The organism is Mesorhizobium sp. NPDC059025 (assembly GCF_042739655.1).
Classification (GTDB): domain Bacteria; phylum Pseudomonadota; class Alphaproteobacteria; order Rhizobiales; family Rhizobiaceae; genus Mesorhizobium.
The window spans coordinates 1-224,257 of sequence record NZ_JBHYIM010000003.1; the positions used below are offsets into that span (position 1 = coordinate 1).

A 224,257-nucleotide genomic window follows, 5' to 3' on the forward strand; every position below is an offset into this window, starting at 1 on the left:
TGCTCGCTCGGAATGCCGATCTTCTCGCCGATCGCCTGGATCGCCTGCTTCTTCGCGCCGCGCGCGATCTCGATGTCACTCTTGTACTCGGCCATATCCGGTGATCTCCCAAATCATCAGGCGAGGCATTCGCCGTCGGTGTCGCGCGGCATAGAAGCCGAGTGTGGGGCGTTCCCGCCGTCTCAAAACAGCCGCGCAATACGCGAAATGCGACAGGTCTGTCGGGAGCGAATAGTGAACGGCGGGTGGCGAATAGAGGAAAGCATGACGATCTCAGCCAGCCAGCTTGCGACATAACCACAACCGGCTAACTTCATTCGCTATTCGCTATTCGCTATTCGCTATTCGCTATTCGCTATTCGCTATTCGCTATTCGCTATTCGCTATTCGCTATTCGCTATTCGCTATTCGCTATTGCGCCAGCACGTTGCTGATTTCGACCAGGTTCGAGCGGACGCGCAGGACATAGAAGCCCATCGTCGTCAGATGCGTGGCGAAGATGCCTGTTTCGTCGCTGTTGGCGATCAGCCATGGCTGAATGCGCAGGGCGGAGACGAACTGGGCATCCATCGTGTCCCACAGGCTCTTGAGATTCTTCTGCTTGAGCACGTCCTCGTAGTCGGCCTGTGCCGCCATCATCAATCCGTAATAGGCATAGAGCTGGCCGTAGGCGAACCAGAAACGATCATCCGCACGCGGATCGAAGAAACCGTAATTGTAGTTCTCCGCCCGGTCCTTGAGGATTGCCGAGGTCGAGCCGATGTCGGATGCGATGCGGTCGAGATACTGCTTGAGATTGTCGGCGCGGGCGTCGAAGACCGCCTGGCAGGCGCCTAGCCTGGCATTGAAAGCACGCAGCTTCTTGATGGCATCACGGTAATAGCTCGGCGTCGGCGTCTTGGGGCCGAACGGGCTCAAGCCGAAATACCAGGTATATTCGTCGAACTGCAGATTACCGCGTGCATCCTGCAGGTCGCCGTCGATCTGCGAGGTGGTGCGCACGCGGCCCATATTGTCGGCGAGTTCGGTGGCGGTGCGCCGCACCGCCTGGTTGATGCCGCGCTGGAACGAGGCCTTGTTGTCCATGAACGGCGTCTTGTCCCAATCATAGCCGAACAGGCCGACCTTGTAGAGGATCATCGACGAGATCCAGGCGTTCTGGTTCACGTTGAAATCGGTCAGGTCGGCCGCGACGTCCGCAATCGCAGAGCGCCCGCATGATTTGGTCGTGTCGGTGCCGCCACCGGCGGTCACCTGTTCACCGGCCGATACGTTGCGGCTCTCGAACTTGTACTTGTCGACGTAGTTCGGGTCGAAATTGTTCCACCACTGCGTCGCGTAGAAGAAGTTGGCATAAAGACCGAGCAGGATGAGCAGGCCGACGCCCACCAGCGTCTTCAGGATCCAGCCGCGCCGAAAATACCAACGGCCCACCCACATGAACGGCCACAGGATGATACCGATCAGCAGGCCAATGCCTCGGCCGATCCACTGGAATATCCGGGTGATGAAATTCACGATCGGATCTAGCATGCCGTGGCACCCCCTAGTCGGTCAGGCCGTAGAGACGGTTTCTGAACGTCTCCTTGTCCCTGAGATATGTGGTTTTCAGGACGTCGACAACATGGGACCGCCAGGCCTCGCTGAAGCCTTCATAGTCCTTGTAGAAACCTTGCTTGTTGAAGACGTACCGGGCAACGAAATCCGACGGTACGAAATCCGAGATCAACCGGTTGGTCAGCCAGGCGTCGGCATGCCTTGGTTTCGCGCGCACGACGAGGAAGCGCTGCCGAGGTTGCACATCCTCGATCCTGAGCTGACCGAGTTGGCCGATCTCACGCTTGGCGGCATTCAGGAAGGGGAAATCGCCGTCACGGTTGATCGTTGAAGCATTGTTGTGGATCCACGTCTGCAACCAGACCTTGTCGACACTGGACAGATTGCGATCCGGATCGGACTGCCAGATCAGGTTGCGCACCACCATTTCGGCGCGGTGCTCGAGATAGCCTGAGCTTTCGATCCACGAGGCGCGCGGCAGTTCGATACGGCCGCTCGAAGCGAGGAAACGGAAGACGGCGTCAGGATCCTTGATCGACAGGTAGCTCACCTGCCATGGCCGGGAGCGCCGGAATCCCGGTGCGGCAGGGTCGCCGATGACGGTGGTCACATCGGGGTCGACGAAAACGTAGAGCCCGCCGAAATGGCTTGTCCAATAGGCGTTGTGGCGGAAAATGACCTGGTCGGGCACCAGCGCGTTTTCGCGGATGTCGCCGGTGACCTTGGCCAGTTCCACCATGCGCTCCAGCATCTTGTTGTCACGCCAGGCGTCGGGTTCCTGCTTCAGTCGGTCGACCAGCGTGCCCAGTTCCGAAGCCTTGCCGAGAACGTCCTCGGCCGAAAGGACACGGAATTCCACCTGGTTGATGGAAAGCAGGTCCTCGATGTCGTTCACCGTCGAGACCGAATCCTCTATCTCACCATAGATGACGTCCTTGATGGTCAGCGCATCGATGGCGCGGCTGTTCTTCGACATGAACTCGAACATCAGCTGCGAGGTGTTCGAGAATGCCGTGTGCACCACCGGCAAGTCGATTTGCGACGGGGTCAGGATGATGAACCGGCGATTGATACCGTTGGGATCGAGATAGTCATAGTCGCCGCATTCCTCTGCGATCTCGGGCGAGAAGCCGGTGCGGTCGACGTGAAAGCTCTTCAGCCTGGTCGGCTTGAAGCCGAACGCCTTCAGCGCCTTGTTGTAACGGTCGATGAGATGCAACTCGTCGATCGGCAGCAGGCGGCCGTAGATGAGCTCGTTGTCGCGCAGGAGGTCCATCAGATTTGAGGGCCCAGTGTCATATCCAACATGGTGGCCGGTATTCCGAAGGCCAACATCCATTTGGCATATTGCCAAAACAGCACGAGCGCTGCTTTGCAGAAGCGGAAAAAATTGGGGTTGGCGCCTGTCAACTCCATAGGCGTGCCACGAGCGGACATGTAGGCGACAGTGAACTCCTTGCATGCCTCGCGATTGCGATATGTCGCGACAGCAAGCACGATGAGAAGCATGAAAAACATGTTCTGCCGGACATAGTGCATGTAAAAATCTGACATCGCGTCCATCAGTTTGCCCACAGCCCCTTCTTCTTCAATTCCTCCATTTCCCTGGCTGCCCGTTCGCGCAGGCGGGCGTCGCGCAGCAGCCTGTCGACCGCGGCATCATCGGACTTGTCGGCGTAGCGGAATTCGGAATCGGCGTAGCGGTTGATCTCCTGCATGATAACGTCCATGTCGAACGGACGGCGCAACTCCTCGATCATCGCCTTCTTGTCGTCGTAGCTCTTGTGCATGAAGGCTTCCGGCTTTTCGAACCACTCGTCGGGCAATTCGATGTCCATGGCACGCATCTTGATGGCGTCGGTGACGTTCTTGATGGCGCGGCCGGTAAAGCGCGGCTCGGCCTGCTTGATCAGGTGCAGGTAGCTGCCGACATCTTCCAGCGTCTTCGGTTCGCCGCTTTCCTTGATGAAGCGGTCATAGACTTTCAGCAGCCCGTCCTCGTGCGGCTTGTCATGGCCTTCATAGGCCTCCGCCACGGCGCGCTGGATCTCCTGGGCGGCATAAAGCTTGTGGTCGCCGAGCGGAATCTTGTGGTTCTTGCCGGCAAGCAGCACGAAGATGTCGATATAATCGTCGCGGGTCTGCGGGCCGTCGACCAGCCAGCGGGCGCCGGCGCGCTGGCGCAATGCGTCGTCGACATTTTCGGGATAGTTGGAAAACATGCCGAAGGCGCAGTTGCCGCGCACCACTGTCCCGGCGCCGGCAAAGGCGTCCATCAGGACGCCGGTGATTTCCTGCTGGCCGGCGGAAGCACGGTCGTCGGAACGCTTGGCCGCCACCTGGTCGATATCGTCGATGGTGCCGAAGCCGATCGCGCGCGGATTGAGCACATTGTTGATGAATTGCCGGCAGTTCTGGCCGGACTTGCCCTGGTAGGACGAGATCTGGTCGACGCCGAAATTCTCGTAGGCGAAAGCATAACCGGCGACCTTGCAGTAGTCGTTGACCAGGCCGGCGATCATCTGGATCAGCGTGGTCTTGCCGGTGCCCGGTGCTCCGTCGCCGATGAAGGTGAAAAGGAAGCCGCCGAGTTCGACAAACGGGTTCAGCTCCCGGTCGAAGTCGTAGGCCATCAGCATCTTGGCCAGCTTCACCGACTGGTATTTGGCGATGTGATTGCCGACGACCTCTTCGGGCTTCTTGAAGGTCATCACAAGCGGTTTCGACTTCTTGCCGGGCGCGACATCGAAGCCGTCGATGGTGAAGTCGTCGGTGTCGATGCGAAGATGTGTGTTCTCGAAGGCCCCAAGCCCGTCGAAGCGGGCCTTGCGTGCAAGCAGGCCATCGATGGCGACGCGCGCGAAGCTCTTCGCACGGGTCAAGAGATCGGCGTCGTCCCTGGTACCGGCGAGCGCCCTGTCGAGGCCTGCAACAAGAGATTTCACCGCATCCTGCGGCGTGTCGAACAGAAAGTCGGGTTCGGCAATGTCGTTCGGCGCCTCACCATCGCTGTCGATGAGCTGAGCCAGATAGGAAGCAAAAGCGAAAGCGGCGACATAGGCGGAAGCGGAAAGCAGCTTCTTGAATTGCGTGGCTGGGTCACCCTCGAGCGGCGAACGCGCGTTTTGTGCCTGCAGGCCTTCAAGGTCGGTCGAGCGCGCAAAGATGTCCGAAACCGCCAATGCCACGGCAATGCCGCGTCGAGCACGGTAGAGCAGCGTGTGTTGCGGGATCGACATCAACTGGTCGTCCGGCCGGATGGAGGCCACTGTCTTCTGCAATTCGACCTCGCGCGTCTTGCGCAGCGATCCGGTCGAAACCGTGGAGACGAAGCGGCGACCCGTGCCGGCAAGCGCAGTGCCGGATTCGCCGGACGAATCCTCCAGTACGACGATGCGGTTGATGAAGCTCTGCGCGGTCGCGCGGTGCTTCTCGATGTCGGCCTCGGGAATGGTGGTAAGCCCGGTGTCCATTCGATCCCTCGTTACGTAGTCTCGGTCAGGCTCGTTGTTGTCGTCGCATGATCCAGTTCTGAAAAGCCTGGGCTTGCTTAGACGTCCGAAATCACCCGCCCGCCAGACAGGATGTGCACCTTGTAGCCGTTGAATATCTTCTGGGCTTCGCCGGCCGCATAGAGCGCCTGATAGGCTTCATGCGGCACGAGCGCATGGTTTTCGAAACTGGAAACGCCCTGACGCGTCGCTTCCAGGTCGTCGGTGTTGATGAAGAATTCCTGAGTGGTCTTCTCGCTGGAGAAAAGGCCGCGGCGGCCGGGCTTTTCGCCTTTCGAATAGACCTCCTGGATCGTCCAGGTGAGCAGCCAGGCGTTTTCCGGCTTGCGCACCTTGGCCAGCACCTCGGTCACCGTCGAGTTGTTGTCGGTGATGCCGGCGGAATAAAAGGGGCCAAGAACCACGCGCCGCAACTGCTTGGGATGCAGCGGCTCGAAATCCTTGTCGAGATTGACGGCGATCGTCAGCGGAGACAGCGAATAGGACGAGTTCTTTTCGGTGAAGTCGTCAAAGCGCCGTGCGAGATCAGGGTTCAGCAAGCCGTCCACGGGCAGCGGGATCTCGACCTTTTCATTGAGTCGACCATCCTTGCCGACCAACTGGCGCACGACGTCATCAGAAGAATCCTCCACTGTCACCATATAGACCAGCGGCAGGTTGGCGGTGCCGTCGAAACTTGCCCAATGCACCAGATAATAGGGCAGGCCGGACTTCGGATTGACCGAGACCTTGGCGGTCTGTGCCAGCGTAAAGGGACCAAAGGTCTCGCCGCTCTTGATGTCTTCCAGGTAAAGCCGCTCCGCCATCGACTTCTGCAGCGTCGTCGGAAATTCCTTGTGGCGCAGGATGAAGTCGGCCATTTCGGCGCGCAGTTCGCGCGCTGACGGAATGGTGGCCAGCCGGCTGTCGGCCTGGCGTCGGTCGTTCTCCAGCTCAAGCAGGTTCTGAAAGACCGGATAGCCGCTTTCGGCGCGGGAGATCTTGAAAGTCTCCATGAAGCCGAGACGGTTGCGCCAGCAGGTGAAGGACTTGTCGAGACGGCTTATGTACTCGGCCACGATCTTGGCGACGATGCCATGCCGGTAAAGCGGCGAGCGATCGTCGCGCATGAAGATCTCGAGACCGGACAAGGCGGCCGTTATAGCCGAGAAATAGCGCTCGGCCGCATCGGTTTCGATGCTCATGCCTTGGCTCCCTTCCGTGTCAGGGGAGCCAAACAATTGGTGGGGTTACAAAAAGGCATGGATGAAGGTGAACTGTCCTGCCGGGCTAGCGCAATTCCAGGAAAAGTGTGCACGGTTTTCCGTTCGGAATTGCGCAAAAACAAAGAGTTAGAGCGTTTCCGCGTTTCCTTGAAAAACGGAAACGCTCTAAGGTCAGGACTGAACATAGTTCGCTGAATTGTGCTTCTTCATGACTTCGTCGAAGCGGCGGGCAAAGGCATCGTCGGCCAGCTTCTTGCGGCGCTGGATGTCGGCGGTTGCGACCATGTTCTTCTCGTGCATTTCGAGCAGGTCGCCAATGTGCTTCTGGGCGGCGGCGCCAATCCCGGCCATCGTCTCTTCAGCGGTGGTGTCCACCTGCGAGCCCAGCGTGTTGATCTTGTGCGCGACATCCTGCTGGGCGGCCGTCTTCAACGAATCCTCCAGCGCCTTGTAGAGTACGATGCGCTGTTCGGTATCGATGGTCAGCTTGTTGATCAACGTCGACTGTGCGGCAATCTGATTGTTCAGCGAGTCCACGAAGGTCTGGAACATCGACGTATAGCGTTCCAGCGTCTGGCTGGCCGCGAGCAATTCCTGTTCCTTGGCCTGACGCTCGTTGTATTCCGTGGCGAGCTTGGTGCGGTCGCTCTCCAGCGCGGTGCGCTCCTTCTGGCTGGTCGAGGCGGCGATCTTGTTTTCGATGTCCAGCAGCAGCGGGTTCAGCTCCTGGATACGCTTCTGGACGGCCTCGAGTTCGGCCATGGTCGCCTTGCGACGTTCGATCACCTGCGAAAGGCTGGTCTCGGAGGTCTTGTAGCGCTGGTCGAGCACTTCCTTCTGCGCTTTCAGGATGCCGACGATCGTGTCGGACTTGGCCAGAAGCTCCTGCAGGTTGCCGGCGAGCGACATGTTGCGTACTCGGTCGGTACGCATGCGCTGCTTCTTCTGCGCTGAAAAGATGCCGACGAAGCTCTCCCAGCCGGTGTAGTTCTTCATGCTTTCGAATTCGGAGCCGAAGACATTGGTCGCGTCTTCAAGGCCGATAATGAGATCGGCGATGTTGGCTTCCATCGTCTTTTGCTGCTTGAGAACGTCCTGGATGCGGGCGTTCTCAATGTCGAAATTGGCGTCACCGATCTTTTGATCGGCCTTGGCGAGCGTGTCGAGCACCGTACCGGACTGCTCGATCTTTGAACGCATGTCCTCGACGACCTGCCTGGTCTTGGCGATTTCGGTGTCGAAGTTCTGCAATGTCGCCATCAGATCCCCCTAGCGGTGGCAAACCCAAAACTGCGCGTGGCAGCCTGCGGCGAATATATGTGGGGCGATTGGCGATTGAAAGACACATGCGTTGCTTTCGCTGCGGAGGTGATCGTTGCCGGCAGCGATGCACACGACAATTGCCTTTGGACTAAGGCTTTGGATCGGCTTTCAGATAGGCGATGACATTGGCGATCTCGGCATCGTCCTTCAGGCCCATGTAAGCCATCTTGTTGCCTGGAACCTTCTGTTTCGGGCTGCGCAGATATTCGGCCAGCGAGGTGTCGTTCCAGACCAGGCCCGCTGCGCCAGCGTCCTTCATGGCTTGCGAATATTTGGCGAGATAGCTTGGTGCAGTGCCGGCGGTCCGGCCAAAGACGCCCATCAGATGCGGCCCGAGCCTGTCCTTTTCCGATGTGGCGTCATGGCAGGCCATGCACTTGTTGAACACCTTCTTGCCAGCGACCGCATCACCGTCGGCGAGCGCGGGCAGGGCAAAAAGCGTGGTGAGAATGGCGATGGCTGGGCCGAGTGCCTGGCATTTCATGATCGTTCCTCGGATGGACAGTGACGCCGTCAGCGTATCAGCAGCTGCCGGCGAACGGCCATAGTACTCTTGGCCGCAGCTTGTAGCCCAAGTCGCAAACATGCGTCTCAGGGACGCGAAAAGCCGATGAAATCGTCGGGTTGCGCGCGGCCCATCTCTTCTTCCCAGTGACGACGGCAAAGCGAAACATAGATGTCCTTGCCGATCGCCACCTGCTCGCCCTGCCGGGCAACCTTGCCGTCGGGGCCGAGGCGCACGACCATCGTCGCCTTGCGGCCGCAGCGACAGATGGTGCGCACCTCGCGCAGGTCGTCGGCGATGGCCAGAAGCGCACGCGAACCGGTGAACAGATTGCCCTGGAAGTCGGTGCGCAATCCGTAACACATCACCGGAATGCCGAGCCGGTCGGCAACACGGGCGAGTTGCCAGACCTGATCTTCTTCCAGGAACTGTGCCTCGTCGATGAAGACGCAATGCACGGTGGTGTGCCCGTGGTGCTCGGCGATGCGGGCGTAGAGGTCGTCGCCGCCACGGAACATCTCCGCCTCGGCTTCCAGGCCGATGCGCGAGGAAATGAAACCCGTGTCGCCCTTGCGATAGTGGCCGGCCACGAACAGCATCGTCGTCATGCCGCTTTCGCGATAGTTGTAGGAAGCCTGCAAGAGCATGGTGGTCTTGCCGGCGTTCATGGTTGCGTAATTGAAGTAGAGCTTGGCCATGACCCTTTATGCAGAAGTTGAGGGCGGCGGGGAGAGGTGCTTTCGGACCTTCCACCAAAAAAGCTTGGCCGTGTCGCTGATCGGCCAATGCGCGCCGTCAATCGTATCTCCTGGTGCTTGAAACAACACAAGAATGGTGTTTGGCTGACACAACAAGGCCAGGCGCAGGAATCCGCTTCGCCAAACAAACACAATGGGAGAAAGTTCATGTTGCGCATGAAGTCTATCGTCGCAGGATTCGGCCTGGCTGCCTTGCTGTCCACCAGCGCGGCATTTGCCGGCGACGCCGCAAGCTGCAAGAAAGTACGCCTGTCGGATGTCGGCTGGACCGATATCCAGGCTACCACGGGCGTTGCATCCGTGCTGCTCACTGCGCTCGGCTACGAGCCGGAGGTGATCCAGCTCTCGGTGCCGGTCACCTATGCCTCGCTGAAAAACAAGGACCTCGACGTCTTCCTCGGCAACTGGATGCCGTCGATGACCAACGACATCAAGGACTATACCGCTGACGGTTCGGTCGAGACCATTTCCGAGAACCTTTCGGGTGCAGGCTACGGCATCGTCGTGCCGACCTATGTTGCCGAAGGCGGCGTGAAGACGCTGACCGACCTCGGCAAATTCAAGGACAAGTTCGAGGGCAAGATCTACGGTATCGAGGCTGGCAATGACGGCAACCGCATCATCCTCGACATGATCAAGAATCCGGCCGACAACCTGCAGGGCTTCGAACTGGTCGAATCCTCGGAAGCCGGCATGCTGACGCAGGCCGAGCAGTCGATGAAGGACAACAAATGGATCGCTTTCCTCGGCTGGACGCCGCATCCGGTGATGGGTGCCATGAAGATCACCTATCTCGATGGCATGGGTGACTCGGGCTTCGGCGCGGCGACCGTCTCGACCAATGTTCGCAAGGGCTATCTGCAGGAATGCCCGAATGCAGGCGCCTTCATCAAGAACCTGAAGTTCAATCTGGATATGGAAGGCCAGATGATGGACGGAATCCTCAAGGGCGGCAACGCCAACGACGTCGCAAAGGACTGGCTGAAAAAGAACCCGGACGCCGCAACGCCCTGGCTTGCCGGCGTGACGACCTTTGATGGTGGCGATGCTGCTGCTGCCGTGAAGAGCGCGATAGGCGGCTGACCGAAATCGCTCTAGCGGGCGACGTGATAGGGCGGCCGCCCGTCGGGGGCTGCCCTTTTTTGCAGGCTGTGACAAGATAACAATGCCCCGAGGGTGGGACGGAGGCATGACGAGGGAGGGCAGATGGATCCCGTTTCGAATTTCCTGGTCGCTTGGAAAATACCGGTCGGCTTGTGGGGAAAAGCGTTCTTCACGTTCCTAACCGACAACTTCAACACCATCTTCCGCGGTTTCTCGAACGGGCTGAACACGCTGCTCGATGGTATCGTCAATCTGCTGTTGATGATGCCGCCGGTGGTCGTCGTCCTGCTGATCGCGCTGCTCGCATGGTGGCTGCAGCGCTCGAAGGCGCTGGCGATCGGCGTTCTTCTGAGCCTGCTTTTCATCATCAACCAAGGCCTGTGGAAGCAGACCGTACAAACACTCGTACTGGTGGTGGCTGCCGCTGCCGCCTCGATGGCGATCGGCGTGCCGCTCGGCATCTGGGCGGCGCACAAGCCAAAGGTCTACAGGGTCATGCTGCCGGTACTCGACCTGATGCAGACGCTGCCGACCTTCGTCTACCTGATCCCGGTGCTTACGCTGTTTGGACTCGGCAACGCGCCGGGCCTTATCGTCACCATCATCTTCGTCATTCCGACTGCGGTTCGCCTTACCCATCTCGGTGTCACTTCGGTGCCGAAAGCGATCATCGAAGCTGGCGAAGCCTTCGGCGCCACCAAGCGCCAGCTTCTGTGGAAAGTCGAACTGCCGGCGGCGTTGCCGACCATCATGGCCGGGCTGACCCAGTGCATCATGCTGTCGCTGTCGATGGTGGTGTTCGCGGCGCTGATCGGTGCCGGAGGTCTCGGAACAGAAATCAACCGCGCGCTCGGTTCGCGCAAGATCGACCTCGGACTTGAAGCCGGTCTTGCCATCGTGGTGCTGGCAATCGTGCTCGACCGCATGACGCGTATCGGCGTGGGAGGCAAGAAATGACCATCGCCGTCGATTTCAAGAATGTCGACATCGTCTTCGGCCCGGATACGCGCGATGCGCTGGCGATGGTCGACAAGGGGGCGACCCGCGCCGAGATCCTGGAGCAGACCGGCAATGTGCTGGGCTGTGCCGGAGCCAACCTCACCGTCAACGAGGGCGAAATCTCCGTCTTGATGGGGCTGTCGGGTTCCGGCAAGTCGACGCTGCTGCGCGCCGTCAACCGGCTCAACATCGTCAGCCGCGGCCAGGTGATGGTGAAGAACGGTGACGGCATGGTCGATGTCGTCTCCTGCGACGAGGCGACATTGCGCCAGTTGCGCCAGCACCAGGTGGCCATGGTGTTCCAGCAATTCGGCCTTCTGCCCTGGCGCACGGTGGAGGAGAATGTCGGTCTGGGCCTCGAGCTTGCCGGTGTGCCGGAAGCCGAACGCAAGACGCGTGTGGAAAAGCAGCTCAAGCTGGTCAACCTCGATCCATGGGCGAAAAAGTACGCACACGAGCTGTCCGGCGGCATGCAGCAGCGTGTCGGCCTGGCACGCGCCTTTGCCACCGAAGCACCGATCCTGTTGATGGACGAGCCGTTCTCGGCACTCGATCCGCTGATCCGTACCAAGCTGCAGGACGAGTTGCTGCAACTGCAGAAGACGCTGAAGAAGACCATCATCTTCGTCAGCCACGATCTCGAGGAAGCGCTCAAGATCGGCAGCACGATCACCATCATGGAAGGCGGCCGCATCGTGCAATCCGGCCCGCCGGAAGACATCGTGCTGAAGCCGGCCAACGACTATGTGCGCGAATTCATTTCCAACGTGAATCCGCTCTCCGTGCTCACCGCCTGGAACGTCATGCGCGATCGCCGGGACCTGGAAACCACCGATGATGGCTGGATTTGGCTCGACCGGCGCAAGACGACCCGGTTCAAGATCGACAGCCACGGACTGGTGGCTGCCGCGGAGCGTGACGGCAAGCCGGCGGTGTGGATTTCCTGTGCGGACGTGGAGCGCCAGCCCGACGAGGCATCGCAGGTATTCTGGGCGACACCTGGAACGTCGCTCAAGACGGTGATGCTTGCGATGCATCGTTCGCAGACAGCGCCGGTGGCGCTGTTCGACGACCAGTCGCGGTTCGTCGGCGCCATCGGTATCCGCGACGTGCTCTCGGCTGTCCTGCGACGCTAGAGCAATTCCCCGCTTCCGTGAAAACGAAAGGAACGTCGGGCAGGCCGTATCGTTTCTGAAATTCGTTGCGGGCGGGTTCCGCCGGTATTTTCGAATATAAGCATATTGTGCCAGGCTTCCTGACCCGGTGGTCCATCGGGGCAGGAGAGGCTTGCTGGCTTTGGAATGTGACCCATATCGCTCGTCCGGTCTCCTGGGAGGGAATGAGATGAGTACCCGGAATGCTCCCGCTTCAGTTCGTATGGCGTACTGGTTCTGGATTGTCGCGATCATCACAGCGCTGACCGAACTGGCGGCGCGTTTCCTGAGTGATCCACGCGGACCGATGCAGGCTCTTTCCGAGAGCGGCACCGAGCTTGCAGTCCGCACCTGTGCCTATGTGCTGCTGTTTTCGCTGGCGACTTTCATGCGGCGCGGCTCGAATGTCGCGCGTCACCTGCTGGCGCTGATCTATGGCGGCCTCGGTACGCTTTCCCTGGTACTGGAACCGATCATGTGGGGCGCGGATGGAGGCGACGCACTGAACTTCCTCAGTGATGCCGGGCTGGCGATGTGGTCGATGATCATCAGCCGCGTCCTGCATCTCGTGGCTGTCTGGGGTGGCGTCATCCTCGCCTACCGCAGCGACGCCAGTGCGTATTTCCGCCGCCTGCCGGCAACACGAACTTTATAAGCGTCGAATATCCGCTTGTTGACCGACAACCGACAGCCAAGCTTTTTACCCTCGGCCTTATGTGGCGAGTGGCAGGCGAAGTTCTGTCTGAAGTCCACCCTGGGGATGGTTTGACAGATAGATCTCGCCGCCCGCGGCGCGTGCAATGTTGCGGGCGATCGTCAACCCCAGGCCGAGGCCACCCGTCTCGCGATTGCGCGATTTCTCCAGCCGGATGAACGGGCTGAACACGGCATCAAGCTTGGCCTGCGGTATGCCGGGGCCTTCGTCCCGGATGACCAGGGCAATCTGGTTGTCCGAATGGTGCAGACTGAGCTGCGCCCGCTGACCATAGGTCACCGCATTCTGGACGAGGTTGGTGACGCATCGCCTGAGTGCGACAGGTCTCGCCCTGCAGATCAACTCACGCGAAGGCAGTCCGTTGTCATCCAACGTCACTTCCGGGAAGCCATCGGCAATCGACTCCACAAGGGATACGAAATCGATGCGCTCGCTTTTCTCTTCAGCCACCTCGAAGGTGGCGAAGTCGATGACCGAGCGGGCGATGTCCTCGATATCGCCGAGGTCCCTGGCAAGGTCTTCGCGCAGCTTTGACTTGCGCAGCAGCGCAAGCCGCAGGCGCATGCGCGTGAGCGGGGTGCGCAGGTCGTGCGCCAGCGCAGCCGCCAGCTGTTCGCGGTCCTCGACATATTCGCGCAGCCGCGACTGCATCACATTGATGGCGCGCGCCGCGGTCCTGATCTCACGACTGCCGGCTTCGGATATCGCAGGACTTTTCAGATCCTTGCTGATGCGCTTCACCGCCGTTTCCATGATCCTGTAAGGTGCGGTCAGGCGGCGGATGGACCAGACCGACATCACCACCACCAGTCCGGCCATGATGCCGTAGAGCGGCAGGCTCTCCGGGCTCAGCACCGGTCCCGGCGGGATGATCGGCTCGGTGAAGTTCAACCATTGACCGTCGGAGAACTGGATCGAGGCGGTCAGCTTGTCGCTGTGCGCAAACCCGGCGGAGAGCGTGAGCAGATCCTTTTCCACCTGACCGATGTCGGTGCCTGGCCTGCGCGGCGGCTTTTCGGACTCGGTGGCTGCGTCACGCCGCACCCTCGCTTCGATGACGCCGAAGCGCGACAGGCGGCTGACCAGGATGTCTTCCAGTTCCGCCAGTTGATCGTCCTGGGCGATCGACGAAGCGACGACCGGCGTGTCCGAAACCGTCAGCGCATAGCTGGTGCTTGCCACCCCCGAAGCCATGCGCTTGCGGTCCACGGGTGTGGCCGAATAGAGCAGCTGCACGACGGCGAAGGCCCGATCGTTGAGCCGATAGTAGTCGACGACGTCGGATGCCGCGGCGCGGTCGCGCGCAACGATGTAGAGGGTTGCAACCTGGCTGACGAGCAGGCTGGCGATCACCACCAACAGGACCCAGGCCGGCAGGGTCTGAGGCAGGAATCGCTTCATTCGCTGACGGTCTCGGGAATGAACTGATAGCCGCCGCTGCGTACCGTCTGGATCAGCTGCGGCGTCTTCGGATCGTCTTCCATCTTGCGACGCAACCGGCTGACCAGGATGTCGACGCTGCGGTCATAGGCGATGGCGCCATCGCCGCCCGAAAGCTCGATGAGCTGATCTCGCGTCAGCACGCGCTGAGCACTCTTGACGAACGTATGCAGCAGATTGAACTCGGCGGCGGTCAGTTCCACCCGCACATCGCCGGGCGCCACCAGGCTGCGGCGCGAACAGTCCATGGTCCAGCCGGCAAAACGGTAGATCTGCCGAGGCGGCAGACGCTTTGCTTCGACAGCTCCGCTGTTGCGCCTCAGCACGGCCCGGATCCGCGCCAGCAATTCGCGCGGGTCGAACGGTTTCGGCAGATAGTCATCGGCGCCCATCTCAAGGCCGACGACGCGGTCGGTCGTCTCGTTGACCGCTGTCAGCATGATGATCGGGATGTCCTGATTGGCACTGCGCAGTTCGCGGCAGAGTTCGAGGCCGCTTTTGCCCGGCAGCATCACGTCGAGGACGACCAGGTCGAAATGACCACGCCGCATGATGGTTTCCATCTCGGTGCCGTCCCGAGCCACCGAGGTGCGCAGGCCGCGTTTCTCGAAGAATTCCTGCAGCAGATCGCGGATGCCCCTGTCGTCGTCGACGATGAGAATATGCGGATCGGTTTTCACTCAATACCTGTCTTCTGGACTGGTCGCTCAGCCGGCCACGTGGTCGTGATTTGCGTCATATAGGATAGGGCCGCTCAGGTGTCTTGGCCAGCGGATCGACAAAATGTCCGCAGAAACAATCCAGAAACAAAATTCAACAAACCAGAAAAACTCCTGAAAAAAATCAATGGCATAACGATAACCGCAGCGGCCAGAACACCGGTCGCGGCGCCTCGCAACAGGGAGATCAGGACCCCGCCATGCCCAGAAGTTCGTATCGATGGATGGGAGCGCTGTTCGGCATTTCGCTCGCCATGGTCGGTGCCGGACATTCGAATGCGGAAGCGGCGATCACCCGAAGCGAACGTTGCAACCGGCTAAGTCAACAGCTCGACGAGGCCATCGAAAACCACGCCCAGGCGGTGCAGGTCGCCCAGGCAAAGGCGCTTCAGAAAAAGGCGACCCGATATTGTGCCGACCACAAGCAGGCGCAGGGTATCCGGACCTTCGCCAACGCATTGAAGCTCCTCGGAGTGACACCGGACGATTCCAGCCAGTGAAGCTCGAAATCCAGCCTGCGAACAAAGGAAAGTTGATCATGAAAAAGACCCTTCTCTCCGCTCTCGGCCTCGCCGTCGCTCTCGCCTTCTCGATGCCGGTTCTCGGCACCTCCGCCGCCAACGCCGCTTCGGCGACCGCGACGACCACGACGACCGCCCCTGCGGCTGCCCCGGCGGCTACCGCCACCACGACTGCCAAGAAGCCGGTCGAGAAGATGGCGGTCAAGAAGGTGAAGAAGCACAAGAAGGCTGCCAAGAAGGCCGAAGCCAAGAAGACGATGTAATTCGTCCTGGCGACCTCGAGGCCGTCTTCGAACCCCCTCACGAAGGCGGCCTTGCAATCCAGAGCGTTTCCGTTTTTCACGGAAATGCGGAAACGCTCTAACCCTTTGTTTCTAAGCAATTCCAGACGGAAAACCGCTACGCACTTTTCCTGGGATTGTTCTAAAACCCGCCGTGGCCATGCGGGCCCCTGCGGAAAGGCGCTTCGACGCGCAGAACGGGTCACGCCCGATTGGCCGCCCGCTGTTCCGCCCCAGCACCAGGGTTCTTGAAGACCGCTGGCAGTCGGCCCTCGGCCGTGCCTCCGGACAGGCCCGCGCAACAAGGAACAACTCCCATGAAGAAGTCCATCCTTTCAGCTCTCGGCCTTGCTATGGCGCTTGCCTTCGCGGTTCCTGCCCTCGGGACTGGTACGGCAAATGCAGCCGAAGTCGCCAAGCATGTCGTGCACAAGAAGCATCACCGTCATCACAGCGTCGCGCCCAAGAGGCATCACGCAAGCAGGCATCACGCCCGTAAGCATCATCGGCATCATGCCCGTCGGCACCATGTCCATATGGCCGCAAAAAAGGCTTGAGCCTCAGCGTCGACGGCAAAAGAGAAAGGCCGCCTCCGGTATCCGGCGAGCGGCCTTCCTTTTATCGATGGCCGATGCGCGTTATTGTTTCGGCTGCCCAACCGCGAGAGACTGCTTGCTCTCGTCCTACCGGCCTTCGCGATACCACATGCTACCCATCGCCAGGAGCAGCAGACCCAACCCAAGGAAGCCGCCGAAAAGCGGGACACGCGAGACTGCTTTCAGCACGCTGTCATTGGTGGTCCTCAGCCCGATCCAGTCACGACCTGCCGCTTCAGCCTGGTCCCTGATCGGTACGATCGAGGGCAAGGCAACATCAGCGCCGGTCCCGGCGGCCACGCGCCGCACGCTGCCGCCGGTGGCCTCGGCTGCGGGTTTCAGGATGTTCTGCGTCGAAACCACGTCGCCGAATTCCGGTGCGTTGACGGGACCGACATGTGCCAGTGCGGTGAGATCGCCGCTGGCGACCTGATAGAGGCCGATCTCGCTCACTTCGATGCTGCCGCTGAAGATGCCGGGTTCCGACTTCTGCAACTTGATCGTCAGCGCCTTGCCGGATGGGGTGATGATCCGCGCACTGCCGGGATCCTCGCTCATGGTCTGGCGACGGACTTCGAGCGTCATGCCTCGACCTTCCGTCGTCAGGCGTTCCTCTTCGAGTTCCGGCTCCTTCATCAGCCAATGCGCGATCCGGCGGTAGAGTTGCACATAGGGGCCGCCGCCTTCGAAACCGCGTGCCCACAACCAGCCCTGATCGGACAGCAGCATGCCGACGCGACCCTCGCCCTTGCGGTCAAGCACCAGCAATGGGCGATCGTCGGCGCCCTTCATGACAACCTCGCCTTCGGGTCGGTCGATACCGATGGTACGGAACCAGCGCCCCCAGCGTGGTGGGTTGAGCTCGGAGCCCTCGAGGCCGCGCGTAACGGGGTGCCGTTGGCCGAGATCGGTCAAGCGCGGGTAGAAAGCCTTGTCGATTACTTCACCCGTTGGCATGCCCGGCAAGGCCCCCATCAGGGGGGTGCGTGCGATGGTTGCCTGGCCGCCATATTCCGGACCGGCGGCGATGAGCAGGGCGCCGCCCTTTTCGACATATTCCGTGATGTAGTCGTAGTAGAGGGTCGGCAGCACATCGCGGTGCTGATAGCGATCGAAAATGATCAGATCGAACTCGTTGATCTTTTCGACGAACAACTCGCGGACAGGAAAAGCGATCAGCGACAGCTCGTTGATCGGCGTTCCATCCTGCTTTTCCGGCGGCCTCAGGATGGTGAAGTGAACCAGATCCACCGAAGCGTCGGATTTCAGCAGGTTGCGCCAGGTGCGCTCGCCGGCATGCGGCTCTCCGGAAACGAGCAGCACGCGCAGATTCTCGCGGATGCCGTCCACCAGCGCGATCGTGCGGTTGTTGACGTCGGTGAGTTCGCCGTCTTCCTTGGGAATGGCAAGCTCGACGATGTTGCGACCCGCGGTCGGGACCGTGATCTGCAGCGGCATTTCCTGGCCGACGAAGGCGCGTTCGACGGCCACCTGCTGGCCGTTGACGGAAACGCGCACTTCGACCGGACCGGTCTGGCCGTCGGTGGCGATGACGCGGTAGGTCATGTCGAGCGGTTTGCCGACAAGTCCGAAGCGGGGCGCCTTGTCGAAGCGGACACGACGGTCCTTCTCGCCCTCCTGGCCGGTGATCAGCGCATGCAGCGGCGCGTTGAGTTCCGAACGTCCGGCCGGCACGTCGTGCACTTCGCCATCGGTGATCATGACCGCACCGGCAACACGCGACGGCGGCACGTCGCGCAGTGCGCCGTTCAAGGCGGAGAACAGTCGTGTTTCGGTACGATCTTCGGCTGCTCCACTCTTGCCCGCTTCGACAACACGCACGTCGAATTGCTTGAAACGGGCAATCCGTTCCTTCAGGCCGGCAAGGGCTGCGTCCGTCTGTGCCTTGCGATCGCCGATATCCTGGCTCTGGCTGCGGTCGACGACGACCGCCACGACGCTTTTCAAGGCTTCCCGTTCTTCATCGAGCAGAACAGGGTTCAGGAGAGCAAGCGCAAAGGCGGCGAGCGCTGCAAGGCGCAGAAAAGCGCCGCGCTGCCGGAACCACAGACCCGCACCTGCGATAAGCGCCAGCGGTGCCAGGATCGCCGCCAGGAGCGGCCAGGAGAGCAGGGGTTCTAACGCCACCGACCAGTTCATGTCACTGCCCAAGTCTTTGCAGCAGATCCGGTACGTGGACCTGATCGGATTTGTAGTTGCCCGTCAGCATGTACATCATGATGTTGACGCCGGAGCGGAAGGCAAGTTCGCGTTGCATCGGGTCGGACGGCACGGTCGGCAACAGCGGGCTGCCGCTGGCATCTTCCGCCCAGGCGCCGGCGAAATCGTTGGCGGTGATCATGATCGGGGTGACGCCGTCGCCCGTTCGCACCGGCCGGTTGTCGGGATTTGTCGCTTCCAGGGAAGCCTCCACCCACAGCGGGCTGCCCGCGAAACGACCCGGGAAATCGTTGAGGATATAGAATGATTTGGTCAGGACGTGATCGGACGGTACCGGTTCCAATGGCGGCACGTTGAGATTGCCGAGGATTTCGCGCAGGCGCAGGGTTGCCGGACTGGTCGAGGTTTCGATCGACGCCGCGTACTGGTCGCGCGTGTCGAACAGGATCGTCCCGCCATTCTTCATGTATTCGTCGATACGGGCGATCGCCGCTTGTGACGGTACCGGAACATTGGCGTCGACCGGCCAGTAGATGAGCGGATAAAAGGCCAGGTCGTCGCTCTCAACGTTGACACCGGTTGCTTCTCCAGGTTCCAGGGCCGTCTTTTCGCGCAGAAACCGGGTCAACCCCGCCATGCCGGCCCGGCTGACGGAATCGATGCTGGAGTTGCCGGTCAAGACATAGGCAAGACGCGTGACCGAGGTGGCCTCGATTGCCTGCTGGTCGTCCGGCTTGGCGTCGTTCGCCGACGCAGGCGGAACCGGCAGGAACAGCGCAGGAAGAATGATCAGTGCGACGGCCGCCGTGGTGATGCGCCTGGCGTTCCGGCGCCAGAGGCCGGCAAGCCACAGCACGATGAGGCCATCGAGGATCAGCAAAGCGAGCGCAGCGAACAAGAGCGGGCCTTTCATATCGCGTGACTCGTCGACCGCGTAGCTCTCGGCGACAACCGGCACCGATGTCGCCGGCCTGGCGATCGGCGTCAGCGTGGCGTCGGCAGTGAGCAGGTTGTGCGCGAACACGCTATCTTCCGTGCCGTAAAGACCAGGCGGGTTCTCGATCGTCACGGCAAGCGGTCCTTTGCCGGTCTGCAGCGGTTTTGCATCACCATTGGGAGGCTCGATCTGCCCGTCGGCGGCGATCATCCGGTATGGCGGCAAAGAAGCAGCCGATCCGCTTTCCACGGTCCCCGCTGCACCCTGATTGCGTGAAAGCTGGACGATCGCCCGCAGCATTTCCACGAAGCTTCCGGAGATCGGCAGGTTCGACCAGGTTGCCGCTGGCGTGATGTGGAAAAGCACGACGACGCCCTTGCCGCGGCGATCCGCCGTCACCAGCGGGGTGCCGTCAGCCAGCGTGGCCCAGGTGCGTTCGGCAAGCGTGGGTGTCGGTTCTGCCAGGATCTGGCGGGTCACCGTGACATCCTGTGGTGGAGCGAGTTTCGCGAAGGGGCCGTTTGGCGGGAATTCGGTCACCTTCTGCGGTTCGGTCCAGGACAAGGTGCCGCCGAGCTGACGTTCGCCCAGCCGCAGTTTCACCGGCAGCAAGTCTTCGTCGTTGCCGGCGGTGAGCAGGCGCGTGCTGGCAAACCGGACCAATGTGCCGCCGTTCTGCATCCATTTGATCAACGGTTCGCGCGTGGCTTCCGGCACCGTGCCGACGTCGCCCATGACAATGACGGCAGGCTTCTGCTCGAGCAGTTCGGGAATGGCCTGCAGCAGGTCCGGACTCTTCGGCTCGATGATATCCGCCGAAGGCTCCAGCGCCCGGCGGATGTAATAGAGCGGGGAGAGGAGCTGTCTTGTGTCGTCCGTCGGCGCCTGGGAGAGCAAGCCGACACGGCGCCGTTTTGCCGTGCCGTCCAGCAACCTCACGCCAGCCGCCTGATTTTCGCCGTCGAGTGCAATGGACGCGAAATCGTTGCGCAATTCGAAGGGAACGACGATCTCGCCGGACGCCGATGTTTCGCCTGGCCGAAAAGTGATTGCAGCGTCGCCGATGCGGCGGCCCTTCTCGTCGAAAGCACCGGCAGTCACGAAGCGAGGAGTTGCACCTGACGGCGCGCGCACCGCCGTGACGCTGAAACGATCGAGGCCGTTGTCGGCCGTTGTGAGCCCGACCATGTCGAGGCGATCCGGCGTGGCCCAGACAATGTTGGCAAGCTTGCGTTCGAGCAGTGGTGCGAAGGCCTTCGCATCGTCTTTCGCGGCAAGACCATCGGTCAGCAGAGCCAGAGTTACACCGGCCTTGTCGCCGATCGTGTTGGCGACCGCGAGAAAGACGCCTTCCCGATCGACTGGCACCGGGCGCGGCCGGACCGCATTGAGGCGACTGCGCGCTTCACCGGCGCCGTAGGGGCCGATGTCCTGATTGGCCTTCTCCGATGTGAAGGCCAGGATGATCGGCATTTCCTTCTTTTCTGCGTCGTTGATCAGGCGGCCGGCGGTCGCGACACGCTTGTCCCAGTCCGGCGCGCTCGCCCAGCCATTGTCGATGACAAGCGCGAGCAGGTTGCCGCCGACGGGGATGCGTTCGCGTGGATTCCATACGGGTTCGGCGATCGCGAAGATGACGAGGGCGGCCATGACCAGCCGCAGCAGCGTCAGCCACCACGGGCTGCGGTTCGGCGTGTCATCGGATTTGAGGACCCTGGCCAGGATCCTGAGCGGTGGAAACACTTCCGTTTGCGGCTTTGGCGGCGTGAAGCGCAGCAGCCACCAGATGATCGGCAGGACGATCAGGCCCCACAACACCATCGGCGCGCCGAATGAGAGCGGAAGCCAGCTCATGCGCCGACCCTTCCGAGATGGCTGTCGTCGGAGCTCAAGGCCATATGCAGGCCGACCAGCGCTTCCGAGGCCAGGCGGTCGGTATGGTTGACGGTGTAGCTCCAGCCCAGACGTTTCGCCCAGGTGGCGACCGTCTTGCGGCGGGCGATATAGAGATTACGATACTCGTCCGCCAGGATCTCGGCGCGCCCCGCGGTCAGCTTGTCGCCGGTTTCAGGATCGGTGAATTCCGTCCGGCCGGCATAGGGGAAGGTCTCTTCGGCAGGGTCCACCACTTCGACCAGATGCGCGCGAGCGCCACGCCGCGCCAGACCATCGAGCCATTCGAGCGTCTCTTCGGCCGGATCGAGGAAGTCGCTGACCAGAACGACGTCGGAAAAGCGACGGATGCCAGAGAAATCCGGCTTTGCGGGCAAAATACTGGCCTGCGCCAGGCGCGACGCGATGCGCTCGGCACCGTTGCGATTGATGAACGGGTCGATGAGACCGGGCCAGGCGATACGCTCGCCGCTGCGCGACAGCAGTTCAGCCATGGCGAGTGTCAGCACAAGTGCACGCGATTGCTTGGAAACCTTGGCTCCCGCCGACTTGTAGAGCATTGACGACGACGGATCGGCCCACAGCCACACGGTATGGGCCGCTTCCCATTCGCGGTCGCGCACGTAGATGTGGTCGTCACGTGCCGAGCGGCGCCAGTCGATGCTGGCAATCGCTTCGCCTTCGACATAAGGCCGGAACTGCCAGAAATCCTCGCCGATGCCGCGTTTGCGGCGACCGTGCCAGCCGGCGATCACGGTGTTGACGATGCGGCGTGCCTCGATCAGCAGATCCGGCACCAGCGAAGCACGCAGGCGTCCCCTGGCCAGCGCATCCCGCGCGGCTGCTGGTGCCTGTGCCTCGCCTATCCTTGCCATCAGGCCGCTAAAGTCCCTTGGTCAGCTTGGCCACCACGTCGCGCACGCTCATGCCTTCCGCGCGTGCCGCAAAGGTCAGCGCCATGCGGTGCTGCAATACGGGCTCCGCCAGGGCCCTGACGTCGTCGACGGATGGCGCAAGGCGCCCATCATAAAGCGCGCGGGCGCGGGCACACAGGGTCAATGCCTGGCTGGCACGCGGACCCGGGCCCCAGGCGATATTCTTGTCGGTCTCGGCGTCGCCCTGGCCCGGACGGGCGGACCGCACCAGTTTGAGGATCGCTTCGACAACGCTCTCGGGCACCGGCATGCGGCGGATCAACGTCTGGATGTCACGCAGCCTTGCCGGGTCGAGCACATTCCCGGGCTTCGCTTCGTCGACGCCGGTTGTCTCAAGCAGAATGCGCCGCTCGGCTTCGATTTCGGGATAGAGGATGTCGACCTGCATCAGGAAACGGTCGAGCTGTGCCTCGGGCAGCGGGTATGTGCCTTCCTGTTCCAGTGGGTTCTGCGTTGCGAGCACATGGAAGGGAGCGGGCAGGTCGTGTCGCGCACCCGCTATGGTGACATGGTACTCCTGCATCGACTGCAGCAGCGCCGACTGCGTGCGCGGCGAGGCACGGTTGATCTCGTCCGCCATCAGCAGTTGCGCGAAGATCGGGCCACGAATGAAGCGGAAGGAGCGCTTGCCGATGTCATCCTGCTCCATCACTTCGGAACCCAGTATGTCGGAAGGCATCAGGTCCGGCGTAAACTGGATGCGGCGGGCATCAAGACCCAGCACGACACCCAGTGTCTCCACCAGCTTGGTCTTGGCAAGGCCCGGCACGCCAACCAGCAACGCATGGCCACCGGCCAGGATCGCGACCAATGTGCGTTCGATGACACTTTCCTGGCCGAAGATAACCTTGCCGACGCCATCACGGATGCGCGAGATATCGGAAAGCGCCTTTTCTGCTTCGGCGATCATCTGCTTTTCGTCGATCGGGCTTTCCTTGACCATCACGCTCATGAGGCATCGATCCTTGTCGTTGGGGACACCCGTGTTGTCGTAAACATGGGCCCCGCATCATCTCAGCGCTTATTATGCCGCGATTCGGCCGTCGCCGGGCTCTGGCCCCGAGCTTATTTGACCGTGTAAGGCTGACAAGCGCAACAACAGTGACTATTTCGTGACGATGACCGAAGCTTCCGGACAAACGCCTGACAGCCTGACCGCCGTCGCCGACGCGCGCGGGCTGGAAGCGCTGGTTGCGCGCGCGACCCGCGCCGGCAAGGGACTGCCGCCGGTGGAGCGATGGAACCCGCCTTTTTGCGGTGACATCGACATGGAAATCCGCCAGGACGGCACCTGGTTCTATCTCGGCACCCCCATCGGCCGGATGCCGCTGGTGCAGTTGTTCTCCACCGTGCTGCGCAAGGACGACGACGGCAGGACCTATCTGGTCACGCCTGTCGAAAGGGTCGGTATCCGGGTGATCGACGCTCCCTTTGTCGCCGTCGAGGTCAATGTCTCCGGCACGGGAGACGGCCAGGTCATCACCTTCCGCACCAATGTCGGCGATGTCGTCGAGGTCGGGCCGTCCAATCCGCTGCGTTTCGTGGACGAGGCCGAGACCGGCGGGCTGAAGCCCTACGTCCTGGTGCGCGGTCGGCTGGAGGCACTGGTGTCGCGTGCCGTGATGTATGAACTGGTCGGGCACGGCGAAGAGATCGATGTCGATGGCATTGCCATGTTTGCGGTGCGCTCGAACGAACAGACCTACCCGATCATGCCGGCGGCGCGGCTTGAGGAGTTGAGCAGCTGATGGATCAGCCGGTTCCTTCGTTGTTTTCGGCAGCCGATTTTCGGGCGAGAGCGGCACGCGAGGAAAACTTCATCATCCATCCGGAAGAGGATGGCGACCATCGCTTCAATCCAGGGCATCCACGCCTGAAGCGCATGGAACCGCTGCGGGATGCGGCGGTGCTGATTCCGGTGGTCGATCGGGGTGCGCAGGCGACTGTCCTGCTTACAAAACGTGCCGAGACATTGCGCAGCCATACCGGGCAGGTCGCCTTTCCTGGCGGGCGCATCGACAGCGGTGACCGCTCCGCCGAATTCGCGGCATTGCGCGAGACCGACGAGGAGGTCGGGCTCGGACGCGAGTTCATCGAGGTCATCGGGCGCATGCCCGACTATGTCTCGGGCAGCGGCTATCGCATCGCGCCGGTACTTTCGATCGTGCGGCCGGGTTTTTCGCTGACCTTGAACAGCGACGAGGTCGATGCCGCCTTCGAGGTGCCTCTCAGCTTCCTGATGGACCCGGCCAACCATCGCCGTGACAGCCGCTTCTGGAACGATCTCGAATGGTTCTTCTATGAAATGCCCTATGATGGGCAGCGGATCTGGGGTGTCACGGCCGGCATCATCCGCACCCTTTATGAAAGGCTGTATGCTTGATGAGCCAGGTCTCCATCGCAGGCAAGGCCGATTGGCTCAAAGACAAGCATCTCAAGCGGTTGCTCGAAGCACTCTCGGGCGATGGCGAGGAAGCGCGCGTCGCCGGCGGTGCGGTACGCAACGCGTTGATCGGCGAGCCCGTGGCCGACATCGATGTCGCCACCACCACCTTGCCTGACGAGACGATGCGGCGTGCCCGCGCTGCCGGGTTCAAGGCCGTGCCGACCGGTATCGACCACGGCACGATCACAGTGGTTGCATCGGGCAAGGGCTATGAGGTGACGACGCTGCGCGCCGATGTCGAAACTGACGGCCGTCGCGCCAAGGTGTCGTTCGGTCGCGACTGGAAAGCGGATGCGGAACGGCGCGACTTCACCATCAATGCTCTGTATGCCACGGCAAATGGCACGATCGTCGACCTGGTTGGCGGCATCGCCGACATCGAAGCCCGTCGGTTGCGTTTCATCGGCGATGCTGAAAAGCGCATCCGCGAAGATTACCTTCGCATCCTGCGCTTCTTCCGCTTCTTCGCCTGGTATGGGGCAGGGCGTCCGGATGCGGAAGGTCTGAAGGCGTGTGCCCGGTTGAAGGAAGGGCTCGACCAACTCTCCGCCGAACGCGTCTGGACAGAGCTCAAGAAGCTGTTGTCGGCGCCGGACCCTTCGCGGGCGCTGCTGTGGATGCGCCAGGCCGGAGTGCTGTCGCGTGTGCTGCCGGAAAGCGAGAAATGGGGCATCGACGCCATTCACGGGCTGGTCGCCGCCGAGCGCGATCTTGGCTGGCCCGCAGAAGCGCTGCTCAGGCTGGAGGCGATCGTGCCGCCGGACGCCGCGCGCATGAAAACCCTTGCCGAGCGGTTGCGCTTTTCGACCGATGAGGGGAACCGGCTGCAACGCTGGGCGCTCGCACCGGCGATCGAGGTGAAGATGACGGAAGGCACATTGGCCAAGACACTTTATCTTGGCGATCGCCAGTCTGTCGTGGACCGGTTGAAGTTGTCGCTTGCCTCGGCGCGTGCGCGCGTTGCGGCGCATGACAGTGCGGCATTGACCGACGTCGGCGGCTACGCGCGCCTGCTTGGCTTTGCGGAAAAGTGGGAAAAGCCGGTGTTTCCGATCAAAGGCGCGGATATTTCCGCCCTCGGCGTGCCGCCGGGACCGAAATTCGGAACCCTGCTCAAAAATCTGGAAGGCGAATGGATCGGCAAGGGCTTCCAGCCCGACCGCGGCGCGCTGCTCGAACGCGCCGCCGAGATGCTTGCGGATTAGAGCAATTCCAGGAAAAGTGCGTAGCGGTTTTCCGTCCGGAATTGCGTAAAACAAAAAAGCTAGAGCGTTTCATAACGGAAACGCTCTAGGGACGTTCGACGCGCCTGGTCAGGCCGCGTCGCGGACCTTGTCGATGCGCGAGCGGATCGCTTCGATCATGGTTTCACGGATGATGGTCTCGCCATGGGTCTCGCGCATGTGCTCGACGGCCCGGCGCATGACTTCGGCTTCTTCCTCGGCGCGGGTGTGCCATTCGCAACCGGGGACCAGCGAGCCGCAATGGAATTCCTTCATCGGAGTCCTCCTATCTCGTCATCTGGAACGTCCAGCATAACACGCGCCGGCCATTTTGGTTGCTTCGAAAACGGCGGAGCAGGGACATTGTGATTGCCGGGATGCGGCAGCCTAGAGCGTTTCCGCTTTTCATGGAAACGCGGAAACGCTCTAACTTCTTGTGTTTCGCAATTGTGGACGGAAACCGCTACGCACTTTTCCTGGAGGTGCTCTAGGGCCATTTCACCTGTGGCGGCAGGCTGGACAGGATGGAATTGACGTTGCCGCCCGTCTTCAGCCCAAACAGCGTACCACGGTCGTAAAGCAGATTGAATTCAGCGTAGCGGCCGCGCCGCACCAACTGCTCGTCGCGGTCGCCATCGGTCCAGTTCTCATTGAAATTGCCGCGCAAGAGGTGCTGATAGACGACCAGGAAGGCACGGCCGACATCCTGCACAAAGCGGAAGTCCGCCTCCCACCCGCCCTTTTCCTCAGTCGAGTGCAACCAGTCGAAGAAGATGCCGCCGACGCCACGCGCTTCGTTGCGGTGCGGCAGGAAGAAATATTCGTCGCACCAGTCCTTGAACCTCGCATAATCCGCGACGGTGAGGTGTTTCTCGCAGGCGAACTGCATGGCCCGGTGAAAGCGGAGCGTGTCGGGGTCATCCTGGGTGCGGCGACGCTCGAGCACCGGCGTCAGGTCGGCGCCGCCACCGAACCAGTGACGGGAGGTGACGACCATGCGCGTGTTCATATGCACGGCGGGCACATTCGGGTTCCAGGGGTGTGCGATGAGCGAAATACCGCTTGCCCAGAAGCTCGGATCCTCCTCGGCGCCTGGTATCTGTTTGCGAAACTCCGGCGAGAATTCACCGTGGACAGTCGAGGCGTGCACGCCGACTTTTTCGAAGACGCGTCCGTGCATGATCGACATGACGCCGCCACCGCCTCGGCCTTCTTCGCGTTGCCAGGGAGTGCGCTCGAAGCGTCCCGGCGCCCAGGAAGACTGCGGGCCGGTCAGTTCGTCCTCGATCGCCTCGAAGGCGGTGCAGATGCGATCGCGCAACTCCTCGAACCATGTCCGCGCGCGTTCCTTCCTGTCCTGGATGTCTGCCGGCAAGCCGACCGGTATTTCGGGTCTTTCCAACTGCCATCTCCGCTCGCGGGCATGGTTGCCCGACAAATGACTCGTCTTTTTCGGGCGCGATCCCTAATCTCTTGAGACGTTGGGTCAAGGAGTTCTTTCATGCGTACTCCATCAAGACCACCGCTGGATGGCCTCAAAAAGAGGCTGGATCGGGCCCGCGCCGAGGCAACGCCGCGTGATGGCTTCCTGCGTGAGACCTTCGTCCTGCCGCGCACCGATGCCAGGCTGAAGGCCAAGGAATGGTTCGAGCGCTGGCCGAAACAGGCCTATTGGACCAGCATTGAAAGCTGGTTCGAGCGCCCTGGTGATGTGATCGAGTTCACCATTCGCAGGCTACCGGCGGCGGATTGAGCGCCGTTGGCGTGCCAATATCCGGGTGAAGGTCCTTCAAAACAGATGATCAGAGCGTCGTGCCGATAAAGCCCACTGAATTCGTCGCTTGACTTCAAGTTAACTTGAACTTTTAGAACAATGACCTTCGGGAACGAAGGTTGGAGCGATGTGTAAAACAGGCTGGGCTCTGTCGCAGAGTCATCCGGGAACAAGCCAACGGCAGCAACTTACCGAACCAGGAGGATTGAAAGCGGTCGCCAAGGCGGTCGGTGACGCATCATCCAAGCTGCCGCAGCGCTTCGCCGGCAACCATGGCCACCGAAAGCGCGACATTGAGGCTGCGAGCGCCGGCCTGCATCGGGATAAGCAGGCGGGCATCGGAGGTGTCGTGAACGGCCTCGGGCACGCCGGCCGATTCGCGCCCGAACAGCACGACGTCGTTCCTGTTGAAAATGAAATCAGTATAGGGCACTGCCGCCTTGGTCGACAGCAGCACCAGCCGGCGCGCTTCGCTTCGTCGCCAATCCTCGAAGCCCGCCCAGTCGACATGGCGGGTCAGCGCCGCCATTTCGAGATAATCCATGCCGGCGCGCCTGAGATTGCGGTCGGAGAGGTCGAAGCCTGCCGGTTCGATGATATCGACAGCAAGGCCCATGCAGGCTGCGAAGCGGAGGATTGTCCCGGTGTTGCCGGCGATATCCGGCTGATAGAGCGCGACGCGCAGACCGTGCTTCATTTCCGTGTGTTCTCAAATTCTGCCGCAGGTCCTGATCGCAAAGTGCGTGGCAGATCGGCCACAGGCATCCCGTGGTTTCGGCGATTGCTGGACTGGCGTCTGGTCATTTTCTGCGAATGCGTGTATCAGGCCGGCATTGTCAACACGAGCCGACGGAGGCGTTCATGGAAATGATGACCATGCGTAATGCACGCTTTCTCGCCTGGGGCGTATGCCCGACGGCTGGCTCGGTTCGACGTTTCTCCTAACTCTTTAGGCCCAATCGCACCGATTCCAGCCGGACCTTCCTTCCGGCAACCAAGGGAATCCTGCGATGTTTTCTCATCTGTCCAAGGGACCTCCAGTCCCGTCCGAGTTTAACCAGTCTCAACCGTTTGGCGCTCCCGGTTCGCATTCCGCCGGCGCGCGCAATCCATCTTTCGACCTGTTCTTTTCAATGGAGGACGGACCCATGTTCGATCCCTTTAAGATACCGGGCTCCCGCAGCCTGCACGACCGCAAACTGGCGACCTGGGCGTTGCTGGTCGGTGAAACCCGTTCCTCGGCGGTCCACGCCGAAATGCGTCGCAGGCCGCATCGCGGCATGCTGCCGGACGTCGACTTCTCGCGCGCTGTTCCGGTTCCGGGCCGGCCGTCGCTGGTGCGTCGTTTCATCCGGCTGCTGCGACCTCGCCTGGTAAAGACGGAATCTCCTGCTGCAGCTTTCCAGGAGGGTGAGCGTAGCGGAACCGAGCATTCCGGTGCACATATCGATGGCGCCCGTAGTGCCGGTTCGGCAATGCCACGAGCCGAAGACGATCGCGAAATCATGACCCTATCGCGCGCAGCATAAGGCTGCGCGCGATCCCATTCCTTATTAGAGTACGAAACCATGTTCCGCTGGTTTGAAAAGAAACTGAACCCGTTTCCGGCGGCAGAGCCGGTCGAGCCGCCGAATACGTTGTGGGCTTTCTGCTGGTATTTCACCAAACCGGCATGGCCGTTCGTGCTGCTGGCAACGGTGCTGATGGCGCTGATCGCCTTCCTGGAGGTCTGGATGTTCGGCTTCCTTGGTCACATCGTCGACTGGCTGTCGGCGCAGAACCGGGAGACGTTCCTGCAGACCGAATGGTGGAAGCTGGCGGGCATGGCGCTGGTGATCGCGATCCTGCTGCCGGCGGCGGTGACGCTTTCGTCCTTCAACACCTACCAGACGCTGTTCGGCAACTATCCGATGCGAATCCGCTGGCAGGTGCATCGCTATCTGCTCAAGCAGTCGATGGCCTTCTACCAGGACGAATTCGCCGGACGCATCGCCACCAAGCTGATGCAGACGGCGCTTGCCGTGCGCGAAACCGTGCTGAAATTCGCCGAGGTCCTGAACTACGTCGTCGTCTATTTCCTCGGCATGCTGTTCATCGTCGGTTCGGCAGATTGGCGCCTCGCGGCACCGATCGTGTTGTGGCTACTCGCCTATCTTGTTGCCTTGCGTTATTTCGTTCCGCGCCTCGGCAAGGTGTCGGAAGCGCAGGCCGACGCGCGTTCGGTCATGACCGGCCGCATTGTCGACAGCTACACCAACATCCAGACCGTGAAGCTGTTCTCGCATGGACGGCGCGAGTCCGACTACGCGCGTGAAGGCATGACCGAGTTCCTCGACACCGCCTACGCGCAGGGCAGGCTGATCAGCAAGTTCTACATCGTGGTGTACCTGCTGAACTCGCTGCTGCTGCTGGCTGTCGGCGCGATGGCGATCGGCTTCTGGCTGCACGAGATCGTGACCGTGGGTGCCGTGGCGGTGGTGGTGGGCCTGGTGCTGCGCCTCTACGGCATGTCGCAATGGATCATGTGGGAGGTGTCAGGCCTGTTCGAGAACATCGGAACCGTGCAGGATGGCATAAGCTCGATCTCGATGCCTCGGCTGGTCGAAGACAAGCCGCGCGCCGGTGACCTCGAGGTCAGCAAGGGCGAGATCCGTTTCGACGACATCCGTTTCCACTATGGCAAGCAGAAGGGTGTCATCGAAAACCTGTCGCTGACGGTGAAGCCGGGCGAGAAGGTGGGCATTGTCGGTCGTTCGGGCGCCGGCAAGTCGACGCTCGTCAACCTGTTGCTGCGCTTCTACGACCTGGAGGGCGGCCGCATCCTGATCGACGGCGACAACATCGCCGATGTCACGCAGGATTCGCTGCGCGCCCATATAGGCATGGTCACGCAGGACACATCGCTGCTGCACCGTTCCGTGCGCGACAACATACTCTATGGTCGTCCCGAGGCTGGAGAAGAGGCAATGCTCGAGGCCGCGCGACGTGCCGAGGCACTCGGCTTCGTCGGCGGGCTGTCGGATGCGAAGGGCCGCAAGGGCTTTGACGCGCATGTCGGCGAGCGCGGCGTGAAGCTCTCCGGCGGACAGCGCCAGCGTATCGCGATTGCACGCGTCATGTTGAAGGACGCGCCGATCCTCATCCTGGACGAGGCGACCTCCGCGCTCGATTCGGAAGTCGAGGCGGCGATCCAGGAGAACCTGTACAAGTTGATGCAGGGCAAGACGGTGATTGCCATCGCGCATCGCCTGTCGACCATCGCAGCGATGGATCGGCTGGTGGTCATGGACCAGGGCCGCATCATCGAGGAAGGTTCGCATGACGAGCTGGTCGCCAGGGGCGGACTCTATGCCCAGCTCTGGCAGCGCCAGTCGGGTGGGTTCCTGCTCCATGACGACCCCGGCCACGAACCCGCAGCCAAGATGAAGCTCGAGGTGACGGACGAGGCGGCGGAATAGACCGCGTCTCCGCTCCAGCCGGAACGGATGGGTATCCTGGGCTGTCCGAAAGACGATGCTGGGCGAGGTCCGGAACGGAAAACGAAACTATTGAGTCCCTGGGGCCTGTAATCCCCAGGGACTCAAGCCCGCATGAGTGAAGAAGATGTTCGCCAAAGTTTTCGAGTGGTTTGAGACCCGCTACTCGCCCATTGCGCTGGCTGAAGAGCGTCAGCCGCCAATGGGGCTGTGGAACTTTTTCCGCTATTTCATCATGCAGTTCCGTGCCGGTTTTGCGATGCGCATGCTGTTCGTCGCCGCCGGCGCGATCGTGGACGCGATGCTGCCGATCTTCGTCGGCATCATTGTCGGCATGCTGGCGAGTTCGGATCCGCGCAGCTTCTTCCTGGAACATGGAACGACGCTGGCCGTTATGGCAGGCGTCGTCTTCCTGCGACCGCTCACCATCGTGCTGGACGCGCTTGTGCGCAACCACGCGATCGCCCCCAACTTCATCGATCTCATCCGCTGGCAGAGCCATTGGCATGTCACACGGCAGGACTGGACGTTCTTCCAGAACGATTTTGCCGGCCGCATCGGCACCAAGGTCATGCAGAGCGGCGATTCCATCGAGATCGCCGTCAACCTGACCATCGATACCGTCTGGTATGCGGTGGTGTTCGTCGTCGTGGCCATCACCGTGCTGGCGCAGTTCGACGTCACGCTCGTCGCGGCGATCGCCGTCTGGCTGGTGCTCTATGGTGTGCTGCTCAGATACTGCATGCCGCTGATCGCGCGGCGCTCGACGGACCTTTCGGAGGAATGGTCTGTCATGAGCGGCCGCATTGTCGACAGCTACACCAACATCCTGACGCTGAAGACGTTCTCGACCGGCGAACATGAGGACAGGTATGTTTCACAAGCGGTGGTGAAACACGCCCAGACCTTCTACCGGCTGATGCGGGTGTTCACCGGCATGTGGTCGGCCTTGTTCGTCATGAATGCCAGCCTGCTCGTTGCCATCAGCTGGCTGGCGCTGGCGCGCTGGAGCGCGGGCGGAATGAGTGCCGCGGCTGTGGCTACCGCCATTCCCTTCGCGCTGCAGATTGCGGGCATCTCCTACCGGATACTGGATGCGGGCGGCAACATCTTCCGCCAGATCGGTACGGCTGCCAACTCGATGACGACGATTGCCAGGCCGATCAGAATGTTCGACAGGCCCAACGCCGAAGCCTTGCAGGTGACCAGGGGCGCGATCGAACTCGATCGTGTCAACTTCAATTATGGGCGCAAGGACGGAAAGGGCGGTCTTATCGAAAACCTGTCGCTGAAAATCGCGCCGGGCGAGAGGGTCGGGATCGTCGGGCGATCGGGCGCCGGCAAATCGACATTGGTGAACCTGTTGCTGCGCCTCTACGACGTTCAGGATGGCCGCGTCCTGATCGATGGACAGGATGTGCGTGACGTGACGCAGGAGAGTGTCCGCGCCGCGATCGGATTCGTCAGCCAGGACACCTCACTGCTGCATCGCTCCGTGCGCGAGAACCTGAAATACGGCCGCCAGGATGCGACGGACGCCGACATCGCGCGGGTTGTGGATGCAGCCCAGGTGGCCGATGTCGTCGCCGGACTGGTGGACCGCGAGGGACGATACGGCTTCGATGCCCATGTCGGCGAGCGTGGGGTGAAGCTTTCCGGCGGGCAGCGCCAGCGCATCGCGATCGCGCGGGTGGTTCTGAAGGACGCACCGATCCTGATCCTGGACGAAGCAACCTCGGCACTGGATTCGGAAGTCGAGGCGGCGATCCAGGAGAACCTGTATCGTCTGATGGAGGGCAAGACGGTGATTGCCATTGCTCACCGACTCTCGACCATCGCGGCGATGGACCGGTTGGTGGTGATGGATCAAGGCCGTATCATCGAGCAAGGCTCCCATGACGAACTGGTCGCCAGGGGTGGCATCTATGCCCAACTCTGGCAGCGCCAGTCGGGCGGCTTCCTGCTGCGCGACGATCCTGCACAGGAGCCTGCCGCCGTCACGAATGCGGGGGTGGTCGAAGAGGCGGCGGAGCGATGACATAGGGCGTTTCCGTTTTTCACGGAAACGCGGAAACGCTCTAAGTTTTTGTTTTCGTCGCGTTTTGTAACGCCAAGTGATTCCACTTGGCTACAAAATGCTCTAGGGCGCCAGGCGACTGTATGCGACAGGAGACGGCACATCCGTCGCTCCGATCCGCGCCGAAGGTCGCTCTCGCGAAGACGTGAATCGGAACAAAAGGATGCGCGTGGCAATTGATGCCTTGATTCAGGTTCCTGATGCCAAGAGTGAGGACACCGATACGTGACCAGCGGACGTTTCCGTGACCGCATCTGGCGTTCCGTCGAAGGTGCCATCGACCCGTTCAGCGATACGGATCGTGAAGTGCTGCCGGCGGACGCCTGGCGGTTCATTCTCTACTTTGCCAATCAGGCCAAGGGCGCCTTTGTGCTGCTGCTGATCACCGGTGGCCTGGCCGGTGCGGTGGATGCAGCCATGTACTGGTCGGTCGGCTGGCTGATCGACCTGCTCGACAAGTCTTCACCCGCCACCCTGCTTGCCGATCACTGGCCGGCGCTGGTCGCGCTGCTGTTGCTGATCCTGGTCGTACGCGCGGTCATCATGATTGCTTCGGCGGTGGTCGAACAGCAGGTGGTGGTGCCCGGCTTCTACTCGATGGTGCGCTGGCAGGCATTCCGGCGTGTGATCCAGCAGCCCTATGGTTTCTATCAGAACGATTTCGCCGGCCGCATTGCGACCAAGATCATGCAGGGCGGCGAAGCTGTCGGGGATTTCATCATCAACGTGCTGCAGACGATGTGGTCGTTCCTGACTTTCCTGATCCTGGCAATCACCATCCTGATGTCGCTGGATCCCCTGATGGGCGTCGTCGTGGCGTTGTGGTTCGCGGGCTATGCCGCCATCGTCTGGTTCCTGCTGCCGGAAATGCGGCGCGCCGGCCGCGAGACCGCCGACCAGCGCTCGGTCTTCAACGGGCGCCTTGTCGACGCCTTCACCAACATCGTGGCGGTCAAGCTGTTCGACAGCGGCAAGCGCGAGCACGCCTATATCCGCGACGGGCTGGAAGGCTTCCTGACTGCGGTGGTGCGGCTGACGCGGGCGATCACCACCGTCCGTTCTTCGGTCGCCGTCCTCAACGGCATCATGATGAGCCTGATCGCCATCATCGCTGTCATGAACTGGACGTCGGGCCACATCTCGACCGGCGCGATCGCCGCAGCACTCGGTCTCGTCTTCCGGCTGAATCAGATGTCGGGCTGGATGATGTTCAACATCAACGGGCTGGTGCGCAACTACGCCACCGTGCAGGATGCCACGCGCACGATCTCGGTGACGCCGGCGATCCGCGATGCCGAGGATGCCGCGGTGCTGCCGCGTGCCAGCGGCGACATCCGTTTCGAAAATGTCTCTTTCCACTATGGCAAGGAAGGCGGCGTCATCGACAATCTGAGCCTGCATATCCGTCCCGGCGAGCGCGTGGCGATCGTCGGACCTTCGGGGGCCGGCAAGACGACGATCGTCAACCTGATGCTGCGGCTGTTCGATGTCGAAAAGGGCCGTATCCTGATCGACGGTCGCGATATCCGCGACCTGACCCAGGCTTCGCTGCGCGCGCAGTTCGGCGTGGTCAGCCAGGAAGCGATGCTGATGCACCGCTCGATCCGCGACAACATCGGCTATGGCCGCGAGGGTGCTTCCGAAGCGGAGATCGTGGAGGCGGCCATGCGTGCTGCCGCGCATGACTTCATCGTGGATGTCGAGGACCCGCGCGGCCGCAAGGGGTACGAGGCGCAGGTCGGCGAACGCGGTGTCAAGCTTTCCGGCGGACAGCGGCAGCGCGTGGCGATCGCCCGCATGATGTTGAAGGATGCGCCGATCCTCATCCTCGACGAGGCGACATCGGCGCTCGATTCGGAGGTCGAGGCGGCGATCCAGGACAATCTCTATCAGCTGATGGAGGGCAAGACCGTGATAGCGATCGCGCACCGGCTGTCCACCATAGCTGCCCTCGATCGCCTGGTGGTCATGGACAAGGGCCGAATCGTCGAAGAGGGAACCCATGAGGAACTGGTCGCCGCCGACGGCCTTTATTCGCGGTTATGGAAGCGGCAGTCTGGCGGCTTCCTGTTCGGCGGCGACGACTCACTGGACGCCGCAAGCGCAGCGGAGTGAGTTGTCATGGCATCCGGCAGGTATCGGGCGACATGTGAAAGGGTGAATCATGACGCTTAGGCCTCCTTCGGGTTACTCGGGCTCCTCCAGCGGTTCATTGGCCGAGGCGATGTTCGATGCGCTGGGGCACGAGGTGCTGGCGGAGAAGGCTGCAGCGCTTGGCCGAGCGGGTGAACGTGCCGAAAAAGCACTGTTGCAGCTTAAAAACCATGCCGGCGACGAGGCAGACAGGGCAAAGTTGCTCAAGGAGACGGCCGGTTTGGTCTATGCCTGGTTCATCCAGCGTGAATTGTGCGGTTTCCGGCGCCATGACGCGGTGATCCGAGATCTTCAGATACCACGCGAAGTGCTCGTCAGGCTGGGGGCGGCATAGGATCATTTTCCGGCGCGGCATTTCTCCCCGCGACAATCTGCCCTGTAGTCTTCACCCGACTGGACAAAAACGGGCCGCACGCATAAACCGAAATCCAAATGCCGGAGGAATTCGCTAGCCTGTTGCCATGCGCTGTCGGGCGGGTGCGGATTGAGCGGGAATGCTCAAGCGGGACAGGGGCTCGCCTTTCGGTACGGAAGAGGCGAAAGGACCAGGCAGCCGTGAGCGCAACCGACGAAACCCATGATCCCAATCGCCGTGATTTTCTTTACATAGCCACCGGCATGGCCGGCGTGGTTGGCGCGGCCTCGGTCGCATGGCCGTTCATCGATCAGATGCGTCCCGATGCTTCCACGCTGGCACTGGCTTCGGTCGAGGTGGATGTGTCCTCGCTGACGCCCGGCATGTCCCTGACGGTGAAGTGGCGTGGCAAGCCCGTCTTCATTCGCAATCGCACGCCGGAAGAAGTGCAGGCCGCGCAGGAGGTCAAGCTCGAACAGCTGAAGGATCCGCTTGCTCGCAACGCCAACCTTCCCTCGGATGCCACAGCCAATGACATTGACCGCTCCGCCGGCAAGGGCAAGGAGAACTGGCTGGTGATGATCGGCGTGTGCACCCATCTCGGCTGTATTCCACTTGGCCAGCAGGGTGAATATGGTGGCTGGTTCTGTCCGTGCCACGGCTCGGTCTACGACACGGCGGGTCGCATCCGCCAGGGACCGGCACCCGAGAACATGGCTGTTCCGGTCTTTTCATTCATCTCCGATACCAAGATCCGCGTCGGCTGAGGCAGGGGGACATTTCCATGAGCGAGGGACACTCGACCTATACGCCAACGACTGGTCTTGGACGCTGGTTCGACGCACGCATGCCGCTGCCGCGGCTTGTCTATGATTCCTTCATCGCCTATCCGGTGCCCCGCAACCTGAACTACATGTGGACGTTCGGTGGCATTCTGTCGATCATGCTGGTGTCGCAGATCATCACCGGCATCGTGCTGGCGATGCATTATGTCTCCGACACGAGCCTCGCCTTCGGTTCGGTCGAAAAGATCATGCGCGACGTCAACAGCGGCTGGCTCTTGCGCTACATGCACTCCAACGGTGCGTCGTTCTTCTTCATCGCTGTCTATCTCCACATCTTCCGCGGTCTGTACTACGGCTCCTACAAGGCCCCGCGCGAATTGCTGTGGGTGCTGGGCTGCATCATCTATCTGCTGATGATGGCGACCGGTTTCATGGGGTATGTGCTGCCGTGGGGTCAGATGTCCTTCTGGGGCGCCACCGTCATCACCGGCTTCTTCACCGCCATTCCGTTGATCGGAGACTGGATTCAGCAGCTTCTTCTCGGCGGCTTCGCGGTCGACAATCCGACGCTGAACCGCTTCTTTGCACTGCATTACCTGCTGCCGTTCATGATCGCCGGCGTCGTCGTGCTGCACGTCTGGGCGCTGCATGTCACCGGACAGAACAACCCGACCGGCATCGAGGTGAAGTCGAAAACCGACACCGTTGCCTTCACGCCTTACGCGACCGTCAAGGATGCGCTGGGCATGGTGGTGTTCCTGCTGGTGTTCGCCTACTTCATCTTCTACATGCCGAACTATCTCGGCCATCCGGACAACTACACGGTTGCCGACCCGCTGAAGACGCCGGCCCACATCGTTCCGGAATGGTACTTCCTGCCGTTCTACGCGATCCTGCGCGCCATCACCTTCAACATCGGGCCGATCGATTCGAAACTTGGCGGCGTGCTTGCCATGTTCGGTGCAATCGCGATGCTGTTCATCCTGCCATGGCTGGATACCTCGAAAGTGCGCTCGGCGGTCTATCGCCCTTGGTACAAGCTGTTCTTCTGGCTCTTCACCGCAAATGCCATCTTCCTCGGCTGGCTCGGTTCGAAGCCGGCGGAAGGCTGGTATATTCCGGCCATGCAGGGCTCGACGCTGTTCTACTTCGCCTTCTTCCTGGTCGTCCTGCCGGTGCTCGGCCTGATCGAGACCCCGCGCCGCCTGCCCAATTCCATCACCGAAGCGGTGCTGGAAAAGAACAAGGCGGGTTCGGGGCATCCCGCTGGTGCGACTGCCGCGCCGGAAACCAAGGGCTGAGCGACAAGAGAATCCAGGGGATATTGGTATGAAGAAGATTCTCATTTCGCTGGCTGCGGTTTCCGCACTGCTCGTCGGCGCGGCCGCCTACGCCGAGGAAGCCGGTAAGGCAGGTGAGGCCTCGCACGCGGCCAACCCGACCCATTTCCCGATCCATGAACCGAAGGAAATGAAGTGGACCTTCGCAGGGCCGTTCGGTACCTACGACAAGGCACAGCTGCAACGTGGCCTCAAGGTCTACAAGGAAGTGTGCTCGGCCTGCCATTCGATGAAGCTGGTGGCTTTCCGCACGCTTTCGGACCTCGGTTATTCCGAGGCGCAGGTGAAGGCACTGGCCGCCAGCTACACCGTGCAGGATGGCCCGAACGACGCCGGCGAGATGTTCGAGCGTCCCGGTCTGCCGTCCGACCACTTCCCTTCGCCCTATCCGAACGACCAGGCCGCCGCGGCAGCCAATGGCGGTGCGGTTCCGCCGGACATGTCGCTGCTCGCCAAGGCGCGCGGTCTGACGCGCGGGTTCCCGCAGTTCGTCATCGACATCTTCACACAATATGCCGAAAGCGGGCCGGACTATATCCATGCGCTGCTCAACGGCTATGACGAGCAGCCGCCGGCGGGCATGAAGATACCGGAAGGCACCCACTACAATCCGTATTTCAATGCGGGTGTGTCGCTGAAGATGCCGAAGCCGATTTCGTCCGACCAGGTGACTTATGACGACGGTACGGCGCAGACAGTCGAGCAGTACTCGGAAGACGTCACCGCGTTCCTGATGTGGGCGGCCGAGCCGAAGTTGGAAGATCGCAAGAAGACCGGCTTCCGTGTCATCGTCTTCCTGCTGCTGTTTGCGGTGCTGATGTATCTGACCAAGCGCAAGGTCTGGTCGAACGTCGCGCACTAAGCGACGTCATACGCTGTTCAAAAAGGGTCGGCCTGTTCGTTCAGGCCGGCCCTTTTGTTTGCGAATTGCGTCACATGCCTGTCACCGCATGGGAAGAAGCTCCACCATCCCACTCGACAGGATGGTCCCCATGCGCAAAACGAGCTTCCTCGCCGGCTTTCTCCTTCTTGTCCTGACCACCACCGGTCAGGCTGAGGACGCCAAGCCTTTCATCACCAATGCCGATGTCGATCTGACCGCGATTCTGCCGCCGCCACCGGCCAACGATTCCGCCGCAACCAAGGCGGAGCTCGCCGAGGTCTTGACGCTGCAGCTCACGCGTACTCCCGAAATGGAAGCGCGGGCCAAGGCTGACGCCGAAGAAAATGTCTGGCGTTTTACCGATGTCATGGGGCCGAAGTTCACCAAGGAAGCGTTGCCGAAGCTCGATGCTTTCTTTGAACGGGTCGTGGCGACCGAAGGTGCCGTCGTCGATCCAGCCAAGGATGTCTGGAAACGCCCCCGTCCGCACATGCTGAGCGATCTGGTCAAGCCTATCGTCAAGCCGTCGACCTCGGGTTCCTGGCCATCAGGCCACACGACCCTTGGTACCATGATGGGGATCGTCCTTTCGGACATGGTTCCTGAGAAGCGTACCGAGATCATGGCACGGGCTTGGGAGTATGGTCACAATCGGGTCGTTGCCGGGATTCACTATCCTTCCGATATCGAGATGGGGCGGATCTCTGGCGCGGTGATTGCCTCCAACCTGCAGCACAATGCGGAATTCGAGACCGAATATGCTGCAGCCAAGGCCGAATTGCGGTCCGACCTGGGCATGTGAGACGGGCTGACATCGCTGCAGGAACGAGATGCAGGAGGGGGGCTGTGCTGCCCCCTTCGGCTTTTCTGGATAAGTCGCCTGCCTGATAGACACCTCCACATGCGCATGTTTACGTTGCGGCCGGGGGGCGTCGTTAGGGAGGAAAGCCGTGGCTGGTCCATCTCACTCGACTGCCGCTGATTCCGGCATGCGCGAGCGCGTCGTTCGAAAAGTTGCCTGGCGTTTGATGCCGTTTCTCGGCCTGCTTTATTTCATCAATTATCTTGATCGCACCAATATCGGCTTTGCCGCACCGCACGGCATGAACGATGCGCTGGGCTTCGACAAGGCTGCCTTCGGGCTTGCCTCAGGCATCTTCTTCATCGGCTATTTGCTGCTTGAAGTGCCCAGCAATCTTATCCTGCACAAGGTGGGCGCGCGGCGCTGGATCGCGCGAATCATGGTGAGCTGGGGCATCGTCGCCTCATTGATGGCCTTCGTGCCAAATGCGCTGTCCATGTATGGCCTACGTTTCCTGCTGGGCATCGCCGAAGCCGGCTTCTTTCCCGGCATCATTCTTTATCTGACGTTCTGGTTTCCCAAGCGGGAGCGCGCGCGAGCGGTCGCACTGTTCATGATTGCGATACCGGTGTCGTCGGTGATCGGCTCGCCGTTGTCTGCATGGCTGATCTCGGTCGGTCACGGACTGGTGTTCGGGCTCGATGGCTGGCGCTTCATGTTCCTGGTCGAAGGTCTGCCGGCCATCCTGATCGGCGTACTTTGCTGGTTCTATCTTACCGACAAGCCGCAGGACGCCGCCTGGCTGACGGCGGAAGAACGCAACTGGCTGCAGAATGAGATGGACACGGAGCATGCGCAGACGAGCCAGCGCTATCACTATCCGCTCAGAAAGGCGCTGACGCAGCCTCGTATCCTGGCGCTGGCCTTCGTCTATTTCGGTGTCGTCTACGGGCTCTATGCGGTCGGCTTCTTCCTGCCGACGATCATCGCCGGCTTCAAGCAGGCGTTCAACACCGAGTATTCGATCATCGAACAGGGCTTCATCGTCGCGATCCCTTATGCGTTTGGCGCGATCGCCATGTATCTGTGGGCACGCCACGGCGACAGCACCGGCGAGCGGGTGTGGCACGTGGCCATTCCGGCCATCGTTGGCGGCATAGCCATTCCGGTCGCGCTCTACATGCAGTCGCCTTTCACCACGATGATCGCGGTGACGATCTGCGCCATAGGCATCTGTTCGGCACTGCCGACCTTCTGGGCGCTTCCCACACGGTTCCTGACGGGAGCCGCAGCAGCCGGTGGCATCGCCCTCATCAATTCACTCGGCAACCTCGCCGGGTTCGTCGGTCCTTATGTGACCGGCTGGCTCACCGACCTGACGGGCAATCCGAAAGCGGGACTATGGGTGGTTGGTGCCTTCATGATCGCCGCCGGCATCGTTGCCATCCTGCTCAAGGCGGCGCCGGAACCGGACGATGAGCGGGTGGCCGAGACCGATACGTTGCCGGCGTAGACGCCTGCAGTCGTGCGCCGGAAGTCGCATCTGTGTCGGCTTCCGGCTTTTCTTTGCCTGCCGCAGCCGCTAGAGCGTTTCCGTTCTTCACGGAAACGCTCTACCTCTTTGTTTTTGCGCAATTCCGGACGGAAAACCGTTTCACACTTTTCCTGGAATTGCTCTAGAGCGTTTCCGTTTTCACGGAAGGCTGAAACGCTCCAATTTTTTACGCAGTTCCCGACGCAAAACCGCTACACACTTTTGCTGGAATTGCTCTATCGATGGGCGGAACAGGGAATGGATTCTTGATGTCATCGATCGAAGAGACGCTGCTTTCCGCCATCCGCACCATCCCCGACTATCCGAAACCAGGCGTCCTGTTTCGCGACATCACCACGCTGCTTGGCAATGCGCGCGCCTTTCGGCGGGCCATCGATGAGCTGGTTCATCCCTATGCCGGCCAGAAGGTAGAGAAGATCGCCGGCATCGAGGCACGCGGCTTCATCCTGGGCGGTGCCATCGCGCACCAGCTCTCGGCCGGCTTCGTGCCGATCCGCAAGAAGGGCAAGCTGCCCCACGAGACCGTGCGCGTCGCCTACAGCCTGGAATATGGGCTCGACGAGATGGAGATGCACAAGGACGGTGTTGCGCCAGGGGAGAAGGTGATCCTGGTCGACGATCTGATTGCCACGGGCGGCACCGCGGAAGCGGCGGTGAAGCTGCTGCGCCAGATCGGGGCCGACATTGTAGCGGCCTGCTTTGTTATCGATCTGCCGGATCTCGGCGGGCGCAAGAAGCTCGAAGCACTCGACGTGCCGGTGCGCACGCTGATCGCCTTCGACGGGCATTGAGAGGCCCACTTTCCGGCAGGCGCTGTCTTGCCCGGCAAAGGCGGATTTCACACCCCCTTGATTGCTCGAAACAGCGTGAAGGCAGCGACGGCGATCAGCAGGAGACCGGCGCCGCGGCCGATCCAAACGGTTGCCGCGTGATTTTCAGTCAGTGCATCGCGGCCGCGCAAGGCAGCGAGCGCCAGCCCGCCATAGACGGCCATCTGGACGGTGATGGTCATGGTGCCCATGATCAGCGCCTGCAGCCAGATCGGGCCGTAGATCGGTTTCATGAATTGCGGGTAGACAGCCAGCACGAACAACCAGGCCTTGGGGTTGAGCACGCAGGTAAGCACGCCCTGAGCAAGGATGGTACCGAGCGGACGGACCGCTGCTGCCTCGACCCTGTCGACAGAAATCGCGCTGCGGGACAGCGTGAAGCCGATCCACATCATGTAGAGCGAGCCGGCCACCATCATCGCTGGCGCCACCACCGGCAGCAACGTGGACAGGCCGGTCACGAAGATCGTGCCGAAGATGGTGTGGCAGATGCCGCCAATCATGATGCCGGCGGTTGCTGCAACACCTGCCTGCCGTCCCCCGGTGAGCGCATTGGCCAACACAAACAGCATGTCCATGCCGGGCACGACGATGATGCCGACCAACAGAACGAAGTAGAGCCACAAGGCGCTGGCATCCATCGGCCGTATCCCCCAAACCGGATCCGCCGTTATGGCGAACCTCGCTCCCTATCGAGGGCCGACCCAATAGCGCAGCGATCCTGACACCCTGCTGTCAGGATGCGATGGCAATGCTCGGGTTTTGTAAGGCTTATTCCGCCTTCGCCAGCACGGAGCTTTCGAACTCGATCACCTTGTCGCCGGTGGAATCGAAGGCCTCGCACAAGATGGTCAGCAACCGCCAGCCTGGTCGCGAGGCCAATGCGCGGTGAGCAAGGCCGGTGCGTGTGAAGGTGACCGTTTCGCCCGCGAATACCGGTTTCAGCCATTTGAGATTGCGGAAACCGGGCGAGGGGCCGTATTCCGGTTCCGGACCGGGGCCATCCCAGGCGATATCGGGCCGCTTCGGCGTCTTCAGATTGTATTTCATCCAGGTCGAGGCCGTGTGCCATCCTGAAGCGCACAAACCGCCGAGCAGGCTTTTCCTGGCGGCCTCTTCGTCGACATGGAAGACCTGCGGGTCGAACTTGCGGGCGAAGGCCTTGATCGCCTCCGGTTCGAACGTGTGAGAGCCAAGCGTTACAGTGACACCGATGCCGAAATACTCGTCGAGCGTCATGCTTCGCCTCCCGCGCGGGTCAGGAACATGCCGGTGTTTTCCAGTTCGAAAACCGCCTCGTTGCGCTGGTTGAACAGCTCCGCGCGCATGCTGACGAAACCGAGCCTTGGTTTCGACTTGGACAGGCGCTTGGCAAGCACCGTGGTGCGGCCGGTCAGCGTATCGCCGGCAAGCACCGGCTTCTTCCATTTGACCTGGTCGACGCCTGGCGCTCCCTGCGAAGTTGATTCCAGCAGGAAGGCGTCGCACAGCATGCGCATGAACATGCAGCAGGTGTGCCAACCGGAAGCGGAGAGGCCGCCAAGCAGGCTGGCCTTGCCAGCTTCCTCGTCGAGATGCATGGGCTGGAAGTCGAATTCGGACGCGAATTCGATGATCTCCGCTGCCGTCACCTTCTTGGTGCCGAGATCAAGGATGGCGCCTTCCTCGAAATCCTCATAGGCCCATTTCTTGGCGGTCATCACGCAACCTCGTTCAAACTTGTACGATTATTGTGACCGTGGCGGTGCTTTCCCGCAAGACCAGCACCCGTCCTGGTTCAGCGCTTTACCCATTTAAAGCCAACCGCGCCGGCGGAAGTAGAGATAGGGCAAGATCGCCGAGACGATCATGAGGCCGATTGCGAACGGATAGCCGACCGCCCATTTCAACTCCGGCATGAGTTCGAAATTCATGCCGTAGATGGAGGCCACCAGCGTCGGCGGCAGGAAGATGACGGCTGCGACCGAGAAGATCTTGATGATGGCGTTCTGCTCGATCGAGATCATGCCGAGCGTGGCATCGAGCAGGAAGCTGATCTTCTGCGACAGAAACGTAGCATGGTCGGCGAGCGACAGAACATCGCGCGCCAGCGTCTTGATGCGGGCACGGGTGTCCTTGCCCATCTTGGTCTGCGTGGCGGCATGGGTGAGGAAACCCGCCACCCGCTGCAGCGAGGTCAGGCTGTCGCGCACGCTGGACGCAAGATCCTCCTTGCGACCGATGCTCTTCAGCAGTTCCTGGAAGTCGCGGTCGCGGCGCGAGGCTTTGGTCGCCGTCGCTTCGAAGATGTCGCGCGAGATCGTCTCGATGTCGCGGCCGGCCTTCTCCAGGATGTCAGCGAGGCGGTCGACGATCGCCTCGAGCAAGCCGATCAGGATGGTGTCCGCGCTGGTGCAGCCGGTGGCCACCTTTTCGGCGCGCAGTGGAAAGGTCTTGAAGGCGCGCGGCTCATGATACCGAACCGTGATCAGTCGCTTCGCCGCCAGAACGAAGGTTACCGGCGACATTTCCGGCTTCTCGCCTTCAGTCTGGGAGGGCAGGTTGGCGGTCATGAAATATCCGCCGTCCTCGACATAGAGGCGGCTGGAAATCTCGATCTCCTCCATCTCCTCGCGCGTCGGCACGGCGATGGCGAACACCGCCTCGATGACAGCTTCTTCTTCCTTGGTGGGATTGAGCAGGTCGACCCAGACGATCGCGTCGCGGTTCTGCTCGAGGTCGTCGGCGAGGCGCAGGCGGTCATTGTCCACGACGAAGGCTTTGATCATCGCGTGGTCTCCATGCTGGAAACGATATGAGGCCCCAAGGGCACAGACTCATGGCGGCGCCGGGGGAGAAAACCAGCCAGCGCAAAGGCGCGATAGACCCGGGGCCGGGCGGCGTCAAGTTGCAAATGGAGAGAGGTCTGGGCGATGCCGCGAATGTGTTGCCGTCGCCCATGCAATGGGTTCAGAAAAACTCGTCGAGCAGCTGGTAGTACGAAAGTTTCGCCGGATCGGCGTCTGGTTTCCCATACAAGGCGAGAAAAGGCGCGATCCATTCCTCGCCGAGATCATCATGGATGTTCCTGCAGGCCAGTGCGAGGTCCTGACAGCGGTCGGCGACGCCAAGCCGGCCACAATCTATGAAACCGGAGAAGCGGCCGCTATCGACCATGAAATTCGGCAGGCAGGCATCGCCGTGGGTGACGACAAAATCCCCGCTTGCCGGGCGCAGGGCGATGAGGTCCGCGAATACATCCGGCGCGGAGCGGCCCAGACGTTCGCCGTCGAAGTCCTCTTCATCGACAAGCCCGGCGTCCATACGCGCCCTGGCGTCGGCAATGCGTCGATCGAGACTGTGGTCGAACGGGCAGAAGCGAACATCAAGCGCATGCAAGGTCCTCAGGGCATTGGCCATTACAGTGATGGTCTTTTCGGCGGGCAGGGGCCCGGCCGATTCCAGGTCTTTGCCCGGCATGGCGCTCATCAAAAGCCAGTTGCGGTCGGCGTGCATCTCAAATGCCAGAACCTTGGGGCAAGATATCCCCTGAGCCGCAAGCCAGCGCAGGCGCTCTGCTTCGGCCGGTACTTCGGCGAATTGACCGATCTCGTCGCACTTGAGGAACAGGTCTGGCTTACCTGCCGCCTGCAGCTTGAAGACACCGGCATCAGAGAGGCCGATGGTCTGTTGGCGCGCGCGGTAGTCACGGATGAGCTCCGGAAATGGCAATGACAAGGGGAGGGCGTTCATGTTCACGCTCTTGACCGGAGATGTTTCACGAGCCTGTCGAAGACGCGGCGAGTGCCAGCGTTGTCGCGACGTTTTTCTCGTGGACGGCTTCGTAGGGCTCGAAATAGTGAACCCAGCCCGCTTCCAGTTCCGGCGCGATGAACTCGCGCAGGCTCAACGAACGCAGGCGGGGAGCCTCGACGCAGCGCAAAAGGCCTTTGACATAGGCAGCCGTGGCATCGATCAACGTATCGGGATAGCCACCGGCGGCAATCACTTCGGGAGCGCCGTGATTGGGCAGTATCGCTGCGGGATGCAGCAAACGAAGTCGCTCCAGATCGACAAGATGCTGCGCGAAATGCTGCGGTTCGCCGACATAGGTGACGGTGTCTTCAAGCGTATCGCCGGCAAGAAGCAACCGCGTCTGCGGCAGCCACAGCACCGTCGCGTCATCGCTGTGTATGTTGAGTTCGATCAGCCTGACTTCGTGTCTGCCGATCGTAAGCGTCATCTCGCCGTCGAATAAGGTGGTCGGCAGCACCAGAGGTGAAATCGCCGGCGGGCCTTCGAGCGTCCCGGCCTCGATGTCACCCTTCTGTCGCTCGAGATGAGCTGCGGTGCGCCGATTGGCGATGACGGCGCAGTCGTCAAAAACGCCGGTGCCGGCAACATGATCGAGATGCCAGTGGCTGAGCACGACGGTGATTCTTTTCACCCCCTTGGCTTCAAGGGTGGAACGGATCAACGCTGCATGGTCGAGCGAGACATGCGTGTCGTAGACCAGCGCTTCGTCATCGCTGACCAGTGCATAGCTGGCGACGCCGAGCGAGAGCGCCCCGTCGTCCACCCAGTTCGGGTGGTCGGCAAATCGCTGGCCCTCGACGCGCCCATCGTAGAAAGCATACACGTCGGGGGCCGGCTGCAGGATGCGCATATGTCGGGTTACCGCCGAAATCATCGCTCACCTACTGCGTTGCCCCGCCGGGTTCATGTCACCCGGACGATCAGGTGTTGAATTTGAACAGCATGACGTCGCCGTCCTGCACGACATATTCCTTGCCTTCGTCGCGTGCCTTACCGGCTTCCTTCGCCGCCACTTCGCCGCCCAGCGATACGAAATCATCATAGGCGATGGTCTGCGAGCGGATGAAACCACGCTCAAAATCGGTGTGGATGACGCCGGCAGCGCCCGGTGCCTTGGTGCCGCGCTCGATTGTCCAGGCACGCGTCTCCTTGGGACCGGCGGTGAAATAGGTGATCAGGTGCAAAAGCTCGTAGCCGGCGCGGATCAGCCGGTCGAGACCCGGCTCGTGCAGCCCCATCGCTTCCAGGAATTCCTTCTGCTCGCCGTTGGGGAGCTGGGCGACCTCGGCCTCGATGGCGGCCGAGATGATGACGGTGGAGGCGCCCTGGGACGCCGCCATCGCTTCGACCGCCCTGGTGTGCTCGTTTCCGGTCGCAGCCTCTGCCTCGGCAACGTTGCAGACATAGAGAACCGGATGGGCGGTGAGCAGGTTGAGATCCTGCAGGATCTTCAGGTCCTCGGCAGCGATGCCCTTCAGCAGGACACGGCAGGGCTTGCCATCCTGCAGCAGCGCCAGCGCCTGTTCCATCACCGGCAGGACGGTCATCGATTCCTTGTCCTTGGCCTGCGCGCGCTTGCGCACATTGACGATGCGGCGCTCCAGGCTCTCCAGATCGGACAGCATCAGTTCGGTCTCGACCGTGTCGGCATCCGCCACCGGGTTGATGCGGCCTTCGACGTGCGTAATGTCGTCATCCTCGAAGCAGCGCAGCACATGCACGATGGCGTCGACCTCGCGGATGTTGGCGAGGAACTGGTTGCCGAGGCCCTCGCCCTTCGAGGCACCGCGCACCAGGCCGGCGATGTCGACGAAGGAGATGCGGGTCGGGATGATCTCTTTCGACTTGGCAATCTCCGCGATCTTCTTCAGGCGCGGATCCGGCACCGCCACTTCGCCGGTGTTCGGCTCGATCGTGCAGAAAGGATAGTTGGCCGCCTGGGCCGCCGCGGTGCGTGTCAGCGCGTTGAACAGCGTGGACTTGCCGACGTTGGGCAGCCCAACGATGCCGCATTTGAAACCCATGATGATGTGGTCCTATCGGGAGTGCGAATTTTGTTCAGGGCTATGGGCGAAACGGCCTTGGATCGTCAAGTCTTTCGGCATCGCAAGCGGCATTGCTACTGCCGTCAGTCGGGATTCTTTTCGTAGGCCTTGGTTCCCTCGGGCAGGGCGACCCACGAATGGCGCCGGCAGTCGTAGACGGAGTCCTCCGGCGGCGGGAAGTATGGATCGGCGAAACAGCCGATCGCCACGGCCACGTACAGGCCTTCGGCGCCCTTCTCTGTGTGGAACAGGCTGGTGCCGCAGACCGGGCAGAACCTGAACAGATAGTGCGAACCCCGGTCGCCGACGCGTAGATATTCCGTAGCGGTGCCAGTTGTCCTGTAGGGCGGGGCAAAGGCGGCAAGCGCGGCGAAGACGCTGCCGGTACGGCGCTGGCAAGCGAAGCAGTGGCAGATACCGGCGCCGAGCGGCGGATTGTTGACCTCGATGCTCAGCTGCCCGCAGGAACAAGTTGCGGTTCGGGTTTGCATGGCAGGCGCCTCGCGGTTGCCTAGGACAGTGCATGCCCTTCATCGCATGAAGCGCCGCCGATGTCTTGGCGGATGCTCAATCCTTGTTGCCGAGCAGCTTCTTCAGCATCGCCGCCATCGGTCCGTTTTCAGGGACCTTGACGGCGGGCTGCTGCGGCCTCGCCTGGCGGATGTGGCTTTGCGCCTTGGGCGGGGTCGCCTGTTTGGGCGCCTTGGCCGGAGGCGTGTCGTCCGGGCCGGTCGGCTGCAACTTGTCGCGCAGAGCCAGCGTCACCCGGTTCATGAAGGAGTTGTCGTCGCCTCTGGCGATCAGGTCGGCGCTATCGGCCATGCTATCCAGCAACACGTCCAGCCACTCCTGGTCGGCCTTGGAGAAGTCGCCCAGCACGTGACCGTGCACCATTTCCTTGGCGCCTGGATGACCGACGCCGATGCGCACGCGCCGGTAGTTGTTGCCTATATGCTGGTCGAGCGAGCGGATGCCGTTGTGGCCGGCGGAGCCGCCGCCGATCTTGACCCGTATCTTGCCGGCCGGCAGCTCGATCTCGTCGTAGAACACGGTCACTGCCGTAGCGTCGAGCTTATAGAAGCGCAGCGCCTCGCCGACAGCCTGGCCGGAAAGGTTCATGAAGGTCAGCGGCTTGATGAGCAGTATCTTTTCGCCGCCGATCCTGCCTTCGGCGATCTCGGCCTGGAATTTCTTCGACCAGGGCGAAAAGGAATGGCGGCGGGCGATAGCGTCCGCCGCCATGAAACCGACATTGTGCCGGTTGTTGGCATATTTCGCGCCGGGATTGCCGAGACCAGCAAACAAAAGCATGGTGACGGCCCTCCCGGGCTGCGAAAATTACTTCTCTTCGCCGGCTTCCGCAGCGGCCGGGGCAGCTTCCGCTTCCTCGGTCTCCGGCTTCATCGCGGCCGAGCCGGCGATGGTGGCGATGGTGAAGTCGCGGTCGGAAATGACCGGCTTAACGCCAGCCGGCAGCTTGACCGCCGAAATGTGGATCGAGTCGCCGATGTTGGCGCCAGCCAGATCGACCTCGATGAATTCCGGGATCGCGTTGGCCGGGCAGTGGAATTCCACCTCGTGGCGAACGATGTTGAGCACGCCGCCGCGCTTGATGCCGGGCGACTTCTCTTCATTGATGAAGTGAACCGGAACCTCGACGTTGACTTCGGTGTTCTTGCCGACCCGCAGGAAGTCGACATGCATCGGGAAGTCCTTGACCGGATCAAGCTGATAGTCCTTCGGCAGGACCTGGATCTTCTTGCCGTCGACGTCGATCGTGGCGACCGTGGTCAGGAAACCACCGCCATGGATCTTGTAGAAGACGTCCTTGTAGGACAGGGCGATAGCCAGAGGGGGCTGCTTGTCGCCATAGATAACTGCAGGCACTTTGCCTTCGCGGCGAACTGCACGGGCGGACCCCTTACCGACCTGTTCGCGCGACTCGGCCTTGAGCTCGTAAGTATCGTGGCTCATGGTATTTCCTTTCGCGTTGCTGGAGCATTCCCGGTCTCCGGCAAGCCGGGTTCCGAAAATGTCGAAAGCCGCGAAATCCGCGGCCCTCGTCCGCGTTGCCTCCAAGGGTGTCTACGCGGGTGGCGGCTCTATAGCGGAAGGCGGCCAAACGCGCAAGCTTGGCCGCCTTCGCTGGTTTGCTCCCGGCTTATGCCGCCTTGGCGGCCTTCTTCGCTTCCTTCATGTTGGGCAGGAAGATGGTGAGCAGCCCGAGCAGGGGCAGGTACGAACAGATCTGGTAGACGAAGTCGATGCCCTTGGCATCCGCCACCACGCCGAGGATGGCGGCGGCGATGCCGCCCATGCCGAAGGCGAAGCCGAAGAAGATGCCGGCGATCATGCCGACGCGGCCCGGCACCAGTTCCTGTGCGAACACGACAATGTTGGAGAAGGCCGACGACAGGATCAGGCCGATCAGGATGGTGAGGATCACCGTCCATTCCAGGTTGGCGTAGGGCAGGATCAGGGTGAATGGCAGCACGCCGACAATCGAGAACCAGATCATCGCCTTCTGGCCATACCGGTCACCGAACGGTCCGCCGAGCAGGATGCCGAGCGCGGACGAGCCGAGGAAGGCGAACAGCAGCACCTGTGACATCTGCACGGAAACGCCGAACTTCTCGATGGTGTAGAAGGTGTAGTAACTGGACAGGCTGGCAATGTAGGCGTTCTTGGAGAGCACCAGCACCGTCAGGATCACCAGCGACCAGGTAACCCGGCCACGCGAGAAGGGCGAGACATGCACCGCCGCCGGCCGGTTGCCGGTCGCCTTGCGGTAGCGGATGTACCAGTTGCCGACCTGCCAGAGCACGATGATGCCGATCAGCGAGCCGATGGCAAACCAGGAGATGCTGGTCTGGCCGAACGGCACGACGATGAAGGCCGCGGCAAGCGGGCCCATTGCCTGACCGAAATTGCCGCCCACCTGGAACAGCGACTGGGCAAGTCCATGCTTGCCGCCGGACGCCAGCCTGGCGATGCGCGAGGATTCAGGATGGAAGATCGATGAGCCGATGCCGATCAGCGAAGCGCCGAGCAAAAGCAGCCAATAATGGCCGGCATAGGCGAGGACGATCAGGCCGAGCAGCGAGGAGGCCATGCCCCAGGGCAGGGAGAACGGCATCGGTCGCTTGTCGGTGATGATGCCGACCACCGGCTGCAATAGCGAGGCGGTGACCTGGAAGGTAAAGGTCAGAAGGCCGATCTGCCAGAAATCGAGGCTGTAGTTGTCCTTGAGGAGCGGATAGATGGCCGAAAGCAGCGACTGCATAATGTCGTTGATGAAGTGGCCGAAGCTTACCGCCAGGATGACGGTGAAAGCTGTGGTGGTCGCCGCGGTCGTCGCGCGACCGGCTGTCGCTGCGGTATCGGTCAAGATCATGCTCCTTGCTACGGCGCGCTGATATTCGAGCGAGGCCGGCCTGCGAATGGCTGCTTTCCGCGCTTCCGGTGCTCGCGTGCTCAAACGCGTGCTGCCGCGTCGCGGCCGTGAAAGCCAACCATCTCCGGCGCGTCCTGGCTTGAATCGAGCCGCACCCTTGTCGCTGACGGCAATTTGCCGCCGCGGAGGCGCTTATAATCCTGTTGCTGCGCTGCTTCTTTCGTGGTTTGGTCCATTTATTACGCAAGTGGGCCAAACCATGCCGACGAGTGTCTCCTATCTGGAAATGCCGGTCACCGATCTGCATCGCCGCCACCGCGAGCGGCTGGAATGGCTGGACCACGCCAGGGACCTTGTGATCGCGCTGCCGTCGGAATATCCGGACGGCTACACCGTCCCTGACCATCGTCACAACCGCAGCCAGCTTCTGCATGCCCTGACTGGAGTGGTTCTGGTGAAGACGCATTTCGGCCGCTGGATGGTTCCGCCCGACCATGCCATGTGGATCCCGGCCGGGATCAAGCATGCGGTGGAGATGCAAGGCAACGTCTCGATGCGCTCGGTCTATGTCGCGCCCGACTCGGTTGCCGGCCTGCCGACGAACCTGCGCGTCGTCGGCGTCAGCGACCTGATGCGCAGCCTGATCATCGAGGCGGTTACGCTGCCGACCGACGAGCCGCCGAGCGAGCGCGCCGCTCTTCTGATGGCACTGCTTCTGCATGAGATACCAGCCATGGAGGAGCGGCCGCTCGGTCTGCCGTTCCCGCATGATCCACGCATCGCGGCATTGTGTCGGCGCTTTGTCGCCGAGCCGTCGCCGCACGCCATCATCGACGACTGGGCCGAGACCGTCGGCATGAGCCGACGCACCTTCACCCGCGTGTTCCACCGCGAGACGGGATTGTCGCTGTCGACCTGGCGCCAGCAGGCGCTGCTGCTCGCTGCCTTGCCGCGCCTCACCGACGGCGAGCCGGTGACACGCGTTGCGCTCGATCTCGGTTATGACAGCGTGCCGGCCTTCACCACCATGTTCAAGCGCATGCTGGGCATCTCGCCGCGCGGGTATCTGAGAGGTGCGCGCGAGGCTGGGTAAGGCGAGCAGTCATCATCAGACGTCCCGCTTGCGGTGCGCCATAGGCTGCAATGTTCTGGGTCCTATCCATCGGCGAAAGGGGAGGATACGAAGATCAGGCAACCATCTTCGTATTTTCGCTCAAAATGTCCGCTTCCCTCCTCGCCGGCACTTCGAACCAGGCTCTGTTCGCCATCGTCGCGATCGCGTTGATCGCGGGACTGGCGCGTGGCTTTTCCGGCTTCGGTGCGGCGCTCATCTTCGTGCCGCTGGCGAGTTCCGTGGTTGGTCCCAAGGTTGCGGCGCCGCTGTTGCTGGTGGTGGACGGCGTGATGGCCGCCGGTTTTGTGCCAGGAGCATGGCGGCTGGCCGACAAGACCAATGTCCTGGTCATGGCGCTTGGAGCGGTGGTCGGCGTACCGCTCGGCACCTATGCGCTGGCAAACCTCGACCCGCTGACGATCCGCTGGTCGATCATCGTCGTCGTCGTTGCGCTTCTGCTGCTTCTGATGTCGGGCTGGCGCTATCACGGTCGCCCCAAGGCCTATCTCACCATCGCGGTTGGGGCGATATCAGGCATTTTCTCCGGCGCGGCGCAGGTTGGCGGGCCGCCAGTGGTGGCCTATTGGCTGGGCGGCGGCTTTGCCAGCAACACGGTCCGGGCCAATATCATCTTCTATTTCGCCGTTTCCTCGGCGATCACCGCCGTCAGCTATCTCTGGGGTGGCCTGATCACCGCACCGATCGTTGCATTGGCTGTCGTCGCGGCACCTGCTTATGGACTTGGGCTGTGGCTCGGCGCGCATATGTTCGGCATTGCCAGCGAGCAGACGTTCCGCAGGCTGTGTTTCGGCCTGATCGCGCTTTCGGCGCTGATCAGTTTGCCGTTGCTGGACGGGCTGTTGCGATAAGCAGAGCGTCTGAAAGCTAGTCGAACAGGCTCGATACAGACTCTTCCGTGGCAGTGCGCGAGATGGCTTCGCCCATCAGGTCGCCGATCGAGATGACGCGGACATTGTGTGCGTCGATGACGGCCTGGGTCGGCTGGATCGAGTCGGTGATGACCAGTTCCTGCAGCTTCGAGCCGGTGATGCGGGCCACAGCGCCGCCCGAAAGCACGCCGTGGGTGATATATGCCGTGACGCTGGTGGCGCCGTTGGCGAGCAGGGCATCGGCTGCATTGCACAGCGTGCCGCCGGAATCGACGATATCGTCGATCAGCAGGCAGTCCTTGCCGCGCACGTCGCCGATGACGTTCATCACTTCCGATTCACCCGGCCGTTCGCGGCGCTTGTCGACGATGGCGAGCTGGGCATCGATGCGCTTGGCAAGTGCACGGGCGCGTACGACGCCGCCGACGTCCGGCGAAACGACCATGACATTGCCGAGCTGCTTGTATTTTGCCTTCACGTCGCGCGCCATCACCGGCACCGCGAAGAGGTTGTCGGTCGGGATGTCGAAGAAACCCTGGATCTGGCCGGCATGCAGGTCGAGCGTGAGCACTCGATCAGCCCCGGCGCGGGCGATCATGTTGGCGACCAGCTTGGCTGAGATCGGCGTGCGGCCGGAGGCACGACGATCCTGCCGGGCATAGCCGAAATAGGGGATGACCGCCGTGATGCGCCTTGCCGACGAGCGCATGAAGGCGTCGATCATGATGAGCAGTTCCATCAGATGATCGTTGGTCGGATAGGAAGTCGACTGCAGGATGAAGACATCCTCGCCGCGCACATTTTCCTGGATCTCGACGAAGATCTCCTGGTCGGCGAAGCGCCGGACACTAGCCTTGCCCAACGGGATGTTGAGATAGCGGGCGACCGCTTCGGCCAGCACCCTGTTGGAATTGCCCGCGAAGAGTTTCATGCACCGTACCTGGTGGTGGAGTTTAAGGGGGCTTTTAACCAGCCGTGCTGGTATTGCAAGCACCGTATTGACGAATCCGCAGCTGAATCCCAACAAAGGTTTAACCCAAGGGAAGGGTTGTCAGCGCGCTAGCCGGCTAGATTCCCGGAGCAATAGCAGCAAATGTGCGTAGTGGTTTGCGCCTGGACTTGCTTCAACAAAAAATCAGAGCGTTTCCGCGTTTCCAAGAAAAACGGAAACGCTCCAGGATCAGCCGGCGGGGCGGCCAGCCAGCCAGTTGGTCAATTGGGCGATGGTCTGGTCGGCAATCGCCTGCATGGTGGCTGGCGGCACGGCCGCCCAGCCTTCTGCGCCGCCGACGGTCGGTGCTTTCTGTTGACCGTTGATGCGATGCAGACGGGTGCCCGCCGGGTCATAGACGTCCCAGACGTAGATGACGGTGGTGTCCTTGCCCTCGGAAATGGTTGAAAAATAGCCCTTCAGCACGTGGGTGGCACCCTGGCCGGTGCTGCCGGCGAGCGTGATGCCGCTTTCCTTGGCGCGTGCGGCGAGGCGCTGGGTGAGGGGCGTGGCCGCTTCCACCGAGGCTCCGACGATCGGGGCAATCTGCAGCCGGGCCTTGCCGAGGATGGCGGCGGCCTGTGCCGGCGTTGGTGCAGGCGTGGTCACTCCGGCAGCGGCGGGCACTGCCGTCCCGGCGATCGGGTTCGCGGGCGTGCCAGCTTGTGCGGAGGCCGCTGCGGTGGGTGAGCCCGGTGCAGGTTGCGTCGTCGCTTGCGCGGTGGGGGCAGGCTGCAGGGCGTCACTGGCCCTGTTGCAGGCCGACAGCGCCACGGCAACAAGCAATGGCGCGATGGTCAGGCATGATCGCCTCATCGACTGACGAACTCCTCGGCGACGAACAAATGCCCTTCCCGGCACCGATTCAGCGCACGATCAAGTCGAGATCATGGCGCGAGAGCGGCTTCGGCTGCGATTCGGTGGTGAGATAGGTGCGTCCGAGCGTCATCGCGGTCTCCGTTTCGGAATCCATGATGATCATGTGCGCGAACAACGTCATGTTGGGAGCGATCGGCTCGGGATTGCCCTGGTAGAACATCGGCATGTCCATCCAGGACGGGGTAAAGCGGGCGCCAACCGAATAACCGCAGGCATTGAGCCTGTGACGGGTCAGCCCGTGCGTTTCCAGGGTGCGGGCATGGGCGTCGAAGACATCGCCGAAGCTGCTGCCGGGCGTCATCGCCTTTTCGACCGCCAGCAGGGCGGCGCGGGAGGCATCGAACAGTTCCTGGTGGCGCTTGGAGACCTTGCCGGTAAGGACCGTGCGCATCATCGGCGCATGATAGTGATGGAAGACGCCGGCCCATTCCAGTGTGAGCTGGTCGTTCTTGGTGAGCTTGCGGCGGCCCGCCTTGTAGCGGCACAGAAGTGCGTCGGCGCCTGAGCCGATGATGAATTCGTTGGCGGGATAGTCGCCGCCACCAGCAAAGACAGCGCCTTGCATGGCAGCCAGGACCTGGGCCTCGTCGCCGCCTTGCTTGATCAGCGGCAAGGCCGCGTCCAGGGCGTCGTCGCTCAATGCGGCAGCCTTTTCGGCCTTGGCGATCTCGGCCGGACTCTTGAACAGGCGCAGACGGCCGACGATGCCGGAAGCATCCGCGATCTGGCCGAAGGTCTGCAATTGCTCATCCAGCCGACGACCGTTGTAGGCGGTGAGGCCGTGGGTATCGTATTCGACGCCGATGCGTGCGCCGAGCAGGTCGAGATCGTTCAAAAGATTGCGCAGGTCGATTGCCGGATTGGCGTCGGCCCGATCCATCCAGACCACGATGTTGTCGATGGTCGAGGTATGACGGGCCTGCCGCAGGTCGGCTGAGCGGGTCAGCAGCACCATCGAGCCGTCGGCCTTTACCACCAGGCACTGGAAGAAGCAGAAGCCGAACGTGTCGTATCCGGTCAGCCAGTACATGCTTTCCTGTGCGAACAGCAGGATGGCGTCGAGCTTCTTCTCGGCCATCTCAATCATCAGCCGGTCGCGGCGGGCGTCGAATTCGGAGCGTTCGAAATGCAGTGCCATCAGCCATTGTCCTCCAGCACGATCGCCGACAACTGGCGCCCGTAATCCGCCTCGTTGCGGTGGACGGTGCGGCGATAGGAAAAGAAAAGGTCTTCTTCCGCATAAGTGCAGCGGTCGAGTGCATCGGCGATAACGCCAGCCTGTCTCAACCGGTCTGTCGTATAGCGGTTGAGGTCGAACATCGCGTGGCCGGCCTTGCCCGACGGCACGAAATAACGCTCGTTGCCGGCATCTGCCTCGACGAAGCGGGCAACGAACTCCGGCCCAACCTCATAATTGCGCGGGCTGATCGAAGGGCCGAGCACGGCGACGATGTTTTCGCGCCTGGCGCCCAGGCCCTCCATGGCAGCGATGGTATTTTCGAGAACACCGGTGAAGGCGCCTTTCCAGCCGGCATGGGCGGCGCCGACGACGCGGGCGCTGGAATCGGCGAACAGCACCGGTCCGCAATCCGCGGTCGTCGCGGCAATGGCGATGCCGGGCCGGTCGGTAACGATGGCGTCAACCTTGGGCCGCTCTCCGTCGAAGGGCGCGCGCGCAACGACGACGTCGGGCGAGTGGATCTGGTGGGCGCTCAGGAGATGCGTGGCGGATACGCCCATCCAGTCGGCGACACGGCGACGATTCTCGCGCACCAGTTCGGGGTCGTCCTGCGAGCCCGCGCCGATGTTGAGACCGCGATAGATACCGCTGGAGACACCGCCGACGCGGGTGAAATAGCCATGGCGGATGCCTTGCGCCGCCGCCTTTTCGAGCATCGGAGAGCGGATCGGCTCCGGCTTCGTTTCGTTCAACATGTCTGTCTTGTCTTCGTCAGGTCTGGATTCGTCTGGGCGCCGCGCCGACGGTTCGGAGCGCGGACAGTGGGACAGGGCGGGGCCTGAAGTCAATCGGGATTGGAGGCATGCTTGGCTGACAGGTCAGCGCAATGCGGCTGCCCAGTGCGCGAAATGGTCGATCATGAAGGGAACCCGTGCTGCGTCATCCACAGCCTCCGCCAATTCCCACAGACGATGCGCACCGGTCAGCACCTCGACACGCTTTCGCTCGAGTTGGCAACCCGAAAGCGCTTCGTAGCTGGAGATGATGCGTTCGGTCAGGTCGGTGGAAATGAAGTTCGAATAGATGAAGTCCCGGTGCAGCGGTCCGAAGCCGGAATCGGCGAAATCATAGACACCGCTCAGGCGGTTGTTCTCGTGATCGAAAGCCATGTTCCAGCCGTGGCCGTCGAAGAAGCCATAGGTCTCGCCGTAGGGATCCGGCGGTAGATCGGCCCAGGATGCGATGATCCGCTCGGCCTGCGTTTTCAATTCACCCGACAGAAATGGCAGCGCCTTGTAGCGGACTTCGTCGGGTTGCGACCAGGTTTCGACCGGGCCGGCGCCGGCCGCACGCATCATATCCATGTCGAGGCCGTGCAGGTCGACGTAGAAACGCGCCAGACGCTGCGCCAGGTCCGCGCGCGCTTCGTCGGGCAGGCGGGCATAGTGAGGTGTCTCCAGGTAGCTGCCTTTCAACTTCTGATGGCACGAGAAGGTCCGGGGCGCATCGACCAGCCGGATGTCGGGAACCGGCATGGTGACGGCAGGGCGGATCACGTCGAGAAGGCTGATTTCCCTGATCAGCGACTTTTCCGCGATCTCGTTGCGCGGGAATTTGAAGATCAACCGGTCGTCGACATCGACCGCGATTGAATCCCAGCCCTGGGTGAGCAGGCTGAAGCGCGATGCGGTCAGGTCTGGGAAACGCGCAAGGATGATCGCCTTCAATGCGTCGAGTTCGGTTTCCTGCATCGTCTGCATCTTGCCCATGCCCCTTAGCCGTCGCGGTCGCGGAACACCGGCAGCACGATCTGCTCTGGAGCGATGGCCAGTACCTTGAACAGCTCGCCCATCGCCCGTGGTCCGGCAAGGCGCTCGACTTCGCCGGCCAGGCGCTCGCGGGTCGCCTCGTCTGCGTTGGCGCCGAGGTGCCCCGCGCGTTCGAGCAGCCCCATGGCAAGCAGGAACGAGCCCTGTGTCCTGCAATCGGCGCGCAGGCCGGCAGTCCGGGCCGAGGCAGCAAGGGCAGCGAAATCGACATGCGCGGTGAGATCGGCGTCACCGGGGCTGGCAAGCACATCCTCGTATTGGTGGTTGCGCAAAGCCTGCAAGGTGTCGCCGACGCCGGGCTTCAGATGACCATAGTCGAAGAAAAGGCCTGCGCCGCCATGTGCTGCGACGCGGTCGGCGATCGCCTGCATCAAGGCTGAACGTGCCGGGGCGAGTTCAACAATGGCACCGTTGAGCGCACCCTCGGCATCGCGTGGCAACAGCGCGGGATCAAGTGAGGCCGCACCGGCAAAAAAAGCGAGCTCACCGGTGGCGTCCAGCCCAACCATGCGTTCGCGCCAGCCATCGGCGGTTCGCACGAATTGCCGTACCGGAACGGCGTCGAACAACTCGTTGCCGACGATCAAGAGCGGCTGATCGAGCAAGGTCGCAGTCGTTTCATGCCATTCGACACCGGCGGCCATTCCGTTCAGCGTGTTCTTCTGGACTTCGCGCAGGCGCGGGCTGGTCTCGATGAGGGCGATCGAGGCCCCCGTGGCAAAAACCGGATCGAGGCGCTGCAGCGTGCGCAGCATGTCCTTCATCAAGGTGCCGCGGCCCGGTCCGATTTCGGCCAACGTAACGGGCATTGGCGAGCCGATGGCGCGCCAGGCCTCGTAGCACCAGACCGCCACCAGTTCGCCGAACATCTGGCTGACCTCCGGTGCGGTGATGAAGTCACCGCCTCTGCCGAAGGGTTCGCGCGTCGTATAATAACCCGCCTCGGGATCGAACAGGCAAAGCGCCATGTATTCGCTGGCAGGGATAGGCCCGACCGTCGTGATCACCTCGATGATGCGGCGTTTCAGGCCGCTCATGCCGGCTGCGTATGCGTGACCGGCCTGGCTGACGCCATGCACCAGAGGCCGATGAGAACCATCGGCGCTGACAGCACCATGCCCATGGTGAGCCAGCCGCCGAAAAGATAGCCGAGCTGCTGGTCGGGCTCACGGAAGAATTCGACGAATATGCGCGACAGGCCATAGCCGGCGACGAAAGCGCCCGAGACGAAACGCGGCGTCATCAGTTTCAGTCGCGAATGGGTCAGGAAGCGCAGCACCAGAAAGAGCACGAGGCCTTCGAGCAACGCCTCGTAGATCTGGCTGGGATGGCGGGCGAAGGGGCCGCCGTTCGGAAACTCGACCGCCCAGGGCACTGTGGTAAGCCGTCCCCAAAGCTCGGAGTTGATGAAATTGGCAAGCCGGCCGAGGCCCAGGCCGACAGGCACGCCCGCGGCCACCACGTCGAACAGCGACCAGACATGGATGCCGCGCGAGCGGGCGAAGAAATACATCGCCAGTATGGTGCCGGTGATGCCGCCGTGGAAGGACATGCCGCCGTCCTGGAGGTAGAAGATCTCGATCGGATTGTTGAAGTAGCGCGGGAAATTGTAGAAGAGCACATAACCAAGCCGGCCGCCGGCGACGATGCCGACTGCGGCCCAGACGACAAAGTCGTCGATGTCGATGGGCTTCATCGGCAGCTTGCCGTCCGGCCACAGCCTGGTGTTGGTGATGAGGCGCTTGGCATACCACCAGGCAAACAGGATGCCGACGACATAGGCGACGCCGTACCAATGCACTTTCAAGGGTCCGAAACCGAAGAACGGGCCGATCTGGAAGATGACCGGATCGATGTTCGGAAAAGAAAGGGCAGCCAGCGGCAGCAGGTCGCTCAAGGAAATCTCCCATGCGGATCGCGTTAAAGCGGAATGCGACGTTGTATCGCCGTTCCGCTCTATCTCTTTGTTTTGCCGCACGATCTTATTCGAAAAGTCGGCAACTTTTCGGCATCATGCTTTGAGGCGCGGACCATGGGCCAGGCTTTTGGCGGGGTCAAGGCGGAGCAACCTTGCATTCTGGCATGCGGCTCATTAGGTCAAATCAGCTAACAGGGGTTTTGCCATGTCGACCGGACCGAACCGCATCCTCGATGAATTCGCCAAGCTGGTGACCGATGCAGCGGGAGCCGCGCAAGGCGTGCGCCGCGAGGTGGAAACCGCCTTCCGCGCGCAGGCCGAGCGGTTGCTGAACTCCATGGAGATCGTGCAGCGCGAGGAATTCGAGGCGGTGCGCGAGATGGCGACCAAAGCACGCGAGGAAAACGCCAGGCTGGCGGCGCGTGTCGAAGCACTGGAAGCGCAGCTTGGCGGCTCGGCCGCCGCCAAGACCGAGAAACCCGCTTCAGCCACCACCGCGAAGCCACGCGCAAAAAAATAATTCGTTAAATCTTTCCACAACCCGCCGTCTGAAAAAGCGCTTTGTCGTGAATCGCTTAACAGCGACGTGTGACTCTTTGTGACTCCGCTTTCCACATGCGAATGGCCCGCCCCAAAAAATTGGGCTGGTCACGCGACTCCCGATCAATAGACTGAATTTGCTGCATGATTCGGAACGGGGTCATGCGCCGGGCGGTGGGGTCCGGTCATGGGGTGTTGCGTCGAGCAGTCCAGGCCGTCCGAGTTCTAGAACATTTGTTCGTTGTGCGTGCCTCCCCCGCGGAGCGTGCGGTGGCGCTCCCAGAACGACAGGAAGCATTCCATGGAACTTCTCGAACTCGAATTTTCCCGCGAGATCCATCCAGTCGATGTGATCGAGCAGGTGGCGCACAACAACGACTGGTCCTTCGAGCGGGCCGGTGACGACGAAATCTCGATCTCGGTGACCGGAACCTGGACCGATTATCACGTGTCATTTTCCTGGATGGAGGATTTCGAGGCGCTCCATCTCGCCTGTGCTTTCGACATCAAGGTTCCCGAGAACCGCACGCTCGAGGTGATGCGGCTGCTGTCGCTGATCAACGAACAGATGCTGTTCGGCCATTTCGACCTTTGGGAGCAGGAAGGCGCGATCATGTTCCGCCAGTCGCTGCTGCTTGCCGGCGGTGTCGAGCCATCGAGCCAGCAGGTGGAAGTGCTGTTGTCCTCGGCATTGGAAGCGTGCGAATGCTACTTCCAGGCGTTCCAGTTCGTCGTCTGGTCCGGCACCTCGGCCAAGGACGCACTGTCGAGCGTGCTGTTTGAAACCTATGGCAATGCCTGATCACCGAGAAAATGACTGTCAGTACCGAGCGTAAACCCGAGATCACCTTTGCCGATTTCGACCGTGTCGACATCCGTGCCGGCACGATCGTCGAGGCCGAGCCCTTTCCTGAAGCGCGCAAGCCGGCGATCAAGCTGAAGATCGATTTCGGGCCGGAGATCGGCGTGAAGAAGTCCTCGGCGCAGATCACCAAATATTATTCGCCGGACAGCGTCGTCGGTCGGCAGGTCTTCGCGGTGGTGAATTTCCCGCCGCGCCAGATCGGCAAGTTCATGTCGGAAGTCCTGACACTCGGTTTTCCCGATGGCGATGGCGACGTCGTGCTTGGCGCGATCGAGCGCAAGGTGCCTGACGGTGGCCGGCTCTTCTAGAGCGTTTCTGTTTTTAACGAAAACACTCCAGCCCCTTTGTCTTACGCAATTCCGGACGGGGAACCGCTCCAAGTCCGTCTTGGAAATTCGGCGGCATCAGGCCGCTAGTTTCTCACGTCTGCCGAGCGCTTCGTGGACGGTATCCATGAACATGTCAGCGCAGGCCTTCCACGTGTAGCGCATTGCGCGTTCGCGCGCTTCAGCCCGGCTCACGGTCAGGGCGTCGAGGCAGGCCTGGCGCAGGTCGTCGGAGACCTTGCCGCCGATGCCGTCGCCGACGATGTCTATCGGTCCCGTCACCGGATAGGCGGCGACGGGTGTGCCGCTGGCCAGCGCCTCGATGATGACGTTGCCGAACGTGTCCGTGCGGCTGGGAAACACGAAAACGTCCGCCGAAGCGTAGATTTCTGCGAGTTCCCCGCTCGGGCGATGGCCGAGGAAATGTGCGTTGGGATAGCGTGCCGACAGCTTGGTGCGTTCCGGTCCGTCGCCGACGATGACCTTGCTGCCGGGCAGGTCGAGATCGAGGAAAGCCGGCAGATTCTTTTCGATGGCAACGCGGCCGACCGACAGGAAGATCGGGCGTGGGAAGGGCAGCTCGCCGCGCTTGTCGGGGCGGAAATGCTCGATATCGACACCGCGCGTCCAGGGCTTCAGCTTGTTGAAGCCGCGCGAGGTCAGATCGTCGGCCAGCGACTGGGTGGCGACCAGCGTGCCCTGGCCGGAATTGTGGAAATCGCGCAGCCAGTTATAGGCCCAGCGTTCCGGTACCGGCAGGCGGGCGCTGAGATATTCAGGAAAGCGCGTATGATAGCTGGTGGTGAAGGGGCGGCCGTTTGCCCGGCAGTAACGTCGCGCCATGATGCCCAGCGGGCCCTCGGTGACGATGTGGATGTGATCCGCGTTCGAATCCGCAATCAGCCGGGCGACATGGCGCGGCGTGGTCAGCGCCAGCCGGATGTCGGGGTAGGTCGGGAGGGGCAGAGTGCGGAAGGTGTTGGGGGTCAGGAACTGGGTTTCGACGCCTTGCACCTTCAGGGTTTCCGTCAGCCGCTCCAGTGTGTGAACGACGCCATTGACTTGCGGGCGCCAGGCGTCAGTGACCATCAGGATGCGCATGGGACCTCGCCGCAATGCCGTGGGTTTTGTGCGCGCGCGTTCGGAAAGGAAGGCCAGTCAACAGCCATTCCTCGCGCCAGTCCGGCCTGGCGGGCAGGACGCCGGGATCCAGGCGCCAGATCGAATCATGGACTACCGCGCGTTTCATGGGCGCTGTTGACCATGTTTTCATGACGTGGCGATGAATTGGAGCGGGGCGGCCTCGAAGCTCCGGAGCCTAAAGCATTCCCGCTTTCCGGATGCAAAACCGTACTTTGCTGGAACTGCTCTAGGACGGCACTCTGATGATGGCGCGCAAGCCACCGAGCGGACTGTCTTCGAGCGCAATGTCGCCGCCGTGGGTTCGTGCGATGTCGCGCGCAATGGAAAGGCCGAGACCGGTGCCGCTGGCATCGAGGTTGCGGGCTTCGTCCAGCCGCACGAAGGGTTTGAAGACTTCTTCGCGCTTATCCTCCGGGATGCCGGGACCATCGTCATCGATGGTCACCACCAGCGCGCCGCGGCTGTTGACGGCCCTGATCTCGACCGTCTTGCCATAACGGAAGGCATTGCCGGCGACATTCGACAGCAGTCGTTCAAAGGCATTCGGCCGCACATGCACGAGCTTGGGTCCGCTGACCGTGGTGGTCAGCTTGCGCTTGCGCAGAGCGGCTTCGTCGCGCAGCTTCTGGAAATAGGTTTCGAGGTCGAAATCGCCCTGGTCCTCCGAGGCTTCGCCGCGCGCGAAGGCGAGATACCCTTCGAGCATCGACTGCATGTCCTGGATGTCCTGGTTGAGCGCCTCGGTGTCGGTGCGCTTGCCGCCGATCAGTGCCAGTTGCAGTTTGAAGCGGGTGAGTACGGTGCGCAGGTCATGGCTGACGCCGGTCAGCATTGCCGTGCGTTGTTCCATCTGCCGCTCGATACGTTCGCGCATCTGGATGAAGGCAAAGCCGGCACGCCGCACTTCCTCGGCGCCGCGCGGCCGGAAATCGCGCGGCATCGGCCGGCCCTTGCCAAAACTCTCCGCAGCTTCGGTGAGCGCCAGGATCGGCCGGATCTGGTTGCGCAGGAAAGGGATGGCGATCATCAGGAGCACGAGCGAGGCGCCGACCATCCAGATCAGGAAGACGATGGTGTTGGAGGCATAGGCCTGGCTGCGTCGTACGAAAACACGCAGAACCTTGTCTTCGAGCTGGATGCGCACCTCGATGACGTTGGAGTTGCCGACGGTATCGATCCAGAAGGGGCGATTGATCTGGCGCGTGATTTCGGCTGGAAGCACGTCGTCCAGGATGGAGAAGAAAGGTCGCGGTCCTGGCGGCGGCAGTGGGTCGGGGGGCAAAAGGTCGACCTTCAGTTGCATGCGGTCCTGCGCCATGCGGATGATGTTGGCGTAGTCGGCTTCGCGCGGATAGGTTTCCATCAGGTCGACGACGGCGGCGATATCGCGCACCACCGCCTGCGACAGGCGCTGGGTCATCTGCTGCCAGTGCCGTTCGAGGAAAACGTAGGCAACAACCGACTGCAGCAGGATCATCGGTGCGATGACGATGATCAGCGAGCGGGCATAGAGCCGCTTAGGCATATAGAAAGAAACAAGGCGCCAGAATCTACGCCAGCCGCGCGGCAACGCACCCAACGTGCGCGCGATGCGTCCGTCCTGCGGTTGCGGTCCCTGCAATTCCGAAGTCGCCATTCACCTACCGGTTTGCGCGATGCCGCTGCCGAAGCGGCGACGCTGCATTCTATTCCACGCTCAACCGATACCCAATACCGCGAACGGTCTGCAGCCAGACTGGATTGGCCGGATCGCGCTCGATCTTGCGGCGCAGACGGTTGATCTGGACATCGATGGTGCGCTCGCCCACCTCCGAATCGTCGCCGACAAGTTCATGTCGCGGGATCGTCTCGCCGGCGCGGGCAGCGAAGATCGCCAGGATCTCCTGTTCGCGATCAGTCAGCTTCAATGCCTCGCCACCCTTCTTCAGTTCGCGCTTGGCGATCTGGAACGTATAGGGGCCAAACACCAGCTGCTCGACCTTCGGTGTGGTGGCCGGGCCGCCGCGGCGCAGGATGTTGTTGATGCGCAGGATAAGTTCGCGCGGGTCGAATGGCTTCGGCAGGTAGTCGTCTGCACCGGCCTCGAGCCCGCTGATGCGGTTGTCGGTTTCCGATAGCGCCGTCAGCATCAGGATCGGCACGTTCTTGTCGGTCCGCAACGAGCGGGTCAGGTCAACACCACTTTCGCCGGGCATCATGATGTCGAGCACCAGAAGGTCGAAATCGAGACCGATCAGCTTGCGCCTTGCCTCGTCGGCGTTGCCAGCCACGGTGATACGGAAGCCGTTCTCGGTGAGATACTGTTTCAGCAGGTTGCGGATGCGGGTATCATCGTCGACCACCAGGAGATGCGGCGCATCGTCATTCGGAGCGGGCGGCCTGTCGGTCCTCTCAATGTTCTCCATCATCGTCCCCTGATCGTTGCTGGGTAGGGTTCGCGGGCAAGATATCAATCTGCGCCCTCAATTCCGGATTGACCATCGCCTTTAGGAACAACTCGATCGAACTGCGGTTCCCTAAACCGGAATCTCCCAATGCAGTATGGATGCGGCGTGACTGTGGCCGCGCCAGCGCCAATGCCAGCGCACGGCCCTTTTCTGTCGGATAAAGTTCGCGCTGTCGGCGGTCGCGTGGACCCGGCAATTGCACGATATGATCGGTGTCGATGAGCTGCTTGAGCACACGCGCCAAAGATTGCTTGGTGATCTTGAGCACTTCCAGCAGTTCCGCAACGGTGAGGCCGGGCCTGCGGTTGACAAAATGCAGCACGCGATGGTGCGCGCGACCGAAACCGTAGTCGGCCAGTATCTCGTCGGGATCGGAGGTAAAGTCGCGATAGGCAAAAAAGAACAGCTCGATGAGGCTGAAATCAATGCCGTCCTGCCCGCCTACCGGCGTTTTGATCGGCGCTCCTCGAACGGTCTTGCGGTTAGCCATGATGGTCCTGTGTTTAGCCGAAAAATATGTCAGCATTATTGACGTATTTTTCGGGCAGTGGTAATTTTCGATAAGCTTTAGGGCTGATTGCGCACGAAAAGGCAAGGCGGCAACGCCTTTCCCGCATTTTTCATCGATGTGCCTCCGACCCCTGCGCAAGCATCGCGCGGATCGCCCTCAAGCCGAATCGACAGCAACGCAACGTGACAACGCTGCGCAGGCCTGCCTGCGCCCGGGAGGATTCCATGACGACTGTTCCCTTCGACCAACTGGATGGATCCATCTGGATGAACGGCCGGTTCATCCAATGGGCCGATGCGAAAGTTCATGTACTGACCCACAGTCTGCACTATGGTGGCGCCGTCTTCGAAGGCGAGCGGGCTTACGGCGGCGAGATCTTCAAGCTGACCGAACACAGCGAACGGCTGCATGAATCTGCGCGCATCCTCGGCTACACCATTCCCTATTCGGTGGCTGAGATCGACGAGGCGTGCCGCGCCCTCCTGAAGATGCAGGGCTTTCAGGATGCCTATGTCAGACCGATCGCCTGGCGCGGCAGCGAGCAGACTTCGGTGGGCGCACAGAACAACCGCATTCATTGCGCGGTCGCCATCTGGCAATGGCCGAGCTATTTCGATCCGGAGCTGAAAATGCGCGGATTGAGACTCGACTGGGCGGAGTATCGCCGGCCGGACCCGCGTACGGCGCCCTCGAAATCAAAGGCGTCGGGTCTCTATATGATCTGTACCATGTCGAAACACTTCGCCGAGGCCAAAGGCTATGCGGACGCCCTGATGCTCGACTGGCGCGGGCAGGTGGCCGAGGCGACCGGCGCCAATGTGTTCTTCATCAAGGAAGGCAAGCTGCACACGCCGACCGCTGATTGCTTCCTCGACGGCATCACGCGGCGCACCGTGATGGATCTGGCGCGTCAGCGTGGTATCGAGGTCGTCGAACGCGCCATTCTGCCGGAAGAACTCGCGAGCTTCGAGGAGTGCTTCCTGACAGGCTCTGCCGCGGAGGTCACACCGGTGAGCGAGGTTGGCCAATATCGATTCGCCGTGGGCGCCATCAGCAGAACACTCGTGCAAGCCTATGCAAACGCTGTTCAACCCGCAAAAGCAGTCGTCGCTGCCTAAGAAATTTGGCGGTTTGTGCTCAAAGGGCAGTTATGCGCTGCTTTTTTGTTCGCACGTTTTTCTGCCATTTGACTTTCAGCCGATTCGCGGTCTCACTTCGGTAGTCTGCCTGCGGCGGCAGGCATCCAAGGAGGGACTAAAGAATGGAAACACTTCTCCCGATCATCGTCCAGGTGGTCACCGGCATCATCGGCGGTCAGGCGGTGGGTGCAGCGCTGCAGCAGGCGGCAATGTCCCAGCTTCCCAAGATCCTCGGCGGTGCCATCGGTGGTGTTGGCGGCGCGGCCATCCTCGGCAGCCTGCTCGGCGGCGGCGCGGTTGACCCGGCTGCGGCTACGGCAGCTGTCGGTGGTCTGGGCAGCGCGCTCAACCTTAACAACATCGTCGGCGGCGCCGGCGGTGGCGCAATCCTGACGGGCATCATCGGCCTGGTCATGAACGCGATGAAAAAGTAAGCGCAGTCACTTCAAGTTTTCAAAAATGGGCGGCTTCGGCCGCCCATTGCATTTGCTGATCCCTGACCGCCCCTTGTGTCGACGAACTGGACGCGAACGCCTTCGCCCTCTAGTTGAAGGGAAGTGATCAAGGAGCCATCATGGGTCAGCTCAATGCCGGTATCGTGCCGGTCACACCGTTCCAGCAGAATTGCACCATTCTATTCGACGGCGACAGCAAGGCTGGGGTGATCATCGATCCTGGCGGCGATGTCGAACGCATCCTGGCGGCGGTGCGTGACAATGCCATTTCGGTCGAGGCGATCTGGATCACGCACGGCCATATCGACCATGCCGGTGGTGCGATGGACCTCAAGGACGCGCTCGGCATTGAGATCATCGGTCCGCATGAGGACGACCGGTCACTGCTCGACAATCTCGAGAACCAGGCTCGCCGTTTCGGCATAACCGACACGATCCGCAACTGCGTGCCGGACCGTTTCCTGACCGAGGGTGAGACGGTGTCGTTCGGTGACCACAGCTTCGAGGTGCTGCATTGTCCGGGGCATGCGCCGGGACACGTCGTCTTCTTCAATCGCGCGGCGCGTTTTGCGCATGTCGGCGATGTGCTTTTCCACGGCTCGATTGGACGTACCGATCTTCCTGGCGGCAATCACGAGACCCTGATCCGCATGATCAAGGAAAAGCTGCTGCCGCTGGGGGACGATATCGGCTTCCTGTGCGGGCATGGTCCCGGCAGTCGCTTCGGGGACGAGCGCCGCTCCAACCCTTTCCTCGTCTGACATCCGGAGCCTCGATTCCCTGACGAGTGCCTGAAAAAAGCGCCGCCTGGGAGGCGGCGCTTTCGGGATCGGACAGCGGACTTGAAAGTCTGTGTTCGTCAGTTGGCGGTGCAGAAATGCTGCAGGCCGTCATATCCTGTGAACGTGCCTGAACGCGCGTTGAACGAACGGTAGCGGTTCGAACAATAGCTGTACCATTCCGGGCTCCACGGCTCGACGCCGGCGTAGGAATAGTATTGCCGCACGACGGGCCGCGGGCGCACGACATAGCGGGGCCGTGGCTCGTAATACGGATCGTAGTCGTCATAATAGGCGGGTTCGCGATAGCGCGGCTGAGACAGGGCGCCTGCGATGATCGCGCCGGCCGCGAGGCCGACAACACCGGCTGCCAGGGCATCGCCACCGCGATCACGGTGATGGCGGCGCCAGCGCCAATCATCTGCACTCGCAGGGGAAAAGGTTGCCAGGGTCGTCGCGCCGACGGCAACGGACAGGATGGCGGCTTTGACAAATCGGTTCATGACGGTCTCCTTCGTTCCGGTTCGCCCGCTTCTTTCGGAGGCGTCGTCCGGTCTTGCAGCCAGTAATAGGCGGTCGTGGCTGAACGGAGGCTGAACGAAATCGCTGCCGCGAAAATCTGTCAAAGATGCCCCACCGCGCCATTTTGCGATGGGCAATGCTCAGTCGATCGAGGTCGTCCGTAACGGATCGGCTCAACCGACCGTCAGATTGACCGCCTTGGGACCCTTGCCGCGCTTGTCCGGCTCGGTGTCGAAAGTCACTTTCTGTCCATCTTCAAGACCAGGAAGCCCGGATGCCTGCACCGCGGAAATATGAACGAAAACGTCCTTTGCTCCGTCGTCCGGCGTAATGAAGCCGAAGCCCTTGGCATGATTGAAGAATTTGACAGTGCCGGTCTGCGGCATGGGAAACTCCTTGTGAACCCCATCAGTCCAGTCTCCGGGCACATGGTGACCCAGAGTGGAAATTTGTCGTTTATTTTGACGGTATCGGCAAGAAAAACTTTTGCCGTTGGTTAGCCGTCGACCGGCGAATGCTTGGGCGGTCAGACAAAAGGCGCGGCGAAAACCGCCACGCCTTTCGGATTTGTTGCCGCGCGTTGATCGGGCGCTGTCTTAAGCTGCGGTCAGATTGACCGCCTTCGGTCCCTTGCCCTTGCGATCAGGCTCAACTTCGAAGCTGACTTTCTGTCCGTCCAGCAGCGTGCGCAGGCCGGAGGCCTCGACTGCTGAAATATGAACGAAGACATCCTTGTCGCCGTTGTCGGGCGTGATGAAGCCGAAGCCTTTGGTGGAGTTGAAGAACTTTACGGTACCGGTCTGGGCCATTGGAATAACTCCTCACCCGTTCAAGGATGGGTTCCGCCCTCGTCCTGCGCCGATGGGCAGTTCCCGGTGGTTTTTTCGGCGCTCATGCATTTGCGCATGACAAAACCCCCCGCCGAAAAACGGGGCTGTCAGAGATTCACATTATCGGGGAAAGGGTCGTTCAAACGTTCCAGTCTCCGGGTCGCAAATGCCCGAACACGGAATCTATCGCACGGAAATGTGATCGTTGCAAGCTGGAGCAGGTTGCTTGGCTCCCAGCCTGCGCTCGCACTAGACCTTAGGCAAGCCGAGGTCATCTGCCACAGGCCGGCAAAGATAGGTGCAGAGCCCAAGCCGGGCCGTTCACCACGGCAGGACGTGGCGCTTGCGTAAGCTTCCGCAACGTCTATTCAATCGGGAATGATACAGCGCCGCGGTCGCGGCGCTGTATTACCGGCGCATGCGCCGGTTTGGGGGTGATGGAGAGAGGGCCATGACATTTCTGAAATTCTTCCTGCGGCCGCAAAGCCTCGCGCTGGCGGTTCTGGCGATCGTTCTGGCGGCTTGTACCGTTGTGGTGGATGAGGGGCCGGGACCTCGGCCGCGTCCGCCCTATCCAGGCCCGGGGCCGCAATTCTGCACGCGCGAATACGAACCCGTCTGTGCGCGGCGTGGCGGCGACAGGCAAACCTTCGCCAACGCCTGCATGGCACGGCGTTCCGGATATCGCGTCATCGGTGACGGCCAGTGCCGCGGCGGCGGCTGGGATGACGGCGATGACCGCCCGCAGTTCTGCACCCGCGAATATGCCCCGGTCTGTGCACGCCGGTACGGACAATTGCAGACCTTCCCGAATGGCTGTGAAGCGCGTGCCGCAGGCTGGCGCGTCGTCGACGACGGGCCGTGCTGATCAACCTGCAAGCGCCCATTGCCGATCGCGGTGGGCGCCCCTTAGCACGCCGCGCTTGAAAGCGCCTGCCGGATGGCCTAGAGCAATTCCAGCAAAAGTGCGCAGCGGTTTTGCGTCTGGAATTGCGTAAAAACAAAGAGTTAGAGCGTTTCCGCGTTTCCGTGAAAAACGGAAACGCTCTAGGTCGCAACAGGCTCATACGAACAAGGCAGGTGTCCCATCAACCGGGCATTGAGACGGCGCGAAGGCGCAAAGGGCGGGGCAGGCGGCTCCGGGCAGCCTCCACGGGGGGGCGATCTTGATCGGGCCGTCGCCCAGGCGTTGCAACTGCACCAGACGGGGCGGCTGCAGGAAGCGGAAAGCCTTTATCGGCAGGCTCTTGCCGCCAAGGCCGGTCATTCGGCTGCGGCGCATTTCCTCGGGCTCTTGCTCCACCAGACTGGTCGCAGCACCGAAGGACTGGTCTTGCTTGAACAGTCGCTGCGTGCTGAACCTCGCAACCCCGATTTTCTCAACAACTACGGCACGGTGCTGCGCGACACGGGCCGGGCCGTCGCGGCTGCCGACCAGTTCCGCAAGGCCGTGGCCGCAAAGGCGGATCACGCGGCAGCGCGCGAAAACCTCGGTTCCACATTGCGCCAGATCGGTCATTTCGATGCCGCCGAGGAGGTCTTTCGCGCCACGATCGGTCGCAATCCGTTCCAAATGCGCGCCAGGGCGGGGCTCGCCGAGACGCAGCAGGAGGCGGGCCGGCTGGATGACGCACTCGCCACATTCCGCGAGGCGCTGACCATTCGTCCGAAGGATGCGGACCTCAATCACGGCTATGGCGTCGGGCTGATGGAGAAAGGCCGCCTGGCCGAGGCGGCAGAACATTTCCGCACGGCTTTGGCGGCGGAGCCGACTCAGGCCAAGTCGTGGATGATGCTGTCCCAGGTGAAGCCTCAACGCGAACCCGACGGCGAACTTGCCGCCATGGAGACACAACACGCCAAGGCGCCGGCCGACAGTCCGGCACGCATGCAGCTATCCTTCGGCCTCGGCAAGCTGCATGACGATCTCAAGATCTATGACAAGGCTTTCGACTATTTTGCCGAAGGCAACGCGATCCGCCGCAAGGGCATCGCCTATGATGGGGCAAGGACCCGCGCCGAATTCGAGGCGATGAAGGCGACCTTCACCAAGGAGTTCTTCGAAATACACAAGCCGAGCACGATCGAAGACGATGCACCGATCTTCGTTGTCGGCATGCCGCGTTCGGGTACGACGCTGGTCGAACAGATCATCGCCAGCCACCCGCAGGTGTTCGGCGCAGGGGAGTTGACCATCTTGAAGACGGCCGTCGGCAAGGGTTTTCCACTCGACATGAAGGGCGGCTTCCCGGCGGGCATCGCCGACATGCCGGGCAAGGCCTTTGCTGACGCGGGGCACGACTATCTCGACATGCTGCATGCCCGCTATCCGGGGTTCAACCACATCACCGACAAGATGCCGGGCAATTTCCTGCTGGTCGGCTTCCTGCATTTGATGTTGCCGAAGGCCAGGATCGTGCATTGCAGCCGCAATGCGGTGGCGACATGCCTGTCGATCTTCAAGTCGCATTTCCGTGGCGATGGCCATCTCTATGGCTACGATCTCACCGAGCTGGCCGACTTCCACAATCTCTATGTGGATATGATGGCACATTGGCACGCGGTTCTGCCGGGTGTCGTGCACGATGTGCGTTATGAGGATTTCGTCGCCGATCAGGAAGGTCAGAGCCGGGCGCTGATCGACTATCTCGGCCTGCCGTGGAGTGAAGCGGTGCTGTCGTTCCACGAGAATGAGCGGCAGGTGCGCACGGCCTCGGCCGCTCAGGTGCGCCAGCCTATGTACAAGGGCTCCGTCGATCTCTGGAAACGCTATGGCGAGCGGCTCAATCCGCTGATCGAGCGGCTGAAGTAGCGCTCGTTGAAGGACAAACCGCCGGATCATCTGGGGATATGACCCGGCGGCTGGAAGCGAGCCTGACGTGAGGTCGGCCTCTGGCTACTTGGGGGCGTTCATTGCCCAGTTGATGCCGAACGGATCGCGCAGGCTGCCCCAGCGGTCGCCCCAGAACATGTCGCCGAGAGGATTTTCGATCTCGCAACCGGCTTCCACCGCGCGTTTCCACCAGCCATCGATATTGTCGGCCTGAAGGATGAGCTGCATCGTATAGCCTTGAGCCGGTTTGTGCGGATGGCCATGCTCGGGGAAGGCATCGCTCAGCATCAGCGATGAACCATTGACATAGAGATGGATGTGCATGGTGCGACCCTGTTCATCCGGCGGATAGGCAAACACTTCCTCGGCGCCGAAGGCATGCTTGTAGAATTCAGCGGCCTTCACGGCGCCATCCACCTGCAGATAGGCGATCAATCCACCAAGCACTTTCGGGCGGGGGTATTCGGTCTGTGCTGTCGTGTCGTTCATAGGGGGCTCCTCTCGTTTGTTGGGGCAGCTTACGGGTTCAGCGAATTCGCACGGGCGATCAGCCCGAACGGCCGGTTCGCCCAGCCATCGGCTGTCTCGGGCCAACCGATATCCTTGCGCAGTTCGATCGGCAGCGAACGAAGCACGCGCTCGGTCCGGGCGCGGGTGCGTGCCGCCGAATATTCGGTCGCGATGCGACCAATGGATGACAGGATCGACATGGTGCATTCTCCCTTGTTGGCGGCGACATCATTGTGCCGACATCCAAGGAACGAATGGTGCGACTGCTTCCCGACAGCGGGGGCGAGATTTTTTTCGCAACAGGCTTACTGGCGAACGCGATGGCGGGATGACTGGCCGAAATGTGCCGGTTAAACGCTGCGCCTCAGCATGTAGTAAAGGATACCGAACAGCACCGGTGAAAACGGAACCGTCATAAGCAGATAGCCACCTTGGCCAAGAGCGCTTTCGAAGAAATATGAACAGACGACTACGGCCAGTGTCAGCCCGGCAGCAAGGAGTGCTGCAGCGCCGCGGCCGTCAGAACCATCCGATGAGATGTCAGTTCTTCTGTCTGGCTTCATTGGAAACGCCGCCCCGGTTGAGAGCCCGTTTCGCCGAGAATAAAGCGCAACCATTACCTCTTTCTGAAACCGGCACTGCCATTCCCGGCAAGTGTGGTTACCGAGGATGTCAGTGTCCTGGCCGGCCTGTCTTGCCCGGGCGCCGCTTCTGCCTGGCCTTGTCCCCCGGATCCTCGTAGGAGCCGATGCCAGCGCGCTCACGCACGATCGGCTTGACGTCCTCGGGTTTGACAGGAAGCGTGCCTTCGATGGGCTTTTCGGTGCGCCGCACCGTCATCTCGTCGAGCGAGTTCTTGCGGAACAGCGACTTGCCGTCATCCGGCGTGCCGTAATCCGAGCCATGCGCTTCGGCAGCCGTCTGCTTCTTGAACAGCGAACGTGAGATTGCGCCGGCCGGTGTCTCCTGATCGGTTCCTGGGCCCATGTCGTCGATGGAGGGTTTCTGGAACAGCGGTTTCTTCACCGGAACCGCGCCATCGGCGCCCATCTCGTCGAGGTGCGGTTTGCGGAACAGGTTGGGCCGGGCAGCCTTGGTGGCTTCTTCGGCGGCACGCGCTTCGTCGAGCTTGCGGAAACGCTCCTGTTCTTCGGCGGTACGATGTTTGGCGACACCCTTGTTGTGCCTGCCTTTCTCGCGGCCCGAGGCCGGACTCTGTCCTTCGACTTCGCGTGCCAGCGGGTCGTCGGAAATGGCGAGTTCCATCTCGCGCAGCCGCTTGATCTCGTCGCGTACGCGGGCGGCCTTTTCGAAATCGAGATTGGCGGCGGCATCGCGCATCTGCTTGTCGAGCGCTTCCAGATGGGCCTTGAGGTTGTTGCCCATCATCGCGCCGGCATTGTCGGTAAACTGCGAGATGTCGGCGCGGACGTGATCCTTTTCGTAGACCGAATCCAGGATGTCGGCGATGCGCGACTTCACGCTTTCCGGGGTGATGCCGTTGGCGGTGTTGTATTCCATCTGCTTTTCGCGGCGGCGATTGGTCTCCGCCATCGCGCGTTCCATCGAGCCGGTGACGGTATCGGCATAGAGGATGACCTTGCCGTCGACATTGCGCGCGGCGCGGCCAATGGTCTGGATCAGCGAAGTTTCCGAACGCAGGAAGCCTTCCTTGTCGGCATCGAGGATGGCGACAAAACCGCATTCGGGAATGTCGAGGCCCTCGCGCAGCAGGTTGATGCCAACCAGCACGTCGAATGCGCCGAGGCGCAGGTCGCGCAGGATCTCGATGCGTTCCAGCGTATCGATGTCGGAGTGCATGTAGCGCACGCGAATGCCATTCTCGTGCAGATATTCGGTCAGATCCTCGGCCATGCGCTTGGTCAGCACCGTCACCAGCGTCCGGTAGCCCTTGGCGGTGGTTTCACGGATTTCGCCGACGACATCGTCGACCTGGCTCTTGGCTGGACGGACCTCGACTGGCGGGTCGATAAGGCCGGTCGGGCGGATGACCTGTTCGGCGAAGACGCCGCCCGACTGCTCCAGCTCCCAGCTGCCCGGCGTGGCCGAGACGCCGACGGTGAGCGGGCGCATGGCATCCCATTCCTCGAAGCGCAGCGGCCGGTTATCCATGCAGGACGGCAGGCGGAAGCCATATTCCGCCAGCGTCGCCTTGCGCCGAAAGTCGCCCCGGTACATGCCGCCGATCTGCGGTACGGTGACGTGGCTTTCATCGATGAACACCAGGGCGTTGTCCGGGATGTATTCGAACAGCGTCGGTGGCGGATCGCCGGGGTTGCGACCGGTGAGGTAGCGTGAATAGTTCTCGATGCCGGCGCAGGAGCCGGTTGCCTCGAGCATTTCGAGGTCGAAGCGCGTGCGCTGTTCCAGCCGCTGCGCTTCCAGCAGGCGCCCGGCTTTTTCGAGCTCGACAAGGCGATGCTGCAACTCTTCCTTGATCGACTTGATGGCCTGGTTGAGTGTCGGCCGCGGCGTCACATAGTGCGAGTTGGCGTAGATCTTCACGCTCTTCAGGTCACCGGTCTTGGTGCCGGTCAACGGATCGAATTCAGTGATCGACTCGATCTCGTCGCCGAACATCGAGATTCGCCAGGCGCGGTCCTCAAGGTGGGCCGGGAAGATCTCGATCGTATCGCCTCGCACGCGGAACGAGCCACGCACGAAGTTGGCGTCCTGACGCTTGTACTGTTGCGCGACGAGGTCGGCGAGCAACTGCCGCTGGTCGAGGCGGTCGCCGATCGTCATCTGGAAGGTCATCGCCGTATAGGTTTCGACCGAACCGATACCGTAGATGCAGGACACCGACGCCACGATGATGACGTCGTCACGTTCGAGCAGCGAGCGCGTCGCCGAGTGGCGCATGCGGTCGATCTGCTCGTTGATCGAGCTTTCCTTCTCGATAAAGGTGTCGGTTCGCGGAACATAGGCTTCCGGCTGGTAGTAGTCGTAGTAGGAGACGAAGTACTCGACCGCGTTGTCGGGGAAGAACTTCTTGAACTCGGCATAGAGCTGCGCGGCCAGCGTCTTGTTCGGCGCGAGGATCAGGGCGGGGCGCTGCGTCTCCTCGATGACCTTGGCCATGGTGAAGGTCTTGCCCGAACCGGTAACGCCGAGCAGCACCTGGGTGCGGTCCTCATTGGCGACGCCTTCGACCAGATCCTTGATCGCCGTCGGCTGATCGCCGGACGGCGTGAACTCGGTCTCCATCTTGATGGTGATGCCGCCTTCGGACTTTTCCGGACGCTCGGGGCGGTGCGGTGTCCACAGCACGCCGTTCTTGTGCAATGGGTTGCCGCTCTCGATCAGGTCGGCCAACGCCTGAACTGTCGCGGTGACGCCCGAATTGGATAGGAAGGCTGCGTCTTCCAGGCTGATGTCGAGACCGGCGACCGGGTTGAGGCCTGCAGCTGCCCGCTCCTTGGCGGAAGCTGCGCCGCCCATCGAGGTACCACGCGCCGTACGGGTCGGTGCGGCGCTCTTCTCCGGCACTTTCTTGGGTTTTGGCGGGGCCTTCTCAGCTTCCTTGGCGATCTGCTCGGCCCAGCCCGAGATCGAACCGCTCAACGGCGTGCCGGTGAATTCAGCCTGCTGTGCCTCCTCGAAGCCGCCGCCCCGATGCAACGGTTCCGAAGCGTCGAGGTAATCGGTGACTCCGTTGCCGCGCTTGCGCGGTGCGGAACGATCCTCCGGGCGAGGCGGGTTCTTTTCAGGGGATTTGGCCATGCTCCGAATATGGGAGGAGTCCGCTGAAATGGGAAGAGCCGAAAGGTTAGGAACGACCTCACGACTGCAATGTCAGCTGGGCTCCTGACATGAGGTTGTCAGGAGCGGATTCGGGATCGCAGTCCATGCTGCCTCAATGGCGGTCACCTTTCAGGCCGGATCGTGCTGGCCCGGCACAGATGGTCGATCTGCTCCATTCAGCACGCGTTGAGCAACCCTATCTTGTTTCATGTTGGGGACGGGCGAGGGGCCGGACCGGGATCGTATTCGGCTGGCGATCGGTCAGCCGCATTCTCTGGGAGGAGAAACATCGTGACAAACCTGCAGGATGTCTATGTCCAATCCGATGCGCTCGGGGTTGCGGAACTGGTGCAGCGTGGCGAAGTCTCGCCGCTGGAGGTGGTCGAGACCGCGATCACGCTGATCGAGCAACTCAATCCCCGGCTCAACGCGGTCGTCCATCGACTCTATGAGATGGGGCGAGCGACCGCAGCCGAGGTCGACCGTAAGGCGACGTTCGCCGGGGTTCCGTTCCTTGCCAAGGAACTCGGCAGTTCATGGCAGGGCGCGCCGCTGACCAATTCGTCGTCCTACATGAAGGATCTCGTCGCCCAGGCGGATTCCGAGACCGTGCGCAGGGTCAAGGCGGCGGGGTTCGTGCTGGTCGGCAAGTCGAACGCGCCGGAAAACGGTTGGTCGATTTCGACCGAGCCGAAACTCTACGGCGCCACCATCAATCCATGGAAAGAAGGCATAACGGCCGGCGGCTCCAGCGGTGGCACGGCTGCGGCGGTCGCGTCCCGCATGGTGCAGGTCAGCGAGGCGAGCGACGGCGCCGGTTCCATCCGTATTCCGGCTTCCTGTTGCGGCATCGTTGGCCTGAAACCCTCGCGCGGTCGAGTCACGCTCGCTCCCGATGGCGATTTCTGGTACGGTGGCGCCTATTTCCTGTGCCATTCGCGCACGGTGCGCGACACCGCAGCCTATCTCGACGCCGTGGCAGGTGCATTGCCGGGCGATGCCTATGTTCCGCCGAGACCTGCCGAAAGCTGGCTCGATCTGTCACGGCGCGCGCCGAAGCGGCTGCGCGTCGGTTACACCGTAACCTCGAACAATGGCACGCCTGTCGACCCGCAGGTGAGGGCGACGGTCCTAGCCACCGCCAAGGCACTGGAGGGCCTTGGGTATGATGTCGAGGAGCACGATATGGCGCTCGACGGTAATGATGCGTGGAGCACCTACTGCCACATGGGACCGGTCGAAACGGCAGCGATGTTCGAAAACCTGGGCGAGGCCGTCGGCCGACCCGTCACGCGCGACGACGTCGAGCCGATCACCTGGGCCGTGATCGAGCGCGGCCGGTCGATCAGCGGTGTCGAGCATGTGCGTGATGTTGAAAAACTGCGCCGGCTCAGCCGTGCTATCGCGCAGGATCTTTTTTCCTACGACATCTATGTCACGCCGACATTGACGCAATTGCCGCGCCCGATGGGGCATTACGACATGTCGATGAGCGATCTCGACCGCTTCAACGCAAGATGGGCGGATGCCGGCTTTGCCTATCCGTTCAACATTTCCGGCCTGCCGGCGATCTCGCTGCCGCTCGGCTGGTCGGATGAGGCCATTCCGATCGGCGTGCAGTTGGTTGGCCGCTACGGCGACGAGGCCGTGGTGCTTGCAGTCTCAAGCCAGCTCGAGCAGGCAATGCCCTGGAAAGACAAACGCCCGCCGATCAGTGCGTGAGGCGAGGAGGCAAGCAGTCCAGCCGAGTCTCCCTGTCGAAAGCTCCAATGCTGACACATTTCCGGCCTACATCTGGGCGGATCAGACGGCTGTCAGGCAAGGCTAAACCGCTGTCGCGGTTATATAACGAAAGCCTGAAATGAACCGTGATCAGGTTCCTATTGCGGTGCAACATAGCGGACTCTAATTTGCGGCCGTCTTGGTAAGCGGCAGGGGCGAACGAAGATAGGCGCGTGCGGAAATCCCATAAGGATTGTCGCCGTGACCGGTTCCGATTGGAGTACGGCTTGGTACCGGCGGACATCGCTCTAGAGCAATTCCAGCAAAAGTACGCAGCGGTTTTGCGTCTGGAATTGCGTAAAAATGAAGAGTTGGAGAGTTTCCGTGTTTCCATGAAAAACGGAAGCGCTCTAGCGGCGCTCGAAATGCCCGGAAGAACCACTCGCCTTCTGGCGGCGCACATCGTTCCATCTGATGGAGCGGGCGTCGTCGCATGAGCAGCATCACCGGACGCCTCGTCAAGGGAAGCATGTGGCTCAGCCTGTCCAGGGCGATCGTCAATGCTTTGGCGACGCTCTCGACCTTTATCCTGGCCTGGTATCTGACACCTGCCGATTTCGGCCTTGTTGCACTGGCCACGACGATGTTGCTGATCGTCGACACGGTCACCCAGATTTCGCTTTCCGAAGCGCTGATCCGCCACAAGGCTCCGGATGAATCGCATTTCAGCGCCGCCTGGACGCTGAACGCCTCGCGCGGGTTGCTGCTCGGCCTGTTGTTCGCGGTTTTCGCCTATCCGGCGGCGCTCCTGTTCAACGAGCCACGGCTTACCGGCGTCATGCTGGCGCTTGGCGTCAGCATCCTCTTGGGCGGTCTGATCAATCCGCGCCGGATCATGCTGCAGCGTGACCTGATCTTCTGGCAGGAATTCGTGCTCGCGGTCTCGCAGAAGCTCACGGGTTTCGTCGCGGCAGTGGCGATCGCCATGATCTATCACAGCTACTGGGCGCTGGTGATCGGCACGTTGGTAAGCCAGGCCACCAATGTGGTGGTCTCCTACATGGTGCTGCCCTTCCGGCCGAGGATCACGTTCCAGCACATGAAGGAGTTCTTCTCCTTTTCGGCCTGGCTTACGGCCGGCCAGATCGTCAATACGCTCAACTGGCGCTTCGACTATCTGCTGGTCGGGAAGATGCTCGGTGGTTCAGCGCTCGGCTACTACTCGCTGGGCAGCAATCTGGCGATGATGCCGACGCGTGAAGCGACCATGCCGCTGACGCAGACGATCTATCCGGGCTTCGCCAGCATCCGCCAAGATCCGGCTCGTCTCGCCGCTGCCTATCAGCGCGTGCAGGCGCTGGTCGCGGCGATAGCGCTGCCGGCCGGCATCGGTGTCGCGGTGATCGCCGATCCACTGGTCCGGCTGACGCTTGGCGAGAAATGGGCGCCGGTGATCTTCATCATCCAGGCGCTGGCCTCGGTCTTCGCCTTGCAGACGCTGGGCTCGCTGGTGCAGCCACTCGGCATGGCCAAAGGCGAGACGCGGCTTTTGTTCGTCCGCGACACCCAGATGCTGCTGGTGCGTGTGCCGGTGATGGTGATCGGACTGGTCATGGCTGGCCTGCCGGGTGTGATCATCGGTCGTGTCTTCACCGGCCTGTTCAGTTCGCTGGTCAACATGATCCTGGTGCGGCGTTTCATCGGCGTCAGCGTGTCGAAGCAGCTTTGGGCGAATGTACGCGCGCTTGCCAGCATCGCGCTGATGGCCGCCGGCGTCGCGGTGGCGTCACATTATCTGGACTACACAACCGACAAGGTCGAACTCGCCAAGCAACTGGTGGTTCTGGTGAGCCTTGGAGGCTTTTTGTACTGCGCTTCCACCCTCATGCTCTGGATTTTGATGGGACGGCCCGAGGGGCCGGAAACGGAAATCCAGAAAATCCTGGGCAAGATCTATTCGAAAGTACGCCCCGCCTGACGATACACGACGACCAAGCGCGGCCGTCCAACATGCCAGATGGAGACATTCATGACGCCGAAATCAAATCAGGTCCTGATCAAGGAATTGCAGGACAGGATCCATGACTGCCTCAAGGACTATCTGTCGGTCGAGGAGCCTATGGCCATCCTCGATTTTCCGGACATCCGCAACTGCGGTGATTCCGCGATCTGGCTGGGTGAGATGGCCTATCTGAAGGATCGCTTCGGCAAGCGGCCAGCCTACGTCTCGCGCATCGATGATTTTTCGGCGGAAGAGCTGGAACAGGTGATGCCGAGTGGGCCGATCTTCATCCATGGCGGCGGCAATTTCGGCGATATCTGGGTTGCGCATCAGGATTTCCGTGAACGGATTCTCGAGCGTTTTCCGAACCGCCAGATCATCCAGTTCCCGCAGTCGATCCACTACGCGTCGGCCGAACGCATCCAAGAAAGCGCACGCGCCATCGCGCGGCACAAGAACTTCGTGCTGCTGGTGCGCGACGAGGAATCGATGGCGTTCGCCGAGAAGCACTTCGATTGCCAGGTACGCCTCTGTCCGGACATGGCCTTCGCCATTGGCGCCATCAAGCCGGCGGCGGCAGAGTTTCCGGTTCTCGCCATGCTGCGGTCAGACAAGGAAAAAGCGGGTGATGCCGATCTGTCCGCTTATGGCGATATTCCGGTCGAAGACTGGACGAGCGAATCCGCGCGAAGCGTACGCGTTTCCAAGGCGATCGGCGCTGCATCCGGCTTGCTGTCGCTGAAGCCGGGCGAGGTGCGGCTGCGCAAACTCGATGCAGCGGCGCACAACCGCTTCCAGCGTGGCATTCGCCAGATATCGCGCGGGCAAGCCATCGTCACCGACCGGCTGCATGTCCATATCTGCTCGCTGCTGATCGGGCGTCCACACGCCGTGCTGGACAACAGCTATGGCAAGGTGCGGCGTTTCATGAATGCCTTCTCGGGCGGAACCGATCTCTCCTACAAGGCAACGTCGCTGGACGATGGCATAAACTGGGCGCGCGGCCAGGCCCGACAGAGGATCGCCGCATGAGGTCGCGGATGTCGAAGAAACACGGAGGCAAGCTGCGATGAGTCTCGTTACCTTCATCATCCCTGTTCGTCATCAGGACAACGCCCGCGACTGGGGGCTGCTCAAGGCGAACCTTACCCAGACAGTTGCGTCGATTTCGAACCAGACCAACGGCGATTGGCAAGGCATCATCGTGGCCAATGAAGGCGCGGATCTCCCGGACCTGCCGGCAGGCTTCAGCGTCGTGCGCGTGACCTTCCCGCCCAATGTCCTGCATGAGATCGACAAGGCCAATGTCGAAGACGTCTACGACGCTTTCCGCGCGGACAAGGGGCGGCGCGTGCTGATGGGCATGCTGGCCGCGCGCGACAGTAGCTTCTTCATGATCGTGGACGATGACGATTTCGTCAGCGCCCGCATCGTCGAACATGTGGCGGAAAATCAAAACACCAATGGCTGGACGATCGACAAGGGTTACATCTGGGACGACGGTGGCAAGATCCTGCTCGGGTATGACGACTTCAGCCATCTGTGCGGAACATCGCTCATCATTCGGGCCGCGCTCTATGGCCTGCCCGAGCGTTTCGAAGATGCGTCGCTGGACTGGATCAAGTCGATGCTGGGCAGCCATGTCCGCATCGCCGACATCCTGGCCAAAAATGGTACGCCATTGGCGCCACTGCCGTTCCGTGGCGCTGTCTACCGTGTCGGCCATGCCGGCTCGCACAGCAAGGCGCCCAGCCTGCTGGTCAAATATTTCCTGAGCTGGGAAGCCCTGAAACGGCCACGGCGCCTGCTGCGCAGCATGGGCAAGCTTCGGCTGGTTGACGATGGCGCAAGGCGGGAGTTCTTCGGCCGGGCCGCGTAGCGCTTCGTCCTCGTAATGTGCCACTTCACCGCTTGCGGCGGAGTGTATAAACCGGGGTGAAAAATCCTGGGTCGCGCGTGTCGAACTATCCGCTTTCCTACAAGCTCTCCTGGCTGCCGCGTTTCCTGAAACCGTCGCTGCACAGCGATGCGGAGGATTTCGGACCGGCAGCGGCGGACCTTTTGGTGCCTCGGCCAGCCAGGACTGTGCGACTGGCTTTTGTCGGTGATATCTCGGCTGTCGCTTCCAGCCAGGCGCCGATTTGTGATCCAAGGCTGAAGGAGTTGCTGGGCTCCGCCGATCTGGTAATCGGCAATTGTGAAAGTCCGATCGTCGAGTGCGTGCGGGCGAGGTTCGGCACGTGGCTCGGTACACACCACGCCATGAAGGAGGCTTTCTTCATTGAGGCGATGGCCGCGGTCGGTATCCGTCATGAACGGCTGGTGCTGTCGCTCGCCAACAACCACATGCTCGACCAGGGTATCGAGGGCTTCGAGGAGACGGTCGGTGCGTTGCAGCGGCTCGGCATCCGTATGATCGGGACGGCACACGGTGGCCCAATGCTTCCGGTCAACGCGGGCGGTCTCACCATCGGTTTTGCTGCCTTCACGCTTTGGCGAAACGCTGCCGAGGCATTGTTTTCTGGCCGCGTATCAACAGAATCCAACCCCGAGCGCTGGCCCACGGGCAGCCTGGGGAATGCGGATCTCTTATGCGCGGTGCCGCATTGGGGCTGGGAATTCCGGCATTTTCCGCAAGCGGAAACGTTGGTGCTGGCGCGGCGGCTGACCGAATACGGCTTCGGCCTGGTTGTCGGACATCATGCGCATGTCCTGCAGCCGGTGGACCTGATCGGACAGGCGCCTGTTGCTTATGGGTTGGGCGACTTCCTGGGCACTGCACTGGCACGGCAACCCTGGCCGGGGCGTATCGGCGGGATCTTCACTGTCGACATAAGCGCTGAACCGGAGAGTCTCGGCAAGGTCGCAGGATATCGGATGCATCCGTTTGTACGGCTGAGGGACAGCGGCCGCGAACGACTGGTGCCGGCGACGGATCTTGGCGGAACTTTGCGTGCCCGTGTCGACGAGAGGCTGGCTCGGGTTCTGGGGGCAGCTCAGCCGTAGCGCAGTTTCATGGCGACGATGGCGCCGACCAGCATGAAGGTGAAGCCGTTGGCGAGAATGACCGGCCAGGAGCCGATCAGGATGCCATACAGCGCCCACAGCAGGATGCCGAAGGCGAGGACGCCGGTGGTGACAAGCGAGATGTCGCCTGCGCGACGCTCGCGGGCGATCTTGGCGACTTGCGGAATCCATCCGACCGTCGTGATGAAAGCAGCGACCGCGCCGATAATTTCGATCGAGGGGTGCAAGACGTAAACTTTCAGAAAGATCGGCCGGGAGCGCCGATTGAACCGGTCCAATATGCCAGAATGCGCGATTCTTGGGAAGAGAGGTGCGAACTGGACCAAAGAAGAATTGGGCTCATCGAGGGGCATCGAGGTAAAAATGTCCTGGGTGTGTGATTTTTGCCCTAACCAGCTGAAGGAGAACGAAAAACGGCGTTTCCCGCCGAGTTACATGACTTTAAGTCTATGATTTCGTTTGGCAAAGTTATTCAATGTGATTTGGTCCCGGCGCCTTGGGCTCCTTAGTTTCTGATGTCCCGTCGTTTTCGCAGCGCCGCAGGTGATTGTGTGAAGCTGACCGGGGCGCTTCCGATCCCAAAAAACGGAGCTCTGACCATGAATAAAATCAAGATGCTTGCCGCGACCGCTTTCGTCGCGCTGTCTGTATCGGCCGGCTATGCCGCAACAGTGCAAGGCACGATCAAATCGATCGACCCGGATACCAAGTCGTTCACCCTCGATGACGGCAAGATCTATCAGCTTCCGGCGGAGTCGACGGTCGACAAGCTTAAGGTCGGCATCAAGGTGGCGGTGACCGTCGACGACAAGACAGGCATTGTCACCTCGATCGTCAAATCATCCTGAGCCCGACGCGAAGGCGTTTCCTCCCAATCTGCGTGCTGTTCGGAGAAAGCCGGCCGACAGGTCGGCTTTCTTGTGTCTCGCGGCTGCCGATCGCACCGTCGTGGTATGGCCTTTGCAAAAGGCCCGCGCTATCGGTTGGAAAACGAGGGCAACATGGCCGTGCAACGCATGGGGAACCGTCAAAGCGGCTGGCGACCTACCCGGCGACTGTTGCTCGGTGCGGCGGTGGTCGGCGGTGCCGTTTTGTGGGGCGGAAACACCATAGCCCGGCTGATGCGCAGCCCTTCCTCAGCGAAGGACGCCGGACGTATCGCCGACGTGGATGGTCACGCCTTGCCTCTCCAGCCACTGGAAAATGCGCCGAGCCATGATGCGGGTCTGACCTGGCTGACCAAGGGCGGGACCGTGAATGATGCCAGCGGGCTTTCGCGCACACCCATCTACGGCATGGTCGAAGTGAGCAATGAAAAAGACGTAGCGGAAGCACTTTCGTTTGCGCGCACCAATGGCCTGAAGGTCTCGATGGCGGCGGTACGACATTCGATGGGTGGTCATGCCTTCGACGACAATGCCGTCGTCCTCGACATGCGCAAGTTCAATGCCGTCTCGGTCGACGCGACTGCCAAGACGATGACGGTGCAGCCCGGTGCCACCTGGCACGACATCCAGAACATCCTGCATCCGCGTTTTGCGGTGAAGGCGATGCAGTCGACCGATATCTTTTCCGTCGGCGGCTCGCTGTCGGTCAATGCGCACGGCATGGACCATCAGGCCGGTTCAGTTGCCGGTTCGATCCGGTCGCTGCGCTTCATGCTGGCCGACGGCTCGGTGCTGAGGTGTTCGGCGTCAGAGAATGCCGACCTGTTTCGCCATGTCGTCGGCGGCTACGGCCTGTTCGGCGTGGTGCTGGAAGCAACGCTCGACATCGTCGACAATGCTGTCTACCGGACCAGCCGCGAAATCATAAAATCCGAGGAGTTTCCGCGGTTCTTCAGCGAGATCCTGGAACCAAACCGCGAGATCGGCCTGTTCTACGGCCATCTGTCGACGGCACCGGGAAATTTCCTCGAAGACATGATCGTCTATCGCTACGAAAAAGTGGCCGAGCAGCCGCCCGGCGATCAACCATCGATCGGCGAGCCCGGTGCGGTCGGTGTCAAGCGCCTGATCATGAACCTGGCGAAATGGGGTGCGCCGTTCCAGGAAGTGAAATGGTTCACCGAAAAGACTCTGGAGCCGCGCTTTGAAAGCTGCACGGTGGCGCGCACCGCGGCGATGGGCGAGGGGGAGGCCTGTCTCGTGACCCGCAACAACCCCATGCACGATTCCGTGCCGTATCTGTTCAACGATCTGGCGGGTGAAACCGATATCCTGCACGAATATTTCGTGCCGCGCGCTGCCTACAATGCCTATGTCGCCGAGGTGCGCACGATACTGCGCAACCAGCCCTTGCCGGTGCTGAATGCCTCGGTGCGAGTGGTGCACAAGGAGGACATTGCGCTGAACTATGCGCCGCAGCCCGCCTTCTCGCTGGTGCTCTACATCAACCAGCCAACATCCGAAGAAGGCAGTGCGCAGATGCGGCAATTGACGCGCGCACTGATCGACGTGACCATCCAATATGGCGGTCGTTTCTTCTTGCCCTACCAGTTGCACTACACCGGCGCGCAATTGCTGGCATCCTATCCGGAACTGCCGCTCTTCCTGGCACGCAAGCGCAGCTACGACCCCGACGAGCTGTTCTCCTCGACCTTTTATCGGGCCTTGAAGGCACTCAGCCCCACAACCTGACGCAGCGGAGAATTGGGATGCGATACGGAGCGACGATGGCAGGTGTCATTGCTGTCATGCTTGTCTCTGCCCCAGCGGTTTCGGAAGATCTCAAGGCCTACAAACTTACCATCGACGGCGTTTCAATCGACATCGATCCCGGCGAGGACGCGACCGTGACCCTGCCGAACGGCAAGGATGCGCGGATCAGGTTGGAACGCAATGCATTCGCGACCTTCAGCAGCAACAGCTTCTCTTTCGTGCACCCGAGCACGGTGACGGTAACGAAGACCAGTCTGTCCAAGGGAATCGACCAGCATCTGATGGCCTCGGCGGTCGGCTCGATGGTCATAATCCAGGAATATTCCGATATGAACCCGGTTATGCTCAACCAGCTCATGCTGCAGGAAATCACCAAGGAATCGGTACGAGCGGGTGGAAAGCTCACGCAGAAAGCCGGCTCGCGCAAGCTTGCCGACGGCAAGGTGCTGCAGGGGCTGACGGCTACGGTGAAGTCCCGCACCGACCAGGTTGCTTACGAGGTAATGAGCTACGGAACCGCAGACCAGGGTGTGGTGGTGATCACCAGCCTGGATGATGATAACGCAGCAGCCGACCTGCCGATGATCGACAAGTTCTGGCAGAGCCTGAAACTCCACATGGGCAAGTAGACGGTGATCACCATCCGCCCTGCAGTTGCGCCGAAAGCCAGCCGGCGGAGCGTTTCAGGATCATGGCGGTGTTCGAGACGGTCCGGTCCAGCCTGGTCCTGACCAGCGTGTAACCACTCTCTGTCCGATAGAGGGTTGCGTCACTGCCGTCGACATCGGGTTCACGGGCTTCCGTCCTGATTTTGATTGCCGCTGCGGGACGTGGGCCGACCGGATTTTCCGGTCGATGCAGGCCAAGTGCAGCGATTTCATCATCGAGCGGAGCCGACGCGACTTTTGGCAGAGCGGCTGAGACGGTCATAGCCGTTTGCGGCTGGACGGTGCGGCATATGCCGGAGACCACCGGATAGTTGAATCCCTTGCGGTGCTGCAGCATCTGGTTTTTCATCGCAGCTTCACAGTCGGCGACCGTCGACCATTTGGCCGGTGTTTCGCCGATATATTCACACAGCTTTGCGTCGCAGTCGCATCCCACGATGGTCATGGCGACAAGTGCGGTCTTGATCACGGCTGAGCCCCTCGAAATCAGAAACAGGATCGCTCAGCAACACGGCGGGATTTCGCTGCGATTGTGAAATCAGCGTGGCGGAAAGGGTCAATAATCGTAGACGTGCTCCAGTCTTGCCCCACTCTCGATCAAAGTGGGGACGACGGTATGGAGCTTGCGCACGGCGACGACGAGGCCGGTGCGACGCAACGCGTGGTCGGCCGGCAGCGGATAGGAGAACAACTCGCGGGCGCCTTCGGGAACAGCAACCGGGGCATTGGACAGAACCGTGGCCATGATCTCGTCATTGCCGCCGATCTCGACGAAGGAAACGCCTTTCCCGATCAAACGCGGGATCATCTCCGTGAAGACCTGGTAGCGCTTGGTGACGAAGACGGCGCCATCTGCGCCATGATCGCGTTCCAGCAAGGTGTCAGGCTCGCCGCGCGTCGCCTCACCGACCGGTCCCTTGGCCCAGACATGGATGTCGAGCAGTGCGGGGTCGGAGGTGGCGGCGAGCGCCTGTTTGATCAGATCCGCGTAGCCCTGCTTGATCGTGTCGGCGAGGCCGAAGGCGAGCTTGCGTTCATTTGGGCGCACCGCGCCGTCACTTGCCGCGGGCTCGACCGCAAACAGACCTGCGCGCTTTTCGGCATAAGGGAATTGATACCACGGTACCTGGTCGAGGAAGGCGGCATAGTCTGCCGCCACCCTGGCCTGGTAGACATCTGCGGTCGTGCGATGGCCACCGATCGCTTCCGTGACGCGGCCGACCGTGTTCTCATAGGCCCATTGGATGACGTGCTCGATCGTGTGGCTGGTGCCGATGACCGCCAGCATCTGATGGTTCTGCCCGTTGAACGGGTATGCGGAACTGGCACGGATAACCATCGCATAGTCCTGCCAGAAGCGACCGATGTAGGACCAGTAGGGAAAGCCGCTCGGCGGATTGTCTTTCACATAGCCGGCATATTCGCGCGCGGCATAGACGATGGCCCATTCCGGATAGGTGAGGAAGGTCGATTCTTCCGGCCGCTGGTAGCCGGGAATCTCGGCGCGCACCTTGTCTGCCAGTTCCTTCGGTGGTGCGCCTTCGGCAATGCCGGGCAGGGGGGCAGTGTCGAGGGGTGAGGTGGAGAGCCAACCATAGGCAAGGCCCAGGATCGGGATGAGCAGGACGATGACGGCCAGCCAGACGATCGTCTTCAGGATGCGTTTCAGCCAACGCAGCACGAACATGGTTCAAGCCGTCGCGAAGTGGTCGTGTACACGTTTGGCCAGCCGGAAGCCGATGTAGACGGCGATGCCTCCGATCAGGATATGCGGCAGGTTGGCGAAGAAGCGTGCCGGGAACTCTATGTCGCTGAAGGAACGGAAGCCGTTTATGAAGATGCCTCCGTCAAGGCAGCCGGAGCCGGTGATGAGGCCGAGCACGCCGTCGAAAAGGTAAACCGAGCCGAACAGCTTGAAGTAAAACACCGACTGCCGGTGCGAGACGAAAGCGGCGACCGCAGCCCAGACACTTGAGAAGGCATGCAGCAGATCATCGTACCACTGTAAGGAAAACAGGCCGAAGAGGTAGCCGTTGGCATCGTTGAAGGCGGGAACATAACCGATCGCCACGACGGCGAAGAAAAGCACGGCATAAGCCAGGGCGAGTTTCTGGATCAGCGTCATGGAAGGTCCCTCTCTCCTCGAATGACAAGGGGACGATAGCCGATTCCGTTCCTGTGTGCAGCCGTGGCGCGTTGGGTCACGCAGTGGCCGTGCCGGCGACCGGAGCATCTGGAAATCGCCATTGTGAAGCAGGCCCCAAAAACAGTTGGCGCCGGGATCTCTCCCAGCGCCTCCCTGTCAGACCAGGACCAGTCAGCGGCGGCAATTTCCGAAGGACATTGCACCTGCCGGCCTTGATTTTGACGACCCGTCCGTCGGCCTCCCCGAAGGGCTGCGTTCATCCGGATCACGCCGGTCTCTACCCTTGCGGGCTTCGGTCGACGTGCCATCGAAGGTCTTGCCCGGCCTTCATGGCTCGCATCGGTCCGCCGTTGGCGTTCGCACGCTTTCCGCGGCCCCGCACATCGCGGCTCTTGATTTCGCAACGAGCAAGCCCGTTGCTGATCTGCGCGGTGCAGGCCTCAGGAGTTCCGCGCGGTTGCCGTTGTCTTTCGACCGTTCAATCCGTGGCCGCCTGAGATGATTTAACCATACGCCCGATCACCGGGATGTGGAACCACGGACGGCCTGTGAATACTGGGGTTATCGGGAATAACGTGTGGTAAAAGGAGTTTTTTCGGGTAAACGGGACGGTTTTGCCCAAGCCGCCAACTTGCGTGCAACCGCCGCCGCCCTTGCCGAGTTCTGAGTGAGACGTTTTCATACGGGTAGGGCCACCGCAAGGGGAGACGCGGTTGAAGGTCGGCATCATTCTCAATCCCATTGCCGGTGATGGTCGGCTGAAGCGCGACTGGGTCGACGTCGCCGGCGCGCTCGAACGCCACCTCGGCCGCTTCGAGATGCGCGAGACACTGGCGGAAGGAGATGCAGAGCGCCTGGCGATCGAATTCGCAGCCGAGGGATACGAATTGGTCATTGCCGCCGGTGGTGATGGTACAGCCTCCGAAACCGCGGATGGCCTGCTTCAGGCGGCAAGGGAGGGTTATGACAGCGCGGCGCTCGGCCTGCTTGCGTGCGGTACAGGATCGGATTTCGCGCGCGGGCTCGGCTTGCCGGACGATATCGACGCGGTGCTCGAGCGGATTGCCGCTTGCCAAATACGGATGATCGATGTCGGGCGCATCTCCTACATCGACGATCACGGCGCCTTGGCCAGCCGGCATTTCATCAACATTGCCAGCCTCGGCCTGTCCGGTCATGTCGATCGCGCGGTGAACGCGGACAGGCGCAAAGGACGGATCCCGGCAAAGGCCTTGTTTCTGTGGCGGACGGTCACGGAATTCTTCAATTACCATTTCGACGATGTGATCGTCACGATCGACGACGGGGAACCGATCGCGGGGCGTGTCGCCCTGGTGGCCATTGCCAACGGCCCCTTCTTCGGTGGCGGCATGATGATCGCACCCGACGCCTCGCTGGACGACGGACAGTTCGACATCGTCATCCTGCGCGCCGGGGGCAAGGTCGCGCTCATGCGGGACATCCGCCTGCTCTACACCGGACAGCACCGCAACCATCCGGCGGTTACCATCCTTCGCGGCAGGAAGGTCCTGGTCGAGCCGGCAAGCGGTGCTTTCGACAACAGTGCTTTGGTCGATATCGATGGGGAAGCGCCGGGCCGTGTCCCTGCAGAGTTCGAGATCATGCCCCGTGCCCTGAAGTTGAGGTGCTGATTCAAGCGCTTCGCATCTTGAATCAGCTTCCTGTCGAACTGATTCCGGAGATTTCAGCAAGTTGCTGAAAGAGTTCGAGTTTTCGACTTCTCTCTCGCGATCTCAGGGAAATAGCGGGTCCGGCGCCATTTCCAGATGCAGTTGCTTGCCATTCCAGGGATGGGCCTCGCAGACCGCTTGGTCGAGTTCAACGCCGAGGCCGGGTTCCTTTGATGGAATGACCCAGCCGTCCTGCCATTCGAGCTTCTTCTTGAGCAGAGTGGCGTGGAAACCATCCCACTGCTTCAGGGATTCCAGGATAAGGAAGTTCGGCAACGTTGCCGCGACCTGGATGTTTGCGGCGCCCACGATCGGGCCGCAATAGCAATGCGGTGCGATCTGGATGTGATAGGCCTCGGCCATTGCCGCGATCTTCTTGGTCTCGAGAATGCCACCGGAACGGCCGAGGTCTGGCTGCAGGATGGTGGCAGCGCGGTTTTCGATGACGCGAGCGAACTCGAACTTGGTGGTCAGCCGCTCGCCCGTGGCGATCGGGATCGAGGTGCCGCGTGCGACTTGCGCCATCACTTCCGGCATATCCGGCGGCACTGGTTCCTCGAACCAGAGTGGGTCGTAGGGTTCGATGGCGCGGGCCATGCGAAGCGCACCGGAAGCCGTGAACTGGCCGTGGGTGCCGAACAGGATATCCGCTCGGGTGCCGACCGCCTCGCGGATCGCCTTGATCATGCGGGCCGAGAGGTCGATGTCGAGGAGGCGCGGCTGATGGCCGTCGAAGGCTGTATACGGACCGGCGGGGTCGAGCTTCACGGCGTTAAAGCCCTGATCGACGTAAAGTGCCGCGCATTCGGCGGCGAGGTCGGGATCGTTGTAGACGTTCCGACCTTGTGCATCCTCGGAATGGACGCTGCCCTCGTGCGGATAAAGGTAGGTGTAGGAGCGCAGCTTTTCATGCACCTGGCCCCCGAGCAGCTTGTAGACCGGCTTGCCGGCCTCCTTGCCGATGATGTCCCAGCAAGCCATTTCGAGCGCGGAGAAACAGCCCATGCCCGACACGTCCGGGCGTTGGGTGAAGCCTGACGAATAGCAGCGGCGGAAGAAACTTTCGACATCATGCGGGTCACGGCCGATCAAGTAGCGTTCGGCCATGTCTTCGATCATGCGGGCGGTGACGTGTCCGGAGAAGGTGGCGTTGTAGGCTTCGCCATAGCCGACGATATTGGAATCAGTCGTCAGCTTGACGAAGATGAAATATTTGCCGCCGATGCCGGGTGGCGGGTTGCCGACAACCCAGGTCTTTACGTCTGTGACTTTCATCGATTGTCCTCCAGAACCATTTCAGCGCCTTTCCACCCCGTCATGATCGAGGCGGCGTTGGTGTTGCCGGCGATGTTGTCAGGAAAGATCGACGCGTCGATGACGCGCAGGCCGCTCAGGCCATGGACCTTCAGGCGTGGATCGACCACGGCACGGGCAGGGTCCGGGCCCATGCGGCAGGTCGATACGGGGTGATAGACGGTACCGGAACGCTTCCTGAAATCCTGAATCAGGTCGGCATCGGAAGTGATTGAAGGTCCAGGTAAAACCTCCTCCGCGATGATGTCGGCGAGCGCCGGTTGCGCTGCGATCCGGCGCAGGAACTTCACGGCGTCGAGCATTTCCGACACGTCTTCGTTGGTCGAGAAAGCGTTGGGGGTGATCCTCGGATGGTCCTGTGGATTCTTCGAACGGATCATGATCTCGCCGCGGCTGGATGGACGGCAGTTGGAAAGGCCGATGGAAAAGCCAGGCCACGGATCCGGCGAGAGGATCGGCCGTTCGCCTGGTCTCGGCAGCACGGTGGAAAAGGCCTGGAAGTACAGCTGCATGTTTGGACGAGGCTGGTCGGGATCGGTGCGGAAGAAACCGCCGCCCTGGTTCATCGACATCGACAGTGGGCCGGAGCGCAATACAAGATAGTGCAGGCCGACCAGCAGCTTGCCCCACCACGGCCGCAGGACCTGGTTGAGGGTGGGCCATTTGGCCTTCCAGGTGTAGTTGACACCCTGGTGGTCCTGGAGATTCCGACCGACATTTTCCGACTGCTGTACGGGCGCAATGCCAAGGCTGGACAGCAGATCGGCTGGACCCACGCCGGAGAGCTGGAGAAGCTGGGGCGAATTGATCGAGCCGCCGGACAAGATCACTTCGCGGCCGGCGCGCACGATTCTGGTTTCGCCGTTCTGGATATATTCGATGCCGACCGCGCGCCTGCCTTCGAACAGGATCTTCGTCGCCAGCGCATGTGTTTCGACGCGCACATTGGCGCGCTTCATGGCAGGGCGGAGGAAGCCCCGGGCCGTCGACATGCGGCGCCCATTCCTGGTCGTGATCTGGTAGATGCCTGCGCCCTCCTGGTCGGCACCGTTGAAGTCGTCATTGGCGGGCAGCCCGGCCTGTTCGACGGCCTTCAAGTAGCGGATCGTCAGCCGGTGGACACGGGCGCGATTGTCGGTGACGTGGATCGGGCCGCCGCGACCGCGCCACTGGTCCGCGCCGGCCTCGTTGTCTTCGATGGCCTTGAAGACGGGGAGAACATCGTCATAGCCCCAGCCGGGATTTCCGGCGGCCGCCCAGGCGTCGAAATCCTCGCGGGCACCGCGGATCCAGACCATGGCGTTGATGGAGCTCGATCCGCCCAGGATCTTGCCACGCGGCCAATGATCGGCATTGCCGGCAAGGCCCGGATCGGGCTCGGTCTTGTAGTTCCAGTTCACCGCGGGATCGAAGAAGGTCTTGCCGTAACCCAGCGGCATCTGCACGAAGAAACGCCTGTCGCTGCCGCCGGCTTCGAGGATGAGTACGGAAAAACGTCCCGATGCCGAAAGCCTCTCCGCCACAACCGAGCCGGCCGAGCCGGAACCGACGACGATAAAATCATAAGTCTGCATGGCGAATGGCGGTGCCCGGTCTGCTTTTTTACCAGACTAGCTGTCGCATTCGTCGCTATCACCGGCACTTCCGGCATGCGGTGTGAGAAAAACGACCGAAACAACCGAGCTGTTCATTTCCCGCAAGGGCGGTGTTCCTGCCTGCCGGCGTTGACGCTTTCCCGTCGCGCCGCTACGGCATCATGACATTCGGCACGAGGGATTTCGCATGGTGCACTACGCAGACGGAAAACCGAACGGCGACCTGACGCTGCGGACACTGGCCATGCCTTCGGACGCCAATGCAGCCGGAGATATTTTCGGCGGCTGGGTGATGGCGCAGATGGATCTGGCCTGCGGTATCCGGGCTGCCGAGCGTGCCAAGGGCAGGGTGGTGACCGCAGCGGTGAAGGAGATGTCCTTCGCCAAGCCGATGAAGATCGGCGACACGCTCTGCATCTACACCGTCGTGGAACGCGTCGGCCGCACCTCCATGACGCTGAAGGTCGAAGCCTGGGCACAACGCTACCTCTCCGATCTCATGGAGATGGTGACACATGCCGACTTCGTCATGGTTGCGCTTGACGGCGAAGGCAAGCCGAAACCCATACCTGCCGAATGATTCTTTCGGGCGTCAGGCCGCAGCCTTGACGCCGTCGAAACGGGCGCGGGCTGCGCTGACGCGACCTGCATTGGCGATGGCCCATTCCGCGAGGCCCTTGACCGGTATCAGCAGCTCGCGGCCAAGGTCAGTCAACTCATAGTCGACCCGTGGTGGAATGGTCGGAAAGACCGTGCGTGTGACAAAGCCGTCGCGCTCCAGACTGCGCAGTGTCGTCGTCAGCATCTTCTGGGAGATGTTGCCGATACAATGCTTCAATTCGTTGAAGCGCTGCGGGCCTCCACCCAGATTCTGGACAACCAGCAACGACCATTTGTCGCCGATGCGCTGCAGAATATCGCTGACTGCCAGGCAGTCGCCGGTGACATGTGGGTGCCTCGGTTTCAAAAAAGTGCCTCCTTGCCAATCGAGTTGACAGTATCAGATATAGCGTCGGTATCCAAATGATACTCCCAATTCGTCCCTGCAAGGAGTCTCCGATGTCAAAACCCAAGATCGCCGTCGTGATTGGTTCGACGCGCGCAACCCGCTTCGCCGACGTGCCGGCTGAATGGATTACCAAACTTGCCGCCAGGCACAGTGAATGGGACGTGGAGCTTGTCGATCTGCGTGATTATCCGATGCCGTTTTTCGACGAGCCGGCATCCTCGCTTTGGGCGCCATCCAGGAACGAGGTCGCGCAACGCTGGCAGAAGAAAGTCGATGAGTTCGACGGTTTCATCTTCACGGCCAGCGAATATACGCATGGGCCGAGTGCCGTGCTCAAGAATGCGCTCGATTATGCCTATACCGAATGGAACAAGAAGCCGGTCGGCTTCGTAGGATATGGCGGCGTCGGTGGCGCCCGCTCGATCGAACAGCTGCGCCTTCACGCGATTGAGCTGCAGATGGTGCCCGTGCGCACCGCGGTCCATATCGTCTGGGCGGACTACATGGCCGTGAAGGGCGGCACCAAGTTGTCGGAGCTCGAACATGTCAACCAGGCCGCGGAAGACATGTTGAACCAGCTGTCCTGGTACACGCGTGCGCTGAAGGCGGCTCGCGATGCCGATCTGGCGACGGCTGACGTCGAAGCCGCCTGAGGTTGTTCCTTCAAGCAAAGGCGGCTTGCCGCCTTTGCTTTGGATTCAGCGCGCCGCGCCTTGTTGCCCGCCAGCCAGCCGCGCTGCGATGACCTTGTCGATGCGGCGGCCGTCGAGGTCGACGACTTCAAAGCGCCAGCCCTGGGCGTCGACAGTCTCACCCGTGGTCGGCAGGTGGGCAAGGTGCGACAGGAGATAGCCGGCAACGGTCTCGTAGTCGCGATCTTCCGGCAGGTCGAAACCGAGCAGGTCGGCCATCTCGTCGGCCGGCATATAGCCGGCGAGCAGCCAGGAGCCATCCTCGCGCTGGACGGCGCTTTCCTCGTCGTCGCCGGCATCGAGATCGGATCGGAACACACCGGTGATCGCTTCCAGGATGTCGGCCGGTGTGACAATGCCTTCGAAATGGCCGTATTCGTCATGGACGAGCGCCATCGGCACTTCGGATTCACGCAGGGTTGCGAGTACGTCCAGCGCGTCGGCCTGATCGTGCACGATCGGCGCGGTCTTGACGTGCTTGCGCGGATCGAGCGTGCGGCCTGCGAGCAAAGCAGCCAGGACGTCTCTCGTCTGCACGACGCCGATCATGGCGTCGACGCTTTCGCCAGCAGGCAGGCGCGAGTGCTGCGTCTCCATCAGAAGTTTGCGGATCGCCGTGTCGTCGGCCTGAAGGTTGATCCAGTCAACGTCCGTACGCGGCGTCATCACGGCGCGCACGGCGCGGTCGCCCAGGCGCATGACGCCGGCAATCATGCGGCGCTCGTCCGACTCGATCGTGCCGTGGTGTTCGGCTTCGGCCACCAGCATCTTGATCTCTTCGTCGGTGACCTTTTCCTCGCTTTCGCCGCGAAAGCCGAGCAGCCACAGAACGGCGCGGCCGGAGATGTCGAGCACGAAAACGATCGGCGCCGCGATCTTGGCGAGCACCGCCATGAAGGGCGCCGCACGGGAGGCGACACGCTCAGGATCCCGCAACGCAATCTGCTTCGGCACCAGTTCGCCGACGATTAGAGAAGCATAGGTGATGATCGCCACGACGATACCGACGCCGACCGGATTGGCAAAACGCGGGCCGACACCGGAATCGGCCAGGAAATCGGCGAGCCGCTCGCCGAGCGTAGCGCCTGAAAAAGCACCCGACAGAATACCGACCAGCGTGATGCCGATCTGGACGGAAGACAGGAATTTGCCAGGATTGGCGCCGAGCTCCAGCGCGCGCGCCGCACCGCTGACATGGCGATCGATCATCGCCTTGAGCCTTGCCGGACGGGCAGAGACGATGGCGAGTTCGGACATTGCCAAAAGGCCGTTCACGCAGATGAGAGCGACCACGATAGCGATTTCAGCGTAGAGCATGCGCGCTCAATAGCATCCCGCCTGCCACTTCGAAAAGCGGCGGCAGGCGTTTTGTCCAAAGCGCATTGAACTTTGATTGAGTGCGCTGCCCTGGAGCGTTTCCATTTTCATGGAAACGCGGAAACACTCCAACGCCTTGTTTCACGCAATTCCAGACGGAAAACCGTTTTCACACTGTTCCTGGAGTTGCTTTAGCGACAGGCGCGATAGCCGTTCCTGCGGTTCTTGATGTCGAAATGGAAGTGGTTGCGGTGATCGTAGTTGTAGCCGGGGCCGAGCACGGTGGTGAAGTAGTCGCAGCCGTCGGAACGCACCGAATCGAGGAAGCCGCTGGTGCGGAAGGCGAACCAGCCGGGCTTCCGCACGTCGATGTCCTCCCCATTGTTGAGTTCGATGCTCATCACGTCGAGCGCGTTGCCCTTGCCATGTTCCGACAGCACGCCTTCCCCGGCGATCCTGCGGCAGGAATAGCTTGACCCCTGGCGGATGGTTTTGACGCCTGACAGATAACGCCAGCGTGCGGTCGGCACCAGTTCGCGCTTGGTCCATGCGGCAAAGGTCGCGGCCATATTGCAGGTCAGCGTCGCTGCCGGCTTCATCTGGACGCTGCCGATCGCCGTCACCTTGACCGGATGTGCGATGCCGCATTGTCCTTCGCGGATCGGAGAGAGATCGGTGTAGGCGACGTCGAGCCGCTTCAGTTCGCTGCGGCAGTCGATCTCTTCCGAGGACAGTTGCTCCACGGGCGACATGGGCTCGTCCATGCGCGGATAGGCCGCCGTCATGTAAGGGTTGGACGGTACCAGGGTTTGCATGCCTGACAATTCCGGTGCGGCAGGTGCCATCCTTGGTACTGCAGAGGTCGTCGAGCCGACATCGACTGCAGGCTTCAGTTCGAAGACATCGCCGGTCGTGCAGGCGGCGACCGTCGCCAGAATGCTCAGCGCGGCAAGTCGCCTTACCGCGGTCCACGGTTCGCGCCAGGGTCGCCCGGCGATGAAAGTTACTCCGGCCATCGTTCTTCCCGTCCCTCGGGCAAGCCCCTCGAGCCAAGGCTGTTTTACGCCTGAACGGTAAAGGAAAGCTCAGCGGAGCGGTTTACGGCTGTGGTCGAAATGCGGCGGAGGGGCTATTGGCAGAAGGTGCCGCCATTCTTGCGCGGGGCGAGATCGAGATGCAGATGAAGGGCATGGTCGGCGTCGCTGCCGGGGCCAAGCACCGTCTTGAACGGTCCACAGGCTGCCTTGCGGATCCGGTCGATCAGCTTCGCCTGCGGCGCCGATGAGGTCTTGCCGACCTCGACGGTGGTGCCGTCCTTGAATGTGAACGCGGCAATGTCCAGGGCGTTGCCGAAAGCATGCTCTGAAAGCTTGGAACTGCCGTTGCGAGGGCGACAGACATAGCCGGACGCCTGCGAGATGGATTTCAACTCCTGGCCGAGTTCGGCTTTTGCAGCAGGCGCAACCACATCCTTGACGAAGCGGGACATGGTTTCGGCCATGGCGCAGTCGAGTTCGACATCCGGTGTGACTTCGACCGACTGTCCCAGTTTCTTCAGCATCAGCGGATAAGGCAGCGAGCAGCCAAGCGCATCGTCGTGCTTTGCCTTTGCCTCGTCGAATTCCGCACCAAGCGTTTTCAGCCGTTCACGACATGCGGTTTCCTCCGCAGGCATCCTTTCAGCGGGTGCGATGTTCGAGCGAGGATCGGGCAACGGCTTCGTGGCCACGGGTTTTTTCCAGTCCGATGGTAGTTCAGGCCCCTGAAACGGTTTGCGACCTTCCTGCTCATTTGCAGCCTTGTCCGGAGCCTTGTCCGGGCGCGCCTGTGGCAGTGGCACGTCAGAGGGGACAGGGGTTTCAGGAGAGATAGGTGCGATTTCGTTCATGTCCCTGCGGTGGGCTTCCGGGATTGGCGCCGTTGCGGGCAGTTTCGGAGATCTTGCCGAGGCCAGGGAGCCGTCGAACGAGGCGACGGTACCCAGAAGCGTGATTCCGATTGCCGCCAGCGGCCGTTTCAACAGCGTCATGAAACGCAAACGACGACTGCTCCCTTTGGTTGCCTGGCGCCGAGAACGCTTCGTTCACAATGGGTTACGGCATTGTTGCAGAAGGCTCGCTGCTGCAATGGACAAAGGCAGTTGACTGGTGCGGCGGGTGGCTTGAAATGGGCATCCCTCCTTGTCTCTGGATTTCCCGATGTCGCTGATACTTTCGCCTCGCGTCCTGCCGATCCTCATGCTCATCGCTTCGAATGTCTTCATGACGTTCGCCTGGTACGGGCATCTGAAATTCAAAAGCTCGCCGATCTGGATTGCCGTCATGGGCAGTTGGCTGATCGCCTTCTTCGAATACTGGCTGGCCGTGCCAGCGAACCGCATCGGCAACCAGGTTTATTCGGCTGCCGAACTCAAGACGATGCAGGAGGTGATCACGCTGACCGTCTTTGCGGTGTTCTCCGTGCTCTATCTCAAGGAAACGCTGACCTGGAACCATGCCGTCGGCTTTGCGCTGATCGCCGGTGGAGCAGCGTTCATTTTCAAGGGATAGATTATGGACATGGCGGGATGAAATCGAACGCCTTCGGCGTTATCCTGTCATTGATAGGCCAGGAGGAGTTCCCCCAATGCACAAGCGACTTCTGATCCACGCGGCGGCCGTTCTTGTCGCCATGCCGTTTGTCACCGTCCAGGTCCAGGCTGCCGGTGGTGGCGGTGGTAGCGATACGCCCAGCCCGACGGTGACCAAATGCAAGAAGGGCGAGGTCTACGACACCAAGTCCAAGAAGTGCGCGCCGCCCAAGCAAGGCATGCTGGACGACGACAACATCTACGAGGCAGGGCACGATCTGGCTATGGCCGGTCGCTATGACGAGGCGATCGCGGTCCTGACGCTAGCCTCGAACAAGAAGGATCCGCGCATCCTCAATTATCTCGGGTACTCGCATCGCAAGTCCGGTCGCATCGTCGTCGGGCTCGGCTATTATGAAGAGGCGCTGCGGCAGAATCCGGACTATACGCTGGTGCGCGAATATCTGGGCGAAGCACGCCTGCAGATGGGCGATGTCGCCGGTGCGCGCGAATAGCTGGGCGAGATCGAAAAGCGCACGGGCAAGCAGTCGCGCGAATACGGCATGCTGTCCGAGCAGATCGACCACTACGACAGAAGCTGAGTGCCTGCCTGGCGGAATCAGGAGAACGAGGCCAGACGTCGCGGTCGGCGGAACCTGCCGATACGGGAGCTTGCGCCCTGCTTTTTTGAGATGAAAATCGGCTAGAGATTGCTATATTACGGGAATCTGAGGTGAGACGGTTCCGTCAGCCAGAAGCTGCCGGACCGTTTTCTTTTTGTACCCAGCGACAGGGTCGGTCCCGCTTCAGGGGCTGGCAGGAAAAGGTGAGATGATGAACAAAGTGCCGATGACAGGCGGAGGTTTCGAGACTCTCAAGGAAGAGCTGCGCTGGCGCCAGCAGGAAGAGCGGCCGCGCATCATCGAAGCGATCTCCGAGGCACGTTCGCATGGCGACCTTTCGGAAAACGCCGAATATCACGCCGCCAAGGAGCAGCAGAGCCTCAATGAAGGCCGCGTCAGCGAGCTTGAGGATCTGGTGGCGCGTGCTGAAGTCATCGACGTCTCCAAGCTCTCCGGCAGCACAATCAAATTTGGTGCCACCGTTGTCCTCGTCGATGAAGACACCGAAGAGAAGAAGACCTACCAGATCGTCGGCGACCAGGAAGCAGACGTGAAGGCGGGCAGGATTTCGATCTCCTCGCCGATCGCTCGCGCCCTCATCGGCAAGGGGGTCGGCGACGCCATCGAAGTCAACGCGCCAGGTGGTGCCCGCGGCTATGAGATCGTGAAGGTCCAGTTCGTCTAGGCCCTTCGATATTCGAGGCCGGGCCGTCGTCCAGGCGCAGCCTCTCCTTTGGCTATCTGCCCTGCAGCCTCAGCAAAGCCATCGCCTCGGCGACCGCTGCCTGTGGTGTCACAGGCTGGTCGCCATGAGCGACAAGGGTCGAGGCATATTGCCCGCGCGGGCCGGTGAGGCCCGGCTCCGTCGTCAGGAAAATCGCAACTGTGGGCAAGCCGAATGCCGCTGCCAGATGGGTGAGGCCGGTATCAGCGCCGATGACGAGCGTGGAGCGGCCGATCAGCCCGGCGACCTCCGACAAGGGCGATTTCGGCAGCACCAGCGTTGCCGGCACGGCCTTGCCGATCGCCTCGGCCACGGCTCGTTCCTTTTCGTTCGACCAGGTCGTGACCGGCGTAAATCCCCGCCCGACCAGCAGCCCGGCAGTGGTGATCCACTCCTGAACCGGCCACTTCTTGTCCTCGCGGCTGGTGCCGTGCAGCAGGGTCGCCACCTGTCCGGTCGGGATCGGCGTATTGCCCGAGGGCACGGCGATGCCGGAATCGAGTATCGACAGGTCAGGCTCGTAGCCGAGCGCCAGCGCAAACAGGCGTCGCGTGCGCTCGATGGCGTGCAGATCGCGCGGGACGCCGTAGCGCTGATCGTAGAAAAGGGCGGCGGAAGGTTCGCGCGCGCTTGCCTTGTCGAAGCCGGCAATCGGCGCACCGGCGAATCTCGCGACGAAGGCCGATTTCAGCAACCCCTGCGCGTCAAGCACCAGGTCGTAGCGAGCGGCGCGCAAGGTCTTGCGCAAGGCGGCTCCTTCGCGCCAGGTGTCAGGCGACAAGATCTGCCTGCGCCAGCGTCGCAGCGCTACCTTGTGGATCGTGCCGATTGCTGGATGCAACGCCACGATGCCGGCGAACGCTTCTTCCACGCACCAGTCGAAGCTGATGTTGGCCCGGGCACGCAGAGCGTCCTGAACGGCCGGGAAGGTGTGGATGACATCGCCCATCGACGAGGTCTTGACGATGAGGACTTTCATGCCGCCGTCGCTTGTTCCATCAGCCGATCCGCTGCCTGGACGACACGTTCGACATCAAGCGTGTTGAGACAATTCATGTGGCCGAGCGGACAGACCTTCTTGTGGCAGGGTGAGCAGGAAAGCTGCAGCCATACCAGTTCGCGTTTTTCAGCGAGCGGCGGCGTGTTTTCCGGCGACGTCGAGCCGTAGACGGCGACGATCGGCGTGCTGACGGCCGCGGCGACATGCATCAGGCCGCTGTCGTTGGACACTGCCAGCTTCGCCGCGGCGATGACGTCGATGGCGTCTTCCAGGCGGGTCTTGCCGGCAAGGTCGACGCAGCCAGGTGCCAGTGCCGCGATCTCCGCCGTCACCGCGCTGTCATTCTTCGAGCCGAAGAGCACGACCTTCAAACCCTGCACCATCATCGCGCGGGCAAAGCCGGCATAGGATGCGCTTGGCCAGCGCTTGGCCGGGCCGAATTCCGCTCCCGGCATCATCGCCACGAACCTGCCCGGCTGGAGATCGTTGCGCGCAAGCAGTTCGGACTGGTTCGTCGCGTCCACGGTCAGTTGGGGGGGCTGGAACGTGCCGCCACGCGCCAGGGAAAAGAAGCCGTAGGCGGTACGCCGCTTTTCCTTCTTGGGTTGCCCGACGATGTCGGTGAGCAGGCCGTAGCGCATTTCGCGCAGATGGCCGACGCGTTTCGGAATCCGGGCAAAGAACGGGATCAGGGCCGATTTCAGGCTGCCTGGCAGCACATAGGCCATGTCATAGCGGCCCTTGAGCATACGGCCGTATCTGCGCCGAACGCCAAGCTCCAGCTTGCCCGACGGCACCGGCATTTCGATCTGCTGGCGGACCTCCGGCATGCGCCCAACCAGCGGGGCCGCCCATGCTGGCGCCATGACGTCGATTCCGGCATTCGGATAGAGCTCTTTCAATGCCGAAAACAGGCATTGCGCCATGACCATGTCGCCCACCCAGCGGGGGCCGATCACGAGGATCGTCGGGCTTTCAGCCATTCGACATAGTCTTTCACACCGGTTTCCACGTCGCGGAACTGTCCGTTGTAACCGGCAGCACGCAGGCGGGACATATCAGCTTGGGTGAAGCTCTGGTAGCTGCCCTTCAGGTGGTCGGGGAAGTCGATATATTCGATGCTGCCCTTGCCGAGCGATGCGATGACGGTTTCGGCGATGGCACGGAACGGTTGAGCGCGGCCGGTGCCGCAGTTGAAAATGCCGCTGGCGCCGCGCTTCCAGAGCCAGAGATTGACGTCGGCGACATCGCCGACATGAATGAAGTCGCGGCTCTGCTCGCCCGGGCCGAAACCGTCATAGGCGCCGAACAGTTTCGGGTTTTCGCCGCGACCGACCTGATTGAACAGATGGAAGGCGACCGAGGCCATTGTGCCCTTGTGCTGTTCGCGCGGGCCATAGACGTTGAAATAGCGCAAGCCGGCAACCTGCGAATGGCCGGGGCCGACCACGCGGCGGACATAGTCGTCGAAGAGTTTCTTCGACCAGGCGTAGACGTTGAGCGGCAGCTCGAAGTCCTGCTCTTCCCGGAACACCGAACCGCCGCCGTAGACGGAGGCCGAGGATGCGTAAAGGAACGGGACACGCTGTTCGAGGCAGGCATGCAGCAGGTGCTTCGAATAGGCGAAATTCACCTCCATCATGAATTTGCCGTTCCATTCGGTGGTGGTCGAGCAGGCGCCCTGATGGAAAACCGCTTCGATCCGACCGAGCTTGCCGGCCTCGAATGCGGCCGGGAATTCGTCCTTGTCGAGATAGTCGGCGATCCTGAGATCGGCCAGGTTGACGATCTTGTGGCCGTCGGTCAGGTCGTCGACGACAAGGATGTCGTCATGGCCTTCGGCATTGAGCGCGGCGACGATGTTGGAGCCGATCATGCCGGCGCCGCCGGTTACGATGATCATCGGGACCTCGAATTGTTGAGCGGATCGCGGTCCTTATAGGAGAGGCAAGGGAGCGTGTCGACAAGGGTGCATCGCATGGCAGGCAAGGAACGTCGCCGCAGTTGCGCTGCCCAGCTTTGCGGTATATCCGCTTGCGCATGAGCGAGTTGCACCTGTCTTCTCCCGAAATCCTTCACCGCGCGATCGCCCGGTTCGCCGATATCACCGTGCTGGTGGTCGGTGACCTGATCCTCGACCGCTTCGTCAACGGCGTGATCGAACGCATCTCGCCGGAAGCGCCGATCCCGGTCCTGCATGGACGTGGTGAAACGCAGGCGGTCGGCGGCGCCGGTAACGTCGTTTCCAACATCGTCTCGCTGGGTGGCAAGGCAATCCCGATCTCGGCACTCGGCGACGATGCCGCCGCCGGCAACATCCTGCGCATGTTCGCGGAACTGGGTGTCGATACGGATGGCATCGGACAGACGCGCGATCGCATGACGTCATCGAAGAGCCGTTTCAGCGCGCTCAACCAGCAGGTTCTGCGGTTCGACGAAGAGGAAATCCGGGCGCTGGATGCCGCGGAGCGGGCAAGACTGCTCACGGATTTCCGGGCAGCACTTGCCGGGGCCGACATCGTCATCCTGTCCGACTATGGCAAGGGCATCCTGCTTGATGGCGTTGCCGCCGAATTGATCGCGATCTGCCGCGAGGCTGGCAAGGCGGTTCTCGTCGATCCGAAGGGGCGTGATTATGCATGCTACCGCGGTGCGACCGCGGTGACACCCAACCGCAAGGAACTGGGCGAGGCGGTTGGGCGCTCGGTCTTCGCCGACGACGATATCGTTGCCGCCGCGCGCGCACTGATCGCGGCGAATGGTTTCGACTTCGTCCTGGCGACCCGCAGCGAGAAGGGCATGAGCGTGGTCGATGCGCAATCGGCGCGCCACATCGCGACGCAGGCGCGTGAGGTGTTCGACGTTTCCGGTGCCGGCGATACGGTGATTGCCTCATTTGCACTTGCCCACGCTGCAGGCGCTGACCGTGCGGCCGCCGCAGCCATTGCCAATGCCGCCGCCGGGGTCGTGGTCGGCAAGCGTGGAACGGCGCGCCTGACGGCGGATGAGTTGACCGGCGCATTGTTCCGCTCGCATGGCGCGGTCCACAAGGATGCCGTGCTCGACATAACCGCCGCGCAGCGTCTGGTGGCGACCTGGAAGGAAGAAGGCCTGACAGTCGGTTTCACCAACGGCTGCTTCGACATCCTGCATGCCGGTCATGTCAGTCTGCTCAATGCCGCACGCGGCCAATGCGACAGGTTGGTGCTTGGGCTGAACAGCGATGCCTCGGTGCGGCGGCTGAAAGGCCCCGACCGACCCGTAAATGACCAGCATGACCGTGCCTGCGTGCTGGCGGCGCTGGCTTCCATCGATGCCGTGGTGGTCTTCGAAGACGATACTCCGCTGAAACTGATCGAGGCTCTGCAACCCGATATCCTGGTCAAGGGCGCGGACTATACCGTCGATCAGGTCGTGGGTGCCGACGTGGTGCAAAAAGCCGGCGGCCGTGTGGTTCTCATCGATCTCGTTGCCGGCAAAAGCACCACCGGCACCATAAGCAAATTGCGCGCCCGTAGCGGAACCTGAAACCCCATGTCCAACCTGAATGATTATCTTGTCCGCTCGGCGGCCGCGATCACAGCCATGGTCGAACGCGACCTGACGGCCGAAATGCAGCGTGCGACCGATGCGGTTGTAACGGCATTGTCTGCAGGCAAAGCCTTCCTGATCTGCGGCAATGGCGGATCGGCCAGCGATGCGATCCACATCGCCGGCGAACTGGTTGGCCGCTTCCTGAAGGAGCGCAAAGCCTACAACGTCATAGCATTGCCCGCCAATGCGGCCGTGCTGACCGCCTGGGGCAATGACTACGGCTTCGACACCGTGTTTTCACGGCAGGTGGAGGCGCATGGCGCCGAGGGCGCGGTGCTGCTGGCCATCTCGACCAGCGGCAATTCCCCGTCGATCCTGGCTGCCGCGGAACAGGCGCGCGCCATGGGCATGACGGTCATCGGCATGACCGGCGATACCGGCGGCAAGCTGAAGCCGTTGTGCCATATGCTGCTCAATGTGCCGTCCGGTTCCACACCGATCATCCAGCAGGGCCATATCTGCCTCTATCACTATCTCTGTGAAGAGGTGGAAAACCGGCTGAGCAACGGCCCGACGGCCTGATGTTCGGATCAAAGGCTCCGTACCCGCTCGAGGAGCCGGGGCTTTGGGTGGAGCGGGTCGGCGATAAGGCCTTTCCAGATGGAAGTCCGGCGCTGTTCCTCGATCGGGACGGCACCATCAATGTCGACACCGGCTATCCGAGCGATCCAGCGCAAGTGGCGCTGCGTGATGAAATCCTCCCGGTCATCCAGGCGGCCAACCGCGCCGGCTGGCCGGTGGTGATTGTCACCAATCAGTCCGGTATCGCGCGCGGATATTTTGGATGGGATGTTTTCGCCGCGGTCAATGGCCGTATCCTGACACTGCTGAGTGAGAAGGATTGTTTTGTCGACATGGTGCTCGCCTGCGCCTACCACGAAGCAGGAAAGGGCGTGCTCGGCATGAGCGATCATCCGATGCGCAAACCCAATCCCGGCATGCTGCTGAAGGCAGCCGCGATGTTGAGAGCCGACCCCGGGGGCTCGGTCATGATCGGCGACAAGGATGCCGATATCCAGGCCGGGCGCCGGGCAGGGCTGTCGCGTTTGTTTCTGGCACGAGAGGCGAATACCGCAGCGGAGCAGGCGGCGATCGCCGAGATCCAGGCTATTTCCCGGCTTTGAGGTTCGCTCGATCGGCGCGGCGTTCATCGCGTGCCTCGAACAGCTTCGCCTCGGTCACGTAGGAGTAGAGGAAAACCATCGCCGAGTGGACGTAGCCGTGGCGGCCGCACAGAAAATAGCGCTTGCCAACGTAGAATTTGAGGAAATTGATCCAGGGCGAGAACATGAGCCGCGACATGCTCGGCTTCGCGCCTTGCTCAACCTGCGCTTCGACCTTGAGCGACGAATAGGAGTTCGTGCGGTTCATTTCGTCGGTCAACGATGTCGCGCGCCGGTGCAGCAACATGCCTTTCTCGATGATCGCGGTCTTGCCAGGTACCCTGAACGATTCATGCACACGCTGAGCAACGTCCATCGTCGCTTTGTCGCGGCGGAAAAGGCGGAAGATACGGTTGTGTGCCACCCAGCGGTGGGCATAACCATAGCCTTTCAGATAATCGCGGCGGCGGACGTACCAGCCGTCGATATCGGTTTTGCCGGAACGCGTGATTTCGACGATGGACTGCTTCAATTCGGCATCGGCGCGCTCGTCGGCCTCGATGCAGAGGCACCAGGGCTGGGAGGCTCGTTCCAGCGCAAAAAGCCGCTGCCTGGCGAAACCCGGCCAGTCATTGTGCATGAGGCGGATTGGATAGCCCCTGGCGATGAATTGCCGGACGCACTCCAGGGTGCCGTCCGTCGAGCCCGAATCCACCACGACGATCTCGGCGCAGAAGTCGACGCTCTCCAGGCAGTCGGCAATCATGTCGACTTCGTTCCTGCAGATGATCAGTGCGGAGACGGGCGTGTTGAACTGAGACATGAGGGGAAAATTAGGAGCGGGACAGGCTGTGTCCAGCCATGCGCCTTTACTGCGTTTGGTTCAAGGCGTTGATTTCGACTAGGCCTTCATCTTTCACCTGGCGGATGGTCAATGCGGTGCGCACCGTATCGACGTTCGGGGTGGAAGTCAGTTCTTCGATGACGAAGCCCTGGAACGTCGCCAGATCCCCGGTCACGCAATGCAGCAGGAAATCGGACTCACCCGATACCATCCAGGCATCACGCACGATTGGCCAACTGCGGGTACGCTCGGCGAAGGCTTTCAATTCCGCGTCGGCCTGATGATGCAGGCCGATCAGGCAGAACGCCACCACGTCCATGCCAAGTGCCGGCGCATTAAGCAGGGCGCGATACCCCCGGATGATACCGGTTTCCTCGAGTCGTTTGACGCGGCGCAGGCAGGGGGGCGCGGAAATGCCGACGCGACGCGAAAGCTCGACATTGGTCATGCGTCCGTCGCGTTGCAATTCCCGCAGGATCTTCCAGTCAATGGCGTCGAGATCGGCCTTAATCGGCATGGTTGTCCGCCTGTCGCGCAAGAATCTTTCGCAAACACGTCATTAAACGAGTTTGCGGGCCGCGCCATCCCCGCACACCCGGAATTTTCGGCATTCATCCCGGATTAACCATGAGGTGTCGGTTTCCCGCGGCCACACAAGCATTGTGGGGACACTTGTCGCACGTCCTTGCTGGCGGACTGGGCAGCACTTACATTGCGCGCAACAGTTGCCGCTCGTTTCGGGCCGCTTGACGCGGCCGTCTTTCGCAAAAGGCCGTTCCATGACCGTCAAGCACGCGCCCGTCCTTATCATCGGCTCCGGCCCGGCCGGTTATACCGCGGCCATCTATGCCGCTCGTGCCATGCTGAAGCCCGTGCTGGTCGCCGGTCTCCAGCAGGGTGGCCAGCTGATGATCACCACGGACGTCGAGAACTATCCCGGTTTTGCCGACCCGGTGCAGGGTCCGTGGCTGATGAGCGAGATGCTGAAGCAGGCCGAACATGTGGGCACGGAAATCATCAACGACATCATCACCGAGGTTGACCTCGATGTTCGCCCATTTGTGGCCAAGGGCGATTCCGGCACGACCTATACGGCCGATGCGCTGATCATCGCCACCGGTGCGCAGGCGAAATGGCTGGGCATCCCTTCGGAGCAGACTTTCATGGGCTTCGGTGTTTCGGCCTGCGCCACCTGCGACGGGTTCTTCTATCGCGGCAAGGATGTCGCGGTGATCGGTGGCGGCAACTCGGCGGTCGAGGAGGCGCTCTATCTTTCCAATCTGGCCAAGACGGTTACCGTCATCCACCGCCGTAGTGAATTCAGGTCGGAGCGCATCCTGCGTGAGCGGTTGATGAAGAAGGACAATGTCCGCGTCATCTGGGATACGGTGGTCGACGAGATCACCGGGCGTCCGGGCAAGACCCCGCTGCCGCCTTCGGTCGAAGGGCTGACGTTGCGCAATGTGGCGACCGGACAGGAAAGCCAACTGAAGATCGACGGCGTGTTCGTGGCGATCGGCCATGCGCCGGCAGTGGAGTTGTTTGCCGGCAAGCTCAAGCAGAAGTCGAACGGCTATCTGTGGACCGCGCCGGATTCGACGCGCACCGATGTGCCTGGCGTGTTCGCCGCTGGTGACGTGACGGACGATATCTATCGCCAGGCGGTGACGGCGGCTGGCATGGGCTGCATGGCGGCGCTCGAAGCGGAAAAATATCTCGCTGGGATAGAGGTGCATCGGGAAGCGGCTGAGTAAGCCGCAAAATCTCCGAAATCTTTCTTCAGACGCCAAAACGAAACGAGGGGAATCATGGCGCTGGATTGGGACAAACTTCGCGTGTTTCACGCAGCCGCCGAGGCTGGGTCGTTCACGCATGCGGCCGAGACACTGCATCTTTCGCAGTCGGCTATTTCGAGACAGGTCAGCGCGCTGGAGCATGATGTCGGCGTGCCACTGTTTCATCGCCATGCGCGCGGGCTGGTTCTGACCGAACAGGGCGAGATGCTGTTTCGCACGGCGCATGACGTGCTGATGAAACTGGAGTCGATCAAGACGCGGCTGGCCGAATCCAAGGATCGGCCGTCGGGCATCCTGCGCGTGACGACCACGGTGGGCCTTGGCGCTGGCTGGCTGACCGATCGGGTACAGGAGTTCATCGACCTCTATCCTGAAATCCATCTGCAGCTCATCCTCGCCAATGAGGAACTGGACCTCACCATGCGCCAGGCCGACTGCGCGATCCGGTTGAGGCAGCCGCAACAGCCGGATCTGATCCAGCGTCGTCTGTTCACGGTGCACTTCCACCTCTATGCGTCGCCCGCCTATGTGAACAAGTTCGGCAAGCCGTCGACGGTGGCTGAACTGAAGAACCATCGCATCGTGACGTTCGGCGTGCCGGTACCGACGCATCTGTCGGAGCTCAACTGGCTGGAGACGGTTGGCGATTTCGAAAGCGGGCAGCGCGTGCCGACCCTGCAGATCAATGACATCCTGTCGATCAAGCGCGCAGTTCAGGGGGGCGCCGGCATCGCCATGCTGCCCGACTATGTCGTCGGCAAGGATGCCGGCCTGGTGCAGCTTCTGCCGGAAACCGAGGTACCGTCCTTCGACACCTACTTCGCTTATCCTGACGCAATGAAGAACCAGGCGAAGCTGCACGTCTTCCGCGACTTCATCATCGCCAAGGCTCGCAACTGGTCATATTGACCCTTGCGCTCACGAAGCTGGCACGGCGCTCGTTCTCGACCGTGATCGCGTGCTGCGGCTATGCGCCGTGCCATGGCGTCAGTCGCGGCAGCCAGCCCGGCACGGCGCGCCGATAGGTTTCATACTCGACGCCATAGCGTCGCACGAGCGTCGGCTCTTCGTAGAAGTGCACGAACGCTGCCATGGCGATGCCCATTACCACCCCGTAGAGAAGTACCGCCCAGCTCGCGAACAGCAGCGCCTGGCCGGCGATGATCGAAAGCACCGCGACATACATCGGGTTGCGGACATGGCGATAGATGCCGCCCACCACCAGCTTCTCGGTGGGTGCAACCGGTGCCGGGGTGCCCAGTCCCTCGAGCGCGAAGCGGGCAAAGGAATGCAGGAGAACCAGGACCGCCACCGCGATCAGGATGCAGCCGATCACGATACACGCCAAAGACGTCGAGAGGGGGAGACGGTAACGATCCAGGATCAGCCAGGGCAGCAGGCCCGCGACGATGCAGGGTGCCATCAGGAAGAAAACCGCGCTGCCGAGAATTGCTGAGGTCCTGGTCTTCATGGCGATCCCTCAATCGTCCTGTTGAAGAAAATGGGTGCCGCCCCTTGCCTTGTTTGTCGGCAGGCCTTGATCCTTCGTCCGCCTATGAATGCATCGATTTGCGGTGCAGCATGCCGGCTCCGGGGCAATATGCCTGCTTTTCTGGCCCTATGGCCAAGAAATGTACGTTGGACCACAGCCTATGCCTTTTTGCATGTGTGCGTTGCAAAATAGGTGCTTGTTTGTTGGGCAGGATGCGCCCATATATCAATCATCTCCTGGGCGCGTTCTCCTCCCATTAGCGCCCTCGAGTGTTCCCCTCTGGAGGTTTAGCCCTAACGGGCACTTCCATTCAACTTAGCCGGGTCTTCTTGATCCGGCTTTTTTGTTGCCTTTTCGTGGGGCGGCCGGGTGGCTTGAGAGATCATTCGGAACCGTGGGCCATCTGTCTGAAAATGGGTGTTCGTGACGCCACCGTCCGTACCGTCGAACGTTAGCTTTCCATCATGTAACGGTCACGTGTAACCCTAAGTAACATGCAGAACGCCCGAATTAGCGCGTATGCATTTGATCAGGACGCGGTCAGAATCGTTCGAGGGATGGGGGCATCTCACGCTCGATCGGGCTCTGGCAACGACCGCGTCCAGCCTTATTCTTCCGGTTGAGGTGACGACACCTGGATTGGATACATGCGGCGGACCTGAGCTCTTTTCTCCCAAGAAAGCGGTCCGCGAAAACGGCGTCCGGTGAACCGGACGCCGTTTTGCTTTTTGCCATCAGCCGTCAGGCAGCCTTGCCATTGGCGTTCATCACGTCGTCGGCGAGACGGCCGGTCAATTCCGCCATGTGATCGAAACTTGCCCGGTAGCTGGCAACACCCGCCGTCGCCGACCGCAGCTCGATGATCAGGTCGCTGATCTCGGCTTGCGGCATGGTTGCCTCGACGACGTCCCAACCCGGCCAATCGGTGCGGGCGTCATAACCAAGGATCTGTCCGCGCCTTTGTGGAATGAGCGCGATAATCCTGGCGGTCGCGTCGGACGGGGTGACGATCTCGACCTTCATCACCGGCTCCAGAAGTACCGGCGAACAGGTTGCCATGCCTTCCTTCATGGCGAGCTTGGCCGCCATCTGGAACGCCATGTCGGATGAATCGACCGAATGGTAGGAGCCGTCTGACAGATTGACGGCGACGTCGACGACGGGGAAGCCGAGCGGGCCGCATTTCAGATAATCCCGAGCGCCTGTCTCCACCGACTGGATATAGGTCTTTGGCACGACGCCGCCGGTGATGGTGTCGGTGAACTGGAAGCCGGTGCCGCGTGGCAGCGGCTTGATCTCCAGAACGACGTCGCCGAACTGGCCGTGGCCGCCGGACTGTTTCTTGTGGCGGCCGCGTTGCTGCACCGATTTGCGGATGGTCTCGCGATAGGGCACCGCTGGCGCATGTCCTTCCACCGGGATCTGGTTCTTGCCCTCCAGCCGCTCGCGTACCACGCGCAGATGCATCTCGCCGTGACCCGACAGCACGGTCTCGGCCGAGTCCTGGTTGTGCTTGAGGCTGAGCGAAGGATCCTCCTCGGCAAGGCGCTGGATGGCTGCCGACATCTTGACGTCGTCCTTGCGTTCTTTCGGCCGCAAGGCAAAAGCGAACACCGGTTGCGGCGGAGCGAGATCGGCGAGTGGCTCGATGCCTCCTTTTGCCGACGTCAGGGTCTGGCCGGTGCGGACCTCGTCCAGCTTGCCGAGCGCGACGGTCTCACCGACCTTTGCCGTAGCGAGCTTCGACTGGTCCTTGCCGAGCATGCGGTAGATGCCGGACACCTTCGCGCTGTTGCCGTCGGGCAGGAACAGCTCGGTGCCGTCGTTGACCTGGCCCGAAAGAATGCGGGAAACCGAAAGCTTGCCGCCATGCGGCGTGTGGATGGTCTTCATCACCTGCACGACGGTGGTCGAGCCAGCGGGTGCACCTAGGCGCTTGCGCGTGGCTTCGATGTCGGGTGCATCGTGGCGGATCGTCTTCAGGAGACGGAGTACGCCGTTGCCTTTCTCGGCCGTGCCGATGAGCACCGGCGTCACCGTGCCGGCACGCAGGTCAGCCGCAAGGTCGTCGAAGATGGCGTCCTTCGGCGGCTCGATCTCCTCCAGCAACTGTTCCATGAGCTGGTCGTCATGATCGGCAAGAGTTTCCAGCATCGAGAACCGCGCCTCGATCTCGCGCGCCTTGTCGTCGCCCGGTATTTCGGCGACTTCGCTCTCGGCGTATTCGCGGTAGATGTAGGCGCGCTCGAGCGCGAGGTCGATCGAGCCGATGACGACGCCATCCTTGCGCAGCGGGATCTGGCGCAGCAGCAGCGGCACGGAGCTGGTCGGCTGCAACATCTTCAGTGTCTCACGCACACCGGCGATTGCCTTGTCGACCTTGTTGAGAAACAGGATGCGCGGCACGCCGAGATCGTCCAGCTTGCGCATGATCAGCTGCAGCGCGGGAATCTTCTTCTCATCCGCCTCGGCCACCACGACGGCCATGTCGCAACCCGCCAGGACAGGTTCCGCCTCAAAGGCGAATTCGATGGAGCCGGGACAATCGATGAAGGTGAATTCGTCACCCATGAATTCGGTGGTGGCAATGGTTGCTTCCACGCTCATGGCGTGGGCGCGGGCTTCCGCGGAATGATCCGATACGGTGTTGCCGGACGAAACCGGGTTTTGTCGAGGAATGGCGCCCGTCCGGGCGAGAATGGCTTCGAGAAGTGTCGTCTTACCGCTTGCGAAGGGACCGACTATGGCAATGCATTTCGGTCCCGAGCGTCGTCCTCCGGCGCGATTACCCATGCTGACCTCCACTCAGGCATTCCGCTGAGAGCGGCGGCCGGCCTGTTCGGCCGTCGCGGGTCGAAAGCGTTTGCCAGCAACCCGGAAACATCGAAACATGGGTTCGAAAGCAGGGCAAGGAAAATAGATGACGAGCGCCAAAGCTTGGTCGACAAAGGGCTCGATTTGCAGAAACGGAAGGAGAATTCGATGAAGATCATCGCCTGCGGCAGCGTGCCGACCATCATCGCCTCGGACGCCTATTTCACCGGACGGGTGACGCAGAACCCGATCATCGAGGCGGAGTCGCCGGCACGGCTGAGAGCCACTTCGGTAAGCTTCGAGGCAGGCGCGCGTACGCATTGGCATACACATCCGCTCGGCCAGACGATCCATGTCGTCTCGGGTGCCGGGCTGGCGCAGAGCTGGGGCGGACCGATCCAGGAGATCAGGGCCGGGGACACCGTCTGGTTCGAGCCCGGCGAAAAGCACTGGCATGGTGCCGCCCAAAAGACGGCGATGACCCATATCGCCATGCAGGAGGCGCTCAACGGTTCGCCCGTCGACTGGCTGGAGCCGGTCAGCGACGAACAGTATCAGGGATGAACGGAGCCGCCTTCCGACGAAAAAAAGCCCGGTCGAGACCGGGCTTTTTTGTGCGAGATTCTCTGCGGATCAGCTGAGACTTCCCGTGAAGCGCTGGATGCGGGTGCAGGCTTCCTCCAGAAGCTTCTCGGACGTCGCGTAGGAAATGCGGAAGTTCGGGCCGAGGCCGAAAGCCGAACCGAACACCACCGCCACGCCTTCGGCTTCGAGCAGTTCGGAGCAGAAGGTCTCGTCGGAATCGATCACCTTGCCGCCCTGCGTCTTCTTTCCGATCAGCTGGGCGCAGGATGGATAGACGTAGAAAGCACCTTCCGGCGACGGGCAGGTGATACCGCGCGCCTGGTTCAGCATCGACACGACGAGGTCGCGGCGGGCCTGGAAGATCGCCTTGTTCTTCTTCACGAAGTCCTGCGGGCCGTTCAGCGCTTCCACCGATGCCCATTGCGCGATCGTGCAGGCGCCGGAGGTCTGCTGGCCCTGGATCATGTCCATGGCCTTGATCAGCGGCAGCGGGCCGGCGGCATAGCCGATGCGCCAGCCGGTCATGGCATAGGCCTTGGACACGCCGTTCATGGTGAGCGTGCGCTCATAGAGGCGCGGCTCAACCTCGGCGATCGTCCTGAAGACGAAGTCGCCATAGGTGAGGTGTTCATACATGTCGTCGGTCAGGATCCAGACCTGGGGGTGTTTCAGCAGCACCTCGGCCAGCGCCTTGAGCTCGGCCTCCGTATAAGCGGCGCCGGACGGGTTGGACGGCGAGTTCATCACCAGCCATTTGGTCTTCGGCGTGATGACTTTCTCCAGGCCTTCCGCCGTCAGCTTGAAGCCATTGTCGATGCTGGTCTCGGCAAAGGTCGCCGTGCCGCCGCAGATCGCCACCATCTCCGGGTAGCTCACCCAATAGGGGCGGGGGATGACGACTTCGTCGCCGGGGTTCAGCGTTGCCATGAAGGCGTTGAACAAGATCTGCTTGCCGCCGGTGCCGACGATGGTCTGCTCCGGCTTGTAGTCGAGATTGTTCTCGCGCTTGAATTTTTTGGCGATGGCGTCGCGCAGCGGGGCGATGCCGGATACGGGCGGATACTTGGTTTCGCCGCGACGGATCGCTTCGATGGCCGCGTTCTTGACATTGTCCGGCGTATCGAAATCCGGCTCGCCGGCGCCGAGGCCGATGATGTCACGGCCGGCATTTTTCAGCTCGCGCGCTTTCTGCGTGACCGCGATGGTCGCGGAAGGCTTTACGCGGGAAAGGGCGTCGGCGAGGAAGGCCATGACAAATCTCCATAGAGGCAGCTGCCAAACCCGGCAGCGGCGTCTCTATTGTCGTATCGGCAAAACAAGCGCAAGCTTCGTTTGCTGAGCCAGTGGCTCGGTTTTGGCTCCGCAGGGCCAATCGGATCATTAACGCGCGGTAAAACCTTGGCCGTTAGATTTGCCTGGTTTTAGCACGCGACGAAGCGAGGGACAGTGTCGCGCAGCATCGGGCTCGCCCATATCATCCGTCACGATGATGGCACCTCGACCGGGGTGTGGGGCCTGTACACGCTGAAGAGCGCGTTTCAGCCGATCTTCGCCTTTCAGGACGGCAAGCTCTCCATTGCGGCTTTCGAGGGACTGATCCGGCCGTTTCGCGATGGCGAACCGCAACCGCCGGGCCAGTTCTTCGCCACCTGTCCGCCGGCCGACAGATTGCATATCGAGGCGCTGACGCGAACGCTGCATCTGCTCAATGCAGGCGCCTGCCTGCCGGAGGACGCCAGCATCTTCATCAATTTCGATCCGTCCGTCTTCATCGACCGGGCCGTGTCGGACAATGCATTGCGCGAAATGCGCCTGGTGCTGCACGAGGCGGGCATCGATCCGAAGCGGGTAGTCTGCGAAGTGACGGAACAACGCTCGGCCTCCAAGGCTGCACTCAGCGATTTCGTCGAGGCGCTGAGGGCAAACGGGTTCCGGATCGCGGTCGATGACTACGGTGCCGATGAGTCCGACATCAACCGGATCAAGGAGCTGAAGCCGGACATCGTGAAGTTCGACGCCCACTGGATCACCCAGCTGATGGAGTCCGGTGCCGGTTTCGCCTTGCTGATGACAATGGTGGCGGCCTTCGAGGGACGGGGCATCCGGACGGTTTTCGAAGGCATAGAGGAGAGCTGGCAGCTCGATCTCGCCGAAAAATCCGGTGCGTCCATGGTGCAGGGCTACGTTCTGGCCAGGCCCGAGATCGCGCCGACCAGTTTCCGCAGTTATGCCCGGGCCGTGCATATGCCCGAACCAGGGCCGCAGGCCGGTCAAGATCTTGGCAGCGGCATCTCCGCCCAGCACTCGAGTCGCCCGGCGAGGACTTTCGGAAAACGGATCGTCCAGTGAGGGCGTGACGGAGCGGCCAGCCCGTCGCTCCAGCTCTTCGTTTGTCCGGATTCGGGTGGCCGCATCGTCGCGGGCATGCTGTCGACGACCGAACGTGCCCATCGGGGCGGCGTGGACGTATCAACGGCGTTTATCGGTATTCACAAAAAGAAATCGCTGGATGCCCGGGGGCTGCTCGGGCAAACGGATGCTTCAAGGGAGCCAGCATGACCATTCTCTACAGCATGATCGACAGCGGCAACTGCTACAAGCCGCGGCTGCTGATGGCCAAGCTCGGTCAGTCCTTCACCAATGTCGAGGTGTCTTCCCACAACGGGGCAACGCGCACTCCGGAATATGTGGCCAAGAACCCGAACGCCATGGTGCCCATGCTGGAACTGGACGATGGCCGTCGCATCGCCGAATCCAACGCCATCCTGCTCTATCTTGCCGAGGGTACACGCTTCCTGCCTGCCGACCGCTATCAGCGCGGTCTGGTCTATCAGTGGCTTTTCTTCGAGCAATACAGCCACGAACCGAACATTGCCGTGCGCAAGGCACTGCTGACCTTTCCCGAAAGAGCCAGGGATGCCACGCCGGAACGCCTAGCAACGACGCTGGAGCGCGGCAACAAGGCGCTCGGCGTCATGGAGCACAGGCTCGTGCAGAGCCCGTTCTTCGCGGGAGATAGCTACAGCATCGCCGACATCGCGCTCTACGCCTATACGCACACCGCAGAGTTCGGTGGCTTCGATCTCAAGGCCTTCCCGGCCATCGGTGCGTGGTTGAAGCGGGTGGAGACGGACCCCGGTCACGTGCCGATCGAATGGCTGCCGTGATCCGGATCACAGACAGCTGCGGAAACTGGTCACAAGGATGACGCATGATCCTCATCGGGCAATATGATTCACCCTTTGTCAGGCGGGTCGGCATAGCGCTGACGCTTTACGGGATTTCCTTCGAGCAGAAGCCCTGGTCGACCTTCGGCGATGCCGACAGGATCCGGCCCTACAATCCGCTGACCCGCGTGCCGACGCTGGTGCTGGATGATGGCGAGGTGCTGATCGAGAGCCATCTCATGCTCGACTATCTCGACAGTCTGGTTCCGGCCGGTCAGGCGATGTTCCCGCGCACCGAGCCCTTGCGACACAAGGCGTTGAAGGTTGCCGCGCTGGCCACCGGCATGGCCGACAAGGCGGTGAGCCTGTTCTACGAGCAGCGCCTGCACAGCAAAATGTCCGATATGTGGGCCGATCGATGCCGGACGCAGATAGCCGCAGTGCTGGATGTGCTGGAGAAAGACCGTGCCGGACAGGTGAGCGAATTCTGGTTCGGAGACCGGATCGGTCATGCCGACATCGCCGTGGCGGTGGCACTGCGCTTCCTCAACGATGCGCATCCGGGCCTAGTCGACATGTCCGGGTTTCCGGCTATCGCCCAGCATGCCGCGAAGCTGGAAGCGTTGCCGGTGTTCAGGCTTGTCGCGCAGGAGTTCGTGGCACCGGCCTGAGCGCGACCGCACGCCATCCCAAAGCAGAATGAGAAAAACAAAAAGGCGGGAAAAATCCCGCCTTTCGTTAAGTCTGCTAGCCTGACCCGGAGCGTCTCTGGTGATGCCGGTGGCAATCTGCCACTTCGGCGGTCCTTCCGTTTCCGCTCCGGCGCGCTTCTCGCGCGACCGTCAGTACATCCGTGACTTGCCGCGCGCCCCGGGCAGATGCCCGGCGCGCGCCTTGCGCCAAATCAGGCTGCCGACAGAGATCCAGCCGACGACTTGCCAGTGCGGCGGTCCTGCTCGATCTCGTAGCTGATCTTCTGGCCATCAGCCAGGGTGGTGAGACCAGCGCGCTGCACAGCGGAGATGTGGACGAAAACGTCCGCGCCGCCGGCGTCAGGCTGGATGAAACCGAAGCCCTTGGTGGCGTTGAACCACTTGACCGTTCCAGTTGCCATATCAATGTTCCTTCACATTCACTTGCGTTTTCTTCAGACCGGACCCTATCCGGCCTTTGGTATCGAGATTTTGGAGAAAGACGGAGCAAACGCGAAGATCGCGAGGCGTGGGGTCAATCGGCCCAAATATCAACGCAACGCATATAGGCGACTTTTTCACTAAAAACAAGCTGGTGTTGTTTGATCCTGACGCGAGACACTGCACGGCTGGCAAGGTGCGGGGCGTCGGCGTAATCTATGATCAAAGGATGCTTCGCGCTGGAGGAAGCCATGAGAAAGACGATCCTGCTTGCCGCATGCCTTTCGCTTGTCGCGGCCGAAGCGCAGGCAATTTCGCGCTATGATCCGACCCGCATGAGCTGCGACCGGGTGCAGAGGCTGGTCGACCGCGAAGGCGCGGTGATCCTGCGTTATCGGTCGCCGCGCAATCCACGCCTCACGCTTTATGACCGCTATGTCGCCAGTGTTGAATTCTGCGACATGGGCGAATTGCGCAGCCGCGCATCGGTACCGAGCGCCGACAACGGCTCATGCCCTGTGTACAGATGCAAGCGCCCCGATTTCGATCGCCGACGCTTCATCCTGCCATTCGACTGAACGGTGCATCGGTTGCACCGACGCAACCGCGCCGGTCGCTCAGAATCCGAACGAAGCCTGCTTCGAAGGAGGTGGGCCGACCCGAACGCCTTCCATCGCCAGCATCTTTTCCTTGGTCGCCGAGCCGCCGGGCGCCGAGAAGCCGCCTATCTTGCCGCCGACCGCGGTGATGCGGTGGCAGGGAATGACCAGCGGTACCGGATTGGCGCCGAGGGCCGCACCCGTCTCGCGCGCAAGCCCGGTGTGGCCCGCACGTCTGGCGAGCTCGCCATAGGTGGTGGTTTCGCCGAAGGCCAGCTTGCGCGCGGCGTCATAAATGGCGAGTCGAAAATCGTCGACGCCGTCGAGGTCGACCGGCACGGTGGAGAAGTCGACGGTTTCACCGGCGGCATAGGCCTTGATCGCCGCGACCAGTTCACCCACCCAGCCGGGGGCGGTGCCGTCCTCGAAACGTTTGCCGGGTACGCTTTCCAGCCGAAGCAGGCGCCGCTCCAGGCTCTCGGCGCTCGATTGCGGCAGGCATAGGCGGATCAGCCCGCGCTCGTTCCAGGCGATGCCCATGAAGCCGAGCGCCGTGGAGAAAATGGTGTGGCCCGGCACGACGCCGAGATTTTTTTCGTCATTTTTTTCAATGGCGGTCTGCATGGTCAGGCTCCTTCCATTCCGACACCGGTTTCCAGCAAAGCCAACGGTGTCTTCAAGTACAAATCATGAACGATTCTGCATGTTTTGCGGCGTTTCGCCACCCGAAAACCGATAATCGGCCATGTTGCCCGACCAAAAGTGGTGGTGTAAGGAGCATTTAACGATTTGCACGAACAGAGCGCGGCTTGCGAACAACAACCCACACCCTGTCGATCGGCATTCTTCTGGCTGCGGCCGGTGTTTCCGGTTGCACCTCAACGACTGCCGTCAAGCCGTCCCTGGCTCCCGCCACGACCACGGTGAGTGAGTCTGATGCCGGCTTTGCCCTGGCGCTGCCCGAGGCTGTCTCGGTGCTGCCGGAGTCGTCCGGCCTGGCACCCGTCCAGTTCGCGGCACTTCCGGCTGAAGCCGCTGGCAATGCCTTTGCCGGCGCAACCCCGCAACAGCATGCCGAGAACCCTGCCACACTGGCGACGACGCCAGGCACCAGCGCGCGGCTCGCCAACAACTCGTCCTTTGTCGCGCCCGCACCAGTGCAGCCGGGTGGTGCGCCCGTTGCTCCGGCAACTGTTGCCGCCAACGGCAAAGCGGCAACGGTACAGCCGGTGGCCCAGGGCCAGCAAACCGCGCAAGCCGCCACTGCCCAGGCTGCGACGGCTCAGGCAGCCGTAGCTCAGCCGCAGGCCGCCACAACCACCCAGACCGGCGCGCGCGTCAGCACGCTGTCGGCCCGCATGGGCGGTGACCTGCCGACGCCGAAGCCGAAACCGGTGGTCGTTGCTTCCGCCGCCACCAGTCTGGTGTTCCCGGCAGCTCCCGCCGCTCCGAAGGCGATCGCATCGCTGCCCGGCGTTCAGCCCATCGCCTATTCCGGCCCGGTGCCGACCTATCTGATGATCCCCGAACCGGAGGCCGAGAGGCCAGGACCGGTCAGCGCCGGCCGCGGCGAGGTCGATCGCCTGATCGCCAAATATGCCACGCTTTACGAAGTGCCGGTGGAACTGGTGCGCTCGGTGGTCAAGCGCGAGTCGACCTTCAATCCGCTCGCCTACAACAACGGCCATTGGGGCCTGATGCAGATCAAGCATGCCACCGCGCGCGGCATGGGTTATGGCGGTTCGCCCAAGGGGCTGTTCGATGCCGAAACCAACCTGAAATACGCGGTGAAATATCTGCGCGGCGCCTTCCTGGTGGCCAATGGCGACTACAAGCGCGCCGACCGCCTCTACCAGACCGGTTATTATTACGACGCCAAGCGCAAAGGTCTGCTCGAGGAAACCGGGCTCGGCCGCGATCGCAAGCGCAAATCGGCTCCCGACGCCTGAGCCGGGCGCGGCCTGACGCAGGGGGACACCGATGACGCAGACCGAGGCCGGATCGGCCGACGATATCAGCATCCGTCTGCGACGTTCGCTTGCCGGCGACCTGCCGGCTCCCGTCTGGGCCGACGGTTTCACGATGCGGACGTTCCAGCCCGCCGACGCACGCGCCGTGCACAAGCTGCTCACCCAGACCCTGCAGAAGGAAGAAAAGAACTTCGACCTCTGGTGGGCGCAGCATTCCGACGATACCGAATACGACCCCGCGCTGTGGTTCGTGGTGGAGGATGCTGAGGGCCAACTGGTCGCGGTGGCACTGTGCTGGACCAGCGACTACCTCAAGTATCTCGCCGTGCATCCGAGCGCGCGGCGCAACGGACTGGCGGAAGCCCTGCTGCTGCATGTGTTCGCGGTGTTCAAGGCACGTGGCGCCAGCCGTGTCGATCTCAAGACTAAGGTGGTCGAAAACGCCAATGCCATCCGCCTCTACCGGCGTCACGGCATGGTCGAGGTCGACTGGAACGGCTGAGGCGGCCCGGCTGGAACGAGGGGAACCTGCATGAGCGCGCTCAACGCAGTCATCGATTTCCTGAACACGATCTTCTGGGGCTATGTGCTGATCTATGGCCTGATCGCGGTCGGCATCTATTTCACGCTGCGGCTCCGCTTCATCCAGATCAGGCATTTTCCGGAACTGTTCCGCTCGGTGATGCGGGTACCGCAGAACGACACCAGCGGCATCACGCCGTTCCAGGCGTTGTGCACCAGCCTGGCCTCGCGCGTCGGCACCGGCAATCTCGCCGGCGTCGCCGTCGCGCTCTATCTCGGCGGACCGGGCGCGCTGTTCTGGATGTGGGTGGTGGCAGCCGTCGGCATGGCCACCGCCTATTCGGAAAGCGCGCTCGCCCAGCTCTACAAGATCACCGACCATAACGGCCAATATCGGGGCGGACCTGCCTTCTACATCTCGAAGGGGCTGAACGCGCCCTGGGCGGGCGTGCTCTTCTCCATCTGCCTGATCGTCGTCTTCGGTCTGGTCTTCAATGCCGTGCAGGCGAACTCGATCGCCGATGCCATGCAGGGCGCTTTCGGCGTCGACAAGCTGTGGGTCGGCTTCGCGCTGGCGGCGCTGACGGCGGTGGTGATTTTCGGCGGCATCCGCCAGATCGCGCAGGTGGCCGAGTACGTCGTGCCGTTCATGGCGATCGCCTATCTCGGCATGGCGCTCTATGTGGTGCTTGCCAACATCACGGCAGTGCCCGGCGTGCTGGCGCTGATCGTCAAGAGCGCGTTCGGCATCGAGCAGGCGGCCGGCGGCGTCGCCGGCGCCATGCTGAACGGGGTCAAGCGCGGGCTTTTCTCCAACGAGGCCGGCATGGGCTCGGCGCCCAACATCGCCGCCGTGGCGACGCCGTCGCCGCATCATCCGGCCAGCCAGGGTTTCGTGCAGGCGCTGGGCGTGTTCATCGACACACTGCTGATCTGTACCGCCACGGGCATCATGATCCTGTTGTCCGGCGTGATGACGCCAGGTTCGGAACTGACCGGAACGCCTTTGACCCAGGAGGCGATGGTCGCCCATATCGGCGAGGCCGGGCGCTATTTCATCGCCATCGCGATTTTCTTCTTCGCCTTCACGTCCATCATCGGCAATTACGCCTATTCGGAAAATGCCTTGGTGTTCCTGAAGGTTGACAACAAGGGTACGTTGAGCGCGCTGCGTGTCGGCGTGCTGTTGATGGTGGTCTGGGGCGCCTACACCTCGGTGGCGGTGGTGTTCAATGCGGCCGATGCCACCATGGGCCTGATGGCCTCCGTCAATCTCGTCGCGATCATGCTGCTGTCCGGCACGGTCGCGAAGCTGACCAAAGACTATTTCGACCAGAAGAAGACCGGCGTGCCAAGCTTCGATCCGGACGCCTATCCGGAGCTGAAGGGCAAGATCGAATATTCGATCTGGAAGGGTTAAAACCGGAGCGTTTCGGTCTTTTTCGCAAAGGCGAAAACGCATCCGGTTTTCTGGAGTTGCCGCGCCGCGGCGACGGAGAGAGGATCTTTGGCGCCATAAGCAATTGCTTTGGCTAGCGCGGCGAGCTGCCACGCTTGCCTGCCGCCATCGTCCGCTTATCCTGCGACAAGCACAGGAGAAGGCGATGGACTGGAAACTGCCGAGACAGGGTGCGTGCCGTTGCGGGCGCGTGAGGATCGAAGTGCGCGCGGCACCTCTGGTGACCATGGCCTGCCACTGCACCGGCTGCCAGAAGATGAGCTCTTCCGCCTATTCGCTCTCGGCCGCCGTCCCGGCCGAAGGCTTTGCGGTGACCGAAGGTGAGCCGGTGATCGGCGGACTGCATGGCGCCGAAGCCCATCACTATTTCTGCCCGCACTGCATGACGTGGATGTTCACCAGGGCCGAAGGCATGGACTGGTTCGTCAATGTACGCCCGACCCTGCTGGAAGGGGCCGGCGACTTCGCGCCCTATATCGAGACATGGATCGGCGAAAAGCTGTCTTTCGCCGAAACCGGCGCCGTGAAGAGCTATGAGGCTTTGCCGCCGATGGAGGATTATGAGGGGCTGATGGCGGAGTTCAGGGCGTGGAGGTGAAGGGCGACGCGCTAGTGGCTCGCTCGAGCGCCCCAACGACCGCTCCTCTCAAGTCCTCAAAAATACTCCTGCAGCGGCCTGACTTCCAGCGAGCCCGCGCGTAGCGCCGCGATCGCCTCGGCCACCGCGCCCATGCCGGCGAGCGTGGTGTAATAAGGCACCTTCTGCATCAGCGTGGCGCGGCGCAGCGACTTGGAGTCCGACACCGCCTTCTGGCCGTCGGTGGTGTTGAAGACGATCTGCACCTGGCGGTTGCGGATGGCGTCCTCGATGTGCGGGCGGCCTTCCAGCACCTTGTTGATCTTCTCGGCCTCGACGCCGTTTTCCTTGAGGTAGCGGGCGGTGCCGGAGGTGGCGAGCACCTTGAAGCCCTGGCCGGCCAGGCGCTTCACCGCCGGCAGCGCGCCGGCCTTGTCCTCGTCGCGCACCGAAATGAACAGCGTGCCCGAGCGTGGCAGGTCGACGCCGGCGCCAAGCTGGCTCTTGGCGAAGGCCATGGCGAAGTCGCGGTCGAGGCCCATGACCTCGCCGGTCGACTTCATTTCCGGTCCGAGCAGGATGTCGACGCCGGGGAAGCGGGAGAAGGGGAACACGGCTTCCTTAACCGCGACATGGCCGGGCCGGCGCGGGTCCGGCTTGTCGCCGTAATGGGCAAAGGCGCCGTCGAGGTTTTCGCCGGACATGATGCGTGCCGCGATCTTGGCGATCGGCTTGCCGACGGTCTTGGCGACGAACGGCACGGTACGCGAGGCGCGCGGGTTGACTTCCAGCACGTAGATGACGCCATCCTTGATGGCGTATTGCACGTTCATCAGGCCGCCGACATTGAGCGCCCTGGCCAGCGCCGACGTCTGCCGCTCCAACTCGTCGACCAGTTCGGTCGGCAGCGAATAGACCGGCAGCGAGCAGGCCGAGTCGCCCGAATGGATGCCGGCCTCCTCGATGTGCTCCATGATGCCGGAGACGAAGGTTGCCTTGCCGTCGCAGAGACAGTCGACGTCGACCTCGATCGCGCCCGACAGATAGGTGTCGAACAGAAGCGGGTTCTTGCCGAGCAGCGTGTTGATCTGGCCGGTCTTGTCGTTGGGGTACTTCTGCTTGATGTCCTCGGGCACGAGACCCGGCACCGTGTCGAGCAGGTAGGTCTGCAGCATGCCTTCGTCGTGGATGATCTGCATGGCGCGGCCGCCGAGCACATAGGACGGGCGCACGACCAGCGGAAAACCGAGCTCGCCGGCGACGGTGCGGGCCTGCTCGACCGAATAGGCGATGCCGTTCTTCGGCTGCTTCAGGTCGAGCTTGTGCAAGAGCTTCTGGAAGCGGTCGCGGTCCTCGGCAAGGTCGATGGCGTCGGGCGAGGTGCCGAGGATCGGGATGCCGGCGCGTTCCAGCGCGTCCGCCAGCTTCAGCGGGGTCTGGCCGCCGAACTGCACGATGACGCCGTGCAAGGTGCCGGCCGCCTTTTCGGCGCGCAGGATCTCCAGCACGTCTTCGGCGGTCAGCGGCTCGAAATAGAGACGGTCGGAGGTGTCGTAGTCGGTCGAGACCGTCTCCGGGTTGCAGTTGATCATGATCGATTCATAACCTGCCTCGCGCAGCGCATAGGCGGCGTGCACGCAGCAATAGTCGAACTCGATGCCCTGGCCGATGCGGTTGGGGCCGCCGCCGAGGATGACGACCTTCCTGGCTGACGAAACCTTGGCCTCGTCGGCGAGGCTGCCTGCGAAAGGCGTCTCGTAGGTTGAATACATATAGGCCGTCGGCGAGGCGAATTCGGCGGCACAGGTGTCGATGCGCTTGTAGACCGGATGCACGCCGAGTGCCGTGCGGCGCTTGGCGACCGCATCGCCGTCCTGGCCGGTCAGCGATGCCAGGCGGGCGTCGGAAAAGCCCATCGACTTCAGCATGCGCAGGTTGGCGGCGTCCTGCGGCAAGCCATGCTCGCGCACGCGCGCTTCCATGGCGATGATGGCGCCGATCTGCTCGAGAAACCACGGGTCGATCTTGGAGATGGCATGCACTTCCTCCAGCGAGGTGCCCATGCGGATCGCCTGCGCCACCATGCGCAGCCGGTCCGGCGTCGGCGTGCCGAGCGCCGCACGGATGGCGTTCTTGTCGTCGGCGCCGCCATTGCCGCCGAGGCCGGGGATCTCGATCTCGTCGAGGCCGGTGAGGCCGGTTTCCAGGCCGCGCAGCGCCTTCTGCAGCGATTCCTGGAAGGTGCGGCCGATGGCCATCACTTCGCCGACCGATTTCATGGCGGTGGTCAGCACCGGCGAGGCGCCGGGGAATTTCTCGAAGGCGAAGCGCGGGATCTTGGTGACGACATAGTCGATCGACGGCTCGAACGAAGCCGGAGTGGCGCCGCCTGTGATGTCGTTCTCCAGCTCGTCCAGCGTATACCCGACGGCCAGCTTGGCGGCGATCTTGGCGATCGGGAAGCCGGTCGCCTTGGAGGCGAGCGCCGAGGAGCGCGAGACGCGCGGGTTCATCTCGATGACGACGAGGCGGCCATCGGCCGGGTTGACGGCGAACTGCACGTTGGAGCCACCGGTTTCGACGCCGATCTCGCGCAGCACCGCGATCGAGGCGTTGCGCATGATCTGATATTCCTTGTCGGTCAAGGTCAGCGCCGGGGCGACGGTGATGGAGTCACCGGTGTGCACGCCCATCGGGTCGATGTTCTCGATCGAGCAGACGATGATGCAGTTGTCGGCGCGGTCGCGCACGACTTCCATCTCGTACTCCTTCCAGCCAAGCACCGATTCCTCGATCAGCACTTCGGTGGTCGGGGAGGCGTCGAGGCCGGAGCCGACGATCTCGAAGAACTCGGTGCGGTTGTAGGCAATGCCGCCGCCGGTGCCGCCCATGGTGAAGGACGGACGGATGATGGCCGGCAGGCCGACATGGTCGAGCGCCTGGGCGGCGATCGCCATGGCGTGGTTGATGTAGCGCTGCTTGCGGTCGCCTTCGCCGAGGTTCCACTGGGTTTCGAGCGCATCGAGCGCGGCGTCGAGATTGTCGGCACCTGAGGCCTTCAGCGCAGCGCGCTCGGCCTCATGCTTCTTGCGATCCTCGTCCTTGACGGCCGACGCATTGGCCAGCATCGAGCGCGGCGTCTCCAGGCCGATCTTGGCCATGGCCTCGCGGAACAGCGAACGGTCCTCGGCCTTGTCGATGGCATGCGCATCCGCGCCGATCATTTCGACATTGTAGCGCTCGAGCACGCCCATGCGGCGCAGCGAAAGGGCCGTGTTCAGCGCGGTCTGGCCGCCCATGGTCGGCAGCAGCGCGTCCGGCCGCTCCTTGGCGATGATCTTGGCCACCACTTCCGGCGTGATCGGTTCGATGTAGGTGGCGTCCGCCAGCTCCGGATCGGTCATGATCGTGGCCGGGTTGGAGTTGACCAGGATGACGCGGTAGCCTTCCTGCCTGAGCGCCTTGCACGCCTGGGTGCCGGAGTAGTCGAACTCGCAGGCCTGGCCGATGACGATGGGGCCGGCACCGATGATCAGGATGGACTTGATGTCGGTGCGTCTTGGCATGGGTTCGGTCCGTTCATTCTAGCCTGCGCGGAAGACCCGGGGCGGGGGATTCTCCGTTTCGCATGACGATGCGTCGCAGAGGCCCGGCCAGGGTGCGCAGGATGGATTCTTGTATCAGGCTAGGCGGGCCTTATAGGGGAGAGTTTTCGCCGATGTAACCCCGAAAATGCACGATACCGTTGCCGTTTTGCCGCGCCGATCCGCTTGTTTGCTGGATGGCCACAAAACGCCGGCCTTTGGTGCCGTTTGCAGGAGGTGTCGCACCACACCTCGATGGCAGGCATGTGTCAGCATGTGAGCCCAAGTTTACTCCACGCCCCATTGGCCTGTGTTAGGGTCGATGCAACGAGGAGGCCCATGTCATGCGCGTGTCCGTCATCGTCACCATTCCGGCCAAGGCGTTCGTGCGGGAGAGCAGCCAGCTAGCTTTCTCCAGGGAACGCTACGACCCGATCGCTGCCCCGACCAGGAAGGGCGGGTTGCTGGTCGATCCCGGCTTTCCACCGCTGCCGATCGCGGCGCGCACGCCGGGCAAGGTGCGGCTGGCGGCCTCGCATATCGAGAAGGCGCCGGTCTTTGCCGTGCGCGGCACGATCGAGGCCAACCGCATCGACGATGTGCGCAGCTCCGGCCGCGGCGTGCAGATCTTCGCCGACCCGCAGATCGGCATGTTCAAGGACCCTTATTGCGGCGTGGATGCCGTCGGCACGCGTGAAGACGTCGCCCGGCTGCTCAGGCTCGACAAGCTCAAGGACAAGGGGCTGCAGGGCAAGGATGTCGCGCTCGCCATCATGGACACCGGCATCAACATCAGGCACCTGAAGGCGCAGGGACTGGCGCCGAAGCTCGACAGGAAGACCTCCTGGGCACCGTCCAACATCAGGAACACGCCCGGCGACTATGCGGTCGACCACGGCACGATGTGTGCCTATGACGCGCTGATCGCGGCACCTGCCTGCAGCCTGCTCGATTTCCCGATCCTGCAGTCGGAGACGCCGGGTGGCAGCGTCATGGCCGGTTTCCTGAGCGATGCGCTGCTGGCCTTCTCCTACCTGCACCAGCAGTTCACCGGTCCGGACTGGAAATACAAGGCGCTGGTCATCAACAACAGCTGGGGCATGTATCATCCGAGCTGGGATTTCCCGCCCGGCCATCCCGGCCGCTACGCCGACAATCCGAACCACCCGTTCAACATCATGGTCGGCACGATCGCGCGGGCAGGTGCCGACGTGCTGTTCGCCGCAGGCAACTGCGGCGCCGATTGCCCGAGTGGCCGCTGCCAGGGCGTAACGCGCCACTCGATCAGCGGCGCCAACGCGCATCCCGACGTGCTCACCCTTGCCGCCTGCGACATCGATGGCACGCGCCTCGGCTATTCCAGCCAGGGGCCGGCCATTCCCGGCATGGCGCGCGAAAAACCCGATCTCACGAGCTACAGCCATTTCCTGGGTTCGCAGGCCTTCGGCGAAGGCTCGCCCGATACCGGCACGTCGACGGCGAGCCCGGTCGCGGCGGGCTGCGTCGCGGCGATCCGCAGCGGCCTGTCGCGTGGCAAAGTCTCGCCGCGCGACCTATTTGACCGTATAAAGGCAGAGGCGCGGAAGCAGCCCTGGCCGAAGTCCGGGTGGAACAACGATTACGGTGCCGGGATCATCGATCCATTGCCGGTGGCCGAGCATTTCGGGCTGTAGGCCGGCGCCGGTGCGTGATCCGCGAACCCAATGGTCTGCAAGGCATAATTGCAGGCTCTTCGGGCGAAGATCGGCCGGCAGACGAGAGATGAAGACGGAATGTCCCGTGACATGGTGCTCATGACCATTGCCTGTCCCGAAGGCGAGCCCGGTCTCGACCGGGCCGCCGAACTGCTCGGCGTGCCTGCCGCCGAGATGGACAAGGGGTTCGGCGTGGTCGTGCTCGATCCGCAAAAGGGGCTCTATGCCGTGCAGGTCCACGAAACCGCCATCAGGGAACGCCCGACCGCTGACACCGGCAACCAGGCGGTGAAGGGTCCGTTTTCCAACCCGCGCATCGCGCCGTTCGGCCCGACGCGGAAGTAGGCAGGTTTGCTATCTTGCGAACATCGTTGTCCTTGTGCCGAGACGGTATGACTGGCCGGGCGGAGCCTTACTTCTTGTTGCTGCTTTTCAACCCCTCCAGCTCCTGTTTTGCCTCGCTGAAGTGCGGCATCAGGCGCAGCGCCTTCTTCAGGTCCGCCCTCGCTTTGGCAGTCTCGCCCTTCTGCTTGTAGGCCACACCGCGACGATAGAAGACCTCGGGATCCGTGGACCGCAGCTTCTCCGCCTCGTTGTAGTCGGCGATCGCTTCGGCGAGACGTCCCTTCGTGGCGTATATCGCGCCGCGGTTGACGTGGGCCTTGAACTGTTTCGGATTGAGGTCGATGGCTTTGTCCAGGTCGGCGATCGCCTTGTCGGACTGCCCGAGCAGAAACAGCACCGTTCCGCGGGAATTGTAGATGTCGGCATCGCCGGGATCGAGGAAGATCGCTTTGTCCATGTCGGCCAGAGCGCGGTCGAACTGCTTGAGCGCCGCATAGATGGCGCCGCGACCGCCGAAGGCCATGGCGATACTCGGATCGATCTCGATCGCCTTGTCGAAGTCGGCGATGGCGGCCTCGGAGTGACCGGAAAAAGCGTAGGCGTTGCCCCGCGCGACATAGATGATCGCGTGACCCTTCACCCGCTGGCCGCCGATCCGTTCGATAGCCTGGTTGAAATCGGCGATGGCTTCATCCTGACGGTTGAGCTGTGCGTAGGCCTTGCCGCGGGTGAAAAGGGCCTGGATGTTTGCCGGGTCGAGAGCCACTGCCTTGCTGAGATCGGCTACAGCCTTGTCGGGCTGATTCACCCGGAACCAGGCGTCGCCCCTTCCTTCATAGAAGACAGCGTTGTTCGGGGCGAGCTTTATGGCCTTGTCGTAGTCCGGGAAGGCGCGGCCGAATTGCCCTTGCCGCGCAAAGGCCATGGCGCGGTTGCCGATCGCGTCTGCATCGTTGGGGTTGGCCTGCAGCGCCTTGTCGAGGTCAGCGAAGGCAAGTTCGTATCTGTTCATCCGCGTATAGGCAGCTCCGCGACCGCTGTAGGCACGGACGTAGCCAAGTTCGATCGAACGGCTGTAGTCCGCGACCGCCTTGTCGAGCTCGTCCATGCGCAGATAGGCGGTGGCACGATTGTTGTAACTCTGGGCGTGTTGCGGCAGCAGCCGGATCACCTCGTCGAGATCGGTGATCGCCTTCTTGTTGTCACCCTTGCTGAACCAGATCGAAGCGCGTCTTTGATGAGCAACGACATCGTTGGGGTCGAGGCGGAGACGCATGTTCTCCTGTTCGAGCTGACTGTCGAGGTCAGCCTGCTGCGCAAGGGCAGAGGATGCGAAGAGTGCCAGCGCCAGAAGCGCCAGACCTGGCCATCTCATTGTCGCGATCTCCCATCGATCGGCGAACGCTCGTCCCGCATCCATCAGCAGGCACGGAGAGGCTCGTGAAATCAAGCCGAAAGCGATCCTGACGATGACCTAGTACATCGCGCAAACGCAGCGCTTCCAATGGAAACGCTGCGTTTTGGGAGGATGCCCGAGCGGATTGCCGGCCTGGAGGCAAGGCAGTCCGACTTCAACCCAGGTTCCTGCGGCGCTCCAACTCGGCCTCGGACGGCTCACCCAGCGAAAAATCGCCCGTCTTGACGTCGCCGTCCGGCACGTAGTTGGCCACGATCACGCCGCTCGGATAGGACTTCGCTTTCACCAGCTTCAGGCCGGATGGAGCGACGCTGTCGCCGAACAGTCTCTTGCCCTTGCCAAGCAGGACCGGGAAGGTCAGGACGCTGAGCTCGTCGACCAGGCCATGCTTCCACAAGGTCTGCAGGAAATCGCCGGAGCCTTGCACCAGAAGGTCGGGGCCGTCTTCGGCCTTGAGTTTCCTCAGCGCCGCGACGACATCGGAACCGAGCAACTGGCTTCTCTGCCAGGCAAGCTTTGGCGTCGAGCGCGAGGCGACATATTTGGTGATGCTGTTGAAGCTGTCGGCGATCGCCTGGTCCGGGCCGTCCTTCATGAAAGGCCAGTGCGCGGCGAAGATGTCGTAGGTCTTGCGGCCGAGCAAAAGATCATACGGCCGGCCGAAGATTTCACCCAGCGCCGCTCCCAGCTCCTCGTCGAAATGCGAGGCGACCCAGCCGCCGAATTTGAAGCCGCCAGTCGGGTCTTCCTGCGGGCCGCCCGGCGCCTGCATGACGCCGTCGAGGCTGACGAAGGTGGCGACGATGATCTTTCTCATGATGGTCTCCAGGATCTTTTCCTCGGCCAATTCCGAAGTCGGCCCTAGGACGGATGGGCAGATGGCGCTCCTACATGGAAGCGGAAAAAATCGCCGATGAATGATTGGAGGGCCATCCGGCCAAACGAGGCCGGACGGCGGGCTGACAGACCCTATCGATCAGCGAGCTTGACCAGCATCTTGCCCGTGTTGTCGCCGCTGAACAGGCCAAGGAATGCCTTCGGCGCATTGTCGAGGCCGTCATAGACGGTGTCGCGCGACTGAACCTTGCCGTCTTTCAGCCAGCCGATCATCGCGGCGGAGAATTCCGGATAGAGATCGTAGTGGTCGAGCACGATGAAGCCGCGCACTGACAGCCGCTTGATGATGATGGCGGACAGGTGGTGCATGGTCTCGGAAGGCTGCTCGTCGTTGTAGCCCGCGATCATGCCGCAGATGACGATGCGGGCGGAGTCCTTGGCTGCCGCGAGGGCCGCGTCCAGATGGCTGCCGCCGACATTGTCGAAATAGACGTCGATGCCTTCCGGGGCGGCCTTGCGCAGCGCGGCAGTCAGATCCTGGGTCGTCTTGTAATTGATGACTTCATCGGCGCCGAGTTGGCGGACCCAGGCGACCTTGTCGTCGCTGCCCGCGGAGGCGATGACGCGAGCGCCCTTGGCCTTGGCGATCTGGACTGCCATCGAGCCGACCGCGCCGGCCGTGGCCGAAATGAAGACGGTTTCCCCTGCCTTGAGCGCGCCGAAGCGTTCGAGGCCGACAAACGCGGTGAAACCAGGAACGCCGAGCGGTCCGAGCCAGGCCTCTGCGGGTGCGGCGGCGAGATCGACCTTGGTGGCGGTCTGGGCGTCGATCAGCGCATGGTCACGCCAGCCAGAGAAATGGCTCACCACATCACCCTTGGCGAAGCCCTCGGTCCGTGATTCCTCGACGACGCCGACGGCAGCCCCCTCGAGTGCCTCGCCGACCTGGAAAGGTGCGATGTAGCTCGGCTGATCGCGCATGCGGCCACGCATATAGGGGTCGACCGACATCCACAGTGTCCGCACAAGCAACTGGCCATCGCCGGTGGCAGGCAGGGGACGCGTGGCTGAACGGAACGTATCGAGGGTAGGGGCACCGGTGGGACGGCTGTTCAAGAGAATTTCCTGGGCTACAACAGACATCGTGTCTCTCTTATATTACCAACGGTAAGCTACCTATCGTAACTTACTGGTGGTAACATAAGTGTCCGGATATGCCGTTCAAGCAGGTCGCGAAAAGAATTCGGTGCGGAAATGAACCAGACGAAAAGGCTCGCCAAGGCAGACCGGCGCCAGCAATTGCTGGAGACGGCACGCCACGTCATCGGTAACGAAGGCACCGAGGCGCTGACGCTTGGCCATCTGGCGGAGCAGGCCGGTGTTTCCAAACCGATCGCCTACGAGCACTTCCGCACGCGCGCGGGCCTGCTGATCGCGCTGTGCGACGAGTACAATGACCGGCAGCTCGCGGCACAGGCCAGGGTACTCGACGCCGGTGGCGATTCCGTCGAAGCGGTGGCGCAGATATTCGCCTCGACCTATGTCGGCTGCGTGCTCGACATGGGGCCTGAAATGGGCGCCACCTTTGCCGCTCTTGCCGCGACGGAGGAGACGGCCGCTTTCCGCCAGGCGCTGCGTGACGGTTATGTCGAACGCTACCGCCGGGCCTTCGGCAGGCTGATCGATCTCGATTCCGCAATGGCCGGCGCGCTTTACAAAGGCCTGCTCGGAGCCGCTGAAGCCCTGGCGCAGGATGCCGCGACAGGCCGCCTGCCGCGCCAGGAGGCGGTAACGGCGCTCACGCGCATCTTCTCGACGACTCTGAAGCCGTATGAAAAAAAATCCACCTGAGCTGGTCAGGTGGACCAATCTGCCGGCATCCGCCGACTATCCCTGCTGCGGCCAATTGTGAGTTGCCCGGCGGCACCCTGGCGGGTAGCGTCGCCGCTCCCAGAAGGAGTGAGCAATGGATTATCGAACAGCGACCCCTGCCGATCTTGCCGAGATCTTTCGCAATCTCTCCCTGCGCATGGCTGACCAGTACACCGCAGCCGGGCTCAACATAGCAGACGCCAAGGACGAATTCCTGATGAGTTTGAAGGAGGGGCGGGCCCACACGTTGCTGGATAGCGGAAACCCTGTTGCGATCATCGCCTGGCGGGAAACCGGCGATGCCGCGCAGACGGCGTTCGCTGCGCATGAGAGCTTTTTCGCGCGTGGCAGCGTCCGATTCTGCAAGGCGCATATCCGGCGCATCCAGGCGCTCTGCGGCAATCTGCCGATCGATTCGTTCAGCTGGTCCGATCGCCCCGAGATCGCCAAATGGTTCCGGGTCCTCGGTTTCCGGGAAAAGGGCAAGGAGAATGGATATACCGTCTATGAACTGGACCGCGCCTGACGCTTGTCGCGATTTTTCAGGGTTGCCTTCTCACGAACTCTGATGCCGGTTCTTCATTTGTGACGACGGCAAACCAGTTCTCGCCCGTTTCTCATAGTGGAATGAAAGCCCACTTGAGGAGCACATGCAAAATGGCGAACCCGGAATTCGACCGTCCCGTGCCCATCCGCATCGATGATCCGCGCGATGTGCAGACCGCACGGGACGCCTATGAAGTCCTGATCCACTGGCAAGGCATCCCGGACCTTGATCATACCGGCGCCATCGCGGTCTGCCGCAAGGCACTGAAGGGGCAACGCACCGGCAAGGAAGCCCGGCAGGCGTTCCAGCGCTTTGCCCATAACAATCGCATCCTGGCGGACGATCCGGCGGGCAGCGCGTTGCGCCAGAGCAATTCCAGGAAAAGTGCGTAGCGGTTTTGCGCCCGGAATTGCGTAGAAACACGGAGATAGAGGTTTCCGCGTTTCCGCTGAAGCGGAAACGCTCTGGCGCGCGCCCTGGCCGCGCTGATGGTGTCAATCGCCCTGGTGCGATGGAGACACGCTCATGATCGAGTTGACGGAGAAGGAACAGCGCTTCCTCAAGCGCGTGCACAAGGTCACCCACTTCCCCTGGACGAACAAGGTGAAAGCCGTGGACGGCTACGGCAAGGCGATGCGGTTGTCGCGGGCGACATTCGAGCGGCTGCGCGATGACGGCATCCTCATCCGCTCTTCCAGCGGCCTCACCTCCAACACCTACAAACCGATCAACGCTCCCGTCACGCCGGAGGTGGAGGAAGTGCTGTCCGACGCCTGAAACGAGCCTTCGAAAGACATGGCGGGACGCAGTTCTTGGAACGGCTGTCTGCATTCGCCGTTCACCGTTCTCATAAGGGAACATGACAATGTCCGTCAAACTCTACTGGACAATCTACACGAGTTGCCTGGTGGTCGGCATGAGCCTTGCGACGGTGATGGTGGTGCCCCGGTGACCGGTTGACGGATCGCCGCGCAGCTGCAGCCGTTCGATCGATGTCTCTAGCGGGCGCGGATCAGGCGGGCTGTTCGCCGGCGGTGCTGCAGCCAGAGCAGGCCGATGTTGAGTGCAAAACCGGCAGCGAGGCCGGCAAGCCAGATGCCGGTGACGATTCGGGCGAGAGCCTGCGCGGCGTCGTTGCCGCCGTAGCGGTACTCTTGCCAGACCCAGAAACATGAGATGACAAAGGCCAGAACGGCGACAGCGAGCAAGCTGGTCAGCCAGTTCCGCATCGCCAGCGTACCGACAAACGGGATGAGAAGGATCACGGTTCCCGCTATCCAGAACATTGGTTCCATGGCCCGCCTCCGTGACCTATCCCATCCCGACCCCAGCCGGCGGTGTTTCATGCATGAACACGGTCCACGCCCCGCCAGGGCATGCTTTGTGTACAGCAAGGCCAGAAAGCCGGATGTGAACCGTTTCACCGTCGGTGCGGGGTTTTTGCCGGAAGCAGCCGACCCGACCTATCCGACCTAGCGGTCGGGGCAGGTCTCCGGCAGGCCGTTCAGACTTTGCTTCGCGGTCTGGAACGTCGCGGTGGTTTCGCCGTCCTTGCGGGTGAGCCGCACGACATAGATGCCGTCGAAATCATCGCCTTGCCATTTGGGCACGGCGTCGGGATCGCCTTCGTGGTCCTTCATCATCTTGCGCGCCAGCTTGACCAGTTGCTTATGCTCCCAGGCGACGACAACAAGCGCATTTGCATACGCCTTGTCTTCCAGCCTGTCCTTGAGCCTGGAAATGTCCTCGACGCCGATGCCGGCGTTGACAGGCAGCCCGAAGCTGACGGCCATCGGCTCGACCGTGGCAAGCGGCCGGACATAATCATAGGCTGTGCCCTTGTCTGTCTTCTGGTCTGCCGGATTGGGGGCAAAAATGGCGGCGGGAACCCCGAAACGGGCCTTGATCACGCTGGGCAGCCGCAAGGACCGGTTGAGGCCCTGGCAGTTGAGCTGGCCGAGCCCTTGCGGCGGCTTTTCGCCATGACGGATCAGGACGACGGTCTCGACGCTTTCGGCTGCGTTGGCCGCTCCCGTCGAGAGCGGGAGCAGACCTGCCAGGCCGGCGTTGACGGCCAGAACAATCAGACGAGCGACATTCGAATGCATTGTGGTTCCCGCATTACCTTGTGAAGGCTCATGGGCTACAGACGCGCCCGGTTGATGGTCGATGCCTCGCGGGCCTGCTGCAACACGTAGAAAGCAAGCAGGATCGCCGCGTCAAGCTCGAAGACTTCCTCCATCGCCGAAAGGGCATGCGAGGACGATGCCGAGATGTCGATGACTTGAGCCAATCCGATGCAGGCGACATGTGCGAAAAACAGCGTGTGGCCCGAGAGATGTTTCAGATCGCCTCGGAATCCCTTCAGCAGCTGCGTCGCGACAAAACCCGCGACTGCGATGGAGCTGGCAAGCAGCAAACCCACCAGGAGCCAGGACAGAAGCGGGCTCAGATCGCGCGCCAGGCGAAAGACGACGACGAGCAGGTCGTGGAAGCCATCCAGCTGCCCGCCACCATAGAGCGGTGGCGGCTGGGAGCCGAGCAGGCGCGAACCGAAACTGGTTTCGTCCATCAGCTCGGCGAAGCCGACCAGTCCCGCCAGCAGCAGCGGGAGCTGCATCCCCCACATTGTCAGGGAAGCGGCGGCACCGAACGCCGCCAATGCGAAGAAGACCGCGGTGGCCATTTCGACGATGCCGTCTTCCTGCAGAAGCAAGGGCCGAAGATCCGGCGCCTCGACGGCGACGAAGGCCGCCGCCACGGTCACGACGCCGACAACCAGAAACGCTCCCATCAGGAGCCCGAACCGATCCGTCCCGCTGGGAAGATCGATGTTGGCGGAGTGACCGCCCTGGAGATCTCTCGCCACAACACCTCGCTGTCGCAAAACAGTCATGGAATCGTCACGTAGGGCCAGTTTCAGGCGAAGGAGGGGCGGGATTGTGCGCGGCCGAGCACATCATGATGCAGCCTGTAACGTTCGATGAGACGGGCCGGCTCAGCCGATATGGAGAACCCGAAGGCGGTCGGGGTCTGCCGGGTGCCGTTCCGCGACCTGGATTGGCGGCCAGGTCCATTGCCAGACGCTGATCCCCGGCGCGCGGGAGAACCGGATTTGCCCTCGGGTACCCTCGACGGCGATGGTCGGCCAGGCTCGGGCGATGCGATCCCGATCCGCACCGCAAGAATGCAGTATCTGTGCGAGGACGGCGATCGTGTCGTACCCTTCGAAGGCGACGAAGGATGGCGTCTCCGACAGCCTGTCGCGAAGGTCCGCCTCGACGCGTGCGCCAAGGGCGCTGAGGTGTTCGGGCAGGTAGCGCAGGAATGGGATTGCGGCACCTCCCGGCATTGCCGCGAATTCAGCAAATTCCGGTTGCCCCGCCGGTGCGCCGATCAGGATCCCGGGCAGGCGCCTGCGGACGGCTTTGACAAGGGATAATGCCGGTTCCGGGTAGCCGGCCAGAAGCAGCAGTGCTGTCGCGCGATTGCCGACGAGCTCGTCGCACAGCGCTTCTGGGCTTGGGGCGCGCGCATCAAGCTCGATGACGGCACCACCATGCCGGCCGACACAGTCCCGCAGAATGCGGGCGCCGGATGTCCAATAGACGCTCTGGTCGAGCGCCAGAGCAATGCGGCTGTGGCCGACGGCCCGCAGGAAGTCCGCATAGACACGCCAGCCGCGGGACTGCGCCGGAGCAAGCCGCGCTACCCATTGCGTTGGCTGCTCGGTCAGCATGTCGATCACCGCCGACGAGCAGAGGAACGGCAGGCGAAGGGCGTCGGCCCTGGCCGCGGCAGCGCAGGCAACGACGCTGTGATATTCACCCGCCAGGACGACGACGCCGAGGCTTGCGAGCTCTTCCACTGCCGCCTCGGCCTTTCGAGGATCAGCGGCGGTGTCCCGGACCACGAGCTGAAGCGGCCTTCCGGCGATGCCACCGATGTCGTTGACCTCGCTTACGCCCAACTGAAGCCCGGCGAGGAGGTGCCGGCCTGCCTGAACCCAGCCCGGCGGTGTCAGCGGAGCCAGGACGCCGATCCGGATGGGGGACATGTCAATCGTGCTCATGCGTTGCTGTCTAGGGGAGGCTCTGCCGGGGTGGACAGGGACAGTGCGGAGCAGATTCGACAATCTGTACGGGTCTACCGGCCGATACAGTGACCCTTGGGCGCTTCTCACGCATTTCGTGCTTTTCCTTGCGGGCGGTGCGCTGTTTCGGCATCAGGTGGCCATGCAAACGTTCGAAAACGGCGAGCCGACACATGACCAAGGATGAAGTGGCGAAAGATTACCTGGACTTCCTGAGAACCGCCTTGACCGTCTTCACCTGGACGGCGCTCTGCGCAGCTGTAATGGTCTTTGCGTGGAGCCCGGAAATATTGGAGTATGGGGTCCTGGCAAAACTGTTGGCGGCAATCGTTACGTTCGTGGCCCTTACAACCACGATCGGAGGTGCATACAGCCTGATCCTGTCAGCCTATGCCCTGCGCAAGAAAATCATACGTCACGCACCGTGGGCCATTCTCCTGCCGGTTGCGTTCTTCGGGCCTGTTGCCCTGTGGCTGTTCGGGCTGGCTGCGGTGTCGATCTTCTTGGTGCCTATGCTCAAGAACATCGCCCAGTATTAGTGGGCAACCAGGGTTCGCCAGCGGATGATGGAGATGCAGCGGGCTGCTTGTCGGTTAGCGCGCGGTGTGATTTCCTGCCCCCGGTCCGTTTTCATCGTTTTGGGGGAAGCATGAACACCCGGATTTTCACCCGCATTGCCGCTCTTTCCGTTGCCGTGGTCTCGGCTCTCGTCGTCACCGCCACTTCAGGCCTCGCCGACGCCACCAATCCAACGGCCGATATCGACGGCGCTTCAGACAATGCACTGGTCAAAAGATATGACGGCTCCTTCATCGTCTCCTACGAGAAGCTCGCCTACACGGATTTCACCCTGCCGCTCTCCGCGCTGAAGCCCAGTGAGGACCCGGACGCCCGTGACAAGAACAACAACCGGAAGTTCGCGCCTGAGAAGAAGGTCGAGGCTGAAGGCGCCCTCACGCGTATAGCCTACGTCCTGCCGCCAGATCGCTCGCCGCTCGAAGTGCTGCGCAACTACCAGGATGTGATCGCCCAGAAGAGGGGCGAGGTGTTGTTCGAGTGCAGGAAGGAGGAATGCGGCGGGGCCGCCGATCGCTCCTCCAGCGGTGGCGGCAACGACATGAGTCTGACGATGTTCTTCTTCCACGACAGCGATCTCAAGGACGCCGACTTCAGCAACGGCAAATGCGCGCTGACGTCGACGATCACGGACCAGCGCTATTTCACGGCCAAAGTGCCAGAGGATGGTGGTGACGCTTATGTCGCGGTGCAGACCTACACCATGATCGACGACCTCTATTGCAAGGAACTGAACGGCCGTACGGTGGCGGTTGTCCAGGTCCTGGAGCCCAAGGCGCGAGACAAGAAAATGGTCGTCGTCGAAGCCGCAAAGATGAATGAATCGCTTTCGGCCACAGGGTCGATTTCACTCTACGGCATCTATTTCGATACCGACAAGGCCGACATAAAGCCGGAGTCCGACCCCACCCTGAAAGAGATTGCAACCCTGCTGAAGAACGACCCGAAAATGGCCGTGCTCGTGGTCGGTCATACGGACAGCGAAGGCAGCTTCGATCACAACATCGACCTTTCATCGCGCCGCGCGCAGGCGGTCAAGGCGGCATTGGCGTCAAAGTATGAAATCGATGAGAAGCGGCTTACGGCAGCGGGAGCCGGCATGATGGCGCCCATCGCTTCCAACGACAATGACGAGGGCCGCGCCAAGAACCGACGCGTGGTTCTGGTCAAGGCGAACTGAACGCAATCTTTCGTCCAGTTCGTCTTCAGCCTGCATCATCTGATACCCGCCGCCCTCGCGAGGAAAGATGTTCAAGTTACTGGCAAGTATAGGCAAGCTGATCTCATGGTTGCGGGCTTCGCCACCCATAGACGAAGCCGATGAACCCTTTCGCTTTACGCCCGAACTCGTTTCTCAGGCGGAACAAGGAGACGCTGTCGCGCAAACGATGCTGGCCACCGCCTACCATGAGGGCTTGGGAATAAAGCGAGATCCGGAATCGGCTTATCGCTGGTTCCGCGCTGCGGCGGATCAGGGACACTCAGGGGCGGCGGCGATGGTGGCTGTATCCTATGATTTGGGTATTGTCGTGGAACGCGACCCCGTTATGGCCAGCTATTGGGCCGCACGAAGCAAAGCCGCCGGAAACCAGCTGGGTGATGCACTCTTTGTGTCTTGTGTGGAGAAACTGAATGATGACGAAAGAGCGCGGTTGAAGGAACTTCTTACGCAGTCTGCGTGAGGGCGGTGACACACGTGACGCGACAGGACGAGCCTGTCGAAAGCTTCCGCGGCTGTCCCGCTCCGATCGTTTGACGGAGAGCAGGGGTGCAAAGATGATCGCCGACTACATTGATCAGTTCATCATGTTCTGCGCGGGGCTCTGGATGTCCGGCGTAGGATTTGGGCTGCTTGCTTTTCCCATTCAGGCCAATCCCGGGCAGCCGGGGTGGTTGGAACATCTCATCGGACATTTCAAGTGGATGGGCCCGCTGCTTGTGGTGATTGCCATCGTGCTGGCTGTTGCCAGGTAGGACGTGTCCGGCTGGACAAATTCCCGCTTGTTCGTATTGTCGCGATATGGGTGGAGCGGGTATTTCGATCGAGCTGAGCGACAAGGAAAAACGCTTCCTGAAGCGTGTCGCGACCATCACCCATTTCCCCTGGTCGAACAAAGTCGCAGCGGCCGATGCAAAGGGCAAATCCATGCGCATTTCCCGCGCCACTTTCGAGCGGTTCAAGGAAGAACGCATCATCATCCGCACCGGCAGCGGCCTGACGTCCAATTCTTACTCGGTCAATCCGTTTCCCATCGCTCCCGAGGTTGAGGAGATCAACCTTTCGTCCTGACAATCCAATACGCGCAGGCTTCGCGCTAAACGGACAAGGTCAGACGCGATGCCATAGAGGATACCGAATCTTGCGCTGACGGGACCTCTTGTGTTGTGCACGGGCGATCGAGTTTATTGCTCGGCATCGGTCACGGTCCAACAGGGTCTCGGACCGTGTCGATTCCGTTGCCATGGCCGACGGACCTATGCCACTTCGAGCGTGTCTTCGAGCGTGGGGAGCCCCGCGTGTTCGGCCCCGGCAACGATGCTGTCGAGCAGGCCGGGGAAGCGCTGGTCGAGATCGTCCCGGCGCAGCGTGAGAAAGCGCTGCGTGCCGACCGCTTCGGTGCGGGTGACGCCCGCTTCGCGCAGCTTGGCCAGATGGTAGCTGAGATTGGTCTTCGATCCCAACGCCAGGAAGCGGCTGCAGCTCATCCGCCCCTTGCCGCCTTCGCGGCGGGCGAGGTGGGCGACGATGGCCAGCCTTGTCGGATCACCCAGCACGGAAAGCACCAGCGGCAGGCTGATCTGATCGGGGGTCGGGTGGGGCAGGGTCATCGACATGCGCTCAAAGGTAGGGCCGTTTTCGGCCTGATTCAATGCGCCGGCAAACCGCGCGCCTGGACGGTCCGCTGACATGATGCTGGCAGGAGTGTTGTGCCATGGAATTGAAAAACCGCCAAGCCTTGTTCAAATATTCAATGTTTTTTGAACAAAGGCCTCGTTGCGGACGATTGACAAATCGCCAGGGCAGGTTCAATTGTTCAATAATATTTGAACTAAGGACATCCCATGGACAAGCGCCTCTACTGGCTCGCGCTCGGCTCGTTCACCATTTCGACCGAGGGCTTTGTCATTTCCGCCCTGCTGCCGGAGATCGCAGCAGATGCCGGCATCTCGGTGCCTGTGGCGGGGGTTCTGATCACCGCTTTCGCGCTGGCCTATGCCGTCGGTGCGCCGGTGCTGGCGACACTGACTGGCGACTGGGATCGTCGCCGCATCATTCTGTGGACGCTGGCTTTCTTCGTGCTCGGCAACATCGTGGCCGGACTTTCGTCTTCCTTCGCGGTGCTGCTTGCAGCGCGCATCGTCATGGCGCTGGCGTCGGGTCTCTTTGCCGCCACCGCCCAGGCAACGGCAGTCGCGCTGGTCGACGCGCATCACCGTGCGCGCGCCATCTCCGTGGTGGTCGGCGGCACGACCGTGGCGGTGGCGGTGGGAGCACCGCTCGGGGCGCTTTTGGGAACCTTCGCCGGCTGGCGCGGCACCTTCTTTGCGGTGGCGGCGCTTGGAACGCTGGCGGGGCTTGTCCTGGCCTGGCGCCTGCCGCGCGGGCTGGTTGGTACCCGGCTGCCACTCAGTGAGCGGTTGCGCGCGGCACTGCGCCCTGGCATTCTGCCGATCCTTGTCCAGACCCTGCTGATCCTGACCGGTGCCTTCACGGTCTTCTCCTACATCGCACCGCTCGCAATCGAAGGGGCAGGTCTAAACGAACTCGCCTTGCCGGGCCTGCTGCTTGCCTTTGGCATCGGTGCGGTTCTCGGCAACATCACAGGCGGGCAGATGGCGGATCGCTTTGGTGCCACGCGCACCGTTGCGTGGTCGTTCGGGCTGGTCACCATCGTTCTGGCGCTGATCTCGGCCGTCCCGGTCCTGCCGCGTCCGCTCGCGGGGCCTGCGCTGTTTGCGCTGATCGCTGCCTGGGGCCTGATCGGCTGGGCTTTCCCGCCGGCGCAGGCCAGCCGCATCGTGAAGCTGGCGCCGGATGCCGCGCCGATCGTGCTCTCGCTCAATGCATCGGCGCTTTATCTCGGCGTCGCGCTGGGAGCGGTGGTCGGTGGCGTAGTGCTGCAATATGGCAGCACGGTCGATCTCGGTATCGCCGCGGCCCTGTTCCCGTTCGTCGGGCTCGTCTTGCTGCTGCTCAGCCTGCGCGTCGCAAGGCCGACGGCGATGCCTGCCGAATAGGCTCAGACAGGCCGTCGGCCATCAGGGCTCTTCGACGAGAACCAGACATCGCCGAAGATGGCGGTGGCGGTTGCGTCGGGAGCGCTGTCTTTCGTGATGAAGACGGAACGGCTGTGTCTTGCCTCATCTGAAGTCGGTATCTTGATGGACGCACCGTCCGGTCCAAGGGCTGAGGCACCGACGCAAGGGATGAACCACGAACGCATGAAGGGCTGGCAGGCAAAACCTTTTTCTTGTCGCGTCACCATGACGGCAAGGCCGATCTTTTCCGCCGGGCGCCAGGGAAAGACAAGCCGTCCTCCGGGTTTCAACGCCTGCAGCCAGGAAGCGGGCGGAGCAATGGCGCCGGCATTGACATAGATGACGTCCGACGGTTGCAGTTCGGCATGCACGGCGTCGCCGTGTACCACGCTCACATGATCATAGGCCGTGAGATTGGCGGTTGCACGGGCGGCGAGATGCGCCTCATACTCATAGGCTGTCACCTTGCCGCCGGGAGCCACGAGCCTGGACAGGATCGCGCTGTAGTAGCCGGTGCCGGCGCCGATATGGGTAATGTGCTCGCCAGGCTTCGGCGCTATCTTTGTCATCCACATGGTGTGCAGCAACGGTTCGCCGTTGTTGATGCCCTTGTCGCGGTCCAGCGCCACAAGATGGTTCTGGTAGAGATGGACCGGATCGGCGCTCGGTGTTTCGATGGCACGACGGCCGGATGTCCAGGGAATGACGATCACCGTCCAGGGACCTGGACCGAGAAAATCCTCGCGTGGGACGGTGGCAAGGGCCTCTTCCAGGCGCGGATCCTGCGCGCCGGCATTCGCGGCAAGCAGCCGGGCATAGAAGCAACGGGCTTCGGCGACACTGGTCATGGGTCTTTTGAAAACCTTGCGGCGGTGTGGACACGATATCCGCACCGCCGCAAGCATAGCCTATTTTTTGAAGTCGGCGTATCCGCTGCCGCCTCAAGCGACGCCAGTGAAGATGTCGTAGAGCAGCTTGAAGTTGAGCGAGAGGATGAGCGCGGCGACGATCCAGGCCAGCACTGCGACCCATCTGGAGATCGCAAATGAACCCATCTTGTTGCGGTCCGATACGAATTGGACCAGAGGGACCACGGCAAAGGGAAGCTGCATCGACAGGATCACCTGGCTGAGCACCAGGAGTTCGGCCGTGCCCTTTTCACCATACAGCGCGGTGACGAACACGACCGGGATGATGGCGAGACCGCGGGTGAGCAGCCGACGTGCCCAGTGCGGGATGCGAAGGTGCAGGAAACCCTCCATCACGATCTGGCCGGCCAGTGTCGCCGTCACCGTCGAGTTGAGACCCGAGGCGAGCAGCGCAATGGCGAACAGTGTCGAGGCAATGCCGAGGCCAAGCAGCGGCGACAGAAGTTCGTAGGCCTGGCCGATCTCGGCGACATTCTGGTTGCCACTGCCGTGGAACGCAACGGCCGAAACGATGAGGATGGCGGCGTTGACGAACAGTGCCAGCATCAGCGCGATGGTGGAGTCCAGCGTCGCCCACTTGATGGCGTCGCGCTTGCCGGACTCCGTGCGTGGATAGGCACGGGTCTGCACGATCGATGAGTGCAGGTAGAGGTTATGCGGCATCACCGTCGCGCCGATGATGCCCATGGCGATGTAGAGCATGGCCGGGTTGGTGACGATCTCGGACGACGGCACGAACAGGCCATGCAGGATCGAGCCGGGCTCGGGCGCTGCCGCAAAGATCTGGATGGCAAAGCAACCGAAGATGATGATGAGCAAGGCGACAACGAAGGCTTCGAGATAGCGGAAGCCCTTGTTCATCAAAAGAAGCACCAGGAAGGCGTCGAGCGCGGTAATCAGCGCGCCGCCAATGAGCGGGATGCCGAACAGAAGATTGAGGGCGATGGCCGTGCCGATCACTTCGGCAAGGTCACAGGCGATGATGGCGAGTTCGCAGGCCACCCACAGGGCGTAGGCGACCGGCTTTGGGTAGTAAGCGCGACAGGCCTGGGCGAGATCGCGGCTGGTGGCGATGCCGAGGCGGGCGGCCAGTGCCTGCAGGAGGATCGCCATCAGGTTGGACAGCATGATGACGAAGAGCAGCGTGTAGCCGAATTGCGCGCCGCCGGCGAGATCGGTCGCCCAGTTGCCGGGGTCCATATAACCGACCGAGACCATGTAGCCCGGTCCCATGAAGGCAAACAGACGCCGGAACCATGTGCCGGTTGTGGGGACGGCGATGGAGGAATTGACTTCCGGGAGGCTCGGTCGCCCATCGCCCATCGGCCGGAAGAAGGCCCGTTGGGAAGGCATCGTTTCGGTGGCGCCCGCGTCTTGCATGCGAAGTCCTGCTGGAGTCTGGAGGGTTTACACCCTGAATCTATGCCGCTGCTCAACATTATGCAATATGCTATATTTCATTGTCTCGGCTTTTTGATTGCACGCCGGTTTTCGCCTAAAGGCGATGTAATGTACCCGATTGAATCGCCTGCCGCGCACCGGAACTACGGGGTTCCCGGCCTTGGGAGCCGAAAACATAAAAGGTCCTGAAAAATCAGAGCCTGTGCTATAAATGCGAAAGGCCGGATCAAACCGGCAGCAAAACATCGAGGAGAAACGATTGGCGTCGAGACCGAGATCCGTCCCGCGCGATGAGCCGCTGCCGGATGCCGAAGTGCATTCGGAAGGATTCCGGCATACCCGCGAAGCACGCCGCAGCGCGCTGGTGGAGGACTATGTCGAGTTGATTGCCGACCTGATCGAGGATGGCAACGAGGCGCGCCAGGTCGATATTGCTGCCCGGCTCGGTGTGGCCCAGCCGACGGTCGCCAAGATGCTGACCAGGCTTTGCGCCGACGGGCTGGTGTCGCGGAAGCCCTATCGTGGCGTGTTCCTGACGGAAGCCGGGCGCAAGGTGGCCGACGAAAGCCGTATCCGCCACCAGACGGTGGAAGCTTTCCTGCGCGCGCTCGGCGTCAGCGCCGAAACCGCGCGCATCGATGCGGAAGGCATCGAGCACCATGTCAGCGCGGAAACGCTGGAAGCAATCCAGCGTGCCATGGCAAAGGGCCTGTAGATCGTTTCCACCGATGGCCGCGGCCGTCATCGATCTGAAATCGAAGGCGGCTAAGCGAGGGGCTTGATCGTCGAAATTGCCCCATGCCTTTCTTTCGCCTCCCAGGACACAACATTCGGCTCCTTGCTGTACTGGCGATCGCACAGATAGCCGGCTGGGGCACTGTCGGATTGCTGGCGGTGACCGGCTCGAAAATAGCCGCCGAACTTCAGCTGAGTTTGCCGACCATTTTTGCCGGGACCTCGGTGCTGTACGCGTCGATGGGACTTTGTGGACCCGCGCTTGCTCCTGTTTTCACGCGCTGCGGCGCGCGCAAGGTGATGATTTCGGGCTCGATGCTTGCTGCGCCGGGCTTTGGCCTGCTTGCCGTTTCGCAAGGGCCGGTTTCCTATTTCGCTGCCTGGGCGATCCTTGGCATAGCGGGAGCCGGGATGCTGTCGACAGCAGCCTACATCTATCTCAACGAAGTGCTCGGCCGGGAAGCCAAAGGCGCGATCAGCGCCCTGATGCTCATGACCGGCTTGTCCAGCAGTATCTTCTGGCCGCTGACGGCGTTTCTGGTCGAGCACCTCGGCTGGCGTTCGAGCTGCCTTATCTTCGCCTGTGTCATGGTGTTCGTCTGCCTGCCGCTGTACGGGCTCGGCCTTCCGGCTCGACCTCCCGCACACCTTGCCTTGGCGCCGACGGCGTCAGGCCGCGGGCGTACTGCTGTCGGAGGCCGAACTTTCTACCTGATCGCGTCGGCGATCGCGTTGAATGCCTTCGTCACCTACGGCCTGTCGGCCGTCCTGATAGAGCTCCTCAAGGCGCGGGGGCTTCCGTTGACGGAAGCGGTGGGCCTGGCATCGATGCTGGGCATCGTCCAGGTGGCGGCGCGCGGCCTCGACTTCCTGGGCGGTGGGCGCTGGGACGGAATTACCACCGCCATTGTTGCCGGCGCAGCTCTGCCGCTGGCGCTGATGCTGCTGATCCTTGGCGGCAACGGCTATGCAAGTGTCCTTGTCTTCATCATCGTCTATGGTCTTGCCAGCGGCGCGCTTGCGGTGGCACGCGCGACCATTCCGCTGGCCTTCTACGACAAGGCGGATTACGCACGGGCGGCATCACGCATCGCGCTGCCGCTCAATCTGCTTTCAGCGTCATCTCCACCGATCCTGGCGGCGCTTCTCAGCCACTTCAACGGCAACGCGGTGCTCGCATTGACGGCCGTATGCTCGGCGCTGGCATGGGCAATCCTGGTCTTGCTCAGCAAGCGACGTCCGGCACCCTTGGTGATTGGTCGGTGCTGATTTGCAGTCCGGCGGGCATGCTCGCGGAACGAAAAATCCTGTGACTTGCCGCAACCGTTGCGATAACACTGCTATCGTTCGGCCTTGCGGCCGAAGCGAATTATGCGAGGAGTTGCCATGCTCTGGAAGGGTCGCCGGCAGAGTGACAACATCGAGGACAACCGCACCGATGGCGGTGGTGGTTTGCCGGGTGGTCTCGGTGGCGGTCCCGGCCAGTTCCGCATCCCTATCGGTGGCCGCGCCGGCGGTGGCGGGCTGTCGACCATCATCATCCTGGTGGTGCTCTATTTCGGGCTGAAGTTCCTCGGCATCGATCCGATGCAGGTCTTGGGCGGCGGTGGCGGCGGGTTACTGCCCGGCGACGACACGCAGATCAGCCAGTCCGGCCAGCCGAGCCAGAATAGTGCGCAGGCCAATGACGAGATGAAGCAGTTCGTCGCGACAATCCTTGCCGAAACGGAAGACGTCTGGACTGGTATCTTTCAGGCCAATGGCCTGACTTATGAACAGCCGAAGCTGGTGCTGTTCTCCGGCCAGATCCGCTCTGCCTGCGGTTTTGCCAGTTCCGCATCAGGGCCGTTCTACTGCCCGAGCGATCACAAGGTCTATCTGGACACGGCCTTCTTCGACCAGCTGTCGCGGCAGTTCGGTGCCTCGGGCGATTTCGCCGAGGCCTATGTGATCGCGCACGAAGTCGGTCACCATGTGCAGAACCTCACCGGCGTCCTGCCCAAGTTCAACCAGATGCGGCAGCGCATGAGCGAGGCCGACGCCAACCAGATGTCGATGCGGGTCGAACTGCAGGCCGACTGCTTCGCCGGGGTCTGGGGCCGCTTCACTGCACAGAAGGGTATTCTGGAGCAGGGCGATCTGGAAGAAGCGCTGAACGCGGCCAAGCAGATCGGCGACGACACGCTGCAGAAGAAGATGCAGGGCTATGTCGTGCCGGAAAGCTTCAACCACGGCACCTCGGCGCAGCGCCAGCGTTGGTTCAAGGCTGGCTTCGATTCGGGCAAGCTGTCGTCCTGCGATACCTTCAACAACCCGATCTGACGGCTGTCCGGCGTGGCGACCGAGAAGCGCATCGCGCTTGACGCGCAGCTTTCGCTGTCGCGGCTGGTTTTCGGGGCATGGCGGCTGCTCGACGCGCCGGAGCGCCCCGATGCACTGGCCGTGGCGCGCCTTGTCGGCACGGCCGTCGATCTTGGTCTGACCAGTTTCGACCATGCCGACATCTATGGCGATCACGGCGTCGAGGCAGCCTTCGGTGCTGGCCTCGCCGCCTGGAAGGGCAGGCGCGAGAACATCCAGCTCATCACCAAATGCGATATCATGCTGGTCTCGCAGAGCCGTCCGGACAACTGGATCACGCACTACAACACCAGCGCAGCGCATATCGCGGCGTCGGTGGAGCGATCGCTTGCCAATCTCGGCACCGACTATCTGGATCTCCTGCTTCTGCATCGACCGGACCCGCTGATGCATGCCGACGAAACGGCACGGGGCCTGGAAAACATGGTGCGCTCGGGCAAGGTGCGGGCGGTGGGTGTGTCCAACTTCACGCCCTCGCAGATCGATCTGCTTGCCTCGCGGCTGCCGTTTCCGGTCGTCACCAATCAGATCGAGCATTCCGTTCTGGAAACGTCCGCGCTCTATGATGGGCGGCTCGACCATGCGCAGCGGCTAAGCTATGCGTCGATGATCTGGTCGCCGCTTGGTGGCGGGGCACTGTTCACCGGCGAGGGCGAGCGTGAGGAACGGGTGCGGAAGGCGCTGGCCAGGGCAGCGGATGCGTATGGCACAGGCGACATCTCGGCGGTCGCGATCGCCTGGCTGTTGCGCCACCCGGCAAGACTGATCCCGGTATTGGGCACGATGAAACCGGAGCGGCTCGCCCAACTGGCCAAGGCACTCGACATCGAGCTCGACCGCCAGCACTGGTTCGCGATCCTGGAAGCCAGCGAGGGCAGGCCGGTGCCATAGTTTGGCAGCAATGAAGCGTCTGTCAGCCGATCGACCAGTGTTCGACAGATTGCCTCGCAAAACCGGCCCTGTCCTGACGGCTGCTGTCAGGAGAAAATCCAGGCGGTCGTTCTTTCATTGTTCCTATGGCAAGCTTCGCCTATAAGAACCGTCCGCTGCAGACCGGCGGACGAGGGAAGAGCCACCATGTTGGAAGCCAAGACCGCCAGACGGGGCCTGATCCTCGTCTTCACCACGCTTTTGCTCGATATCATCGGTTTCGGCATCATCATGCCGGTGCTGCCGGCCTATCTGCAGGAACTGACCGGTGTCAGCGTCAGCGAGGCAGCCATCGAAGGCGGGTGGCTGTTCTTTGTCTACGCCGCCATGCAGTTCGTATTCGCGCCGATCATCGGCGGCCTCAGCGACCGCTTCGGCCGTCGTCCCGTGTTGCTTGCCTCGGTGCTGACCTTCTCTATCGACAATCTGATCTGCGCCATCGCCTGGTCCTACCCGATGCTGTTCATCGGGCGGGTGCTTGCAGGCATCTCCGGAGCCAGTTATTCGACCACTTCGGCCTTCATCGCCGATATCTCGACCGACGAGAACCGAGCCAAGAATTTCGGTTTGCTCGGCATCGCCTTCGGCGTCGGCTTCGTCATCGGCCCTGTGCTCGGCGGCCTGCTCGGCACATTCGGGCCGCGCGTGCCGTTCTATTTTGCGGCCGGCCTTGCGCTGCTCAATTTTATCATCGGGTACTTCCTGTTGCCCGAAACGCTGGACAAGAAACATCGCCGCCGCTTCGAGTGGAAGCGTGCCAACCCGGTCGGCACGCTCATGCAGATGCGCAACTATGAAGGCATTGGCTGGATCGGGCTGGTGTTTTTCCTGATGACGCTCGGCCACATGGTCTATCCGGCGGTGTGGTCGTTCGTTTCCACCTATCGCTACGGCTGGAGCGAACAACAGATCGGCTTCTCGCTTGGCGCCTTCGGCCTGTGTGGCGCCATCATCATGGCAACGGTCCTGCCACGTGTCATTCCCGCGCTCGGCGAATGGCGCACGGCAGCGATCGGGTTGACGTTCACCGCGGCCAGTGCCGTTGGCTATGCTTTCGCCATGCAGGGCTGGATGATCTACGCCGTCATCGTGGCGGGCTGCCTGGAGGCGCTCGCGGACCCGCCGCTACGCAGTCTCGCCGCAGCCAAGGTGCCGCCTTCGGCGCAGGGCGAATTGCAGGGAGCGATGACCTCGATCTTCTCGATCACCTCCATCATCACGCCGTTGCTCTACACAGCGATCTTCTCGTGGTTCACCGGGCCCAACGCACCCGTTTTGTTCGGCGGCGCTCCCTACCTGCTGGCCGCGTTTTTCCTGGCCATGTCGGTACTTGTGTTTGTCACCAAGGTAGCGAAACCGACGCCGAGGGAGGTCGAGCAGATGCATGCGCAGGAGGGCGCGGCCGGCGGTCATTGACATGAAGAAGGCGGCCAGGGCCGCCTTTTTCATTTACCGAATTGGAAACGTCAGCCCCGCTCGGCCAGTGCCGGTTCGCCCTTCCTCGCACGGATCAGGTTGGCGAAGCGGCGGAACAGATAGTGCGAATCCTGTGGGCCTGGGGAGGCTTCAGGATGGTGTTGCACTGAGAAAACCGGACGGCCTTTCAGCGTGATGCCGCAGTTCGAGCCGTCGAACAACGAAATGTGGGTCTCATCGACGCCTTCCGGAAGCGATTTGGAATCGACCGCGAAGCCGTGGTTCATCGACACGATCTCGACCTTGCCGGTGGTGTGATCCTTGACCGGATGGTTGGCACCGTGATGGCCCTGGTGCATCTTCTCGGTCTTGCCGCCGAGCGCCAGCGCCAGCATCTGGTGGCCGAGGCAGATGCCGAACACCGGGATATCGGTCTTGAGCAGGTCCTTGATGACCGGGACGGCATACTCGCCTGTGGCAGCCGGATCGCCGGGGCCGTTTGACAGGAAGATGCCGTCCGGCTTCAGGGCCAGGATCTCATCGGCGCCCGTCTTGGCCGGCACCACGGTGACCTTTGCGCCAAGGCCCGCGAGCAGGCGCAGGATGTTACGCTTCACGCCGTAGTCGATTGCCACCACGTGCATGGTGGGTTCTGCCTGTTCACCATAGCCTTCGTTCCAGGCCCAGGGCATTTCCTTCCAGACCGAGGACTGCCCGGATGTTACCTCCTTCGCGAGGTCGAGACCGACGAGGCCGGACCACGCGGCGGCGCGGCGCTTCAGATCGTCGATGTCGAACTTGCCGTCGGGAGCATGCGCTATGACGGCATTGGGCATGCCCTTCTCGCGGATCAGCGCGGTGAGCGCGCGCGTGTCGATGCCGGACAAAGCGACGATACCGCGACGCTTCAGCCACTGGTCGAGATGGCCGGCGGCACGGAAGCTGGACGGGTCGGTGACATCGGCCTTGAAAATGGCGCCGACGGCGCCGGCACGCGCGGCCGGGTTGAGGTCCTCGATGTCTTCGTCATTGGTGCCGACATTGCCGATATGGGGAAAGGTGAAGGTGACGATCTGGCCGGCATAGGATGGGTCGGTGAGGATTTCCTCGTAGCCGGTGAGCGCAGTGTTGAAGCAGACTTCGGCGACGGCTGAACCCGAAGCGCCTAGGCCACGCCCTTCGATGACCGTGCCATCGGCCAGCACCAGCAGGGCTGTCGGCGTTTCGGTGGTCCAGGGGGCAGTGGCGGCCATGGCGGCTCTCCATCAAGAGGCGAACAAATGGCAACCGTTCCGGTCACAGACTGCGCGCCAAAAAGCGCCGGGCAGCTTTGCCCGCGCCAATCCATGTAACCAGTTTGGTTGCAAGGCCCTCCCTTAAGTGAAGGGGCGGGCACGGTCAATCGTTGCGGGCATGAGGAGGCAGGATTTGTGACGCGAGCTTGTGATTTCGACCGAAATGCCATTTATCAGGTCAAAACCAAGGAGCAGGATGATGCGCGATAAGGTCACCGAAGAGGTCAAGGCAGCCATGAAGGCGGGCGACAAGCCGCGGCTCACCACGCTGCGGCTGATCCAGTCGGCGATCAAGGACCGCGACATTGCCAACCGAGGCAATGCCAAGGACGCCGCCAGCGACGATGAAATCCTGCAGATCCTCGCCAAGATGGTGAAGCAGCGCGAGGAATCGGCCAAGGCTTTCGAGGATGGCGGCCGGCCGGAGCTAGCCGCCAATGAACGTGCCGAGATCGACATCATTCGCGATTTCCTGCCCAAGCAGATGGATGCCGCCGAGACCGAAGCCGCGATCCGCGCCGTCATCGCCGAGACAGGCTCGGCCGGAGTCAAGGACATGGGCAAGGTCATGGCTGCGTTGCGCGAAAAATTCGCCGGGCAGATGGATTTCGGCAAGGCCAGCGGCGTGGTGAAGGGCCTGCTGGGTTAGAAGAGCCGAGCAGGGCAGGGAAGGCGACGGTTCGGCCGCCTTCCCTGGGATTGGAAGTTTTTCCGAGATTTTTTTCGAGCGATGTCGAATCCATGTCGAGCCATTCGACAAGGGGCGTCAACAACGCACCGCAAGGAGATGACCCGTGCGCTATATCTGCCTGATCTACTATGATGCAAGAAAGCTGTTCGACGGCAGCGCCGAATCCAACGCCGCGCTCGCTGAATGCGCCAACCACGATGAGAAGCTTAAGGAAAGCGGCCATTTCGTCGCCGGCGAGGCGCTCGAATTGCCAAGCAGCGCCATGACAGTCCAGGTGCGCGACGGCAAGATGTCGTCCACCGATGGACCCTTCATGGAAACCCGCGAGATGCTGGGCGGCATCATCGTCATCGATGCCCACGACCTCAACGAAGCGGCGCGGGTTGCCAGCACCCACCCGCTGGCCCGCATCGGCTCGATCGAAGTGCGGCCTGCGGTGGATTTCTCGACGCCGCCTCCCACACTGGCCGATCTCTGAGTGACCGAAGCCGAGGCACGCGCTGCCGTCGAGGCGGTTTACCGCACCGAAAAGCGGCGCGTGCTGGCAACGCTGATCCGGTTGCTCGGCGGATTCGAGGCGGCGGAAGAGGCCTTGCATGAGGCCTTTGCCGCCGCCACGCAGCGCTGGCCAGTCGATGGCGTGCCGGCCAATCCTTACTCCTGGCTGGTTTCGACCGGCCGCTTCAAGACCGTTGATCGCTGGCGTCGCCAGGCCAGGCTCGCCGCCGCCGTACCGGCTCTGACCGCCCTGGCCGACACGACTGTCGAAACTGTGTTGCCGGAGACAATCCACGACGATGAACTGAGGCTGATCTTCACCTGCTGCCACCCCGCGCTGGCACCGGACGCGCGCATCGCGCTGACATTGCGCGAGGTCGCCGGGCTGACCACGGAAGAAATTGCCCGCGCCTATCTGGCGCCGGCACCGACGATCGCGCAGCGCATCGTGCGAGCGAAGGCGAAGATCCGCGACGAGGCGATCCCCTATGAAGTGCCCGACCGCGCCGAATTGCCGGCCCGCATCGAAAGCGTGCTGAAGGTGATCTACCTCGTCTTCAACGAAGGCTATGCCGCCACCGACGGACCGGAACTGACCCGGGCCGACCTGGGTGCAGAGGCGATAAGGCTTGGACGGCTGGTGGTGGGGCTGCTGGAGGAACCGGAGGCGCTTGGTCTGCTGGCGCTGATGCTGTTGCATGAATCCAGGCGGGCAGCACGCGTCGATGCCGCGGGCGACCTTGTGCTGCTGGAGAACCAGGACCGTTCACGGTGGAGCAGGGAACTGATCGCGGAAGCCCTTGGCCTTATCGAACGTGGCTTCGCCATGCGGCACGTGGGGCCTTATCTGCTGCAGGCGGCGATCGCGTCCGTTCATGCGGGAGCTGCCAGCATCGACGACACCGACTGGACGCAGATCGTTGGCCTCTATGACACGCTGCTGCGTGTCGACCCTTCGCCGGTCGTGTCGCTCAATCGTGCCGTGGCCATCGGCATGCGCGATGGGCCGACGACAGGACTGACGGCGGTGGAAGCGGTGCTGAGCACGGGCGCTCTCGACGACTATCATCTGGCGCATGCGGCCCGCGCAGACATGCTGCGCAGGCTTGGGCAGACCGGGGCCGCCCGCAGTTCCTACATGCATGCGCTGGAATTGGCGCGGCAACCGGCCGAGCGCCGTTTCCTGGAGGCGCGGCTGGCCGAGATCGATAGCGGCTAGCGCAATTCCACGGCTTTTCGTCCGGAATTCCGTAAAACAAACAGTGTTTCCGCGTTTCCGTAAGAAACGGAAACTCTCTAGCGACCGTATTGCACGACCCAGTCGGGCGGCTCCTTCTCGGCGCTGCCGTTGACCTTGACGTCGTATTGCCTCGCCCACCGGTAACCCCACATCGGACCAAACTTGGTCGCAGCCGTCAGCGGCTTCTGATAGACGGGATCGGCCTGGGCCGCTTCCAGCGTGGTGAAGCGATATCCGGCCTCTTCGAACAGGATCAGGATACGGTCGAGGGTAACGGCATTCAGGCTGTTCACATGCAAAAGCATGATAGCCGGCGGTTCATGTCCCAGGACCTGACGATTGAGATCTGCATAATAGGCGATCTGCTCCCTGGTGTGCTCGAGATAGGCGGCAGTGATCCGCTCGGCCTTGGCCGCATCTTTCGCAGCGACGGCCTTTTCATAGGCGCGGTCGAAAAGGTAGTCGGACGTGTCGATGGTGGAAGCGGCAAGGGTGTAGCCGTGTTTCGCGGCCACGGTCGCGATCGCCAGCTGCTTCTCTGGCGTGTTGCCAACATGGTTGTAGGGCAAGCGCAGGAAACGTGGCTTCGCAATCGCCGACCGGAACAGGTATGGGCCGATGCTGCGTTCGCCGTCGACGATTTCCTTTTCGATGGCATCGATGTCCAGCCCGTTGCTGTCGGCGTGGGAATAGGTGTGGTTGCCGAGGCCGAGCCCGGCGTCGCCCCAGTCCTTCAGAACATCCTTGCCGAGCGGGCCAAGCTGCTCCACGCGCTTTTCGACGACGAAGCCGGTTGCTGGCACGGCATGTGACTTCAGCACGCCGAGAATGTCGCGGTTCACTTGTCGAACGGCATCGAGCGTCAGCGGCACCGGTGCTTCCGGATCGGCCGCGTTCACATGCGGCAGGTCGTCAAAGGTGATCGCAACGGTTCGCGCCGCGGTCGATTCAGCGGCCTGCAACCCGACCGGACCACATTGGGAAAACAGTGCAAGGCCCGTGAGGACTGTGGCCACTGCGGCAAGCCTGCCTTGGGCAATGGTCTTTCTGATCTGGGTCATTTTCGCTTCAAGGCACTGTGGTCATCTGGCGTCTTGTTCGGGCATGTTCATTGCGTCTGCATTGCGCAGAGGATCAAAAGGCACCGTCGTGGAAGAGAAAACAGCCTCCATCGTTCTACGCGACGCTTATCCAGCCGAGCGTCGCTCCCTCGAGGAACTGCAATGGCGGGCCTCATTGGTTCATCCGGCCTATCGCGATGCCCTGCTCGAGAATAGAAGCATCGTGCATCTGCCCGCAGAGCATCTTTCCGACGGCGGCGGTATCGTGGCGGAGATCGACGGCAAGGTGGTGGGTTTCGCCATCATGCTGCCGGTCGTAGGCGGGGAATCAGAACTTGATGGTCTCTTCGTCGAGCCGGAAATGGCAGGACACGGCGTCGGCAGGGCGTTGGTCGAGGAAGCAAGACGGCGTGCCGGGCGTTCAGGTGCCGTACTGCTTAAGGTCGTCGCCGCGCTGGAAGCGGAGGGGTTCTATCACCGCTGCGGTTTTGAGTTGCTTGGTGAGACGGAAACCTTGCTCGGCAAGGCATTGGTCATGGAACTGCGCCTGCATGGATGATGACACAACTCGGTGAAGGTGGATCGTTCACCGCTCTTCACGGCATTGGCTTCTGCGATGAAGGACGCTACCAATTTCATATTGTGAAATTTCTGGCTGGCATTTGCTTGACAAGGCCCGGCACAGCCTACAAGTTCCGCATTGTAGATAACGCGTTAACTATCGACTGTTCCAGGGAGGATGGGAATGGCCATTTCGCGTCGTAAATTCATGCAGGGTTCCGCTTCGCTTCTGGCGGCGCCGACGCTGCTCGGCAGTACGAGTGCCCGCGCGCAGGACACCGTGACGCTCAAGCTGCATCACTTCCTGCCGCCCGTATCCAACGTGCATTCCAAATTGCTGGAGCCATGGGCGAAGCAGGTGGCCGCCGACAGCGGCGACAAGCTGAAGATCGAGATCTATCCAGCCATGCAGCTCGGCGGCAAGCCGCCGCAGCTTTATGACCAGGCGCGCAACGGCGTCGTCGATATCGTCTGGACATTGCCTGGCAATACGCCTGGACGTTTCCCGTCGACCGAAGTGTTCGAACTGCCCTTTGTCGCGGCGTCGAAGGCCACAGCCAATGCGCCGGCGGCACAGGAATATGGCGAAGCCAACCTGGCCAAGGAGACTGCAGACGTCAAACTGCTGTCGTTCTGGGCGCATGACCAGGGCCTGATCCACACCAACAAACCGATCGCCAAGATGGAGGATCTTGCGGGCCTCAAGCTGCGGAACCCGACCAGGCTGGCCGGCGAGGCGCTTTCGGCGCTCGGCGCGGTCTCGGTGTCGATGCCCGTTCCGCAGACGCCGGAAGCCTTGGCGCAGAAGGTGATCGATGGCGCCGTGATCCCGTGGGAAGTCGTGCCTTCGATCAAGGTTGACGAACTGACCCGCTACCACACCTCGGTTCCGGGCACGCCGACGCTCTACACCGCGACCTTCTTCCTGGCCATGAACAAGGATCGTTATGCCGGGTTGCCGGACGATCTGAAGGCGGTGCTCGACAAGAACTCAGGCATGACCTTTGCCAAGCTGGCCGGCAGGATGTGGGACGATGTCGGCACGCAAGTGGCCGAGAAGGTGAAGGCCAGCGGCAAGAATACTGTTTCCGAGATCAGCGAAGAGGAGAAAGCCCGCTGGGTCGAGGCGACGAAGCCCGTCCGCGACAAATGGGTCGAGGATATGAAGGGCAAGGGTCTCGATGGTGCTGCGCTGCTTGAACAGGCCAAGACGCTGATCACCAAATACAGCGCGGCTTGATGTCTGGAGCGTCTTTCACGGAAACGCGGAAACGCTCTGGTTCTTTGTTGCGCAATTCCGGACGGAACACCGTTGCACACTTTTTCCGGAATTGCTCTGGCGTGGTCGGCTGCGCCTTTGCATTGATCCGCATGAGGGAGGTCTGATGGAGGCGCAATCGGGATCGCCGGGGCGCTTCGCCCTTGTCGCTGAAAAGATAGCGGCCGCCGTGGCGATTGCAGGCGGCCTGCTGATCCTGATCGTCGCAGGGCTCGTTACCACAAGTGTGGTCGGTCGCTGGCTGTTCAGCAAGCCGATCCCGGCCGACTATGAATTTGTCGAGATCGGCATCGGTGTAGCAGTCTTCGCCTTCCTGCCCTACACGCAGATGCGAAACGGCCACATAGCGGTCGATACTTTCACGCAGCGCCTCCCGGCCAGGGTGAATGCCAGGATCGATGCGGTTTGGGATCTCGTGCTCGCCGCCTTCCTCGGCTTTTTCGCCTGGGGGCTGGTTTCCGGCGCACAGGAGTCCTTCCAGTACAATGAAACCATGGTTCAGATTTCCTGGCCGATCTGGCCGGTCTATGCCGTTTGTGCGGTCCTTGCTGCAGTGGCCTTTCTTGGTGCATTGGCGGTTGCCGTGCTGAAGTTCGGAGGCCGTACGTGAGCGGCGTCGAACTTGCCCTTCTCGGTTTCGCGGCGATGCTGGTGTTGATCGCCATCCGCATGCCGATCGCGCTTGCCATGCTGGTGGTCGGGGCAGGGGGCTATGCCTATCTCTCCGGCTGGAATGCGCTGTTCTACTACCTGCAGACCAATACCTATCGGCAGTTCGCCTCCTATACGCTTTCGGTCATTCCGCTGTTCATCCTGATGGGGGCGCTGGCCGAGCGTTCCGGCATGGCCGCGACGCTGTTCCAGGCAGCGGAGCGGCGGCTGGGCAAGACACGCGGCGGTCTGCCGATGGCGGTCATCCTTGCCTGTACCGGTTTTGGCGCCATCTGCGGTTCCTCGGTTGCGACCACCGCGACATTCGGGCGCGCGGCGATGCCGGAACTGCGACGAGCCAAAGTCGACCTCGGGCTCGCCACGGGCACGATTGCGGCAGGCGGCACGCTGGGCATCCTCATCCCGCCCTCGGTCATCCTGGTCATTTATGCCATCACCGCCGAGCAGAACATCGCCAAGCTGTTCCAGGCGGCGCTCATTCCCGGCTTGCTGGCTGCTGCCTTCTACTGCATCGCGATTGCCGTCGTCGTGCGGCGGCGGCCGGAATTGGCCCCGCCGGTCGAGCGCGAGGTCGAACGCCTGCCACAACCGGCGTGGGCGCGCCCGGCGGGTGGCCTGGTTGCATTGGCTGCCATCGGCGCGGGGTTCTTCGGGCTGGTCAGCATAACAGTCGCGGTGCTGGCGGCGATCATCGGGCTGGTGCTGCTGGTAGCCGATTTCGCGCTGGTGCCCGCTGCTGCCGTCGCGGTCATCGTCGTGGGCGGCATATATGGCGGTGTCTTCACCCCGACCGAGGGAGCGGCGGTCGGTGTCATCGTCATGCTTGTCTTCGGGCTCACGCAGCGCAAGCTCGATGTCGGCAACATGCGCGAGGCGCTGCTGCAGACGGCCGAGACCTCGGGCATGATCTTCCTGATCCTGCTTGGCGCGGAAGTGTTCGGTGCTTTCCTGGCACTGACGCGCATGCCTTCCACCGTTGCCGAGATGATCGGCAATTCCGGCATGGCTCCCTATGCGGTGCTGGTCGGCATGCTGCTGGTCTATATCGTGCTGGGCGCGGTCATGGACGAACTGGCGATGATCCTGCTTACCCTGCCGGTCTTCGTGCCGATCGTGCTGGCGCTGGATTTCGGCATGAGCGCGGAGGATGTGGCGATCTGGTTCGGCATCCTCGTGCTGGTGGTGGTCGGCATCGGGCTCGCCGCCCCGCCGATCGGTCTCAATGTCTTCATCATCAACAAGATCGCCGGCGATGTGCCGATAACCCGCACCTATCGCGGAGTGATGCCCTTCGTCATCGCCGACGTGATCAGGCTGGCGCTGCTGACGGCGTTGCCAGTGCTCTCGCTGTGGCTGGTGCGTGTGCTGAACTAAGCTCAAGCAGCCTTGTTGCGAGGGCGGCGCTTATTGATCGCAGCATGAAGTCCATTGCAGCGCTGCCAGCGAAATTGACGCGGGCCATGAGGCGGCCGAATATCTCTGCACGTCGAAGCGAGGCGGCCATGATCCGCTATTATCTGCAATTGATTGTCTGGATGCTGTTCATGGCGGGGATCACCTTTCTCGCCGCCGGCACGCTCGCCTATCCAGCCGGATGGACGATGATCATCCTGTTTGGTGGCGGTGGCATTGCGATGATTGCCTGGCTGTCACGCCGCAGCCCGCAATTGCTGCGGGAACGGATGGCGTCGCCGATCCAGAAGGACCAGGAGGGCTGGGACAAGATCTGGCTGTCGCTGTTCACGCTCGCCTTCTTTGCGTGGTTCGCGTTCATGCCGTGGGATGCGGCACGGTCGAACTTCATGGCCGTGCCCATGTGGCTCCAGATCACCGGCGGCCTTCTGATTCTCGCGAATTACGCAGGTTGCTTCTGGACCTTCAACGAGAACACCTTCGCTGCACCCGTGGTGAAGATCCAGGAAGGCCAGACGGTGATCGACACCGGACCCTACGCGCTGGTGCGCCACCCGATGTATTCGAGCGCGCTGCTTCTGTTCTTCGGCATGCCGCTGCTGCTCGGTTCGTGGAGCGGTCTCTGGGGTTCTCTGGTGCTCACCGTTGCTTTGGCATGGCGTTCCGTGAACGAGGAAAAGGCGCTGCGGCGTCAGTTCGTCGACTATGGCGACTACAGCCAACGCGTGCGCTATCGGCTGATCCCCTATCTCTGGTAGGGCGCACGCTTTCGGGATTACTCAGCTGCACTCGCCGGCATGGGTGGCCGCAGGCCGCTGCGGCGCTCGGCGGCGTAGGAGATGACCGCTACGGCAAACGCCACGACCATGGCGACGATGCCGAGCACCGGCAGGATGCGATAGCCGTAGCCGGCGCTGAGGACCATGGCACCGACTGAAGAGGCGAGCGCAATGCCGATGTTGAAGCCTGACGGGATCAGCGACGAGGCAAGGTTGGAGGCGTCGGCTGTCCAGGACAGGATACGGGCCTGGATCGGAGCACCGATGGAGAAGTTGAGTGCTCCCCACAGAGTGATCGCCACGACCATCGGCAGCGGGTAAGGACTGACCAGATAGACAATTGTCAGCATCACCGCCTGCAGCGCGAACATGGTGATGAGTGACGGCATCAGCTTCCAGTCCGCCAATCGCCCGCCGACGAAAACGCCGATCGTGGCGCCGACGCCGTTGAGCAGGAGAACCCACGGCACCTGCGCCTTGGTCAGCCCTGTGACTTCCTCGAGAAATGGGGTGATGTAGGTGTAGAGCGTCATCTGGCCCATCATCAGCATCAACATCAGGATGAGCGAGGTCCATACCTGCTGGCGGCCCAGAGCCCGCACTTCATGCGCCAGCCCGGCCGGTCTCGCGGAGGCTCCGGTGGCGCGGGGGAGGAGAACCGCCATGGCCAGCAGGGAGGCGACACCCAGCAGGCTCATCACCCAGAAAGTGGCGCGCCAGCCCCAGAGATTGCCGATCGCGGTGCCGACCGGTACGCCGATGATGTTGGAAACGGTCAGGCCGGACAGGACCAGCGCGATCGCCATGCCGCGCTGTTCGGGGCGAACCAGGCCGACGGCAACCACCATGGCGACGCCGAAATAGGCGCCATGCGCGACCGCGACTGCAACGCGCAGCGCCAGCATCGACAGGAAATCGGGCGCCACGGCGCAGGCGACCTGGCCGATGGTGAAGGCGATGGCAAGGGCGATCAGCAACGTCTTGCGCGAGACCCTTGACGTGGCGAGTGTCAGCAGCGGACCACCGATGGCGATGCCGAGTGCATAGCCGGAAACGAGGTAGCCGGCGCTCGGAATGGAGACACTCAGACCTTCCGCCACCTGTGGCAGCACGCCGGCGATGACGAACTCGGTCGTGCCGAAAGCAAAAGCGGCAAGGAAAAGGGCAATCAGGGGAAGCGGCATCATATTGCTCAAAAGGCCTATGAAACGGCCTCAGAACACGATCGCGTCTGTCAGGCAATCCAGAAATCGTGGACCACGGTTTAGTTTTTCTGGATAGCCATCCGTTGCGGTCAGCTGGCGCGCAGGCGGGAATCGCTGAGCAGGCCACGCTTCTCCAGCACCGGATAGGCGATGGAGGCGAGCAGCGAGTTGATCTGTTTCAAGTCGCGAATGGTGTCGAGATGGATGCTGCTGGTTTCGATGCTGTTGGGCGAGCCATCGCGCAAACGCAGGAAATGCGCCTGGCTGGTCTGCTTCTCATGGTCGCGCAACCGGTCCTTTTCCTCAACGATCTGACGAGCGGTCTCGGCGTCGCTGGAAACCAGCACGTTGAAGGCCAGCCTTGCGTTGGCAAGCACCGAAGCGTGGAAGGCGGTGAGTTCCCGCCAGCCCTCGGGCGTGAATTCCAGTCCGCGCTCCATCTTCTTGCGCACCAGGGGCAGCATATTGCGCACGATGATGTCGCCAACCTGTTCGAGCTTGACGCAGGCACCGATCAGTTCCTGGCAACGCAAGGCCTCGTCCTCGGTGAGCGAGTTCTTGGTCACCTTGGCGAGGTAGAGCTTTATGGCGGCGTGCTTCTGGTCGACCCGGTCGTCGAGGGCTGCGAGCGCCTTGATCTTGTCTTCGTCGGCCTGTTCATAGAGGTCGATGACGCGCTTCAGCATGATCTCGACGGTTTCGCAAACGCGCACGACTTCGCGGGTGGCGTTGCCGAGCGCCTGCGACGGCACGTTGAGCGCCGCTTCATTGAGTGCCGACAGTTCGGTGACCTGGAAAGCGTCGGCGGGAGTTTCCTTGACGCCCATTGCCACGATCTTCTGGGAAGCCCTGTAGACGAGCCCGGCCAAAGGCAGGCCTGCCAGCAGGACGATGACGTTGAACAGGATATGCGCGTTGACGATCTGGTCCGGCCCGGTGCTGCCGAGGAACGTCACCGGTGGCTTGAAGGCAAGGAACAAGGTCAGCATCAGCAGCGAGCCGAGCCCGCGCATCAGAAGGTTGCCAAGCGGCACGACACGCACGGCCGGCTCGGCGTTGCGGGTTAGCAGGGGTGCTATGATCGATGAGCCGAGATTGACGCCCAGGACCAGGACAATACCGAGATCCGACGGGATGAAACCGCGCCCGGCCAGCGTGGTCATCAGGAGCACTGCGGCGATGCTCGACTGGAACAACCAGGTGGCAAGCGCCGCCAGAAGATAGGCGGTAACGGGGTCGCCCTTGAAATAGTCGATGATGACGGGCAGCAACTGGCTCTCGCGCAGCGGCTCGGAGGCCTGGCCGATCATCTCCAGCGACAGGAGGAGAAGGCCGACGCCTATGAGGATGCGGCCGATCTGGCGCCAGTCGCGCCGTTCGGTGGCCATGAACATGATCGTGCCGGTGATCAGGCAGATCGGCACGATCAGCGTCAGATCGAAGGTGAGCAGCTTGACGACCAGCGCCGAGCCGATTTCGGCGCCGCGCACCGCGAGCTGTCCGGCCATGCCGGAGACAATGCCGGCACCGGCAAAGGAGCCGACCAGCAGCGTGACAGCCGTCGAACTCTGCAGTGCGATCGCCAGCGCGGTTCCCGTCAGCACCGCCAGCAGCGGGTTCTTCATGGTGCCGCGCAGCTTCAACCGCAACACATCGCCATAGGCGCGCTCGACACCGGTCTTCACCATCCGGGTGGCAAACAGCATCAGCGCCACGGCACCGGCCAGATGCAGGAGCACGACCGAGCCGCTCATGGACGCAGCCTCGATACGCAGCGCACGGCATGCCGCAATCCGTCAGGATTTGCGGCTGGACGCTTGGCCGGTGGAGCCAAACTGGCGTCGGCCTGATTTGAAACAGAGTTCATCATGAAAGCTACATATAGGGCAAAAGAGCCGATTCTTACATTAGCCGGATAATAATTTGCTGTTGATGTCGCCGTGCTTCGACGAGCGGCGGCCGGTGTCGGATTTGGACATGGACGGCCATGCCGTGTCGTTGGCCGATATGAAACGCATGGACGGGTCAGCTGTTGCAAAGCGCTGGGTCAAAGAGACAGGATTATTCTTCGGGGAAGGTTCGGAAAGTCTTCTAACCATCAGTGTTCATTACAAAATTGTAATGCTGCCATTCAGTTTTGGTTCATGTTGTGAACTCTATTTCCGTCGTGTGTACAAACGAGGAGTTACACCCATGAAACGTCTTGTTCTCTCGGCCATGGCCGTTTCGATGCTGGCGGCATCGACCCTGCAAGGCTTCGCAGCACCAGTCGCGACGATCTCCGTGCCGCAGTCGAATGTCACCCAGGTCCAGTGGCAGGAGCCGATCCGCAAGGATCGTCGTTACGAAGAGCGGCGCCATGGCGACCGGCGTTACGACAACCGCTACGACCGTCGCACAGTCGAAAAGCGCGTGATCATCCGCAGGGAAGTGGTGCGTGAGCCGCACTGGAAAGCCGGCCAGCGTTATCGGGAATGGAAGCGCTATCAGGGCATTCGCGACTATGATCGCTACGGGCTGCGCCGCCCGGGTACCGGCCAACAGTGGATCCGCGTTGGCGATCAATATCTGCTTGTCGGTATTGCCACCGGCCTGATCGCCGGCGCACTTGCCGCGCGCTGAGCCGGAATTCTTCCGAGACAAAAAAGCGGTCCATCGGGGCCGCTTTTTTCGTTGTCGTCACCGTCTGTGAAAACCGGGCATTGCCAGCGATTACGATAGCCAGTTCCGGCGGTCGTGCTTATATGATCGCCATGCGCTTTCCCCCGACCTTCCTCGACGAGATACGCGACCGCGTGCCGATCTCCTCGCTGATCGGCCTGCGCGTGGCCTGGGACAGGAAGAAGACCAATGCGCCGCGCGGCGACTATTGGGGGTGCTGCCCGTTCCACGGCGAAAAGACGCCATCGTTCCATTGCGAGGACAAGAAGGGGCGCTACCACTGTTTCGGCTGTGGTGTTTCGGGCGACCATTTCCGCTTTCTCACCGAGCTGGACGGCATGAGCTTCCCCGAGGCGGTCGAGCGCGTTGCCGAGATGGCCGGCGTGCCGATGCCTGCGCGTGACGAACAGGCGGAGCAGCGCGAAAAGCAGCGCGCCAGCCTTACCGATGTCATGGAGATGGCGACTGCCTTCTTCCAGGAGCGGCTGCAGGGTTCCGAAGGGGCCAGGGCGCGCGCTTACCTGCGCGAACGCGGCCTGACGCCGGCGACACAGCAGTCGTTCCGGCTGGGTTTCGCGCCGGACAGCCGCAACGCGCTGAAGGAGTTCCTGGCCTCGAAGGGGGTCGAGAAGGCGCAGATCGAGGCCTGCGGGCTGGTGGTGTTCGGCGACGATATCCCGGTCTCCTACGATCGTTTCCGCGACCGCATCATGTTTCCGATCCCGGATTCGCGCGGGCGCATCATCGCCTTTGGCGGGCGCGCCATGTCGGCGGACGTTTCGGCGAAATACCTGAACTCTCCCGAGACCGAGCTCTTCCACAAGGGCAATGTGCTCTACAATTTTGCGCGTGCCCGCAAGGATGTGGCGCGCGGCGGCACGGTGATCGCCGTCGAAGGTTATATGGATGTGATCGCACTGGCGCAGGCCGGTTTCGAGAACGCAGTGGCACCGCTCGGCACTGCGCTCACTGAAAACCAGATGGAGCTGCTCTGGCGCATGTCGGCTGAGCCGGTCTTGTGTTTCGACGGCGATGGCGCCGGCCTCAAGGCCGCCTGGCGAGCGGCCGACCTGATCCTGCCGTCGGTCCAGTCCGGACGCACCGCGCGTTTCGCGCTTCTGCCCGAAGGCAAGGACCCCGACGACCTGGTCAAGGCTGACGGCCCGGACGCCTTTCGTGCGGTGCTTGCAGAAGCACGGCCGCTGGCGGACCTGATCTGGACGCGTGAAACCGGGGGCAAAATCTTCGAGACACCGGAGCGCCGCGCCGAACTCGAAAAGACGCTGCGCGAGATCACCAGCCGGATCCGCGACGAAAGCGTCCGCTATCACTACCAGCAGGAGATGCGCGAACGCGTACAAAGCTTCTTTGCGCCGCAACGCGGAGGACGTCCTCCGCGGACCGGTGAACGTGGCGAACGAGGCCAGGGCAACCGGCAGGGCGGGCAATGGTCGCGCGGGGCTGGCGCTGCCGGGCGCAATGCGATCACCGAAAGCCTCGGCCGCTCGGCACTGGTGAAACGCGCTGGTGACGTGATGTCGGTGCGTGAGGCAACCGTCATGGTGGCGCTCGTCAACCACCCGGCACTGATCGACGAGAATTTCGAGCATGTCGAGTTCCTTGACCTCGCCAACAGCGACCTGCGCCGGCTGCATGCCGCGCTGCTGGATGCGCTGGCGCATGACCAGGCGAGCGACCGCGACACCATCATCGAGGCGATCGACCGCGTTGGCTGTCGGGAGATATGGGAGCGGGCAGTGGCGCTGATCCGCCGCACCAGACAGTGGCCGGCGCTGGAAAGTGCTGCGACCGACGATGCACGCGACGCCTTCAACCAGGTGCTGCACTTGCACCGCAGCCAACGCACATTACATAGGGAGCTGAAGCAGGCCGAAGCGGCGCTCGCCAGTGATCCCACCGATGAGAATTACCGGCATCTGGTCGAAATCCAGGCGCAGTTCCGCGACGTGCAGGCAACAGAAGCATTGATCGAAGGGTTTGGCGTATCCTCCGGCCGGGCGGGCAGGGCATAGCCGACCAATCAGGCGCGCCTAATTGATTCGCTTTTTTAAGGCGAATCATGCGAGAGGCGCTTGACCTTCTGGCAGAATGACGGAATCAGAACGATTCGAAACGTTAACCCATGCCCGGCATCGGCGCTAAATGACGATGTATGCACTGGACGGGAAGGGAAACCCGCCACAGATATCAGGGTTAATCTGGACTTAAGTGAGAAGCAGGTACTGGCATGACTGGCGCGTTTGTGAACGAGCGCAACTGATTTGTCAGCAGCGAAGCGGCCCCTTGGACGGCCGCCTGGAGAAGACTTAGAATGGCGACTAAGGAAAAGGAAGAGGTCGAAACCGAACGCGAGGGCACGACTGACGGCCCGTTGCTCGACCTTTCCGACGATGCTGTCAAGAAGATGATCAAGGCCGCGAAGAAACGCGGCTATGTCACGCTTGACGAGCTGAATGCGGTGCTTCCGTCGGAAGAGACGGACCCCGACCGCATCGAAGATATCAATGCGATGCTCAACGACATGGGCATCAACGTCGTCGAGGATGACGAACAGAGCGACGACGCCGAGGGCGAGAGCGCCGATTCGTCTGAAGATGACGCCAACGAGCTTGCCGAACAGACCGGCACCGCCGTTGCCACCGTCGCCAAGAAGGAGCCGACCGACCGCACCGACGACCCCGTGCGCATGTATCTGCGCGAGATGGGTTCGGTGGAGTTGCTGTCGCGCGAAGGCGAAATCGCCATCGCCAAGCGCATCGAGGCTGGCCGCGAGACCATGATCGCGGGCCTGTGCGAAAGCCCGCTGACCTTCCAGGCCATCATCATCTGGCGCGACGAGCTCAACGAAGCCAAGATCCTGCTGCGCGAGATCATCGACCTCGAAGCCACCTATGCCGGCCCCGAGGGCAAGCAGGCGCCGGTCGTCGAGCGTGTCGAGGAAGACGCCAAGCCGAAGGAAGAGCCTAAGGCCGGGCGCCGCCGCGGCGGCGACGACGAGGACGACATCACCAATGTCGGCGGCGATACCCGCGGCCTCGAGGAGGACGAAGAGGACGAGGATGAGGCGAGCCTGTCGCTGGCGGCGATGGAAGCGGAGCTTCGCCCGCAGGTGATGGAGACGCTGGACGTCATCGCCGACACCTACAAGAAGCTGCGCAAGCTGCAGGATCAGCAGGTCGAAAACCGTCTCGCTGCCGCGGGCACGCTTTCGCCGAGCCAGGATCGGCGCCTGAAGGAGCTGAAGGACGAACTGATCACGGCGGTGAAGTCGCTGTCGCTCAACCAGGCTCGCATCGAGGCTCTGGTCGAGCAGCTCTACGACATCAACAAGCGCCTGGTGCAGAACGAAGGCAAGCTTCTTCGTCTCGCTGAAAGCTATGGCGTGCGCCGCGAGGAATTCCTCAAGGAATACCAGGGTTCCGAGCTGGACCCGAACTGGACCCGGAACATCGCCAACCTGACGACGCGCGGTTGGAAGGAGTTCACCAAGAACGAGCAGAACGCGATCCAGGACCTGCGCTCCGAGATCCAGAACCTCGCTACCGAGACGGCGATCTCGATCCTGGAATTCCGCAAGATCGTGAACCAGGTGCAGAAGGGCGAGCGCGAAGCAGCGATCGCCAAGAAGGAGATGGTGGAAGCGAACCTTCGCCTCGTCATCTCGATCGCGAAAAAGTACACGAACCGCGGCCTGCAGTTCCTGGATCTGATCCAGGAAGGCAACATCGGCCTGATGAAGGCGGTCGACAAGTTCGAGTACCGTCGCGGCTACAAGTTCTCGACCTATGCGACCTGGTGGATCCGGCAGGCGATCACCCGTTCGATCGCCGACCAGGCCCGCACCATCCGTATCCCGGTGCACATGATCGAGACGATCAACAAGATCGTGCGCACCTCGCGCCAGATGCTGCACGAGATCGGCCGCGAGCCGACGCCGGAAGAGCTGGCTGAAAAGCTCGCCATGCCGCTGGAAAAGGTGCGCAAGGTGCTGAAGATCGCCAAGGAGCCGATCTCGCTCGAAACGCCGGTGGGCGACGAGGAGGATTCGCATCTCGGCGATTTCATCGAGGACAAGGGCGCGATCCTGCCGATCGATGCCGCGATCCAGGCGAACCTGCGCGAGACCACAACGCGGGTGCTGGCTTCGCTGACACCGCGCGAAGAGCGCGTGCTGCGCATGCGCTTCGGCATCGGCATGAACACCGATCATACGCTGGAAGAAGTCGGCCAGCAGTTCTCGGTGACGCGTGAACGTATCCGCCAGATCGAGGCCAAGGCTCTGCGCAAGCTCAAGCATCCGAGCCGCAGCCGCAAGCTGAGAAGCTTCCTCGACAGCTAAGACAAAAGAAGCCCGGGCACGTCCCGGGCTTTTTCTTTTCAGCAAGTCCAGCAAGAGTTGAAGCGTTTCCTCATTCCCGGCAAAAAGCGGAAAACGCTCTGGAGGTCACCGATGCGTAACATCCTGATGACAATCGTCTGCCTTGCGGCCCTGCCGTTCATGGCAATCGAAGACGCGCAAGCCGCAAAGAAGATCGGCATGGCCAACCCAGCCTCGCTTCATTGCTTGAAGATCGGCGGCAAGCTGAAAATCCGCACGGACGCCAATGGCAATCAGTCCGGTTACTGCCGCCTGCCGAATGGCCGCGTCTGCGAGGAATGGGCGCTGTTCCGCGACAAGAAATGCGTAAGGCCAAAAGGCTGAAAAAATGGCCCCCGCGACGATGCGAGGGCCACAACCCGGATCACAGGCAGCTGGGTTTGAAGTTGCCGGCGTTGAGCTCACGGCCGTTGATCAGCAGCGACGTGCCGGGTGACTGCGTCAGCGAACCGTTCACATAGGAACCGAAGCTCGACACCAGGCAATTGCGCGGTGTGCCCTCGATCGTGACATCGCCGCCGACATCGACGGCCGGTCCCATGAAGTAGAGGCCGGATTTGGCGGCATTCTCGATGCGCATGTTCTTGAAGGTGATGTTTTTCACCGGCCCGCCGAGGAAGTCCCAGTCGCTGCCATAGATGAAGGCGCCATAGGTGCCGGCATTGGTGATCACCACATCCTTGAGATGAATGTCGGAGACCGGGTTGAAGAAGATGCCGGCGTTGCGGGTGCTGTCGATCGACAGCCCGTTGACGCGTACGTTGGTGGTCCTGGCTTCCTCGGGCAGGGTCGATGCGGTGACCAGCATCAAGCCATTGATGCCGCCCTTCAGCGTCATGTTGGTGATGGCGACGTTGGACGTGCCCTGCAGCACGACGAGGTCCATGTCGAGGCCCTGCGCGGAATTGTCGACCGTCACCTTGTTCATGGTCACGTCTTTTGCCGCGACCAGCAGCACGCCCTCGCGGCGTGACTTGCTGATTGTCACGTTGTCGAGCGTGATGCCATTCGCCGCATGGGTGATGACCGGCGGCCAGTCGGTGTCGTCGATGCGGCTGCCGGCAAAAATGCCGTAGGTGACGCTGTCGATGGTCGTGTCGCGCACGGTAAGCCCGCTGGTGCCAAGCGCGCTGATCGCGGCATGAGGGGCCCGGTTCGGGTTGCCGACCGCGAACTCGCAATCCGAATTGTTGTTGCAGATGTAGAGGTCGCGGATCGAGGTCTTTTCGACGAGTGCACCCGTGACATTGTCGAGGCGGATACCGTCGCCGGCGGTCTTGCTGATCTGGACGTCGCGAACCGTGATCCCGGATGCCCCGTTGCTGGCGATGGCACTCAGGCCGCCGCTGATGGCGAGATGGTCGATGGTGCTGCCGGAGGCCATGGCAACGACGTTTGCGAGCGGATTTGAGCCGCTCAGGCGCGTTGCAGCGCCCTCGTTGCGGAAGGCGGCCTCGAGGCGGCTGCTGGTGCCCCGCACCCCGATGACGCCGCCGCCGCCAAGCATGTACTGCCCGACGCCGAGCTGCAGTGTCTGGCCAAGCGTGATATCGCCACTGGCCAGGACAAGGGCGTCCTTGCCGGCGGCGGTCAACGCAGCATTGATGGTCTTGGCGTCGCTTGCGGCCGAGACATTGACCACCTTGCCGATCTTGCGACCATTCGAGACGAATTCCGCTGCTTCCACGGCGCCAGTTGCGCCGGCATAGGTGCGGATGAAATCGGCGCGTTCGACGTGCTGATACATCGGGTCGAAGGCAGCCTGGCCGACCCGGTTCGACCCGCCGAGCGGAACACGCAGGCGTGCGGTGAAGGCGAACTCGGTACGATCCTGCTTGTCGTATGAGACAGAGGCGCCGAGCGCCAGTGTCGAACCCGAAACACCGGGAAGACCGGCGAAACTCAGCTCCGCCCGGGCCTTTACACCGAGCGTGTCGTCAATCGCTCCCTTGCCGTCATACCAATAGGTGCCGCCGAAGATCTTCATCTGGGCTGCCATGTCTTCCGGGAACAGCGGCAGCCGAACACCTGCTTCCGCGTCGAAACCGCCACGGGCGATTTCGCCGCCGGCGCGGAATTTCAGCTCGTCACCCGTGATGAAGACGCGACTGAGACTGGCGATGGCCTTCTCGTCGGTCAGCGGCAGATAGATGTTGGCGCGTGCCTCGTAGAGCGGCCCAAGTGCTTCCACGCCGAAGGACAACTGCTTGAAGTTGTGGCCGTATTCACTGTTGAAGCTGTCGAAATAGCCGTAGGCGCCATAGACCCAGTCATTCGCGGCGCGATGGCGATAGCCGAGCCCGAAGGAACCCTGACGGGCCGAGCCTTCGACGAAGCTGCCACTGACGTCGAAGAAGGCGGCATTGCCTTTGTCGAGTTGCCAGGGCAGGAACAGGCCGATGCCGCCGGTACCGTTGCCGTAGGCGAGATTGCCGTCGACTTCCAGGATCGGTTGCTGGACTTGCGAAAAGGCATGGCTGGAGAGGGCGGTGCCGCTGATCAGCGCCGCTGCGAACAGGCTTGGGAATTTCATGACAGGCTTTTGGATTCCGATTGAACGGCGTTCGGATATTATACTTGATTAAAAGAGTCCAGTTATATCCGAAGATATGCAAAGCCAATGCCAAGGCCCGTTTCACGCACGAATTCAACGGGTTGTACGGTAGACCTGTGTGTTAGCCCAGAGGCGGGGCGCATGTTGGTTCAATCGGCGGGGCCGTCGTCCAGGGGCAGATCGTGGTCTGCCCATTGGTCTCGTGGAATCTCGGCACCAAGCAGGAATTCGAAGGCGACGACGGTCTTGAGGTCCGGTGCCACCTCGCAATTGAACGCGAGCCCATACCAATGCTTCCTGCTGCGCATCGCAGCACCTCCTGCTTCGAGCCTGCGGCCTGTCACCTTTGCGTCCTTCATCGCGTATGGAACGACCAGGTCGGGCTGGAAGCCGGTTCCCTGTCGGCGCAGTTGCGCCAGGGCTTCTATGTTGCAGAGCTGGATGACCCGCTCCTGCGGCGCCAGTTGCGGCAGAGCCTTGCGCGCGCCGCGGCTGCGTGGATCGGCAAGAACCTGCGCGGAATAGAGCTTCTCGGCCTTGACCATCGGTTGCCGGGCAGGGGCTGCGAGCGGTGCCTCAAGGGCCGGCTGCGCTGCGGGAGCATTTGGCACCGCTTTGGGTGTTGAGGCCGCTTCACCTCGCTGCACTGGTTCCGGTGGCTTCGGTGCCGGCACGAAATCGACCTTTATGCTTTCGATCGGGGGTAGGCGCAGTGCTTGCGGGACGGGCAGCAACATCACACCGGCCAGGAGCAACAGATGCAACAGGCAGGACGCGCCGACGCTGAGGCGTATATCGGCATTCGCGCCCTGTGACGCTGAAAATGCGGACGCGGACACAACACCAGTGCCTCTTGCGGCAGCGATTGGCTCGATCGTGACAAGTGGGAGGCGCAAGGGAGGGTTTCGTCAAAAACGCGAGGACAACGACACCCAAGACCCAAGGGCAACAGTGCGGCAGTTTGGTGATGAATGGAAGTGACGCTTTGCCAGGTGCGCGTTGTTGATCGGCAGCAATCCGATCGGAGAAAATGATTCAACGCGTTCGGGAGCAGATTCGAAAAACCCGGCCAAGTCATTGGCCGGGTTTTCCTTTCGGTCTGGTTATCTCGCGCTCGCCGGGAAGGTCGGCAGCTTGGCTATGTCGTCCGGGTCGTGCTGGACGACCAGGGTCGCGCCGAGCGTCCTGGCCATCGACTGCAGCCGTGTCATAGAAGCAAGGCTGTCGGCGCGGTTGGTGTTGAAGGGTGGGACACCGCCTGTTTCGAACTGTTTTTCGAAGTGAGCGACGTCACCGCTCAGCAGAACAGGTCCTTTCTCGGCGAGCCGTACCAGCAATGCGTGACTGCCGGGTGTATGGCCGGGCGTGGACAGCATCACAACCGAGCCGTCGCCGAAGACATCCTTGTCGCCTTCAACAGCGTCGACCGGCGCGCCACCGCCGAGCCAGGGCGCAAGCAAGGAAGGTTCCGCACCGAACGGCACCGGCCTCGACTTCAGCGCTTCCAGATCGGCTTTGCCGATCATCAGGCGTGCCTTCGGGAAGCCGGCGGCCTGGCCGACATGGTCGAAGTGATAATGGCTGATTCCGATCAGGCCGATGGTCTCCGGTTTCACGGCGATCTCCCGGAGCTGATCCTGGACCGTGCGGTCGAGCGTCGGTGCCAGCACTTCGTTGGCCGCCAGCGGCTTGCCGAGCAGGGCAGCGGGCAGGCCGGTATCCCACAGCATGTAGTCGTTGCCGTGCCTGACGACGTAGCAACTGTCGGTGAGTGTCTTTTTTTCACCGGCATAGGCGAAGGTATCGGAAAAGACGCTGAGATCGCCGACCGCGATGCGACCGCAATCGAGGCGCCAGAGTTCAACCTGCGGTGCGGCATTTGCGGTGCCTGCGTTGGCGGCGATGGTCGCTGCGAACATGAAATTTCTGAACATCGTCGTTGGATCCTGTGTTGACGGTGGATCAGGGTTTACGATCTGTCGTCGTGCGAGTGGTGCCGGAAGCGCTTGAATTATGTGCCGGAAACGCTCATCATGTTGCGCGATACTCTGCGGCCGACTAAGCTCGGTGAATGAACGACACGAAATCGTCCCGGCTCGCCGAGCGTCTGTTGCAGGCTTTGCGGCCACTCGCGCTCGACCCGGCCCGGCCGCAAAAACAACCCGGAATGCACCTGCACGGACGGCAGCTGTTCAGCTATTGCTGCTTTACGGCCGAGCGGCTTGCCCGCATCAGCAACGAGAAGCCACTTATCGGCATCGTCCTCAGCGGTTCGAAGGAAATCTGGCTGGGCGACGCCGGGCAGCGTTTCGAAGAAGGTGACGTGTTCGTCTTTCCGCACGGTCGGGCCTTCGACGTGGTCAATGTGCCGGCCGAGACAAGCGGCATCTATGAGTCCCTCATCGTCGAAGTGGACCATGTCCCGGAATCCGTGCGTCGCCTTGGCCGGCCGCCCGGAGTCCCCGCTGCCGGGCTTGATCTGCGCGTGCCGCTGACGGAAGATCTGGTTGCAGCACTTTCCCACGCAGCGCCGGTACTCGCTGCATCGGGTCACGCGGCGTTGTTGGCCGAGCACAGACTGGCTGAAGTGCTGCTCCTGCTGCGCAACGTGCCGGCTGCGGCCTGGCTGTTCGAAGTCTCCCTGCCGGAACGTGTTGCCCTGCTGGTCGCCTCGGCACCCGCACGGCGCTGGACGGCCGAGATGCTTGGTCAGGCGCTTGGCATGGGTGCCTCGACATTGCGGCGGCAACTGGCCGATGAAGATACCTCGCTTAGAGCGGTGCTTTCCGCCACGCGCATGCAGCTTGCCCATGATGTCCTTGCCAGGGGCGAGGGCAATGTCATGGCTGCGGTCAGCGCGGCCGGCTATGCCTCGCGCTCGCATTTCGGCCGCCAGTTCCGCGGTCTTTATGGTGCGTCGCCAAGTGTGGTACGTCAAAAGGGTTCAACCGAACAGTCCAGGTGAAGAACGCCCATGTCGCCCGAATTCCTGCTCACCACTTTGATCATCGTCGCTTCGCCGGGTACCGGCGTCGTCTACACGCTTGCCGCGGGGCTTTCGCGCGGCGGACGGGCGAGTGTGCTGGCGGCGTTCGCCTGCACGCTTGGCATCGTGCCACATCTGGTCGCCGCATTGACCGGACTGGCGGCGCTGCTGCATGCCAGCGCCATCGCCTTCGAGATCGTGAAATATGCCGGCGTCGCCTATCTGCTCTACATGGCCTGGCAGAGCCTGCGCGAGCATGGCGCACTGAAGGTGGAGACAAAGCCCGATGCCCGCAGCGTCCGCCAGGTCCTGGTCGACGGTGTGCTCATCAACCTGCTCAATCCGAAGCTGTCGATCTTCTTCGTGGCCTTCCTGCCGCAGTTCATCGCGCCCAACGAACCCAATGTTCTGGCACGCATGCTGGAGTTGTCGGGCATATTCATGGCGGCAACCTTCATCATCTTCGCCATCTATGGCCTGTGTGCGGCCTCCGTGCGTGACCGCATCGTCGGCAGCGTGCGCGTGATGACTTGGCTGAGGCGCAGCTTTGCCGCCGCCTTCGTGGCGCTCAGCGCAAAGCTGGCTTTGACGACGCAGCAATAGAGGTTCTGGGAAAACTGGCTGGAACGCAGAAGCAGCTTGTCATCGCGACCAATGGGGCAGGACTCTATGAGTTCACCGATCAGGTCGTACGGTGGATTGCTGGCACCTCAGTGGAGACAGGCCTGCTGACTGCCTTTGTAAGGCATACGTCCTGCTCGCTCATCATCCAGGAGAATGCCGACCCGGATGTGAGGCGCGACCTGGAAGCCTTCTTCCGCAGGCTGGTGCCGCCAGCGGATGACCCATCCATGGACTATCTTGTCCATCGTCTCGAGGGGGCGGACGACATGCCTGCGCACATCAAGAGCGCGCTGACGCTGGTCTCGATATCGATCCCCGTCGTCGGTGGCCGTCTCGGGCTCGGCACATGGCAAGGCATTTATCTTTTCGAGCATCGCAGCCTTCCGCACCGGCGAGAGGTGCTGCTTCATCTGGCCTGAAAAGGGGAGGTGCCGAAGCACCTCCGCTCAACGTGCCGGCTCGCAGACCATGCCGACGACGCGGCGCACGATCGGCAGCACGACGAGCAAGGTTGGAAAAGCGACCAGCCACGACAGGCCCCAGGCGACCATCCAGATGCCGGGCATGGATGGGTGGAGGCCGAGGCTCTTCAGCGTCGAGATCAGCGAGACGATGAAGGTCATCAGCAGCGAGAGGACAAGCGGGCTGATGATGGCGGCATAACGCGCAGGCAGCTTCCTGCGACGCGTGACATTGCTTGTCATGGGAGTTTTCCGAAAAAGGTCCGGTTCATGGCAGGGCATCCTTGGCCTCATGGGCTCAGCCCGGATGAACCGGGATTGGATGCGTTGCTTGACGTCAGACGCTTACGGAGAGGCGATTGCCTTCGCCGCTCATATAGCGGCGGCGCGCCGGTAAATCAACATTCGCTTCAAATCGCATAAGATGCATCGTAAGATATATCTTGACTCATCGAAGATGCGCTCCTAATTAAGATATATCGTAAGACATAACGTAAGGAGTTATCAATGCACAGACATCATTCATTCGGGGAGCGTGCCGAGCGTGCGTTCTGGCACATGGCCGGCCGTTTCGGCGGTGGGCGCGGCGGTCAGGGTCCCTTCGGTCACGGCCGGCGCGGTCATGGCGGACCCGGCGAAATGCTGAGAGCCGGCCGCATGTTCGGCGACGGCGACCTTAAGCTGATTGTTCTTTCCTTGCTGTCGGACGCGCCGCGCCACGGCTACGACATCATCAAGGCGCTCGAGGAACGGTCTTCGGGCATCTACAGCCCGAGCCCCGGCGTGGTGTATCCGACGCTGACTTTCCTGGAAGAGGCGGGCTATGCCGTCTCGTCCACCGAGGGTGCCAAGAAGGTGTTTTCCATCACGGAGGCCGGCGAGGCGCATCTGGAGGAAAACCGCGACATGGTCGAGCGTGCGCTCGAACACCTCGAGCGGGTCAGCGAGAAGATGGCCAAGGCGCGCGAATGGTTCGGCTGGGACGACGATCGCGAGCGGCGGCATGACCGCGACGAGCGGCGCAACCCCGAACTCAAGCTGCTGCGCCGCCGGCTGCGTGCCGCGCTCGCAGAGATACTCGAAGCGCCTGCCGACAAGCAGGCTGAAGCGGCCAGCATCCTGAAGGATGCCGCCGAGGCGCTGGAAACGCTGGTCAAGCGCTAAGCGCCAAGAGCACAAGGCAAGGGGCAGGCCGGTGGAGCCCACCGCGCTTGCCCCTTGCTGTCAGGACGGCTACTGAACGGTTGGAAATCGCGCTGGCTACCCCTGAGCCGCTGCGTTGCTGAATCGGTGGAGGTCGCCCATGTCCTTTTTTAAACGTCTGTTCGGCGGCGGTGGCGGCAGCGAACCGGAAACACCCGGCAAAGCCAAACCAGCCAAGGAAATCGAGCACAAGGGTTTCACCATCGCCGCCACGCCTTACAAGGCGGATGGGCAGTACCAGACCTGCGGTGTCATCTCCAAGGAGATCGACGGCGTGATGAAGGAGCATCGTTTCATTCGCGCCGACCGTTTTGCCGGGCTTGATGATGCCGTCGACATCACGCTGAAAAAGGGCGTTCAGCTCATCGATGAGCAGGGTGAGCGTATTTTCGGTTAAGTCGTTTGATTTCAGGCAAAAACACAACAGCCGCCGTGACGACACGGCGGCTGTTGCTTTGGTCGACTGGCTCAGGCCGCGACAGCCTGGAGAGCTGATCCGGCTACCGAGGCGGCAAGCGTGTCGACCTGTTTTGCGGCCTCGGCGAGCGCGGCATTCAGCGCGTCCTCACCCTTTGCTGCGCCTTCCACGCGAATGATTTCCACGTCGGTCATGCCGTTGAAGGCCAGCACGCTTTTCAGATAGGGGACGGCGAAGTCCATCACGGCACCGGGGCCTTCGGAATAGATGCCGCCAGAAGCCAGCACCACATAGACCTTTCTGCCTGTAACCAGACCTTGCGGGCCGTTCGCACCGTAGGAGAACGTGCGGCCGGAACGCATGATGTGGTCGATCCAGGATTTCAGCGTCGAGGAAATCGAGAAATTGATGAAGCCGGTGGCCAGTATGATGTGATCGGCTGCAAGCAGTTCATCAACGGCGGCATCGGAAACACAGACGACCTCGGTCTGGCGCGGCGTGCGTGCCTCCGCCGGCGTGAAGATACCGCTGGCATAATCCGGCTCGATATGCGGCAGCGGGTTGGCAACGAGATCGCGCCTGGTCAGCGTGGATCCGGGCAGCGCAGCCTGCAGCTTGTTGGCCAACTCGGTGGCGACCCGGGTGGAATGCGAAGCCTCGCCACGTGGGCTCGAGGTCACGAGAAGGATGTTGGACATTTCAGCTCTCCGTTGGTGATGGCGGGCGACCGCCTGATTTCGGAGAGACAGATAGCGCTCGACATCGATCTAAAAAATTGGGAAAATATCTATCGAATATATCTATAAATTGGATAAGGCATGCTGGCGAACCCGACCCTCGACCAATTGCAGGTGTTCCTGGCGGTGGCTGAAACCGGCAGCTTCTCCAGTGCAGCGCGCCATCTCAACCGCGCACAATCGGTGATCAGCTACACCATCGCCAATCTGGAGGCGCAGCTCGAACTCAAGCTCTTCACCCGCGAAGGCACACGCGAGCCTATACTCACCGTGGAAGGCAAGGCGATGCTGGCCGATGCGCGTCGCATGGTCGGCGTGCTGCAGGATATCCGCGCTCGCGCCGACGGGCTGAAACGCGGGCTGGAGGCTGAACTGACGATCGCCGTCGATGTGACAGTGCCTTCGCCGGCCCTGGTCAGGGCGCTAGCGGCTTTCGAGGCCGAATTCCCATCCGTGTCGCTGAAACTCAATGTCGGCGCGCTCGGCGTGATATGGGAGCAGCTTGCGCGGCGGCTCAGCGATCTGAGCTTCGGCGGATCGCCGCGTGATCTCGGCGACGATCTGGTGTCGGTGCGTATCGGCGAAGCTTCGATGGTGCCGGTCGCTGCGCCAGGCCACCCGCTGGCAATGTACAAAGGCAGGGTGCCGCTGTCTTTTGTGCGCGAGCATATCCAGCTCGTCGTCTCCGACGTCAGCAAGGTCACCGAGGGTAAGGAATTCAGCGTTTTTGCCTATCGCACCTGGCGCATGACGGACATGTCGACGAAAAGGGACCTGATCCTGTCCGGTCTCGGCTGGGGCGGGCTGCCGACATGGATGATCCTGGAAGACGTTCGGCTGGGGCGCTTGAAGGTGCTCGATCTCGAGCCGTATCCAGAGCGGCCTTACCCTCTGCATGCCTTCTACAGGGCAGATTCACCGCCGGGGCCGGCTGGCGCCTGGCTGATCGAACGGTTCAGCCAGGAACTGCCGAATGTCTGTTCGAAGCTGGAGCACATGACCGACGAAGCGCGCAGAAAAGAGGGTCAGGAACGATCCTTGCGTAGCAGTCCGTCGATGACGGCAGCAAGCACCACACGATAGTCGTCCGCGGAAGCACCTGCATCGACCGCGAGCGCGGCACGGTCGAATGCTGCTCCCAAAAGGGATGTCAGCGCTTCCAGCGGCAGCTTGGGCAAGTCGCCTGCACGCATCGTCGCTGCCAGTCCTTCGCGCAGGGTGCGGTTGCCATGCCGGCCATCGATGTCGTCCATCTCGGCCCGCCCGAGTACCGCCGGCCCGTCGAGCAGCAGCAGTCGCGTGCGGCCGGGCAGGCCCATGGCCGCGACATAGGCCTCGCCGCCGGCAAGCAGTGCGTCTCGCGCTGAAAGCGTGCGCGGAGCGGCCTGTTCGATCGTTTTCGCGACCGCTGCTGCCTCGGCCTCCACCACGGCTCGGAACAGCGCCTGCTTGTCGGCGAAGTGATGATAGAGCGCGCCGCGCGTGACGCCGGCAGCGGCCACGATTTCCGGCGTGCCGGTCTCCGCATAGGATTTCTCGGTGAAAAGCCGCCGCGCGGCGGCGACCAGTTCGCCGCGCGTGGCCTCGGTGCGGTCGCGGTTGGACCGGCGCGAATTCGCCTCTTGCATACATGCAGCCTGTATGTTAATTCAATCTACATGCAGACTGTATGTTTATTTCGAGAGGAAGGAAAGCATGAAAACCACCAGCTATTACCCCGTGCTGATGACCGGCGATGTCGCCGGCACCACTGCCTTCTATGTCGAGCATTTCCGCTTCAAGCCGCTGTTCGAAAGCGACTGGTATGTGCACCTGCAGTCGTCCGAGGACAAACGTGTCAATCTGGGCGTCGTGCAGGGCGACCACGAGACCATCCCGGCAGAGGGACGAGGCCGTGCGTCCGGGCTGCTCATCAACTTCGAGGTGAAGGATGTCGATGCCGTACACGAGCGGGTCGCGGCGGCTGGATTGCCGATCCTGCGTTCGCTGCGCGACGAGCCATTTGGTCAGCGCCATTTCATCACCCGCGATCCGAACGGCGTTCTGATCGACGTGATCAAGCCGATCCCACCGAGCGAGGAGTTCCTGGCACAGTTCGCGCCCGAGGCAGTCGGCAAATAGCAGGCAGGTCAACTGACAGAACCTGTCGGTAGTGAACCGGAAGACTACCCGCACGCGATGGCGCCGACGTTGCACGCAACCTATGCTGGGCCCGTTGAACCGGGCCCATTCCATGCGTGACATCAATCTTATCCGAGCTCCCTTCAATCTCGGTTTGCGTCCACTCCGGCCCGGCCATGAGCCAGGTACCTGGCGGGCGCCGCAGGCGTTGACGGAGGCTGGACTGGTCGAAGCGTTGGTGCCGGCGCGGATCATCGATCTGCAACGCCCCTCGTACAGCACCGAACCACAGCCTGACACGAAATTGCGCAATGGCCCGGCGATCCGCAGCTTCAACCTGCGATTGGCCGATCTGGTCGCCGATACGATCGGGCGAGGGGCGTTTCCGCTCGTCATCGGCGGCGACTGCACGATCCTGCTCGGCGCCCTGGCAGGCGCGCGATGCTCCGGGCCGTTGTCGCTGGTTCATGTCGACGGCCACAGCGACTTCCGTCATCCAGGCAATGACGACGACAATCTGCCGCTTGGTTCGGCCGCCGGCATGGATCTGGCGGCTGCGACGGGGCGCGGCGAAACACTGCTCACCGACTGGCCGGGCATAGCGGGACCTTTGCTCCGCGACGATCAGGTGATCCAGATCGGCGAGCGCGAGAACCGCGATGCCGACTACGCCTGGCGTGACATCGAAGCCACGGATATCACACAGGTCGATGTATTCGCCGCGCGCGAGCTTGGCGCGGCAGGCGTTCTTGCCAAAAGCGAGCCTGTGCTGGCGGGCAACGGCCGTCACTGGCTGCATTTCGACGTCGATGCGCTCGATCAGTCTGTCATGCCGGCGGTCGATTCTCCCGGCAGTCCGGGGATCGATCCGGATGAGCTCATTGCCATCCTGGCCGCACTGGTCGCCAGACCGGGTTGCGTCGGCATGGATGTGACGATCTTTGACCCGGACCTGGATCAGACCGGTGAACTGGCAGTCTGGCTGGTGAATTTCCTGCGCAGGGTGTTTGACGGCTTCTAACCCGCCCGCGCGAACATAAGATCGCTAGCAGTTGCCAGGCGCGACGTAACCCGTGGCCAGAATGTTGTCGTCACCCCAGCGCTTCAGCGCCAGAATGATCGGCTCCAACGACCGCCCACGTTCGGTCAGTGAATATTCGACCTTGGGCGGCACCTCCGCATAGACCTTGCGATCGATCAGGCCGCTCGTCTCCAGTTCGCGCAACTGATTGGTCAGCATGCGCTGGGTGACCGTCATCTTGCGGCGCAATTCGTTGAAGCGAAGTGTACCCTGCTGGATGAGGTGGTAGAGGATGACACCTTTCCACTTGCCGCCGATGAGTTCCAACGTGCCCTCCACGGGGCATGCGGGTGAATTGCGCAGATCTTGATGACGGATGCGGCCCACGGGATTACTCCACGGTATCATTTTCGACACTATATACACTAAATGTGCATTCTTGCGGAAACAGCACATAGAGCACATCTGGCATGTACGCAAAACAGGAGACATGCCATGCGTGCCATTGGGTATCTGGAACCACAGCCGATTTCGGCCCCTTCATCCCTCGTCGACATGGAGCTGCCGCGCCCAAAGGCTCTTGGCCGGGACATACTGGTCGAGGTGAGGGCCGTTTCGGTCAATCCCGTCGACACCAAGGTGCGTGCCGGTGCGAAGCCGGCTGAAGGCCAGCACAGGGTGCTCGGCTGGGACGCCGCCGGCGTGGTTGTTGAAACCGGTCCCGAAGCGAGCCTGTTCAGGCCCGGCGACGAGGTCTTTTACGCGGGGGCCATCAACCGGCCCGGCTCGAACGCCGAATTCCATCTCGTGGACGAGCGGATCGCGGCGCTGAAGCCGCGCTCCCTGGATTTTGCGGCGGCAGCCGCTCTGCCGCTGACGACGATCACCGCCTATGAGGCGCTGCTCGATCGGCTGGACGTGACCCGGCCCGTCGCTGGTGCGGCCAACGCCATCGTCATAGTCGGCGCCGCAGGTGGCGTCGGCTCGATCGCCATCCAGCTTCTGCGTGCCCTGACCGATCTGACGGTCATTGCCACTGCATCGCGACCCGAAACGGTCGAATGGGTGAAGGCGCGCGGCGCGCATCATGTGATCGACCACAACAAGGCGATGGCGGAACAGGTGGCCGCACTTGGTATCGGGGCGCCAGCTTTCGTGTTTTCACTGACCCATAGCGATGCCCATGCCGGCGAGATCGCAAAACTGATCGCGCCGCAGGGCAGGGTGGCACTGATCGACGACCCCAAATCCTTCGATATCATGCTGTTCAAATCGAAGGCGCTGTCGCTGCACTGGGAAATGATGTTCGCGCGACCTGTACACCAGACAGCGGATGTCATCCGGCAGCACGAGCTTCTGACCAAGGTTGCCGGACTGGTCGATGCCGGCAAGGTCAGCTCGACCATCACCGACAACTACGGAAAAATCTCGGCGGCGAATCTGAAGCGCGCCCACGCCCAGATCGAATCCGGCACCACGCTGGGCAAGATTGTGCTTGCCGGCTGGTAACTTCAGCCGGCTCTTGCCACCGGCGTCACCGCGATGCGGCTGATGCCGGTGCGGCGCAGCACCGTGCAGACCGTCTCGCGGCCGATGCGCTCGGCATCCAGCATCCGGACCAGATCGTCGACGCCGGTCACCGGCCGCCCGTCGATGGCAGCGATGATATCGCCCTCTTTCAAACCGGCCTTTGCCGCGGGACCACCCGGCTCGATGCTCCGCAGCCGCACTGCGGTGCTGCTGGTGACCTGCGAAAGCAGGGCAGCCCGACGCGGCAGGTTGGTCGTGTCGGCGGAAATGCCGATGAAGGCGCGGCGCACACGGCCGAAGCGGATGATTTCGGAGATGACAAAGTTGGCCGTGTTGGAGGCCACAGCGAAGGCGATGCCTTGTGCGCCGGGGATCATGGCGGTGTTGATGCCGATGACTTCGCCTGCGGAAGACACCAGCGGCCCGCCGGAATTGCCGGGATTGAGCGCGGCGTCGGTCTGTACGACGTCATCGATCAGGCGACCCGTCGTGGCACGCATGGAGCGACCGAGTGCCGAGACGACACCGGTGGTGATCGTCCACTCGAATCCCAGTGGATTGCCGATGGCGATTGCGATCTGGCCGCGCCTGAGCCGTTTGGAATCGCCGAGCGGTGCGACATTGGCGAAGGAGCCGCCAGCGCGCACCAATGCGATGTCGGTGTCCGGATCGGCACCGAGCACACGTCCCTCATCGACGGTGCCGTCGGGCATGGCGACACGCACGGCACGCGCGTCGCCGACGACGTGGAAGTTGGTGACGATCAAGCCGTCCGGCGAAATGACGAAACCCGAACCGTGCCCTCCGCGTCCGCCGATCCGCTCTATCCGGCAGACGGCAGGGCCGATACGGTCGACGGCGTCGGCGACCGTGGTGGAATAGGCATCGAGCAGAATGTCGTCCCGGGGAGCTGGATCGAGAGCTGGCAGCGCCATGGCAGGCTTCCCATGTGAAAACGTGGATCGATGCCTATATGTGCGGAGCGTGAGCTTTCGCCGCGACCTGACCAGATGGCCAGCAGCCGGTCTTCCTAGCCGTCAGGCGAGTATCATTGCCGGCGCCAGCCAGCGATATCTGGGGAACCAACAATCCCGGAGGTCATCATGAGCGACTTCAATCTTGGCGCCTTCTCGGACGCCATCGCCGATATCGCGGAAGGCGCGGCACCTGTCGTCGCCAGTCTCGACGCGCACCATGGCCGCACCACCTCAGCCTTCCACTGGGGGGCTGGCTACTTCGTCGCCGCCGAGGAGGTTCTCGATGCCGACGATGAAATCGAATTGACACTCGGCTCCGGCGAGCGAGCCAAGGCGACGCTCACCGGCCGCGATCCCTCGACGGGCATCGCGTTGCTGAAGACCGAGCGAATCGATCTGCCGGTGTTGGCGCGCGCCTCAGCTGTGCGGCCAGGCAACATCGCGATCGCCACGGGCAACAGCGAAGGCGCGGCCCTTGCGGTGCTTGGAACGGTCGGTGAAGCAGGCCCAGCCTGGCGTTCGATGCGGGGCGGAACGATCGACCGTCGTATCAACCTTGCCGTCGGCGCCGGCAGCCGTTTCGAAGGCGGCCCGGTGCTGGATTCCGGAGGCGCGCTGATCGGCATGCTTCTGTTCGGGCCACGCCGCCGCGCGCTGGTCATTCCGTTCGAAACCATCGAACGCACCGTGGCAGTCTTGAGGGAAAAGGGCCATGTCGTGCGCGGTTATCTCGGGGCTGCCCTGCATCCCGCCCGTGACGGCGACACCGCCGGTGCCATGGTGATGGGATTGGACGAAAGCGGTCCCGCCAAGGCGGCCGGTTTGCATGTCGGCGACATCATCGTGGCCTGGAACGGCGAGCCGGTGGAAGGGCCGCGCGGCCTGATGCGCAGGCTGGGGTCGGACAGTGCCGGCAGTGAGGTCAAACTCGGCATCCTGCGTGGCGGCGGCCGCAGCGAAGTTCCCGTGACGATCGGCGAAAAGCCGCTGAACTGAGAGGATCAATGACAGGCAGGCGACTGACAGTGCTGATCGCGCTCGGCGATGCCGGGCGGGCCGAGCGGCTGTCGGCATCTCTGGCTGCCGGGGAGGAGTTCGCGCCTGTTCCGGCGGGCAGTGTGTCAGGCTTCGACGTCGCCATCGTCGACAATGCCACCCTCCAGCTGGACGCACCGCTGGTGCTGTTGTCGCCTCGTCCTGTTGCCGCCGTCAACGGCAGTGCGGGCCGTGTCTTCGCTGTCTTGCCACCGAACGCCGAGGATGGGCTGATCGGCGCCGCGGCGCGACTGGCAGCAGCGGGATATCACGCGGTGCGCGATGAAGAGGCCCTGGACGCCGGTTTCCCGGCCGAGGCAGGCGATCATCCCGGCGAACACGAGGTCGTGGCGCGGCCATCGCTCTCTCCGCGTGAGGCAGAGGTGCTGGCCCTGCTTGCCGAAGGCGCACCCAACAAGGTGATCGCCCGCCGACTCGACATTTCCGTACATACCGCCAAGTTCCATGTCGCGGCGATCCTGACCAAGCTCGGAGCAGCCAACCGCACCGACGCGATCGCGATCGCGATGCGACAGGGCCTGGTGCTGGTCTAAAGACCGGGCACTCCGCACCGTCATCAAGGGCTATCGCACCTTGCATCCCAGTCCTGCCCGGGCAAGGATCGGCGATTGCTGCAAGGAGGCCGATGCATGTCGCTCAAGGGAAAAACACTGTTCATTTCCGGCGGGTCGCGCGGCATCGGGCTGGCGATCGCCTTGCGCGCCGCCCGCGATGGCGCCAACGTCACCATCGCGGCCAAGACCGACACGCCGCATCCCAAGCTGCCCGGTACCATCCACACGGCGGTAGAAGAGATCGAAAAGGCTGGTGGCAAGGGGCTCCCGGTTCTGTGCGACATCCGCGAGGAAACACAGGTTGCGCAAGCCGTCGCCAGGACGGTCGAGCGTTTCGGTGGCATCGACATCTGCATCAACAATGCCAGCGCCATCCAGCTCACCGGTACACTCGAAACCGACATGAAGCGCTACGATCTGATGCATCAGATCAATACGCGCGGCACATTCCTTGTTTCCAAAATGTGCATTCCGCACCTGAAGTTGGCGTCGAACCCTCATATTTTGAATCTGGCGCCGCCACTCGACATGAAAGCCAAATGGTTCAAGGGCCACGTCGCCTACACGATGGCGAAATTCGGCATGTCGATGTGCACGCTGGGCATGAGCGCGGAGTTTTCTTCGGCGGGCATTGCGGTCAATTCGCTGTGGCCGTTGACGGCGATCGACACGGCGGCGGTCCGCAATCTTCTCGGCGGTGAGACGGTTGCGTCAATGAGCCGTTCGCCCGAGATCATGGCCGATGCGGCACATGCGATCCTGACGCGGCCGTCGCGCGAGGCGACCGGCAATTTCTACATCGACGAAGAGGTGCTGCGCGCCCAAGGGGTCAGCGATTTCTCGAAGTATGCGCCGGGCGCGAAGGGTGCACTCGCCGGCGATTTCTTCGTGCCCGACGAGGTGTTCGCCAGGACGGACACCAAGGTCACGGGCCTGTTCTGAGGCGGGTACCCGGCCGATTGCGCGGGTCAGTCCGGCGACTTGTCGCCTTTTCCATGACCCATCAGACGGTCGATGTATGCCAACATCAGCGCCGACAGCACGAAGGTGAGGTGGATGATGGTCAGCCACATCAACTGGTCGGTGGAGTAGGACGAGGAGTTCAGGAACACCTGCAGCAGATGGATTGACGAGATCGCGACGATGGTCGAGGCAACCTTGACCTTCAGCGAACCGACATCGATCGTGCCCAGCCAATGCACCTTGCCTTCATGCTCGTCGAAACGGCTGACGAAGTTCTCGTAGCCGGAGATGATGACCATGACCACGAGCGAGGCGACGAGGGCGGCATCGATGAGGCCGAGAATCTTCAGGATCGTATCCGTGTCGCCCAGCACCATGACGGTGCTCACAAACTCGTAGAGTTTCTTGGCGAACGAGAGCGCATAGATGGCAAGCGCCAGGCCAAGCCCGAGATAGAACACCACCAGAAGCCAGCGCGAGGCCAGGATGATGGATTCGATGGCGAGTTCGAGGCGTTTCATAAGATGCGTCCGTGCTTCCAGTCGGCGTCGTTCTAGAGCAATTCCAGAAAAAGTGTGTAGCGGTTTTTCGTCCGGAATTGCGCAAAAGCAAAAGTCAGAGCGTTTCCGCGTTTCCGTGAAAAACGGAAACGCTCTAGTGAGCGGCGCGGTCTTGGCAAGACACGAAATGCGCCATGCCGGATCCGTTGATGCCAAATGATCCTAACAAAAGACCCGGTCGGTGGAGTAAGCCGGCCGGGCCTCTTGACGTCCCGTTCAGGACGGGACGGGGCAGGGAACCCCGTTAATATCTGGGGCTCCCATTGTGGCGAATCAATGCCCTAGCGGGGCGTCGCGCCTATTTTGCACTTGCCACCGGTGCCACCAGCGGGGTGATACGGCGGATGGCGACGCGCCGGTTCTCGCGTTCCGGCTTCTGTGTTTTCACCTTCAGGTAGCGTTCGCCGTAGCCCTGCGTGCTCAGATTCTCCGGCGGGACGTCGAAGACGCTGCTCAGCGCGTTGGCGACGGCCTCGGCGCGGCGGTCGGACAGCGCCAGGTTGGCGACGTCCGAGCCGACGGCATCGGTGTGGCCCTCGATCAGGAAGGTCTCGGCAGGGTTCTTGGCCAGCAGCTTCTGCATGGCATCGGCCACGCCTTGCAGCTTCTCGACCTCGGTTTCGGGAATGGTTGCCGAACCGAACTCGAAATTCAGCGTGTCGAGATCGATGCGGCGGGCTATGTCGCGCACGCGTGCCGAGCGCTTGACCTCGTCGATCGAATAGAGACGCTTGACCTTCTCCACCGGCGGTCGTTCCAGGAAGACATAATAGTCTTCGGGGCTTTGGACGTACTCCGATTCCAGGATGTATTCCCGGCGCGGAATGTCGATGTAGATCGGCGGCAGCTCGTCGCCTGGGTCGCGCCACTCGCTGATGTCTTCGTAATAACGCTCGTCAACATAGCTCAGCACATATTCGCGGCCGTCCGGCGTGATGCGAGACCGCCTGATGATATCGCCATTGCGGTTGCGGATGGTGATGATCTGGTTGCCATTGTCGCGCACGATGGTCTCGCGGGTGCGGCCGCGCGGCAGGTCCTCGTAGTAGACGTCCTGCGCGTCACGGGTGATGCGGGGACGGTCGTTGCTTTCGACGATGATCTGGTTGTTGAACTGAATGATCGTGCGATCGCCGTAGTTCTTGACGATATCGGCCCCTTCAGGACGCGGACGCCGGCGTACGTCGAAATCCGGTGCGCGTTCGAGCCGCGTGCCTTTCTCCTCCGTCACCGGGGCGATTTTTTCCGGCTGGATCGTCACCTGTGCCGCCTTGTCGTCCTTGGGTGGCGGCACCTTTTCCGTCGGCTGCTGAACTGGCTGGGCGGGCTGTGTCACCGGCTGCCCGGCTGGTGTCTGGCCAGGCTGCGGCTGGACGCTGTCGCCTTTCTGGCCGCTGACCGGAGGCTGGGCATCCTTCTGGCTGTCGAAGATCGGCGCGGCGTTAGGGTTGGCCGGCGTGTCGATCTGCTGCCCCGCCGGCTTCTGTTCCCCGGCTGCCGGTAGCTGGCCGCCATCGGCCGGAGCCGGCGGTTGTCCGCCTTGCGCCGGCTGCGTCGCATCACCGGGTTTCGGCTGTTCGCCGGGCTGAGGTTCACTGGCAGGTTTGCTGGATGCGTCACCCTGACCGGCAGGCTTTTGCTCGCCAGTCGCCGGTTTTTCGCCGCCTTGCGCCGGCTGCTCAGTCGGCTTTGCCTCCGGCTCAACCGGTTTGTCGGCAGGCTTCGCCTCTTCCGGCCTATCGGACGGTTTTGCCTGGGTTGGTTCTTCCTTGGCTGCGGGCTCTTCCTTGGCTGGCTTGCTTTCAGCCGGCTTCTGTTCCGGTTCAGCCGGTTTCTGCTCGGGTTCTGCGGGTTTCGCGTCCGGCGCCTTTTCGACCGGCGCCGGCTGCTCAGCCGCAGGTTCGGCCTGCTCTTTCCTGGGCTTCTTGCGCGGCTGCTCCGGCTCCACGGCTGGAGTTTCCTGCTGGGCGGGAGCGGCTTCAGCGGGCGCGGGTTGTTCTGCCGGAGCGGGTTCAGCCTGTTCCTCGCTCTGCTTGCGCTTCTTGCGTGGCTGTTCCGGCTCGGCGGCGGGCGCTTCCTGCTGGACAGGGGCAGCTTCCGCTGGTGCCGGTTGTTCTGCCGGCGCCGGCTCGGCCTGTTCCTCGCTCTGCTTGCGTTTCTTGCGCGGCTGTTCAGGCTCGGCAGGTGGTTCTGCCGCTGGTTCCTGCTGCGCCTGTATCGGAGTTGCTTCCGGAGCAGGGGCCTGCTCGACGGCTGGCGCGGGTTCCGGTGCCGCCACGGGTTCCGGTGCGGCAACCGGTTCCGGTTGTGGTTCCGGAGCAGGGGGCTGTTCGATTGCCGGTGCAGGTTCGGGTGCTGCCACCGGTTCAGGCGCAGCAGCCGGTTCGGGCTGTGGTTCGGGAGCGGCCTGCTCCACCGGCGGCTGGCTGTTCTCGGCAGAGCCGTCACCTTCCGCCTGGGCCAGGATCAGCAGGGATGGCGTGCCCGCTGCAAGGTCGTTCTTGAGTGGCAGGGCAGCAAGCGGCGACGAGGCCATCAGCAGGCCGAGAGCGGTTCCAGTCAGGATCCGTTGTTGGCGTTTCATATCGAATCTCCTGTGCAGGGACGCTGCCGAGGCCCGTAGGCGCGGTCGGTTCGACCGGCAAGAGCCGCAGCGGTGAGAGTAGGGGTATCGAACAGGCGTTTTGATGACACTGGCCGGAGACGCTTGACGTCGCGGCTGCGGCGCGCCACATGCGCCGGATGGAAAGCGAACCCTTCTGGAAGGCCAAGACGCTGGAGGAGATGTCTCCCGCGGAGTGGGAATCGCTGTGCGACGGTTGCGGCAAGTGCTGCCTGTCGAAGCTCGAGGATGAAGATACCGGCGAAATCTACTGGACGAGCGTCGCCTGTCGCCTGTTCGACGCCGGCACCTGCCGTTGCCACGACTACACCAACCGTCTGGCCAAGGTGCCCGACTGCGTCGGCCTCACGCCGCAGAATGTCCGCACCATCAGCTGGCTGCCGTCGACCTGCGCCTATCGGCTCGTCGCTGAAGGGCATGATCTCTACTGGTGGCACCGCCTGCTCTCCGGCAGCGCGGAGACTGTGCACGAGGCAGGCATCTCGATGCGTGGCCGGGTACGCGCCAGCGAGACGGATCTCGCTGAGCCTGAAGACTATTTCGACTATGTGCTCGACGAGGAGCCCTGAAACAGGGCGAGCCGTCGAACAGGCATGCATGCGGCCACGCCGCCATTCCTTTTCCATGCCCGACTATGGTCATCAGCGAAATGAACCTCGCATGAACGAGCGGTTCCCGTTCGGTTCAGCCATGTCCCGCTAGGGTCACATTATCGCTTCGGCGAACAGGGTTCACAGCAAACAGGCTTCCACAAGGAGAAGATCATGTTGACCAAGATCAAGGCTGCCGCACTTTCGGCTTTCGTCGCTTTTGGCGCTCTCGCTGCCGTTCCTGCCACCGCGCAGGCCGACGGCATCTATCTGAACCTCGGCAGCGGCGAGCCGCGCTTCGGCGTCTACGCCGGTGACCGCGACCAGCGCGACTGGCGCCGCGATCGCTGGGACCGCGAGCGGGGCTGGGATCGCCGCGACCGTGGCTGGGACCGCGATCGTCCCGGCTGCTCGCCGGAATGGGCGCTGAACAAGGCCGAGCGCATGGGTGTCTGGCGGGCTCGCATCGTCGACGTGAACCGTCGCGTCATCAAGGTTGCCGGCCGCCAGGACGGCGAACGCACCATGGTCGTGTTCGGCCGCGAGCGCGGCTGCCCAGTGCTTTACCGCTAAGACACCGCCGGGCTGCAAAGTCCAAAGAGAAGGCCCCGGAGGAGCGATCCTCCGGGGCCTTCTCTTTTACGACCCAACAGACTGGTGCCTGATATCAGGCACCAGTCCTACCACATCATTTCAGCTCGAAGGTGACGTTGACCATGACCTTGTAGGCGTTCTCGCCGGCCTGTACGGGCACCGAAGCGCCGGCGGCATCATAGGCCTTGGCGTTCATCGGCATCGGCGGAGGCGCGTAGCTCTGGTCGGTGATTTCCAAGACTTTGCCGACGCTGACGCCGGCGGCTTCCGCAAGCGTCTTGGCCTTGGCGATTGCATCGGCCACGGCCTTCTTGCGCGCTTCGGTGACGACGGCTGCGGGATTCTCGTTGGTGAAGGAGATGCCGCCACCCTGATTGACGCCGAGCGACACGGCCTTGTCGAGGATTTCACCAGTCTTGGAGATGTCACGCACACGCACCGACAGCGTGTTGGTGACCTGGTAGGCGATCAGCTCCGCCTCCTGGTTGCCGTCGGGCTTGTTGGTGTAGTTGTAGCGCGGGTTGATCTGGATGCCGGCCGTCTGCAGGTCGCGCTCGGCAATGCCGGCTGCCTTCATAGCGGCAATCACGGCAGCCATGGCGTCATTGTTGGCGTTGAGCGCCTCACGTGCGGTCTTGGCTTCGCGCATGACGCTGAGCGACAGCAGGGCGAGATCGGGCGCGACGGTGGCTTCGCCTTCGCCGGACACGATGATGCGTAGCGGCTGTGGGGTTTCGGCTGCGCTGGCGATCGCAGGCATTGCGACGGCGGCGGCGAGGGCGAGGGGCAAAAAGGCTCTGGTCATCGAAAAACTCCGTTGTTCGCCAGTGGCGATGGCCCGATTAGGCGCCGAATATGGATTGATTTGGGCGATGTTGGCGAGTGTGCTCGTAAAGCCTTGTGTGGCGCCACGAAAAACACTATCCAGCCCGCGTGGGGCCTGTAGCTCAATGGTTAGAGCCGGCGGCTCATAACCGCTTGGTTGGGGGTTCGAGTCCCTCCGGGCCCACCATGGAACTTCATTTTAATGTTGGGGCTGCAAATGCGGCCGATGATTGTTGGTAGGGAGTACCAACAAATCTGAGAGGCTGGCGGCTTAAGCATCGCTTTAGAGACCGCTCCTGCTTCGGCGGCCGATCAGCTCAGCGCTGACCGTTGCTCCGAATAGCTTTCGGCAACCATCAGATAGTCCTCGTGCGTCGCGCGGCCGGGATTTGGCGCGAGACGCCCACCATCGGGGAAGCTTCCTGCGTGGCAAAATGTGAAGTCCCTAACAGACCGCCGCGTGGCAAGCTGCGTTCTTGTCGCTGATCGAGTGATGGAGAAGCCGAGGATTTGCCATGCGGCGAAACTGCAAGCGTGACGGAGTCCCGATCCCCGCAGAGCTTTGTGACGCTCAAGCCTGCGCCGGTCGCGTGGTTGTCCCTGCCGTCGGATGTCGTCGATTCATGGATTTGCTCGCCAAGCAAACACAAGTGATTTATACTGCTAAGCACGAGAACTGGTGGTCCTGGCAGGGGCGTTCCATGTTTGAAGTCGTTGCGTTCTGGCGGGATGCGCGGGCGAAAGCTGCGTCCCAAAAACTTGGCGTGGTCGCATTCGTACTTCTTGGCTTGCTGATGTTCGCATCGCAGATCGCGAATGCCGCGCCGAACTGGACGCTCGATCCATCCGCTTCCGTGCTCACCTACCAATCGGTCAAGAAGAACACCATCGTCGAGACCAACAAGATCAGGAACATCACCGGCACGTTGAGCTCGGCTGGTGACGCCAAGATCAGTTTTGACCTCAATTCGGTCGACACCGGCGTCGACCTCCGCAACGTTCGCATGCGCTTCCTGTTCTTCGAGACATTCAACTACCCGACGGCAGAAGTGACAGCGAAGGTAAATCCCGCCGCTTTCGCCGATCTTGCAACCAAGCGCCGGGTCAAGACCACCTTGCCGTTTCGCCTCAACCTGCATGGTGTCGACAAGGATCTGGAGGCGAGCGTTGTCGTCACCATGATCGGCGACACCCAGGTCTCTGTCGCCTCCGAGGCACCGGTCGCAGTGCGCGTCGAGGATTTTGGCCTGCTGCCGAATGTCGAAAAGCTGCAACAGGCAGCCAATGTGACCAACATCGTGCCGACCGCATCGGTTTCCTTCGATTTCGTTTTTACCGTCGACGGCAGCAAGCCGGCCACGATCCAGACCGTCGCTGCAGGCGCGGTTGGTCCCGTCACCACCGATGCCGCGAAAGCCAATTTCAGTGATGAGGAATGCTTCAACAGGTTCGCCGTGCTCTCGCGCACCGGCGCCATCTATTTTCGCCCCGCGAGTGCCAGGCTCGATGCCAAAAGCCGTCCGCTGCTGACGGAGGTCGAAGGTGTCGTCGGCAAATGCCCGACACTCAAAGTCGAGGTGTCCGGCTACACCGATTCCGACGGATCGCCGGAAGCAAACAAGCTGTTGTCGGAGCGGCGGGCCCAGGCGGTGGCGGATGCTTTGGTTGTCGACGGTGTGCCGCGCAACCAGATCAGTGCTGCCGGCTATGGCGAGGAACGGCCTGTTGCCGCCAACGATACGCCCAAGAACAAGGCTCTCAACCGGCGCATCGAATTCTCCACCAGCAAGCTCGCCAACTGAGGCCGTCGTGGGTTCCGGTGCTATCGCCTTCTATGGTGGCATGGTTCGTGTCGCCGGAGTGGTGGTGCTGTTCCTGCTCCTGGGCATGACGACGACCGCCAGCGCCGAGCGACGCGTCGCGCTGGTGCTTGGCAATTCGCAGTATCAGCATGCAGCGGCGCTTCCCAATCCGGTACGCGACGCCCAGGCCATGGCCGAGCGGCTGCAGGCCCTTGGCTTCGAGGTGATTTCCGGCTTTGACCTCACAAAACAGGAGACACAGACCACGGTTGCCCAGTTCGCCAAGCAGGTGCGTGGTGCCGACGTTGCGCTTTTCTTCTACGCCGGCCACGGCCTGCAGGTGTCGGGCAAGAATTATCTGCTTCCCATCGACGCCGCGCTCGAGGATGAGACCTCGCTCGATTTCGAGGCCGTATCGGTCGATTTCGTCCTGCGTCAGATGTCGCGCGAAACCAGCATCAGGCTGGTGTTCCTGGACGCCTGCCGGGATAATCCGCTTGCGCAGGTTCTGGCAAAGACGGCCGGTGTCAAAGGCGCAAGCAGCGGTCTTGCCGAGATTCCGATCGAGAATGGGGGCGCCGGCACGCTGGTTGCCTTCGCTGCCAGTCCAAATCAGCTGACCTATGATGGATCGGGCGATCACTCGCCTTTCACCAAGGCGCTTTTGCAACATATCGGCGAAACCAACATCTCCATCACCGAAGCGGCGAACCGGGTGACCAGCGACGTCTTCAAGGCAACCAATGGCAAGCAGCGGCCCTGGATCAATGTTTCGCTGACCACCGAGGTTGTGTTGCACAGGGTCGATCTCAATGCGCCGCTGATTGTCGGAGAGGCGCGTCCACCGCAAGAGGAGACCAATTCCGGGACGCGCAATACGGGCGTGGCAGCCGCTCAGAGTGGCGACCAGCTCGCGCTCGATGTCCTGCGTCAGAAAATCCCGAAACTGGCGACGGATGAGCCGATCTTCTTCGATCGCCCGATCAAATTCGGTGATCCTGCAATCGACGGCAAGAGCATCGCCCAATTGATCAAGAGCGAGCCGCTCTTCAGCCCGGTGGAAGGCCTCGACAAGTCGATGTGGCAGGGCAAGCACTGCGACGGCTGCCATCAGTGGAATGAGGCGCGGCTTTGCGAGCAGGCGAAGAATTTCGCCACCAACGACGTATCCGTCATGCGCCTGCAGCATCCCCTGGGCACGCGTTTCAAGGTAGCGCTGGCCAAATGGGCGCAAAGCGGCTGCCAGTGATGCTGGATCTAGGCTGACGGGGCTCGCCTCGACCAATCGGTGAGCCTGGAGGTGTCGGCCGATTGCCGCTGTGCCTCCATCTCCACGATCTGAATGCCCATTTCGAGAAAGGCCGAAAGTACGGCAAAGCGATCCACCCGTGAGACGCTCGCCAGCCCTGTCAGAATGCCAGCATTGACGGCATGGGCGGCCGGATATCCGGTTGAGGCCATGTTGAAGGCTGGATCGCGCCATGCCGCCGCAAGAACAATCCAGGCAGCCGGGGTGACGGGCGACATATCGATGACGCTGCTCAAGGCCGCGCGGTGCCGCGGGTTGTCCGGGTCGGCAACCCAGTCGTGAACAATCGCCAGCAATTTCAGATCCACGTCGGCAAGGAGTTCAGCGAGGTTACGCAGGCATTCGTGACCCCACCAGATTGCCGCCCGTTCGGGCAGGAGATAGGCACAGAAGGTGATTGCTTCTTCCGGCACGCGCCCTGCGAGCAAGGTATGGCAAAACTCGAGCGGTGGCCGATCGGTGGCAGGCGCTTTCATGTCCCTGGCGATGGCGGGACACGCGAGGAAAAGATCCCTTGCTGATCTGTACCCAAGTTCATTGGCCATGGCTGTAACACCCGAACAGGAGCAGCGTCGCACTCAAGCCCGAGGTCGAGCGCCGGTCAAGCCTCTGCTTTAGCAGGCGGTGGCTTCCGGCAGCGTGAGTTTGTTCACAGACAATTGCCGTCCGATTTGATATGGTCTGCAGCAGCAAAATCCGCCCGAAAGGAGAGACGGTTATGCGTTGGGGCAGCTTGGCCTCGGTATTGGCGGCCTTTCTTTTTTCCACGCATGTTTTCGCCGATCCGCTTCAGAAATCAGAAGACATCGTGAAATTCTTCGCCAACCAGGGCAACCTTGGTACGTCGCGCGGAATCTGTGTCGGGACCGAGGAAGAGTGCAAGGGCAAGGTCGACAAAAGCGGGAAACCGCCGCAAAGGGCCGGCCTCGATATGATGATCAATTTCGCCCTGGATTCAGCTCAGCTCGACCAGACTGCCCGCAGCGAACTTGACGAGTTCGCCAAGGCGCTGGAGGACAAACGGCTGAGCACTTTCAGCTTTGTCGTCGAAGGTCACACCGATGCGACCGGCTCTGACGGCTACAATCAGAACCTCTCACAGCGACGGGCTCAGTCCGTGGCGGCCTTCCTGACGGCGAACGGCATCGAGCCGGCCCGCCTCCAGGCGATCGGCCTGGGCAAGTCGCATCCACGGGTCGCCGATCCATACGACCCGATCAATCGCCGCGTCGAAATGCGGATCAGGACCGAGTAAAGCGGCCGGCGTCAGCCCTTGGTGCCAGTGAAAAGAGGTGAGGGAGCCTTGCCGCAGGCAGGGCTCCTCCGATCGTTCTGGGATCAATTCTTGAGTGCGCCGCCCACCGCGATGCCGGTGCCGAAGATCAGCGCCTTGGTCAGGAAGTCACCGTCGTCTCTCGGGGGTGGCCGGTCGCGCATCTCGATATCGCTGTCGCGCTTGCGCTGGACAATCTGCTGCTTCTTGCGCGGTTTCTGCTGCACCACAGGCTTGAGCGTGCGGGTCTTCTGCACTGTCTGTTTCCTGGACGGTGCCATGTCGACGCGGCTGGCCGCTTTCTTGGCACGTATCGTATCCAATATCGGGTCGGTCTGGATCGCCAGGAACGCCAATTGCTCGCGTGTCAGATAGGTGGTTTGCGGCAGTCCGTTCTTACCCTGCCAGACACCGATGGCCAGCCGTGTCTTCGGACCGAGATTGCCGTCGACGTAGCCAAGCTCGTTGCCCAGCGCCTCGATGCGCAATTGCAGGTCGATGCGGCCGTTGCGGTCGAGTCCGATTGCCTTTTCAGTCAGCTCGGTGCCGGGCGTCTGCTTCATCTCATCGGTGATACCGACCGTGGTGCGCACGGCGGAACCCGAATTGGCGGTTGCTCCGTTTGCGTCGAGCGAGGCAACCTGCTTGCTGGCGGCTTTCGGGTCCTTCAGCTGATCGATGTTGAGCTTTGCCACCGTGGCGAACCGGCCGTTCGGGAACTGCTCGAGATAGGCTTCGTAGAAGGGGACGGCATTCCTCTTCGATGCTTCATCCCACAGGCGCTGCTCGATCTCCCAAGATGACGGGCCGCTGACAGTCTGGGTCGGGTCCACTGTGGTCTTGGCTGAATCAGGGGACGTGGTGATCGGTGTGGCTACCTGTGCCGCGGGTTTGCCCAGGAAAACCTCGCGCCCCAGGGAAGCATTGTGCCATGGCCGCTGCCGACCTTGCGTGGCTTCCGTAACCTCGCCGCGGACGCGTGTCAGTGCGCTCTGAATTTCAACGCCGGGCTGAGTGAGGTGCTTGGCGAGTGCCAGGGAGTAGGGGCTGTCGACACCGTTGCCGTCGTAGGCAATGGCGCCGGGATCCGTTGCATAAGCGATCAGCACGCCGCCAGTGCCGACGCCGTCGACTTTTGCATCAACCGGAGCAAGGCCGGCTCCCAGCGAGCGGCTCTTCGGCAGTGCTGCCGCCAGCGTGCGGGCCAGCGGGTTGTCGCGGCAGGCATCGAGGATGATGATGCCGACAGCCGGATCGGCGGGCAGCGCTGCCATGAATTCATCGATCTGAACGGTGCGGGTCTTGAGATAGGCCGGTGATGTCAGCTCGGCATCGACCGGGATGAGGTAATTCTTGCCGTCGACCTGCATGCCATGGCCAGCATAAAAAATGATCGCAAGATCCGCGTTGTAGGATTCCTCGGTGAATTTGCCGATCAGACCATGCATGCCGGCATTGTCCTGGTCGACACCCTCGATGACCTCGAAGCCGGCATTGCGCAGCGTGGATGCGATGAGGCGGGCATCGTTGGCGGGATTGGGCAAGGCGACAGCATTGACGTATTTGCTGTTGCCGATGACCAGCGCGACACGCTTGGTGTCGGATTTGGCGGCCTGGACGCCGAAGGCTGTCAGAAAGACAAGAAATAATCCAGTCAAGAGGACGGCGAACGCTTTCATGGATCAGCCCTCCACCCCGTTGGGGTGCATCATTGATATTTGTGCATGCTCGAACAGGTGAGCGACAAAGTCGCTTCTGCCAAAAATGGCTCTGGGCGTATGTGACCCCGATCACATATGCGGTTCACAGGGCGCCGGATAAGCCTCTGCAAATAAACAGGCAGTATACCATCCACCGGCCTGAAAACCAATCGACCTGGCGATGGTGCGGATCCTGCGAAGCGGGCTTCGGCTAACCTGGCTCGAGCGGGTTTTCGATTGATCCGAGCAATGCCGTTATTGCCTGCTTGTACTTTTCATATTCCGGCGACGTCTGCCGAATTTGCGTTGTCGTCGTCGACTGGCTCTGTTCGACCGCCACGCGCGTCACCTTCTGTCCCATCTTGCGCTCGGCCCAGTCGATGACATAGCCGGCGGTTTTGCCGGTGAGAAATGGATTGGCCTGAATCACGGCTGATCCCAATACCGCGCTCAGCTGTGACGAGCCCGACGCCGCCAACACCTGGTGTGCACCCTCCATACCCAGGAAATGGCATAGATAGAGGCGTCCGGCGGTGATCTGGTGGCCGCGCCCGCGCAGATAGGCCTCGCCCTCGCGCGCCAGGTTGCGCACCATCTCGCGCGAGAGCGTGGCGTCGTAGCGAAGCGCGAGCAGGTCCGCGGTCGACAGGGTGTTGGCGAGATCGGGACGATAAGTGTTCATCATCCGGATCCAGGTCTTGGTGATGAACTGGCCGGCGCCGGTTGCGGACGAATTTGGATTCTTGGCACGAGCGCTACCGCCGCTTTCGACATGGACGATCCGTTCGGTGAGGGTCTCGACAGCCACGTCGGGGGAACTGCCGGAATTGCTGGTGGCGACCGCGGTGACGGTGCCCAGGGAATCGATCGCCTCTCCGTTCTGGTACAGCTCGAAATGAAGATGGGGACCCGTCGAGAGCCCGGTGGTTCCGACGTAGCCGATGACGTCGCCGGCCTTCACTTTGGTGCCAATACCATTTGCGATGGCGAATTTTTGCATGTGGGCGTAACGCGTCTCCCGCCCGTTGGCATGCGTGATCTTCACCAGATTGCCGTAGCCGCCCCCATCGCCCTGGAAGGTGATCTCGCCGTCGAAAGCTGCCACGATAGGGGTACCGACGGGAGCAGCCCAATCGGTGCCTTTGTGTATTCGAACCGTACCGAGGATCGGGTGCTTGCGGGGACCGAAAGTCGAAGTCATGACCCCGCTCACCGGGGTGACCATGCCGTTGACCATGGTCAGGGAACGAACTTCGTCGTTGCCCGTGACGCACGCATATTGGCCTTCGTTCTGCTGGAAGACGAAACAGTCGAGGCTCTTGGTTGTACCCGAGACGCCGACATAGAGGACCTTTCCCGAGTTTTCGTCCTGGCCGCGCGGCGTCTGCGAATAGATCAGCACCAGACGCTGGTCCTCGCTGGCAAAGGCATCCAGGTCCTGTCCGCGGGACAGATACATGATTGCCTCGCCGATAATGCTCGTCGGGACCTTGTTGCGTGCCGCCGTCGAATATATCGCATCGAGCAGGCGATATTGCCGCTTGGGCCCCCCCTGATCGGACGTGCCGGAATAGTTGAAGAGGTCTTGGCTTACCCATGGATCGACGCCCGACACGAAAGCGCCTGATGCATTGCGGGTCAACGTGCCGACATAGACATTCCTGGCATAGACCGAAACCTGCATGAGCGACATGGTGGTCGTCTCACGGTTCGGCCGAAACCCGCGCAAGGCGACGACAAAGCCGGGCTCCAGTCCGCCGCGGTTGAAGAGCGTCTTCAGTGCCTCGCCTGCCAGCCTCGCGTCATCGGCGGAGAAGTGTGCGTCGAGCGTTACGCTATCCAGGCTACGGTCGTTGAAGATCTTCACGAAAGTGTCTTCAGTCGCCTCGAAGCGCTGATACTCACTGGTGACTGTCGCAACGGTGGTTGTGTTGTCGATCGCGGTTTTCTTGAACGCGGGAAGGGCCGCTTCGCCCTGATCGATGGTCTCGCCCCAGCCGGCCTCGGGATCGTCCACGCTTGTCTTGGGGGGCGAGGCCGCATCTCCATCCGGCGCAGGCTGGAGATCGTTTTCCAGATCGCCTTGCTGATCGCCGGCGACCTCGCCCTGCGTGGGCGAGGCCGGCTGCAGATCGCCGCCCGTGGTCGTCGGAGATTTTGGTGCCGCCTGTCGCTGCGCCTGGAAGAATGCGAAATCCTCCTGTGTTGACGGGATCGTCGTCATGAATTTTTCGCTGGCACTCAGCATCATGTCGGAAAGGACCTCGATCTGAGGCGATGCGCCTGAACTGTCGAGCTCGGCCGGGCGCGCGATCGTGCGGCTTTTCGTTGCGGTGGCGGCATCAGGGGCAAGCGTGATCCACATCGGATCGCCAGCGAGATCGATGATCGCCGGCACATAGACGCGGGCATCGGGCGGTACGTCCTCCATGTCTTCGACGGGATGCAGTTCCTCGTCCTCGTCCCCGAAAGACCAATAATCCTTGGTGAGATAAAAGCCGGCGACGATGACGACGATCGCCAGCGTGGAGAGGCTGACGAGGATCCGGCGCCAGAGTTTGCGCCGGCGCTCGTTCCGGCGCGCCTGCTTTTTTTGTTTGAAGCTCGTGTCGATGCTGTGCGTCACGGGCCGCTTCCGGTCAGGAAATACGTCCAGCGCACCTGTTCGAGCGTGTCGACTTCGACGAAGCGCGCCGCGATATGGCCACGCTGCCAGCACTCCTCTATGCCACGTATCGAGAAGCGGCGTCGGTCGACGCACATTTCGATCGACCCGTTGAGGATCGCGTGACCGAAGACATCTGTTGCATAGAGGTAGATGTAGCGGTTGGCCAGTTCCTCGCGGATGACGTTCACGCACTGGTTGGCGCCGATGGTCCACCATCCGTCGGTCTGGTCGGCGCTGTCGACCTTCTGTCCGACAGCGAGATTGACGACGTCGAGCGTCTGGTTGCACACCGTGAATTCTGCACGAGCCGTGTCGATCGACAGGATCGACAGCAGCGTTGCCGCGAGCAGCATGGCTGCCATGTGGCCCGAGAATTCAGGCCATGTTCGAAACCAGCCACGCCGCTCGCGTGACAGTGGCCAAAACAAGCGCGGGCAGCGGAGATCCATCGGCATCCATATCTATCCGCCAAGTCGAAAATATTTGGCGGTGGCGGAGAACTGTGCACCGTCCGCCTCGATCTCCTTGAGAATCTTGGGCAAGAGCTCGGAGGCTGGCGTCGGTCTTGAGAACATCGCGGCTTGAACGTCCCGAGGTCCGGTGATCACCAGCATGATCTGCGGCACGGCCTTGCCGGCTGCCTTGTCGGTGACACCAAGACCGATGGGGATGCTGAATGCCGCCTTGTCGGTCTGCGCGACCATGCGGTCGTCGAGGTTGAAAGCAATGCCCTTGTGGTCGATCAGCATGACGTTCGAGACAAGGCCGCCACGCGTGACCAGTGAGCCCCTGATCGGAGAGCCATCCGGCACCGATGTCCTGTCGAGGACAAGTTGTGGCCGTTCGGCACTGTTGCGGTCGAAAAACCGCAGAAAGCTGGTCAACTCGCATTGCGGCGGGGCGATGAGCCGAACGCTGATCTCCGGCTCGAGATGGAACCTCGATTGGAAGTCACCGAGCATCCGCTCGAAAGGCTGCACGACCGTTCCGAAGCCTTCTATCGCTGCCGCACCATCTGTTGCCGATGTCAGCGACGCGTAGAAACAGTCGCCGCCGTCAAAGTCACGCACCCAGGAAGCGCGCTGAGCCATTTCGTCGACGTTGTTCGTCGACGGAATTTCCGGCTTGGGCAGATTGACCGCGACGTCGTTGTCTTCCTGCGATTTGGTGGCCGGTGGTTGCGGTTGCGTTGGCCAGCTCGGCACTTGCGATTGTCCGGGCTTCTGGTTTTCAGCAGCAGGAGAGGATGGCGTATTCGCCTTAGGCAGTTTCGGAAGGTTGTCGTTGGTGCCCGATATGTCGGGTTTGGTCACTGGCGGTTTCGTATCTGGTACCGGACGGGTGTCAGTTTCCGTTGCGCTTGTTTCGGGTGCCTTGGTGGCAGACGGCTCGCCGGTCGGTTGTTCCGGTTTCTGGCTTTCGGCGGTTTTCGAATCCCCTGCTGGACGTTGTGCAGGCTGGACTGGCTGCATGTCTTTTGTCTGGTTGTCGGCAACCTTACCGGTGGTAGGCGAGGGTGCAAGAGCGCCACTGAAATAGAGACCGACGGCGGCAAAAAGTGCCAATGCCATCGCACCGCCGACGATCAGCGGCAGTCGAGCGGACTTTGTCGGCGCGGTTGACGTTGAAAGGCTGGCGGCAACGGGCGCCGGTGCTGCTCCTGGCTCCAGCAAGTGTGCCGGTCGCACATGCTGGACGAAGCGCTGTTCAACAGAAGAGGGCAAAGCCTGTTGCGCATCGGGAGGGTTTGTCCGGCCGGTGTGCGGCAAGCCCGAACGCTCGCGTGCACCGAACAATGCCGGGGGCGATGTCGCATCGAGATCCTCGTCGCGCGTCGCCCTGGCGATTTCTGCCATGCTGGCCGGACGGTCACGTGGATCCGGCTGCAGCATCGCTTCGAGGAGATCGCGGAAATCGGGGTCGATGTCCGACAGGTCTGGCACGGTTCGGCGTTTTTCAATCACCTCATATTGCGAGCCGCTCATATCCAGCGGCTTTCCGCGCAACGCTGCGGCCAGCACCAGCCCAAGGCTGTAGATATCGGACTGTTCGCTGACTTCGCCGCCAAAGAGGCCCAGCTGTTCCGGCGAAACATAGTTGTATTTTCCGGCGAACTTTCCGCCGATCAGCGTCTCTCCTCCGACGGTGGCCGATCGTGCTATGCCAAAATCGATGATCTTGGCGCGATCGACCCGGCCGCCCGGCAGGATGATGTTGTCAGGTGACAGGTCGCGATGGACTGCACCGGCCTGATGCACGGCGCTGAGCCCCGAGGCGAGGCGATGGCAGAGCCGGCGCACATCTGCCGACGGCATGGCGCCGAGGCGGATGATGTCGAACAGGGACTGGCCGTCCACGAACTCCATGGCGAGGTAGGGCCGGCCGATACCGGGATCGATTGTGAAGACGTGGTAGCGCACGACGGCGTCATGCGACAGATGATTGAGGATCGACGCTTCCTTGCGGAACAGGGAAAGGATGGTCTGGTCGCGGGCGAATTCGGGCAGCACGATCTTGATCGCGACATGATCGCCGGTCTGGATGTTGTGGCCACGATAGACCTCGCCCATGCCGCCGGACGCGATCCTCTCGTCGAGTTCGTAGATGGCGCTGAGCTGTGTGCCCACACCCGCATAAGCAACATTCGTCGATAGCCGTGTCTTGTCGTCGTCGCTCATCTTGCGAGGCCTTCCGCTCCGGACCGATCCGAATTGAAGCTCCCGTTGCGCTCGCCGCCCATCTTCACGAGTACAATGGTTACATTGTCGCTTCCGCCGCGCGCCAGCACCGTCTCCAGCAAACTACGGCATGCTGCCTGTGGTGCAGCCGACCTGACAGCCGCTTCGATCTCGTCATCGCGGACATGCGCGGTCAGCCCGTCGGTGTTCAGAACAAAAACATCGCCTGGCATCAACACGCCTTGCTGGAAATCGATCCTGAGCTGATCGCTGACGCCGACTGCATGCGTAATTACGTTGCGGCGAGGCCAGGTGAGCGCTTCCTCCGCGCTGATCACGCCACGGTCGAGCAGTTCCTGAACTTCCGAATGGTCTTTCGAGACCTGGCTGATCAGGCCGTTGCGAACCAGATAGATACGGCTGTCGCCGGCCCACAGGCAGGCGAAGCGACCGTCCATGGCAAGCAGGGCTGCAAAGGTTGAGCCGATCGTGATGCCACGCGAGCGCGATATGTTGCGGATTTCGGCGTTGGCACGGTTCAGCCGGTCTTCGAAGCGGGCGCGAAGGTCCGGCGCGGAACTTGGAATACCGATCGTCGCCAGATGATCGACGATGCTGGCCGACGCGAGTTCACCGGCTTCATGGCCACCCATTCCGTCGGCCACCACCCAGAGGCCGATCTGTGGTTCGACAAGGTAGTTGTCCTCGTTGTGATCGCGAACACAGCCTTTATGGCTCACTCCGAAGCTCTCTGCGGGAAGGGCGACAGTGTTCAAATTGCCACCAAGCGCTTCGCGAGCGTCCTCTGTGACGAATGATGGGTCGCGTACTCAGCCCATTTTGCCACAGGCGCGTACATTAGAGTATCGAAATGACGGCTGAAGCTGCTCTGCTGGAATGGAGCCATCTCAAAAAGCCTTTGGACAGCTGAAACCGGACAAGGCCGGTAGCAGGAAGGGGTTGGCCCCGGAACCTGGCTGGATGGTGTAAGCTACGTCGCGCCCACCGATGACGAAGCGCGCTTCGGTGTTGCCGCCGTTGTTCGTGATGGTTGCCCTGTCGAGCAGCCGCTTCAACGCCCATGGTCCTTCGAATTTGAGCGCGGACTCGCGCCCAGGCATTTCCGGCTGGAGGCTGAGGTTCGCGGACGCGGAAGCCGTGCCGTCTGGCCATGTCACCGTGCTTGGCACATTCCCGGCCTGACTGCTCTGGACGGTCTGACCATCGATATTGAGGGTCGCACTGTCGGCATCGCCGTTGAGCGAGAAAGGCGTGAAGGTGATGTTCACCGACGGCGTCGAACCGCCGGAGGGAAAGAAGGCGCTGCGGATTTCCGCTGCGGACTGGAAGGCTTTCAAGGTCGATTTTGCCAGGCCGCGGCTGGAACGGACATCCTGCTTCCACGTCCATTCCTGGCCGGTCATGTCGATGAGCGGGGCAAGGTTCTGGGCGAAGAAGCGGTCCATCAGGCCGCCGGGCGCAAACAGTCTGGCGAAATCCGCCATCGAGATCTCTTCCGTGCCGTCGCCCGCGAAGGGATAGTGACCATTGACCGCCTCCTCGCAGGCGCGCGTGACGGACTGATCAAGGTTCTGGTTGAGGTTGGTCACGGAAGTCTCGGCGACACTGCCTTCAAACTCGTCAGCTGCAGCGGTCACCATGCGTGCGAGCGGCTTGGGCAGGCGCGAGACATTGGCACGCAGCGTCGCGACCTGCAGCCGCAGGTTCGCATTGATGCGTTCAGTCTGCGAAGGGACATCGGCGGAGAGCTTCAGGCTTTGGAAAATATCGCGAAAGTTCTGGGTCAGTGCGTCGAGAGGTCGGCGGCCGGCAGCTCCGCTGACCAGCGTCTGGAATGCGCGGAACTGTGCCTCCACGCTGGCGCCGGCATTGAGTGCAAGTGCCGAGCTTGTACCGGCACGGCTTTGCGACTTGCCCCCGGCGACCTGCAAGCCGATGCGAGCCAGACCCTTGGCCATCGCTGCGGGGTCTTCCAGCGCAATGCCGGTCTCATCCCCGGAGGCGGTATCGCCTTTGGTCAGCGCGGTCTCTTCGGCGATTGCCGTAAACAACTGGTCCAGCGGCGAGCTTGGCGAAGTCACGGCAGAAAGAGCGATGTAGTGCGGCTTATCCTTCAGCATCGCCTTGAATTTCAGCTGGTCGAGCACACCTTTCCAGGCGGTGGCGAATTCCTTGCCGTAGCGGTCGACAAGCTGAGGGCCGAGCTCGGGCAGGTCCTGGTTGATGCCGCCCTGTTCTCCACCCCCGCCAAGTACCCATCGCTCGTCGACGAGCATCTGCGCGACGCGCGAAAGCTCTGGCAGGAAGAAGTGATTGAACCCGGCATGGGTATAAAGGCCGGGAACACGAAGATCGGCGAGGTCGCTTCCGTCCATGCGCTCGAACAGAAGCCGGGCCTCTGGACCGGCGTTGGTTGCGATGGAGAAATCCCTCAGCCTTGCTGCGTAGACCGCCGACCCGATCAGCGCCGATGCACGGTCGGCCAGGCTCATGCGCCCGAGCGAGCGCTGTGCAGCTTCTATCAAGGGCTGGTTGAGTTCGAAGACCGGATCGTACGCGTCATCGAGCTCAAGCATGGCGCGCAGATGTTTTTCGATCTGCGCTCGGCCTTCGCGGTTGTTCTCGCCAGGATAGCGGTTTTCTTCCCAGTCCTGCGTCATCCAGGAGACAATCAGATCGTCGTCGACCTTTGGCGCCTGGCCCCCCAGCATCAGGTAGATCTTGAGCGGCTGGTAGAGTGCAACCGGATCGGCCATCCTCGACTGGATCGTTCGCTCCGCCTGAACCAGAAGACGGGAGCGGAAGGTTCGCTCGAGCGCCTGCCGATAAGCTGTCGTAGAGGCCGACAACAGCCGCTCCCGCTGACTGAGCCCGAAGGTTTCCTCAATCGGCTTGCCCTGGTCACCACTTTCGAAACCGGCTGGCAAATTGCGCAACTGGTCGAGCGGCCCGATGACGTTTTCCAGGTCGACATCGGTCACGGTCGTGCTCTTGAGCAGCGAAGCCGCGCTGTCACGATATTGCGCTATCGCCTGCCTGGTGGAATCGATCAGTGATCTGTTGGTGAAGAAGCTGAGGCCCAGGACGCCAAGAGCCGCAGAAACCACCAGCGCGATCGCCGCGAGACCGCCAAATCGGACCAGCCCGGCGCGCCGTTCAGCGGCCCTGTCGAAGGAGACCCAGCCCGACTCCGGAAAGACCACATTGGTCAGCAGATCGTGCAGGAAAAAGCTCTTTCCGGTGCCCGAAAGGTGCCCCTGTGACCTGCTGCCGAAACTGCGTCCGATCGCGCCCAATACCTGATCGAAAGGAGTTCCCTCCTGAGTGCCGGACGAGAAATAGAACCCGCGCAAGCTGACATTCGCCTGTGGCCGGGAAGCATCGAACAGACTGCCAATAAAGTGGGTTATCCGGTTCCTGAGTGCCCCGAGTTGAGCGGGGAAGCCGAAAATGGCGATCCGCGCAACCGGATCGGTCTCTTCCTGCAGCCGGTCGACGACTTCCTCCGCCAGACGCTCGAGTAGCGCATCGAATTCAGCAGGTGCCTCGCCGGCCATGTTTCGGGTGCGATCGGCCGTCTGGAACGTCGCGCCCCACACCTTACGCCTGCGCCCCTCGTCGAAGTCAGCGAAGTAATTCATGAAACCCGCGACCAGATCGGCCTTGGTGAAAAGCAGATAGACCGGAAACTGGATTTTCAGCGTTTCGTACAACTCGCGCAGGCGGCCCTTTATTTCTCGGACATGCGTTTCAAGCTGCCGGTCGTCAAGGCCAATGAGGTCAGCGAGGCTGATGGCGATGATGACGCCGTTAATCGGTTGCCTGGTCCGGTATTTCTTGAGCAATCCGAGGAAGGCTAGCCAGCTCGCCTTGTCCCGTGCGGTGTCCGATTCGAATGTCGTGTAGCGACCGGCCGTGTCGATCAGGACCGCTTCGTCGGTGAACCACCAGTCGCAGGATCGCGTACCACCGACGCCGGCTACGGGTTGCACATTCGCAGAGCCTGCCAGTGGAAATTTCAGCCCGGAATTGACCAGCGCTGTGGTCTTGCCTGCGCCGGGCGGACCGATGACGATGTACCAGGGGATGTCATAGAGGAAATTGCGCTTGCCGGTCGTCCGCTGCAACGTTGCAATGGCTTCGCTCATGCTCGCTTCGAGCACCAGCGTATCGTCGTTCTGCTCGTCGTTGCGCGTGATGGCTTTTTCGAGCGCTTTTTGCGCCTTGCGCCTTGCCCAGAAATGGATGCCGTAAAACAGGGCGAGCGGGGCGATGGTCACTGCGATGATCATAGCCCTCAACCACACGGAACCGAGCGGGCGGCTATCGGCGAAGCGGACCAGCGGCCCGGCATACCAGATGGCGGCCGAGAAGCCGGCGAGCGCGAGAACGCTGAATATCCGCAGCATCCAGCGCATCAGGTCCGTTCTCCGGCGCACCCGCTCACTGAGCCTCTTCCCTCTGGATCAGCACATCGATGCGGCGGTTCCTGGCGCGGCCGTCTGCCGTCGCGTTGTCAGCGATCGGTTCGTCCTCGCCCTTGCCATCGACGCTCAGTCGTGAGGCATCCTTCAACAGGTTGCCCATCATCGACTGGACCGCTTTCGCCCGGGCGATTGAAAGGTCGAAATTCGATTTGAACGGGCTCGATTTCCTTGGCTTCACATTGTCGGTGTGGCCAACGACCTTGATCGGACCGGATTCCGCATCGAGCGTCGTGGCTATGTCTGTGGCGACCGGTTGGAACTGTGTCTTCAGCTCTGCCTGGCCGGGTCCGAACAGAAGCTGGTTGTTGATCTCGATGACGATGAAGTCGCCCTTCGTGACGATGCTCAACCCGCCGCCGGCGACCTCCTTGGCAAGTGCCGCGCGGATGCGATCGATCTGGGCAGTGGCAGGGACGGCCGGTTGTGGCGGACCTCCCTGTTTGGTTTCGACAACCGTCGTCACACTGGCGCGCTCGATCGTGACCGGAGCCGAAGGGTTGAGCGCCAGCAATTCCGCGGCGGTCGCATCACCGTCATCGGTGATCACGACACGCATGCCGAAAAACACCGCTGTCACCAGTGCGACCGCCGCCGCCGCAATCGCCCAGAGCGGGGGACTGGCTCGTGGCTTCGGCTGCGTCGCCGCCATGCTCTGCCAGCGGGGAGAAATGTCATCCGCCGCGCGCGCCTTGAAATAGCGAAGCGTGTCATAGACATCGCGCCGGACACGCTCGAGAGGCTCTCGCCCGCTCGCCAGTCCCCGATACTGGCCTTCGAATCCCAGCGAGAGGCAAACATGCATCAGTTCGAGCAGATCGAAGCGTGCTTCGGGCTTGGCGAGGATGTCGTTGAGGGCCTCGTAGAAACCGGCGCCGGTGGGGGGTGTATGGAAGAACTGCGCCACCAGGCTATGATCGCCCCAGGAGCATTCGTTTGGCCAGGGCAGGTTACCGACCAGATCGTCGGTGGTTTCGCAAAGAGCAAATTTCGCGATCCGCGCATCCTCCTCGCCGACGCCCGCCTTTGCCAGGGCGTGATCGACTGTCTCAACCGCGCTCGCGATGTGCTCCGCCAACGATGAAGCTTTCCGGTCCACCGGCATCAGCCGCAATTGGCCGAGCAGCATCAACAGCGGAGCTGCGGCAGCAACGATCGGATTTGCGCTTGCGTATTTCACGCCATCTGCAGCCGCCAGGAGAATGTCCTGTTGCAGTGCTGGCGACGGCTCGGCGATCACGCCTGGACCAGAACCTTGAAAGACCGCGGTCCCCGATGCCCATCCCGGCGGCATCTGTCTGTCCATTCCGTGGTCGAAAACCGTCGCTTCCCTGGCAGGAAGAGGAACTGGCCTAACGCCTGGCGGACCGGAATTTTCGGCAGCCGATGATGGCCGTTGCCTCAGTCGTGGCGCGCGGATGATGGTCCGGTCCGGAGGCTCAGAGGGATCATCCGGTGCGCTCATCGGAGATCCGTGGTCGAAGTGCGGTTGGTGTCGAAGGGGCCTGCTTTACATGTTCCGGTCCGGAACCTGGGTCGGATCGAAAAGCTCTTTTCGCTGAAACATGACATTGCTGCACGCCCCAAGCCACGCCGCGTTGCCCGCGAGGCAAGCTCCCATGCGCTATTTTAATCGCACAGGATGCCGATTGAAATCAGAAAGCAGCATGATCAAAGAGGCGGCCTGTTCTATGAGGCTCGTCACAGACAGCGCAATTGCGCTGCCGGGCTGCGCATGGCTAGTTTTGCTTGCCGACCTTGGCATAAGCTTCGGCGAAATAGGCAAGGAAGACATCCAGCATGCCGTTTTCGTGCTTCTCTTCCATGGTGCGCCAGGTGGCGACCAACGCGTCCCAGGCCTGGCTCTTCTTTGATGAGAAGGATGTCGGCGGCAGTCTCCTGGCGATCGCTTCAGGCGACAGATCATCGAGCAATCTGGAAAGTGCTGCCTGCATGGCGGCATAGGTCGCAATTTCGTGGGTCTTCAGATCGCGGAACGCGTCCTCGACACTATGCCTGGCATCGAGATAGCCGGCCCTGCGCCTGGCAAACATGATTTCCAGTATGTCATCGGTACCCGGCACGAATTTCAACGGGTTGTTGTCCTCGGCACTGATCATCGTGCGGTTCGGGCTTTTGGCGAGAACCTTGGCGGCGGCGCGCGCCTTGAGCAGCAGCGACAATTGCTCGATCGAGATTCTCAATACCGCGCCGATTTCGGTCGCGACTTCATGCGGATCACGCGATTGCAGCAGATCTGGCGCGATGCCTGCCGCGATGGCGATGTCCCGCAGGGTCTCGACCGTTCCCGGTGGCCTGTGAGCCGGTGTGGCCGCCTCGAACTGCTGCAATGACGACGTCGATATCGGCGCTGCCGGAGCAGAGTGACGCTCTGTCGCTTTAAGGAACGATCCTTCGATCTCCACCGGACGGCCCGTCGGCGGCGGCTCGCGTTGCGTCGTTCCGGTTTCAGGACCGGTGGCGGCGCGCTCGTCATCGACCGAAACCGTTATGACATAGCGACCGATCAGCAACCTGTCGCCGTTGATCAGCCGATGCGGCGTGGTCATGCGCTGTCTGGAGCCGTTGACGAAGGTTCCGTTGCGCGACACATCGTGGAGCCAGAACGCGCCTGCCTGGAAACAGACTTCACAGTGACGGCCCGAAATGAACTTGTCGGGGTCGGATAATGTCCAGTCGCAATTCTCCCGGCCGATCTCGAAGCTGCGATCACGGGCGGCATAACGCGTGATGGTCCCCCCTGGCAGTCGATCGAGATTGCTGATCTGTAGCGAGATGAACATCCGGAACCGCCGGCAAACCTGACATACGGACCATTGTAGCAGCTTGTCGGGGCAGCGGGAGAGGAGCGTTTCACATGGGCGGCACCGGACGTGGTTTTGCCACGCCGGCATTTAGCCTCGATCAAACATGTGCTACGTTTATGGGGGTTCCGTGCGGTGGCTCTGAAATTCCCGAACGTGACGCAGTTAACAGAACGGGGACCTCAATCCATCACACTGGCGGTCGCGTCCAGGAGGGGCACGTCCCATGCCAAACGAACGCGCCACGGTCGTGCAGACGCCGGTCGGTGCCGACCTGTTGACCTTCACTCATCTCGTCGGTCGCGATGAGATCAGCCGCTGTTTCGCGTACACCGTCGGCTTTGTCTCCAAGAGCCGCGATGTCGATCCTCTGAAGATGCTGGGTGGTACGGTCTCGGTTGAGGGGGAATCCGACCCGAAGCGCTGGTTCAGCGGTCTTGTGTCGGAGTTCAGGCTTACCCGTATTGAAGACAGGCTGGCTTTCTACGAAGCCGTGGTCAGGCCGTGGCTCTGGTTTCTCGGCAACACCACCGATTGCCGTATCTTTCAGAACATGACGGCGGTGGAGATCGTCGAGAAGATCTTCTCGAAATACGGCATAGCGAAATTCGAGAAACGGCTGCAGGGTTCTTATCCTTCGCGTGAATACTGCGTGCAGTACGACGAAAGCGATCTGGACTTCGTGCAGCGGCTGCTCGAGCACGAGGGCATTTTCTATTTCTTCGAACATGACGAGGGCAAGCATACGCTTGTGCTCTGTGACGCGATGAGCAAGCTGAAGCCTGCGCCGGGTTACGACAAGGTGCTCTACAATTTCGAGGGGCGGGCTTCGCGGCGTGATGTCGAATACATCACCGAATGGATTCCGGGCAGTATGGTGCGGCCCGGCGCCTATGCCCATACTGACTACGATTTCGAAAAGCCCGGGGCTGATCTGATGGCGAAGTCCGCGCAGCCGTTCAGCCACAAGGAGGCGGCTGGCGAAAACTATCGCCAGCCCGGCGCGCACCTCGATGTCGGGCGCGGCGATACGATTGCAGGAATTCGTCGCGAGGAACTCCAGGCCGTGCACCAGCGCACGACGGCGATGGGTACCGTTCGCGGCCTTTTCTCCGGCTGCAAGTTCAATCTGGAGAGTTTTCCGCGCAGCGACCAGAACCAGGAATATCTGGTCGTCAGTGCCGAATATCGGCTGTTTGATCCGGGCTATCGAACGCAGAACGAAGCCCACAGCGAGAACTTCACGGTCATGCTGGGGGTGGCCCCAACCAAGGTACCCTATCGGGCGCCGCGTATCACGCCCCGGCCGATCATGCGTGGGCCACAGACGGCAACCGTGGTCGGTCCCTCCGGGGAAGAAATCTTCACCGACAAATATGCTCGAGTGAAGGTGCAGTTCCACTGGGATCGGCTGGGCAAGAAGGATCAGAATTCGTCCTGCTTCGTGCGTGTGTCGCAGACCTGGGCCGGCAGTGGCTGGGGCTTCATCCAGATTCCGCGCATCGGCCAGGAGGTCATCGTCGATTTCATCGAGGGTGACCCGGATCTGCCGATCATCACCGGCCGGGTCTACAACGCCGCCGAGATGCCGCCTTACGGCCTGCCCGGCAACGCCACGCAGTCGGGGTGGAAATCGAACTCGTCGAAAGGCGGCGGCGGTTACAACGAACTCATGTTCGAGGACAAGGCCGGCTCCGAGCTGGTCAATTTCCAGGCCCAGAAGGACCACCATCTGCTGATCAAGCACGATCGCAACAAGACGGTGCAACACGACCAGTCGGATCGCATCGACCACGACGCCAGGCATTCGGTCGGCCATAACCTCGACGAGGACGTCGGCAACAACAAGACGGTCAAGATCGGCGTCGACCAGACCACCAACATCGGCAGCAACGATACCGAGACGGTGGGCGCAAACCGCTCATTGACGGTCCAGGCCAACGAGACCATCCACGTTGTCGCCAACTCGACGGAAAACATCGACGCCAATCATTCGCAGACAGTGGGTCTGGTTCAGACCGTGACGGTGGGCGCTGCACGCGTCGATACGGTGGGGGCAGCTGAAGCGAGGACGGTGGGGGCGGCGCAGGTAAACACGATCGGGGCGACACGATCGGTGAGCGTTGGCATCAGCCAGAGCCACGACATCGGCGCAGGGGACAGCTGGACCATCGGCGCCGGGCAGACCGTCAATGTCGGTGCGGACCAGAGTGTCACCATCGGCAGCGCCCAGACAGTCAACGTCGGGGCGGCTCGCAGCGCCAGCATCGGAGCTGATGATTCCACGACAGTTGGCGGCGCTCATTCGCTGGGTATTGCCAAGGGCAGCTCGATCAGCGTCGGAGAGGACAGTTCGATCAAGGTCGGGAAGAAACTGGTGATCGATGCCGGCGACGAGATTCTGATCAAATGCGGGTCGGCCAAAATCATGATGAAGAAGGATGGCTCGATCGGGATTGAGGGCAAGGACATTTCAATCAAGGGGTCTGGCACAATCAGTCTCAAGGCCTCCGGCGACATTACGATGAAGGGCTCGAAGATCAGCGAGAATTGAGGGTATGGCCATGGGCGAAACACGCGAACGTATAGACGGGGTGGTCATAGGGATTTTCCTAGGTTTCGACAGTGGTGCCCCGCTTGTTGTCTTCCCCGGCAATCCAAAGGAGACGGCGATTGCCGCTCGCAGCTTGACCGAGCTTGCTTCCGACGAGATCGGCGCCGAGGTTGCTTTGCTGTTCCAGGATGGCGATCCGGGTCGCCCTTTGGTTGTCGGGCGTATTGTCGAACCTGTGCGCAGGGTGTCCTTAGCGCAGATAACTCGCGACGGTGAACGGGTGTGCATCGTCGGCGAGGAACGCATCGAATTGCGCTGCGGAGAGGCGACGATCCTCATGGAGAAAGATGGGCGCATCATCATCCGCGGCACTTACGTGACAACCCAGGCGAGCGCCACCAACAGGATCCGCGGCGGCTCGATCGACCTGAACTGATGTCAAGACCGATGGGGCGTGCCAACCTTAACGTTACGCTGCGGCCACCGATTGTGGGCGACGTTGTCAGGCAGCACGTGGAACAGGCGGCCTTCCTGTGGGCCCAGCGTGATACGCTGATGGTGACGGACCTTCCCGACCTGAAGGCTGTCGCTGGCATCGACAAGCGGCTTGAGGCGAATCTCGACGCTCTGCGCATTGCTGGATCGGCCAGTTGGCCGTTTGTCCTCGCCGCCTATGAGGATTTTCCGCAGAAGGGCGAGCTCTTCCTGTTCACCTGGCTGGCGATCGAACAGGCAGACGAAAGGCGTATCGCCGAAGCGGTGGAACTGGGTCGGCGGTTCGAAGATGCCCGTGGTGTTGTCGGCGCGCTCACATGGCACAAACCGCAGACGATCGGTCCGCTCGTGCGCGATTGGATAGGGGGCCATGATGCTTTCCAGCGTTTCCTTGGTGTGTCCGCATGTATGGGACACAAGGTCGATCCGAAACAGATGCTGGCGCGGTTGATCCGTGATCCGGAGATGCGCGTGCGCTCAGTCGCCTTGCGTCTTGCAGGGACGCTGAAACGTACCGACCTTGTCACCGAGATCGCAATTTGCCTGGATGATGTCGACGAACCTCCACGATTATGGGCTTCCTGGGCCTTGGCGGAGCTCGGTTCGGGTGACCTGGCCATTGCCGGATTGCGCAAGGTGGCTGTCGCTGGCGGCCCCGATGCAATGACCGCGCTCCGCGCAGCGATCAAGGCGGCTCCAGACCAGGATGTCCGCGCGTGGCTGGGTGAACTGCTCAAATCACCGGAAACCGCACCGGTGGCCGTGAGAGCCTCGGGCATGCTTGGTGATCGCACGCTTCTACATTGGTTGATCCGCCAGATGCGTGTACCGGCGCTGGCCGTTGCAGCAGGAGCCGCATTCCTCGAACTTTTTCCAGAAGCTCGCGAAGACGGCCGGCTTTTTTCGGTTGAGACGTTGTTGCTGGGGGAGGCTTTCGCCGATCATTTCGACGACGATCCGCCATTTCTGCCGGTCGCCGACAATGTGAAGGACTGGGCAAAGCAAAGAAATCTGCTCGACTAGAGCGTTTCCGTTTTCCACAGGAACGCAGTACCCAAGGGGTTCTGCGTCAACGCCACCCGGCTGGATCGAGAAAACGGCGAATCCAACCCATCGTGTTTCCGGCCGTCGCAAAGCGTTCACCAGGGAAGGTGGGGTGCTCGGTCAGAAACAGCGGCGCAAGTGCATTGGCCAGGGTAGTATAAGGAACGTCACTGGCGTCCGGCCGGTTTCGATCGCAAGCTGAAGGTTTCTCACCTGCAATGAGGACGATTGCTTGCTTGCGTTGGATCGCAGTCACGCTCGGCACGTTGGCGAGGTCCGCGAGTGCGGTACGAACGCCTGGTTTCGAGGCAAAGGCATTGCCGACCACTGTAATCCAGTTGACGCCCTTTATGCTATTTCTCGTCAACGGCAGCGTGGCATTCATGTACTCGATGTCCACGCCCCAGAAACGTCGCGCCCGGCTGTAAATCGTGTCGAAGGCGTCGTCCAGGAGCAAGGGTTCGTAGACGAAAGCCAGGCCGCCATGGCCTGAATGCAAGGGTAGGTTCTCGGCTACCGCTAGCGCTGTCGAGATCAGAACATCAAGATCCGTATCCAGTGGCACCAGCAATCGAGCGAAGGTGAACAGCCCTTCGCTTCTGAGATGAATGCGCCGGCAATTAAGGCTCCAGCTTCCAGGTGGCTCCTCGATTTCCAGCCCGTCCCAAAACTGCGCTTCAAAGGCCCTGCCTTGACGTATACGCTCGCGCACCGGTTCGAAATAGGGACGCCTGATGCCTGCGGCAGCAGCAGCTCGTCCATGCATAGTCAATATCGGCTGGGCGATCGACGACCATAGTGGCAATTCGGCAATCTTGAATTCCCGCAGTCTGGCAGGCGGACAAATCCTTTCGTAGAGGTCAAGCAGAAATTCGAAATCGCGCTCGGTCGGTCCCTCAAGATAGATCGTCAGATCCAACATAATTTTCAGCGCAACTTCATCACCAACCCTGAGAGGTTGTGTAAGCGCGGTGGACAGATGGGGGACTTGCATCCTTCTATTCCGCTTCGTCCCGAGGGATGCCTTTTTTCTGATTGTCGATCATGTCGCGAAGCAGGTTTAGCTTATGGACCAGGAATGCCGTGAAATCAGGAAAGCGCCTTTCCTCGGTGGTGATGTCGAGTGCGACGAAGTCCATTTCGCCATTACTGCGGAGCGTATGCGGGTCAATGTAAAGGCATTGGTTGGAATCTTCGCCGAGGAAAACGGGGAGGGCGCCGTTTTCAAAGGGGTTCTCCTGATCGAATTCCGCGAAAATCTCCTGTAGATCGGCGAGATGTTCCTCGACCCATTCGGCCCTTTGGTCTTCAACCGAAAGCAGTTTTGCGTCGCCTGACAACTCGCCCCAGCCGTTATGAAGCTCTAGAAATCCTCGATAGCTGGGCGGAAGTGGCTTGCCGAGTTTCCTCTCCAGGATAGCAAGCTCGCTCGGCGAACATGGCTTGCCCAACGGATGTTCGTATTCCTCGTCGAAAGCCAATTGATCATAGATGCGCAGGGCATCGGCAAGTTGCTCGATCAGTTCCGGAAGCGACAATGGTTCGGTCATGGATCCAGTCCCTCGGTGGTACATGGTTGCGGCGGCATTTGCTCGCCCGAAACAAGGGCGATATTCAACCGATCAGCAGCAATCGCCTTTGACACCCGTATGTTTGCCGGCGCCGCTCGTCTTCAACTGATTGAGCTGGCCGCCGATCCATCTGTTGGGGCGGCGCGACATCCATCTTAGATTGCCGAGCCTTGTCGGGTGGCCGCAGAACTGGATTTCCTTGACGTGATCGACGCTGAAGCTCCTGTAGGGTGGTGTGCTCGAGTCTGCCTTCTGCTGCAGGGCGTCTCGGCAATAGTCGGGGGCCTTGTTCGAGATATGTTTGAACCCCTTCTTGTTGAGCGCCTGAAGTTCCGGATTTTGACTCCGGCGCATCGCCATGCCCCGTAACTGGCTGGCACGCTTGTCGCCGGCCTCTCGCAGCTGGTCGTATCCGCGAGGCCCACTTCCGCCGCCGGCGCTCTTTACGCCGCCCGGGCTCTTCATCATTTTGTTTATCTGAGAAAGTTTGGCGCAGATCTCTTCCTGCTCGCATTTGTTGAATTTGTGCCGCCCGGGGGATGGTTTTCCCGGTGCGTCCTTGCAAGGTATGGTCAATATGTTCGGCTTTGCGGGAGGAGCCGGATTCGCATTGCCCATGAGATCGACGGTGTTCTTGTTGTTGTGAAATTTCTTGTCGGTGTCACGGCAGGCGTTGCTTCCGTCCATCTTGACGTCGAAGGAATACGTGATCCAATCCGTGGCCTGCTTGAACGTGTTGGATTTGACCCCGCCGACGGTGCCGGGCTCGTCACCGGTAGACATCTTGTACTGCGAGCCCTTGATGGCGATCATCTGACCGCCCTTCGCAAAGACCGTCGTGGTTCCGTCGCCCAACGTGCTGCTCATCGCGAAATTCGGGTAGGGCATAGGCACGGGGCCGCCCGGCGTGGGTGTCTTGCAAACGTCCGGTATCGTCGCCTTTGAGAAGCCGGTGGAGCTCTTGTGGGTGAGTCCAAGGCCGTTCACGGTGATGTGGGTTGGCATCAGCGTCGTTCCCCTGGACCACCAAGCAGCGCAGCTGCCCGGGTGCCGTTTTCGGAACTGGCCCAGATCAGCGAAAGCGGGCCCTTGCTGTAGTTTCGGGCTTCAGCCTCGGCGACCATGCCGACGAACAGAGGCCCTGACGCAGCACCGAGGTCGCCCCAACAGTCAGCGGGCGTTTCGAAACCGGCGGCATTCTTGAAGCGGCCCGGATTGCGAAGCACCGCGAAGCCATATTCATTGCCGCGATAACGCTCTCCGTTCATGTCGCAGATGATCCGGTCGACCGGATCGATCGGCGCTTGTTCGAACAGCAGCTGGAAGGCTGTGCTCAGGCCTTCCCCGAGACAGATTGTCCTGGTCTTGATTTTGTTTTCCTCGAAGGCGACGGAGGTGCAAAGCACTTCCAGGAGGGGTTGGATTCCAAGCTGCCGTGCGGTTTTCAGCCTGGTCATCAGACAGAAGCCGGCTCCTTCGCCCGGACAAAACCCGTAGGTGTTCTCATCGGAATGGAGCTGTTCGCGCTCGTCCAGCCATTCCAGGGTTTCCGGCTCGAGATAGCTATCGACGCCGCCCGCTAGACAAAACCTCGCCTTGCCTTCCAGCAGCATCCGATAGCCGTGATGAATGGCCAGCATCCCGCCTGCATGCCCACCGGCGTTGGAGCCGCCTCCAGCCAACGCGATATGCTGCGACAGCCTGGCGCGAAGTTGCCTGTCAGCTTCGGCAGCGAAATCTCCGTCCTGCCCCGGCCGCGGTTCGCCGGTCGACAAGATGAGCGCAACAGGCGTCGACGGATCTGCCTTGCGCAAGGGAGCCAAGGCATCAAGTGCCGGAGAGGTCGCGATTTCAACCAGTCGATCCGGACCGTTCAACGTCGGATCGATGCCGGTGTCACGGGTGACCTTCATCCGCTCGCCAACACGATCGATCATGAAGGGGTGGTCCTGTATCGCCGATATCCCAGCCCGAACTGCCGCGGCGCTCGTCTCGGTGGAAAATCCGAGTGGCGTGCGGCCGCCGGTGCCGACGACCACTATGGGGTTCCCACCGATCATCATTCAGGTCCCTGCCAGACGCCAGTGCGGCTGATCACCGGAGAAACGCCTGTGCGCCTACGAATGCGGATCGTGGTCGTGGACAACTTCTCTTCGTCATATGGCACGGGCAGAGCTGAAAGCCAGGTGATGACGAACTGTCGGTCATCTGGCCGGAGGCGCAGCGTGTGGATCGATGCGCCTTCGTGCCTGATGTCGGGCTGGTTCTTGAAATGCGACGTGATGTCGAAGGTAACGCGGGGCAACAGAAATTGCATGAATCCGCCGGCGGTGAGCCCGCCAAGCCTGACATCTTCATAACCCACCAGCGGGGATCTGGTTTGCTGGTCCTGGGGCGCACACTGGTAGTGCAAGCGATTGAAATCACGGGGCAGCAGCGGATTGCGCGTCGTCTCCCACTCTTCCCCGTAGGTTCCGGCGTACTTGGCCCGTGGATGCCAATGCGCCGCGATGGGTCCAAAGCCCGCGGGGCGGCCACTTCGGTGGTCGCGATAAGGCGCGTCCTGATATTCGAAGTTGGGTGCCGCCTTGCCGATCAGCCGTTGCGGGCTGACCGCGAACCCGGTGCCGACGGGATTGCGTTGATCCCAATCCGGACTGGATGCCTCCATATCCGTGCCGCCATAGGTCCGGCGCCAACTGATCGGCAGTCGAATGAACGGCTCGGGATTGGTCATGCGTACCGAAACCGGACCGGGTACGAAAATTCTGTCTCCGGTCACCCTGACGGTCTTGTCCAGTTCTCCGATCTTGATCCGCGCCGTGGTCTCGACGCTTGGCCGACCCCCAGTGGTGTAGGCATGTCCTTCCACAAGCACATCCGTATGCTTCTTTTCGATTTGAAAATCGTCGTCATCCACCAGTTCATTGCCGTCGGCGGAAAACACCGGCGCCATATTGACCGGTATCTGCTTTTTCAGCGGAGCCTGCTCGCCCGCGGGATCAATCTCGAAGGACGCCTTGATCGCGACCAGCCATACTTCCTGTCCGCTCTCGTCGCGCGTCCACAGGCCCTCTGCCGCGAACGGCGTCAGGTTCGTCAATGGAAACATCTTGATCGAACTCCTCCAGCGCTGGAGCATCCCTTCGGTGGCCGGGTTCGGTGTCGTGCCGTATCTCCCGATCGCGCCTCTGCGAAGCCAAATGAAACCTCTTGGCCGAAACTTGCGGTGCGCTGAAGCGCGTCGACGTCAACTCGCATCAGCCGAGCTCCCGAGCCGCGGCGAAGATCTGCTCCAGCGTCGGTTGCGGCATTTCGGAAGCGACGTCGAAAATATCCGTTCGTGCTGTCCACATGACGAGATCGTCGATCGTCTCGCCATCCCGTTCGACCTGCGGCACGGGCAGGCTCGCCAGCACGGCATCAAGTTCGTCGGGTGTCAGCTCCCCCCTCTGTGCGGCGAAGGCGGCACTCTCGATGCTATCGAACCAGTCGTCGGAGTGGGCCATTTTCAGCGGTGCTTCGGCAAGTTGCGCGACAATGCTGAGCGGAAATCGCCTGCCGATCCTGTCGGTGCTCTGCAGCAAGATGCCGGCCGAGGCGCCGAAGGCGCCGGGTCCGGCCAGGAGCCGGAGCGCCATGCTTTCTGGCCATTCTTCACGGCCAAACAGCGGAACGATATGCTGCGCCAGCCATCGATCCCAGGCGCGCACGAAGTCTCCAGTCAGCCGCCGCGTGACGAAATCGCCGGTGGCTGGCATCTTGCCGTAGAAGCCGGGCATGTTCAGATCTGCGGCGGACATGTGAATTTCTTGAACATTTCGAGGGTGTATGGGTTCTCGACGCTGGAGGCCTTGAGTTCGAAATCGGCAAACATGCCCTTCGTGCCCAGTCGCAGGCTGTAGACGTCGGTGAGCTTGGTTCCGGTGAACTTGCCGCCGCGCAGCATTCTCAGCCACGCCCAGCTGCCGGTCTCGTTGAGCAAGACCTCCGGCGAGCCGTCGACCGGCTGGAAGGCAAGCGAGATCACGCCCGTGCCGTCCTTGCCGGGCCACGTCATTGGCTGCGGCCTGGTCGCGTTGTTGTAATAGACGAGGTTCTGGCCATCGAGGTTGAGCGTTACCCGCGCCAGGTTGGGCGACAGGTCCTTCGGCTCCAGCGTGAAATTCATCACCGGGCCGGTACCGCCGGGAAACAAGTCGTCGCGTATGTGCCGCGCCTGCTCGAACGCCGCCAGCGCTGCGGGATCGAGACCGAAGTCGGCGCGCCATTTCCATGGCTTGCTGGCGGTATCGACATAGTTGATCAGGTGGTCGTTGATGAAGGCGTCGATCATGCCGGTTGGGCCGAACAGGCGCTGGAAATCGCGTACGTTGACGTCCACCGCGCTCTCGGGGCTGAAGGGATAGCGATTGTTGAGGGCTGCCTGGCAGAAAGGCAGGATGTCGGCACGCCAGATGGCATTGAGTTCATGCGTGACCGCTTTCTGCGACAGGTTGCTGGTGTCGCCGGCAATTCCGCCGAGCCAGTCGTTGATAGGAGAGGGCAGGATCTGCGCCTGCCGGGCCACCGCTCCCGTCAGTTCGGCGAGGCCACCCTGCTTCTTGATGGCCTCCTGCGGGTCGGGATTGGCCGTCACCGTCTGCAGTACGTTGGACAGTGCCGTCAGCGCCACCACGGCGGCTTCGAGTGCCGGAGGCTGGCCGTCGACTTCGGTGATCGTGCCCTTCAGCGGTTTGAAATGATCGGCCACGAGACTGCCGGTCATGTCGACCTGGTTGGCGGAGCCCGCGCGCGGAAGGAGCTTCGCCCCTGTCTTCACGACCTTGCCGAGCTTGCCGAGTTTGCTCAACAGCTTCGAACCGGTCTTCGCGGCACCGTCGTTCTTGCCGTCGGCGGGCGCCTCGTCGGAGCGGGTGAGGTCTGTCTCCTGGACCACCGCCGTAAGCAGCCGCTTCAGTGCGGAATCGGCGCTCGACAGGTCCTTGAGATTTTCGCTGGCGATATTGAGGTCGCTCAACTGCGCAAGGCGCATATCGCGCAGGAAACTGTCCCACTGCGAGATGTAGTCGTCGTAGTAGAGTTTCAATATGTCCTCCGACAGCGCCGAGACGGAGGTCTCCGAGTTCTCAGAACAGCCACCGGCGAAGACCGCGCGATCGAGCGCTGCCTGGGCCGCCACATCTTCGACCCGGTCGAGGACCGCGTCGTGGAAGCCGGCATAGGTGTAGGGACCGGGAATACCGACACGCAGCGTCTTGTCGGAGCGGCGCGAAAACACCTTTGCGCCGTTGGGACCGGCGAAGTTGGCGGGTATCCATTCCTTGACAGCAGCCACTTCAGGGTCGGCGAGCAGTTGCCTGTATGCGCGCTCCGGCAGTGAAATCGTGCACACGGTTTTCAGCGCCTCTGCGACCAGTTCCTTGTCTGGGGCAACGTAACTGTCATCAACCGTCATGCGACGGATTGCGGCGAGCTGATGTTCTTCTGCGTCGGTGGTGGGAAAGGGTGGTGCAGGCGCAAATTCCGGCAGGCTGTTCACCCACCAGTTCTGCACGAAGTCGGGATCCATCTGCGACAGGCCCGTCATCATACGATACGTCTTGAGTGCGCCGAGCATGAAATCCGGATCACGGATCTGACGCCACATGGTTGCCTCCAGAAGTGCCACCATACGCGGCTCCAGCACATTGCGCAGCGCGTGGTCGTAAGTGTCCGTCTGCGCGCGCAGGAGCTCGGCCGATGCGGTCGGCCCGGCGAGATTGTGGATCGCGTCGGGCGGCATGGTGCGGGCGGTGGTCACCGCGTCCATCGCGGCCAGCGCTCCATCCATCGTCGGCTGCTCCACAGATGCGGGCGTCGCCGCAACTTCCGTCAGCGGTGCCTGCAGCGCTTCGAATTGACCGGCCTGGGCGGTGATTGCGTGGCGGTTGTCGAGATAGGACCAGGTGAACAAACCGCCAGCGAGCAAGGCGGCAAGCGCGCAGGCGCTGGCAGCCCCGCGCCAGATCCACGTGCGGCGACGTTGCGCAAGCGGATCGAATGTGCCCAGGCCGGCTTCCTTGAAGACGACTTCGGTCAGGAGATTTCGCAGGAAGAAGCTACGCTTGTCGGTGCGCGGCGCGAGCATTGCACGGTGCGGCGGAAGCCCGAAGGAGGAGGACAGCGCAGCGGTCAGCCGGTCGATGGGCGCGCCTTCCTGCGTCGCTGACGTCAGATAGAGGCCACGCAGCCATGCTGCTTCTTCATAGCGGCTCTCGCCGAACATTGCTTCGATCAGCACCTGAATCGGTTCGGAAAGGCTCGCGAGTTGGGCTGGGAACCGGAAGATCTCGGCGCGCGCGCCGAGTTTGTCCTCGTCCTCCAGACGCGGTACCAGCCGTCGCTCCAGTTCCGTGGCAAGCGCGGCGAGTTCTTTCTCAATGGTCCTGGCGTCGATGCGGGCATCGAGCGGAAAGGTCGTACCCCATACCTGCTCGCGTGCCGTCGTCGACAGGCCGCCGAAGAACGCCTCGAACCCCTTGATCAGATCGGCTTTGGTCAACATCAGGTAGACAGGCAGGCGCATTTCGAGCCGATCGTTCAACTCAGACAGCCGACGCCGGATCTTGCGACCGTGCGCCTTGATGGCTTCGTCGCCTTCCGACAGCGTGTCGATCGACAGCGCGACGATGACGCCGTTCAGTGCGCGTCGGCCGCGGTGCTTCTTGAGCAGATCGAGGAAGCCAAGCCATTCAGTGGCATCGACGTCCGGCTGGCTTTCCTGCTGGACGTAGCGGCCGGCGGTGTCGATCAGGACAGCGTTCTCCGAGAAGAACCAGTCGCAGTTGCGTGTGCCACCGACGCCTTGCAGGTCATCGGTAAGGTCGATCGGAAAATTGAGGCCGGACTGGCGCAGCGCCGTCGTCTTGCCGGTGGCCGGCGGACCGACGATGACATACCACGGCATCTCGCGCAGGAACTTGCGGCCACCAAGCTTGCGACGCTTCAACTCCGCCATCACCTCGCCGAATTTGGCGCCGACGGCAGCGACATTCTCCTCACCGGGGGTGAGCTGTTTCGTCTCCACCGGCGCCGCAATCTCGGCGACGAACAAGCGGTTGGCGCGGATCGCGCGGCGCTGGGCGATGATCAGCCAGATCAGCCACAGGATGATCAACCCGGCAATGATAGCGATGCGCACATTGTCGGAATCGAATGGCGCGTAGGGACCAACCTGGATGATCGGACCGAACACCCAGATGAGCAGCGAAAGCAGGCCGATGCCGATCAGTGTCCAAAGGATGCGCGAGGTCACAACGGCCCAGAGGAAGCGCAGGATGAACATCAGAGCCTCTTCTCGACCATGACTTCAACACGCCGGTTGAGTGCGCGGCCCTCGCGCGTCGAATTGTCGGCCACCGGGTCAGTCTCGGCGCGACCTTCGGAACGGACGCGCTCCTGCGGCACGCCAGCCCGCACCAGGAGGTCGGCTATGGTTCGGGCACGGGCTTCCGAAAGCCGTTGATTGGACGAGAGCGGGTTGGATTTTTGCAGCCGTACATTGTCGGTGTGGCCGATGACGGTGATGTTTCCGATCAGCTCCTGGTTGGCAAGGATCACCTTGGCGATCGACGCCACCAGCGGCTCGTAGCCTTGTGTAAGTGTCGGCCGCGAAGACTGGAACAGCTCGGGATCGGAAGACTGGATGACCAGCTTGGCCAACGACACGCTCTCCGTACCACTCAGCGCCCCCTTGAGGTTGTCTGGAGCCTCAGCCTTGAATTCCGGCAGCAGGGCGAAATCCACCGGTTCCGGCGGCTCGGATACCGCCGCTTTCGGCGCGGCGCGCGTGATATCGCCACGCGAGGGCGGCGGCAACGCGCGAACCAGTGCGGAGAGTTCAACCGCCTGGCTGCTCAGCACCATGGAAAGGCCGATATATGCAGCGGCGGCAATGACCGCCGCCGCCGCTGCCATCACCCAGATCGGAACGATGAAGCGTTGCGGCTCGTCGGAAGCGAGCACACCCTTCCAGTTCGGCGATAGCGCCGTGTCCTCTGCGTCGGGATTGCGCAGGAAACGCGCCGCCGCCACGCGAACTGCATTGAGCGAACGATCGCCGGCACGACCGGGTACGCGGTATTTGCCGCGAAAGCCGAGCGCCAGGCAATAATATTGCAGTTCGAGCATTTCGCGGTCACGGTTAGGGTGCCGTTCGAGTTCATCGAGGCGCGAGAAGAACTGCGTGCCGGCATCGACGTCGCCGCGCAACATGACCACCAGGGGCTGGCGTGGCCATGCGCTGGAACCTCCCCAGGGCGTATTGAGCGCGAGGTCGTCGAGCAGGGCCGCCACGGCCCAGGCGGCCTGGTCGGCTCGTTCCAGTGAGGAGCCTGCCGCTACCGCGGCGTCTCGTGCCCGTACCAGCTCGTCAAGCAGGCGCGTGCGCATGACTTCAGGATTTTCCGGCGCCAGCGCGCTTTCGAGTTCCGGCGCGAATTCGAGCAGAGGCGCGAAAGTGTTGATCAGTGTATTGGGGTGCGCGCGCGCCCGCTTCACCGGCGCTCCTGGCGCCAGAGGCGTCATCGGTCTCGGCGCTGCACCCGTCAGCCTGATGCGGGTGCGTTCGCGATCCTCCGACAGTCCGAAAGGATCATCCCGGCTCATGGCCTCACCTGTTCACCGAATAGCAGTCGACCTGCGGCTCGCTCGGCAGGACACCGGAAACACCTATGACGAAGCCGGGAGCGTCGAGCAGCGAGGCCCAATGCTCACTCTTCTGATCCAGCTCCAGGCAGAGCCGATCGCCGTCATAGGGGATTTCGCGCGGCTGCGAATGAAGCGGTTTCAACGGGATGCCGGGCAGGCGCGACTTCCAGAGTCCCTCGAACTGGTCGGCGGCGCCGACAGTCGCCTGATTGACGAATATCTTGCGGAGCGCGTCTTCGGAGAGCTCCGAGCCGACGCGGATGACGATGCGGCTGGCAACCAGGAGCTTCGGATTGTCGATGCGTACCTTCCAGACATTGGTCGCATGGCGCATGACCGACAGTGCGCGCGATTTCGGTTCGACGAAGCGCAGGCTGAGGATGAGAGAGCGCAACGCATCAGCCAGCGCCATATAGGCGGGGCCGGGCGCCATGTGGTCATAGGCCGGCAATTCGCTGAGCCGGCGCGAGCTCGAACCGTAGGTCGCCATTTCGCCGGCAAGACCGGCAAGCTCGAGATAGAGCTCGGCCGGATGGAAAACGTCCTGCGCCAGCATATGGGCGAGCCGCGGGCGAGCCGCATTGGCAAGGTGGAGCATCAAGAGATCCTCGACACTGCGGCCAGGGCCGCCCATCACCATCTTGCCATGCGCCTCCGCGATCTGGTCGAGACCGCTGACCACCTCCTGCAACAGTTGCCGGTACCAGGTGATGGCGCCGGTGACCAGAGTCGGCGGCAGGAAGGCCTCCTCGAGCGAGATGCCACCATCGGCGCGGATTCCCTTGATGTCTGCGATCGGCAGAGCCGTATAGCCGCCCACCGATTTGCCTGGCGCGAGCAGCAGT

General features: G+C 61.8%; 219 protein-coding genes, 1 tRNA gene and 1 pseudogene (1 of these 221 cut by a window edge). 110 read left to right on the forward strand and 111 right to left on the reverse strand.

The genetic code is table 11. The features are described from left to right. Nucleotides 1–411: 411 nt before the first annotated feature. The 8 genes from ACFWYE_RS07965 to ACFWYE_RS08000 form a co-directional block, all read right to left on the reverse strand. Complete coding sequence (locus ACFWYE_RS07965; protein WP_379110656.1) at nt 412–1,533, reverse strand: DUF2333 family protein; 1,122 nt, start codon at nt 1,531–1,533, stop codon at nt 412–414. Nucleotides 1,534–1,546: 13 nt separating this feature from the next. After that, nucleotides 1,547–2,833, reverse strand: coding sequence for a DUF6638 family protein (locus tag ACFWYE_RS07970; RefSeq protein ID WP_379110658.1), 1,287 nt, complete (start codon nt 2,831–2,833; stop codon nt 1,547–1,549). After that, on the reverse strand, nt 2,833–3,132 hold the full coding sequence (locus tag ACFWYE_RS07975; RefSeq protein WP_379110660.1) for a hypothetical protein: 300 nt from the start codon (nt 3,130–3,132) through the stop codon (nt 2,833–2,835). Before ACFWYE_RS07975 ends, ACFWYE_RS07970 begins: the two co-directional genes overlap by 1 nt. Beyond that, nucleotides 3,120–5,030, reverse strand: coding sequence for an AAA family ATPase (locus tag ACFWYE_RS07980; RefSeq protein WP_379110662.1), 1,911 nt, complete (start codon nt 5,028–5,030; stop codon nt 3,120–3,122). The genes ACFWYE_RS07975 and ACFWYE_RS07980 overlap by 13 nt, the downstream gene beginning before the upstream one ends. Before the next feature lie 77 nt (nt 5,031–5,107). Further along, nucleotides 5,108–6,253 (reverse strand): hypothetical protein, encoded by a 1,146-nt coding sequence (locus ACFWYE_RS07985; RefSeq protein WP_379067617.1) that lies wholly within the window; start codon nt 6,251–6,253, stop codon nt 5,108–5,110. A gap of 192 nt (nt 6,254–6,445) precedes the next feature. Then, nucleotides 6,446–7,534, reverse strand: a complete 1,089-nt coding sequence (locus ACFWYE_RS07990) for a hypothetical protein (protein ID WP_129413787.1) — start codon at nt 7,532–7,534, stop codon at nt 6,446–6,448. Nucleotides 7,535–7,685: 151 nt separating this feature from the next. Beyond that, nucleotides 7,686–8,081 carry a c-type cytochrome gene (locus ACFWYE_RS07995; RefSeq protein WP_379067619.1) on the reverse strand — a complete coding sequence of 132 codons (396 nt, stop codon included), beginning with the start codon at nt 8,079–8,081 and terminating at the stop codon, nt 7,686–7,688. A 107-nt stretch (nt 8,082–8,188) separates the two neighbouring features. Then, nucleotides 8,189–8,800, reverse strand: coding sequence for a thymidine kinase (locus ACFWYE_RS08000; protein ID WP_379110664.1), 612 nt, complete (start codon nt 8,798–8,800; stop codon nt 8,189–8,191). A gap of 207 nt (nt 8,801–9,007) precedes the next feature. Here ACFWYE_RS08000 and choX point away from each other — a divergent pair, with 207 nt between their 5' ends. The 4 genes from choX to ACFWYE_RS08020 all read left to right on the forward strand — a co-directional run bounded on the left by choX (nt 9,008) and on the right by ACFWYE_RS08020 (nt 12,772). Then, a complete protein-coding gene (choX, locus tag ACFWYE_RS08005) occupies nt 9,008–9,943 on the forward strand; it encodes a choline ABC transporter substrate-binding protein (protein WP_379110665.1) in 936 nt (311 codons plus the stop codon). Between the two features lie 123 nt (nt 9,944–10,066). Beyond that, nucleotides 10,067–10,921, forward strand: a complete 855-nt coding sequence (gene choW, locus ACFWYE_RS08010) for a choline ABC transporter permease subunit (RefSeq protein WP_326893976.1) — start codon at nt 10,067–10,069, stop codon at nt 10,919–10,921. Beyond that, a complete protein-coding gene (gene choV, locus ACFWYE_RS08015) occupies nt 10,918–12,099 on the forward strand; it encodes a choline ABC transporter ATP-binding protein (protein WP_379067625.1) in 1,182 nt (393 codons plus the stop codon). The genes choW and choV overlap by 4 nt, the downstream gene beginning before the upstream one ends. Nucleotides 12,100–12,307: 208 nt before the next feature. Beyond that, nucleotides 12,308–12,772, forward strand: a complete 465-nt coding sequence (locus ACFWYE_RS08020) for a hypothetical protein (RefSeq protein WP_379067627.1) — start codon at nt 12,308–12,310, stop codon at nt 12,770–12,772. A gap of 57 nt (nt 12,773–12,829) precedes the next feature. On the opposite strand, the gene ACFWYE_RS08025 is transcribed toward ACFWYE_RS08020, so the two are convergent. Further along, nucleotides 12,830–14,233 carry an ATP-binding protein gene (locus tag ACFWYE_RS08025; protein ID WP_379067629.1) on the reverse strand — a complete coding sequence of 468 codons (1,404 nt, stop codon included), beginning with the start codon at nt 14,231–14,233 and terminating at the stop codon, nt 12,830–12,832. Further along, on the reverse strand, nt 14,230–14,952 hold the full coding sequence (locus ACFWYE_RS08030) for a response regulator (RefSeq protein WP_379067631.1): 723 nt from the start codon (nt 14,950–14,952) through the stop codon (nt 14,230–14,232). The genes ACFWYE_RS08025 and ACFWYE_RS08030 overlap by 4 nt, the downstream gene beginning before the upstream one ends. Nucleotides 14,953–15,035: 83 nt before the next feature. On the opposite strand from ACFWYE_RS08030, the gene ACFWYE_RS08035 reads away from it, so the two are divergent. Further along, nucleotides 15,036–15,491, forward strand: a complete 456-nt coding sequence (locus ACFWYE_RS08035) for a hypothetical protein (protein WP_379067633.1) — start codon at nt 15,036–15,038, stop codon at nt 15,489–15,491. A gap of 38 nt (nt 15,492–15,529) precedes the next feature. Further along, nucleotides 15,530–15,775 carry a hypothetical protein gene (locus ACFWYE_RS08040; protein WP_129413796.1) on the forward strand — a complete coding sequence of 82 codons (246 nt, stop codon included), beginning with the start codon at nt 15,530–15,532 and terminating at the stop codon, nt 15,773–15,775. A 353-nt stretch (nt 15,776–16,128) separates the two neighbouring features. Here the strand turns inward: ACFWYE_RS08040 and ACFWYE_RS08045 are convergent, their stop codons facing one another. From ACFWYE_RS08045 to ACFWYE_RS08065, 5 genes are all read right to left on the reverse strand, one after another. Next, nucleotides 16,129–16,329, reverse strand: a complete 201-nt coding sequence (locus tag ACFWYE_RS08045) for a hypothetical protein (RefSeq protein ID WP_379067635.1) — start codon at nt 16,327–16,329, stop codon at nt 16,129–16,131. Nucleotides 16,330–16,476: 147 nt separating this feature from the next. Then, nucleotides 16,477–18,549, reverse strand: a complete 2,073-nt coding sequence (locus tag ACFWYE_RS08050) for a hypothetical protein (protein ID WP_379110667.1) — start codon at nt 18,547–18,549, stop codon at nt 16,477–16,479. A gap of 1 nt (nt 18,550) precedes the next feature. Then, the gene (locus ACFWYE_RS08055) at nt 18,551–21,361 is read right to left on the reverse strand and encodes a DUF4159 domain-containing protein (protein WP_379110669.1); all 2,811 of its coding nucleotides are present in this window, start codon (nt 21,359–21,361) and stop codon (nt 18,551–18,553) included. After that, nucleotides 21,358–22,275, reverse strand: a complete 918-nt coding sequence (locus tag ACFWYE_RS08060) for a DUF58 domain-containing protein (protein ID WP_379110671.1) — start codon at nt 22,273–22,275, stop codon at nt 21,358–21,360. The genes ACFWYE_RS08055 and ACFWYE_RS08060 overlap by 4 nt, the downstream gene beginning before the upstream one ends. A gap of 7 nt (nt 22,276–22,282) precedes the next feature. Further along, nucleotides 22,283–23,287: an AAA family ATPase gene (locus ACFWYE_RS08065; protein ID WP_379067641.1), complete on the reverse strand. Its 1,005-nt coding sequence runs from the start codon at nt 23,285–23,287 to the stop codon at nt 22,283–22,285. Between the two features lie 166 nt (nt 23,288–23,453). Here ACFWYE_RS08065 and ACFWYE_RS08070 point away from each other — a divergent pair, with 166 nt between their 5' ends. From ACFWYE_RS08070 to ACFWYE_RS08080, 3 genes are read left to right on the forward strand one after another with little or no spacing between them, the layout of a single operon-like run. After that, a complete protein-coding gene (locus ACFWYE_RS08070) occupies nt 23,454–24,083 on the forward strand; it encodes a DUF1285 domain-containing protein (protein ID WP_379111382.1) in 630 nt (209 codons plus the stop codon). After that, nucleotides 24,083–24,718, forward strand: coding sequence for a CoA pyrophosphatase (locus ACFWYE_RS08075; protein WP_379110673.1), 636 nt, complete (start codon nt 24,083–24,085; stop codon nt 24,716–24,718). The genes ACFWYE_RS08070 and ACFWYE_RS08075 overlap by 1 nt, the downstream gene beginning before the upstream one ends. Then, nucleotides 24,718–25,986 carry a CCA tRNA nucleotidyltransferase gene (locus ACFWYE_RS08080; protein ID WP_379110675.1) on the forward strand — a complete coding sequence of 423 codons (1,269 nt, stop codon included), beginning with the start codon at nt 24,718–24,720 and terminating at the stop codon, nt 25,984–25,986. The genes ACFWYE_RS08075 and ACFWYE_RS08080 overlap by 1 nt, the downstream gene beginning before the upstream one ends. Before the next feature lie 108 nt (nt 25,987–26,094). Here ACFWYE_RS08080 and ACFWYE_RS08085 read toward each other — a convergent pair whose 3' ends face one another. Both ACFWYE_RS08085 and hemF read right to left on the reverse strand, forming a co-directional pair. Continuing rightward, the gene (locus tag ACFWYE_RS08085; RefSeq protein ID WP_054310583.1) at nt 26,095–26,280 is read right to left on the reverse strand and encodes a DUF1059 domain-containing protein; all 186 of its coding nucleotides are present in this window, start codon (nt 26,278–26,280) and stop codon (nt 26,095–26,097) included. 211 nt (nt 26,281–26,491) lie between these two features. Next, complete coding sequence (hemF, locus tag ACFWYE_RS08090) at nt 26,492–27,406, reverse strand: oxygen-dependent coproporphyrinogen oxidase (RefSeq protein WP_379067647.1); 915 nt, start codon at nt 27,404–27,406, stop codon at nt 26,492–26,494. Between the two features lie 99 nt (nt 27,407–27,505). Between hemF and ACFWYE_RS08095 the strand changes: the two genes are divergently transcribed. Next, nucleotides 27,506–27,757 (forward strand): hypothetical protein, encoded by a 252-nt coding sequence (locus ACFWYE_RS08095; protein WP_129413806.1) that lies wholly within the window; start codon nt 27,506–27,508, stop codon nt 27,755–27,757. Between the two features lie 259 nt (nt 27,758–28,016). Here the strand turns inward: ACFWYE_RS08095 and ACFWYE_RS08100 are convergent, their stop codons facing one another. Beyond that, nucleotides 28,017–28,475, reverse strand: a complete 459-nt coding sequence (locus tag ACFWYE_RS08100) for a tRNA (cytidine(34)-2'-O)-methyltransferase (protein ID WP_379110677.1) — start codon at nt 28,473–28,475, stop codon at nt 28,017–28,019. A gap of 451 nt (nt 28,476–28,926) precedes the next feature. Between ACFWYE_RS08100 and ACFWYE_RS08105 the strand changes: the two genes are divergently transcribed. From ACFWYE_RS08105 to ACFWYE_RS08155, 11 genes are all read left to right on the forward strand, one after another. Continuing rightward, complete coding sequence (locus ACFWYE_RS08105; RefSeq protein ID WP_379067651.1) at nt 28,927–29,307, forward strand: hypothetical protein; 381 nt, start codon at nt 28,927–28,929, stop codon at nt 29,305–29,307. Nucleotides 29,308–29,346: 39 nt separating this feature from the next. Continuing rightward, nucleotides 29,347–31,236, forward strand: coding sequence for an ABC transporter ATP-binding protein (locus ACFWYE_RS08110; protein ID WP_379067653.1), 1,890 nt, complete (start codon nt 29,347–29,349; stop codon nt 31,234–31,236). 145 nt (nt 31,237–31,381) lie between these two features. Continuing rightward, a complete protein-coding gene (locus tag ACFWYE_RS08115) occupies nt 31,382–33,292 on the forward strand; it encodes an ABC transporter ATP-binding protein (RefSeq protein ID WP_379110678.1) in 1,911 nt (636 codons plus the stop codon). A 264-nt stretch (nt 33,293–33,556) separates the two neighbouring features. Then, a complete protein-coding gene (locus tag ACFWYE_RS08120) occupies nt 33,557–35,446 on the forward strand; it encodes an ABC transporter ATP-binding protein (RefSeq protein ID WP_379110679.1) in 1,890 nt (629 codons plus the stop codon). Between the two features lie 49 nt (nt 35,447–35,495). After that, complete coding sequence (locus tag ACFWYE_RS08125; protein ID WP_379110680.1) at nt 35,496–35,819, forward strand: DUF6665 family protein; 324 nt, start codon at nt 35,496–35,498, stop codon at nt 35,817–35,819. Between the two features lie 221 nt (nt 35,820–36,040). After that, the gene (gene petA, locus ACFWYE_RS08130; protein ID WP_379110681.1) at nt 36,041–36,607 is read left to right on the forward strand and encodes a ubiquinol-cytochrome c reductase iron-sulfur subunit; all 567 of its coding nucleotides are present in this window, start codon (nt 36,041–36,043) and stop codon (nt 36,605–36,607) included. A gap of 17 nt (nt 36,608–36,624) precedes the next feature. After that, nucleotides 36,625–37,926, forward strand: a complete 1,302-nt coding sequence (locus ACFWYE_RS08135) for a cytochrome bc complex cytochrome b subunit (protein WP_379067659.1) — start codon at nt 36,625–36,627, stop codon at nt 37,924–37,926. Between the two features lie 28 nt (nt 37,927–37,954). Next, entirely contained in the window at nt 37,955–38,827 is an 873-nt protein-coding gene (locus ACFWYE_RS08140) for a cytochrome c1 (RefSeq protein WP_379067661.1), read from the forward strand. A gap of 130 nt (nt 38,828–38,957) precedes the next feature. Beyond that, a complete protein-coding gene (locus ACFWYE_RS08145; RefSeq protein ID WP_379067663.1) occupies nt 38,958–39,650 on the forward strand; it encodes a phosphatase PAP2 family protein in 693 nt (230 codons plus the stop codon). Between the two features lie 148 nt (nt 39,651–39,798). Further along, entirely contained in the window at nt 39,799–41,163 is a 1,365-nt protein-coding gene (locus ACFWYE_RS08150) for an MFS transporter (protein ID WP_379110683.1), read from the forward strand. Between the two features lie 290 nt (nt 41,164–41,453). Continuing rightward, nucleotides 41,454–41,996: an adenine phosphoribosyltransferase gene (locus ACFWYE_RS08155; RefSeq protein ID WP_379067667.1), complete on the forward strand. Its 543-nt coding sequence runs from the start codon at nt 41,454–41,456 to the stop codon at nt 41,994–41,996. A 47-nt stretch (nt 41,997–42,043) separates the two neighbouring features. Here ACFWYE_RS08155 and ACFWYE_RS08160 read toward each other — a convergent pair whose 3' ends face one another. The 11 genes from ACFWYE_RS08160 to ACFWYE_RS08210 form a co-directional block, all read right to left on the reverse strand. After that, a complete protein-coding gene (locus tag ACFWYE_RS08160; protein ID WP_379110684.1) occupies nt 42,044–42,676 on the reverse strand; it encodes a LysE family translocator in 633 nt (210 codons plus the stop codon). A gap of 130 nt (nt 42,677–42,806) precedes the next feature. Beyond that, complete coding sequence (locus ACFWYE_RS08165; RefSeq protein WP_379110686.1) at nt 42,807–43,274, reverse strand: MaoC family dehydratase; 468 nt, start codon at nt 43,272–43,274, stop codon at nt 42,807–42,809. After that, nucleotides 43,271–43,735 carry a MaoC family dehydratase gene (locus tag ACFWYE_RS08170; RefSeq protein ID WP_379110687.1) on the reverse strand — a complete coding sequence of 155 codons (465 nt, stop codon included), beginning with the start codon at nt 43,733–43,735 and terminating at the stop codon, nt 43,271–43,273. The genes ACFWYE_RS08165 and ACFWYE_RS08170 overlap by 4 nt, the downstream gene beginning before the upstream one ends. A 93-nt stretch (nt 43,736–43,828) precedes the next feature. Continuing rightward, entirely contained in the window at nt 43,829–44,803 is a 975-nt protein-coding gene (corA, locus tag ACFWYE_RS08175; protein WP_379067671.1) for a magnesium/cobalt transporter CorA, read from the reverse strand. A 181-nt stretch (nt 44,804–44,984) separates the two neighbouring features. Then, nucleotides 44,985–45,767 carry an APH(3')-II family aminoglycoside O-phosphotransferase gene (locus ACFWYE_RS08180; protein ID WP_379111384.1) on the reverse strand — a complete coding sequence of 261 codons (783 nt, stop codon included), beginning with the start codon at nt 45,765–45,767 and terminating at the stop codon, nt 44,985–44,987. Between the two features lie 25 nt (nt 45,768–45,792). After that, on the reverse strand, nt 45,793–46,704 hold the full coding sequence (locus ACFWYE_RS08185; RefSeq protein WP_379110689.1) for an MBL fold metallo-hydrolase: 912 nt from the start codon (nt 46,702–46,704) through the stop codon (nt 45,793–45,795). A 46-nt stretch (nt 46,705–46,750) separates the two neighbouring features. Beyond that, nucleotides 46,751–47,854 (reverse strand): redox-regulated ATPase YchF, encoded by a 1,104-nt coding sequence (gene ychF, locus ACFWYE_RS08190; RefSeq protein WP_379110691.1) that lies wholly within the window; start codon nt 47,852–47,854, stop codon nt 46,751–46,753. 104 nt (nt 47,855–47,958) lie between these two features. After that, nucleotides 47,959–48,366, reverse strand: a complete 408-nt coding sequence (locus ACFWYE_RS08195; protein WP_379110692.1) for a GFA family protein — start codon at nt 48,364–48,366, stop codon at nt 47,959–47,961. 76 nt (nt 48,367–48,442) lie between these two features. Then, on the reverse strand, nt 48,443–49,186 hold the full coding sequence (gene pth, locus ACFWYE_RS08200) for an aminoacyl-tRNA hydrolase (RefSeq protein WP_379067681.1): 744 nt from the start codon (nt 49,184–49,186) through the stop codon (nt 48,443–48,445). A 27-nt stretch (nt 49,187–49,213) separates the two neighbouring features. Further along, complete coding sequence (locus ACFWYE_RS08205; RefSeq protein ID WP_379067683.1) at nt 49,214–49,849, reverse strand: 50S ribosomal protein L25/general stress protein Ctc; 636 nt, start codon at nt 49,847–49,849, stop codon at nt 49,214–49,216. Nucleotides 49,850–50,036: 187 nt separating this feature from the next. Further along, nucleotides 50,037–51,269, reverse strand: a complete 1,233-nt coding sequence (locus ACFWYE_RS08210; RefSeq protein ID WP_379110693.1) for an MFS transporter — start codon at nt 51,267–51,269, stop codon at nt 50,037–50,039. 259 nt (nt 51,270–51,528) lie between these two features. On the opposite strand from ACFWYE_RS08210, the gene ACFWYE_RS08215 reads away from it, so the two are divergent. Beyond that, nucleotides 51,529–52,362: an AraC family transcriptional regulator gene (locus tag ACFWYE_RS08215; protein WP_379067685.1), complete on the forward strand. Its 834-nt coding sequence runs from the start codon at nt 51,529–51,531 to the stop codon at nt 52,360–52,362. Between the two features lie 125 nt (nt 52,363–52,487). After that, nucleotides 52,488–53,252: a sulfite exporter TauE/SafE family protein gene (locus tag ACFWYE_RS08220; RefSeq protein ID WP_379110695.1), complete on the forward strand. Its 765-nt coding sequence runs from the start codon at nt 52,488–52,490 to the stop codon at nt 53,250–53,252. Nucleotides 53,253–53,268: 16 nt separating this feature from the next. On the opposite strand, the gene ACFWYE_RS08225 is transcribed toward ACFWYE_RS08220, so the two are convergent. The 7 genes from ACFWYE_RS08225 to lgt form a co-directional block, all read right to left on the reverse strand. After that, entirely contained in the window at nt 53,269–54,204 is a 936-nt protein-coding gene (locus ACFWYE_RS08225) for a ribose-phosphate pyrophosphokinase (RefSeq protein WP_129413832.1), read from the reverse strand. 249 nt (nt 54,205–54,453) lie between these two features. Continuing rightward, nucleotides 54,454–55,080, reverse strand: coding sequence for a hypothetical protein (locus ACFWYE_RS08230; protein WP_379110696.1), 627 nt, complete (start codon nt 55,078–55,080; stop codon nt 54,454–54,456). 49 nt (nt 55,081–55,129) lie between these two features. Beyond that, nucleotides 55,130–56,281, reverse strand: coding sequence for a M24 family metallopeptidase (locus ACFWYE_RS08235; RefSeq protein ID WP_379067691.1), 1,152 nt, complete (start codon nt 56,279–56,281; stop codon nt 55,130–55,132). Then, nucleotides 56,281–57,078 carry a peptidoglycan editing factor PgeF gene (gene pgeF, locus ACFWYE_RS08240; RefSeq protein WP_379067693.1) on the reverse strand — a complete coding sequence of 266 codons (798 nt, stop codon included), beginning with the start codon at nt 57,076–57,078 and terminating at the stop codon, nt 56,281–56,283. Before pgeF ends, ACFWYE_RS08235 begins: the two co-directional genes overlap by 1 nt. 123 nt (nt 57,079–57,201) lie before the next feature. After that, a complete protein-coding gene (locus ACFWYE_RS08245) occupies nt 57,202–58,092 on the reverse strand; it encodes a phosphotransferase family protein (protein ID WP_379110697.1) in 891 nt (296 codons plus the stop codon). Nucleotides 58,093–58,097: 5 nt separating this feature from the next. Continuing rightward, the gene (locus ACFWYE_RS08250; protein WP_379067698.1) at nt 58,098–59,189 is read right to left on the reverse strand and encodes a class I SAM-dependent methyltransferase; all 1,092 of its coding nucleotides are present in this window, start codon (nt 59,187–59,189) and stop codon (nt 58,098–58,100) included. Next, complete coding sequence (gene lgt / locus ACFWYE_RS08255; protein ID WP_379072947.1) at nt 59,186–60,040, reverse strand: prolipoprotein diacylglyceryl transferase; 855 nt, start codon at nt 60,038–60,040, stop codon at nt 59,186–59,188. The genes ACFWYE_RS08250 and lgt overlap by 4 nt, the downstream gene beginning before the upstream one ends. A gap of 235 nt (nt 60,041–60,275) precedes the next feature. Here lgt and ACFWYE_RS08260 point away from each other — a divergent pair, with 235 nt between their 5' ends. From ACFWYE_RS08260 to ACFWYE_RS08270, 3 genes are all read left to right on the forward strand, one after another. Continuing rightward, nucleotides 60,276–60,590, forward strand: a complete 315-nt coding sequence (locus ACFWYE_RS08260; RefSeq protein ID WP_379067701.1) for an accessory factor UbiK family protein — start codon at nt 60,276–60,278, stop codon at nt 60,588–60,590. Nucleotides 60,591–60,911: 321 nt separating this feature from the next. After that, complete coding sequence (locus ACFWYE_RS08265; RefSeq protein ID WP_054310552.1) at nt 60,912–61,412, forward strand: YbjN domain-containing protein; 501 nt, start codon at nt 60,912–60,914, stop codon at nt 61,410–61,412. Nucleotides 61,413–61,423: 11 nt separating this feature from the next. Next, complete coding sequence (locus tag ACFWYE_RS08270; protein WP_379110699.1) at nt 61,424–61,783, forward strand: tRNA-binding protein; 360 nt, start codon at nt 61,424–61,426, stop codon at nt 61,781–61,783. A 96-nt stretch (nt 61,784–61,879) separates the two neighbouring features. Here the strand turns inward: ACFWYE_RS08270 and ACFWYE_RS08275 are convergent, their stop codons facing one another. The 4 genes from ACFWYE_RS08275 to ACFWYE_RS08290 form a co-directional block, all read right to left on the reverse strand. Next, nucleotides 61,880–62,902 carry a glycosyltransferase family 4 protein gene (locus ACFWYE_RS08275; RefSeq protein ID WP_379110700.1) on the reverse strand — a complete coding sequence of 341 codons (1,023 nt, stop codon included), beginning with the start codon at nt 62,900–62,902 and terminating at the stop codon, nt 61,880–61,882. A 268-nt stretch (nt 62,903–63,170) separates the two neighbouring features. Next, nucleotides 63,171–64,580, reverse strand: coding sequence for an ATP-binding protein (locus tag ACFWYE_RS08280; RefSeq protein ID WP_379110702.1), 1,410 nt, complete (start codon nt 64,578–64,580; stop codon nt 63,171–63,173). Nucleotides 64,581–64,629: 49 nt separating this feature from the next. Continuing rightward, complete coding sequence (locus tag ACFWYE_RS08285) at nt 64,630–65,349, reverse strand: response regulator transcription factor (RefSeq protein WP_326893995.1); 720 nt, start codon at nt 65,347–65,349, stop codon at nt 64,630–64,632. Next, entirely contained in the window at nt 65,336–65,881 is a 546-nt protein-coding gene (locus ACFWYE_RS08290) for a MarR family winged helix-turn-helix transcriptional regulator (RefSeq protein ID WP_379110704.1), read from the reverse strand. Before ACFWYE_RS08290 ends, ACFWYE_RS08285 begins: the two co-directional genes overlap by 14 nt. Before the next feature lie 245 nt (nt 65,882–66,126). Here ACFWYE_RS08290 and ACFWYE_RS08295 point away from each other — a divergent pair, with 245 nt between their 5' ends. The 3 genes from ACFWYE_RS08295 to ACFWYE_RS08305 all read left to right on the forward strand — a co-directional run bounded on the left by ACFWYE_RS08295 (nt 66,127) and on the right by ACFWYE_RS08305 (nt 68,257). Continuing rightward, nucleotides 66,127–67,020: a branched-chain amino acid aminotransferase gene (locus ACFWYE_RS08295; protein ID WP_379110706.1), complete on the forward strand. Its 894-nt coding sequence runs from the start codon at nt 66,127–66,129 to the stop codon at nt 67,018–67,020. Between the two features lie 143 nt (nt 67,021–67,163). Beyond that, nucleotides 67,164–67,475: a hypothetical protein gene (locus ACFWYE_RS08300; protein WP_379067715.1), complete on the forward strand. Its 312-nt coding sequence runs from the start codon at nt 67,164–67,166 to the stop codon at nt 67,473–67,475. A 140-nt stretch (nt 67,476–67,615) separates the two neighbouring features. Next, on the forward strand, nt 67,616–68,257 hold the full coding sequence (locus tag ACFWYE_RS08305; RefSeq protein WP_379110708.1) for an MBL fold metallo-hydrolase: 642 nt from the start codon (nt 67,616–67,618) through the stop codon (nt 68,255–68,257). A 98-nt stretch (nt 68,258–68,355) separates the two neighbouring features. On the opposite strand, the gene ACFWYE_RS08310 is transcribed toward ACFWYE_RS08305, so the two are convergent. The 3 genes from ACFWYE_RS08310 to ACFWYE_RS08320 form a co-directional block, all read right to left on the reverse strand. Then, a complete protein-coding gene (locus ACFWYE_RS08310; RefSeq protein WP_101939641.1) occupies nt 68,356–68,778 on the reverse strand; it encodes a BA14K family protein in 423 nt (140 codons plus the stop codon). A gap of 192 nt (nt 68,779–68,970) precedes the next feature. Then, complete coding sequence (locus ACFWYE_RS08315) at nt 68,971–69,183, reverse strand: cold-shock protein (protein WP_024925394.1); 213 nt, start codon at nt 69,181–69,183, stop codon at nt 68,971–68,973. 210 nt (nt 69,184–69,393) lie between these two features. Then, nucleotides 69,394–69,606 carry a cold-shock protein gene (locus ACFWYE_RS08320; RefSeq protein WP_129413846.1) on the reverse strand — a complete coding sequence of 71 codons (213 nt, stop codon included), beginning with the start codon at nt 69,604–69,606 and terminating at the stop codon, nt 69,394–69,396. Between the two features lie 472 nt (nt 69,607–70,078). On the opposite strand from ACFWYE_RS08320, the gene ACFWYE_RS08325 reads away from it, so the two are divergent. Then, complete coding sequence (locus ACFWYE_RS08325; RefSeq protein ID WP_379110710.1) at nt 70,079–70,495, forward strand: Kazal-type serine protease inhibitor domain-containing protein; 417 nt, start codon at nt 70,079–70,081, stop codon at nt 70,493–70,495. Between the two features lie 321 nt (nt 70,496–70,816). Beyond that, nucleotides 70,817–72,439 carry a tetratricopeptide repeat-containing sulfotransferase family protein gene (locus tag ACFWYE_RS08330; protein ID WP_379110712.1) on the forward strand — a complete coding sequence of 541 codons (1,623 nt, stop codon included), beginning with the start codon at nt 70,817–70,819 and terminating at the stop codon, nt 72,437–72,439. Between the two features lie 84 nt (nt 72,440–72,523). Here ACFWYE_RS08330 and ACFWYE_RS08335 read toward each other — a convergent pair whose 3' ends face one another. From ACFWYE_RS08335 to uvrB, 4 genes are all read right to left on the reverse strand, one after another. After that, the gene (locus ACFWYE_RS08335) at nt 72,524–72,949 is read right to left on the reverse strand and encodes a VOC family protein (RefSeq protein WP_379110714.1); all 426 of its coding nucleotides are present in this window, start codon (nt 72,947–72,949) and stop codon (nt 72,524–72,526) included. Nucleotides 72,950–72,978: 29 nt separating this feature from the next. Then, on the reverse strand, nt 72,979–73,170 hold the full coding sequence (locus tag ACFWYE_RS08340; protein ID WP_101939646.1) for a hypothetical protein: 192 nt from the start codon (nt 73,168–73,170) through the stop codon (nt 72,979–72,981). Between the two features lie 150 nt (nt 73,171–73,320). Next, on the reverse strand, nt 73,321–73,533 hold the full coding sequence (locus ACFWYE_RS08345) for a hypothetical protein (RefSeq protein WP_379067733.1): 213 nt from the start codon (nt 73,531–73,533) through the stop codon (nt 73,321–73,323). Between the two features lie 109 nt (nt 73,534–73,642). Continuing rightward, nucleotides 73,643–76,714: an excinuclease ABC subunit UvrB gene (uvrB, locus tag ACFWYE_RS08350; protein WP_379110716.1), complete on the reverse strand. Its 3,072-nt coding sequence runs from the start codon at nt 76,712–76,714 to the stop codon at nt 73,643–73,645. 312 nt (nt 76,715–77,026) lie between these two features. On the opposite strand from uvrB, the gene ACFWYE_RS08355 reads away from it, so the two are divergent. The 6 genes from ACFWYE_RS08355 to ACFWYE_RS08380 all read left to right on the forward strand — a co-directional run bounded on the left by ACFWYE_RS08355 (nt 77,027) and on the right by ACFWYE_RS08380 (nt 83,465). After that, nucleotides 77,027–78,457, forward strand: coding sequence for an amidase (locus tag ACFWYE_RS08355; RefSeq protein WP_379110718.1), 1,431 nt, complete (start codon nt 77,027–77,029; stop codon nt 78,455–78,457). A gap of 287 nt (nt 78,458–78,744) precedes the next feature. Further along, nucleotides 78,745–78,954 (forward strand): hypothetical protein, encoded by a 210-nt coding sequence (locus ACFWYE_RS08360; RefSeq protein WP_379110720.1) that lies wholly within the window; start codon nt 78,745–78,747, stop codon nt 78,952–78,954. Beyond that, nucleotides 78,951–80,435 (forward strand): lipopolysaccharide biosynthesis protein, encoded by a 1,485-nt coding sequence (locus ACFWYE_RS08365; protein WP_379110722.1) that lies wholly within the window; start codon nt 78,951–78,953, stop codon nt 80,433–80,435. The genes ACFWYE_RS08360 and ACFWYE_RS08365 overlap by 4 nt, the downstream gene beginning before the upstream one ends. A gap of 51 nt (nt 80,436–80,486) precedes the next feature. Beyond that, nucleotides 80,487–81,491 carry a polysaccharide pyruvyl transferase family protein gene (locus ACFWYE_RS08370; RefSeq protein WP_379067748.1) on the forward strand — a complete coding sequence of 335 codons (1,005 nt, stop codon included), beginning with the start codon at nt 80,487–80,489 and terminating at the stop codon, nt 81,489–81,491. 37 nt (nt 81,492–81,528) lie between these two features. Next, a complete protein-coding gene (locus ACFWYE_RS08375; protein WP_379110724.1) occupies nt 81,529–82,338 on the forward strand; it encodes a galactosyl transferase in 810 nt (269 codons plus the stop codon). Between the two features lie 56 nt (nt 82,339–82,394). Next, entirely contained in the window at nt 82,395–83,465 is a 1,071-nt protein-coding gene (locus ACFWYE_RS08380; protein ID WP_379110726.1) for a CapA family protein, read from the forward strand. On the opposite strand, the gene ACFWYE_RS08385 is transcribed toward ACFWYE_RS08380, so the two are convergent. Then, nucleotides 83,456–83,713, reverse strand: a complete 258-nt coding sequence (locus tag ACFWYE_RS08385; protein ID WP_379067756.1) for a SemiSWEET family sugar transporter — start codon at nt 83,711–83,713, stop codon at nt 83,456–83,458. The genes ACFWYE_RS08380 and ACFWYE_RS08385 overlap by 10 nt on opposite strands. 372 nt (nt 83,714–84,085) lie before the next feature. Between ACFWYE_RS08385 and ACFWYE_RS08390 the strand changes: the two genes are divergently transcribed. The 3 genes from ACFWYE_RS08390 to ACFWYE_RS08400 all read left to right on the forward strand — a co-directional run bounded on the left by ACFWYE_RS08390 (nt 84,086) and on the right by ACFWYE_RS08400 (nt 86,775). Next, a complete protein-coding gene (locus ACFWYE_RS08390) occupies nt 84,086–84,334 on the forward strand; it encodes a DUF1344 domain-containing protein (RefSeq protein ID WP_379067759.1) in 249 nt (82 codons plus the stop codon). 153 nt (nt 84,335–84,487) lie between these two features. Next, a complete protein-coding gene (locus ACFWYE_RS08395) occupies nt 84,488–86,125 on the forward strand; it encodes an FAD-binding protein (protein WP_379110728.1) in 1,638 nt (545 codons plus the stop codon). A 35-nt stretch (nt 86,126–86,160) separates the two neighbouring features. Then, on the forward strand, nt 86,161–86,775 hold the full coding sequence (locus ACFWYE_RS08400) for a hypothetical protein (RefSeq protein WP_379110730.1): 615 nt from the start codon (nt 86,161–86,163) through the stop codon (nt 86,773–86,775). A 7-nt stretch (nt 86,776–86,782) separates the two neighbouring features. On the opposite strand, the gene ACFWYE_RS08405 is transcribed toward ACFWYE_RS08400, so the two are convergent. From ACFWYE_RS08405 to ACFWYE_RS08415, 3 genes are all read right to left on the reverse strand, one after another. Beyond that, a complete protein-coding gene (locus ACFWYE_RS08405; RefSeq protein WP_379110732.1) occupies nt 86,783–87,283 on the reverse strand; it encodes a hypothetical protein in 501 nt (166 codons plus the stop codon). Nucleotides 87,284–87,370: 87 nt separating this feature from the next. After that, a complete protein-coding gene (locus ACFWYE_RS08410; protein ID WP_379110734.1) occupies nt 87,371–88,501 on the reverse strand; it encodes a hypothetical protein in 1,131 nt (376 codons plus the stop codon). A gap of 3 nt (nt 88,502–88,504) precedes the next feature. Continuing rightward, the gene (locus ACFWYE_RS08415) at nt 88,505–88,939 is read right to left on the reverse strand and encodes a hypothetical protein (RefSeq protein ID WP_379110736.1); all 435 of its coding nucleotides are present in this window, start codon (nt 88,937–88,939) and stop codon (nt 88,505–88,507) included. Nucleotides 88,940–89,673: 734 nt separating this feature from the next. On the opposite strand from ACFWYE_RS08415, the gene ACFWYE_RS08420 reads away from it, so the two are divergent. After that, nucleotides 89,674–90,612 carry a diacylglycerol/lipid kinase family protein gene (locus ACFWYE_RS08420; protein WP_379110738.1) on the forward strand — a complete coding sequence of 313 codons (939 nt, stop codon included), beginning with the start codon at nt 89,674–89,676 and terminating at the stop codon, nt 90,610–90,612. 102 nt (nt 90,613–90,714) lie between these two features. On the opposite strand, the gene ACFWYE_RS08425 is transcribed toward ACFWYE_RS08420, so the two are convergent. Continuing rightward, nucleotides 90,715–91,926, reverse strand: a complete 1,212-nt coding sequence (locus ACFWYE_RS08425) for a mandelate racemase/muconate lactonizing enzyme family protein (RefSeq protein WP_379110739.1) — start codon at nt 91,924–91,926, stop codon at nt 90,715–90,717. After that, nucleotides 91,923–93,539, reverse strand: a complete 1,617-nt coding sequence (locus tag ACFWYE_RS08430; RefSeq protein ID WP_379110741.1) for a GMC family oxidoreductase — start codon at nt 93,537–93,539, stop codon at nt 91,923–91,925. The genes ACFWYE_RS08425 and ACFWYE_RS08430 overlap by 4 nt, the downstream gene beginning before the upstream one ends. 208 nt (nt 93,540–93,747) lie before the next feature. On the opposite strand from ACFWYE_RS08430, the gene ACFWYE_RS08435 reads away from it, so the two are divergent. Beyond that, nucleotides 93,748–94,140 carry an acyl-CoA thioesterase gene (locus tag ACFWYE_RS08435; RefSeq protein WP_129416279.1) on the forward strand — a complete coding sequence of 131 codons (393 nt, stop codon included), beginning with the start codon at nt 93,748–93,750 and terminating at the stop codon, nt 94,138–94,140. A 12-nt stretch (nt 94,141–94,152) separates the two neighbouring features. Here the strand turns inward: ACFWYE_RS08435 and ACFWYE_RS08440 are convergent, their stop codons facing one another. Beyond that, a complete protein-coding gene (locus tag ACFWYE_RS08440; RefSeq protein WP_379067778.1) occupies nt 94,153–94,527 on the reverse strand; it encodes a winged helix-turn-helix transcriptional regulator in 375 nt (124 codons plus the stop codon). A gap of 92 nt (nt 94,528–94,619) precedes the next feature. Between ACFWYE_RS08440 and ACFWYE_RS08445 the strand changes: the two genes are divergently transcribed. Then, nucleotides 94,620–95,222 carry an NADPH-dependent FMN reductase gene (locus tag ACFWYE_RS08445; RefSeq protein WP_379067780.1) on the forward strand — a complete coding sequence of 201 codons (603 nt, stop codon included), beginning with the start codon at nt 94,620–94,622 and terminating at the stop codon, nt 95,220–95,222. Between the two features lie 45 nt (nt 95,223–95,267). Here the strand turns inward: ACFWYE_RS08445 and ACFWYE_RS08450 are convergent, their stop codons facing one another. The 3 genes from ACFWYE_RS08450 to ACFWYE_RS08460 form a co-directional block, all read right to left on the reverse strand. Then, nucleotides 95,268–96,578 carry a hemolysin family protein gene (locus ACFWYE_RS08450; protein WP_379110743.1) on the reverse strand — a complete coding sequence of 437 codons (1,311 nt, stop codon included), beginning with the start codon at nt 96,576–96,578 and terminating at the stop codon, nt 95,268–95,270. 191 nt (nt 96,579–96,769) lie between these two features. After that, complete coding sequence (locus ACFWYE_RS08455; RefSeq protein WP_379110745.1) at nt 96,770–97,594, reverse strand: extensin family protein; 825 nt, start codon at nt 97,592–97,594, stop codon at nt 96,770–96,772. 113 nt (nt 97,595–97,707) lie between these two features. Further along, nucleotides 97,708–98,307, reverse strand: a complete 600-nt coding sequence (locus ACFWYE_RS08460) for an extensin family protein (protein ID WP_379110747.1) — start codon at nt 98,305–98,307, stop codon at nt 97,708–97,710. Between the two features lie 469 nt (nt 98,308–98,776). On the opposite strand from ACFWYE_RS08460, the gene ACFWYE_RS08465 reads away from it, so the two are divergent. The 3 genes and pseudogenes from ACFWYE_RS08465 to greA all read left to right on the forward strand — a co-directional run bounded on the left by ACFWYE_RS08465 (nt 98,777) and on the right by greA (nt 100,455). After that, nucleotides 98,777–99,127 carry a DMT family protein gene (locus ACFWYE_RS08465; RefSeq protein WP_379067787.1) on the forward strand — a complete coding sequence of 117 codons (351 nt, stop codon included), beginning with the start codon at nt 98,777–98,779 and terminating at the stop codon, nt 99,125–99,127. Between the two features lie 76 nt (nt 99,128–99,203). Continuing rightward, nucleotides 99,204–99,749, forward strand: a pseudogene (locus tag ACFWYE_RS08470) (tetratricopeptide repeat protein). A gap of 232 nt (nt 99,750–99,981) precedes the next feature. Then, complete coding sequence (greA, locus tag ACFWYE_RS08475) at nt 99,982–100,455, forward strand: transcription elongation factor GreA (protein WP_379072949.1); 474 nt, start codon at nt 99,982–99,984, stop codon at nt 100,453–100,455. A gap of 52 nt (nt 100,456–100,507) precedes the next feature. Here the strand turns inward: greA and waaC are convergent, their stop codons facing one another. The 3 genes from waaC to rfaD are packed head-to-tail and all read right to left on the reverse strand — an operon-like array spanning nt 100,508 to nt 103,397. Then, nucleotides 100,508–101,473, reverse strand: a complete 966-nt coding sequence (gene waaC / locus ACFWYE_RS08480) for a lipopolysaccharide heptosyltransferase I (protein ID WP_379110749.1) — start codon at nt 101,471–101,473, stop codon at nt 100,508–100,510. Beyond that, nucleotides 101,470–102,477 (reverse strand): lipopolysaccharide heptosyltransferase II, encoded by a 1,008-nt coding sequence (waaF, locus tag ACFWYE_RS08485; RefSeq protein WP_379110751.1) that lies wholly within the window; start codon nt 102,475–102,477, stop codon nt 101,470–101,472. The genes waaC and waaF overlap by 4 nt, the downstream gene beginning before the upstream one ends. Next, a complete protein-coding gene (gene rfaD / locus ACFWYE_RS08490) occupies nt 102,450–103,397 on the reverse strand; it encodes an ADP-glyceromanno-heptose 6-epimerase (RefSeq protein WP_379110753.1) in 948 nt (315 codons plus the stop codon). Before rfaD ends, waaF begins: the two co-directional genes overlap by 28 nt. Nucleotides 103,398–103,534: 137 nt before the next feature. On the opposite strand from rfaD, the gene rfaE1 reads away from it, so the two are divergent. Genes rfaE1 through ACFWYE_RS08505 form a run of 3 tightly spaced genes read left to right on the forward strand, consistent with a single transcriptional unit; the run spans nt 103,535 to nt 106,212 of the window. Continuing rightward, a complete protein-coding gene (rfaE1, locus tag ACFWYE_RS08495) occupies nt 103,535–105,022 on the forward strand; it encodes a D-glycero-beta-D-manno-heptose-7-phosphate kinase (RefSeq protein WP_379067800.1) in 1,488 nt (495 codons plus the stop codon). Between the two features lie 6 nt (nt 105,023–105,028). Continuing rightward, nucleotides 105,029–105,610, forward strand: a complete 582-nt coding sequence (locus ACFWYE_RS08500; protein WP_379110755.1) for an SIS domain-containing protein — start codon at nt 105,029–105,031, stop codon at nt 105,608–105,610. Beyond that, nucleotides 105,610–106,212: a D-glycero-alpha-D-manno-heptose-1,7-bisphosphate 7-phosphatase gene (locus tag ACFWYE_RS08505; protein ID WP_379110757.1), complete on the forward strand. Its 603-nt coding sequence runs from the start codon at nt 105,610–105,612 to the stop codon at nt 106,210–106,212. The genes ACFWYE_RS08500 and ACFWYE_RS08505 overlap by 1 nt, the downstream gene beginning before the upstream one ends. Here ACFWYE_RS08505 and ACFWYE_RS08510 read toward each other — a convergent pair. Further along, entirely contained in the window at nt 106,196–107,014 is an 819-nt protein-coding gene (locus tag ACFWYE_RS08510) for a glycosyltransferase family 2 protein (protein ID WP_379110759.1), read from the reverse strand. The two genes, ACFWYE_RS08505 and ACFWYE_RS08510, sit on opposite strands and share 17 nt — an antisense overlap. A gap of 46 nt (nt 107,015–107,060) precedes the next feature. Continuing rightward, nucleotides 107,061–107,552: an Lrp/AsnC family transcriptional regulator gene (locus ACFWYE_RS08515; RefSeq protein ID WP_379072950.1), complete on the reverse strand. Its 492-nt coding sequence runs from the start codon at nt 107,550–107,552 to the stop codon at nt 107,061–107,063. A 262-nt stretch (nt 107,553–107,814) separates the two neighbouring features. Here ACFWYE_RS08515 and trxB point away from each other — a divergent pair, with 262 nt between their 5' ends. After that, the gene (gene trxB / locus ACFWYE_RS08520; RefSeq protein ID WP_379110760.1) at nt 107,815–108,789 is read left to right on the forward strand and encodes a thioredoxin-disulfide reductase; all 975 of its coding nucleotides are present in this window, start codon (nt 107,815–107,817) and stop codon (nt 108,787–108,789) included. Between the two features lie 54 nt (nt 108,790–108,843). Beyond that, complete coding sequence (locus tag ACFWYE_RS08525; RefSeq protein ID WP_379110762.1) at nt 108,844–109,740, forward strand: LysR family transcriptional regulator; 897 nt, start codon at nt 108,844–108,846, stop codon at nt 109,738–109,740. Nucleotides 109,741–109,798: 58 nt separating this feature from the next. On the opposite strand, the gene ACFWYE_RS08530 is transcribed toward ACFWYE_RS08525, so the two are convergent. Further along, nucleotides 109,799–110,302, reverse strand: a complete 504-nt coding sequence (locus tag ACFWYE_RS08530; RefSeq protein ID WP_379110764.1) for a methyltransferase family protein — start codon at nt 110,300–110,302, stop codon at nt 109,799–109,801. A gap of 762 nt (nt 110,303–111,064) precedes the next feature. Beyond that, nucleotides 111,065–113,116: an elongation factor G gene (locus tag ACFWYE_RS08535; RefSeq protein ID WP_379110765.1), complete on the reverse strand. Its 2,052-nt coding sequence runs from the start codon at nt 113,114–113,116 to the stop codon at nt 111,065–111,067. Between the two features lie 189 nt (nt 113,117–113,305). Between ACFWYE_RS08535 and ACFWYE_RS08540 the strand changes: the two genes are divergently transcribed. Then, entirely contained in the window at nt 113,306–113,701 is a 396-nt protein-coding gene (locus ACFWYE_RS08540) for a cupin domain-containing protein (RefSeq protein ID WP_379110767.1), read from the forward strand. A gap of 69 nt (nt 113,702–113,770) precedes the next feature. On the opposite strand, the gene ACFWYE_RS08545 is transcribed toward ACFWYE_RS08540, so the two are convergent. Beyond that, on the reverse strand, nt 113,771–114,973 hold the full coding sequence (locus ACFWYE_RS08545; protein WP_379067824.1) for a pyridoxal phosphate-dependent aminotransferase: 1,203 nt from the start codon (nt 114,971–114,973) through the stop codon (nt 113,771–113,773). Nucleotides 114,974–115,168: 195 nt separating this feature from the next. Here ACFWYE_RS08545 and ACFWYE_RS08550 point away from each other — a divergent pair, with 195 nt between their 5' ends. The 3 genes from ACFWYE_RS08550 (at nt 115,169) to ACFWYE_RS08560 (ending at nt 117,560) form a co-directional block, all read left to right on the forward strand. Continuing rightward, complete coding sequence (locus ACFWYE_RS08550) at nt 115,169–116,071, forward strand: EAL domain-containing protein (RefSeq protein WP_379067827.1); 903 nt, start codon at nt 115,169–115,171, stop codon at nt 116,069–116,071. A gap of 206 nt (nt 116,072–116,277) precedes the next feature. Continuing rightward, a complete protein-coding gene (locus tag ACFWYE_RS08555; protein ID WP_379067830.1) occupies nt 116,278–116,889 on the forward strand; it encodes a glutathione S-transferase family protein in 612 nt (203 codons plus the stop codon). Between the two features lie 44 nt (nt 116,890–116,933). Further along, nucleotides 116,934–117,560: a glutathione S-transferase family protein gene (locus tag ACFWYE_RS08560; protein ID WP_379110769.1), complete on the forward strand. Its 627-nt coding sequence runs from the start codon at nt 116,934–116,936 to the stop codon at nt 117,558–117,560. A gap of 233 nt (nt 117,561–117,793) precedes the next feature. On the opposite strand, the gene ACFWYE_RS08565 is transcribed toward ACFWYE_RS08560, so the two are convergent. Then, the gene (locus ACFWYE_RS08565; protein WP_024925349.1) at nt 117,794–118,003 is read right to left on the reverse strand and encodes a cold-shock protein; all 210 of its coding nucleotides are present in this window, start codon (nt 118,001–118,003) and stop codon (nt 117,794–117,796) included. A gap of 270 nt (nt 118,004–118,273) precedes the next feature. Between ACFWYE_RS08565 and ACFWYE_RS08570 the strand changes: the two genes are divergently transcribed. Beyond that, on the forward strand, nt 118,274–118,600 hold the full coding sequence (locus ACFWYE_RS08570; protein ID WP_379110770.1) for a hypothetical protein: 327 nt from the start codon (nt 118,274–118,276) through the stop codon (nt 118,598–118,600). A 39-nt stretch (nt 118,601–118,639) separates the two neighbouring features. Here the strand turns inward: ACFWYE_RS08570 and ACFWYE_RS08575 are convergent, their stop codons facing one another. Beyond that, the gene (locus ACFWYE_RS08575; RefSeq protein WP_379111385.1) at nt 118,640–119,161 is read right to left on the reverse strand and encodes a methylated-DNA--[protein]-cysteine S-methyltransferase; all 522 of its coding nucleotides are present in this window, start codon (nt 119,159–119,161) and stop codon (nt 118,640–118,642) included. Nucleotides 119,162–119,430: 269 nt separating this feature from the next. Here ACFWYE_RS08575 and ACFWYE_RS08580 point away from each other — a divergent pair, with 269 nt between their 5' ends. The 4 genes from ACFWYE_RS08580 (at nt 119,431) to ACFWYE_RS08595 (ending at nt 123,170) form a co-directional block, all read left to right on the forward strand. Next, the gene (locus ACFWYE_RS08580) at nt 119,431–120,570 is read left to right on the forward strand and encodes a transglycosylase SLT domain-containing protein (protein WP_379110771.1); all 1,140 of its coding nucleotides are present in this window, start codon (nt 119,431–119,433) and stop codon (nt 120,568–120,570) included. A 31-nt stretch (nt 120,571–120,601) separates the two neighbouring features. Further along, entirely contained in the window at nt 120,602–121,093 is a 492-nt protein-coding gene (locus ACFWYE_RS08585) for a GNAT family N-acetyltransferase (protein ID WP_379110772.1), read from the forward strand. Nucleotides 121,094–121,123: 30 nt separating this feature from the next. Beyond that, entirely contained in the window at nt 121,124–122,533 is a 1,410-nt protein-coding gene (locus ACFWYE_RS08590; protein WP_379110774.1) for an alanine/glycine:cation symporter family protein, read from the forward strand. 184 nt (nt 122,534–122,717) lie between these two features. After that, nucleotides 122,718–123,170: a GFA family protein gene (locus tag ACFWYE_RS08595; RefSeq protein ID WP_379110776.1), complete on the forward strand. Its 453-nt coding sequence runs from the start codon at nt 122,718–122,720 to the stop codon at nt 123,168–123,170. Nucleotides 123,171–123,226: 56 nt separating this feature from the next. Here the strand turns inward: ACFWYE_RS08595 and carB are convergent, their stop codons facing one another. Further along, entirely contained in the window at nt 123,227–126,715 is a 3,489-nt protein-coding gene (carB, locus tag ACFWYE_RS08600) for a carbamoyl-phosphate synthase large subunit (RefSeq protein ID WP_379110778.1), read from the reverse strand. A 362-nt stretch (nt 126,716–127,077) separates the two neighbouring features. Here carB and ACFWYE_RS08605 point away from each other — a divergent pair, with 362 nt between their 5' ends. Then, on the forward strand, nt 127,078–128,406 hold the full coding sequence (locus ACFWYE_RS08605; RefSeq protein ID WP_379110780.1) for a S8 family serine peptidase: 1,329 nt from the start codon (nt 127,078–127,080) through the stop codon (nt 128,404–128,406). A 99-nt stretch (nt 128,407–128,505) separates the two neighbouring features. Then, entirely contained in the window at nt 128,506–128,772 is a 267-nt protein-coding gene (locus tag ACFWYE_RS08610; RefSeq protein ID WP_379110782.1) for a hypothetical protein, read from the forward strand. Between the two features lie 67 nt (nt 128,773–128,839). On the opposite strand, the gene ACFWYE_RS08615 is transcribed toward ACFWYE_RS08610, so the two are convergent. The 3 genes from ACFWYE_RS08615 to ACFWYE_RS08625 form a co-directional block, all read right to left on the reverse strand. After that, a complete protein-coding gene (locus ACFWYE_RS08615; protein WP_379110784.1) occupies nt 128,840–130,147 on the reverse strand; it encodes a tetratricopeptide repeat protein in 1,308 nt (435 codons plus the stop codon). A 196-nt stretch (nt 130,148–130,343) separates the two neighbouring features. Beyond that, nucleotides 130,344–131,006, reverse strand: coding sequence for a dihydrofolate reductase family protein (locus tag ACFWYE_RS08620; RefSeq protein WP_379067859.1), 663 nt, complete (start codon nt 131,004–131,006; stop codon nt 130,344–130,346). Between the two features lie 152 nt (nt 131,007–131,158). After that, nucleotides 131,159–132,169 (reverse strand): NADP-dependent oxidoreductase, encoded by a 1,011-nt coding sequence (locus tag ACFWYE_RS08625; RefSeq protein WP_379110786.1) that lies wholly within the window; start codon nt 132,167–132,169, stop codon nt 131,159–131,161. Between the two features lie 111 nt (nt 132,170–132,280). On the opposite strand from ACFWYE_RS08625, the gene ACFWYE_RS08630 reads away from it, so the two are divergent. The 4 genes from ACFWYE_RS08630 to ACFWYE_RS08645 all read left to right on the forward strand — a co-directional run bounded on the left by ACFWYE_RS08630 (nt 132,281) and on the right by ACFWYE_RS08645 (nt 134,222). Continuing rightward, on the forward strand, nt 132,281–132,877 hold the full coding sequence (locus ACFWYE_RS08630) for a TetR/AcrR family transcriptional regulator (RefSeq protein ID WP_379110788.1): 597 nt from the start codon (nt 132,281–132,283) through the stop codon (nt 132,875–132,877). A gap of 115 nt (nt 132,878–132,992) precedes the next feature. Continuing rightward, nucleotides 132,993–133,424 (forward strand): hypothetical protein, encoded by a 432-nt coding sequence (locus tag ACFWYE_RS08635; RefSeq protein ID WP_379067868.1) that lies wholly within the window; start codon nt 132,993–132,995, stop codon nt 133,422–133,424. Nucleotides 133,425–133,555: 131 nt separating this feature from the next. After that, on the forward strand, nt 133,556–133,837 hold the full coding sequence (locus tag ACFWYE_RS08640; protein ID WP_379067871.1) for a DUF982 domain-containing protein: 282 nt from the start codon (nt 133,556–133,558) through the stop codon (nt 133,835–133,837). 133 nt (nt 133,838–133,970) lie between these two features. Then, nucleotides 133,971–134,222, forward strand: a complete 252-nt coding sequence (locus ACFWYE_RS08645; RefSeq protein WP_379067873.1) for a hypothetical protein — start codon at nt 133,971–133,973, stop codon at nt 134,220–134,222. Between the two features lie 221 nt (nt 134,223–134,443). Here ACFWYE_RS08645 and ACFWYE_RS08650 read toward each other — a convergent pair whose 3' ends face one another. From ACFWYE_RS08650 to ACFWYE_RS08665, 4 genes are all read right to left on the reverse strand, one after another. Then, a complete protein-coding gene (locus ACFWYE_RS08650; protein WP_379110790.1) occupies nt 134,444–134,740 on the reverse strand; it encodes a hypothetical protein in 297 nt (98 codons plus the stop codon). A 177-nt stretch (nt 134,741–134,917) separates the two neighbouring features. Beyond that, complete coding sequence (locus ACFWYE_RS08655; protein ID WP_379110792.1) at nt 134,918–135,553, reverse strand: hypothetical protein; 636 nt, start codon at nt 135,551–135,553, stop codon at nt 134,918–134,920. Between the two features lie 35 nt (nt 135,554–135,588). Continuing rightward, on the reverse strand, nt 135,589–136,341 hold the full coding sequence (locus tag ACFWYE_RS08660; RefSeq protein ID WP_379110794.1) for a hypothetical protein: 753 nt from the start codon (nt 136,339–136,341) through the stop codon (nt 135,589–135,591). Nucleotides 136,342–136,443: 102 nt separating this feature from the next. After that, nucleotides 136,444–137,517 (reverse strand): ABC transporter substrate-binding protein, encoded by a 1,074-nt coding sequence (locus tag ACFWYE_RS08665; protein ID WP_379110796.1) that lies wholly within the window; start codon nt 137,515–137,517, stop codon nt 136,444–136,446. 194 nt (nt 137,518–137,711) lie between these two features. Here ACFWYE_RS08665 and ACFWYE_RS08670 point away from each other — a divergent pair, with 194 nt between their 5' ends. The 5 genes from ACFWYE_RS08670 (at nt 137,712) to ACFWYE_RS08690 (ending at nt 140,404) form a co-directional block, all read left to right on the forward strand. Next, nucleotides 137,712–138,077 carry a hypothetical protein gene (locus ACFWYE_RS08670; protein WP_379110798.1) on the forward strand — a complete coding sequence of 122 codons (366 nt, stop codon included), beginning with the start codon at nt 137,712–137,714 and terminating at the stop codon, nt 138,075–138,077. Between the two features lie 110 nt (nt 138,078–138,187). Next, the gene (locus ACFWYE_RS08675; protein ID WP_379110800.1) at nt 138,188–139,294 is read left to right on the forward strand and encodes an OmpA family protein; all 1,107 of its coding nucleotides are present in this window, start codon (nt 138,188–138,190) and stop codon (nt 139,292–139,294) included. A gap of 67 nt (nt 139,295–139,361) precedes the next feature. Beyond that, a complete protein-coding gene (locus ACFWYE_RS08680; RefSeq protein ID WP_379110801.1) occupies nt 139,362–139,796 on the forward strand; it encodes a hypothetical protein in 435 nt (144 codons plus the stop codon). A gap of 94 nt (nt 139,797–139,890) precedes the next feature. Continuing rightward, nucleotides 139,891–140,088, forward strand: coding sequence for a hypothetical protein (locus ACFWYE_RS08685; RefSeq protein ID WP_379067890.1), 198 nt, complete (start codon nt 139,891–139,893; stop codon nt 140,086–140,088). A 46-nt stretch (nt 140,089–140,134) separates the two neighbouring features. Then, nucleotides 140,135–140,404 (forward strand): hypothetical protein, encoded by a 270-nt coding sequence (locus tag ACFWYE_RS08690; protein WP_379067893.1) that lies wholly within the window; start codon nt 140,135–140,137, stop codon nt 140,402–140,404. A 185-nt stretch (nt 140,405–140,589) separates the two neighbouring features. Here ACFWYE_RS08690 and ACFWYE_RS08695 read toward each other — a convergent pair whose 3' ends face one another. Further along, entirely contained in the window at nt 140,590–140,943 is a 354-nt protein-coding gene (locus ACFWYE_RS08695) for an ArsR/SmtB family transcription factor (protein WP_379110802.1), read from the reverse strand. 234 nt (nt 140,944–141,177) lie between these two features. Between ACFWYE_RS08695 and ACFWYE_RS08700 the strand changes: the two genes are divergently transcribed. Further along, entirely contained in the window at nt 141,178–142,353 is a 1,176-nt protein-coding gene (locus tag ACFWYE_RS08700) for an MFS transporter (protein WP_379110804.1), read from the forward strand. Between the two features lie 2 nt (nt 142,354–142,355). Here the strand turns inward: ACFWYE_RS08700 and ACFWYE_RS08705 are convergent, their stop codons facing one another. Continuing rightward, entirely contained in the window at nt 142,356–143,222 is an 867-nt protein-coding gene (locus ACFWYE_RS08705; RefSeq protein WP_379110805.1) for a protein-L-isoaspartate O-methyltransferase, read from the reverse strand. 93 nt (nt 143,223–143,315) lie between these two features. Then, on the reverse strand, nt 143,316–144,683 hold the full coding sequence (locus ACFWYE_RS08710) for an Nramp family divalent metal transporter (RefSeq protein ID WP_379067903.1): 1,368 nt from the start codon (nt 144,681–144,683) through the stop codon (nt 143,316–143,318). Nucleotides 144,684–144,963: 280 nt separating this feature from the next. Between ACFWYE_RS08710 and mntR the strand changes: the two genes are divergently transcribed. The 5 genes from mntR to ACFWYE_RS08735 all read left to right on the forward strand — a co-directional run bounded on the left by mntR (nt 144,964) and on the right by ACFWYE_RS08735 (nt 150,146). Then, nucleotides 144,964–145,419, forward strand: a complete 456-nt coding sequence (gene mntR / locus ACFWYE_RS08715) for a manganese-binding transcriptional regulator MntR (RefSeq protein ID WP_379067905.1) — start codon at nt 144,964–144,966, stop codon at nt 145,417–145,419. Between the two features lie 83 nt (nt 145,420–145,502). Continuing rightward, the gene (locus ACFWYE_RS08720; RefSeq protein ID WP_379110807.1) at nt 145,503–146,708 is read left to right on the forward strand and encodes an MFS transporter; all 1,206 of its coding nucleotides are present in this window, start codon (nt 145,503–145,505) and stop codon (nt 146,706–146,708) included. Nucleotides 146,709–146,825: 117 nt separating this feature from the next. After that, nucleotides 146,826–147,761, forward strand: coding sequence for a neutral zinc metallopeptidase (locus ACFWYE_RS08725; RefSeq protein ID WP_379067911.1), 936 nt, complete (start codon nt 146,826–146,828; stop codon nt 147,759–147,761). A gap of 12 nt (nt 147,762–147,773) precedes the next feature. Continuing rightward, complete coding sequence (locus tag ACFWYE_RS08730) at nt 147,774–148,691, forward strand: aldo/keto reductase family oxidoreductase (RefSeq protein ID WP_379110809.1); 918 nt, start codon at nt 147,774–147,776, stop codon at nt 148,689–148,691. 186 nt (nt 148,692–148,877) lie between these two features. Continuing rightward, nucleotides 148,878–150,146: a TCR/Tet family MFS transporter gene (locus ACFWYE_RS08735; protein ID WP_379110811.1), complete on the forward strand. Its 1,269-nt coding sequence runs from the start codon at nt 148,878–148,880 to the stop codon at nt 150,144–150,146. Nucleotides 150,147–150,196: 50 nt separating this feature from the next. Here the strand turns inward: ACFWYE_RS08735 and carA are convergent, their stop codons facing one another. After that, nucleotides 150,197–151,399, reverse strand: a complete 1,203-nt coding sequence (gene carA / locus ACFWYE_RS08740; RefSeq protein ID WP_379110813.1) for a glutamine-hydrolyzing carbamoyl-phosphate synthase small subunit — start codon at nt 151,397–151,399, stop codon at nt 150,197–150,199. A gap of 238 nt (nt 151,400–151,637) precedes the next feature. On the opposite strand from carA, the gene ACFWYE_RS08745 reads away from it, so the two are divergent. The 3 genes from ACFWYE_RS08745 (at nt 151,638) to ACFWYE_RS08755 (ending at nt 153,849) form a co-directional block, all read left to right on the forward strand. Continuing rightward, nucleotides 151,638–152,090, forward strand: a complete 453-nt coding sequence (locus tag ACFWYE_RS08745; protein ID WP_379067923.1) for a GatB/YqeY domain-containing protein — start codon at nt 151,638–151,640, stop codon at nt 152,088–152,090. Nucleotides 152,091–152,235: 145 nt separating this feature from the next. Next, nucleotides 152,236–152,610, forward strand: a complete 375-nt coding sequence (locus ACFWYE_RS08750) for a YciI family protein (protein WP_379067926.1) — start codon at nt 152,236–152,238, stop codon at nt 152,608–152,610. After that, nucleotides 152,611–153,849: an RNA polymerase sigma factor gene (locus ACFWYE_RS08755; protein WP_379110815.1), complete on the forward strand. Its 1,239-nt coding sequence runs from the start codon at nt 152,611–152,613 to the stop codon at nt 153,847–153,849. A 77-nt stretch (nt 153,850–153,926) separates the two neighbouring features. Here the strand turns inward: ACFWYE_RS08755 and ACFWYE_RS08760 are convergent, their stop codons facing one another. Then, complete coding sequence (locus tag ACFWYE_RS08760) at nt 153,927–154,931, reverse strand: polysaccharide deacetylase family protein (protein ID WP_379110817.1); 1,005 nt, start codon at nt 154,929–154,931, stop codon at nt 153,927–153,929. A gap of 88 nt (nt 154,932–155,019) precedes the next feature. On the opposite strand from ACFWYE_RS08760, the gene ACFWYE_RS08765 reads away from it, so the two are divergent. The 5 genes from ACFWYE_RS08765 to ACFWYE_RS08785 all read left to right on the forward strand — a co-directional run bounded on the left by ACFWYE_RS08765 (nt 155,020) and on the right by ACFWYE_RS08785 (nt 159,614). Further along, nucleotides 155,020–155,490, forward strand: a complete 471-nt coding sequence (locus ACFWYE_RS08765) for a GNAT family N-acetyltransferase (RefSeq protein WP_379110819.1) — start codon at nt 155,020–155,022, stop codon at nt 155,488–155,490. 186 nt (nt 155,491–155,676) lie between these two features. Beyond that, nucleotides 155,677–156,732 carry a TRAP transporter substrate-binding protein gene (locus ACFWYE_RS08770; RefSeq protein WP_379110821.1) on the forward strand — a complete coding sequence of 352 codons (1,056 nt, stop codon included), beginning with the start codon at nt 155,677–155,679 and terminating at the stop codon, nt 156,730–156,732. Between the two features lie 145 nt (nt 156,733–156,877). Further along, nucleotides 156,878–157,381, forward strand: coding sequence for a TRAP transporter small permease (locus ACFWYE_RS08775; protein ID WP_379067941.1), 504 nt, complete (start codon nt 156,878–156,880; stop codon nt 157,379–157,381). After that, complete coding sequence (locus tag ACFWYE_RS08780; protein ID WP_379110823.1) at nt 157,378–158,817, forward strand: TRAP transporter large permease; 1,440 nt, start codon at nt 157,378–157,380, stop codon at nt 158,815–158,817. Before ACFWYE_RS08775 ends, ACFWYE_RS08780 begins: the two co-directional genes overlap by 4 nt. 128 nt (nt 158,818–158,945) lie before the next feature. Further along, nucleotides 158,946–159,614 (forward strand): methyltransferase family protein, encoded by a 669-nt coding sequence (locus ACFWYE_RS08785; RefSeq protein WP_379110824.1) that lies wholly within the window; start codon nt 158,946–158,948, stop codon nt 159,612–159,614. A gap of 17 nt (nt 159,615–159,631) precedes the next feature. Here the strand turns inward: ACFWYE_RS08785 and ACFWYE_RS08790 are convergent, their stop codons facing one another. Next, nucleotides 159,632–160,819 carry an MFS transporter gene (locus ACFWYE_RS08790; RefSeq protein WP_379110825.1) on the reverse strand — a complete coding sequence of 396 codons (1,188 nt, stop codon included), beginning with the start codon at nt 160,817–160,819 and terminating at the stop codon, nt 159,632–159,634. 110 nt (nt 160,820–160,929) lie between these two features. Further along, complete coding sequence (locus ACFWYE_RS08795) at nt 160,930–162,594, reverse strand: Na/Pi cotransporter family protein (RefSeq protein WP_379110826.1); 1,665 nt, start codon at nt 162,592–162,594, stop codon at nt 160,930–160,932. Nucleotides 162,595–163,033: 439 nt separating this feature from the next. Here ACFWYE_RS08795 and ACFWYE_RS08800 point away from each other — a divergent pair, with 439 nt between their 5' ends. The 4 genes from ACFWYE_RS08800 (at nt 163,034) to ACFWYE_RS08815 (ending at nt 168,224) form a co-directional block, all read left to right on the forward strand. Next, nucleotides 163,034–163,462, forward strand: coding sequence for an RcnB family protein (locus ACFWYE_RS08800; protein WP_379067953.1), 429 nt, complete (start codon nt 163,034–163,036; stop codon nt 163,460–163,462). Between the two features lie 131 nt (nt 163,463–163,593). Beyond that, on the forward strand, nt 163,594–165,534 hold the full coding sequence (gene dnaG / locus ACFWYE_RS08805; RefSeq protein ID WP_379111387.1) for a DNA primase: 1,941 nt from the start codon (nt 163,594–163,596) through the stop codon (nt 165,532–165,534). 299 nt (nt 165,535–165,833) lie between these two features. After that, on the forward strand, nt 165,834–167,861 hold the full coding sequence (gene rpoD / locus ACFWYE_RS08810; protein WP_379067956.1) for an RNA polymerase sigma factor RpoD: 2,028 nt from the start codon (nt 165,834–165,836) through the stop codon (nt 167,859–167,861). 111 nt (nt 167,862–167,972) lie between these two features. Beyond that, nucleotides 167,973–168,224: a DUF333 domain-containing protein gene (locus tag ACFWYE_RS08815; RefSeq protein WP_379110827.1), complete on the forward strand. Its 252-nt coding sequence runs from the start codon at nt 167,973–167,975 to the stop codon at nt 168,222–168,224. A 40-nt stretch (nt 168,225–168,264) separates the two neighbouring features. On the opposite strand, the gene ACFWYE_RS08820 is transcribed toward ACFWYE_RS08815, so the two are convergent. The 3 genes from ACFWYE_RS08820 to ACFWYE_RS08830 all read right to left on the reverse strand — a co-directional run bounded on the left by ACFWYE_RS08820 (nt 168,265) and on the right by ACFWYE_RS08830 (nt 172,388). Continuing rightward, nucleotides 168,265–170,433: a right-handed parallel beta-helix repeat-containing protein gene (locus ACFWYE_RS08820; protein ID WP_379110828.1), complete on the reverse strand. Its 2,169-nt coding sequence runs from the start codon at nt 170,431–170,433 to the stop codon at nt 168,265–168,267. 170 nt (nt 170,434–170,603) lie between these two features. Next, nucleotides 170,604–171,293, reverse strand: coding sequence for a DUF930 domain-containing protein (locus tag ACFWYE_RS08825; RefSeq protein ID WP_379110829.1), 690 nt, complete (start codon nt 171,291–171,293; stop codon nt 170,604–170,606). Between the two features lie 264 nt (nt 171,294–171,557). Next, nucleotides 171,558–172,388: an N-acyl homoserine lactonase family protein gene (locus ACFWYE_RS08830; protein ID WP_379110831.1), complete on the reverse strand. Its 831-nt coding sequence runs from the start codon at nt 172,386–172,388 to the stop codon at nt 171,558–171,560. A gap of 137 nt (nt 172,389–172,525) precedes the next feature. Here ACFWYE_RS08830 and ACFWYE_RS08835 point away from each other — a divergent pair, with 137 nt between their 5' ends. The 3 genes from ACFWYE_RS08835 to ACFWYE_RS08845 are packed head-to-tail and all read left to right on the forward strand — an operon-like array spanning nt 172,526 to nt 174,483. Further along, nucleotides 172,526–173,419, forward strand: a complete 894-nt coding sequence (locus tag ACFWYE_RS08835; RefSeq protein WP_379110833.1) for a helix-turn-helix domain-containing protein — start codon at nt 172,526–172,528, stop codon at nt 173,417–173,419. Nucleotides 173,420–173,428: 9 nt separating this feature from the next. Further along, on the forward strand, nt 173,429–174,043 hold the full coding sequence (locus ACFWYE_RS08840) for a LysE family translocator (protein WP_379110835.1): 615 nt from the start codon (nt 173,429–173,431) through the stop codon (nt 174,041–174,043). 14 nt (nt 174,044–174,057) lie between these two features. Continuing rightward, nucleotides 174,058–174,483 carry a secondary thiamine-phosphate synthase enzyme YjbQ gene (locus tag ACFWYE_RS08845; RefSeq protein WP_379111389.1) on the forward strand — a complete coding sequence of 142 codons (426 nt, stop codon included), beginning with the start codon at nt 174,058–174,060 and terminating at the stop codon, nt 174,481–174,483. 27 nt (nt 174,484–174,510) lie between these two features. Here ACFWYE_RS08845 and ACFWYE_RS08850 read toward each other — a convergent pair whose 3' ends face one another. Further along, nucleotides 174,511–174,768 (reverse strand): DUF2798 domain-containing protein, encoded by a 258-nt coding sequence (locus ACFWYE_RS08850; RefSeq protein ID WP_379067975.1) that lies wholly within the window; start codon nt 174,766–174,768, stop codon nt 174,511–174,513. 264 nt (nt 174,769–175,032) lie between these two features. On the opposite strand from ACFWYE_RS08850, the gene ACFWYE_RS08855 reads away from it, so the two are divergent. Together ACFWYE_RS08855 and ACFWYE_RS08860 are read left to right on the forward strand one after the other, a co-directional pair. Further along, nucleotides 175,033–175,689: a PadR family transcriptional regulator gene (locus ACFWYE_RS08855; RefSeq protein WP_379067978.1), complete on the forward strand. Its 657-nt coding sequence runs from the start codon at nt 175,033–175,035 to the stop codon at nt 175,687–175,689. A gap of 139 nt (nt 175,690–175,828) precedes the next feature. Continuing rightward, nucleotides 175,829–176,125 carry an HlyU family transcriptional regulator gene (locus ACFWYE_RS08860; protein ID WP_379067980.1) on the forward strand — a complete coding sequence of 99 codons (297 nt, stop codon included), beginning with the start codon at nt 175,829–175,831 and terminating at the stop codon, nt 176,123–176,125. A gap of 71 nt (nt 176,126–176,196) precedes the next feature. Here the strand turns inward: ACFWYE_RS08860 and ACFWYE_RS08865 are convergent, their stop codons facing one another. Further along, the gene (locus tag ACFWYE_RS08865) at nt 176,197–176,844 is read right to left on the reverse strand and encodes an FMN-dependent NADH-azoreductase (protein WP_379110836.1); all 648 of its coding nucleotides are present in this window, start codon (nt 176,842–176,844) and stop codon (nt 176,197–176,199) included. Nucleotides 176,845–176,964: 120 nt separating this feature from the next. On the opposite strand from ACFWYE_RS08865, the gene ACFWYE_RS08870 reads away from it, so the two are divergent. After that, nucleotides 176,965–177,966, forward strand: a complete 1,002-nt coding sequence (locus tag ACFWYE_RS08870) for a LysR family transcriptional regulator (RefSeq protein ID WP_379110837.1) — start codon at nt 176,965–176,967, stop codon at nt 177,964–177,966. Here the strand turns inward: ACFWYE_RS08870 and ACFWYE_RS08875 are convergent. Then, nucleotides 177,909–178,511: a TetR/AcrR family transcriptional regulator gene (locus tag ACFWYE_RS08875; protein WP_379067989.1), complete on the reverse strand. Its 603-nt coding sequence runs from the start codon at nt 178,509–178,511 to the stop codon at nt 177,909–177,911. The genes ACFWYE_RS08870 and ACFWYE_RS08875 overlap by 58 nt on opposite strands. A gap of 67 nt (nt 178,512–178,578) precedes the next feature. Between ACFWYE_RS08875 and ACFWYE_RS08880 the strand changes: the two genes are divergently transcribed. Both ACFWYE_RS08880 and ACFWYE_RS08885 read left to right on the forward strand, forming a co-directional pair. After that, on the forward strand, nt 178,579–179,004 hold the full coding sequence (locus ACFWYE_RS08880; RefSeq protein WP_379067992.1) for a VOC family protein: 426 nt from the start codon (nt 178,579–178,581) through the stop codon (nt 179,002–179,004). Nucleotides 179,005–179,116: 112 nt separating this feature from the next. After that, entirely contained in the window at nt 179,117–180,025 is a 909-nt protein-coding gene (locus ACFWYE_RS08885) for an arginase family protein (protein ID WP_379110838.1), read from the forward strand. A 24-nt stretch (nt 180,026–180,049) separates the two neighbouring features. Here the strand turns inward: ACFWYE_RS08885 and ACFWYE_RS08890 are convergent, their stop codons facing one another. Then, nucleotides 180,050–180,433, reverse strand: coding sequence for a winged helix-turn-helix transcriptional regulator (locus ACFWYE_RS08890; protein WP_379067998.1), 384 nt, complete (start codon nt 180,431–180,433; stop codon nt 180,050–180,052). A gap of 87 nt (nt 180,434–180,520) precedes the next feature. Here ACFWYE_RS08890 and ACFWYE_RS08895 point away from each other — a divergent pair, with 87 nt between their 5' ends. Next, nucleotides 180,521–181,534, forward strand: coding sequence for a zinc-binding alcohol dehydrogenase family protein (locus tag ACFWYE_RS08895; RefSeq protein WP_379110839.1), 1,014 nt, complete (start codon nt 180,521–180,523; stop codon nt 181,532–181,534). A 2-nt stretch (nt 181,535–181,536) separates the two neighbouring features. Here the strand turns inward: ACFWYE_RS08895 and ACFWYE_RS08900 are convergent, their stop codons facing one another. Continuing rightward, the gene (locus ACFWYE_RS08900; protein ID WP_379110840.1) at nt 181,537–182,490 is read right to left on the reverse strand and encodes a S1C family serine protease; all 954 of its coding nucleotides are present in this window, start codon (nt 182,488–182,490) and stop codon (nt 181,537–181,539) included. Nucleotides 182,491–182,658: 168 nt separating this feature from the next. On the opposite strand from ACFWYE_RS08900, the gene ACFWYE_RS08905 reads away from it, so the two are divergent. The 3 genes from ACFWYE_RS08905 to ACFWYE_RS08915 all read left to right on the forward strand — a co-directional run bounded on the left by ACFWYE_RS08905 (nt 182,659) and on the right by ACFWYE_RS08915 (nt 185,084). After that, the gene (locus tag ACFWYE_RS08905; RefSeq protein ID WP_379110842.1) at nt 182,659–183,528 is read left to right on the forward strand and encodes a S1C family serine protease; all 870 of its coding nucleotides are present in this window, start codon (nt 182,659–182,661) and stop codon (nt 183,526–183,528) included. A gap of 8 nt (nt 183,529–183,536) precedes the next feature. Next, nucleotides 183,537–184,121 (forward strand): response regulator transcription factor, encoded by a 585-nt coding sequence (locus ACFWYE_RS08910; RefSeq protein WP_379068010.1) that lies wholly within the window; start codon nt 183,537–183,539, stop codon nt 184,119–184,121. 96 nt (nt 184,122–184,217) lie between these two features. Further along, a complete protein-coding gene (locus ACFWYE_RS08915; protein ID WP_379110843.1) occupies nt 184,218–185,084 on the forward strand; it encodes an SDR family oxidoreductase in 867 nt (288 codons plus the stop codon). A 26-nt stretch (nt 185,085–185,110) separates the two neighbouring features. Here ACFWYE_RS08915 and ACFWYE_RS08920 read toward each other — a convergent pair whose 3' ends face one another. Then, the gene (locus ACFWYE_RS08920) at nt 185,111–185,626 is read right to left on the reverse strand and encodes a TIGR00645 family protein (RefSeq protein WP_379068016.1); all 516 of its coding nucleotides are present in this window, start codon (nt 185,624–185,626) and stop codon (nt 185,111–185,113) included. Nucleotides 185,627–185,963: 337 nt separating this feature from the next. Then, nucleotides 185,964–188,249 (reverse strand): OmpA family protein, encoded by a 2,286-nt coding sequence (locus ACFWYE_RS08925; protein ID WP_379110844.1) that lies wholly within the window; start codon nt 188,247–188,249, stop codon nt 185,964–185,966. Between the two features lie 149 nt (nt 188,250–188,398). Here ACFWYE_RS08925 and ACFWYE_RS08930 point away from each other — a divergent pair, with 149 nt between their 5' ends. Beyond that, nucleotides 188,399–188,857: a YcgN family cysteine cluster protein gene (locus ACFWYE_RS08930; RefSeq protein WP_379110846.1), complete on the forward strand. Its 459-nt coding sequence runs from the start codon at nt 188,399–188,401 to the stop codon at nt 188,855–188,857. Between the two features lie 195 nt (nt 188,858–189,052). Further along, nucleotides 189,053–189,451: a hypothetical protein gene (locus tag ACFWYE_RS08935; protein ID WP_379110847.1), complete on the forward strand. Its 399-nt coding sequence runs from the start codon at nt 189,053–189,055 to the stop codon at nt 189,449–189,451. 115 nt (nt 189,452–189,566) lie between these two features. On the opposite strand, the gene ACFWYE_RS08940 is transcribed toward ACFWYE_RS08935, so the two are convergent. Next, complete coding sequence (locus ACFWYE_RS08940; protein ID WP_379110849.1) at nt 189,567–190,277, reverse strand: SIMPL domain-containing protein; 711 nt, start codon at nt 190,275–190,277, stop codon at nt 189,567–189,569. A gap of 131 nt (nt 190,278–190,408) precedes the next feature. Between ACFWYE_RS08940 and ACFWYE_RS08945 the strand changes: the two genes are divergently transcribed. The 3 genes from ACFWYE_RS08945 (at nt 190,409) to ACFWYE_RS08955 (ending at nt 193,348) form a co-directional block, all read left to right on the forward strand. Further along, nucleotides 190,409–190,484, forward strand: a tRNA-Ile gene (locus ACFWYE_RS08945). A 514-nt stretch (nt 190,485–190,998) separates the two neighbouring features. After that, on the forward strand, nt 190,999–192,099 hold the full coding sequence (locus ACFWYE_RS08950; protein WP_379110851.1) for an OmpA family protein: 1,101 nt from the start codon (nt 190,999–191,001) through the stop codon (nt 192,097–192,099). A 7-nt stretch (nt 192,100–192,106) separates the two neighbouring features. Then, nucleotides 192,107–193,348 (forward strand): caspase domain-containing protein, encoded by a 1,242-nt coding sequence (locus ACFWYE_RS08955; RefSeq protein ID WP_379110852.1) that lies wholly within the window; start codon nt 192,107–192,109, stop codon nt 193,346–193,348. An 8-nt stretch (nt 193,349–193,356) separates the two neighbouring features. Here ACFWYE_RS08955 and ACFWYE_RS08960 read toward each other — a convergent pair whose 3' ends face one another. Beyond that, a complete protein-coding gene (locus ACFWYE_RS08960; RefSeq protein WP_379110853.1) occupies nt 193,357–193,884 on the reverse strand; it encodes a DUF6931 family protein in 528 nt (175 codons plus the stop codon). A 242-nt stretch (nt 193,885–194,126) separates the two neighbouring features. Between ACFWYE_RS08960 and ACFWYE_RS08965 the strand changes: the two genes are divergently transcribed. Further along, nucleotides 194,127–194,663: an OmpA family protein gene (locus ACFWYE_RS08965; RefSeq protein WP_379110854.1), complete on the forward strand. Its 537-nt coding sequence runs from the start codon at nt 194,127–194,129 to the stop codon at nt 194,661–194,663. An 83-nt stretch (nt 194,664–194,746) separates the two neighbouring features. On the opposite strand, the gene ACFWYE_RS08970 is transcribed toward ACFWYE_RS08965, so the two are convergent. The 8 genes from ACFWYE_RS08970 to tagH form a co-directional block, all read right to left on the reverse strand. Continuing rightward, entirely contained in the window at nt 194,747–196,360 is a 1,614-nt protein-coding gene (locus tag ACFWYE_RS08970) for a caspase family protein (RefSeq protein ID WP_379110856.1), read from the reverse strand. A 232-nt stretch (nt 196,361–196,592) separates the two neighbouring features. Further along, nucleotides 196,593–199,007: a M23 family metallopeptidase gene (locus ACFWYE_RS08975; protein WP_379110858.1), complete on the reverse strand. Its 2,415-nt coding sequence runs from the start codon at nt 199,005–199,007 to the stop codon at nt 196,593–196,595. Then, nucleotides 199,004–199,411: a DUF1036 domain-containing protein gene (locus tag ACFWYE_RS08980; protein ID WP_379110859.1), complete on the reverse strand. Its 408-nt coding sequence runs from the start codon at nt 199,409–199,411 to the stop codon at nt 199,004–199,006. The genes ACFWYE_RS08975 and ACFWYE_RS08980 overlap by 4 nt, the downstream gene beginning before the upstream one ends. A 99-nt stretch (nt 199,412–199,510) precedes the next feature. After that, on the reverse strand, nt 199,511–201,727 hold the full coding sequence (locus tag ACFWYE_RS08985; protein WP_379110860.1) for a protein kinase: 2,217 nt from the start codon (nt 201,725–201,727) through the stop codon (nt 199,511–199,513). Next, the gene (locus ACFWYE_RS08990; protein ID WP_379110862.1) at nt 201,724–202,503 is read right to left on the reverse strand and encodes a PP2C family protein-serine/threonine phosphatase; all 780 of its coding nucleotides are present in this window, start codon (nt 202,501–202,503) and stop codon (nt 201,724–201,726) included. Before ACFWYE_RS08990 ends, ACFWYE_RS08985 begins: the two co-directional genes overlap by 4 nt. A gap of 132 nt (nt 202,504–202,635) precedes the next feature. Next, nucleotides 202,636–206,166 (reverse strand): type VI secretion system membrane subunit TssM, encoded by a 3,531-nt coding sequence (gene tssM, locus ACFWYE_RS08995; protein WP_379110863.1) that lies wholly within the window; start codon nt 206,164–206,166, stop codon nt 202,636–202,638. 25 nt (nt 206,167–206,191) lie between these two features. Next, complete coding sequence (tssL, locus tag ACFWYE_RS09000) at nt 206,192–207,538, reverse strand: type VI secretion system protein TssL, long form (protein WP_379110865.1); 1,347 nt, start codon at nt 207,536–207,538, stop codon at nt 206,192–206,194. A gap of 433 nt (nt 207,539–207,971) precedes the next feature. After that, nucleotides 207,972–209,036 carry a type VI secretion system-associated FHA domain protein TagH gene (gene tagH / locus ACFWYE_RS09005; protein WP_379110867.1) on the reverse strand — a complete coding sequence of 355 codons (1,065 nt, stop codon included), beginning with the start codon at nt 209,034–209,036 and terminating at the stop codon, nt 207,972–207,974. 247 nt (nt 209,037–209,283) lie between these two features. Between tagH and tssI the strand changes: the two genes are divergently transcribed. Genes tssI through ACFWYE_RS09020 form a run of 3 tightly spaced genes read left to right on the forward strand, consistent with a single transcriptional unit; the run spans nt 209,284 to nt 213,129 of the window. Next, complete coding sequence (tssI, locus tag ACFWYE_RS09010) at nt 209,284–211,611, forward strand: type VI secretion system tip protein TssI/VgrG (RefSeq protein WP_379110868.1); 2,328 nt, start codon at nt 209,284–209,286, stop codon at nt 211,609–211,611. 10 nt (nt 211,612–211,621) lie between these two features. Then, nucleotides 211,622–212,047: a DUF6484 domain-containing protein gene (locus ACFWYE_RS09015; protein WP_379110869.1), complete on the forward strand. Its 426-nt coding sequence runs from the start codon at nt 211,622–211,624 to the stop codon at nt 212,045–212,047. After that, nucleotides 212,047–213,129 (forward strand): HEAT repeat domain-containing protein, encoded by a 1,083-nt coding sequence (locus ACFWYE_RS09020; protein ID WP_379110870.1) that lies wholly within the window; start codon nt 212,047–212,049, stop codon nt 213,127–213,129. Before ACFWYE_RS09015 ends, ACFWYE_RS09020 begins: the two co-directional genes overlap by 1 nt. 46 nt (nt 213,130–213,175) lie before the next feature. On the opposite strand, the gene ACFWYE_RS09025 is transcribed toward ACFWYE_RS09020, so the two are convergent. The 9 genes from ACFWYE_RS09025 to tssK form a co-directional block, all read right to left on the reverse strand. Then, on the reverse strand, nt 213,176–214,144 hold the full coding sequence (locus tag ACFWYE_RS09025) for a type VI immunity family protein (RefSeq protein ID WP_379110871.1): 969 nt from the start codon (nt 214,142–214,144) through the stop codon (nt 213,176–213,178). Between the two features lie 4 nt (nt 214,145–214,148). Beyond that, the gene (locus ACFWYE_RS09030; protein ID WP_165358205.1) at nt 214,149–214,700 is read right to left on the reverse strand and encodes an SMI1/KNR4 family protein; all 552 of its coding nucleotides are present in this window, start codon (nt 214,698–214,700) and stop codon (nt 214,149–214,151) included. Nucleotides 214,701–214,772: 72 nt separating this feature from the next. Beyond that, the gene (locus ACFWYE_RS09035; protein WP_260854760.1) at nt 214,773–215,726 is read right to left on the reverse strand and encodes a DUF4150 domain-containing protein; all 954 of its coding nucleotides are present in this window, start codon (nt 215,724–215,726) and stop codon (nt 214,773–214,775) included. Beyond that, on the reverse strand, nt 215,726–216,784 hold the full coding sequence (locus tag ACFWYE_RS09040; protein ID WP_379110873.1) for a beta-ketoacyl synthase N-terminal-like domain-containing protein: 1,059 nt from the start codon (nt 216,782–216,784) through the stop codon (nt 215,726–215,728). The genes ACFWYE_RS09035 and ACFWYE_RS09040 overlap by 1 nt, the downstream gene beginning before the upstream one ends. Beyond that, a complete protein-coding gene (locus ACFWYE_RS09045) occupies nt 216,781–217,833 on the reverse strand; it encodes a DUF2169 domain-containing protein (RefSeq protein ID WP_379110875.1) in 1,053 nt (350 codons plus the stop codon). Before ACFWYE_RS09045 ends, ACFWYE_RS09040 begins: the two co-directional genes overlap by 4 nt. Before the next feature lie 148 nt (nt 217,834–217,981). Then, entirely contained in the window at nt 217,982–218,524 is a 543-nt protein-coding gene (tagF, locus tag ACFWYE_RS09050; protein ID WP_379110877.1) for a type VI secretion system-associated protein TagF, read from the reverse strand. Beyond that, nucleotides 218,506–222,048: a type VI secretion system membrane subunit TssM gene (tssM, locus tag ACFWYE_RS09055; protein ID WP_379110878.1), complete on the reverse strand. Its 3,543-nt coding sequence runs from the start codon at nt 222,046–222,048 to the stop codon at nt 218,506–218,508. The genes tagF and tssM (ACFWYE_RS09055) overlap by 19 nt, the downstream gene beginning before the upstream one ends. Then, a complete protein-coding gene (gene tssL, locus ACFWYE_RS09060) occupies nt 222,048–223,370 on the reverse strand; it encodes a type VI secretion system protein TssL, long form (protein WP_379110880.1) in 1,323 nt (440 codons plus the stop codon). The genes tssM (ACFWYE_RS09055) and tssL (ACFWYE_RS09060) overlap by 1 nt, the downstream gene beginning before the upstream one ends. A gap of 4 nt (nt 223,371–223,374) precedes the next feature. Then, on the reverse strand, nt 223,375–224,257 hold the 3' portion of the coding sequence (gene tssK, locus ACFWYE_RS09065; protein WP_379110882.1) for a type VI secretion system baseplate subunit TssK. 452 nt of this gene lie beyond the right edge of the window; only the last 883 of its 1,335 coding nucleotides appear in the window; the start codon falls outside the window, past its right edge — the gene reads right to left on this strand; the stop codon is at nt 223,375–223,377.

Excerpts from the sequence above, each read along its gene's own strand:
- ACFWYE_RS08260 (WP_379067701.1), top strand. The coding sequence starts at position 60,276 with ATGTCGACCGGACCGAACCGCATCCTCGATGAATTCGCCAAGCTGGTG.
- ACFWYE_RS08770 (WP_379110821.1), top strand. The coding sequence starts at position 155,677 with ATGGCCATTTCGCGTCGTAAATTCATGCAGGGTTCCGCTTCGCTTCTG.
- ACFWYE_RS08210 (WP_379110693.1), bottom strand. The coding sequence starts at position 51,269 with ATGATCTTGACCGATACCGCAGCGACAGCCGGTCGCGCGACGACCGCG.
- rfaD (WP_379110753.1), bottom strand. The coding sequence starts at position 103,397 with ATGATCATCGTAACCGGCGGCGCCGGCATGATCGGCTCCAACATCGTC.
- ACFWYE_RS08660 (WP_379110794.1), bottom strand. The coding sequence starts at position 136,341 with ATGACTGTTTTGCGACAGCGAGGTGTTGTGGCGAGAGATCTCCAGGGC.
- ACFWYE_RS08215 (WP_379067685.1), top strand. The coding sequence starts at position 51,529 with ATGCCGACGAGTGTCTCCTATCTGGAAATGCCGGTCACCGATCTGCAT.
- ACFWYE_RS09045 (WP_379110875.1), bottom strand. The coding sequence starts at position 217,833 with ATGTTTCCATTGACGAACCTGACGCCGTTCGCGGCAGAGGGCCTGTGG.
- ACFWYE_RS08225 (WP_129413832.1), bottom strand. The coding sequence starts at position 54,204 with ATGAAACTCTTCGCGGGCAATTCCAACAGGGTGCTGGCCGAAGCGGTC.
- ACFWYE_RS08760 (WP_379110817.1), bottom strand. The coding sequence starts at position 154,931 with ATGACCCAGATCAGAAAGACCATTGCCCAAGGCAGGCTTGCCGCAGTG.
- ACFWYE_RS08195 (WP_379110692.1), bottom strand. The coding sequence starts at position 48,366 with ATGCAAACCCGAACCGCAACTTGTTCCTGCGGGCAGCTGAGCATCGAG.
- ACFWYE_RS08510 (WP_379110759.1), bottom strand. The coding sequence starts at position 107,014 with ATGTCTCAGTTCAACACGCCCGTCTCCGCACTGATCATCTGCAGGAAC.
- ACFWYE_RS08060 (WP_379110671.1), bottom strand. The coding sequence starts at position 22,275 with ATGGCAAGGATAGGCGAGGCACAGGCACCAGCAGCCGCGCGGGATGCG.
- ACFWYE_RS08895 (WP_379110839.1), top strand. The coding sequence starts at position 180,521 with ATGCGTGCCATTGGGTATCTGGAACCACAGCCGATTTCGGCCCCTTCA.
- ACFWYE_RS08695 (WP_379110802.1), bottom strand. The coding sequence starts at position 140,943 with ATGACCCTGCCCCACCCGACCCCCGATCAGATCAGCCTGCCGCTGGTG.
- ACFWYE_RS08230 (WP_379110696.1), bottom strand. The coding sequence starts at position 55,080 with ATGAGGCGATCATGCCTGACCATCGCGCCATTGCTTGTTGCCGTGGCG.
- ACFWYE_RS08625 (WP_379110786.1), bottom strand. The coding sequence starts at position 132,169 with ATGTCTGTTGTAGCCCAGGAAATTCTCTTGAACAGCCGTCCCACCGGT.
- ACFWYE_RS08185 (WP_379110689.1), bottom strand. The coding sequence starts at position 46,704 with ATGATTTCGGCGGTAACCCGACATATGCGCATCCTGCAGCCGGCCCCC.
- ACFWYE_RS08310 (WP_101939641.1), bottom strand. The coding sequence starts at position 68,778 with ATGAACCGATTTGTCAAAGCCGCCATCCTGTCCGTTGCCGTCGGCGCG.
- ACFWYE_RS08020 (WP_379067627.1), top strand. The coding sequence starts at position 12,308 with ATGAGTACCCGGAATGCTCCCGCTTCAGTTCGTATGGCGTACTGGTTC.
- tagF (WP_379110877.1), bottom strand. The coding sequence starts at position 218,524 with ATGTCCGCCGCAGATCTGAACATGCCCGGCTTCTACGGCAAGATGCCA.
- ACFWYE_RS08900 (WP_379110840.1), bottom strand. The coding sequence starts at position 182,490 with ATGGCGCTGCCAGCTCTCGATCCAGCTCCCCGGGACGACATTCTGCTC.
- ACFWYE_RS08430 (WP_379110741.1), bottom strand. The coding sequence starts at position 93,539 with ATGCAGACTTATGATTTTATCGTCGTCGGTTCCGGCTCGGCCGGCTCG.
- tssL (WP_379110880.1), bottom strand. The coding sequence starts at position 223,370 with ATGAGCCGGGATGATCCTTTCGGACTGTCGGAGGATCGCGAACGCACC.
- ACFWYE_RS08000 (WP_379110664.1), bottom strand. The coding sequence starts at position 8,800 with ATGGCCAAGCTCTACTTCAATTACGCAACCATGAACGCCGGCAAGACC.
- ACFWYE_RS08920 (WP_379068016.1), bottom strand. The coding sequence starts at position 185,626 with ATGAAACGCCTCGAACTCGCCATCGAATCCATCATCCTGGCCTCGCGC.
- pgeF (WP_379067693.1), bottom strand. The coding sequence starts at position 57,078 with ATGTTGAACGAAACGAAGCCGGAGCCGATCCGCTCTCCGATGCTCGAA.
- ACFWYE_RS08785 (WP_379110824.1), top strand. The coding sequence starts at position 158,946 with ATGATCCGCTATTATCTGCAATTGATTGTCTGGATGCTGTTCATGGCG.
- ACFWYE_RS08575 (WP_379111385.1), bottom strand. The coding sequence starts at position 119,161 with ATGGGCATCGCCTGGAACGAGCGCGGGCTGATCCGCCTATGCCTGCCG.
- ACFWYE_RS08855 (WP_379067978.1), top strand. The coding sequence starts at position 175,033 with ATGCACAGACATCATTCATTCGGGGAGCGTGCCGAGCGTGCGTTCTGG.
- ACFWYE_RS08585 (WP_379110772.1), top strand. The coding sequence starts at position 120,602 with ATGACGCAGACCGAGGCCGGATCGGCCGACGATATCAGCATCCGTCTG.
- ACFWYE_RS08560 (WP_379110769.1), top strand. The coding sequence starts at position 116,934 with ATGATCCTCATCGGGCAATATGATTCACCCTTTGTCAGGCGGGTCGGC.
- ACFWYE_RS07985 (WP_379067617.1), bottom strand. The coding sequence starts at position 6,253 with ATGAGCATCGAAACCGATGCGGCCGAGCGCTATTTCTCGGCTATAACG.
- ACFWYE_RS08570 (WP_379110770.1), top strand. The coding sequence starts at position 118,274 with ATGAGAAAGACGATCCTGCTTGCCGCATGCCTTTCGCTTGTCGCGGCC.
- ACFWYE_RS08295 (WP_379110706.1), top strand. The coding sequence starts at position 66,127 with ATGACGACTGTTCCCTTCGACCAACTGGATGGATCCATCTGGATGAAC.
- ACFWYE_RS08285 (WP_326893995.1), bottom strand. The coding sequence starts at position 65,349 with ATGGAGAACATTGAGAGGACCGACAGGCCGCCCGCTCCGAATGACGAT.
- ACFWYE_RS09020 (WP_379110870.1), top strand. The coding sequence starts at position 212,047 with ATGTCAAGACCGATGGGGCGTGCCAACCTTAACGTTACGCTGCGGCCA.
- ACFWYE_RS08080 (WP_379110675.1), top strand. The coding sequence starts at position 24,718 with ATGAGCCAGGTCTCCATCGCAGGCAAGGCCGATTGGCTCAAAGACAAG.
- ACFWYE_RS08540 (WP_379110767.1), top strand. The coding sequence starts at position 113,306 with ATGAAGATCATCGCCTGCGGCAGCGTGCCGACCATCATCGCCTCGGAC.
- ACFWYE_RS08235 (WP_379067691.1), bottom strand. The coding sequence starts at position 56,281 with ATGGCACTGCATTTCGAACGCTCCGAATTCGACGCCCGCCGCGACCGG.
- carA (WP_379110813.1), bottom strand. The coding sequence starts at position 151,399 with ATGGCCGCCACTGCCCCCTGGACCACCGAAACGCCGACAGCCCTGCTG.
- ACFWYE_RS08650 (WP_379110790.1), bottom strand. The coding sequence starts at position 134,740 with ATGGAACCAATGTTCTGGATAGCGGGAACCGTGATCCTTCTCATCCCG.
- ACFWYE_RS08735 (WP_379110811.1), top strand. The coding sequence starts at position 148,878 with ATGTTGGAAGCCAAGACCGCCAGACGGGGCCTGATCCTCGTCTTCACC.
- ACFWYE_RS08615 (WP_379110784.1), bottom strand. The coding sequence starts at position 130,147 with ATGAGATGGCCAGGTCTGGCGCTTCTGGCGCTGGCACTCTTCGCATCC.
- ACFWYE_RS08690 (WP_379067893.1), top strand. The coding sequence starts at position 140,135 with ATGGGTGGAGCGGGTATTTCGATCGAGCTGAGCGACAAGGAAAAACGC.
- ACFWYE_RS08300 (WP_379067715.1), top strand. The coding sequence starts at position 67,164 with ATGGAAACACTTCTCCCGATCATCGTCCAGGTGGTCACCGGCATCATC.
- ACFWYE_RS08590 (WP_379110774.1), top strand. The coding sequence starts at position 121,124 with ATGAGCGCGCTCAACGCAGTCATCGATTTCCTGAACACGATCTTCTGG.
- ACFWYE_RS08965 (WP_379110854.1), top strand. The coding sequence starts at position 194,127 with ATGCGTTGGGGCAGCTTGGCCTCGGTATTGGCGGCCTTTCTTTTTTCC.
- ACFWYE_RS08220 (WP_379110695.1), top strand. The coding sequence starts at position 52,488 with ATGTCCGCTTCCCTCCTCGCCGGCACTTCGAACCAGGCTCTGTTCGCC.
- ACFWYE_RS08605 (WP_379110780.1), top strand. The coding sequence starts at position 127,078 with ATGCGCGTGTCCGTCATCGTCACCATTCCGGCCAAGGCGTTCGTGCGG.
- ACFWYE_RS08675 (WP_379110800.1), top strand. The coding sequence starts at position 138,188 with ATGAACACCCGGATTTTCACCCGCATTGCCGCTCTTTCCGTTGCCGTG.
- ACFWYE_RS08290 (WP_379110704.1), bottom strand. The coding sequence starts at position 65,881 with ATGGCTAACCGCAAGACCGTTCGAGGAGCGCCGATCAAAACGCCGGTA.
- ACFWYE_RS08880 (WP_379067992.1), top strand. The coding sequence starts at position 178,579 with ATGAAAACCACCAGCTATTACCCCGTGCTGATGACCGGCGATGTCGCC.
- ACFWYE_RS08305 (WP_379110708.1), top strand. The coding sequence starts at position 67,616 with ATGGGTCAGCTCAATGCCGGTATCGTGCCGGTCACACCGTTCCAGCAG.
- rfaE1 (WP_379067800.1), top strand. The coding sequence starts at position 103,535 with ATGAGCGAGTTGCACCTGTCTTCTCCCGAAATCCTTCACCGCGCGATC.
- ACFWYE_RS08345 (WP_379067733.1), bottom strand. The coding sequence starts at position 73,533 with ATGAAGCCAGACAGAAGAACTGACATCTCATCGGATGGTTCTGACGGC.
- ACFWYE_RS08270 (WP_379110699.1), top strand. The coding sequence starts at position 61,424 with ATGACTGTCAGTACCGAGCGTAAACCCGAGATCACCTTTGCCGATTTC.
- ACFWYE_RS08245 (WP_379110697.1), bottom strand. The coding sequence starts at position 58,092 with ATGGGCAAGATGCAGACGATGCAGGAAACCGAACTCGACGCATTGAAG.
- ACFWYE_RS08325 (WP_379110710.1), top strand. The coding sequence starts at position 70,079 with ATGACATTTCTGAAATTCTTCCTGCGGCCGCAAAGCCTCGCGCTGGCG.
- ACFWYE_RS08610 (WP_379110782.1), top strand. The coding sequence starts at position 128,506 with ATGTCCCGTGACATGGTGCTCATGACCATTGCCTGTCCCGAAGGCGAG.
- ACFWYE_RS08630 (WP_379110788.1), top strand. The coding sequence starts at position 132,281 with ATGAACCAGACGAAAAGGCTCGCCAAGGCAGACCGGCGCCAGCAATTG.
- ACFWYE_RS08720 (WP_379110807.1), top strand. The coding sequence starts at position 145,503 with ATGCCTTTCTTTCGCCTCCCAGGACACAACATTCGGCTCCTTGCTGTA.
- waaF (WP_379110751.1), bottom strand. The coding sequence starts at position 102,477 with ATGGCTGAAAGCCCGACGATCCTCGTGATCGGCCCCCGCTGGGTGGGC.
- tssL (WP_379110865.1), bottom strand. The coding sequence starts at position 207,538 with ATGGACAGACAGATGCCGCCGGGATGGGCATCGGGGACCGCGGTCTTT.
- ACFWYE_RS08515 (WP_379072950.1), bottom strand. The coding sequence starts at position 107,552 with ATGCCGATTAAGGCCGATCTCGACGCCATTGACTGGAAGATCCTGCGG.
- ACFWYE_RS08335 (WP_379110714.1), bottom strand. The coding sequence starts at position 72,949 with ATGAACGACACGACAGCACAGACCGAATACCCCCGCCCGAAAGTGCTT.
- ACFWYE_RS08075 (WP_379110673.1), top strand. The coding sequence starts at position 24,083 with ATGGATCAGCCGGTTCCTTCGTTGTTTTCGGCAGCCGATTTTCGGGCG.
- ACFWYE_RS08595 (WP_379110776.1), top strand. The coding sequence starts at position 122,718 with ATGGACTGGAAACTGCCGAGACAGGGTGCGTGCCGTTGCGGGCGCGTG.
- greA (WP_379072949.1), top strand. The coding sequence starts at position 99,982 with ATGAACAAAGTGCCGATGACAGGCGGAGGTTTCGAGACTCTCAAGGAA.
- ACFWYE_RS08165 (WP_379110686.1), bottom strand. The coding sequence starts at position 43,274 with ATGACGCTCGACGAGTATTTCGGCATCGGTGTCACTGTAACGCTTGGC.
- ACFWYE_RS08040 (WP_129413796.1), top strand. The coding sequence starts at position 15,530 with ATGAAAAAGACCCTTCTCTCCGCTCTCGGCCTCGCCGTCGCTCTCGCC.
- ACFWYE_RS08390 (WP_379067759.1), top strand. The coding sequence starts at position 84,086 with ATGAATAAAATCAAGATGCTTGCCGCGACCGCTTTCGTCGCGCTGTCT.
- ACFWYE_RS08205 (WP_379067683.1), bottom strand. The coding sequence starts at position 49,849 with ATGAGCCACGATACTTACGAGCTCAAGGCCGAGTCGCGCGAACAGGTC.
- ACFWYE_RS08940 (WP_379110849.1), bottom strand. The coding sequence starts at position 190,277 with ATGACCAGAGCCTTTTTGCCCCTCGCCCTCGCCGCCGCCGTCGCAATG.
- ACFWYE_RS08320 (WP_129413846.1), bottom strand. The coding sequence starts at position 69,606 with ATGGCCCAGACCGGTACCGTAAAGTTCTTCAACTCCACCAAAGGCTTC.
- ACFWYE_RS08960 (WP_379110853.1), bottom strand. The coding sequence starts at position 193,884 with ATGAAAGCGCCTGCCACCGATCGGCCACCGCTCGAGTTTTGCCATACC.
- ACFWYE_RS08800 (WP_379067953.1), top strand. The coding sequence starts at position 163,034 with ATGAAACGTCTTGTTCTCTCGGCCATGGCCGTTTCGATGCTGGCGGCA.
- ACFWYE_RS08870 (WP_379110837.1), top strand. The coding sequence starts at position 176,965 with ATGCTGGCGAACCCGACCCTCGACCAATTGCAGGTGTTCCTGGCGGTG.
- ACFWYE_RS08685 (WP_379067890.1), top strand. The coding sequence starts at position 139,891 with ATGATCGCCGACTACATTGATCAGTTCATCATGTTCTGCGCGGGGCTC.
- ACFWYE_RS08315 (WP_024925394.1), bottom strand. The coding sequence starts at position 69,183 with ATGCCGCAGACCGGCACTGTCAAATTCTTCAATCATGCCAAGGGCTTC.
- ACFWYE_RS09015 (WP_379110869.1), top strand. The coding sequence starts at position 211,622 with ATGGGCGAAACACGCGAACGTATAGACGGGGTGGTCATAGGGATTTTC.
- ychF (WP_379110691.1), bottom strand. The coding sequence starts at position 47,854 with ATGGGTTTCAAATGCGGCATCGTTGGGCTGCCCAACGTCGGCAAGTCC.
- ACFWYE_RS08135 (WP_379067659.1), top strand. The coding sequence starts at position 36,625 with ATGAGCGAGGGACACTCGACCTATACGCCAACGACTGGTCTTGGACGC.
- ACFWYE_RS08565 (WP_024925349.1), bottom strand. The coding sequence starts at position 118,003 with ATGGCAACTGGAACGGTCAAGTGGTTCAACGCCACCAAGGGCTTCGGT.
- pth (WP_379067681.1), bottom strand. The coding sequence starts at position 49,186 with ATGCTTTTGTTTGCTGGTCTCGGCAATCCCGGCGCGAAATATGCCAAC.
- ACFWYE_RS08875 (WP_379067989.1), bottom strand. The coding sequence starts at position 178,511 with ATGCAAGAGGCGAATTCGCGCCGGTCCAACCGCGACCGCACCGAGGCC.
- ACFWYE_RS08145 (WP_379067663.1), top strand. The coding sequence starts at position 38,958 with ATGCGCAAAACGAGCTTCCTCGCCGGCTTTCTCCTTCTTGTCCTGACC.
- ACFWYE_RS08840 (WP_379110835.1), top strand. The coding sequence starts at position 173,429 with ATGTCGCCCGAATTCCTGCTCACCACTTTGATCATCGTCGCTTCGCCG.
- ACFWYE_RS08280 (WP_379110702.1), bottom strand. The coding sequence starts at position 64,580 with ATGGCGACTTCGGAATTGCAGGGACCGCAACCGCAGGACGGACGCATC.
- ACFWYE_RS08885 (WP_379110838.1), top strand. The coding sequence starts at position 179,117 with ATGCGTGACATCAATCTTATCCGAGCTCCCTTCAATCTCGGTTTGCGT.
- ACFWYE_RS08555 (WP_379067830.1), top strand. The coding sequence starts at position 116,278 with ATGACCATTCTCTACAGCATGATCGACAGCGGCAACTGCTACAAGCCG.
- ACFWYE_RS08790 (WP_379110825.1), bottom strand. The coding sequence starts at position 160,819 with ATGCCGCTTCCCCTGATTGCCCTTTTCCTTGCCGCTTTTGCTTTCGGC.
- trxB (WP_379110760.1), top strand. The coding sequence starts at position 107,815 with ATGACCGTCAAGCACGCGCCCGTCCTTATCATCGGCTCCGGCCCGGCC.
- ACFWYE_RS08925 (WP_379110844.1), bottom strand. The coding sequence starts at position 188,249 with ATGAAACGCCAACAACGGATCCTGACTGGAACCGCTCTCGGCCTGCTG.
- ACFWYE_RS08665 (WP_379110796.1), bottom strand. The coding sequence starts at position 137,517 with ATGAGCACGATTGACATGTCCCCCATCCGGATCGGCGTCCTGGCTCCG.
- tssM (WP_379110878.1), bottom strand. The coding sequence starts at position 222,048 with ATGTTCATCCTGCGCTTCCTCTGGGCCGTTGTGACCTCGCGCATCCTT.
- ACFWYE_RS08445 (WP_379067780.1), top strand. The coding sequence starts at position 94,620 with ATGTCAAAACCCAAGATCGCCGTCGTGATTGGTTCGACGCGCGCAACC.
- ACFWYE_RS08985 (WP_379110860.1), bottom strand. The coding sequence starts at position 201,727 with ATGAGCGACGACGACAAGACACGGCTATCGACGAATGTTGCTTATGCG.
- ACFWYE_RS08180 (WP_379111384.1), bottom strand. The coding sequence starts at position 45,767 with ATGAACGCCCTCCCCTTGTCATTGCCATTTCCGGAGCTCATCCGTGAC.
- ACFWYE_RS08700 (WP_379110804.1), top strand. The coding sequence starts at position 141,178 with ATGGACAAGCGCCTCTACTGGCTCGCGCTCGGCTCGTTCACCATTTCG.
- ACFWYE_RS08745 (WP_379067923.1), top strand. The coding sequence starts at position 151,638 with ATGATGCGCGATAAGGTCACCGAAGAGGTCAAGGCAGCCATGAAGGCG.
- ACFWYE_RS08160 (WP_379110684.1), bottom strand. The coding sequence starts at position 42,676 with ATGGATGCCAGCGCCTTGTGGCTCTACTTCGTTCTGTTGGTCGGCATC.
- ACFWYE_RS09025 (WP_379110871.1), bottom strand. The coding sequence starts at position 214,144 with ATGCAAGTCCCCCATCTGTCCACCGCGCTTACACAACCTCTCAGGGTT.
- ACFWYE_RS08950 (WP_379110851.1), top strand. The coding sequence starts at position 190,999 with ATGTTTGAAGTCGTTGCGTTCTGGCGGGATGCGCGGGCGAAAGCTGCG.
- ACFWYE_RS08500 (WP_379110755.1), top strand. The coding sequence starts at position 105,029 with ATGTCCAACCTGAATGATTATCTTGTCCGCTCGGCGGCCGCGATCACA.
- ACFWYE_RS08365 (WP_379110722.1), top strand. The coding sequence starts at position 78,951 with ATGAGCAGCATCACCGGACGCCTCGTCAAGGGAAGCATGTGGCTCAGC.
- ACFWYE_RS08635 (WP_379067868.1), top strand. The coding sequence starts at position 132,993 with ATGGATTATCGAACAGCGACCCCTGCCGATCTTGCCGAGATCTTTCGC.
- ACFWYE_RS08725 (WP_379067911.1), top strand. The coding sequence starts at position 146,826 with ATGCTCTGGAAGGGTCGCCGGCAGAGTGACAACATCGAGGACAACCGC.
- ACFWYE_RS08100 (WP_379110677.1), bottom strand. The coding sequence starts at position 28,475 with ATGAAGCACGGTCTGCGCGTCGCGCTCTATCAGCCGGATATCGCCGGC.
- ACFWYE_RS08860 (WP_379067980.1), top strand. The coding sequence starts at position 175,829 with ATGTCCTTTTTTAAACGTCTGTTCGGCGGCGGTGGCGGCAGCGAACCG.
- ACFWYE_RS08170 (WP_379110687.1), bottom strand. The coding sequence starts at position 43,735 with ATGACCGCCAAGAAATGGGCCTATGAGGATTTCGAGGAAGGCGCCATC.
- choV (WP_379067625.1), top strand. The coding sequence starts at position 10,918 with ATGACCATCGCCGTCGATTTCAAGAATGTCGACATCGTCTTCGGCCCG.
- ACFWYE_RS08435 (WP_129416279.1), top strand. The coding sequence starts at position 93,748 with ATGGTGCACTACGCAGACGGAAAACCGAACGGCGACCTGACGCTGCGG.
- ACFWYE_RS08070 (WP_379111382.1), top strand. The coding sequence starts at position 23,454 with ATGACCGAAGCTTCCGGACAAACGCCTGACAGCCTGACCGCCGTCGCC.
- ACFWYE_RS08935 (WP_379110847.1), top strand. The coding sequence starts at position 189,053 with ATGTTGACCAAGATCAAGGCTGCCGCACTTTCGGCTTTCGTCGCTTTT.
- ACFWYE_RS08850 (WP_379067975.1), bottom strand. The coding sequence starts at position 174,768 with ATGACAAGCAATGTCACGCGTCGCAGGAAGCTGCCTGCGCGTTATGCC.
- ACFWYE_RS08980 (WP_379110859.1), bottom strand. The coding sequence starts at position 199,411 with ATGGCAGCCATGCTGCTCGCGGCAACGCTGCTGTCGATCCTGTCGATC.
- ACFWYE_RS08505 (WP_379110757.1), top strand. The coding sequence starts at position 105,610 with ATGTTCGGATCAAAGGCTCCGTACCCGCTCGAGGAGCCGGGGCTTTGG.
- ACFWYE_RS08065 (WP_379067641.1), bottom strand. The coding sequence starts at position 23,287 with ATGAGCGTGATGGTCAAGGAAAGCCCGATCGACGAAAAGCAGATGATC.
- ACFWYE_RS07965 (WP_379110656.1), bottom strand. The coding sequence starts at position 1,533 with ATGCTAGATCCGATCGTGAATTTCATCACCCGGATATTCCAGTGGATC.
- ACFWYE_RS08830 (WP_379110831.1), bottom strand. The coding sequence starts at position 172,388 with ATGTTCAGAAATTTCATGTTCGCAGCGACCATCGCCGCCAACGCAGGC.
- corA (WP_379067671.1), bottom strand. The coding sequence starts at position 44,803 with ATGATCAAAGCCTTCGTCGTGGACAATGACCGCCTGCGCCTCGCCGAC.
- ACFWYE_RS08155 (WP_379067667.1), top strand. The coding sequence starts at position 41,454 with ATGTCATCGATCGAAGAGACGCTGCTTTCCGCCATCCGCACCATCCCC.
- ACFWYE_RS08820 (WP_379110828.1), bottom strand. The coding sequence starts at position 170,433 with ATGAAATTCCCAAGCCTGTTCGCAGCGGCGCTGATCAGCGGCACCGCC.
- ACFWYE_RS08115 (WP_379110678.1), top strand. The coding sequence starts at position 31,382 with ATGTTCGCCAAAGTTTTCGAGTGGTTTGAGACCCGCTACTCGCCCATT.
- ACFWYE_RS08655 (WP_379110792.1), bottom strand. The coding sequence starts at position 135,553 with ATGCATTCGAATGTCGCTCGTCTGATTGTTCTGGCCGTCAACGCCGGC.
- rpoD (WP_379067956.1), top strand. The coding sequence starts at position 165,834 with ATGGCGACTAAGGAAAAGGAAGAGGTCGAAACCGAACGCGAGGGCACG.
- ACFWYE_RS08865 (WP_379110836.1), bottom strand. The coding sequence starts at position 176,844 with ATGTCCAACATCCTTCTCGTGACCTCGAGCCCACGTGGCGAGGCTTCG.
- ACFWYE_RS08125 (WP_379110680.1), top strand. The coding sequence starts at position 35,496 with ATGACGCTTAGGCCTCCTTCGGGTTACTCGGGCTCCTCCAGCGGTTCA.
- waaC (WP_379110749.1), bottom strand. The coding sequence starts at position 101,473 with ATGAAAGTCCTCATCGTCAAGACCTCGTCGATGGGCGATGTCATCCAC.
- ACFWYE_RS08250 (WP_379067698.1), bottom strand. The coding sequence starts at position 59,189 with ATGAGCGGCCTGAAACGCCGCATCATCGAGGTGATCACGACGGTCGGG.
- ACFWYE_RS08415 (WP_379110736.1), bottom strand. The coding sequence starts at position 88,939 with ATGACGCTGATCCAGAAACTCGCCCTGGCTTATGCCGTGCTTTTCTTC.
- ACFWYE_RS08705 (WP_379110805.1), bottom strand. The coding sequence starts at position 143,222 with ATGACCAGTGTCGCCGAAGCCCGTTGCTTCTATGCCCGGCTGCTTGCC.
- ACFWYE_RS09035 (WP_260854760.1), bottom strand. The coding sequence starts at position 215,726 with ATGCCAACCCACATCACCGTGAACGGCCTTGGACTCACCCACAAGAGC.
- ACFWYE_RS08930 (WP_379110846.1), top strand. The coding sequence starts at position 188,399 with ATGCGCCGGATGGAAAGCGAACCCTTCTGGAAGGCCAAGACGCTGGAG.
- ACFWYE_RS08620 (WP_379067859.1), bottom strand. The coding sequence starts at position 131,006 with ATGAGAAAGATCATCGTCGCCACCTTCGTCAGCCTCGACGGCGTCATG.
- ACFWYE_RS08710 (WP_379067903.1), bottom strand. The coding sequence starts at position 144,683 with ATGCAAGACGCGGGCGCCACCGAAACGATGCCTTCCCAACGGGCCTTC.
- ACFWYE_RS08400 (WP_379110730.1), top strand. The coding sequence starts at position 86,161 with ATGGCAGGTGTCATTGCTGTCATGCTTGTCTCTGCCCCAGCGGTTTCG.
- ACFWYE_RS08395 (WP_379110728.1), top strand. The coding sequence starts at position 84,488 with ATGGCCGTGCAACGCATGGGGAACCGTCAAAGCGGCTGGCGACCTACC.
- ACFWYE_RS08530 (WP_379110764.1), bottom strand. The coding sequence starts at position 110,302 with ATGAAGACCAGGACCTCAGCAATTCTCGGCAGCGCGGTTTTCTTCCTG.
- ACFWYE_RS08905 (WP_379110842.1), top strand. The coding sequence starts at position 182,659 with ATGAGCGACTTCAATCTTGGCGCCTTCTCGGACGCCATCGCCGATATC.
- ACFWYE_RS07990 (WP_129413787.1), bottom strand. The coding sequence starts at position 7,534 with ATGGCGACATTGCAGAACTTCGACACCGAAATCGCCAAGACCAGGCAG.
- ACFWYE_RS08340 (WP_101939646.1), bottom strand. The coding sequence starts at position 73,170 with ATGTCGATCCTGTCATCCATTGGTCGCATCGCGACCGAATATTCGGCG.
- ACFWYE_RS08095 (WP_129413806.1), top strand. The coding sequence starts at position 27,506 with ATGCGTACTCCATCAAGACCACCGCTGGATGGCCTCAAAAAGAGGCTG.
- tssI (WP_379110868.1), top strand. The coding sequence starts at position 209,284 with ATGCCAAACGAACGCGCCACGGTCGTGCAGACGCCGGTCGGTGCCGAC.
- ACFWYE_RS08050 (WP_379110667.1), bottom strand. The coding sequence starts at position 18,549 with ATGAACTGGTCGGTGGCGTTAGAACCCCTGCTCTCCTGGCCGCTCCTG.
- ACFWYE_RS08835 (WP_379110833.1), top strand. The coding sequence starts at position 172,526 with ATGAACGACACGAAATCGTCCCGGCTCGCCGAGCGTCTGTTGCAGGCT.
- ACFWYE_RS09040 (WP_379110873.1), bottom strand. The coding sequence starts at position 216,784 with ATGATGATCGGTGGGAACCCCATAGTGGTCGTCGGCACCGGCGGCCGC.
- ACFWYE_RS08775 (WP_379067941.1), top strand. The coding sequence starts at position 156,878 with ATGGAGGCGCAATCGGGATCGCCGGGGCGCTTCGCCCTTGTCGCTGAA.
- ACFWYE_RS08265 (WP_054310552.1), top strand. The coding sequence starts at position 60,912 with ATGGAACTTCTCGAACTCGAATTTTCCCGCGAGATCCATCCAGTCGAT.
- ACFWYE_RS08455 (WP_379110745.1), bottom strand. The coding sequence starts at position 97,594 with ATGGCCGGAGTAACTTTCATCGCCGGGCGACCCTGGCGCGAACCGTGG.
- ACFWYE_RS08085 (WP_054310583.1), bottom strand. The coding sequence starts at position 26,280 with ATGAAGGAATTCCATTGCGGCTCGCTGGTCCCCGGTTGCGAATGGCAC.
- ACFWYE_RS08425 (WP_379110739.1), bottom strand. The coding sequence starts at position 91,926 with ATGAAAGTCACAGACGTAAAGACCTGGGTTGTCGGCAACCCGCCACCC.
- ACFWYE_RS08525 (WP_379110762.1), top strand. The coding sequence starts at position 108,844 with ATGGCGCTGGATTGGGACAAACTTCGCGTGTTTCACGCAGCCGCCGAG.
- ACFWYE_RS08915 (WP_379110843.1), top strand. The coding sequence starts at position 184,218 with ATGTCGCTCAAGGGAAAAACACTGTTCATTTCCGGCGGGTCGCGCGGC.
- carB (WP_379110778.1), bottom strand. The coding sequence starts at position 126,715 with ATGCCAAGACGCACCGACATCAAGTCCATCCTGATCATCGGTGCCGGC.
- ACFWYE_RS07970 (WP_379110658.1), bottom strand. The coding sequence starts at position 2,833 with ATGGACCTCCTGCGCGACAACGAGCTCATCTACGGCCGCCTGCTGCCG.
- ACFWYE_RS08545 (WP_379067824.1), bottom strand. The coding sequence starts at position 114,973 with ATGGCCTTCCTCGCCGACGCCCTTTCCCGCGTAAAGCCTTCCGCGACC.
- ACFWYE_RS08645 (WP_379067873.1), top strand. The coding sequence starts at position 133,971 with ATGATCGAGTTGACGGAGAAGGAACAGCGCTTCCTCAAGCGCGTGCAC.
- ACFWYE_RS08110 (WP_379067653.1), top strand. The coding sequence starts at position 29,347 with ATGTTCCGCTGGTTTGAAAAGAAACTGAACCCGTTTCCGGCGGCAGAG.
- ACFWYE_RS08375 (WP_379110724.1), top strand. The coding sequence starts at position 81,529 with ATGAGTCTCGTTACCTTCATCATCCCTGTTCGTCATCAGGACAACGCC.
- uvrB (WP_379110716.1), bottom strand. The coding sequence starts at position 76,714 with ATGGCCAAATCCCCTGAAAAGAACCCGCCTCGCCCGGAGGATCGTTCC.
- ACFWYE_RS07995 (WP_379067619.1), bottom strand. The coding sequence starts at position 8,081 with ATGAAATGCCAGGCACTCGGCCCAGCCATCGCCATTCTCACCACGCTT.
- ACFWYE_RS08890 (WP_379067998.1), bottom strand. The coding sequence starts at position 180,433 with ATGATACCGTGGAGTAATCCCGTGGGCCGCATCCGTCATCAAGATCTG.
- ACFWYE_RS08640 (WP_379067871.1), top strand. The coding sequence starts at position 133,556 with ATGGCGAACCCGGAATTCGACCGTCCCGTGCCCATCCGCATCGATGAT.
- ACFWYE_RS08970 (WP_379110856.1), bottom strand. The coding sequence starts at position 196,360 with ATGAAAGCGTTCGCCGTCCTCTTGACTGGATTATTTCTTGTCTTTCTG.
- ACFWYE_RS08535 (WP_379110765.1), bottom strand. The coding sequence starts at position 113,116 with ATGGGTAATCGCGCCGGAGGACGACGCTCGGGACCGAAATGCATTGCC.
- ACFWYE_RS08055 (WP_379110669.1), bottom strand. The coding sequence starts at position 21,361 with ATGAGCTGGCTTCCGCTCTCATTCGGCGCGCCGATGGTGTTGTGGGGC.
- tagH (WP_379110867.1), bottom strand. The coding sequence starts at position 209,036 with ATGTTCATCTCGCTACAGATCAGCAATCTCGATCGACTGCCAGGGGGG.
- ACFWYE_RS08450 (WP_379110743.1), bottom strand. The coding sequence starts at position 96,578 with ATGCTCTACGCTGAAATCGCTATCGTGGTCGCTCTCATCTGCGTGAAC.
- ACFWYE_RS08275 (WP_379110700.1), bottom strand. The coding sequence starts at position 62,902 with ATGCGCATCCTGATGGTCACTGACGCCTGGCGCCCGCAAGTCAATGGC.
- ACFWYE_RS08795 (WP_379110826.1), bottom strand. The coding sequence starts at position 162,594 with ATGAGCGGCTCGGTCGTGCTCCTGCATCTGGCCGGTGCCGTGGCGCTG.
- ACFWYE_RS07980 (WP_379110662.1), bottom strand. The coding sequence starts at position 5,030 with ATGGACACCGGGCTTACCACCATTCCCGAGGCCGACATCGAGAAGCAC.
- choW (WP_326893976.1), top strand. The coding sequence starts at position 10,067 with ATGGATCCCGTTTCGAATTTCCTGGTCGCTTGGAAAATACCGGTCGGC.
- ACFWYE_RS08465 (WP_379067787.1), top strand. The coding sequence starts at position 98,777 with ATGTCGCTGATACTTTCGCCTCGCGTCCTGCCGATCCTCATGCTCATC.
- ACFWYE_RS08140 (WP_379067661.1), top strand. The coding sequence starts at position 37,955 with ATGAAGAAGATTCTCATTTCGCTGGCTGCGGTTTCCGCACTGCTCGTC.
- ACFWYE_RS08815 (WP_379110827.1), top strand. The coding sequence starts at position 167,973 with ATGCGTAACATCCTGATGACAATCGTCTGCCTTGCGGCCCTGCCGTTC.
- ACFWYE_RS08370 (WP_379067748.1), top strand. The coding sequence starts at position 80,487 with ATGACGCCGAAATCAAATCAGGTCCTGATCAAGGAATTGCAGGACAGG.
- ACFWYE_RS08045 (WP_379067635.1), bottom strand. The coding sequence starts at position 16,329 with ATGGACATGGTGCCGACGGGCATGATGCCGATGATGCTTACGGGCGTG.
- tssM (WP_379110863.1), bottom strand. The coding sequence starts at position 206,166 with ATGCGCTGGATGCTGCGGATATTCAGCGTTCTCGCGCTCGCCGGCTTC.
- ACFWYE_RS09030 (WP_165358205.1), bottom strand. The coding sequence starts at position 214,700 with ATGACCGAACCATTGTCGCTTCCGGAACTGATCGAGCAACTTGCCGAT.
- ACFWYE_RS08670 (WP_379110798.1), top strand. The coding sequence starts at position 137,712 with ATGACCAAGGATGAAGTGGCGAAAGATTACCTGGACTTCCTGAGAACC.
- ACFWYE_RS08910 (WP_379068010.1), top strand. The coding sequence starts at position 183,537 with ATGACAGGCAGGCGACTGACAGTGCTGATCGCGCTCGGCGATGCCGGG.
- choX (WP_379110665.1), top strand. The coding sequence starts at position 9,008 with ATGTTGCGCATGAAGTCTATCGTCGCAGGATTCGGCCTGGCTGCCTTG.
- ACFWYE_RS08025 (WP_379067629.1), bottom strand. The coding sequence starts at position 14,233 with ATGAAGCGATTCCTGCCTCAGACCCTGCCGGCCTGGGTCCTGTTGGTG.
- dnaG (WP_379111387.1), top strand. The coding sequence starts at position 163,594 with ATGCGCTTTCCCCCGACCTTCCTCGACGAGATACGCGACCGCGTGCCG.
- ACFWYE_RS08105 (WP_379067651.1), top strand. The coding sequence starts at position 28,927 with ATGTTCGATCCCTTTAAGATACCGGGCTCCCGCAGCCTGCACGACCGC.
- ACFWYE_RS08410 (WP_379110734.1), bottom strand. The coding sequence starts at position 88,501 with ATGTTCGTGCTGCGTTGGCTGAAACGCATCCTGAAGACGATCGTCTGG.
- ACFWYE_RS08680 (WP_379110801.1), top strand. The coding sequence starts at position 139,362 with ATGTTCAAGTTACTGGCAAGTATAGGCAAGCTGATCTCATGGTTGCGG.